The organism is Pseudoxanthomonas sp. CCNWLW251, from assembly GCF_037402255.1.
In the GTDB taxonomy this organism is placed as follows: domain Bacteria; phylum Pseudomonadota; class Gammaproteobacteria; order Xanthomonadales; family Xanthomonadaceae; genus Pseudoxanthomonas_A.
In genome coordinates, this window is sequence record NZ_JBBEGA010000001.1 from 679,487 (window position 1) to 906,848 (window position 227,362).

The following is a 227,362-nucleotide window of genomic DNA, read 5'->3' on the forward strand; positions in this document are numbered from 1 at the left end:
GGAAGCCGGCGTCCATTTCGGCCACCAGACCCGCTACTGGAACCCCAAGATGGCGCCGTACATCTTCGGTGCCCGCGGCAAGATCCACATCATCAACCTCGAGAAGACCGTTCCGCTCTTCAACGACGCGATGAACTTCATCTCGGGCGTCGCCCAGAAGCGCGGCACCATCCTGTTCCTGGGCACCAAGCGCAGCGCGCGCGAGGCCGTGAAGGAAGAGGCCGAGCGTTGCGGCATGCCGTTCATGACCCAGCGCTGGCTGGGCGGCACGCTGACCAACTTCGCCACCGTGAAGAAGTCGGTCGCCCGCCTGAAGGAACTGGAAGCCGCCGAAACCGACGGCACGTTCGAGAAGCTGGTCAAGCACGAAGTGCTGGGCCTGCGCCGCGAGCGCGAGAAGCTGCTGGCCTCGCTGGGCGGCATCAAGGAAATGAACCGACTGCCGGACGCGCTGTTCGTCATCGACATCGGCCATGAAGACATCGCCATCAAGGAAGCCAAGAAGCTCGGCATCCCGGTGATCGCGGTGGTCGACTCGAACTACGACCCGGCCCTGGTCGACTACGCCATCCCCGGCAACGACGACGCCATCCGCGCCGTGCAGCTGTACGCCCGTGCCGCCGCCGACGCCGTGCTGGAAGGCAAGGCCGCCCAGCCGAACGCCGCCAGCGTGCGCGAGGAAGAGTTCGCCGAAGGCGGCGACGACAAGGGTGCCCGTCGCGCCCCGGCCAAGAAGGCCGCCGGCAAGAAGCCCGACGAAGCCGCCGCCGAGTAATCCGGCTGCAATGCCGCTGCGCCATGCTGCGCGGCGGCCCATGTTCCGCCTTCTCCCATCGGGAGAAGGTGCCCGAAGGGCGGATGAAGGTACGGAGCACGTCGACGCTGCATGCATCGCGACTCCGCCGCACCCTCACCCCAACCCCTCTTCCGACGGGAGAGGGGCTTTGCCAATCCAAATAGAGGTAATCCCGTGGAAATCACCGCTTCCCTGGTCAAGGAACTGCGCGAGCGCACTGGCGCCGGCATGATGGAGTGCAAGAAGGCACTCACCGAGAACAACGCCGACATCGACGCCGCGGCCGAGTGGCTGCGCAAGTCGGGCCTGGCCAAGGCCGACAAGAAGGCCGACCGCGTCACCGCCGAAGGCCGCGTGGCCGTGGCCCAGGACGGCGGCAAGGCCGTGCTGGTCGAGATCAACTCCGAGACCGACTTCGTCGCCAAGGACGCCAACTTCATCGCCTTCACCGACGCCATCGCGCAGGCCGCGCTGACCTCGGGCGCCGCCGATGTGGAAGCGCTGAAGAGCGCCAAGCTGGCCTCGGGCGAGACCGTCGAGGAAGCCCGCGCCGCCGCCATCGCCAAGCTGGGCGAGAACATGCAGATCCGTCGCCTGGTGTCGATCGACAGCGCCAACAACGTCGCGGCCTACGTGCACGGCGGCAAGATCGGCGTGCTGGTCGAGGTCAAGGGCGGCGACGCCGAACTGGCCCGCGGCCTGGCGATGCACATCGCCGCGATGAACCCGCCGCACAACAAGGCCGCCGACGTGCCGGCCGAATTCGTGGCGAAGGAAAAGGAAATCGAGCTGGCGAAGATGTCGGACAAGGACAAGGCCAAGCCGGCCGACATCCTGGAGAAGATCATCTCCGGCAAGATCAACAAGATCGTCAACGAAGTGACCCTGTACGGCCAGCCGTACGTGCTGGACAGCGACAAGTCGGTCGAGCAGGTCGTGAAGGCCGCCGGTGCCGACGTGGTCGGTTTCCAGCGCTTGGTGGTCGGCGAAGGCATCGAGAAGGTGGTGGAAGACTACGCCGCCGAAGTCATGAAGCAGGCCGGGCTGGCGTAAGCCTTCCCTCTCCGCTTCGACGGAAAAGCCGCGGGGAACCGCGGCTTTTTTGTTGCCCGCGTAGCGGGCGGGATCGGATGCCGCCGCGCACGCCGTGACCGTTAGTCGACTACGACTCAAGTTTGCACGTTCCGTGCCGAAACTGGTTTCAAACGTGACACTTCGTCGCGCATTGCTGGCATCCTGCCGGCAATTCCCACTTGCGTGGCCCGCACCCGGATGCGTCCCGAACTCGAAGCCCAGCTGCTGAATTGCCGCAATCTGCCCAGCCCGCCCGGCGTTGCATTGCGGATCATCGAGCTCGCGCAGGATCCGGACGTGGTGATGGCGACGGCCGCCGATGCGATCGGCCTGGATGCGGCATTGAGCGCGCGCATGCTCCGCATCGCCAACTCCCCGCTCTACGCCAGTCGCCGCAGGGTGGAAAACCTTTCGCAGGCGCTCACGGTGCTGGGCCTGAATGCCACCCTGACGCTGGCATTGGGGTTCTCCCTGTCACGCTGCGGCAGCGGCACCCATCCTGCCGCGCAGGAGCGCGTCTGGCGTCGCAGCGTCATCGCCGCGCTGGCCAGTCGGGTGCTGGGCCAGCGTGCCGGCATCAGCAAGGTGGAAGAGCTGATGCTGGCCGGGCTGCTGCAGGACATCGGCGTGCTGGCCCTGCTGGAAGTCCTGGGCGATGACTATGCGCGACTGGTCGAACGCGCCGTTGGCAATGCCGAACTGCTGGCCGCCGAGCGCGACTGGCTGGGGTGCGACCACGCCACGGTGGGCGGGTGGTTGGCGCGGCAGTGGAATCTGCCGGCGCTGTTGAGGGAAGCGATCATCGAGAGCGAGATGCCCGCGTCGGACACCCCGTTCAATGCGTGCGTGGCCGTGTCCGGCCACATTGCCGACATCTGGCTGGCTGGAATGGACCAAGCGCGGACGGAGGAAGCGCATCGCCATGCGGCGATGCAGGCCGCCACGCGGCTCGGGATCGACTACCCGGGGTTCCTCGCCCTGACCGAGGAGATGCTCGTGGCGCTGCCCGAGGTCTACGCATTGTTCGACGTTCCCCCCGCCCCACCGGCCCGCATCCAGGCTTTGCTGGACCAGGCACGCGAACTGCTGGTCGTGCGCAACCTGCGCGAAATCCAGGACGCGGCGCGTGCCCGCAAGGAAGCCAACGAGCACGAAGACCGTGCGCGCCGGCTGGCGGAGGAAGTGCGGCGCGACCCGCTGACCGGGGCCTACAACCGCAGCCAGCTGGAAGAAGTGCTCGAGAAGGAGTTCGATGCCGCCACGCGGCACGGCTGGCCGCTGTCGATCGCCTTTATCGACCTGGACGACTTCAAGCAGGTCAATGACCGCTGGGGGCACCTGGTCGGCGATGAAGTGCTGCGCAATTTCGCCAAGGCGCTGATGCGGCAGGTGCGCGGCAGCGACATCGTCGCCCGCTATGGCGGCGAGGAGTTCCTGGTGGTGTTGCCGGGCATCGGCGAAGAGGCCGCCGCCCAGGTCGTGCGGCGCATCCTGTCGGAGGTGGCCGGCGTGGCGATGGCCGATGTCGACGGCCAGCCACTGCACATCACCTTCTCGGCGGGGCTGGCCACGCAGGGTGCACTGGAACAGTTCCGCCACGTCGATGACCTGCTTCGCGCGGCGGATGAAGCGCTGTATGGCGCCAAGCGCGAAGGCCGCAACCGGGTATCGGTCGGCGCCATCGGCCCCTGACAGGCCCCGTGGCTACTGCCTCGGTTGCAGCGCCACTTCTTCGTAAGGCTGTACCACCACCCAGCCGTCGCCCGCGAAACGCAACTGGATGCTCTCGCCCGAGCCGCGGCCCAGCAGGGTGCCGAGCGAAATATCCGTGATGATTTCCGGCGTCAATCCGCCCGACCACGCCACGGTGGCATTCGGGTCGGTGAACACGGGCCCGGTCTGCGCATTCACCGGCAGCGTGAGGGGTTCGTAGTGCGACGTGATGGCGACGATGCCGTGTCCGCTCAGGCGCACGTTGAACAGCCCTCCCGACAGCATCCCGGCGACCTTGCGCATCATCGTGATCCGGCTCTCGATGCTGGCCTCCACCGCAAGCACATCGTTGCCGTTGACGAAGATCGATTCACCCGCGAGACGCAGCAGCGTGATCCGTTTGCCGGCATCGGCCAGGTAGACACGCCCCTGCCCTTCGATCTTCATCAGTTGCATGCCTTCGCCACTGACGGCCTTCTTCAGCAGGTTCCCCAGGCCCTGTTCCAGCATGCCCTGGCGGGTGAACTTCACGCTGCCCTTGCGCGCGACCATCGCGCCGGCCTTGGCCCAGACCAGACCGTTCAACCGGACTTCCAGCAGATGCGGGCTTTCCAGTTCGAATGCGTCGGCCGTCGCATCCTTTTCCTTCGATGATGCGAGGAATTCCTGCAGGGTGCGCACGCTCATGTCCGTTCCTTGATGGATGGCGGGAAGGAGCGCCATCATATCCGCCCCGGCCGCAGGTCCCACCCATGTCCCGCATCGTTCCCGTGCCACACACGCTGGAGGCGGCTGCGCGAGCACCCATTGCCGCCGAGCGACTGATCCGTGGGCGCCCCCTGCAGGCGGTCGGGAACGCCTACTCCACCCGGGATGACCGTTTCCATTGCGGCGTATGGGAAGGCGATGTGGGCGCATGGCGGGTGCACTACACCGAGCACGAGTTCTGCCACCTGCTCAGCGGGCGCGTCCGCCTGCGCAGCGATGATGGCGAGGACATCGTGCTGGAAGCGGGCCAGAGTTTCGTCGTGCCCGCAGGGTTCACCGGCACGTGGGAGGTGCTGGAAACCGCGCGCAAACTGTATTCGATCTACGAACCCGGCGACTGAAGCGACGCGCTCGGCTAGAATTGCCGCGGTTTCCCCACGCCGAGAACTCACCATGCCCGCCCCCCTGGTCTATCGCCGCATCCTGCTCAAACTGTCCGGCGAGGCACTGATGGGGGCCGAGGATTACGGCATCGACCCGGCCGTGATCGGCCGCATCGCGCGCGAGATCATCGAAGCCCGCGACGCGGGGGCCGAGGTGGGCCTGGTGATCGGCGGCGGCAACATCTTCCGCGGCGCGGGACTGGCCGCAGGCGGCATGGACCGCGTCACCGGCGACCAGATGGGCATGCTGGCCACGGTCATCAACGCGCTGGCCATGCAGGACGCGCTGGAAAAGCTGGGCGCCAAGTGCCGCGTCATGAGCGCGATCAAGATCAACGACGTGTGCGAGGACTACATCCGCCGCCGCGCCATCCGCCACCTGGAGAAGGGCCGCATCGCGATCTTCGCGGCAGGCACCGGCAACCCGTTCTTCACCACCGATTCCGGCGCCGCCCTGCGCGCCATCGAGATCGGTGCGGACCTGCTGCTGAAGGCCACCAAGGTGGACGGGGTCTACGACAAGGATCCCAGCAAGCACGCCGACGCCAAGCGCTTCGACCAGCTGACCTACGACGATGTCATCGCGCGCAACCTGCAGGTGATGGATACCGCCGCGTTCGCCCTGTGCCGCGACAGCGACGTGCCGCTGCGCATCTACGACCTGTCCGTGCCCGGCAACCTGATGCGGATCCTGCGCGGCGAACATGTCGGCACCCTGGTGAAAGGGCGCGGCTGAGCCCCCTGTGGGCGGGGCTTCGGCCCCGACGGTGGACAGAACGCCGCGAGGTTCGAATGGGCATGTGGCAGCGCTTTCCATCGCCATCCGGTCTGCACGGCGCGCAATCGCGTGCGCCGGAACGCGGGCAGGGCGCGGTCGGGGCTGAAGACCTTCCCGCGGCGCGTGCCCCTTCGCTTGCTGTAATAGTGTCCGGCCAGCCCCGGCCGGCACCCTAGTCCACCATGGGACACGGACACCACCACGGTCACGGGCCACACGCCCACCCGCACGCGTCGGCGACACGCACTTTCGCCTGGGTCACGCTGATCAACCTGGCGTACACCGTGCTCGAAGCCGGTTACGGCTTCCACACCAATTCGCTGGCGCTGCTGTCCGATGCCCTGCACAACCTCGGCGACGTGCTGGGACTGGCGCTGGCGTGGAGTGCCGCCGCCCTGGCGAGGCGCGCACCGCGTGGCCGGCACACCTACGGCTGGCGTCGCGCCACCCTGCTCTCCCCGCTCGCCAACGCGGTGCTGCTGATGGTCTTCTCCGGTGCACTGGGCTGGGAGGCCTTCCGGCGCTTCAGCGCGCCGCCGGAGATCCCGGCCACACCCGTCATCGTGGTGGCGGCACTGGGCATCCTGGTCAACCTGGGCGCCGCGTGGCTGGTGAAGGACGGGCACGCCCACGACCTGAACAAGCGTGGTGCCTTCCTGCACCTGATGGCGGATGCCGCAGTGTCGCTGGCCGCCGTGCTTGCCGGCGTGGGCATGGCCACGCTGGGGTGGGCATGGCTGGACCCGGCCACGGCGCTGCTGATCGCGGTGGTGGTCGCTGTGGGCTCGTGGGGCTTGCTGCGCGACAGTTTCGATGCCGCGATGGACGCCGTGCCGCCGAGCATCGACCCGGTCGAGGTCGGCGCGTTCCTGAAGGCCCGACCCGGCGTGTCGGCCGTGCACCACCTGCACATCTGGTCGCTGGGCGCGGGCGAGATCGCATTGACCGCCCACCTGGTACGGGCGCGCGAAGACGACCACGATGCCTTCATCGACGCCACCGTGCATGCGCTGGACCACACCTTCGGCATCAACCACGCCACCCTGCAGATCGAACGCGGCGCCACATGCGGCCATGACCTGCACGATGCGGCGCCGCATCATTCCCACTGAACGGCGCGCGGACGGTCGGCAACGGCACCGAATCGCCCTATAATCGGTCGTTTACAGGCTTTGCAACGGAAAGGGCGATGCTCAACGACATCAAGAAAGACGCGCAGGCGCGCATGACCAAGAGCATCGAGGCGCTCCGCCACACGCTGGTGAAGGTCCGCACCGGACGCGCTTCCACTGCCCTGGTCGAGCACCTGAAGGTCAACTACTACGGATCGGACATGCCGCTGAGCCAGGTCGCCACCGTGACCGTCTCCGACTCCCGCTCGCTCACGATCACGCCGTGGGAAAAGCAGATGGTCAGCGCGGTCGAGAAGGCCATCCTGGCATCCGACCTGGGCCTGACCCCGAATACCGCCGGCACCACCATCCGCCTGAACCTGCCGGCGCTGACCGAAGAACGTCGCAAGGAGCTCTCCAAGGTCGTCCATGGCGAAGGCGAGGACGCGAAGGTGGCGATCCGCAACATCCGCCGCGATGCCAACCAGCAGGTCAAGGACCTGTTGAAGGACAAGCAGATCACCGAGGACGAGGAGCGTCGTACCGAGGACGAGATCCAGAAGCTGACCGACAAGTCCATCAAGGACGTCGACGACGTGGTCAAGGCCAAGGAACAGGAACTGATGGCGGTCTGAGGACTGCCATGTCCCCTGCCGTCCCCGCGTCCGTGCCCCGCCATCTGGCCGTCATCATGGACGGCAATGGCCGGTGGGCCGAACGACGTCGTCGCCCGCGCGTGATCGGCCATCGCGCCGGCGCGCGCGCGGTCAATACCTGCATCGATTTCTGCCTGGAACGCGGCATCGGCGCGCTGACCCTGTTCGCGTTCTCCAGCGAGAACTGGGGTCGCCCCGAGGAAGAAGTCGGCGCGCTGATGAAGCTGTTCCTCAACGCGCTGGACCGCGAAGTCGACGAACTGCACCGCCGCGAGGTGCGCGTGCGTTTCATCGGCGACCGCGCACGATTCTCCGCCGACATCCGCGCACGCATGGACGCTGCCGAGGCGCTGACCCGCGGCAACACGCGCCTGCACCTCGTCATCGCGGCCAGCTATGGAGGGCGCCAGGACATCGCGCACGCGGCGCGTGCACTGGCCGCCGACGTCGCCGCCGGACGCCTGCGCCCCGAGGACATCGACGAAGCAACGCTCGGCGCCCACGTCGCACTGGCCGACCTGCCGCCGCCCGACCTCTTCATCCGCACCGGTGGCGACCATCGCATCAGCAATTTCCTGCTGTGGCAATTGGCCTATACCGAACTCTGGTTCACCGACGTACTGTGGCCCGACCTGGACGCGACGCTGCTGCAGCGCGCCCTGGACGACTTCGCGCAGCGCGAGCGCCGCTTCGGCCTGACCAGCGCGCAGATCGCCAGCGGCACCCACGAGGACACAACCGCATGAGCACGCCCAGCGCCACCCGCACCCGCGTCATCGCAGCGCTGGTGATGGCGCCCTTCGCCATCGGCGCGATCCTGCTGCTGCCCACGTCGTGGCTGGTGATGCTGGCGGCGCTGGTGTTCCTGGTCGGGCTGTGGGAGTGGTTCAAGCTCGCCGAGATCGACGACACCCTGCAGCGCACCGTGCTGCTGACCGCCAACCTGCTGCTGATGGTGCTGCTGGTGTGGGCATCGCGCGGATCCACCGATCTGGTCCCCTTGCGCCTGATGGCCCTCGTGGGCGCGGCGTGGTGGCTGCTGGCGCTGCTGTGGCTGCGCTTCTTCCATTTCGCGTCCGATCACGAGACCTGGGCGCGCGTGTTCAAGCTGGCCGCCGGCACGCTGGCCGTGGTGCCCGCCTGGTGCGCGCTGGGCCTGATCCACTCCTCCGAGCCGAACGGACACATCTGGTTGTTCGTCGCGCTGGCCATCGTCTGGGCGGCCGACAGCGGCGCATATTTCGCAGGGCGCCACTTCGGCGGCCGCTGGTTCCGCGGCAGGAAGCTCGCTCCGCGCATCAGCCCCAACAAGACACTGGAGGGGCTGCTCGGTGGCCTGGCTGCGGGCATGCTGGTGGCGGGTGTCGGTGCACTTGTCGCCGGTGTGGACCTGGCGCAGGTGCCCGGCGTGCTGCTGGTGGCGGTGTTCACCGTGCTGTTCTCGGTGGTCGGCGACCTGTTCGAAAGCCTGCTCAAGCGGCATGTCGGCGCCAAGGATTCGGGTGACGTGATCCCCGGCCATGGCGGCGTGCTGGACCGCATCGACGGCGTGCTGGCGGCACTGCCCATCTTCGTACTGGGCAAGGAAGTCTTCGGATTCTGAGCATGGCCGCGCACGCACAACGCAACGTGGCGGTTCTCGGCGCGACCGGCTCCATCGGAGCATCGACGCTGGATGTCGTCGCGCGCCACCCCGAGCGTTATCGCGCCAGCGTGCTTGCCGCCGGCAGCAGTGTGGATGCGTTGCTTGCGCTGTGCATCCTGCACCGCCCGGACCATGCCGTCGTCGCCGACGAAAGCCAGTTCGCACGCCTGCGTGACGGCCTGTCCGACGCCGGGCTGGCGACTCGTGCACATGCCGGGGCCGCCTCAGTGGACGCGCTGGTGTCCGCCCCGGGCTGCGACATTGTAGTCGCCGCCATCGTGGGTGCCGCCGGCCTGTCGTCGACGCTGGCGGCGGCCCGCGCCGGGAAGCGCCTGCTGCTGGCCAACAAGGAGTCGCTCGTCCTCGCCGGTGAGCTGATGACCGCCGCCGCGGATGCCGCGGGTGCCGAGATCATCCCGATAGACAGCGAGCACAACGCGATCTTCCAGTGTCTGCGTTCACGACAGGCTCAGGGCGAGGTCAGCCGCATCGTGCTGACCGCGTCGGGTGGCCCGTTCCGCGGCTGGAGCCGCGCGGCGCTCGCCCAGGTCACGCGCGAACAGGCCGTCGCCCATCCCAAATGGTCGATGGGCCCGAAGATTTCGGTCGACTCGGCGACCCTGATGAACAAGGGGCTGGAACTGATCGAGGCCCATCACCTGTTCGGCGTGGAGCGCGAACGGCTGGACGTGCTGGTGCATCCGCAGAGCTTGGTGCACTCCCTCGTGGAATTCGTCGATGGTTCCACGCTGGCGCAGTTGGGGCTGCCCGACATGCGTACGTCGCTGGCCGTGGGACTGGGCTGGCCGGACAGGATCGCATCGGGTGTGCCGGGCCTGGACCTGTTGCGGCATCCCCGGTTGGACTTCGAGGCGCCCGACCTGGATGCCTTTCCCTGCCTGCGGCTGGCCTGGCACGCAATGACGGCCGGCGGCACGGCGCCAGCGGTCCTGAACGCTGCGAACGAAGTCGCAGTTTCAGCCTTTCTTCAGGGCCGGATCGGTTTCCTATCCATTCCTGCGCTGGTCGAGGATGCCCTCGCCGCGTTGCCCGCAACGCCGGCCGATTCGCTGGATGCGCTGCTGGAAGCGGATGCGCAGGCACGCCGACTTACCGAACGCAACCTCGCAGGCCATCTCTTCCCATGAGCGCCGACATCCGATGAGTGACGTGCTGGGCTCAATCTGGTGGATGATCGTGGCCCTGGGCGTGCTGGTCACGTTCCACGAATTCGGCCACTACTGGGTGGCGCGCCGTTGCGGGGTGAAGGTGCTGCGTTTCTCGGTGGGCTTCGGCAAGCCGCTGTGGTCGCGCCGCGATCGCCACGGCACCGAGTTCGCCATCGCGGCCATCCCGCTGGGTGGCTACGTCAAGATGCTGGACGAAGCCGAGGGCGACGTCCCCGCCGCGCAACAGGACCAGGCTTTCAACCGCAAGTCGGTCTGGCAGCGCATCGCCGTGGTCGCCGCCGGCCCGCTGGCGAACGTCCTGCTCTGCGTCGTCCTGCTGTGGGCCATGTTCGTGCTGGGCAAGCAGGACTACTCCGCCACCCTGGGCAGCGTCAGTGGCATTGCCGCCGATGCGGGCTTCATGCGCGGCGACAGGATCGTCCGGATCGGCGACCGCGGGATCGATACCTGGACCGACGCCTCCATCGTGCTCACCAAGGCCGCCATCGATGGTGATGACGTTCCGGTCGAGGTGGAAACCGCCTCCGGCAGCCAACTGACCCGCACGCTGCCGCTGTCCCGCCTGCCGGTCGGGTTCGACCAGGAGAACGCCATCGGCCTGAGCGGGCTGGTCTGGCGGCACTGGATGACGCCGGCGGTCATCGGCAAGGTCACCCCGGGCTCGGCCGCCGATGGCGTGCTGCACGTGGGCGACGTGGTGACGGCCGTGGATGGCCAGCCGGTACACGGCTTCAACGACATCGCCACCGAGGTCGATGCACTGGGCAAGCGCGGAGGCGCGGCCATGGTCGAAGTCGACCGTGCCGGCGAGCGCCTGGCCTTCGAACTGGCGCCACGCCGGACCCGGCATCCCGACGCAGGCCAGGGCGACTACTGGGCCCTGGGCCTGGCGCCTCCCGCGAAGGTGCAGATGCCCGGCTACGACGCCACGCTCCACTACGGCCCGGTCGCCGCCATCCCGGCCGCCCTGCGCGAAACCGGCAAGCTGACCTCGGACTCGCTGGGCATGATCCGCCGGATGCTCACCGGGGACGCCTCGCTGAAGAACGTTTCGGGCCCCATCACCATTGCCCAGGTCGCCAACGTCTCCGCCAAACGCGGGCCGGATTGGTTCCTCTGGTTCCTGGCGGCCATGTCGCTGAGCCTGGCCATCATCAACCTGCTGCCGATCCCCGTCTTGGACGGCGGCCACCTGCTGTATTACCTTATTGAATTGGTCAAGGGCAGCCCCTTGAGCGAGCGCCACATGGTGGCCGGACAATATATGGGCCTGGCCGCACTGGCGGGCCTGATGGGATTGGCGTTCTACAACGACATCCTGCGTCTGGTGACCTGATGCCCCTGAACTTTCCCGGGCAGGCCCGCTCCAAGTCGGCCTGTCCCTTCCTGGCGACACCCCGGACCGCGGCCCTGCGATCCACCCCTGCTCTGCAGGAACCACCCCAACCGGATGTAATGATGACGCGACTGCCTTCCCGCCGCCTGATTGCCCTCGCCCTGGCTTCGGCCATCGCCATGCCGGCACTGGCCCAGACGACGGAACCCGCCGCCGCACCCGCAATGGCCGAGCCGCTGGGCAGCGCGTCGTTCACCGCCACGGACATCCGCATCGATGGCCTGCAGCGCATCTCCACCGGTACCGTCCTCACCTACCTGCCGATCGAACGGGGCGACCAGGTCACCTCGGCCGGCGTGTCCGAGTCGATCCGCGCGCTGTACAAGACCGGCTTCTTCGAGGACGTGAAGCTCGACCGCCAGGGCGACATCCTGGTGGTGACCGTCACCGAGCGCCCGGCGATCAACAAGTTGACCCTCACCGGCAACAAGGACATCAAGACCGAAGACCTGCTGACGGGCCTGAAGGACATCGGGCTTGCCGAGGGCGAGACCTTCGACCGCCTGAGCCTGGACCGCGTCACCCAGGAACTGGTGCGCCAGTACAACAACCGCGGCAAGTACAACGTCGAGATCACCCCTACGGTCAGCCCGCTCGACCGCAACCGCGTGGACGTGACCATTGCCGTCAAGGAAGGCAAGGCGGCCAAGATCAAGCACGTCAACGTGATCGGCGCCGAGAAGTTCCCCACCGAGGACCTGCTGGAGAACTGGGAGTCCAAGGAAAGCACCTGGTTGTCCTGGTACCGCCGCGACGACCAGTACTCCAAGGAGAAGCTGTCGGGCGACATGGAACGCCTGAACTCCTGGTACCTGGACCGCGGCTACGTGGACTTCAGCATCGACTCCACCCAGGTGTCGATCAGTCCCGACAAGCGCGACATGTTCATCTCCGCCGGCATCACCGAAGGCGAGCAGTACAAGATTTCCGACGTGAAGGTCACCGGCGACACGGTGCTGCCGAAGGAGGAAATCGAGAAGCTGGTGATCGTGAAGCCGGAGCAGACCTTCTCGCGCATCCTGCTCGAGATGACGTCCGACACCATCACCTCGACACTGGGCAACATCGGGTATGCGTTCGCGCAGGTGAATCCGATCCCCACCATCGATCGCGAGAACCGTACCGTCGCGATCAACCTGCAGGTGGTGCCCGGCCCGCGCGTCAACGTGCGCCGCATCACCTTCAAGGGCAACACGCGCACGGCCGATGAAGTGCTGCGTCGCGAGATGCGCCAGTTCGAAGGCAGCTGGTTCTCCCAGGTCGCCGTGGACCGCTCGCGCGTGCGCCTGCGCCGCCTGGGCTACTTCGAGACGGTGGACGCGGAAACCACGCCCGTACCGGGCACGACCGACCAGGTCGACGTGGTGTTCAACGTGAAGGAAACCACCTCGGGCAGCTTCGTGTTCGGCTTGGGCTATTCGCAGCTGTCCGGCCTGACCACGTCGATCCAGTTGTCGCAGAACAACTTCCTCGGCGGCGGCAACCGCGTGTCGGTGGAAGCGCAGCGCAGCGACTACCTGCAGCGCTATTCGTTCTCCTACACCAACCCGTTCTTCACCGACGAAGGCATGTCGCTGGGCTACAACCTGTGGTGGCGCGAGTTCGATTACTCGGACTTCAACACCGCCCAGTACTCCACCACCAGCGCTGCCGCGCAAGGCGTCCTGGGTCTGCCGATCTCCGAGAACGACACTGTCTCGCTGCTGTTCGGCGTCGACAGCAACGAGATCTTGACCTTCGGCGGCTCCACGCCGCAGGCGATCATCGACTACATCGATGCCGTCGGCCAGCGCACCTTCCACGCCTGGCGTGCCGAGCTCGGCTGGGCGCGCGATACGCGCAACGACTACTTCATGCCCACGGGCGGTACCTACCAGCGCATTTCGGCCGAAGTCGCGCTCCCGGGCTCCACCGTCGAGTACTACAAGCTCAACTACGAGTTCTCGAAGTACTGGTCGCTCAGCCCCGCTTTCGTGCTGAACACCCGCGCCGAGATCGGCTACGGCGACAGTTACGGCTCGGACATCTACCGTTACATCTGCCGCGCCAACGGCTCCGACCCGCAGATCCCGGGCCAGGGGACCACCACCCCGCCGGCGGCGGATGGCACGTGCGCCGACGGCGGCACGCTGGACCGGACACTGGTCGCGACCGGCCTGCCGTTCTTCGAGAACTTCTACGCGGGTGGCACGCGGTCCGTGCGAGGCTTCCGCGACAACACGCTGGGCCCGCGCTCGGAGGTCATTTCCGGCTACCGCGGCCAGCCGCTGGGTGGTTCGCTGAAGACCACCGGCTCGGTCGAACTGATCTTCCCGAAGCTGTTCGACTCCAACGCCGCGCGCGTTGCGGCGTTCTTCGACTTCGGCAACGTGTTCGACGGCGTGGACAACTTCGATGCCGGCGAGCTGCGCGCATCCACCGGTATCTCGCTGCTGTGGCGTGCGCCGGTCGGCCCGATCTCGATCAGCTATGCCTTCCCGATCAAGAAGGAAGACGGCGACGAGCTGGAACGCCTGCAGTTCACCTTCGGCGGCGCGTTCTGATCCCAGCGTCCATGCGGGCGATTCGACGGGGGGCGCAAGCCCCCCGTCTGCTGTCCACCATACGCCACCGTGAAAGCGGTTCGCGGGTCGCAGGGGCTAAACTACGCACCCTATGACCTCCCCATCCTTTACCGCTGGCGAGCTGGCCGAGCGCTTCGGGCTCGAACTGCGCGGCGATACGGACCTCCGCATCCACGGCGTCGCCACGCTGGCGCGGGCCGACGCCGGACAGCTCGCCTTCCTCGCCAATACCCGCTATCGCGCCCAGTTGGCGGACAGCCGGGCCAGCCTGGTCGTCCTGCGGGCGGACGACGCCGCTGCCGCAACCGGCGCCGTCCTCATCGCCAGGGACCCCTACGCCGCGTTCGCCCGGATGGCCGCGCTGTTCGAGAGCAAGCCGGACCGTGCACCGGGGGTGCACACCAGCGCCGTGATCGATCCGACCGCACGCATCGCACCGGGCGCCCATGTGGCTCCGTTCGTCACGGTGGGCGCACGCAGCGTCATCGGCGAGGGCGCCGTGATCGGCCCAGGCTGCGTGATCGGCGACGACTGCCTCGTGGGCGACGGCTGCGAGCTGATCGCCCGCGTCACCCTGGTCACGCGCGTGCGCCTGGGCCAGCGCGTGCTGGTCCATCCCGGTGCCGTGATCGGCGCCGATGGTTTCGGCCTGGCGATGGACAGCGGCCACTGGATCAAGGTGCCGCAGCTGGGCGGTGTGGTGATCGGCGACGACTGCGAGATCGGCGCCAACACCACCATCGACCGTGGCGCGCTCGACGACACGGTGCTGGAAGAAGACGTCCGCCTCGACAACCAGATCCAGATCGGCCACAACGTCCGCATCGGCGCGCATACCGCGATGGCCGGTTGCAGTGCCGCCGCCGGCAGTGCGCGCATCGGCCGCTACTGCCTGATCGGCGGAGCCGCCGGCGTGCTGGGCCACCTGGAGATCTGCGACCGCGTGGTCGTCACCGCGATGTCGCTGGTGACCAGTTCCATCACCGAGCCCGGCGAGTACTCCAGCGGCACGCCGCTCACCGACAACCGTACCTGGCGCAAGAACGCCGCCCGCTTCAAGCAACTGGACGCCTTGGCACGACGCGTGCTGGCGGCCGACAAGGAAACCTGATGACCCTGGACCTGCAACTGCCCGTCGACGCGGCCACCATCCGCCAACTGCTGCCGCACCGCTACCCGTTCCTGCTGGTGGACCGGGTGGTGGAGTTCGAGAAGGACAAGCGCGTCCTGGCCTACAAGAACATCACCCAGAACGAACCCTTCTTCACCGGCCATTTCCCGGACCGTCCGATCATGCCGGGTGTACTGATCATCGAGGCGCTGGCGCAGGCCGGTGGCCTGTTGACCCAGCTGTCGCACCAGGGCGATACCGCCGGGCGGATGTTCTACATGGTGAAAGTGGAGAACGCGCGCTTCACCCGCATGGTGGTGCCGGGCGACCGCCTGGACCTGGACGTCACCCTGAAGCGGTTGATCCGCAACATGGCCTTCTACACCGGCGTGGCCTCGGTGAACGGCGAACAGGTCGCGTGCGCCGACGTGCTGTGCGCCGAGGACACCCGCTGAGATGAGCGCCCCCACCGCCATCCATCCCAGCGCGGTCGTCGATCCCGGCGCGCAGCTGGGCGAAGGCGTGCGCGTCGGCCCGTTCGCCTACATCGGCCCGGAAGTGGAGATCGGCGCTGGCACGGTGATCGGCCCCCACTGCACGGTCACCGGCCCCACGCGCATCGGCCGCGACAACCACTTCGCCGGGCATGCCGCCATCGGCGGTGATCCGCAGGACAAGAAATTCAAGGGCGAGCGCGTCGAGCTTGTCATTGGCGACCGCAACCAGGTGCGCGAGTTCGTCACGCTCAACCGTGGCACCGTCACCGGTACCGGCATCACCCGCATCGGCAGCGACAACATGCTGCTGGCCTACACGCACGTCGCGCACGACTGCATCGTGGGCAACCACTGCGTGTTCTCCAACAACGCCACGCTGGCCGGGCACGTGACCGTGGAAGACTGGGTCATCCTCAGCGGGTTCGCGGGCGTACACCAGTTCTGCCGGATCGGTGCCCACGCCTTCATCGGCATGGGCGTGCTGCTGAGCGGCGACGTGCCACCGTTCACCATGGTGGCGGGCGAAGCATCCGGCCGGCCGCGCGGCATCAACAACGAAGGCCTGAAGCGGCGCGGTTTCGACGCTGAGCGCATCGCCGCCATCAAGCGCGCGTACCGCACGCTGTACGTAGCCGGCCTGCCGCTGGCAGACGCCAGGCAGCAACTGGCCGAGCAGGCGCAGACCAGCGATGACGTGAAGGCGCTGCTGCATTTCATCGACAGCGGCGAACGGCCGTTGCAGCGGTGATGCAGGCGACACCCGCAGCGCGGCCGCTGCGCATCGCGCTGTGTGCGGGCGAGGCGTCCGGCGATGGCCTGGGGGCGGGGCTCGTCGAAGCGCTGAAGCAGCGCTTCCCGCATGCCGAATTCGCGGGCATCGGCGGCGATGCGATGCGTGCCGCAGGATGCGACACCTGGTTCGATGCGAACGAGCTGGCGGTCATGGGGCTGGCCGAGGTGCTGCGCCACCTGCCGCGGCTGTTGCGCCTGCGCAAGGCGTTCCGCCAGCGCGTGCTGGACTGGACGCCCGATGTGTTCGTCGGCATCGACGCACCCGACTTCAACCTCGGTGTCGAGCGCTGGCTCAAGGCGCATGGCGTGCGCACCGTGCACTACGTGAGCCCGTCGGTATGGGCATGGCGCGAGAAGCGGGCCGAGAAGATCGGCCACAGCGCGGACCGCGTGCTGTGCCTGTTCCCGATGGAACCACCGATCTATGCGCGCCATGGCGTGGACGCGCGTTTCGTCGGCCATCCGATGGCGGACGAGATCGCGCTGCTGCCTGATCGCGCGGCTGCACGCACTGCATTGGGACTGGCAACCGAAGCACCGGTGCTGGCCGTACTGCCCGGCAGCCGCCTGGGCGAGATAGGACGGCTTGCGCCGGCCTTCTTCGAGGCGGCACGCCGGGTGGCCGCGCAGATCCCCGGCCTGCAGATCGTCGTGCCTGCGGCCAATGCGGCCTGCCGCCTGGCGCTGGAAGCGCAGTTCGCCGCGCACGGCGCAGATCCCGCCTGGCGCCTGCTCGACGGCCGCGCGCGCGAGGCGATGATCGCCAGCGATGTCGTCCTGCTCGCCTCCGGCACGGCGACCCTGGAGGCCATGTTGTGCAAGCGGCCGATGGTCGTCGGCTATCGCATCGCGCCGTTGACCTACCGCATCGTCAAGGGCCTCGGAATGCTGAAGGTGGAGCGGTATGCGCTGCCCAACGTGCTGGCGGGGGAAGACATCGCGCCGGAACTGATGCAGGACGATTGCACACCCGAGCAGTTGTCCAATGCCGTGCTGCACTGGTTCCGCGAACCGGAGGCCATCGCTTCGCTGCAGCCAACCTATCTGCGACTGCACGAGCAGTTGCGCCAGGATGCGTCGGCGCGCGCTGCCGATGCAGTGGCAGAGCTGGTCCCCACTCCTGTAGGAGCGACGTAAGTCGCGACGGCACGCCATGAATTTCGCTTCTTCCTCGCCTGCTCCGGAAGTTTGCATCCACCTCGGAGCTGAGCGGCGCGTGCGCATCCTTTCTGCGGTCGCGACTCACGTCGCTCCTACAGGGGGCATCGCGCGATGACCGCGGCCTCGCTGTTCCCGATGCCCGACGTCCGCCTGGTCGCCGGCGTCGATGAAGCCGGTCGCGGACCGCTGGCGGGCCCGGTCGCCGTCGCGGCGGTGATTCTGGATGCGTCGCGCCCCATCGCCGGACTGAACGATTCCAAGCAACTCAGTGAAGCGAAACGCGAGGCGCTGTTTCCCCTGATCCAGGAGCGCGCGCTGGCGTGGCACGTGACCTTCGTCGAGCCCGCCGAGATCGATCATCTCAATATCCTGCAGGCCACCCTGGAAGGCATGCGCCGTGCCATCGCCGCGCTCCGGCCACTGCCGGAACTGGTCCGCATCGACGGCAACCGCGCTCCGAAAGGCCTCGATTGCATGGCCGAGACGCTGGTCGGCGGCGACGCGATCGAACCCGCCATCATGGCGGCGTCCATCCTGGCGAAGGTGTCGCGTGATCGCCTGATGGTGCGGTTGCACGCGGACTTCCCGCAGTACGGCTTCGCCGTGCACAAGGGTTATCCGACGCCCGCGCACCTGCGCGCGCTGGCGGAACACGGGCCGTGTCCCCACCACCGGCACAGCTTCGCTCCGGTGCGGGCCGTTCTCGCGCCACGGTAGTCGTGGGTGCGCCCGGCGGCGCATGACCGACGGCACCCTGTCCATGGTCACGATGGCTTCCTGCAGACGCGCGCGCAGCTGCGGGCAGGCAGCATGGTCACGCGGTCCCGCCCCCTGCCGGGACCGGCCCCCACGAGGCTTGTCATGACCCTGTCCACCACCTCCCTCCCCTCCCCGCTTTCCACTGCGCGCGACATCGACGACGAACGCCTGCAGCTGCTGCGCTGCATGCTGGCCGACCGCGACTGGACGCATGACCCCGGCCTGCGCACCCGCCTGCAGCAGGCCATGGCCACGCTGAGCTCACCCACCGCGATCACGCTGGATGAGGCCACCTGGACCCTGATCGCCGACGAGACCGCGGGTTACCTTGATTTCCGCCGGCTGCGCAATCTCGAGGCCCAGCTGCGCGGCTGCCCACGGGATGCCCTGCATTTCACCCGCGCCGACTGGGAAGTCCTGCGCGTGGCCGAAGCCGCCCTGGAGCACCAGCTGCGCCACGTGCGCGACAGCAGCTATGCGCCGGAACCGGTACCGCTGTTCCGCATCCACTGATCTCTCTTCGCCCGCGCCTCCGCACGCGGGCCGCCGCACCCCGATCCCCGGGTTTTCCCCTGAGCCGTCCCCGTGGACGGCTTCTTTTTTGCCTTGGCGTGGGCTTTCCGTCGACCCGGGAAAGTCAAGCCTTGCCCCTCCCCACCGCCGCCGGTACGCTGCCCCGACAGCCTTCCGAGCCGGCATGTCTTCCCGTTTCGTTCACCTGCACCTGCACACCGAGTTTTCGCTCGCGGATTCGATCATCCGCGTGCCCGAGAAACCGGACCACGCCGATCCGAAGAAAGCCAAGCAGCCCAACCTGCTGAGCCGCGCGGTCGAGCTGGGCATGCCCGCGCTGGCGGTCACCGACCGCAACAACCTGTTCGCACTGGTCAAGTTCTACAAGGCCGCCGAAGGCGTCGGCATCAAGCCCATCGCGGGCGCCGACGTGATGGTGGCCGATGGCAGCGATGCGCCGTGGCCGGTGACGCTGCTGTGCCGCGACCGCGACGGCTACCTCTCGTTGTCGCGCCTGTTGTCGCGGGCATGGATGGAAGGCCACCGCACCGACGGCGTCGCCATCCATCCGGATTGGCTGCGCGCCGACCATGAAGGCCTGTTCGCCATCATGGGCCGGCAGAGCATGGCGGGGCGCCTGGCCCAAGGAGGGCGCCATGACCTGGCCGAGCAGCACCTGGCCGACTGGCAACGCAGCTTCGGCGACGACCTGCACCTGGAACTGACCCGCACGCAGCGCGACGGCGAAGAAGCCTTCAATGCGTTCGCTCTGCATGCCGCCGGTGCACGCGGCCTGCCGGTGATCGCGAGCAATGATGTGCGCTTCCTGTCGCCGGACGGGTTCGAGGCGCACGAGGCGCGTGTATGCATTTCCTCCGGTCGCGTGCTGGACGACCCCAAGCGCCCGCGCGACTACAGCCCAGAGCAATACATGAAGTCGGGCGAGCAGATGGCCGCGCTGTTCGCCGACGTGCCGGACGCCATTGACAACACGCTGGCGCTGGCGCAGCGCTGCAACATCGAGATGCGCCTGGGAACCTACTTCCTCCCGGCCTATCCGGTGCCCGACGACGAGACGCTGGACAGCTGGATCCGCAGCCAGTCGCACGCCGGACTGAAGGCGCGCCTGGAGAAGAGTCCGCTGGCGCCCGGCCACACGCGCGAGGACTACGAGAAGCGGCTGGATTTCGAGCTCGACACCATCTGCAAGATGGGGTTCCCCGGTTACTTCCTGATCGTGGCCGACTTCATCCAGTGGGGAAAGAACAACGGCATCCCGATCGGCCCGGGCCGCGGCTCCGGCGCCGGTTCGCTGGTGGCGTGGGCACTGCAGATCACCGATCTTGACCCGTTGCCTTACGGCCTGCTGTTCGAACGCTTCCTCAACCCGGAACGCGTGTCGATGCCCGACTTCGACATCGACTTCTGCATGGACCGGCGCGACGAGGTGATCGACTACGTCGCGCGCAAGTACGGCCGCGACCGCGTCAGCCAGATCATCACCTACGGCACGATGGCGGCCAAGGCCGTGGTGCGCGATGCCGGCCGCGTACTCGGCTTTCCGTACGGCCTGGTCGACGGCGTGGCCAAGCTGATCCCCAATATCCTGGGCGTGTCGCTGAAGGATGCGATGGGCGAAGGCAGCAGCGAGGCCGCCTCGCAGGAGCTGATCGACCGCTACCGCGACGAAGACGACGTCCGCGATCTGATCGATCTGGCGCGCCAGCTGGAAGACCTTACCCGCAACGCCGGCAAGCACGCCGGTGGCGTGGTGATCGCCCCATCGCCGCTGTCGGACTTCTGCCCGCTGTTCGCCGAACACGACGAAGACGGACGCGGCAAGAATCCGGTCACCCAGTTCGACAAGGACGACGTGGAAGCGGTCGGCTTGGTGAAGTTCGACTTCCTGGGCCTGCGCACGCTGACGATCATCGATTGGGCGGTGAAGGCGATCAACCAGCGCCACGCGCGTGCGGGCCTGCCGCCGGTGGACATCACCACCATCCCGCTGGACGATGCCAGCGTGTATCGTGATGTGTTCGCCAATGGCAACACCGGCTCGGTGTTCCAGTTCGAATCCTCGGGCATGCGGCGCGCGCTGAAGGAAGCCAAGCCCGACCGCTTCGAAGACCTGATCGCGCTGAATGCGCTGTACCGCCCCGGCCCGATGGACATGATCCCGTCGTTCGTCGAGCGCAAGCATGGGCGCGAGGAGTTCGAATATCCCGATCCGCGCACCCGGACCATGCTGGAAGAGACCTACGGCATCATGGTCTACCAGGAGCAGGTCATGCAGATGGCGCAGATCGTCGGCGGCTACTCGCTGGGCGGCGCCGACCTGTTGCGCCGTGCGATGGGCAAGAAGGTGCCGGCCGAAATGGCCAAGCACCGCGAGATCTTCCGCGAGGGTGCCGCGAAGGGCGGCGTGGACGAACGCAAGGCCGACGAAATCTTCGACCTGATGGAGAAGTTCGCCGGCTACGGCTTCAACAAGTCGCACGCCGCCGCATACTCGCTGGTCGCCTACCAGACGGCATGGCTCAAGAAGCACTATCCCGCCGAATTCATGGCGGCCACGCTGTCGTCCGACATGGACAAGACCGACAAGGTGGTCGGCTTCCTCGACGAGGCGCGCGGACTCGGCCTGACCATGCTGCCGCCGGACGTCAACCATTCCGATTTCATGTTCGTCGCCACCGATGCCCGCACGGTCCGCTACGGCCTGGGCGCGGTGAAGGGCGTCGGCCAGGGCGTGTGCGAGAGCATCGTGGAAGCGCGCCGCGGCGACGGGACCAGCTCCAGGCAGGGTCCGTTCGCCGACCTGCTCGATTTCTGCAAGCGCGTCGATTCGTCCAAGTTGAACAAGCGCGCTCTGGAAGCGCTGATCAATGCCGGCGCGCTGGACGCGCTGGGCCGCAACCGGGCGTCGCTGGCGCTGCAGTTGCCGGAAGTCCTGAAGGCCATCGACCAGATCAGCAAGAACCGCAGTGCCGGGATCGTCGACATGTTCGGTTCCAGCAGTGGCGGCGACGACATCCACGTCGATCTGCCCGAAACCGACGAATGGCCGCTGACCCAGCTGCTGCACGGTGAGCGCGAGACGCTGGGACACTATCTCAGCGGCCACCCGATGGATCCTTACCGCGAGGACCTGCGCTCGCTGGTCGGCAACGACCTGGGCAATCTGGACGCGATCTGGGCCAACCAGTCGCCCGGCGAGAAAAAAGGCTGGCGCCCCGAAGTGTCCTGCGTGATCGCGGGCCAAGTGGTCGGTGTGCGACGCAAGGGGGACAGCCAGGTCTTCGTGCAGCTGGAGGACGGGTGCGGTCGCATCGAATGCAGCGCGTTCTCCGACGCCCTGGCCGAGTTCGGTCCCCTGCTGACGCGCGATCGCGTGCTGGTCATCAAGGGCGGCCTGCGCGAGGACGAGTTCAGCGGTGGCTACAGCCTGCGCATCCGCCAGGTGTGGGACTACACCCAACTCTGCCAGCAGCACGCGCAACGCCTGCAGCTTCGCCTGGACCTGCGCGTGCCCGGTCTATGGCAGCGCGTCGATGCCCTGCTTTCGCGGCACCGGCCCGGCGGTACGCCGTTGCGGCTCGACCTGTTGATGGCGGCGGGAACGTCCGCCATCGCCGGCATGCTGGACCTCAATGGGCAGAAGGCCGTGCGCGTGGACACGGAGCTGCTGGATGCGTTGCGCGCCCTGCCCGGCGTACGCACGGCCAAGCCCGCGTTCCATCGGCCCTGGACGCACTGACACAGCGCGTGCGCCGCATCACGGCCCTACACCCCCGTACGTGACCGTCCGGACGCTTCGGCTACACTTTCCCCCTTTCCGGCCCCTGGCCCGCAGATGAATCCGAACTACCTCGATTTCGAACAGCCCATCGCCGATCTGGAAGCCAAGATCCAGGACCTGCGCACCGCCAGCACCGGCCCGGCGGTGAATGTCGATGCCGAGGTGCACGCGCTGCAGGACAAGCTGCGCATCCGCACCGCGCAGATCTTCCGCGATCTCTCGCCGTGGCAGGTCTCGCAGCTGGCCCGCCACCCGGCACGCCCGTATACGCTCGACTACATCAAGGTGTTCTGCGACGAGTTCCAGGAACTCGCCGGCGATCGCGCGTTCGCCGACGACGCCGCCATCGTGGGCGGCCTGGGCCGCATCGACGGCCGCAGCGTGATGATCATCGGCCACCAGAAGGGCCGCGACACCAAGAGCAAGATCGCCCGCAACTTCGGCATGCCGCGCCCCGAGGGCTACCGCAAGGCGCTGCGGCTGATGAAGATGGCCGAGCGCTTCAAGCTGCCGCTGCTGACCTTCATCGACACCCCGGGCGCCTATCCGGGCGTGGGCGCGGAAGAGCGCGGCCAGTCGGAGGCCATCGCACGCAACCTGATGGAAATGGCCGAATTGAAGGTCCCGATCATCTGCACGGTGATCGGCGAAGGCGGCAGTGGCGGCGCGCTCGCCATCGGCGTCGGCGATCGCACGCTGATGCTCGAGTACGGCACCTATTCGGTGATCTCGCCGGAAGGCTGCGCGTCGATCCTGTGGAAGGACGCCGCCAAGGCCAAGGACGCCGCCGAGCAGCTGGGCCTGACCGCCAAGCGCCTGCACGGACTCGGCCTGGTCGACAAGGTCGTGCGCGAGCCCATCGGCGGCGCGCACCGCAATCCCCGCCAGATGGCCGTGCGCCTGAAGGCCGTGCTGCTCAACGAACTGGATGCGCTGGAGCAGTTGCCGGTCGAACAACTGCTGCAGAAGCGTTACGAGCGCCTGCGCGGCTACGGCGCGTACGAAGCCGCCTGAGCGGTCCGCCCTGCGCTCCACTGAAGCGCCGGTAGACCCGGCGCTTTTTCATTACGGTCGCTCGCGTTCAGAGCGACCTGAGGAAATCCACCAGCGCGCGACGGTCCTCGGCACTCATCGCCTCGAAGCGCTGCTTCGCCGCCGTGCCCTGCCCGCCGTGCCAGAGCACCGCCTCCTCGAGTGTGGCGGCGCGACCGTCATGCAGGTAGCGAACGTTCGGATCGATTGCCGCTGCCAGACCCAGACCCCATAACGGCGCGGTGCGCCATTCGCGCGCGGTGGCGCGGCCTTCGACATAGGAATCGGCCAGGTCGGGCCCCATGTCGTGCAGCAGCAGGTCGGTGTACGGCCGGATGGTCTGGTAGCGCAGTTCGACGAACCGGTGATGGCCCGTGCGCAACTCCGGCGCGTGGCAGGTACTGCAACGGGCGGCTTCGAACAGCTGCGCTCCGCGCTTGACGCGCAGTTGCCGGGCGCGCGCCTGCGCATCCTGCTCCAGCGGGTTGTCGAAGTCCCGCTTCGGTGGCACGCCCAGCAGGCTCAGGTAGAGCGTGGTCTGGTGGATGTCGGCTGCGGTCAGCTTCGCGCTGCCGCTGTTGACCTGCACGCAGGCCGTGCCCTGGCTGCCACGTGCGCATTCCAGCGACGACATCAACGGCGAAGTGATGCCCATGTCGGTGTTGAACGCCAGCGAGGTCTGCTGTTCCAGCGTGGCGGCGGCAGCCTTCCAGCCGAAGCGCCCCACGCGACTGACACCGGCGTCGCGCGGATCGGCCACGATCTGCAGCCGGCCGGCCACGCCGTCCGGATCGCCTTGTTGCGCCAGCGCCAGGCGTTCGAGCTGTTGTTCGGGCACGGCTTCCAGCAGGCCCAACCCTGTCAGCGAGGGCGCCACGCGTACCGACAAGGCGCTGGGCAACGCCAGCGGCTGGCCGGCACGGTCGCGCAGGGCGTAGTTCGGCCGGCGCAGCACGTAGCCCGTGCCATCGGCGTAGCGACCCGGCAGTTCCGTGTAGCCGGTGAGCACCAGCTCGGCTTCACGCCCGTCCACGTTGGCCCCGGCCTCGCGATAGGTTCCCTGCTGCAGGCGCAGGCCGAAGCGCGCATCCGGTGCCTGCGTGCCTGCGCCGGCCACGCCGACGAACACGCCCAGCCGGTCGAGCGGTGCGCCCACCACCGGCGAACTGCGCCCGTTGCCCGTATGACAGTCCACGCAGCGCGTCTGCGAGAACCGGGGTGCGGTCTTGCCCGCATGCGCGGCGAACACCGTGTTGCTTTCTTCCGAATGGCGGCCGCTCGCGAACGAGGTATGGATCAGCCGGCGCCCTTCCGCCCATGGCTGCATGTTGTAGCCGGCGATGTTGTGCGAGGCCTGCTGCAGCATGCGGAACGGCTCGCTGGACGTGTCTTCGTGCAGCGTCATCCACGGCCCTGCGCTGAGCGCTTCCGCCGGCATGGCCAGCGAGTCCAGCGGCCGTTGCACGCCATAGCCCGGGCCGCGGTACCAGGACACGATGCCATGCGAGCCTGCGCGGTAGACCAGCGCTTCGGCGTAGTAGTTGAAGCGGCCGATGGCATCCGGATTGCCGGCCAGGAAGATGCCCAGTTCGAACTCCACCAGGTCGCCCTTGCGCAGCGGACGGTGGGCCTCGTTGGCGGCGGTACGGATTTCCTTCACGAGCACGAAGGCATTGCCGGGCGCGCCGGCCGGAGGCGTGTAGTTGCTGCCGGGATCCTGTCCGAACTGCGCGTAGCCGGCGATCGGCGTCTGCGCGAGCACGCCGCCGGGCAGCAGCTTCATGCCGCCGTTGTCCGCATACAGAGCCACCGACGTGGGCTCGAGCGGATCCTCGCTGCGCCGCCCGATGTAGCCATGGCGGAAATTGGTGCCGTACCAGTAGTGCTGCGGCTTGACGACGATGGTCAGGATGCGCTGTTCGCCGGACGTGCCGGGCACCGCATCGTCATGGATCAGGATCTCGTGCGTGCGCCGCTCGAAGTACTGGGGCGGGAAGACCTGGTAGCTGTCGTCGACGATGGGCTCGCGCGCATGGCGGTCGCGCACGCGGCCGCCCACATGGGTGACCAGCGTGCCGTCGTCCTGGGTGTACTGGATGGGGGCCGCATCGTCGGGCCACAGCAATGGCTGGTAGCTGGCGGAAGGCGGCACCTGTGGCGGCGGCGGAATCAACGGATGCGATCCGTTCTGGCGCACCGGCTGCGGTTCGCCGACGGCCAGGTGGAACTGCTGCGCGGGCACCGCGGCGCACGCGATCTGCTCGATGGAGGCGCCGGCGGTCGTCGAAGCGCCCACGATGCCGATGCACTTGCCGCTGCTGACGTTGACGATCCGGTAGCGGTCGCTGGTGTCGACGCGCTGCAGGCGGAAGCGTTGCGCGCCGCTGCCGTTGTCGTCCCATTGCTGGACGATGACGTGGTCGGCACCGGAGGCGGCCGGAATGTCGGCCGACTTCTGCGTCGCCAGGTTGCGCAGGCGGTACTGGCCGGCCGTGGTCTCGGTGATATCGAAAAACTGCCGGTGCAGCGTGCCCTCGCAGGCGGACTGCACCAGTGGCGTGCCATTGGCGGTGCTGCCGTCGCGCACCTCGATGCAGAGCCCGCTCAGCACGCTGGCGATGCGGTAGCGACCCGGTGGCACCGGATCGGCATTGATGTTCTGTGGCGCAACGGCCTGGGCTTCCGCGGCGGCGGCGGCGGTGACCGCCATCGCCTGGCTTGGAACCGACGCCGGCGCCAGGCGGCCCCTGCTCCAGAAAGGGGCATCGCGCGGGTCGTCGGTCGACGCGGAGCATGCCGCGAGCAACAGCGACGCCAACAGGACGGAAGACGCCAGCACGCGACGATGCAGGGCGACTGCAGGACAGGGGCGATGCATCGGGATACCGACTCCTTGGGGACGCGTGGGGTACGTCGGCGGCGCCACGGCGTCTCTCCCCGAGACGCGGCGGCACGCCATCCAATGGCAGGACGCGGCATGGTCGCAGAGGCATCTCCATGCCGCTGTGACCGATGCCGCACAACCCGCCGGCCCGCACGCGGGTGGCCGCGGTCGTTTCAACCGTTTCCCCGCCACCGGCTGGCGCCGGCCACGTGGATGACGGATGCTTGACGCTCCGCCGACGGCGCCGCGCTACCCGCATGAGTCCACTCCTCCTGCTCTCCTTCGCCCTCCAGATCGCCTGCTGCGTGCATGTGGTACGCACCGGAAGACCGCTCTACTGGGTCTTCATCCTGCTGGTGTTCTCCTTCATCGCGGTGATCGTGTACTTCATCGCCGAGATCCTGCCGGATCTGCGGCACAGCCCCTCGGCGCGGCGCACGGTGCGCAACGTGCGGAACCGGATCGATCCCGAACGCGACCGCCGTGACGCAGCCAGGCTGCTGAAGGCTGCGGACACCCCGGAGAACCGTCGCCGACTGGCGGAAGAAAGCCTGCGCAGCGGCGATTACACGCACGCCGCCGAACTGTACGAGCAGGCACTCAAAGGCCTGTATGCCACCGATCCGGACCTGATGCTGGGGCTGGCGAAGGCGCAGTTCGGCATGGGCGACGCGCAGAAGGCACGCGATACGCTGGATGCACTGATCACCGCCAATCCGGGTTTCCGGTCCGCCGACGGCCACCTGCTGTACGCGCGTGCCGTGGAGGACACCGCCGATGCGGCCGCCGCCATCCACGAATACGAAGCCGTGGTACAGGGCTACCCCGGCGAAGAGGCCCGCGCCCGCTTCGGCCTGCTGCTGAAACGGCATGGAGAACAGGCGCGCGCACGCGTGGTGTTCCAGGAGATCCTCGATCGGTCCGACGCAGCGCCACGCTACTACCGTCGCGAGCAACAGGACTGGATCGCCGTGGCGAAGCGCGAACTCGCGACGCTCCAGGACTAGCCCGGTCCGCACGATGCGACGGACGGTTGATCGCGATCAATGCCGGGGGGCGGTGGACACGCGATGATGCAGGCAGCGATCGGCACCGCGCCGATCCACGCGCAGGAGGGTGGCCATGGACCTGCTTTCGTTGCCCTGGTGGCTGCTGCCCACCGTACTCTTCGTGCTGCCCGTGCTGGTGGCGCTGGCGGTGAACCGCTGGCGCTTCCACCGCACCGGCGTCAGCCAGCATCTCGTGCTGGGTCTGTTCGTGGGTGCCTGCTGGATCGCCGCGCTCATCGTCATCCTGCAGCAACTCCGATGAGCATCCGGCATCCGCTCATGCCGCCTCGCGACGATCCGCAAGCAGCGCGTCCTTGCGCTGACTGAGGTCTTCCTCCGCGCGCAGGTAGACGTGCAACAACGCCTCGTCGACCGCGGAAGCGGTGGCCGTGCCCACCAGCAACTGCATCCCGTGTCGCTGCCGCGCAGCGTGTGCGGCCGCACGCAGCGCATCGATCCGTGCCTCCATGCCGGCTCCCTTCAGCAGCACGACGAACTCGGCGCTGTCGGTGACGCGACTGACGTGATCGCCGAGATCATGGCGCACGCACGCGTCGAAGATGGACGCGAGTTCCTGCAGGGTCCGCTCCAGCATGCGCTCGCCCAGCCGGCGAGCCTCCTCCGCCATGCCCTGTGCCTCCACGATCACCACGCACCACGGCTCACCCGGCGCCACGGACGCCTCGCCATGACCCTGCAGCGCCACCACCGCCCGGGTTTCGTGATGCACGCGATGGGCATCCAGCAGCGCGACGGTGATCCGTGCGAGCGCCCGCAACGAAGCCTTCTGCTGGTTGCTCAGGCGGCGCGGGTGGGTATCCACCACGCATACCGTGCCCAATGCCTCGCCCGTACCGGCCACCAGCGGCATGCCGGCATAGAACCTCGCCTTGACATCGCCCGTGACGATGGGGAAATCGGCGAAGCGCTGGTCTTCGCTCAAGTCGGATATCTCGAGCAGTTCATCCGGTTGCCGGATGGCGTGATCGCACACCGCAGTGTCGCGGGTGGTTTCATGGTCATCGAGGCCGATGCGCGCCTTGAACCACTGGCGGTCACGGTCGATCAGCGACACGACAGCGATGGGCGTGCCGCAGATCGCGGCAGCCAGCCCCACCAGATCGTCATAGGCCGTGCCGGGCAGGGTATCCACGGCATGGTAGCGATCCAGCGCATGTTGGCGCCGACGTTCGTTGTCGCGGGTGTCGGTGGAAGATGGGTTCACGGCGGGTCCTCGTGTGGGGCGTGGACATGGTCGACGCGTACCGGTTCAGATCCCGTCAACGGCGGCGGAAATCGCAACATCCATCACATTGTGCTGCAGGCCGCGCGCATCGTCGCTAGCATGCGTGCATGGATGCCGCGCCATCGCCCCTGCCGCTATTGCCCGCACACGCCGAGAGCCGCGTATGGGTCGCGTTGAGTGGCGGACTGGATTCGACGGCATTGCTGCACCGGCTGGCCCACGACGCATCGCATCGTCGCCACGGACTTGCGGCGATCCACGTGCACCATGGCCTGCAGCTCGACGCCGATGCGTGGGCGGCGCATTGTTCGGCGCTGTGCACCGCGCTGGACGTACCGCTGCAGGTACGGCATGTACAGGTGGACACCACGCGCGGCGAGGGAACCGAAGCCGCCGCACGCCGCGCGCGTCAGCAGGTGTTCGCCTCTGTCATGGATGCCGGCGATATCCTCGCCACGGCGCATCACCGCCAGGACCAGGCGGAAACCTTCCTGTTGCGCGCACTGCGTGCCTCCGGTCCCGATGGCCTGGCGTCCATGCGGCCGTGGCGTGCGTTTGGTCCGGGCTGGCAATGGCGTCCGCTGCTGGAAACACCGCGCGAGGCATTGCTGGCATACGCCGACAGGTTCGCGCTGGAATGGATCGAGGATCCCAGCAACGCGCACACCGACTTCGACCGCAACTTCCTGCGCCACGACATCCTTCCCCTGTTGCGGCAGCGCTGGCCGCACGCGGACGCGGCCTTCGCACGCAGCGCGGTGCTCAGCGCGGAGACCCTCGAACTGCTGGAGCCACTGGACCGGCAGCTCCTGGCGGCGGCCGCCACGGCGGATCCCGCCGCCTTGAACGTCGCGCCGCTGCGCGCAGCCGGCCCCGCGCAGCGCGCACGCACACTCCGGCGCTGGATCGACGCACTCCGCCTGCCGCCACTCCCGGCCGAAGGCGTGGCGCAGATCGAGGCACACCTGCTGGAGACACGGGCCGATGCGCAGGCGGAGTTCGCCTGGCAGGACGCGATCGTGCGGCGCTGGCGTGGCCTGCTTCACGCCGAACGGCAGCGCCCCGCCTTGCCGGTGCACTGGCAGACCCCGTGGGATGGCGTGGCGCCCATCCGGTTGCCTGATGGCGGCACGCTGTCGCTGGAAGGCGGGCGCCACGGTTTCGGGACGCCGCTGCGGCTGACGGCGCGCCAGGGCGGCGAACGCATCGCGCTGCCGGGCCGCTCGCACCGGCATGCACTGAAGGACGTGCTGCAGTCGCTCGGCATTCCCCCCTGGGAACGCCGGCAGCTTCCGCTCGCCTGGCAGGGCGACCGCCTGTGGGCGGCAGGCGACGTGGCGCTGTCGGCCGAATGCGATGCCTGGCTGCGCGCGCAAGGCGCCCGCCTCGTCTGGCGCCGCGGCTGAATCACCGTCGCGTTGACCTGATCGCAACCGATCCCCACACTTGCGGCATGGCAAAGAAAATTTCCCCGGACGCCTCCCCCGTCGCCCACTTCGAACAATCGCTGGACGAGCTCGAGCAACTGGTCGAGAAGATGGAACACGGCGACCTGAGCCTGGAAGCATCGCTTGCGGCCTACGAACGCGGCGTGGGCCTGTACCGGCAATGCCAGGCGGCGCTCGAGCAAGCCGAACTGCGCGTGCGGCTGTTGAGCGATCCGGAGCAGCCGGAGGACGGCGAAGCGTTCGCCCCCGCGCCCGATGGCCGCTGATCCCCGCTTCGCCGCCTGGGCGGCGGGCCTGGAAAACCATCTCGACCGCGTGCTGCCAGCGGCCGATGCGCCGCCGCATCGCCTGCACGCCGCCATGCGCCATGCCGTGCTCGGGGGTGGCAAGCGCATGCGGGCCTTGCTCGTCTACGCCAGCGGCACGCTGCTGCAGGCGGATGAAGCCACGCTGCATGCGCCCGCCGCCGCAGTTGAACTGATCCACGCCTATTCACTGGTGCATGACGACCTGCCTGCGATGGACGACGACGACCTGCGTCGCGGCAAACCCACCGTGCACATCGCATTCGACGAAGCCACCGCCATCCTCGCCGGCGACGCACTGCAGACGCTGGCGTTCGAGCACCTGGCGTGCGCCGATGCACCCGCCCTGCTGCGCGTGGACTGGCTGGCCACCCTGTCGCGTGCTTCCGGTGCCGCCGGCATGTGCGGCGGGCAGGCGCTGGACATCGACGCCACCGGTACGCAGCAGACACTGGACGCACTCGAGCGCATGCATGCGCTGAAGACCGGTGCGCTGATCTGCGCCGCAGTGCGGATGGGCGCGCAGGCCGGCGCCGCCGACACGGGCACGCTCGCGCGACTGGATGATTTCGCCACCGCGCTGGGCCTGGCATTCCAGGTGCGCGACGACATCCTCGACATCGAAGCCAGTTCCGAGCAGCTGGGCAAGACCGCCGGCAAGGACGTGGCCCAGGCCAAGTCGACCTATCCCGCACTGCTGGGCATGGACGGTGCGAAGGCCAAGCTGGAGGAACTGGCTGCCGCGATGCGCGATGCGCTGGTGGGCCATGGCGCGCGTGCCGATGCGCTGCACGCACTCGGCGAACTGGCGGTCCGTCGCGCGCATTGACCTGCCGGGCCTGCCGGCGCGAAAAGAAAAAGCCCGGCGTTGCCGGGCTTTTTCATGCGACTTCAAGCGCGCTTTACTTGATCAGGCGCAGCGCGAACGGGTAGCGATACGCTTCGCCGTTGTTGGCCTTCACGCCACCGATGATCGACAGCACCAGCGCGGCAATGCCGATCAGCGGCATCAGCAGCAGGCCGATCAGGACGAACGCCAGGATCCACGAGATCACGAACGCGATGAACACCGTGATCTGGAAGTTCAGCGCTTCCTTGGACTGGTCGGTGACGAAGCCCTTGGAGGCGTCATCCTTGCTGATCAGCCAGATGATCAGCGCGCCGATCGGGCCAGTGACGATGCCCAGCAGGTGGGACAGCAGCGCCATGGTGCGCTGGTCCTGCGGTGCGTCGCCCGCGGTCGGCGGCGGAGGCGGTGCGGTGACGTTGTCGAATTCGCTCATCTAGTGGATCCCCGAAATGGTGAGGTGGGCGGTCGAGCGCTGCGATCCCCCGCAGCACTCCGCGTGCCAAGCATAACGGGTAACGGCGTCACCGTCGGCCACGTCGTGGCCGATGGGCGTCATTCGCCCGCCACGGTCATCCGGCCGACCAGGATCGACCCGACGCCGACATGGGACCGGCGGTCCACATCGCGACCCACGGCCTCGATGCCGGCGAAGATGGCCTTGAGGCTGCCGGCGATGGTGATGCCATCGACCGGGTACGCGAGCGCACCGTCCTCGACCCAGAAGCCTGCCGCGCCGCGCGAATAATCGCCCGTCACCCCGTTCACGCCCTGCCCCATCAGTTCGGTGACGAGCAGGCCGGTACGCATACCGGCGAGCAAATCGTCGAAGCCGCCCGCGTTCGCCTTCACCTGCAGGTTGTGCACGCCGCCGGCATTACCGGTGGTCTGCAGGCCGAGCTTGCGCGCCGAATAGCTGCCCAGCACGTAACGCTCGAGCACGCCATCGCGGATCAGGTGCGAACGCTTGGTCGCCACGCCCTCCGCATCGAAGGCCGAAGAGCGCAGGCCATGCGGCAGCAAGGGAAGCTCCTCGATGGCGAACCAGTCGGGAAAAATCCGCTGGCCCACATGGTCGAGCAGGAAGCTCGCACGCCGGTACAGCGCGCCGCCGGAGACGGCACCCAGCAGGTGGCCGATCAGTGAACGCGCCACCTCGGCCGAGAACAGCACGGGGTATTCGCCGGTCGCCAGCGAGCGCGGCTGCAGGCGTGCCACGGTCCGCGCGGCGGCCTTGCGGCCGATGGCCGACGGATCCTCGAGTTCCAGGTGCGACAGCGCCGTGCTGTACCAGCCATCTCGTTGCATGCCATCGCCCTGCCCCGCGATCAGCGCGCAGCCGATGGTGTGCTGCGTATCGCGCTCGCGGCCGATGAAGCCGTGCGAATTCGCGTAGACGGACAGACTTTCGCCGCTTCCGATGGATGCGCCGTCGGAGTTCTCGATGCGCGCATCCGCCTCGCGCCCGGCCGCCTCGCAGGCCAACGCCAGATCCACGGCACGGTCCATGTCGAGCGCCCAGGGATGCCAGACGTCGAGATCGGGGAACGCCCCATCCGCCTGTGGACGCGCCATCAGCGCGGCATCGGCAAGGCCGGCCGCTTCGTCGTCCTCGGTGTAGCGGGCGATGGCGCAGGCCTGTGCGACCGTGGCTTCCAGGCTGTCCTCGCGCAGGTCGGCCGTGCTCGCACTGCCCTTGCGCTGACCGAAGTAGACCGTCACGCCGATGCCGCGGTCACGGGTGGACTCCACGGTTTCCACATCGCCCAGGCGGACGCTGACGTTGAGCCCGGTTTCTTCGCTGCAGCTCACCTCTGCCTGGGTGGCGCCCTGCGCCCTGGCGCGTTCGAGAAGACGCTGCGACAACACCTCCAGGCGCTCCAGGCGGGCCAGGCTGTCGTCGGGGGAAGTCAGGGCGGTGGCGTTCAATGCTTTATCCTTGTGTCCTGTGATCCGCGCCCGGGCGTCGGATCGGTATTGGATCAGGCTTCCGCGCGATGCGGCGGAAGCGTCAGAGAGGTTCCACGATGCGCGGACGCGACCCCGAAACCGGCGAGTTCCTTGGCCCGAGCCGCACCCAGCAACGGGGCGAGGCGCTGGAGATCCGCAGCCTTGCCGAGAAACTGGTGGCGCTGCCGACCGCGCAACTGGCGCGCCTGCCGATTCCCGAAGATCTCATGCCGCACATCGTCGAGACGCAGCGCATCACGTCGCATATCGCCCACAAGCGCCAGTTGCAGTTCCTGGCCAAGCAGATGCGGCGCGAAGACGACGAGGTGCTGGAAGCCATCCGCGATGCGATGGACGAGGGTGGCGAAGCCGCGCGCCGCGAAACCGCCCTGCTCCACCACGCCGAGCAATGGCGCGACCGCCTCCTGGCCGATGGCGATGCGGCGCTGGCCGACCTGCTGGAGGCATTCCCGCAGGCCGACCGCCAGAAGCTGCGCCAACTGGCGCGCAATGCCAGCGAAGAACGCGCGAAGAACAAGCCGCCGCGCGCGTTCCGCGAATTGTTCCGCGAAGTGCGCGAGCTGCTGGCCGACGCGAGCGCTGCGCAAGACGGCGACGAAGACGACGCGCTCTAGCCCCTCTCGCCTCGGGAGAAGGGTTGGGGTGAGGGTACGGCGAAGTCCATGTTGCGCACACGTCATGGACGTCGCCCAACCCTCATCCGCCCTGTGGGCACCTTCTCCCGGGGGGAGAAGGAGGAAAGCATGGGACGCTTCACGCCTTCGTCCCACCCACCGTCAATCCTTCGATCAACAATGACGGCTGGCCCACGCCTACCGGTACGCTCTGGCCGTCCTTGCCGCAGATGCCGACACCCTGGTCCAGCGCCAGGTCATGGCCGACCATCTTCACCTTCTGCATGGTTTCCGGACCGTTGCCGATCAGGGTGGCGCCCTTCACCGGGGCGGTGATGCGGCCATCTTCGATCAGGTAGGCCTCGGTGGCGGAGAACACGTACTTGCCGCTGGTGATGTCGACCTGGCCGCCGCCGAAGTTGACCGCGTACAGGCCCTTCTTCACCGAGCGGATCATGTCCTCCGGGTCGTGCTGGCCGGCCAGCATGTAGGTATTGGTCATGCGCGGCATCGGCAGGTGCGCGAACGATTCCCGACGGCCGTTGCCGGTGGGTGCCACGCCCATCAGACGCGCGTTGAGCGCGTCCTGCATGTAGCCCACCAGTACGCCATCCTCGATCAGCGTGGTGCAGTTCGTCGGCGTGCCTTCGTCATCGATATTGAGCGAGCCGCGACGGCCCGGCAGCGTGCCGTCATCGACGATGGTGACGCCCTTGGCTGCCACCTGCTGCCCGATCCGGCCGGCGTACACGCTGGTGCCCTTGCGGTTGAAGTCGCCTTCCAGCCCATGGCCGACCGCCTCGTGCAGCAGCACGCCCGGCCAGCCGCTGCCCAGCACCACCGGCATCACGCCGGCGGGCGCGTCGATGGCATCCAGGTTCACCAGCGCCTGCCGCAATGCCTCGCGTGCCAGGTCTTCCGGCTTGCCGTCGGCGAACAGTTCGGCATAGCCGTAACGTCCGCCCATGCCGGCGTAGCCGGATTCGCGGCGTCCGTTCTGTTCGACGATCACCTGCACGTTCAAGCGCACCAGCGGACGCACGTCGGAAGCCAGCACGCCGTCGCTGCGCGCGACCAGCACGGTGTCGATGCCGCCGGACAGGCTGACGGTGACCTGCTGCACGCGCGGATCGGCGGCGCGCAGGAAACGGTCCACCGCACGCAATGCCTCGACCTTGGCATCGTTGCCCATCGCATCGATGGGATCGTCGCTGGCATACAGCGCGTGGCCGCCACTGCGCACCAGCGTGCGCGGGGAATGCGCGGCTCCGTCGCGCGCGATGGCGCGCGCGGACTTCGCCGCATCCAGCAGGGCCGGTGCGTTGATGTCGTCGGAGTAGGCGAAGCCGGTCTTCTCGCCGGAAATCGCGCGCACGCCCACACCCTGTTCGATCGAGTGGGCGCCGTCCTTGACGATACCGTCCTCGACCGTCCAGCTCTCGCGACGCGCATGCTGGAAGTACAGGTCGCCGAAATCGATGCCCGGCCCCAGCAAGGTACCGAAGGCGCGATCCAGGCCGGACGGGTCCAGGCCAGCGGGCAGAAGGAGACGGGTTTCGGCGAGCGTGATCGGCAGGGTCATGGTCATCACAATGGGGACGAAAAGCGCTGCCGGCAAGGACGCCCTCGCCGACCGGCGGATTCAGGGGGCGCCAGCGCTGTCGGTGCGATCGTCGCTTCGGACGCGCGATTGCTCGCGCCCCACCACTTCGACCTTGGGCGATTTCCACGGACCGGTGACGCGGTAGGTCTTGGCGCCCATTTCCGCCAGCGGCTTCTTCAGCACGGCGTTGGCCACCGCACCCACGGCGGCGCCGATGGGCCCACCCGCCACCGCGCCCACGGCGGTGAGTACGTTCGCGGATTTCGGCTTCACGTCCACGGTCTGGTCGAACCGCTCGGCCCGCAGGTCGGTGTCGCCGCGGATCAGGATCTCGGCGGCGGGGCCGTCGATCAGCAGGTTGTCGCTGCGCGCCATCCCGCCGGTGAGGCGGATGTCACCGTCGATGCGGTTGAACGCAAAGCCCTTGGCGAAGAAATCGCTGAAGTCGAGCATCAGGCGGCGACGTACTTCCGCCACGCTCAACAGGCCCAGCACGCGACCCGCACCGGGCTCGACCTCGAGCAGGTGCCCGTCCCGCGCGGCAAGCTTCACGCTGCCTTCCAGCGCGGCCAACCGGAAGCCCTCCGGACTGCCCGACCAGCCGGCCTCGGCGGTGATCTGCCCATGGCCACCCCGCACACGGTCGCCCAGGCCAAGGTCGTCCAGCAGTTCGCCGAAATTCTCGCTCTTCACGTCCGCAGCGAAGCGCGTCCGTGCCGCGACACCGGTACCCGTCCACTGGCCGCGCACATCGATCTGCTGCCCCGGCGAGCGCAACTGCAGCGCGTCGACATGCATGCCGTCCGCCTGCTGGCGCGTGCGCAGCTTGGCGGCACCCAGGTGTGCATCGCCGAAGCGCAGATCGTCGATATCCAGCGACAGCGGAGGAATGGCGGCAGGGTCGAAGTCGTCCGTGGCGGCGCGCACGGTCGGGTCGGTGCGCGGTGCGCCACCCGCACTCGCCTTGCGCCAATGGACGCGCGCGAGCTTGCCGGCAATCGGCGCGCCCTTGGCATCAGGCACCAGCAGCGCACCGGACAAGGCCTCGCCATCCAGCGAGACCGCGAGCGCCTGTTGCGCGGGGGCGAGCTGCAGGCGGGTATCGGGAAAGGAAGCGCCGATCATGAGCAACTGATCCGCGGTCACGTCGACATGGCGCAGTGGCAGGCTGTCGCTTCCACCGCTGCCGCCGCGCGCCACCGCCACCCACTCCATCGCGTCCAGCGTGCCGGTATGTCCGGTGGCCACCAGCCCGGACGGCGGAGGCGCATCCTTCACCTCGCTGCTGCCCAGCACCACGCGCACACCGGTCTGACCATTGCTGGCGCGCGCGCGCAGCGCGAGCACCTTGCCGAAGGCCACGTCGATCTGTCCGCTGCCCATCGGCAACGGCGCTCGCACGGTTGTCGCCAGCGGCGTGGTGGCGGATTTGCGCAGCGGCGCCGGCAGGCTCATCGCGGTACCCACCAGGTCCGATGTCAGGTTGAGTTGCGTCGGCGCTGCGGTCTTGCCTGCCGCCACGCGCGGGATGTTCACGCCCACCGTCCATTGCGAACGTCCGTCCATGTAGGGCTTCAGCCACGCCATCTCGGCGGCACGGTCCAGCAGGCGGTCGGCTTCGACCATCGCGGACAGGTCGGCTTCGAACGCCTGCGTGCGATCGCGCGTGCCACTGCCTGCGCGCAGGCCAAGTACCCCGGCCTGCCCGTCGTGCACGACCTGCAGCGGCCCCGAGGCGAACCCGCCATCGTCATAGCGCGCCTTGCCACGTACGTCGTCGAACACGAGGTCCCAGCGTTTTTCGGCCAGCTGCGCACCTTTGAGGTCCACCGTGCCGGCCAGCTTCTTGCGCGCCTGCTCACCCGCGTGCAGCGGTTGCAGCAGATCGAACGTCGCCGCCACCGGGCCCTTGGCCTGCAGATGGTCGAGCGTGTCGCCATAGGTCTTGTGCAGCGGACTCTGCCGCAGCAGCGCGAGCAGCTTGCCCGCATCGGTCTCGGTACGCGCGATGATCTTCAGGTCGGCATCGCGGAAATCGGCGATGCCGGCCTGGAACGCCGGAATCGTCACGCCCGCCAGCGCCCCTCGTCCCTGCAACTGGAACCCGTTGCCGATGAAGGCGATCTCGGCGTCGACCTGGTCCAGCTGCGGCCACTCGGGCTGGAACTTGAACTGGCCATCGGCGATGCGGGCGACCGCTTCGAACCTGCCGTTCTGGTGGAGGAACGGCCAGTCGTCGAGGTCGCCACTGACGATCGCGCGACCTTCCCGCACGGTGCCGCCCACCAGCGCGGCATTGAGCCAGTCCACTGCGGCCTTGGGCATCTTGTGGTGGATCCAGAATCCCTTGGCTACCGGCACCGGCGCATCGGCCAGGTCCGCCGCGATGTCGATCCACGGTCGCGTGCCATCGCCCTGGAACCACATGCCGCCACGCACGTCGGCAGCGTAATCGGTCCCCTGCACGTGCAGCGCCGAAGTCCCCACGCGCCAGCCCGCGCCTTCACGCCACCCCACCACGTCGCCTTCCAGGCGCACGTCGTGCACCACTTCGAACCCGCTCGGCCAGTCGAAGCGCATCGTCGCTTGCGGAAGCAGCCGCAGGCGGAACCCTGCAGCGTCGCCATCGAAATCCCCCGCCAATCCGCGGATGCCGGGGGCATCGCCAACCGCACGGAACCCGATGTCGCGCAACTGTCCTTCCACGCGCATCGGACCATTCCTGCGTCCGGCCAGCGCCAGCCGTGCGAGGCGCGCGCCCGGCCGCGCCTGGAACAGCCAACGGCGCACGCCGGGATCGACCTTGTCGCTGAGCCCGAGCACCGCCAACAGCGGTGCTGCATCCACCTGGTCCGCCAGCAAGGCGTAACGCTCGCCGCCGGCCAGTACCAGGCCGTCCAGCGTCTGCACGGCAGGCGCCGTGCCCACCCGCAGGCGCGGAGCATCGAGTCGCCAGCCACCGGCCACCAGGCGCCAACGCATGCGTCCTTCCATCTGCTCGAAATCGATGCGCGTGGGTGCTGCCGATGTCGGCAGCGGCGCGCCACGCAGGCCCACCTGGCGCAGGTTGGCGTCCGCCGTCACCATCACCACGCGATGCCGGCGCAGTTCCGTCCAGGCCCGCACGCGACCGTTGCCGCGCTCGGCCACCACGCCGGCGTAGCGCAGCAACGGCGACCAGGCGCCGATATCTTCCGCAGCCACATCGAGATAGGCACGGCCATCGCCGGCCTTGCGATCGAAGTCGACCGCCACGTTCAGTGGCGCCGCGTCCTTGCGTATCCATGCCCGCGTGCCGGCGCGCACGCGATCGCCCTGGACGCGCAGGCGCAGGTCGATTTCGGGCAGGCGGATATCCCATCCCAGCGACGGTGCAATGATCGCAAGCCGTCCGTCGATGACCTGCAGCTCACCCAGGCCTTCAAGGCTCTTCAGCGGGTCTTCGGTGGATTGCTGCTGTCCGGGCAGGCCCCGTACCGACCAGCGTCCGTCGTCCTCCCGCTGCAGCGTCAGCGCCAGGCCGCGCAGGCGCAACTCGGTGAAGGAGCGCCCTGGCAGCAGTCCGCCATACATCGACACCAGCACTTCTGCCTGGCCGATACGCACGCCGGCATCGCCTTCACCCAGGCGCAGCCCATCGAGCTGCAACAGCGGTCCGCGGCGTGTCCATTGGGTCTTCACCGCATCGAAGGCGACGGGCCGGCCGGCGCGTTCGCTCAGCCATGCCGCGACCCGATCGGGATGCCGCTCCGCCAGCGGCAGCACCTGGCTGGCGATGCCGAGCACCACGGCCATGCATACCAGCACCACCGCGATGCCATAGACGGCACTGCGGCGAGCCAGGCGCAGGCGGCGGCGCAGCGGGGTGGGCATCAGTTCGCTGCGCTCGGCGTGGTTTGCGATCCGGAATGCGGGACTCGAGAAGACACGAGTCGCGCTTCGCTTGTGCGAATCGCCCACCACGCATCACGAATCACGGCTTCACAGCAACACGACATCGAACTGCTCCTGCAGATACTGCTCGTCCGCCTGGAAACGGATCGACTTGCCGAGGAATTCCTCCAGTTCCGCCACCGCGGACGATTCCTCGTCGGTGATGCGGGCAACGACTTTCGGCGAGGCGATCACCAGCAGGCGCGCGGCCTCGAACTGGCGCACCGCGCGGGTGATCTCGCGGAAGATCTCGTAGGTGACGGTTTCGGCCGTCTTGATGGCGCCACGCCCGCTGCATTCCGGACAGGGCTCGGACAACTGGCGCGCCAGGCTTTCCACGGTGCGCTTGCGCGTCATCTCCACCAGGCCCAGCGGCGAGAACTCGTACACCGTGGTCCTGGCGTGGTCCTTGGCCAGCGACTTCTCGAGCGTGCGCAGCACCTGGCGGCGATGCTCGGGATCATCCATGTCGATGAAATCGATGATGATGATGCCGCCCAGATTGCGCAGGCGCAGTTGGCGCGCGACGGCCTGCGCGGCTTCGAGATTCGTGCGATAGACGGTCTCTTCCAGATTGCGCTGGCCGAGGAACGAGCCGGTGTTGACGTCGACCGTGGTCATCGCCTCGGTCTGGTCGATCACCAGGTAGCCGCCGGACTTCAGCGGCACCTGCTTGTCCAGCGCGCGGCCGATTTCATCTTCGACGCCGTACAGGTCGAAGATCGGGCGCTCGCCGGTGTACAGCTCGATGCGCTCCGCGAGCACCGGCATGTACTTGGCGACGAACGCCTGCAGGCGCTCGTAGGTTTCGCGCGAATCCACCTTCACCTTCTCCACGTCCTTGCGGATCAGGTCGCGCACGGCGCGCAGCGGCAGGCTCAGGTCTTCGTACAGGATGCTGCACGGCGGCAGCTCGCGGCCGCGCTTCTCAACGATGTTCCAGACGCGCGACAGATAGGCCAGGTCCTCGGCCAGGGCTTCCGCCGGCTGGCCTTCGGCATTGGTGCGGATGATGTAGCCGTGTCCGCCATGCTGGGCGGCGAGATCGGTCACCACCTGCTTCAGTCGATGGCGCTCGGCATCGTCCTCGATGCGCGCGGAGACGCCGATCACCTTGGACTGGGGCAGCAGCACCAGGTAGCGCGACGGAATGCTGATCTGCGTGGTGAGCCGCGCGCCCTTGCTGCCGATGGGATCCTTCACCACCTGCACGACGATGTCCTGCCCGTCACGCAGCAGGTCCATGATCGGCGCCGGCGGCGGTGCGGGCAGCGGGGCCTCCTCGCCATCCACCACCGCACCAGGCGAGGAGCGCACGATGTCGTTGGCATGCAGGAACGCCGCACGGTCCAGGCCGACCTCGACGAAGGCCGCCTGCATGCCGGGCATCACCCGCTGCACCTTGCCCTTGTAGATGTTGCCGACCACGCCCCGGCGCCAGCCGCGCTCGATGTGCAGTTCCTGCAGCATGCCGTTTTCGATCACCGCAACGCGCGTTTCGCGCGGGGTGACGTTGACCAGGATTTCTTCCGACATGCTTTCCTTCCCTCAGGCTGACGCGGTGGCGACAGGCGCCGATGGATGGATGTCGAACTCGCGCAACAGTCTCGCGGTTTCGTGGAGAGGCAGGCCCATCACCGCCGAGTAGCTGCCGGCCAGGCGGGTGACGAACTGCTCGGCGCGCCCCTGGATCCCGTAGGCACCCGCCTTGCCCATGGCTTCGCCGCTGGCCACGTAGGCCGCGATGTCATCTTCGTCCAGCTCGGCGAAACTCACGTCGGTGACGACGAACGCCTGTGCTTCGCGCGCGGCGCTGACCACCGAGACCGCGGACACGGCCTGGTGCGTGCGGCCCGACAACCGGCGCAACATGGCGGCGGCATCGGCGGCATCCACGGGCTTGCCGAAGACCTCGTCGTCCAGGATCACCTCGGTGTCGGCGGCCAGCACCACGGCACCGGGCGAGCCCATCACCTTCAACAGGCCGGCGCCCGCCTTCTCGCGGGCGACCCGGCGCACGTACTCCGTGGCGGGTTCGCCGGGCTGGCGGTGTTCGGGGATGTCGAGGTCGATGCGGCCGAACGAGAGCCCCAGGCGGGTCAGCAGTTCGGCGCGGCGGGGGGATTGGGAAGCCAGGTAGAGCATCCCGGAAGAATAACCTGCGGCGCCTGACTGAATGACCGCTGATGATGGCCGGGACGGCGTAACCCTGCGCCGCATCACGGCCCGTTCATGTCATCGTGAACACCCTTGCGCGTCGACGACGACCGGGTGCCCGCAAGCCCGAACCACGAAAAGGAGATCCCATGCGTCTGCCCCTGCTTCGCCCGCTACTGCTCGCCATCACCCTGTCTCTGGGAACCACTGCCGCCATGACCACTTCCGCCCAGACTGCGCCGGCCTATGCCATCCCGGCCGACGGCACGCTGCTCAACGTCTCCGCGCAGGCCGAGGCCTCCCGCGTTCCCGACATCGCCACCATCTCCGCCGGCGTGGTCACCCAGGCCGTCGACGGCAACACCGCCATGCGCCAGAACAGCGAGCAGATGGCCAAGGTCGTGGCCGCGATCAAGGCCGCCGGGATCGCCGACAAGGACGTGCAGACCAGCGGCATCAGCCTCAATCCGCAATACCGCTACGCCGAGAACGAAGCACCGAAGATCACCGGCTACCAGGCCAACAACACCGTCAGCATCAAGGTCCGCGACATCGCCAAGCTGGGCAAGGTGCTGGACGCCCTGGCCGGCGTGGGTGCGAACCAGATCAACGGCCCCAGCTTCGAGATCGACAATCCGGAACCGGTCTACGACGAGGCGCGCCTGGCCGCGCTGAAGAAGGCCCAGACCCGTGCGGAGACCTATGCCAAGTCGCTCGGCCTGAAGGTGCGCCGCATCGTCAGCATCTCCGAAGGCAATGGCGGCTTCCGCCCGATGCCGATGATGGCGATGGCGAAGATGGAGGCCCGCGACGCCAGCGGTGCGCCGCCGGTTTCGCCAGGCGAGACCACCGTCTCGATCAACCTGGACGTGGTGTTCGAACTGGGCAAGTAAGCACCGCCTGCTCCCGACGACGGCGCCCTGCGGGGCGCCGTTTTCGTTGGATGGGCGGATGGCCGGACTACGCCGAAGGTCGAACCCCACCCCCCTTGCGGACGCCATCCGCCGGAGTACAGTCTGGACATGCGGCGCCGGGACGTTGCAACCCCACTCCTCGCGGCCGAGCGTTGTTCCGTTCACAGCCCTCAGGAGGTGGATCATGGTTCGCGCACTACCCCACGGTTCCGATACCCGCATCGAGCTCGGCCGCATCGCGGCCATCGCCGCCGCCATCGCGGTCCATGCCGCCGCCCTGCTCATGCTGCTGATGCCGATGGCGGCGGCGCCCATCGCAGCACCTGTGAAGCCGAAGATCGTCATCGAGTGGTACAAAAAGGAACAGGTCGAGCCCAAACCGGTTGAAGCAGAGATCGTCAAGCGGGTCACGCCCAAGCCTGTCGAGCCACGTCCGGTGGTGAGGCCTGTCGAGGACAAGCAGATTGTCGATGCTCCCATCGTCGTGGACCAGGGCAGCGAGCGCGCCATCGATACCTCCGTCGCCGTAATCGACAGCGGCGATATCGGCGTCCCGTCGCCCGGCACCGGTCCATTGCCCTCCGCCACGCTTGAATACGTCCGCGCGACGTCGCCTCGCTATCCGATCAGCGAGCTGAAGAGTGGCGTGGAAGGCACGGTGGTCCTGCGCGTGCTGGTGGATGTGGACGGCACGCCCCTCGACGTGAGCATCGAGAACAGCAGCGGCAACCGCAATCTGGACAGGTCCGCCCTCCAGCACGTGCTGAAGACCTGGCGCTTCAAGCCCGCCATGCAGAACGGGCAGGCGGTGCAGGCTTACGGCCTGGTGCCGATCGCCTTCAGCCTGCAGTGATCTTCCTGGAATGAAAGCAGAAGCCCGCCGGAAGGCGGGCTTCTGCTTTCTGCAGGAGCGACGCAAGTCGCGACCGCAGACCATCCGATCTCGATCTGCCACTACCTCGGCTCGCTTTCCGTGGCGGATGTCGATTCCCGTGTATGCACGACGCGCGGTCGCGACTCGCGGCGCTCCCGCAGAAGGCACCCATCGCTCAGGCGCGGTGGTAGGGATGGTTCGCCAGCATCGCCGCCGCGCGGTAGACCTGCTCCGCTACCAGCAGTCGCACCAGCATGTGCGGCAACGTCAGCGGGCTGAGCGACCACTTCTCGTGTGCAGCAGCCACGACATCGGGTGCATGGCCTTCAGGCCCCCCGATCAGCAGCGCGATATCGCGGCCCAGCGTACGCCAGTGTTCCAGCCGCTGGGCGAGTTGTTCCGACGAGTACGGCTTGCCGGTCACTTCCAGCGCGACCACATGGGCATTCTTCGGCAAGGCCGCGAGTACGCGCTTGCCCTCGTCCTCGATCGCACGCTGCGGATCGCGGCCCTTGCCACGCAGGCCCGGCTCGATTTCGACCAGTTCGAACGGCAGCCAGTGCGACAGGCGCTTCTGGTACTCGGCGAAGCCTTGGGCGACCCACGCGGGCGCACGCTCGCCGGTGGCGATGAGACGGCATTTCATGTCGCCATGATAGCGGCGTCACACGTTCATCGGCCCGCTTGCAAGGGTCATGCCTTTGTCATGTGGCGGTTATGTGCGCTGCCTAGCGTCGCGGACTCCCCAGCCCGCAGGAGTCGCATGATGACGATGTTCGATCCCTCCCGCCGCCAGGTCCTGAAAGGCAGTGCCGCCGCCGTCGCCATGGGTGCCATCGGCAGCCTCGGCGCGTTGCATGCGCGACAGGCCCATGCCGCCACGGCCGCGACACAACTTTCACCGGTCCCGAGCCGCTATGGCCCGCTCGCGCCGGTCGCGGATGACGCCACCGGCCTGCCGTTGCTGCAACTGCCGCGCGGCTTCCGCTACCGCTCCTTCGGCTGGAGCGGCGACCGCATGGAAGACGGCCAGCCCTGCCCCGACCGCCACGACGGCATGGCCGTCGTCGGCGTGCGCCATCCACGCCGCGGCCGGGGCGGCAAGGGCCACGGACATGGCCTGGAGTACGTGCTGATCCGCAATCACGAGCGCGGCGCCGGCACGCCGATCCGGGCACCCGGCATGTACGACACCGGCACGGTCAGCGGCGCCGAGCGCGCGGGCGGCGGCACCACGACCCTGGGCTGGCGCCATGGCGAATGGACGCGCATGGAGCCGAGCCTGGGCGGCACGCTGGTGAACTGCGCGGGCGGCCTGACGCCGTGGGGTACGTGGCTGAGCTGCGAAGAGATCAAGACCGACGCCACCTCCAGCACCGGCCGCAAGCATGGCTACGTGTTCGAGGTGGATCCCGAGAACGAACGCACGACCGGCCGCCCGCTGGTGGGCCTGGGCCGCTTCAGCCACGAAGCGGTGGCCGTGGATCCGCGCACCGGCATCGTCTACCTGACCGAGGACGACCGGAACAAGTCGGGCCTGTACCGCTTCATCCCGAACGACCGTCGCGGCCGCAACGGCTCGCTGGAGAACGGTGGCCGGCTGCAGGCGGCGCGCGTGCGTGGTCGTCGCAACGTCGACCTCAGCGTGGCGGCGATCGGCGACGAATACGCACTGGAGTGGGTGGATGTTCCCGATCCGGACCTGGACACGATCGTGGCGCCGGCCGGGTTCCCCGACATTTCCGCCGGGGAGACGCTGAGCGGGCCGTTCGCGCAGGCGTGGAGCGAAGGCGCGCTGCGCATGAGCCGTGGCGAAGGCATCTGGTACAGCTACGGCAAGATGTTCATCGTCGACACCAGCACGGGCGTGGACGCGCAGGGCCGCAAGGGTCGTGGCAACGGGTCCGTGTGGGTCCTCGACCTGTTCACGCAGCGCCTGAAGGCGCTGTTCGTCAGCGGCCACCAGCTGGCTGCCCACAACCCCGACAACATCACCGTCAGTGGCCGCGGCGGCGTCGTGCTGTGCGAAGACGGCGGCGAGAGTCCCGACGAATACGGCCCCGGCGCGCGCCTGATCGGTTTGACCCGTGCCGGCGAGTCGTTCTACCTGTGCAAGAACAATGTGCAGCTGACATCCACGCAGATCGCCAATGCGGGCAAGTCGGTGCCCGAGGGCGACTACCGTGAGAGCGAATTCTGCGGCGCGTGCTGGGACCCCTTCTCGCGCACGCTGTTCGTCAACCTGCAGACGCCGGGCATCACCGTCGCGATCACCGGCCCATGGGAGCGCGGGCCGCTCTGACGGAGATCGGCGAAACGAAGAACGGCGCCCTGGGGCGCCGTTCCTTCGATGCATGACGATCGGCCTCAGAGCCGCGATTCGTCAGCCGTTTCGATGTCTTCCGGCGGCTGGTCGCCCACGGTCCACAGGCGCTCGAGCGCGTAGAACTCGCGCACGCGCGGCAGCATGACGTGGACGATCACATCACCCAGGTCGACGAGGACCCATTCGGCCTCGCGCTCGCCTTCCACACCCAGCGGCATCACGTCGAGCTTCTTGGCGAACTTCACCACTTCGTCGGCAATCGATTTCACATGGCGGGTCGACGTGCCCGAGGCGATCACCAGGTAATCGGCGACGCTGGACTTGCCGCGCACGTCGATCTCGACGACATCCTTGGCTTTCAGCTCCTGCACGGCGGCATGCACCGTGGCGAGCAGATCCGGCAGGGCCGGCGGCGGACTGGGCAGACGGGTCTTGATGACGTGGGCTTGGCTGGACAAAGGCTTGGTGGCTCTTGGAATACGGCGGCGATTATAGCGAACCCGTGCCGGCCGCCCGTGATGCGTAAAGCCTTTCGTCGGCAATGGCGTCCGCGACCGCCGCCGGAACGAGGTGCCGCCAGGCCTCGCCTGCAGCAATGCGACGGCGGATCTCGGTCGCCGATTCGGGCTGAAGCGGGTGACCGAGCCGGTATACACGCCCCGCGGGCACCCTCCACAGTCCATCGGGACACGATACCCACCGGTCGGCGAGGGCATCCGACAGCAACGGGGGAAGGCCCGCGCCCAACGGACTGCCGGGTCGGTCGGCGACGATGAAATGCGCCAGATCGAAGAGCGCCGTCCACTCCCGCCAGGTCGGCAGGCCCAGCAGGCTGTCCGCACCGATCAGCAGGGCGACCGGGACCGCGTCGCCCTGCTCGGCCCGGAGTTCGCGCAGCGTATCGATGGTGTAGGAGCGGCCGTCCGGCTCCCGCGCCGCACGGAGCAGTTCGCGCCGGTCCACGCGCAGGCCGGCTTCATCCGCCACCGCCAGGTCGAGCAGATGCGCGCGCTGGCAAGCGGTGGCGCCCGGCGGGGCACGATGGGGGGGGTCGGCTGCCGGCATCAGGTTGACCGGCACGCGGAATTCATCGCGCGCAGCGCGCGCAATGGCCAGGTGCCCGTTGTGGACGGGGTCGAACGTGCCACCGTAGTAGAGCTGCAGCCGTGATGCGTGAGGCGTGAGGGTGGATTCGTGGTTCGGCATCGGCATCGGCTTCCGCGAATCAAGAATCGCCGATCGCCACGTTACGCCACCAGCAGGCGCACGGCCTTCGCCTCGGCGATCGCCAGCAGCAGGCGCTCCAGGCCCACCCAGGCATCACCATCGCCCCGCCCTTTCGCGGTGCGGTCGATCTTCGACGCTTCGGCGACGAAACGGTCCCAGCGCGCCGGCGTCGCATGCCGTTGCAGCGCACGCTTGAACGGCGCCTGCTTGGCTTCCCAGATGCCCTGCGATTTCATTTCGGCAGCGAGGTTGCCGCCACTGGCCTGCACGCGCGCCAGCGCTGCGGTGCGCAGCAGCTCCTTGACGACCATCGGCATCAGGCCGGCGACCATGTCGCCTTCTGCGCGCAGGCCGGCGAGGATGCGCGAAACCTGCGCGCCCTGCCCGGCCAGCACTGCATCGGTCAGGCGGAAAACATCGTAGCGGGCAGCGTTCGCGACCAGCGATTCCATCCGCTCGACATCCAGCACCTCGCCTTCGCTGAGCAGGGCGAGCTTGTCGATTTCCTGCGCGGCCGCCAGCAGGTTGCCTTCGACGCGATCGGCCAGCAGTTGCACGGCATCGCGGTCTGCACGCACGCCCTTGCTGCGCAGGCGGCTTTCGATCCAGCCTGGAAGTTCGTGCGGTTTGATGGCCCATGCCACCGCGACCACGCCGACGCGTGCGATGGCATCGCTCCACTTGCCCTGGTAGGCCTTGCCCCATTCGCCGGCGGTGATCAGCAGCACCACGTCCGGCGGTGGGTTGGCGCAGAACGCGCTGATGATCTCGGCGCCCTCCTTGCCCGGTTTGCCGCCCGGCAGCCGGACCTCGACCAGGCGGCGCGCACTGAACAGGCTGGGCGCATTGAAGCTCGCCTCCAGCCGGTCCCAGTCGAAATCACGCCCGTCGGCATCGAAGACTTCGCGCTCGCCGATGCCCTGCGCGCGCGCCTGTGCACGCACCGCATCCGCAGCTTCCAGCACGCGCAGCGTTTCGGGGCCCGCGATCAGGTAGACCGGATGCAGCGTCTCGGACGCGCCGCGCGCGGCCAGCTGTTCCGGCTTGAGTTCCATCAGGGCGCCACGTTCACCGGACCGGAGCGCACCACGCCGTCGATGCGGCGCAGGATGGAGGCCGCCATGTCGCGACGCAGCTCGTCAGCGAGTACTTCGCGCTCTGTCGCGGTACCGGTCGCATCCTGCGGTGGCGACACGTAATCCCGCGACAGCTCCACGACCTGCTGCGGCACCAGGTCGGTCCCGTCCGCGCGCTTGAACGCGAAGACCACCGCGTAGCGCAGACTGAATTCCTGTGCGCGGCCGAACTGGTCCACGGCGATAGGCAGGTCGCCCCAGCGCTCGGACAGGATGCGCAGCGTGGCCACCTGCTCTTCGGGCATCGCGGCACTGTCTTCGCCGATGGGCGCGGCCAGCGTCGCACCCGCGCCCTGCAGGCCACGCGACAGGCTGGTGACCAGCGCGCTGTAGGACGTGGACGCGCCCTGCACCCTGATCGGCCCCAGGTCGGACGGCAGCGCGATCTTGTTGCGCAGGTGGAAACCGCAACCGGCCAGGAAGACCAGGGCGACGAGGAGCAGAGGCAGGCGGAATCGGGTCATGGGCGAAGTCTGGACGAGGCCGTCATGGGCGGCAATAGCGTAGCCGGACCGCAGGTGAACACCGGGGCAAGACGTCCGCCGCCGATATCCATCCGCAGCACGGCTTCGCCGGTCAACCCGCCACGATGTTGACGATCTTGCCCGGCACCACGATCACCTTCCGGATCGCCAGGCCTTCAAGGAACTTCGCGGTGTTCGGTTCCGCCCTGGCCAGCGATTCGACCAGGTCGCGCGGTGCATCGGCAGCCACGTCGATCGTGCCGCGCAGCTTGCCGTTGACCTGGATCGCCAGGGTGACCGAATCGCGCACCAGCGCATCCTGGTCGACCTGCGGAAATGCCACGTCCTCGATCAGCGTCTCATCGTGGCCCAGCGCCTGCCACAGGGCGTGGCTGGCATGCGGCGTGATCGGGTTGAGCAGCAGCACCGCAGCTTCCAGTGCTTCCTGGCGCACCGCACGCCCCTGCGCACTGGCGTCGTCGAACTTGCCCAGCGTGTTGGACAGCTCCATCACCGCGGCGATGGCAGTGTTGAAGCTGTGGCGCTTGCCGTAATCGTTGCCGACCTTGTCGATGGTCTCGTGGGTCTTGCGGCGTACGGCCTTCTGGTCGGCGGTGAGCGCTGCCACTTCCACCGCGGGTGCGGCTCCGTCGGCCACATGCTTCTGCACCTGCGTCCACAGGCGGCGCAGGAAGCGCGCCATGCCTTCCACGCCGGCTTCGTTCCACTCCAGCGACTGCTCGGGCGGCGCGGCGAACATCGAGAACAGGCGCACGGTGTCGGCGCCGAACTTGTCCACCATCGACTGCGGGTCGACGCCGTTGTTCTTCGACTTCGACATCTTCTCGACCGGGCCGATCTTCACCGGCTGGCCATCCGCCTTCAGCGTGGCGCCGACGACGCGGGCCTTGTCGTCGCGCTGGATCTCGACATCGACCGGATTGATCCAGTCCTTCGACCCGTCCGCGTTGTCGCGATAGAACGTCTCGGCGATCACCATGCCCTGCGTCAGCAGGTTGGTGGCCGGCTCGTCGCTGTCCACCAGTCGCGCGTCGCGCAGCAGCTTGTGGTAGAAGCGGAAGTACATCAGGTGCAGGATCGCGTGCTCGATGCCGCCGATGTACTGGTCCACCGGCAGCCAGTAGTTGCCGCGCTTGTCGACCATGTCCTTCGCACCGGGCGAGGTGTAGCGCGCGTAGTACCAGCTCGATTCCATGAAGGTGTCGAAGGTATCGGTCTCGCGCTCGGCGGCGGCGCCACATTGCGGGCATTTCGTCTTGCGCCATTCGGGGTCGGCCTTGATCGGCGACTTCACGCCATCCAGGGTGACGTTCTCCGGCAGCACGACAGGCAGATCGGAATCCGGCACCGGCACGGCGCCGCAGGATTCGCAGTAGATGACCGGAATCGGGCAACCCCAGTAGCGCTGGCGGCTGACACCCCAGTCGCGCAGGCGGTAGTTCACCCGGCGCTGGCCCTGGCCCTTGCGCTCGAAGCGCTCGGCCAGCGCCTCGAACGCGCCGCGGTAGTCCAGCCCATCGAACTCGCCCGAGTTGACCAGTTCCAGGTCGTCACGCGTCTTGTCGCCGTACCAGTCACGCCAGGTGGTCGGGTCGTAGGTCTTTTCGTCGTCGGTCTTCGGTGCCTTCAGTGCGATGACCTGCTGGATCGGCAGCGCGTACTTGGTGGCGAACTCGAAGTCGCGCGGGTCGTGGCCCGGCACCGCCATCACCGCTCCCGTGCCGTAACCCATCAGCACGAAGTTGGCGACCCACACCGGGACCTTGTCACCGGTGACCGGATGGATGGCCCTCAGCCCGGTGTCCATGCCGCGCTTTTCCTGCGTCTCCAGCTCGGCTTCGGACACGCCACCGTGCTTCAGTTCTTCCAGGAACGCGGCCAGCGCCGGATTGGACGCGGCGGCCTTCAGCGCCAGGGGGTGCTCGCCGGCGATCGACACGAAGGTCACGCCCATCAGCGTGTCCGGGCGGGTGGTGAATACCGTCAACGGCTCCTGGCCTTCGACGACGAACTGGATTTCCAGGCCCTCGGAACGGCCGATCCAGTTGCGCTGCATGGTCTTGACCGCATCCGGCCAGCCCGGCAACTCGTCCAGGCCGTCCAGCAGCTCCTGTGCATAGTCGGTGATGCGCAGGAACCATTGCGGGATTTCGCGCTTCTCCACCACCGCGCCGCTGCGCCAGCCGCGGCCATCGATGACCTGCTCGTTGGCCAGCACGGTCTGGTCCACCGGGTCCCAGTTCACCACCGAGTTCTTGCGATAGGCCAGGCCCTTGCGCAACAGCCGCGTGAACATGCGCTGCTCGTGCACGTAGTACTCGGGGCGGCAGGTGGCGAACTCGCGCGACCAGTCGATCGCGTAGCCCAGCGACTTCAGCTGGCTGCGCATGTGCTCGATGTTGGCGTAGGTCCACTTGGCGGGCGCGGTCTTGTTCTTGATCGCGGCGTTCTCCGCCGGCAGGCCGAACGCATCCCAGCCCATCGGTTGCAGCACGTTGTGGCCCGTCATCCGCTTGTAGCGGCTGATCACATCGCCGATGGTGTAGTTGCGCACGTGGCCCATGTGCAGCGCACCGGACGGGTACGGCAGCATCGACAGGCAGTAGTACTTCGGCTTGTCCGACTGCTCGTCGACCTCGAAGGCGCGCCGGGCCTCCCAGAAGGCCTGGGCCTGGGACTCGACGGTTTTCGGATCGTAGGAAGCGGGTTCGGCGACAGTGGACATGGCGGTGTGCGGCTACGGCGACGGCAAAGCGGCCAAGGGTACCGCAGCGCACCATGACCCGCCACGCCAACGGTTAGCATGGGCGCGTCGAAACCGGGGATCCAAGATGACCAAGCGCCTGTTTGCCCTAGCCCTGGCAGCCGCCAGCCTGCCCGTTGCGGCCGCCGAACCGGCCCCGCCCGCCACGCTGGCCCTGCATTGCGGCCAGTTGTTCGATGCCCGCAGCGGCAAGGTGCTGGGCGAACACACGGTGCTGGTCCGCGACGGCAGGATCGCCGAAGTCATTCCCGGCCGCGCCAAGCTGGCCGACGCCGAATCGATCGTCCTGAACGACCACACCTGCACGCCCGGCTGGACCGACCTGCATGTCCATCTCGGCAGCGAATCCAGCCCGCAGAGCTACTCCGAAGGGTTCCGGCTGGACCCGGTGGACTACGCCTTCCGCTCCGTGGGCTTCGCCGAAAAGACCCTGATGGCCGGCTTCACCAGCGTGCGCGACCTGGGCGGCGACGTGGCGCCGCACCTGCGCGACGCCGTCAGCCAGGGCCTGGTGAAGGGTCCGCGCATCTTCGCCGCCGGCAAGTCCATCGCCACCACCGGCGGCCATGCCGACCCCACCAACGGCTACAACGACCGCCTTTCGCACCTGCTCGGCCCGCCCGGCCCGACCGAAGGCGTGATCAATTCGCCCGACGAGGCGCGCCAGGCCGTGCGCCAGCGCTACAAGGACGGCAGCGATGTCATCAAGATCACCGCGACCGGCGGGGTGCTGAGTTACGCCAAGTCGGGCGATGCGCCGCAGTTCGTGGTGGACGAGATCAAGGCCATCGTGGATACCGCGCGGGACTACGGCTTCCGCGTGGCCGCGCACGCGCACGGCAAGGAAGGCATGAAGCGCGCCATCCTCGGCGGCGTCACCAGCATCGAGCACGGCACCTACATGGACGACGAGATCATGCGGCTGATGAAGCAGCATGGCACTTGGTACGTGCCGACGATCTACGCGGGCCGCTTCGTGGCCGACAAAGCGAAGATCGATGGCTACTTCCCGCCCGTGGTCCGGCCGAAAGCGCAGCGCATCGGCGCGCTGATCCAGCAGACCGCCAGCAATGCGTACCGCAACGGGGTGAAGATCGCCTTCGGCACCGACATGGGGGTAGGCCCGCACGGCGACAACGCGCGCGAGTTCCTCTACATGGTGGAAGCCGGCATTCCCGCCAACGTGGCCCTGCAGGCCGCCACGATCCGCGCGGCGGAAGTGCTGGGCGTGGACGACCAGGGCGTGATCGAGCCCGGCAAGCGCGCCGACATCGTGGCCGTCCCGGGCGATCCCGTGGCCGACATCAATGCGGTGCTGAAGGTCGACTTCGTGATGAAGGACGGCAAGGTGTATCGCCGGCCGCACCTCGACGCCCCCGCCCGATGACGCGATGACGAACGCGCCGCAGCGCGCCGTCGTGCGGAACGGCCGGTACCAGGCCATGCTCGCGCGGCGGAGGTATTCACCTTCCGGCGCGCGACACAACGCACAACCAGAGCAGCCACGCGGCATAGCCGAGTCGCTGTGCCACGCCCGCCGGCATCCATTCGACCGCCAGCAGCGCGCTGAACAGCACGATCGCGGCCGCCGCAACGCTCGCCATCACCGTCGGGCGCCACCCGCCCTGCCCGCGCATGCCGAGGGCGAACAGCGCTGCACCCGGCACGAATGCCACCCACCACAACAGCCATGCGGTCGCGTGCAGGCTGCTCGCGTCGTTGTGCAGGTCTTCCGGGTCCAGCGGCAGCACACCCAGCCCGGCGAAACCCAGCGCGGACAACAGCAGCAACTGCGCACCAACGCGGGCGGGCCATCCTGCGTCGGCCGGCAACCGGTGCCTCAGGTCCAGCGCAGTGCCTGCGGCCAATATCCCCGTCAGCATGAAGCCCAGCAGGTTGAAACCCAGCGCATGCGGCACGCCCTTCGCTCCCAGCACCGCCACCGGATGCCCGATCTGCGAGTAGCCCGACAGCGCCAAGCCGAAGCCCAGCACGGCGCAGGTGAAGGCGATCGCGGCGGCCACGCCGGTCAGGGGCAACAGGCGGGACGAGGGGATCGGCATGGGGTTCGCGACAGGAGGAGACGAGGTGTGCAGACGAACCGAGCCTGCACGCCGGGGACGCGCATCTTAGCGCCGGGGCCCTACTCCTTTTCCCAGCCGGTGCGGCCGCCCTGCGCGGCAGCCTGGTTTTCCTTGAGGTAATCCAGTGCCAGCGAGGCACTGCGGACCAGCATGCTGTTGTCGGCGGCGCCGAACGTCCAGGCACCCGCCATCCCCTTCGCATGCTGGTAGAACTCGGGCTCGGCGACCAATGCGCCAGTCGCCTGGTCGGTGAGCTTCACCTTCACCAGGATGCGCGAACTGCCCGCGAAGGCGCCCGCCCAGAACCGTGCACCCCCGCTGATGAAGCGGATCTTCTCGATGCGCGGTTCGATCACCAGCGTCCGCACGGGTGCATGCGAGGCAGGTGCCGCGTTGCGCTCTGCAACCCACGCGCCCACGCGTTCGTCGAGGTTGCGCTGGAACGATGCCAGCGCCTCTTGGTTGGCCTTGTGCCCGGCATAGTCGGAGGCGAGCGTGGCGGGCTTGAGGTCGTAGCGGTCGAACTGTCCGAGTGCCTCGACCGGCGGCGGGTTCAACTCGACTGACGCCTGGATTTCGTCCTTCGCCAGCGCCTGGCCGACGAAAGCCCATCCCAGCAACATGCCCACTACGACGCGACGCACATCCATCACAGCCTCCGGACCGATCATCGACGCGGCCGATGCCGCGGCGGCGACCTTAGCAGAGCGCCGCCGTGGGGCCCTATGCCAAAGGTTGCCAATGGAAAACGTCCTCCACGCCCACTCCGAAGGCCCGTGCGATACGGAAGGCCAGCTCCAGCGAGGGTGCGTAGCGCCCGGCTTCCAGCGCAATGATGGTCTGCCGCGTCACCCCGCAGGCATCGGCCAGGCCCTGCTGGGTCATCTCGCCGCGCTCAAAGCGAAGCCGCCGGATATCGTTGGCGATCGGCGTGCCGGTCATCGGCGGTCGCCCCCATGCAGTGGCGAAACCCGTGCTGACGCTTCACCACCATTCACGCCTGCGTCCCCCGCCTGTCCTTCCAGTACATCAGCGCGGTAGCCGCGTACTCGCAGAGCCACCCCCACATCAGCGCGAACACCAGCAGGTTGGCGATCATGAAGTGGGTCGCCCATGTCAGCCGGTCCGCGGGCGAGAACGCCAGCATCACCGCCAGGCCAATCAGACAGAACGTCAGCGCACTGCGTCCCCAGCCGGCGGCCCGTTTCTCGATCTCGCGGTCGCGTTCGTCCTCCTGCACCCGCCCCTTCCAGCGTGCGCCCAGCACGCCGGTCAGCACGCTCCAGGCCACCAGCAGCAATACAAGGTTGCGCCCGACCGCGCGCGCATCCGGGTTGTCCCAGGCCGGGCCGGCGACGAACACCTGTGACTTCGCGAGGAAGTAGCCGGTCGCCACCAGCATGAACGCCGTGCCCACCCAGGCCTTCCACTCGCCCGGCGACAGGCCGCGCTCGGCCTCGCCCACGGGCGTGCGCGAAACCGCATACATCGACACCCAGGCCACGGTCACCAGTAGCGCGGTACCCCATTTGCCCAGGTCGACGCCCAGCAGGATTCCCGGACCGGCCAGCAGGGCCCAGAACGCCAGCAGGGCGCCGACAAGCAGCAACAGCCAACCACCGCGTCGCACATCCATCAACGTAACTCCTGCCAGACAAAATGTAAGCCATACATTACATTTCGGGGGAACAATGTCAAATCCTTTTTACATCACCTTGTATCCTGCCCGCCGCGGCACCATGTGAACGCGACTTCCCCACCCGCCACGAGCGACCCGATGAGCGAGCTGCCCCACGTTTTCGATGCCACCACCGAGACCTTCGAGGCCGACGTCCTGCGCAAGTCGCTGGAAGTGCCGGTGCTGGTGGATTTCTGGGCCACGTGGTGCGGGCCGTGCAAGACCCTGGGGCCGATCCTCGAGAAGCTGGCGGGCGAGTACAACGGCGCCTTCCTGCTGGCCAAGGTGGATGTGGACAAGGAGCAGCAGATCGCGGCCGCCTTCCAGATCCGCTCGGTGCCCACCGTGTTCCTGGTCAAGGACGGACAGCTGGTGGACGGATTTCCGGGCGCCCTGCCGGAAGGCCAGCTGCGCGAGTTCCTCGCCTCGCACGGCGTCCTGCCGGCGGAGGCGGCCGACGCCCCGGTGGTGGACGCCCCGCTCGACCCCCAGGCGCAGGTCGCCGCCTTGCGCGAGGCCGTCGCGGCCGATCCGGACAAGGACGAACTGAAGCTCGATCTGGTCCTCGCCCTGCTGAAGACCGGCGAGGCCACCGAGGCCGAGCGCCTGCTCGACGCACTGCCCGCCAACCTTGCCACCGACGATCGCGCGGTCAAGGCCCGCGCCCGCCTTGGCTTCGCTGCCGCGCTGAAGGACGCACCGTCCGTCGAAGCGTTGCGCGCTGCGGTGACCGCGAACGCAGACGACCTGCGCGCACGCCACCTGCTGGGCGTGCGCGCCCTGGTGGAAGGCGACTCCGAGGCCGCGTTGGAACAATTCCTGGAAATGCTCAAGCGCGACCGCGCGTATGAGGAGGGATTGGCGCGGAAGAGCCTGATCGATGCGTTCCGCGTGATCGAAGACGAGGCCCTGGTCAGCCAGTACCGCCGCAAGATGTCCTCCCTGCTGTTCTGATTTCCGAATTGCCCCGTACCTGTCCCTTTTGCACGCGCAGTACCCATGAAGCCCACTACCCTGCGACACATCTTCAATGTCTGGCCGCCGTTCCTGTTCAGTGGCGTCCACGTCACCGAGATGGCCCAGGACTGGAGCTTCGCGCGCGTCGAACTGCGCATGCGCCCCTGGAACCGCAACTACGTGGGCACGCATTTCGGCGGCAGCCTGTTCGCCATGACCGATCCGTTCTGGATGATCCTGGCCAAGGAACGCCTGGGTCGGGACTACTACGTCTGGGACAAGGCGGCCGAGATCGAATTCGTGAAGCCCGGCAAGGGCACGCTGCATGCGGAATTCCGCCTGGACGAACGCGTGCTTGAGGAGATCCGCGCAGAGGCCGCCAACGGCCAGAAGCACCTGCGCTGGATGCCCGCGGATGTGTTCAACGCCCGGAACGAAGTCGTCGCGCGCGTGCGCAAGCAGATCTACGTGCGGCTGAAGCCCGAGGCGCGGCAGGCCGGCGGCTGATCCACCCGCCGCTGCACAGCATCCCGGCGATGGCGCTACGGCAAGGCCTGCGCTCCAGCCTACAATGGCGCCATGCCCCCCGACCATCCCACGCACCGCGCTTCGGTGCAGAAGCTCTTCATCACCGGCCTGCTCACCCTGTTGCCCATCTGGCTGACGTGGGTGGTCATCAAGTTCGTGTTCGTGCTGCTGTCGGACATCAGCAAGCCGTGGGTCGAGCCGATGTCGCACCAGATCGCGGCGAACTTCCCCCAATCGCTGGGCTGGTTCAACGGCCTGTGGGTGCAGAACACGATTGCCATGATCGCCACGCTGTTCGTGATCCTGGCCGTGGGCGCATTGACGCGCCGCGTGGTCGGGCAGCGCCTGCTGCGCTGGTTCGAGGCGCTGATCGCACGCGTGCCGCTGGCGAACGTCATCTACACCAGCGCGCGCAAGCTGCTGGACATGCTGGAGACCAAGCCGGGCAGCACGCAGCGCGTGGTACTGATCGATTTTCCGCACCGGGACATGAAATCGGTCGGCTTGGTGACGCGGGTGATCCGCGAGGAAGGCAGCGGCCGCGAGCTGGCGGCGGTCTACGTGCCCACCACGCCCAACCCGACCTCGGGCTATCTGGAGATCGTGCCGGTCGAGCTGCTGACGCCCACGGACTGGACCGTGGACCAGGCGATGAGCTTCATCATCTCCGGTGGTGCGGTGGCGCCGGAAACCATGCCGTTCACCCGCGCCGGGGACCGCTGAACCATGCATGCGCCGCGCACCCTGGATGATCGCGCGGTCCGTCTTTTCATCGTGCTGGCGGCGGTGTTCTGCGCCAACGCGGTGCTGGCCGAGTTCATCGGGGTCAAGATCTTCGCGCTGGAGGACACGCTGGGGATCGCGCCGCTGGAGTGGAACCTGTTCGGCCAGACCGGATCGCTCAGCTTCACGGCCGGTACGCTGTTGTGGCCGTTCGTGTTCATCCTTACCGACACCATCAACGAGTTCTTCGGCAAACGCGGCGTGCGCTTCATCTCGTGGCTGGCGGTGGCCCTGATCGTGTACGGCTTCTGCTTCGCCTTCGCCGCCATCGCACTGGCACCGGCGGGCTGGTGGGTCGAGGCCGCGCAGTCGCAGGGCGTGCCGGATTACCAGAAGGCCTTCGCCGCCATCTTCGGCCAGGGCATGTGGACCATCGCCGGCTCGGTGGTCGCGTTCCTGGCGGGGCAACTGATCGATGTATCGGTGTTCCATCGCATCCGCAACGCCACCGGCGAGCGCTGGGTATGGCTGCGCGCGACCGGCTCGACCGCGATCTCGCAGCTGGTGGACAGCTTCGTGGTGATCTACATCGCCTTCGTGCTGGGCCCGCAGAAGTGGCCGACTTCCCTGTTCCTCGCGGTGAGCACGGTGAACTACGCCTACAAGATGCTCGCCGCGATCGCGCTGATCCCACTGCTGTACGTCATGCGCCACGGTATCCGCCGTTACCTGGGGCACGAACGCGAACGACAGCTGCGCCTGGAAGCCGCCACGGACTGACGCCCGCCACATGCGCTAGGCTTGCACCGTTTCATCGAGGCGAGGCGGCGATGAAGGCAACCTGGATGCTCGGAGTGCTGTTGATGACCGCAGGCAATGCCGGCGCCGAGACGCGCGAAGCCACGATCGACGCGTGGATGCGGGACTACACCGGCACGGTGCCCGGCGCATCGGTCCTCGTGCTTCACGAAGGCGACGCGGTGTTCCAGCGCAGCTATGGACTGGCCGATCTCGAGGCCGGTGTCGCCGCGACGCCACAGACCAATTTCCGGCTGGCGTCGATCAGCAAGCAGTTCACGGCCGCTTGCATCCTGTTGTTGGCGGAAGAAGGCGCGCTGACCCTGGATGACCCCGTGCGCCGCTGGCTGCCAGCGTTGCCCGCAGCGACCGATGCGGTGACGCTCCGCCACCTGCTCAGTCATGCCTCCGGCGTGATCGACTACGAAGACCTGCTGCCCGAGGGCCAGGCCACCCAGGTGCATGACGCGGATGTGCTGCGGCTGCTCGAACGGGAGGAGCGCCTCTACTTCACGCCCGGCAGCGATTATCGCTACAGCAACAGCGGCTACGCCCTGCTCGCGCTGGTGGTGGAACGCGCCTCGCGACAGCCGTTCGCCACCTTCCTGCGTACGCGCATCTTCGCGCCACTGGGCATGGACGCAACGGTTGCCCGCGAAGACGACGGCCCGGGCGTGGCCCATCGCGCATACGGCTACAGCCTCATGAATGGCACATGGCAGCGTACCGACCAGAGCACGACCAGTGCGGTGCTGGGCGATGGCGGCATCTATTCGTCCATCACCGACCTCGCACGCTGGGACGCCGCCTTGTATGACGACCGCCTGCTGGGTGCCGCATCGCGCACGCTGGCGTTCCAGCCCGCCAACGCCACCCCCGAGCCCGATGTGGCGCATTACGGATTCGGCTGGCGCCTGCAAGGGGGAATGCAGTGGCACTCCGGCGAGAGCATCGGCTTCCGCAATGTGCTGGTCCGCTTCCCCACGCAGCGCCTGACCGTGGTCGTGCTGACCAATCGCAACGCCCCGGAACCGTATCGCCTGGCGCGTCGCATCGCGGGATTGTGGGGCGCCTCGCCCTGATCCACAGGCCAGCGAGCCGACTTGGCGGACGAGGCTAATGTGACGTGAAAACCCGTCAAAACCGGCCAGTCGGTCAACGGTAAGCGCCTATAATTGTGACCGATTCAACATTTCGCAGCAGCAGAAGCGGGAGTGGGCGATGCACAAGTGGGCGATCCGAGGGAAAGGATGGCTGGGTTGCGGGCTGGCGATCCTGTTGCTGGCTTCGTGGTCGGCACAGGCACAGGACTGGGCCTACCGCGTACGCCCCGGCGACACGCTCTGGGACGTGACGGGTGCATACCTCAAGCCCACCATTCCCTGGCAGCGGCTGCAGGAACACAACGGCATCACCAACCCGTACGCGCTCGCGCCTGGCTCGACTCTCCGCATTCCGCTGCAATGGCTGGACAGCCAGCCCGCCCGCGCCAAGGTCGTGGCCGTGCAGGGCAGCGCCGTCACCCGGACCACGGCGGCAGGAACCGATGCCCCCGTCACGGCCGGCATGTCGCTGGCCAGTGGCGCCGTGCTCAAGACCTCGCCGGATGCATCGCTCAGCCTGCAGTTCGCCGATGGTTCGCGCCTGTTGCTGCTGGGCGGCAGTGAACTGCTGCTGGACCGCCTCACGCGTTTCGGCCGCTCCGGCATGGCCGACACACGCCTGCGCCTGCAGCGCGGGCGCATCGGCAATGAAGTCCGCCGCCTGCGCGGACCCGCGGCCAACTTCATCGTCGACACGCCCAGTGCGTCCTCCGCGGTGAGGGGTACCCGGTTCCGCGTCGAGGCCGCTGACGGCCGCACGCACACCGAAGTCCTCGAAGGCCGCGTCGCCGTGAGTGCGCGCAGCCAGCGCGGCGCGCTGGTCCGTCCAGGGTTCGGCGCGGTAGTGGCCACGGGTCAGGCGGCCATCACGCCCGTCAAGCTGCTGCCCGCACCCAAGCTCGCGCAGGCGCCGCTGCTGTCGCAGAACACGCGCCCCGAGCTGGCCTGGCCGGCCGTGCTCGGCGCAACGCGGTATCGCGTGCAGGTGAGCGAAAGCGCCACCTTCGACAGCCTGCGGGTGGACGCGGAAAGCGATGCACCGGCCTTCACCCTGCCCGCGCTTGGCACCGGGCGCTATTTCGTCCGCGTGCGCTCGATCGGCGCAAACGGCCTGGAAGGCCGCGACGCCGTCGTGCAGGTCCGGATCGACGGCCAGCCCGTGCCGCCGTATTCCATCGCCCCGGCGGCGGCCAGCGTGGTCCGCACACCGGAGGTCACACTGAACTGGACCGGCGCACCCGACGCGGTCGCCTACGAATACGAAGTCGCCGGCAGCGGCGGATACGCGCAGCCGGTCGCGCGTGCCCGTGTGGACGACGCCACCTCCGCCCGGCTTCCCGATGCCCTCCCGCCGGGTGAATACACCTGGCGCATCCGCAGCGTGGATCGCCAGGGGAAGGCCGGCCCCTTCGGTGACAGCCTTGCCTTCACCCTGCGCCCCCTGGTCGAAGTAACGGCCATCGATGGCGGCGAAGCCGAAGCCGGCAACACGCGCGAGGTGACCTTCCGCTGGCCCGCCGGCCAGCCCGGCCAGCGCTACCGCTTCCAGATGTCGCGCACCCCGGACTTCAGCGAGGCGCAGGTGGACATGCTGGTCGACCAGCCCGAAATCACGCTGCCGCGGCTGCGTGGTGGCACCTGGTACCTGCGCGCCCAGACGATCGATGTCGACGGATTCGAGGGCCCGGTCCCGGCGCCGCAGGTGATCGACGTGCCCTGCCGGCTGTGCCGCATTGGCGCTGGAGCAGGGGCATTGCTCATACTGCTCGCCCTGTGAGTACCGCCGCGCCCGCGCCCAAATGGAAATCCCGCCTGCTGACGGCGGTGGGCGCGGCTGCGCTGGCGATCCTGGTCACGCTGTCCAGTGTGACCATGGCCCCGGACGCCGCCGTCTATGACGGGCTGGTGCTGGGCGCGGCCCCGGATGCCGACCCCCGCATCGTGGTGGTCGACATCGACCAGAAGAGCCTGGCCGAGCTGGGCCGCTGGCCCTGGTCACGCCGCACGCATGCGCAACTGGTCGACAGGCTTCGGCTGGCCGGCGCGAAGGGCATCGCGTTCAATATCCTGCTGTCGGAGCCGGCCCTCTTCGATCCGGAAGGCGATGCGCTGCTGGCCCGCGCGATCAGCCGCAGTGGCCGCGTGGTACTGCCGGTATTCGCCGAACCCGTCCAGCTCAACGGTGCCACCGTCGAACTGATGCCGATCCCCGAGTTCGCCGCCTCGGCGGCTTCGCTGGGCCACGCCGAGATGGTGCTCGATGAGGATGGCGTGGCGCGCAGCGTCTATCTGCGTGCCGGCCTGGGTTCACCGCATTGGCCCTCACTGGCACTGGCACTGCTCCAGTTGGAGCAGCCGCCCGGCGCCAACACGGAGCTGCCAGGGCGCCGGCTGGTGACCACCGACCTGGCGCCTGCATCGCCCTACGAGTGGGTGCGCGACCACGAGGTACGCGTGCCGTTCGCTGCGCCGCCCAACGCCTTCCGCCATGTGTCCTATACGGACGTCCTCAACCAGCGCATACCGGCCTCGCTCCTGCGCGGCAACTGGATCGTGGTGGGCGTGAGCGCGACCGGCATGGGGCCGATCGCCCGCGCGCCCGGCCAGCCGGTGGCCGCCAGCATGAGTGGCGCGGACTACCAGGCCAACCTGTTGAACATGCTGTTGAATGACGCCGCCATCACACCGCTGGGGGAAGGTTGGCAGGCGGGCTTGTCCGCGGCGCTCGCGGCACTGCCGTTGTTGCTGTCCCTGCTGCCGGGGCTGCGCCGCGTCTGGCTGCCCACGGTCCTGACCATGGCAGGCACCGTGGTGGTTTCGGTACTGCTGCTGCGCTACGGGCACATCTGGTTTTCTCCCGTGCCGGCATTGCTGGTGCTCGCGCTTGGCGCATCGCTGTGGATCTACCGCCTGCTTCGCAGGACGCACAAACAGGCGCAGTCGGATGCGTTGACGGGACTGGCCAACCGCACCCGCTTCGATCACGCGCTGGACCAGGAGTTGCGCGTGGCACGTCGCAGCGGCCAGCCGCTGTCGCTGCTGGTGATGGATATCGACCACTTCAAGCAATTGAACGACACCCAGGGACACGCGGCTGGCGATGCCGCATTGAAGGCCCTGGGCCGCATCCTGCGCAGCCGTGCGCGACGACCGCGCGACCTGGTTGCTCGCCTGGGTGGCGACGAGTTCGCGCTGCTGCTGCCGGAAACGTCGGCACAGGCGGCGGCAACCATCGCCACCACCATCCACGTGGATCTGGCCAACCAGGGCCGGAAACCCCACGGCACCAGCACGGGCACACCACCGCCGTTCACCGCCAGCATCGGCATCCACACCCACATGAGTGGCGACGACGCCGGGCCGGAAGACGTGTTCGATCGTGCAGACGCCGCGCTCTACCGGGCCAAGCAGGCCGGCCGCAACCGCAGCGTCAGCCACACCGGCGAGGCCGAACCGGTGGGAACGTCCGCCACGCGGGTCTGATGTCGGGTATCGGCGCCCGCACGGACCGCGCCCCGGGCCTCAGACGTCCATCACCATTCCCGGCCTTGCGAGTTCCACCGGTGCGCCGTGGCGCTCCCCGATCTCGCCCGCGAGTGCTTCGCGTGCCTTGTCTTCGCCATGCACCAGCACCAGCGGCGGCGATGGCTGGAAGTTGTCGTACCACGCCAGCAGGCCGCGCTGATCGGTATGCGCGGACAGGCCACCGACCGTGTGGCGCTGGGCGTTGACGCGATAGTCGCGACCGTGGATGCGGACCCACGATGCGCCATCCACCAGCCGCCGGCCCAGCGTGCCTTGCGCCTGGTAGCCGACGAACACGATGTGGGCGTTGCGGCGCCCCAGGTTGTAGCGCAGGTGGTGCTGGATGCGCCCGCCATTGGCCATGCCGGAACCGGCGATGATGATGGCGCCGTTCTCGATCTGGTTGATGGCCATCGACTGCTGCGTGGTTTCCGACACATGCAGATTGGGCAGGCGGAACGGATTGGGCGACTGCGACCACACCCGTCGCGCGTCCTCGTCGAACAGTCCATGGTGGCGCGCATAGACATTCACCACCTTGGCCGCCATCGGGCTGTCCAGGAAGATGCGCCAGCGCGACAGCTTCCACGCCTCCCAGTGCCGCGCGAACCAGTACAGCAGTTCCTGCGTGCGTCCCACCGCGAAAGCAGGTATCAGCACGTTGCCGCGATCGCGCCACGCATGGTCGAAGATCTCGCCGAGTTCGCGGATCGTCTCCGGGCGGGCGCGGTGGTTGCGGTCACCGTAGGTCGATTCCATCAGCAGCAGGTCGGCCTGCGTGATCACTGCGGGGTCGCGCAGGATCGGCGTGCCCTTCGGTCCCAGGTCGCCGGAGAACACCAGCTTGCGGCCTTCGGCCCACAGCTCGACGATGGCCGAGCCCAGGATGTGGCCCGCATCGCGCAGGGCGATGTCCACGCCCGGCAGGATGGTCGTGCGTTCGTCGTAGGGCAACGGCTGCACCTGGCGCAGGGTCGCGTGCACGTCCTGCGCGGAGAACAGGGGCTCTGCTTCCGGCTCGCCATGGCGGCGGTCGCGGTTGGCGCGCTCGGCCTCGGACTCGGACAGCGATGCCGTGTCCAGCAGCATGATCGGCAGCAGTTCCGCGCTGGCACCCTGGGTGTGGATGGGGCCGCGGAATCCGCGCTTGACCAGCAGCGGCAACCGGCCGATGTGATCGATATGGGCGTGGCTCAGTACCACCGCGTCGAGCGTGGCCGGGTCGAACGGGAACGGCTCGGCATTGCGTGCTTCGGCCTCGCGACTCCCCTGAATCAGGCCGCAGTCCAGCAGGATGCGCTTGCCCGCCGCCTCGACCAGGTGCATGGAGCCGGTGACTTCGCCGGCCGCGCCGTGGAAATGGACCTGCATGCAAATGCCCTCCCCGAAGGTGCGCCCAGTATGTGCCCTCCGGGGCGGGGAGGCATGACCTTCGACACACCTGCCCTCCCCGGGACAGGCGTAGAGTCGCGGCACGCCCCCACCCAGGGGGTTCCTTTTTTCCATTGCCCTGCCCGGGGCCGGAGTAGAACGTGATTGCCCGCAAACCCCAGATCCTGATGCTGTCGCTCGCCGTGGCCACCGTGCTGGCCGCCTGCGCCAAGAAGGAAGATGCCGCACCCGCCGCCGATACCGCCGCCAAGGTGCCGGCCGCGCTGGAACTGAAGCTGGACGAGAGCAGCCTGCCGGGCGTCAACCGTTTCCAGATCGGCGACCTGGATACCACCAAGAACGCCTGCACCGACTTCGCCGGCTATGCGAACGGCACCTGGCTGGCTGCCAATGCGATTCCCAGCGACCGCACCAGCTGGGGCGCGTTCGAGATGCTGGCCGAACGCTCCACCGCCATCCAGAAGCAACTGGCCGAGCAGGCCGCCGCGCACCCGGGTGCGACCGGCGTGGAGAAGATCGTCGGCGACTTGTGGGCGACCGGCATGGATGAGGCCAAGGTCAACGCCCAGGGCATCGAGCCGATCAAACCCATGCTGACGGCCATCGACGGCCTGCAGGACAAGGACGCCATCGTGGCGTACCTCAACGAGTCCGCCGCGAAGGGCCAGGCCTTCCTGTTCGGTTTCGGCTCGTTGCCGGAGTTCAGCAATCCCGACATGAACACGGCGGTCGCCACGCAGGGCGGCCTGGGCCTGCCGGACAAGAACTACTACATCGACGCCGACAAGAAAGACATCCGCGACGCGTACATCGCGCACATCGCCAAGGTGCTGGAACTGTCGGGCACCACCGCAGCCGACGCGCAGAAGCAGGCCATCGACATCATGGCGTTCGAAACGCGCCTGGCGAAGGCTTCGAAGTCGCGCGAAGATCTCTCCCGCGACGTGAGCCTGTACAACAACATGGTGTCCATCGCGGACGCCGACAAGCTGACGCCGAACTTTTCTTGGACGAAGTTCCTCGAGTCGCAGGGCGTCGCCGGCCTGCAGCAGTTCTCGCTCGCCATCCCATCCTTCCACCAGGAAGTCAGCAAGATGCTCGGCGACACCGACCCGGCAACGTGGCGCGCGTACCTGCGCTTCCATACCGTCGACGGCGCGTCGCCCTACCTGAGCGATGCCTTCGCGAACGAGCAGTTCAACTTCTACAGCAAGACCCTGCGTGGACAGAAGGAGATCAAGCCGCGCTGGAAGCGCGTGCTCGATACCATCGAGGGGCAGAGCGGCGAAGCGCTTGGTCAGATGTACGTGAAGGTGGCCTTCTCGCCGGAAGCCAAGGCCAAGATGGAAACCCTGGTGGCGAACCTGGGCGCCGCGCTCAAGGCCCGCATCCAGAACCTGGCGTGGATGAGCGACGAGACCAAGGCCAAATCGATGGAGAAGCAGGCCGCGTTCACCACCAAGATCGGCTACCCCGACAAGTGGCGCGACTGGGCCGGCCTGGCGACCAGCCGCGACAGCTACATCGGCAACGTGCTGGCCGCGCAGGAGTTCAACTACAAGTTCGACCTGGCCAAGATCGGCAAGCCCGTGGACAAGACCGAATGGGGCATGCCGCCGCAGATGGTCAACGCCTACTACAACCCGTTCCAGAACGAGATCGTGTTCCCGGCCGCCATCCTGCAGCCGCCGTTCTTCGACCCCAATGCGTCGGATGAAATGAACTACGGCGGCATCGGCGCGGTGATCGGCCATGAGATGACCCACGGCTACGACGACCAGGGCAGCCGCTTCGGACCGAGCGGCAAGTTCGAGAACTGGTGGAGCCCGGCTGACGCCAAGGGCTTCTCCTCCCGCACCGACAAGCTGATCGCGCAGTTCAATGACTACCGCACCAGTGACGGCCAGAAGATCAACGGCAAGCACACATTGGGCGAAAACATCGCCGATCTCGGCGGTCTGGCCACGGCCTACGACGCGATGAAGGCGGCGGCCGGCGACACGCCCGACCCGAAGACCGACGGCCTGACGCGCGACCAGCGCTTCTTCCTCAACTGGGCCACCGTGTGGCGCCGCAACTTCACTCCGGAGGAACTCAAGAACCGCATCGCCACCGACGAACACGCCCCGGCGCAGTTCCGCGCGATCGGTGCGCCGTCGAACCTGCCGGCGTTCGCGGCGGCGTTCTCCTGCAAGGCGGGTGACGCGATGGTGCGCAGCGGCGACCAGCATGTCGTGATCTGGTAAGTCCCGCGTCAACATGCGATGCACGAAAGGCCCGGCGACGTCCGGGCCTTTCCTTTTACGCATCCCCGGTTACGGTCCGTCCGGCGGTCGGCCGTTCGGGGGTGTTCCGGGCGTCACCCCTGTGCTGGCCACGCATCGAGGGGGCGTTGCAAGGCTGTGCTTCCACCCATCGAAGGAGGACTGCCATGACCCGTCTCACCGTGTCGATACTGGGCGCCGCGATCGCCTGCGTCGTGCTGGCCGCGTGCCAGAAACAGGAAACACCGCCTCCTGCGGATGCGCAGGCCACGGCTGAATCCACCACCGCCGAGCCCGCCGAACCCGCCGCGCCGCCCGTTGACCTCGAACAGCTTGCCCAGCGCCTGGTTGCCAGCGCAGCGGTGAAGGAGGGCGATGCCGTCATCATCGTCGGCAGGACCCACGATGCCGAACTGCTGGAAGACATCGCGCTGCAGGTGCGCCGCGCGGGCGCTTTCCCGATGATCGAATACACCAGCGACCGGCTCGCCAAGCGGATGTTCTTCGATGTACCGGCGCAGTTCGACAGCCAGGCGCCGACCCTGGACCTGGCGCTGTCCAAGGTCTTCGACGTGGTCATCTCGTTGAGCAACGGTACCTCGGAAAACCTGTTCGAAGGCGCCGACCCGCAGCGCGTGGCGGCGCGCGGCAAAGCCGGGGAAGCCATCGGCCAGGCGTTCATGAAGGAGAACGTGCGCCAGGTGGAGATCGGCAACGGTCTGTATCCCACGCCATGGCGCGCGCAACGGCTGGGCATGTCCGAAACCGAGCTCGCCAGGACGTTCTGGGAGGGCGTCAACGTGGATCATGCCGCGCTGCAGACCCGGGGACAGGCGGTGAAAGGCGCGCTGGCCGCCGGCAACGAGCTGCATATCAGCCATCCCAACGGCACCGACTACAGGATGCGGATCCAGGGACGCCCGGTGCTGGTCAGTGACGGCGTCATTTCACCGGAGGACATCCGCAGCGGCGGTCCCGCGCTGCAGGTCTTCCTGCCTGCCGGCGAGGTCTACACCACGCCCGTCGCGGGCACCGGCGAAGGCCGCATCGTCGCCACCCGCGACTACTTCCGCGGGCAGGCCATCGATGACCTCGCCGTAACCGTCGCCGGGGGCAAGATCACCGCACTCACCGGGACAGGGCCCGGCTTCGCAGCGCTGAAGGCCGAATTCGATGCCGTGAGCGATGCCCGCAAGAACGAAGTCTCGTTCTTCGACATGGGCATCAATCCGAACGTCAAACTGCCTTCCGGCAGCCAGGTGGGCAACTGGGTGCCGGCCGGCACGGTGACCCTGGGCCTGGGCAACAACCTGTGGGCAGGCGGCGACAATGCCCTCGCCTACGGCCTGAACTTCTTCCTGCCCGGCAGCACGGTGACGCTGGACGGCAAGGTCATCGTGGACAAGGGGCAATTGGCGTTGTGACGTCCTGGGTGGGCAGGGGCACGGACGCCCGCCCACCACGGCATGTGCGCTCTGTGACACAGCGCATGAATGCGCCGCCAAGACCGTCGGCAGATGTGGGGGACCGTGACAGGGCAGATGGGGCGCGCTTGCTAGAATCGCCCGACCCCTGAACCCCTGGATTCTCCTGATGCCCAGCCCGCGCCCCGCTCTCGGCCGCCCCACCCTGATCGCCTTCGCCCTCGTCATCGCGCTGGGCGCCCCCCATGCCGAAGCGCAGCGCAAGAAGCGCGCGACCACCCCCGCCGTGAGCGCGCAGTGCACCGACTTCTACACCGCCACCAATGCGGACTGGCTGAAGAACAACAGCCTTCCCGCCGGTGCCGGCAGCGTCAGCGTGCTGGGCGCCTTTCGCGAGCGCACCCTGGAGCAGCAGCGCGCACTGCTGGATGGGGCCATGAAGGCACCGCAGGGCAACGTGCAGAAACTGCTCGGCGACTTCTGGGCCAGCGGCCTGGACGAAGCCGCCGTGGAAGCGGACGGTTCCAGGCCCATCGCACCGCTGCTTGACCGCATCAACGCCATCAAGAAGCCCAAGGATGTAGCGCCGGCCATCGCCGCGCTGCACCAGGTCGGCGTGCCGGTGACCTTCAACTTCAGCCCGGACGTGGACCTGCAGGCGCTGGACCGCCACATCGGCTACTTCATGCAGGGCGGCCTGGGCCTGCCCGACCCCGCCTACTACACCCGCACCGACGCCGACACGCGAGAACTGCTGGGCCGCTACCGCGCCTACGTGAAGCAGGTGCTGGCCCTGACCGGCACGCCGGCCAACAAGCTGGATGCCGAATCCGCGCTGGTCATCGACCTGGAAACCAAGCTGGCACAGGTGTCCAAGCCGCTGGTGGACCTGCGCAGTCCGTTCGCCAACTACGCGCCGGTGCCGACCAAGGATCTGGGCAAGCAGTACCGCAACCTGCAACTGGATGCCTTCCTCAAGGTGCAGGGCGTCACCGACGACACCGTCTCCATGGCCGACCCCGCGCTGTTCAAGCGCCTCGATGGCCTCGTCGGCAGTCTGAAACCGGATCAGTGGAAGGCCTACCTGCGCTGGCGCGTGGGTGACGCCATGGCACCGTACCTGGCAAAGCCCTTCCGCGATGCCGAATTCGAATTCCGCGGCCGCGTGCTGCGTGGCGAAGCCGTCCCGGCACCGCGCTGGCGCCAGGTGCTGGATGCCGTCAACCTCGCCGCCGGCCCGATGCTGGGCAAGGAGTACGCCGAGCGCTACGTGCCCAGCGAGCACAAGCGCCGGGCAGAGCAGATCGCCGGACAGGTGCGCGACGCGCTGGGCCGCGGCATCGAACGCAACACCTGGCTGAGCGAGGCCGCAAAGGCCGAAGCCAAGGCCAAGCTCGACAAGCTGAAGATCGAAGTCGGCACGCCCAGGCGCGACCTGGACTACAGCGTGCAGCCGATGGGCCGTGGCAGTTTCGGCGGCAACATGCTGATCGCGTCCACCTGGCGCCACCGCGAGGAAATGAAGCGCATCGGCAAGGGCAACGCCGACCGTCGCTGGGACGTGCTGCCGCAGCAGCCCGCGCTGGCCTACGACCTGGCCCAGAATCGCTTGATCGTGACGGCCGCCGTGCTGCAGGAAGAGATCTTCGACGCGAAGCAACCGGCTGCCGTGCAGTACGGTGCGTTCGGCGCACTGGTCGGCCACGAGCTGAGCCGCGGTTTCGATGGCAAGGGTCGCATGGTCGATGCCAAGGGCCAGTTGCGCGACTGGTGGAGCGCAGCCGATGTAGCCGCATGGAGCGCATTGGGCAGCAAGGTGGCAACGCAGTACGGCGCCTACGCATACCCGGGGCTGAAGAACGTCAAGGTCAACGGCACGTTGACCCAGGACGAGAACCTGGCCGACCTGGCCGGTGTGGAACTGGCGTGGGACGCCTTCACCACCGCCGAACCGCAGGCCAATGCCGCCGCCAGGCAATCGTTCTACAAGGCATGGGCCACGCTGTGGGCGCAGAACCTGTCCGAAACCGAAGCCGCCCAGCGCGCCGCCGTGGACGTGCATGCACCGGGCCAGTGGCGCGCCAACGGTCCGCTCACCCAGCAACCGGCCTTCGCCCAGGCCTTCACCTGCAAGGCGGGCCAGCCGATGCAGGCGAAGGAAGCGGACCAGGTCCGGATCTGGCGCTGAGCGTCGGGCGGGCGGCATCACACCGCCGTCCGCCCTCCCCGGCGTCTATTCAACGTCGGAACGAAGCGCCTTCGCTCGATCCGTACGTCAGCGTTACCCGGGTCAGCAGCGGCTGCTGTCCATCGAACGGTTCGAATACATACCTGCGCACGCAAGACTTGAGCAATTCTGCAGCGTCCATGTTGGGGACAAAATTCTCGACCAAGATCCGGCTCACCACACCGGAAGGTTGCACCTCCAGCACATAGGATGCGGTCGCTGCACCGATACGATCCAGCGGCCGGATCAGGCATTCACCGGGCTCGACGACCACACGCGGTGCGGCACCCAAATCAATTCCTCCTCGGGTTCGGCCACCGATCAACGGCGCTACTCGCTCCTCCGTACTGGCGAGATATGCCGTGAGATCCTCTGATACCCGCCGCCGCGGAAGAACAGGCTTCTGCCAACGCCACACCACTTCGGCGCGATTGAGCAGGTGCCCGCTGTACGCCGATCTGTCGAACTGCATCATCCTGCCATCGCTTGACTGAGGCATGCGGATGTTCTTGACGTAGTACAAATAGACTTGGGTCCATTTCATGGATTCGCGATACTGGCCGTGCACCATCTCCATTTCGGCCAAGTCCGCATAAGCCTGCAGATGACCTGCCTCTGCCATCGCCAAGATCAGCTGGCGCGCCCTGTCCAGGTCGCGGGGCAACAGGTTGCCGGGCATGTCCGGACCGAACCGGTACAACAGCCCCACCGTGTAGCCGTACTCGGGGCACTCTTTGGCCCCTTCCAGCTTCAGATAGGCCTGGAGCGCGCGTTCACGACGGTCGACCGGCGCCTGAGCATCCAAGAGATCCGGCAGCGCTCCATATGGCAGTGAGTCATACGCCTGGTCGCAACCCACGACGCGGGGCATAGGTTGCGGCTCAATCGCCTCCTGCGGCTGCGCCATGCCGACGCTCGACAACGACAAGGCCAGCAAGAAGGCGGTGGTTCTGAATTTCCCCACGGATGATCCCCCAATTTTCGTTTCATCATCCCTTTGGCTACTTCACGACGCGCATCCGCGGCGGACCCCGGCGGCGTCCACCGAACGGTGGCTGGCCGCGCCAGTAGCGGATCATCAACCACCCGAACAGCATGCCGCCGAGATGCGCGAAATGCGCCACGCCGGGCTGCAAGCCGGTGAAGCCGAGCACCAGGGCGAGGACCGCGTAGAAGATCACCAGCGTGCGTGCCTTGATCTCCATCGGCAACGGAAACACGATCATCCGCTGATTGGGGAACAACATGCCGTAACCCAGCAGCAGGCCGAACACGCCACCGGATGCACCGACCGTGGCGTACGGCAGCGCGCCGGCGGACACCATCCACCGCCCCACGATCAGCTGCAGCAGGCCTGCGCCCACGATGCACACCAGGAAGTAGGTCAGGAACCGCTTGGGGCCCCATGTCTGTTCCAGCGACGAACCGAACATGTACAGCGCCAGCATGTTGAACAGCAGGTGCGTCAGGCCGCTGGTGTCGTGAAGGAATCCGTACGTCAGCAACTGCCATGGCATGAAGCCATGGCCCACCGGCCACAACGCGAACCATGCCTGGAACGCATTGCCCAACATGAGCTGCAGGAGGTAGACGCCGACATTGGCAATCAGCAGGTTTCGGGTGACGGGAAGCAAACGGGGAAACATGGCGGGCCTCGGGACTGTCGCGTCACATCATAATCGGCGGCGCGTCACCGTGCGCCAGGCCCCCACAGGGCGGCATCGAGGTCGTCTTCCCTGCGCGGGCGTTTCACGCGCCCGTTCTCCACCTTCACGCCTTCCGCGCGCAGGCGCTGGCTCTGTTCGCGGAACGCCTTCGAGCCATCAGGGAACGCGATGCGCCCATCCGACCGCAGCACGCGGTGCCACGGCAGCGTGGCATCGTCGTTCTGGCTGAGGATGCGCGCGGCGAGCCGTGCACGGCCAGGCAACCCCGCGCGGTGCGCCACTTCCCCATAGCCTGCCACCTGTCCGCGCGGAATGGCGCGGATGACGGCCAGAATGCGATCTTCGGGAGACTTGGCGCTCATGGCGGATTAGCATAGCGGCATCGGCAACACGGGAGTACACCATGCAGAACTTCGAACAGGTGCGCGGCTACCTGCATTCCTCCGGCTACAAGGTGGCGATGCACGACGCCTACGTGGCCTGCGTGGAACTGTCGCTGGACAACGGCAAGCGCCACCAGTCCATCTTCCTTTCGGAACTGGGCAACGACGACGAGCGCGGCTACCTGCGCGTGAGCACGGTGATCGCACCGATGACCGGCATCGACGCCAAGCGCGCGCTCAAATTCAACTGGCAGAGCAGCGTGGGCTACCTGGCCATCGGCGAGCTCGACGGCGTGCCCTACCTGCAGCTGTGCGAGAACCGTCCCTACGAAAGCCTCAACCCGGCGGAAGTGGACCGGCTGGTGCTGGAGATCGGCGGCCTGGGCGACAGCATGGAGCGTGCCCTGTCGGCAGAGGGCGACCTGCTCTGAGGGCTCACCTCGTCGGATAAAGAAAAACGCCGGGCAGTGCCCGGCGTTTTTCGTTCCCGTGCATGCGCGGGAGCATCACGCCCAGCCGATCGCTTCCAGCAGGCGCAGCAGGCCGTAGGCGATACCACCGGCCGCCGGGATGGTCAGCACCCACGCCCACAGGATGCGTTCGATCACGCTGAATTTCAGCGCACGCGGATTCTTGGCGAAGCCCACGCCCATGATGGCGGTCGAGATGCTGTGCGTGGTGGACACGGGCATGCCGAAGTGCGCGGCCACGGTCAGGATGGTGGCCGAGCTGGTTTCCGCTGCGAAGCCGTTGATGGGATGCAGCTTCACCATCTTGTGGCCCAGCGTCTTGATGATCTTCCAGCCACCGGACGCCGTGCCCAGCGCCATGACAATGGCGCAGGTGATCACGATCCACATCGCGATGTCCTGCTCGCCGGCCGCACCCGGGTGCAGGAACGCCAGCCAGCCCGGCAGGTCGTCCAGCGCACCACTGGCTTCTGCGCCGAACAGCGTGAGCGCGATGATGCCCATGGTCTTCTGCGCATCGTTGTGGCCATGCGCATAACCCATGTAGGCCGCCGACAGGATCTGCGCCTTGCCGAAGAACCTGTTGACGAAGTGCGGGCGCGCCAGTCGCCCCAGCCAGCCACCGGCACGCGACAGCAACGCGATCAGGCCCCACAGCGCCACCATCACCAGGATGCCGAGCAGGAAGCCTGCCACCGGCGAGGTGACCATCGGCAGCACCACCTTCCACAGGATGCCCTTGTTCTTGGTCCAGTCGCCCACCGTCTCGGACCAGATAAGTGCCGCCCAGTCGTTGTGGGCGGCCGCCAGCGCGGCGCCGCACAGGCCACCGATCAGCGCGTGCGACGAGGATGACGGCAGCCCCTTCCACCACGTGATCAGGTTCCACACGATGCCGCCCAGCAGCGCACACAGGATCACCTGCGACGTCACCTGCACCACGTCGGTGTTCACCAGGCCAGAGGCGATCGTCTTGGCCACGGCGGTGCCCATCAACGCGCCGATCAGGTTCATGCCGGCCGCCAGCATCACCGCCTGGCCCGGCGACAGCACCTTGGTGGCCACGACGGTGGCGATGGAGTTGGCGGTATCGTGGAAACCGTTGATGAACTCGAAGACGAGCGCGGCCAGGATCACCACCAGCACGAGGGTCAGCATGATGGTGCGCCCTTAGCTGTTCTTCAGCACGATCTGGTACGCCACCACGCCGGCCTCGCGGCAGCGGTCGATGGCCTTCTCCAGGATCTCGAAGAATTCCTTCAGCAGGAACATCTGCAGGTGGTCCAGGCGGCCGGAATAGATGTCGCGGTACAGTTCCAGCATCAGCCGGTCGGCTTCGTTCTCGATCGCGCGCAGCTTCTCGTTGAGCGAGGTCATGCGGTCGATGTTCATCTTCTTGATCTCGTGGACCATCTCCACGACCACGCTGGCCGCCTGCTCCAGCATCGCCGCGCGTGGCGCGAAGTCGATGCCGTCCAGGTGCTGGATGGCCAGCGAGTAGCGGTCGGCGAACTTCTCGACCTGCTTCGGGATCTTGTACAACGCCGAGCCCAGTGCCTCGATGTCCTCGCGCTCGATCGGCGTGATGAAGCTGTCCACCAGCGCCTTGCCGATCTTGTCCGAGGCCGCGCGCTCGCGCAGGCGCGCCAGCTTGAAGGCATCGAGCGCCGGCTGGCGGTCGGTGGCCTTCATCATGGTGTGCAGGGCCTTGGTGCTGTCGTGGGCGGCTTGGGCGGCCTCGTCCAACAGCGTGTAGAACTGCTGGCCGGAGCCGAAGATCGTCTGGAGGGAGAACATCGGGCGGTCCCACCGTCACGGGATGGACGGCTTCAGGGGCGGAATTATGACCGTTTCATGACGTTTCCGGACAGTCGGGGGCACGGGAACGGGGGCAGCGCAGGCAGGTCCTGGCCAAATATCGCGTTCAGCTTCACGCATCCGTCCGCCGGGCGTTTGCTAAACTCGCCGCGCGCCCACCGGGTGCACCCTATGGACGACGACCCTACTTCCCCCCACTGTCCCCCGCGACAGACCCCGCCCGCCCTGCCGGCCCTCCCCGCCTTGAACGGAGGCTGCCGTGCTTGAGCTGCTCATCGTCGCTTTCCTGATCGTCATCAACGCCTTCTTCGCCCTGTCGGAGATGGCCCTGATGACGTCGCGCAAGCTCAAGTTGAAACAGATGGCACAGGAGAGCCGCGGCGCCCGTGTCGCCCTGCACCTGGCCGAGCACCCTGACAACCTGCTGTCGACCGTGCAGGTCGGCATCACCGGCCTGGGCATCCTCACCGGCATGTTCGGTGGCGACGCCATCGGCCAGATGATCGCCGATTGGCTGGCCGGCATCTGGCCCGACGCCCTGCGCTACACCACGGCCATCGGCACCGCATCCGCCGTCACGCTGATCACTGCAAGCTCGGTGATCTTCGGCGAACTGATCCCCAAGCGCCTGGCGCTGACCAATGCCGAAGTCATCGCGTCGGCCGTGGCCATTCCGCTGGACTGGCTGTCGCGCATCGCGCGGCCGGTGGTGTTCGTGCTGGGCGCGATCAACCGCGGCGTGCTGCGCATGCTCGGCATCCGTGACGACAACCGCAATGCGGTGACCGAAGAAGAGATCCGCATGCTGGTGACGGAAAGCCACGAGCAGGGCGTCATCGATGTCGACGAACGCAACATGATGAATCGTGTGCTGCGCTTGGGCGACCGTACTGCCGACAGCCTGATGACGCCGCGCAAGCGGATCGTCTGGCTGGATGTGGCCGCCAGCTACAGCGAGAACCTGGAAACGATGCGGGAATCGCAGTTCTCGCGCTTCCCCGTCTACCGGGGCAGCGACCAGGACGTGGTCGGCGTGCTGGAGGTGAAGACACTGCTGGACCGCTTCGCCGATCCGTCACCGGAGATTTTCCGCGACCTGCGCGACCCGCTGTTCGTTTCCGAATCCACCCACGCGATGAAGCTGCTGGAAATCCTGCGCGAGGAACAGCAGTCGCTGGCACTGGTGGTCGACGAGTACGGCGAGATCCAGGGCCTAGTGACCCTCAGCGACCTGATGGGTGCCGTGGTCGGCCGCCTGCAGGCCAGCGAGAACACCGAGGATGCGCCCTTGGTGGTGGTGCGCGACGATGGTTCGCTGCTGGTGGATGGCTCGCTGCCGAACGATGACCTGCGTGAGCTGCTCGGCGGCGTGGCGCTGCCGGACGACGACGAATACAACACCCTGGCCGGCATGATGATCGAACGCTTCGGCCGCATCCCGCATGTCGGCGAACGGCTGGACTGGGCGGGCTGGCGTTTCGAGGTCGTGGACCTGGACGGCGCCCGCATCGACAAGCTGCTGCTGCAGAAGCTGCCGGAAACCGACGGCGAAGACCTGGCCGTCTGACATGAGCCCCGATGCGACACCCCACACGAGCACGGTGACGCTGCTCGACGGCTTCGCCACCGGCGACCCCGACGATGTGCTGCGCCTGGGCGACCTGTTGAAGGACTTCGGCCCGGCCGCCTTCGGCATGCTGCTGTTCCTCGGCGTGCTGCCCGCCTTCATCCCGGTCCCGGGCGTGGGCGGCGCCATCGGTGGCCCGATGGTGATCCTGGTGGGTGCGCAACTGCTGCTGGGCATGCGCAAGCTGTGGTTGCCGCAGTTCCTGGCCCGCCGCGGCCCGCATCGCAGCGCGATGATGCGTTTCCGCCAGCGCATGGCACCCTGGCTGCGCCGTCTGGAGAAGCTGGTACGCCCGCGCATGGCCGCGTTCCTGGACAACCGCATCGCGCTCAGCTTCACCGGCTTGCTGCTGATCCTGCTGGGCCTGCTGCTCGCGCTGCCGATCCCGTTCACCAACTACGTGTTCGGCATCCTGCTGCTGCTGTTCGCCCTGGCACTGCTGGAACGCGATGGTGCGCTGCTGCTGGTGGCGTGGGTGGCGGGCGGCATCGCCGTCGTGGTCTTCGGCTTCCTGTCCGGCAACCTGGTCGAATCGCTGACACAGCTGTTCGCGCGCTGGTTCTGACGCTTCCTGTTTTTGTAGGAGCGACGTAAGTCGCGACCGGAGCAATCAAACTGTCTTAGAAAAAAGAGCGCGCCGGGAAGGTCGGGCGACGCATCATCGCGTCATGTCATGGCGCACGGTCGCGACTCATGTCGCTCCTGCAACAGCGCCCTCCTTCAAGCCACGAGTTGCGCGAATTCGGCTGCGGTGACGGGGTACCCCAGCCAGTAGCCCTGCGCCAGGTCGCAGCCGCGCTCGCGCAGCAGGTTGAACTGGCCTTCCTTCTCCACGCCCTCCGCCACCACGGTGATGCCGAGCGAATGCGCCATCGCGATGATGGCCGTGGTCAGCGCAAGGTCGTCGGGGTCGCGCAGCATGTCGGCGATGAAGCTGCGGTCGATCTTCACGCCGTCCACCGGCACGCGGCGCAGATGGCTCAGGCCGGAAAAACCGGTACCGAAATCGTCCAGCCAGACCTTCACGCCGGTGCGATGCAGCGTGGCCAGCAGCGCGCTGGCGTGTGCCTCGTCGCTGATGACGGCGGTCTCGGTGAGCTCGAGGTGCAACCGCGATGCCGCCAGCCCGGTATCGCGCAGGCACTCGGCCACGACGTCCGGCAGGTCGCCGCTGCGCAATTGGCGCGGCGACACGTTGACCGAGACGAACAGCGGATCCAGCGCGTCGCGATCGGTACCCCAGCGCGCGGCCGCCGCGCAGGCGGCCCGCAGGACGCGCGGACCGATGCTCTCGATCAGCCCACTCTGCTCGGCCACGTCGATGAAGACCGATGGCGCCACCATGCCCAGCTCCGGGTGCTGCCAGCGCAGCAGCGCCTCCGCGCCGACGATGCGGCTGTCGGCCATGCGGAACACCGGCTGGTACATCAGGCTGAGTTCGCCACGCTCCCACGCGCCGCGCAGTTCCTGCTCCATCCGCACGCGACGCTCCACGGCCTGGTCCATCGCGCGGCTGTAGAAGCGGTAGCAGTTCTTGCCTGCCACCTTGGCCTGGTACATCGCGATGTCGCCGTTCTTCATCAGGGCGGTCGCACCGGATGCATCTTCCGGGAACAGGGTGATGCCGATGGACGTGCCCAGGAAAACCTGGCGGTCCTGCACCACGATGGGACGGCCCAGTTCGGCCACCAGTTTCTCCGCCAGACGCGTGGCGCTGCTGCGCACATCGCCGTCCTGGATCAGGATGACGAACTCGTCGCCGCCGAAGCGCGCCAGCAACGCGTCATCCCCGCCCATCAGGTCCACCGCATCGCGTATGCGGTGCGCGAACTGCTGCAGCACTTCGTCGCCGGCCTCATGGCCCAGCGTGTCGTTGACGCGCTTGAAGTCGTCGATGTCGGCGAACAGCAACGCCAGCTGGCGGCCCGCGCCGCGCAGCATCATCAGGCGGTGGTCCAGGCTTTCGCGGAACGCCAGCCGGTTGGTCAGCCCGGTCAGCGAGTCGGTGTACGCCATGCGGCGCACGTCGCGGTCATGCCGCGCGATGCTGTCGCTCATGGTGCCGAATGCACGCACCAGTTCGCCGACTTCGTCCTGGCGTTCGCTGGCCATGCGCTCGCCGTTGTAGTTACCCACTTCGATGTCGTGCGCCGCACGCGCCAGTTGCCGGACCGGCCGGATCAGCGTGCGCTGCACGTACAGCATGATCGCCACGCAGGCGGCGACCAGCGCGGCCAGCAGCAAGGCGATCCAGCCGAGGTGGCGTGCGCCGAGTTCGTTGAGGCGCGCCCGCGCGGCCGCGATGGCCTTCTCCTCGTACGCCCGCACGGAGGCGACCGAGTAACCGACGCGTACCCCGCCGATGCGTTCGCTGCCGATCATGATGGGTTCGGACACGTCCACGATCTGCGCCGACCACTGCGTGTGCATGCTGCGGGCGTTGACGGCCTCATAGGCCAGCGGGTCGGTCATCGTCTGTCCGTAGACGGCGATGTCCGCCGTTCCGTCGTGGATGATCCTGCCCTGGTTGTCGTACACCAGCACGTAGCTCACGTCCGGTTCTTTCTGCGCCGAACGCACGATGCTGCCGATCGCGTCCAGGTCGAAGTAGTACAGCGGATTGGCCAGTGCATCCCCAAGCTGGTCCACCGTGGCCTCGCCATGCCGGCGCAGGCTGTCCTCGACCATGCCGTGCATGGCGTCGCGCCCGAGGTCGGCGACTTCCTGCTGCATCACCTTCTGGCGGTGCAGCAGCGTCGCGAGCAGGGCGATGACCACGACCAGCATGATCGCCATCGCGGCCAGGAAGCGCGCCTGCAGGCCGAAGCGCAGCGCCCTCACTCCACCTGCTCCCTGACGCGGGCGACGCCACGGCGCAGGTTGTCCAGCGCCTGCTGCGATGCCGGATCCACCGGCAGGAACCGGGTGGTGCGGAAAAAGACGTTGAGCGCGTCGCGGGCAGCGGGATCGTTCGCCGCCTCCAGCAGCACCTCGCGCAGGCGTGCTTCCACCGCAGGGTCGAGGTCGCCGCGCACCATCTCGAGTGCGCGCGGGAAATCCTGGGTTTCGTGGATCACGCGGAAGTCGCGCCGGAAGCCCGGCGGCATGCGCCGCACATCGTCCCAGTCGAGGTTGCTGACCACGCCCGCATCGACCAGGCGCTTGTGCACCCAGGCCGCGATATTGAGCTCTGAGCGCGCGAAGACATAGCCCACCGAATCCGCAGAGGGGCGGTCCATCGGCGAGAGCAGGATCTCCATCCGCTGGCCTGCATCCAGCAGGGCCACGGAGGGTGCGAAATAGGCGCTGGTCGACGCGGTGTTCTGGAAGGCCACCGTACGGCCCTTGAGATCGGCCAGCCGCTCCAGCCCGCTGTCGCGGCGGACGAAGAACACGCCGTGGTAGCGGCTCACGCCCCCGCGTTCGGTCAGCAGCATCGGGCGCGCACCTGCACGTTCCTGCAGCCGCATGCCGGTGCCGGCCGTCTCGGTGACCCAGTCCACCCGGCCACGACGCAGGTAGCTGGTCATCTGCTGGGTATCCCGCGCCATCAGGATGCGACCTTCGGTGATGCCCACGTCACGCATCCGCGGCACCACGTAGTCGAGCAGCGGCTTGAGCTGCTCGTAGTGGGCCTTCGGGTCGTCGCTGATGCGTCCCAGAACCAGGACGCGTTCGTCACCGGCGGCGCTGGCCGGCGCGACGCTTGCGGGTAGCAGTGCTGCGCCGATCGCGGCCAGCGCCAGGCTGAACCAGGTTGTACGCAACGATAGGCGCCCGCCGAAACGATGGCGGCAGCCTAGCGGAAAACGTGACCTTAAGACAGTGATCCGGCGCCACCACTGCCCGCCAGCCGGGCCATGCGCTGCGCATCGGCCAGGATGCCCCGCAGCAGGCGTACCTCCTGCTCGTTCAGATCGGCCTTGTTGAACAGCCGCCGCAGCTTGCGCATGGCCGAATCCGGCGTGCGCCCCTTGTGGAAATCGATCGCATCCAGCGTCTCGCCCAACTGGAGGAAGAAGCCCTCCATGTGCACGTGGCTGGCGGGCGCTTCATCGGGCGGCACGACCACGGCATCCGCCACCTGCGTGCGCTCCAGCAGCGCGAGCCTCAGCTCGTAGGCCAGGACCTGCACGGCCGCCGCCAGGTTGAGCGAGCTGTACTCGGGATTGGCCGGGATGTGCACCGCCGCGTGGCAGAGCTGCAGTTCCTCGTTGCTCAGCCCGGTGCGCTCCCGGCCGAACACCAGGGCCACCTCGCCACCCGTCGCGGCACGCCCGACCGCGAGGGCAGCCGCCTGCCGTGGCGCATGTTCTTCCAGTTGCACGCGACGGCTGCGGGCGGTGCAGCCGAGCACCAGCTGGCAGTCGGCCACGGCGTCGGCCAGCGTGGCGACCACGGTGGCATCGGCCAGCAGGTCGTCCGCCCCGGCCGCGCGCCGGTACGCCTCTTCCGCGGGGTAGTTCTCGGGCGCCACCAGCACCAGCCGCATCAGGCCCATGGTCTTCAGCGCGCGGGCGGCCGCGCCGATGTTGCCGGGGTGCTGGGTGCCCACCAGCACGACGCGCAGGCGGGCGGAGGCGGCCAGGGAAACGGGATCGGTGAAGGAAACGGGCGTGTTCATGGGGGCAAATGGTAAACTGCGCGGGCCGGTCTCCGCGCCGTGCTGCTCTTTTCCACTTGTTCGCCCCACCCCACGCCTGTCCGAGGTTCGTTCGCATGCAGAAGCCCGTCGTCACCGTCATGACCAAGGCAGCCCGCCTGGCAGGCAACGTGCTGTTGCGCAGCATCAACAAGCTGGATGCGCTGAACGTGGTGCAGAAGGAGCGGATGGACTACGCGAGCGAAGTCGACGCGGACGCCGAGAAGGTCATCATCAAGGAACTGCGCCGCGCCTATCCGGACTACGGGTTCGTGGGCGAGGAAAGCGGCGCCCAGATCAACGGCCGCTACACCTTCGTGATCGACCCGCTGGACGGCACCAGCAACTACCTGCGCGGCTTCCCGCACTACTGCGTGTCCATCGCCCTGGTGGACAACGGCGAACCGACCGACGCGGTGATCTTCGACCCGCTGCGCAACGACCTGTTCACCGCCAGCCGCGGCGCCGGCGCGCAGCTCAACGAGCGCCGCATCCGCGTGGCCGACCGCAAGGAACTGGCCGGCACCGTCATCACCACCGGCTTCCCGCCGCGCGAACGTGCCCGTGCCGGCGCCCAGCTGGAGTGTGTCCGCGAATTGCTGGTGCACGCCGAGGACATCCGTCGCACCGGCTCGGCCGCGCTCGACCTGGCCTACGTTGCCTGTGGTCGTGCCGATGCCTACTTCGAAGCCGGCGTGAAGGACTGGGACATCGCCGCCGGCGTGCTGCTGGTCCGCGAAGCCGGCGGCAAGGTCTGCGACTTCCGTGGCGCCGCCCTGGGCAAGATCGACGGCCGCACCGCCCTCCCCCGCCAGATCGTGGCCGGCAACCTCAAGGTCGCCGAAGCGCTGCAGAAGACCATCGTGTCGTCGGGTTACGCGGCGGCATTCAACGCGTGACGCTCAGTGTGTGGGCCGTTGTAGGAGCGACGTAAGTCGCGACCGCGCATCCAGGGCGCCAGGGACACCCGCTACACGCGCCGATCCCAGCCGATCGCGTCTCACCGATCCATCCGATGGTCCAGCCGTGCGGTCGCGACTGACGTCGCTCCTACACAAGACAACGCCACGAAAAAGGCCGCGCAATGCGCGGCCTTTTTCTTTGGGAAACCGCGCTGCTTACGGACGACGCGCCAGCAGCGCCTCGTCCTTGGCCTTGGGCATCAGGTCCTGCTTGGTGACCGTCAGGAAGCCGATGGTCAGCAGCGGACAGGCCACGAAGATCGACGAGATGGTACCCAGCACGATGCCGATCATCTGCGACAGCGCCATGCCTTCCAGCGAACCGCCGCCATACAGGTACAGCGCGAACACGGTCAGGAACGCGACGAACGAGGTGATAATCGTGCGCGACAGCGTCTGGTTGATCGATCGGTTGAGGATCTCCATCGGCTCGGCGCGCAGGTTGCGGAAATTCTCGCGCACACGGTCGAACACCACGATCTTGTCGTTGATCGAGAAGCCCATCACCGACAGCAGACCGGCCAGGATGGTCAGGTCGAACTCGACGCCGCTGACGGCGAAGAACCCGGCGACGATCACGACGTCGGACAGCGTGGTGACGATGGCGGAGATCGCGAACTTCCACTCGAAGCGCACGCCGATGTAGATCAAGAAGCCAACCAGTACGCACGCCAGCGTGAGCGCCGCTTTCTCGGCCAGCTCTTTGCCGACCTGTGGACCGACGAATTCACTACGCATCACCTTCGCGGCATTGCTTTCGGTGGAAGCAAGGCGCAATACGTCATCTGCGGTCGAGTTACCGGCCTCCCCAGTTCCCGATGAACTGGCGACCTCGCGTGGTTGCAGACGCACCAACAGGTCGCTGCCGCTGCCAAAGGTCTGCACCTGCGCGCTGCCGTAGCCGCCCGCATCCAGCCGCGAGCGCACACCTTCGACATCGGGCGGCGTCTGGAAGCGCAGCTCGACCACGGTGCCGCCCGTGAAGTCCAGCGCGAAGTTGAAGCCCTTGAACGCCATGGCGCCGATTGCAGCGACCGTAAGCAGCGCGGCGATGGCTATCGACACCCAGCGCACGCGCATGAAATTGAAGTTGGTGGTATTCGGGATCAACCGCAACGGAAAAAGGCTCATGTAGTTTATCTCCCGTCAAATAGCGATGGACTTGATCTTGCGGCGGCCGCCGTAGATCAGGGTGGCGATGCCGCGCGACACGGTGACCGCGGTGAACACCGACGTCAGGATGCCGATGACCATCGTCACCGCGAAGCCCTGCAGCGGACCGGTGCCAAAGGCATACAGGAACACACCCGCCAACAGCGCGGTCATGTTGGAGTCGAAGATGGTGCCCGACGCCTTGTCGTAGCCGGTCGCGATGGCGGCCTGGGGTGGTACCCCCGCCCGCAACTCCTCACGTATGCGCTCATTGATAAGCACGTTGGCGTCCACCGACATGCCAATGGTCAACGCCAGGCCGGCGAAGCCAGGCAGCGTCATCGTCGCATTAATGAACGGCAACGACATCACCGCCACCACCATCACCAGGTTGAGCAGCAGCGCGATGCAGGTGATCAGGCCGAACATGCGGTAGTACACCAGGAAGAACGCCAGCGCGAACAGGAACGAATACACCACCGCTTTGGTGCCGCGCTCCACGTTCTCCTTGCCCAAGCTGGGGCCGACCACGCGCTCTTCGATGAAATCCATCGGCGCGGCCAGCGAGCCGGCGCGCAGCAGCTTGGCCAGGTTGTCGGCCTCGGTCTTCTCCAGGCCGGTGGTCTGGAAGTTCTTGCCGAACACGCCGGCAATGCGGGTCGGCGCCAGCGCTTCCTCGCGCACGCGCACGCTGCGCACTTCCTTGCCGTCGACCATGGTCACGGTCGGCACGCGTTCGATGTACACCACCGACATCAGCTTGCCCACGTTGGCGCTGGTGTAGTCGAACATGCGCTGGCCGGCGATGTTGTTGAGGGTGACGTCCACGGCCGGCAGGCCGTTGTTGTCCACGCCCACGCGGGCGTTGATCATTTCGTCGCCGGACGCCAGCACGCGCTTGTTCAACAGCACCGGACCGGCGTTGTCGCGCAGCTGGTAGACCTTGGCCTCCGGCGGGATGCGGCCGCTGGCGACGGCGTCGGCGGCATTGCCTTCCACCACGGCGCGGAATTCCAGCGTCGCGGTCGCGCCGATCAGCCGCTTGGCCTCGGCCGTATCCTGCACGCCGGGCAGCTGCACGACCACGCGGTCGTTGCCCTGGCGCTGGATAACGGGCTCGGCAGCCTTACCCAACACCTCGGCGACGCGGTTGCGCAGCGTGGTGAGGTTCTGCTCGATCGCCTCGCTGGCGATCTGTTCCAGTTCCGCCTGCGGCAGGCCGATGGTGATCTGCTGACCCGCGGCCTGGTAGCTCAGGCCCGAACTGGTCGCCAGCGTACCGGCGTTGTTGCCGCGCGAACTGAGGGTCTGCGCCAGCGCCTGCTGCGCGGCCGCCACGTCCTCGCCATCTGCCAGCGTCACCACGATGCTGTTGTTGGGGCGGCGCTCGACCGAGGTGTAGCGGATTCGCTTGTCGCGCAGGGTCACGCGCGTGTCTTCCAAGTAACCCTCGACGCGCTTGTCCAGCGCGGCCTTCTGGTCGACCTCCAGCACGAAGTGCACGCCGCCCTGCAGGTCCAGGCCCTGCACCATCGGGCGGGCACCGAAGTTGCCCATCCAGTCCGGCACGGTGGAAGCCAGGCTCAGCGCGACCAAGTAATCCTGGCCCAGCGCCTCGCGCAACGCGTCGTTGGCCGTGGTCTGTGCCTCCAGGGTGGGCAGGCGCACGAGCATGCTGGCGGCCTCGGTATCGACCTCCTTGGCCTGCACGCCCGCATCCTTCAACGCGGCATCCACGCGGCTGCGCAGCGCAGCGTCAATGGCGAAACCGCGATTGGCGGTGATCTGCACAGAGGGATCCTGCGGATACAGGTTGGGCAGCGCATACAGTGCGCTCGCCAACACGACGATCAGGATCAGGACGTATTTCCAGCGAGGGAATTCAAGCATCGTGGCGACCCGCGCAGGCCCTTCCCGGGCACGCGCTCAGCAATGGTTCGGAAACAGCGGGAATCCGTCCTGCCGCATGCACGGCAGGGCGGAGGAGGCAGATCAGGCGGACTTCAGCGTGCCCTTCGGCAGCACGTTGCCCACGGCGGCCTTCTGCACGCGCACGCGCACGTTGTCGGCCACTTCCAGGGTGACGAAGTTGTCGCCGATGTCGGTGACGGTGCCGGCGATGCCGCCGGACGTGATGACCTCGTCGCCCTTGGACAGCTTGTCCAGCATCGAGCGGTGTTCCTTCGCGCGCTTCATCTGCGGGCGGATCATCAGGAAGTACATGACGGCGATCAGGGCGATCGGCATCAGCAGGCCGAAGCCGCCCATGCCCTGCGGGGCCGGCGCGGCCTGCGCGAACGCGGGGGCAATGAAGAAATCAAGCAGATTCATGGACTTGTCCATTCAGTATTAAATGCAGCCGGGGATTATGCCATGCGCGGCAGGGGGCCGCCCGGGCTACCCGCTGGCCCGGACCGGAAAAGACCGCGACAGCGCCGGATGGTTCCCGGCCGAGGGCGAAAACCGCCCCGCGCCGGGGCGCCATGGAGCCGCCAGCGGTGCCCTCGCCTCCTACAGGGGCATGGGTTCCGCGCCCCGGGCCGCGTAGAAGGCGGCCCGGAAATCCGAAAACCGGCCTTCCGCAATGGCCGCACGCATCCGCGCCATCACCTGCTGGTAGTACCAGAGGTTGTGCAGCGTGCCCAGCATGGGGGCCAGCATTTCGTTGCAGCGATCTAGGTGGCGCAGGTAGCTGCGGGTGAACCCGTTGCGGCAGGCATAGCAGCCGCACCCCGGTTCGATCGGCTGCAGATCGTGCTCGTACTTGGCGTTGCGGATGCGGACCGTGCCGAACGAGGTGAAGTAGTGGCCATTGCGTGCGTTGCGGGTCGGCATGACGCAGTCGAACATGTCCACGCCGCGCGCCACCGCCTCCACGAGGTCTTCGGGCCGGCCGACGCCCATCAGATAGCGCGGCTGGTCCTCCGGCAACTGCGGGCAGGTGTGTTCGAGCGTCGTGTTGCGTTCCTGCTCGGTCTCGCCGACCGCGAGGCCGCCGATCGCGTAGCCGTCGAAGCCGATCGCCTTCAGGCCGTCCGCCGAGCGCGAACGCAGGTCGTGGTGCACGCCGCCCTGCACGATGCCGAACAGCGCCGCGTCGTTGCCTTCGTGCGCGCGCTTAGAGCGCTCCGCCCAGCGCAGCGACAGCTCCATCGATCGCTCGATGACGCGCGGGTCCACCGGCTTGCCATCCACGTTCACCGGCGGGCACTCGTCGAAGATCATCACGATGTCCGAACCCAGCACACGCTGGATGTTCATGCTCTCCTCGGGGCCGAGGAACACCTTGCTGCCATCCACCGGCGAGGCGAACGTCACGCCCTGCTCGGTGATCTTGCGCCGGTGCGCCAGCGAGAACACCTGGAAACCGCCGGAGTCGGTGAGGATCGGCTTGTTCCAGCGGGCGAACCCGTGCAGGCCGCCATGCGCGCCGATCACGTCCAGTCCCGGCCGCAGGTACAGATGGAAGGTGTTGCCGAGGATGATCTCGGCGCCCAGGTCCTCCACGTGTTCGGGCAGGATGCCCTTCACCGACCCGTAGGTGCCGACCGGCATGAAGGCCGGCGTCTCGATCGTGCCGCGCGGGAAAGTCACGCGGCCGCGGCGAGCGGCACCATCGGTGGTGAGCAGGTCGAAGGACATGCGGCTCATGCGGACACCATGCCGCGCGCCCGATCTCCGTCATTCCGGCGGAAGCCGGAATCTACTTTGCTGTTGGTATTGCGGTCGGAAGCCAGAATGAAAATGGTTGACCCGCCATTCGGCGGTTGAAAGCCCGGCGTTCGCCGGAATGACGGCACGATTTCTGACGCGGCATGAGCACGACTCATCTGGCGTCCTCCGGGAACAACAGCATCGCGTCTCCATACGAAAAGAACCGGTATTGCTCGCGCACCGCATGGGCGTAGGCGGCGAATACCCGCTCCTTGCCGGCGAACGCGCTGACCAGCATCAGCAGCGTGCTCTCCGGCAGGTGGAAGTTGGTGACCATCGCGTCCACGCTGCGGATGCGGTAGCCGGGGAAGATGAAGATCTGCGTCTCGCCCGCGAACGGCTGCAGTTCGGCGTCGCCGGCTTCCGTACGGCGTGTCGCCGACTCCAGCGCGCGCACGACAGTGGTGCCCACGGCGATGACGCGCCCGCCCCGGGCACGCGCCGCGCGCACCTGTTCGACCAGTGCCGGGCCGACATTGAGCCACTCGCTGTGCATGCGATGCTCGTGGATGTTGTCCACGCGCACCGGCTGGAAGGTGCCCGCTCCCACATGCAGCGTCACGTGGCCGAATTCCACCCCACGCTCGCGCAGCGCGGACAGCAGCGCATCATCGAAATGCAGGCCAGCGGTCGGTGCCGCCACCGCGCCCAGTTCCCGCGCAAAGACCGTCTGATAGCGCTCGTCGTCGTCCTTGCCGGGATCGCGCTGGATGTAGGGCGGCAACGGCAGCCGCCCGGCCGACAGCAGCCAGCTTTCCAGCGAATCCGGCACATGGAAGCGCAACTGGTAGAACTCGCCGTCACGACCCACCACGTCCGCCTCGCCACCGGCGTCCAACTGGATGCGGCTGCCCGGCTTGGGCGATTTGCTGGCGCCGATCTGCGCACGCGCGGCGTTGTCCGGCAGCAGGCGCTCGATCAGGATTTCCACGCGCCCGCCGCTCTCCTTCTGCCCGAACAGGCGCGCGGGAATCACGCGGGTGTCGTTGAACACCAGCAGATCGCCGGGCTGTACCCATTCCGGCAGGTCGCGCACATGGCGATCGGCGAACGGCACGTCACCCGGCGGCACCACGAGCAGCCGGCTCGCGGAACGCTCGGCCAGCGGCGCCTGCGCGATCAGCGCATCGGGCAGGTCGAAGTGGAAATCGGACTTCTTCACGGTTGGGGCCTTGCGGGGGCGTGCATTGTACGTGAGCGGACCCGGACGCCCTGCCGTCAGCGTTCGAACTTGGTCGACAGCACGATCGACGAGGTGGTGCGCTCCACGCCTTCGAGCGCGCCGATGCGGTCGGTCAGCAGGTCCATGTCGCCCACGGTCGGCACCGCGCCGATGGCGATCAGGTCGTGGCTGCCGCTGACCGAATGCAGCACCCGCAGTTCCGGCATCGCCCTCAGGGAGGCGACCACCGAGGTCATCTGCTTGGGGTGCACGGCAATCATGATGTGCGCGCGCAGGTGGCTGCGGTCGTACTCATCGTGCACGCGCACGGTGTAGCCGCTGATCACGCCTTCGCGCTCCAGCCGCTCGATGCGGCTCTGCACCGTGGTCCGTGACAGGTTCAGCCGGCGCGCGATCTGGGCGGTAGAGGCCCGTGCGTTCTCACGGAGCATTGAGAGCAGTTGCTGGTCGGCGTCGGTGAGTTTCATGCGGCAGCTTGAGTTTCGTCGAATCGACGAAATATCCTCTAAATCAGCGCAGTTCACAACTGTCAAATGACGAATTATTCCCGATAATAACGGTTTGCCGCTTGCTGCCGGAGGATTTCCATGGCCTTGATCGACCACCTCGCCCCGCTCCGCGCCCACCAGGGCCAGCGCCTGACCCACGGCCTGGACGATGCTGCCATCAAGCGCCTGGCAAAGACCCATCCGGACCTGACCGCCGTCATCGAAGCGGCCGCGGCCGAACATGCCCGCCTGAAGGACGAGTTCGCCGAACTGTTCGACCTGGATGAGGCCGAGCAGCTGCGCGCCGTGCAGGCCGGCTACGTCAACTTCTACGCCGAAGACGCCATCAACCCCTACATCGCGCTCGCCGCGCGCGGCCCGTGGGTCGTCACCCTCAATGGCGCGGTGCTGTACGACGCCGGCGGCTACGGCATGCTCGGCTTCGGCCACACACCGGCCGCCGTGCTGGACGCGATGGCGCGCCCGCAGGTGATGGCCAACATCATGACCCCCAGCCTGTCGCAGCTGCGCTTCGACCGCGCCCTGCGCAAGGAGATCGGCCACACCCGCGGCGGCTGCCCGTTCGCGAAGTTCCTGTGCCTGAACTCCGGCTCCGAGTCCGTCGGCCTGGCCGCGCGCATCGCCGACATCAACAGCAAGCTGATGACCGATCCGGACGGCCGCCACGCCGGCCGCACCATCAAGCGCATCGTGGTGAAGGGCAGCTTCCACGGCCGCACCGAACGCCCGGCGCTGTATTCGGATTCCTCGCGCAAGTCCTACCAGCAGCACCTGGCCAGCTACCGCGGCGAAGATTCGGTCATCGCCATCCCGCCGTACGACGTGGATGCGCTGAAACAGGCGTTCGCCGATGCGGAGGCCAAGGGCTGGTTCGTCGAGGCGGTGTTCCTGGAGCCGGTCATGGGTGAAGGCGACCCGGGCCGCTCGGTGCCGCCGGCGTTCTACGCCGCTGCGCGCGAGCTGACCCGCAGCCACGGCAGCCTGTTCCTGGTCGACTCGATCCAGGCCGGCCTGCGCGCGCACGGCGTGCTGTCCATCGTCGACTACCCCGGCTTCGAAGGCCTGGACGCGCCGGACATGGAGACCTACTCCAAGGCGCTGAACGCCGCGCAGTACCCGCTGTCCGTGCTCGCCGTGAACGAGCGCGCCGCCGGTCTGTACCGCAAGGGTGTGTACGGCAACACCATGACCACCAACCCGCGTGCGCTGGACGTGGCCTGCGCCACCCTGGCCCAGCTGACCCCGCAGGTGCGCGAGAACATCCGCAAGCGCGGCGTCGAAGCCGTGCAGAAGCTGCAGCAGCTGCAGGCGGAATTCGGCGGCCTGATCACCAACGTGCAGGGCACCGGCCTGCTGTTCTCGTGCGAACTGTCGCCCGCCTTCAAGTGCTACGGCGCCGGCTCCACCGAGGAATGGCTGCGCCAGCAGGGCCTCAACGTCATCCACGGCGGCGCCAACTCGCTGCGCTTCACGCCCCATTTCGCCATCGACGGCGAGGAACTCGACCTGCTGGTCGGCATGGTGGGCAAGGCGCTGCGCGAGGGTCCGCGCATCAGCCAGGCCGCGGCGGCCTGATCGGAAAGCGGACCCCAAAGAAAAGGCGAGCCTCGGCTCGCCTTTTTCTTTCGTAGGGTGGGCCTTGGCCCACCATCCACATGTCGGATCAACGGTGGGCCAGGGCCCACCCTACGGTTGTGCGGTGAAGTGCTCCAGCGATTCGCGGATCAACGCCTTCGCCTCCTTCGCATCGCCGTAGCCATTGAGCTGCACAGGATTGCGGCCCTTCGGCAGATCTTTGTAGACACGGAAGAACGCCTCGATGCGCTGGCGTTCGATCTCCGGCAGGTCGGCCAGGTCGCGGATGCCGGCGTAGGTCGGGTCGATCTTGTCGGTGGGTACGCCGATGATCTTCTCGTCGTGCTTGCCGTCGTCGAGCATGCGCAGCACGCCGATCGGCCGGAACTTCACCAGCACGCCCGGATGCAGCGGCTCGCGCGTCAGCACCAGCGCATCCAGCGGGTCGCCGTCGCCGGCCAGCGTGCGCGGCATCGAGCCGTAGTTGGCGGGATACGCCACCGGCATCGACTGGAAGCGGTCCACGAAGACCAGCCCTTCGTCGTTGATCTCGTACTTGGTGAAACTGCCCGCGGGAATCTCCACGGCCAAAAGCACTTCCTCCGGCGCGGCCTTGGGCTGCTGGGCGAGGAACGGGTGGCGGATGTGCGCTTCGCGAGCGAGGGCGTTCCCCGCGCAAAGGGCGAGCAGGAACATCAGACAGACACGACGCATGGCAGGCCTCGTTGTAGGAGGGGCTTCAGCCCCGACAGAATGGATTCGGAAAAACTCGGCAGTCGGGGCTGGCTTTCAACAGCCGAATGGCTGGTCAGCCCCTCCTACATGAGTCGCATCATTCCCAGCACCGGTCGGCGCGGCCCTTCAGGGTCTCTGCGCGGATGCACGTACGTTCTTCGATGCGGCCTTCCGCGTGCTCGACGAGCTGCTTGCCCGCCACCCCACCATCGACGAGGTCGAAGGCATCGTAGAGGCGGCCCGTCGCCGTGCGCGCCTCGTAACGCAGACGCGGACCGTCGAAGCGCAGCACCTGGAAAAGCTGGGTGTCCTCGGCGACGGGCCGCATCGTCTTGCGCGCCTCGTCAGAGAGCCGGTACTGCTTGGCGCCGGTGACGGACACGACGAACACCGGCGTCGGCGCTTCGTTCTTCAGGCGACCGTAGACGTGGTCGTGTCCCTGCAGCACCAGGTCGACCTTGCGTGTGCGGATCACCGGCAGCAGGTGCTGGCGCAGCAGCACGTTGTCGCGGCCTTCGCGCGGGGAGAAGAACGGCTGGTGCGTCAGCACGATGCTCCAGCGCTTCGGATTGCTGGCGAGGACACCGTCCAGCCATGCCGCCTGCGCCTTCGCTGTCCCGAGATCCAGTGCCGACGTACCGTCGATCACCACCACGCGCACGTCCTGGTAGTCGAACCAGTACGTGGTCCGCTTCGCCTGCGCCACGCCGTTGCCCGGCAGCGCGAACGTCACCGGCCAGTGCGCGCCCAGCACGCGGCGTTCCTGCGGCGTGTCCTCGAACTCTTCGAAATACTCGTGGTTGCCCGGTGCCGGCGCGACGACCAGCGAGGTCGGCAGCACTTCGTTCGCTTCGAACCACTCGCCCCACTCGTTGTCGTCCTCGCCGTCGCCGCCGCTGACCAGGTCGCCGGCGAACAGCGCCAGGCGTGCGTCGGGCGCGGCCCGCATCGCTTCGCGCACGACCCGCGTGGTCAGGCTGACGTTCTTGTTCTGGGTGTCGCCGAAGTACAGCAGCGTCAGCGGCGAGCCCGTCGTCGCGGCCGTGCGGGTGTGGTGCCACGCGCTCCAGGTGCGGTCGCCCTGCACCCGCCATGCGTACAGCGTGTCCGGCTGCAAGCCGTCGACGTCCGCGCGATGATGGTGCGCATCGCCGTTCTCGGTCTTCAGTGGGGTACTGGTCGCGGTGATCCGGCGCGGCTCACCCATGTCCGGCGAATCGCCCGCGACGACGATCTCCAGCTGCGGCACGCTGACACGCGCATCCGTGCGCCACGCAACCGAGAAACCATTGGCCGCGTCCTGTGCGGGCGAGGCCACGATGCGGTCCGGGAACCCACTGGGTGCATAGCGCACCACGCCCTTCGGCACGCGTGTGTTCGGTTCGGGCTGACGTGTCGTCGCTGCCTGCGCGAGCGTTGCCGCGCAGTTCCCCAGCAACAGCAAGACCAGCACCCACTTCATCCCCGCATCCCCTGCCCGCTTCATTCGGCGCGGCACTCCGACAGCGACAGCGCCTTGGCGATGTCGCGCCAGTCGAACGCCGCCACCGCCTGGTCGTCGTCGACGGCGTAGAACGCACCCTGCGGGAAGCGCGCGTCGGCGCTCTGGTCCAGCCATACGCCGTCGGTGTTCGCGGTCTTGTTGCCGGCGAATGCACCCTTGTACGCCAGCGTCGTGCGATCGAACACGTGGAACACGCTGCGGTCCTTGAACTGATCGGTGGCGATCCAGTAACCGGCGCCGCCCACGCACTGCGCCAGCGCCATGCCCTCGGCTTGCGCCTTGAACAAGTCCGCGCCGATGTCGCGGCCACGATAGGTGCCATCCAGCCCGTACTCGCGCAGGCGCGTGCCGGCGGCGACATCCTCTTCCGCCAGCAGCAGGCGGTCGTTCGCCGCATCCCCGAACACGGACTCCGCGATGCGGATCGCGCCCTTCCCGCCCGTGTCGCCGAACGTGCCGGCCAGGTTGGCCTTCCAGCCGCCTTCCGCGCGCTGCAGGTGGTAACGCTTGAAGCGCTGGCCCAGCTCGGCCAGCGGTGGCGGCGCGTCTTCGTTCTGCGGCGACATGTAGTTGTCGCTGACGATCACCTCGTAAGCATCCTTCTGCGGGCGCACCCACAGGCCGTACGGCTGCTTCAGGTCTTCCGCGCCGAACACGAGCAGCGGCTTGAAGTCGGGCAACTGGAAGACCTGCACGCGCCGGTTGTCGCGCTCGACCACCAGCACGAGGTCGTCGATCACGGCGATCCCGTTCGGTCGCTGCATCTGGCCCAGCTCGCTGCCCGGACCGGAAACGGTGCGCAGTTGCTTGCCGGTGCTGCCGTCGTAGACGACCAGGCGGTGGGTGTCCTTGGCGGTGGCGATCAACCAGCGCGTGCCATCCGCCGCACGCCAGCTGGCCGGCGAATCGACGTTCTCGGCCGGCGTGGCCGCCGTGATGAACGCTTCGGGCACCACCACGTGCGCGACCTTCGCCTCGCTCAGCAGCGGATCCTTCTCGACGTTCTCGTCGGGCTCCTTCTCGCGCACCTGCGCACTGGTTTCCGCAGAAGATGCGGCCGGCGTGGCGGGCTTTCCGCCGCATGCGGCGATCAGGAGCGGAACGGCAAGCAAGGCAAGGCGTGGTTTCACTGGTTTCCCCATGACATGACGGCGTCAATAAACGGTCATGTTCTACGCAGGCTTCGTGACGCTTTCGTGTCAACGGACGACACGCGGATACCTGTCATGCGACGGGAACCTGCGTGTCATGTTGCCGCCATGTGACGTGCTTACAAAGTGCCGTTTACTTTCGTCACGGGGACGACACACGATGAAACGCAACGCCTTGGCCGCCTCGCTCTCGCAGGTGCTGTTCTGCGCTGCCCTGCTGCCGGCCAGCTTCGCCGCCACTGCCCAGAACCAAGCGCCGGATGCCGGTGCCGCGGGCGACCCCAAGCAACTGGACACCGTGGTGGTGCAAGGCGAAATCGCCTACCGCGACCGCACAGATGACATCGCGCCCACCCTGGTCTACGACCTGGAGTACTTCCAGCGTTTCGAGCCGAATACCGTCGGTGACATGCTGAAGCGCGTGCCCGGCGTCGGCTTCGTCGGATCGGACATCATGGAATACGACGGCGTGCAGCTGCGTGGCCTGGGCGGCGGCTATACCCAGGTGCTGATCAACGGGAAGAAGGTGCCGGGTGCCGGCGACGACCGCTCGTTCTACGTCGACCGCATCCCGGCGGAGATGGTCGACCACATCGAGATCAAGCGCAGCGCCAGCGCCAACCGCAGCGGCGATGCGATGGCCGGCGCGATCAACATCGTGCTGCGCGACGCGTACGAATTCACCGGCAGCTACATCCGTGTCGGCGTGAACCGCTGGGACGATGGCGAGGTCAACCCGACATTCGGTGCCGTGACATCGTTCGAGGCGCTCGGGGGCCGCCTGTTGGCGGGCATCAACGTGCAGGACCGGTATCGCGCCAAGACCAAGCGCTCCGACCGCTTCACCGACAACACCCAGGAAGAGAAGGTCAGCTGGGAGGACCAGACCGAGGTGAAGGACGGCCGCGACTACTCGGCCAACCTGTCCTACACCGCCGACGTCGGCGAGACCGGCCGCTTCAGCATCGATGGCTTCTACGTCAAGACCGATCGCGACGTCACCGAAGTGTCGTTCGAGGAGGAACTGGACGACGACGAGACCGTCAACCTGCGCGTACCCGGCCGTGACCCGTACGACCAGAAGAACTACGGCATCGGCGCCGAGTACAAGTTCGACATGGCGGGCGGCACCACCGCAGTGAGCGTTGACTACGCCCGTTTCGAGAACTCGCAGGCCACCACGGAAGGCGAACACGTCTACGTGAGCGGCGCGGAGAACTGGGACGACACCTGGAGCATCCCCGCGGATGCAGAGTGGGACGAAACCGTCTACGAAGCCGAATCCGTGACCGCAAAGGATTCCGAGACCGGCTTCCGCCTGACCCACGCGCGTCCGCTGGGCGGCGCCGAACTGGAGTTCGGCGTGGACTACCGCACCAAGAAGCGCGAAGGCCTGCTCGTGAGCTACGAGTGGGAGGCCGAGGAGGAGGACGAGACCCCGGCGTCCCTGGCCGATTACGAGCTGGACGGCAGCGTGGCCTCGGTGATCGAAGAAAAGCGGCTGGATCCGTACATCATGCTCAGCGGCAAGGGCGATGCCTTCTCGTGGGAAGCCGGCCTGCGTTACGAGACCACCAAGTCCGAGGTGGAGTACCTCGAGGACGATGAAAGCGAAGGTCGCGTCAGCAAGGACTACAACGAGCTGCTTCCGTCGGTGAACCTGCGCTGGAACCTGGGAGACGCGGACCGCGTCAGCCTGTCGCTGGCCAGGACCATCAAGCGTCCCAACTTCAACGAGTTGCTGCCGGCCCTGCTGGACGGCGAGTTCGGCGACAACGACTACATCGGCAACCCGGAACTGGATCCGGAAACCGCCAACGGACTGGACCTCGGTTTCGAACACCGCCTTGGCCGCAAGGGCGTGGTCGGCCTGAATTTCTTCTATCGCGACGTCAAGGACCTCATCGAGATCGTCAACACCGGCGAGCCCAGCGAAGAGATGCAGGACACCTGGGAAGAGATGATCGAGGACGGCGACGCCGTCGACCTGGCCGATGCGATGGCGCAGGAACCGGCGGAAAGCTGGCTGTACACCTCGTCCAACGTCGGTGACGGCAAGGTCTACGGCTTCGAGTTCGACGTGTCCACGCCGCTGTCGGCGATCGGCCTGGAGAACACCGGCATCTTCGCCAACTATTCGTGGGTGAAGTCCAAGGTGGACGACTTCCTGGGCGAACGCCGCTTCAACGACCAGGCCAAGTCCGTCTACAACATCGGCTTCATCCATGACATCCCGGCGTGGGGCGCAAGCTTCGGCGCCACCTATCGCAAACAGGGCGACGCCTACGCTCGCGTGCTGGGGGAGGAAGCCCTCATCCGCTACGGCGGCGAACTGGACGTGTTCGTCGAGAAGCGCTTCGGCACGAATGTCTCCGTGCGCCTGAGCGCCAACAACCTGCTGGATGCCAGCAAGGACGAGTACTTCGACAAGTTCAACACCCTGCAGGACCAGATCGACCGCGACTACGACGAATACGAACTGGAAACCGAAGAGGCCGGGCCGAGCTACCAGTTGGTCATGCGCTGGGCGTTCTGATCGGCGGCATCGCCACGGTCCATGCGGAAAGCCGGCGCACGCCGGCTTTCTGCTTTGTGGGACCAACGGGTTTGATGCAGACTTCCAGCTTCTCCTGCTGCCCTCCCCCGCCATGAAGACCGTAGAAGTCCGCCACCCCCTCGTCCAGCACAAGATCGGCCTGCTGCGGAACGCCGGTCTCAACACCAAGGATTTCCGTGAACTGGTGACCGAGCTGGGCACGCTGCTGGCCTACGAGGCCACGGCCGATCTGGAACTGACCACCGAGACCATGGCGGGCTGGGCAGGCCCGGTGCAGGTGAAGAAGATCGCCGGGGCGAAGATCACCCTGGTGCCCATCCTGCGCGCCGGCCTGGGCATGCTGCCCGGCGTGCTGGCGCTGATCCCCACTGCGCGCGTCAGCGTGGTCGGCCTGCAGCGCGACGAGGAAACACTGCAGCCCGTGCCCTACTTCGAGAAGCTGACCGGACGGCTGGAAGAACGCGACGCACTGATCCTCGACCCGATGCTGGCCACCGGCGGCACGCTGATCGCCACCATCGACATGCTGAAGCGGGCGGGCGCGAAGCGGATCAAGGGCATCTTCCTTGTCGCCGCGCCAGAAGGGCTCAAGGCACTGGAAGCGGCGCACCCCGACGTGGACGTCTACACCGCCGCCATCGACGAGCGCCTCAATGACAAGGGCTACATCCTGCCGGGCCTGGGAGACGCGGGGGATCGTATTTTTGGGACGCGGGTGGGGTAACGCGACTCCCTTCTCCCATCGGGAGAAGGCGCCCGGAGAGCCTGCCCCGTACTTGATACGGGGGCGGACGAGGGTACGGCGAAGTTAGCGACATTCGAACCATCACGGACTCCGCCACACCCTCACCCCTCTCCCGCTGGAGAGGGGCTCAAATCTCACGCCACCAGCATCCGCGCGTGCAACTCCGGGACTTCATGCGCGGTGCCGAACTTGCCCTTCTCGTCGCGGGTCACCTGCGCCAGGGCGCAGCCCGGGTCGTGGGTGAAGAACAGGCGGACGTTGCGGACCAGCTTGTCTTCCAGGAAGGCGCGCTTCTCGTCGATCAGCAGCTCGGCGTTGCGGTCGTAACCCATGGTGATGGGCACGTGCACCCAGGACCGGCCGGGAATCAGGTCGGCGCAGAACACCACGCCACCATGGGGCTGATCGTCCATGCGCTCCGGACCGACGATCTCGGCCAGCATCAGGCCCGGCGTATGGCCATCGCTGAAGCTGAAGCGGACGGTATCGCCGAGCGCCACGGAATACTCGCCGGAAACGAGTTCCAGCCGACCACTGGCTTCCAGCAATGGCTGCAGGTCCGGGATGAAGCTGGCGCGATCACGCGGGTGCGGCTTCAGCGCACGCTGCCAGTGCTCGGCACCGACCACGAAGGTGGCGTTGGGGAACAACAGTTCCGGCGCATGACCGTCCTGCCACGGCGCCAGCAGGCCGCCGGCATGATCGAAGTGCAGGTGACTGAGCACCACCACGTCGATGTCCTCGTGCGAGAAACCGGCGTCGCGGAGCGAATCCAGCAGCACGTGACGCTCTTCCTGCACGCCGAAGCGCGCGCGCATCTTCGGTTCGAAGAAGGCCCCGATCCCGGTCTCGAACAACACCGTCTTGCCGTTCAGCGGCTGCGCCAGCAGCGCGCGGCACGCCAGCTCGATGCGGTTCTCCGCATCGGGCGGTGACCACTTCTCCCACATGGCGCGCGGCGCGTTGCCGAACATCGCGCCGCCATCGAGTTTCTGGGAATTGCCCAGCAGCGACCAGAGTTTCATGCGGCGATTCTACGCCCCGATTTGCTCCCTGTAGGAGCGACGTAAGTCGCGACCGCAAGGCTTGCAGACACATGACGAGTGGCGCGTGCCGTTCAGACAGTCGCCCGACGCGCCGGGGCCGGGGCCTCGAAGCAGCGGTCGCGACTCACGTCGCTCCTACAGAGGGGCCAAGCCCTTTCAGGGCTTCGCAGCGGATTCCACCACCTTCGCCGCGCCCACTGGATTGCGCGGATCGCTGCCGCCACTCAACACGTTGGCCGCCTTGTTCCACTCCACCGTCTGCAGGTTGCCCCACACATGGCTCGAACCGCGACCACCCTGCGCACTGTTGCCGGGCACCTTGAATTTGTGACCCATGGCTTCCAGCGCCTGTTGCGACGCAGGACTCAGCGCGTTGGTCTCCATCTCGATGAGATCCGGCATCCACTGGTGGTGGAAGCGCGGCAATGCGGCGACCGGCTGCGCATCCAGGCCCGCGTCGTAGCCCAGCACGCCCAGCAGCACCATGGTGATGATGCGGCTGCCGCCGGGCGTACCGAGCACCGCCACTTTTTCCGGCGACTCCATGAAGGTGGGCGTCATCGAGCTGAGCATGCGCTTTCCTGCCTGGGGCGCATTGGCTTCATAGCCCATCACGCCGAACGCATTCGGCGTGCCGGGCTTGAGCGCGAAATCATCCATCTCGTTGTTCAGCAGCACGCCCGTACCCGGCGGCACCAGGCCCGAGCCATACAGCAGGTTCACCGTCTGCGTGCCGGCGACGCGGTTGCCTTCGGCATCGATGATTGAGAAGTGGGTGGTTTCCTCGTCTTCCAGCGGGGTCTGCTGGCCGGAGAGCTGGTCGCTGGGCGTCGCTTTCTGCGGATTGATCGTCGCGCGCAGGCCGGCGGCGTAGTACGGGTTGGTCAGCGTCTTCAACGGGATTTCGACGAAGTCCGGATCGCCCAGGTAGAAGGTGCGGTCGCGAAACGCACGACGCATCGCCTCCACGATCAGGTGCGTGCGTTGCGCCTCGTCCAGGCTGCGTAGATCGTAGGCATCGAGGATCTGCAGCATCTGCGCCAATGCCACGCCACCGGACGATGGCGGCGGCGCGGTGGTCACCTGCCAGTCGTTGTACTTGAAGGTCAACGGCTCGCGCTCACGCACGGTGTAGCCGGCCAGTTCCTTCGCCGTCCACTGCCCGCCTTCCGCCTTCACCCCGGCCAGCAGCAGCTTCGCGGTCTCGCCGCGGTAGAAGCCGTCGAAGCCGTGCGCGGCCAGGCGTTCCAGCGTGCGCGCCAGGTCCGGCTGCCTGAACGTGTCGCCTTCCTTGATCGGCTGGCCATTGGCGAGGAACACCGAACGCGTGCCCTTGTACCGCTCCATCACGTCGCGGCGTGCCTGATAGCCCCGCGCCATCCGCGCGTACACCGGGAACCCGTCGCGGGCCACGCGGATCGCAGGCTTCAGCGAGGTCGCCAGGGGCAGCTTGCCGTACCTCTCGGCCAGATGGACGAAGGCCGCCGGCAGGCCGGGAATACCCGCCGCCCAGGGTCCGTTCTCGGCACGGTCGCGGTTGAACTCCCCATTGGGCAACAGGTACTTGTCAGGCGTGGCCGCGGCGGGTGCGGTCTCGCGCGCATCCACGAAGGTCTGCTTCCCGGTCTTGCCGTCATGCAACAGGAAGAAGCCGCCACCGCCCAGCCCGGAACTGATCGGCTCAACCACCGACAGCGTCGACGACACCGCGATGGCGGCGTCGAAGGCATTGCCACCCTGCGCGATGACATCAAGGCCGGCCTGCGTGGCAAGCGCGTGCGCGCTGGCGATGGCGACACCGGGCGGATGCGGCGAGGCGGCGGGACGGACAGCATCGGTAGCCAGTGCGGCCGGCACGAACGCAACGAACAACAACAGGGCGAACAGACGACGCTGGATCACGATCTCTCCTGGACGATAACCGGCACGGAGCGCTGCCGTGTGGCGGATCAGCCGGCCTGCAGCCGGAGCATCTTCGCCAACAGTGCTTCGTGGGTCTCAGGATACGCCGGATCGGGATCGATGCACTCTACGGGGCACACAACGACACATTGCGGTTCGTCATGATGGCCGACGCATTCGGTACAGCGCGCCGGATCGATCACATAGATCGTCTCGCCCATCGAGATGGCCTGGTTGGGGCAGGCCGGCTCGCAGACATCGCAGTTGACGCAGAGTTCGTTGATCTTGAGGGACATGTTCTTTCGTCATTCCCGCGACAGCGGGGATGACCTTTTCACCAGGGCGTGGCCGCCGGAGCGGCCACGCCTGGAAAGGTCACTTGGCTTCGACGAACACGTACTCGGCGCTGCTCGGGGCCACGGCCGCCTTCACGCGCTCGCTGTCCTCCGCCTTGCCGATGAAGAGGATGCGCACGCCCTTGAAGGTGTCGGCTTCCACGCCTTCGAACGCAGCCACGGCCAGGTCGGCGATCTTGACGCTGGACGGCGAACCGAACGCGATCAGGTTGCCGCTGGTCACGCCACGCGCCACGGCGCCCTTGGCCTGTTCCAGCTGGCGGCCGTACTTGGCCTCGAACTCCGGATCGGTCTCGGCCGGCAGGTAGTACACGTAGGGCGTGTTGGTGATCGTGCCCATGTTGGCGTCGACCACCTTGCTCAGGTATTCCTTCCACGCACCGTCTTCGGTCGTGGTCGGGGCGACCAGCGCGACTTCGGCCGGCTGGGCCGGCGCTTCTTCCTGCTTCTTGCACGCCGCGAACGGCAGCACGAGGCAGGCGGTGAGCAGCATGCGGGTTGCGATGTTCTTCATGGGTGTTCCCCCTCCTGTTGGATCTGTTGTCGGAATCGCGGCGCGCTCAGGCGCCTTGTCTTTGCTTTTGCCATTGTGCCTTCAGCGCCGCGACCACGGCCGGCGGCACGAAGCCGGACACGTCGCCGCCGAGCCGGGCGATCTCGCGCACCAGCGACGACGAGATGAAGCCGTATTGCTCGGCCGGGGTCAGGAACAACGTCTCGACCTCCGGGATCAGGTGGCGGTTCATGCTGGCCAGCTGGAACTCGTATTCGAAGTCGGACACCGCACGCAGGCCACGCAGCAATACGCCGCCGCCCACCTCCGTGACGAAGTGCGCGAGCAGGCCGTCGAAGCCCCGCACTTCCACGTGCGGATGCTTGGCCACCGCATCGCGGGCCAGCTCGACGCGCTGCGCCAGCGGCAACGCGGGGCCTTTGCCCGGGCTTTCCGCCACCCCGATGATCACCCGCTCGAACAGCGGCGCGGCGCGGTCGATCAGGTCGATATGGCCATTGGTGATCGGGTCGAACGTGCCGGGATAAACCGCCGTCCGGTTGCGTGCCACAGTCATTCAGTCGTCGCCGGCGAATCGTCGGGGCGAAGTGTAGCAGCGCCCTGCCCTGCGGGGGTCCGATACACGGCGAAGCGCACGTCCCGGCTGCCGCCCTCCCGGTGCAGGGTCCAGCCGGCCGGCACGCGGGGGGCTGTTCCGGCGGGCGATTCGACGTAGATCCACGCGCCCGGCGCCAGATGGTTCCGCAGGCCGTCGATGGCTTGCTCCCACAGGCCATCGGCGAAGGGCGGGTCCAGGAATACCAGGTCGAAGGCGCCCCCACGGCCGCCCAGCCACGCCAGTGCGTCAGCCGCGTGCACCTCGGCCGGTGCGGACAGCTTCGCCACCGCCTCGCGCAGCGCCGCGGCCAGCCCCGGGTCGCGCTCCACCAGCACGGCGTGCGTGGCGCCGCGCGACAGCGCTTCCAGCCCCAGCACGCCGGTACCGGCGAACAGGTCGAGCACACGCGCGCCCGGCAATGCCGGCATCAGCCAGTTGAACAGGGTCTCGCGCACGCGGTCGCTGCTCGGCCGCAGGCCGGGACGGTCCTGCACCGCCAGCTTCGTGCCGCGCCATCGCCCACCGATGATCCGCACCTGGCCGGCGCCGCGCGGCGCGGAGGCAGGTGCTGGGGAGGGACGGCGGGGGCTTCGGGACATCGGGGCGACGGCGACGGAAGGCCCCGCATGATACTTCCCGTGCAGGAGGGGCTTCAGCCCCGACCGCAGGTCAGAACACGCGTCTGGCGTTCAGCGGTGCTTACCAGATCGCGGCGCATCGGTGACAGGATCGCGGTCGGGGCTGAAGCCCCTCCTACAGGGCGTCGTGGGTTGAAATCGGCGGACATACCCATACACCGGGACGCATCGGCCGCGCCTGCGGCCCGCATACCGATCCAAGGAGCACGTCCACGATGACCACCGAAACCCGCAAGGAAACACTGGGCTTCCAGGCCGAAGTGAAGCAGCTGCTGCAGCTGATGATCCACTCGCTGTACTCGAACAAGGAGATCTTCCTGCGCGAGCTGGTGTCCAACGCCGCCGACGCCGCCGACAAGCTGCGCTTCGAGGCCCTCAAGGACCCCACCCTGCTGGCTGAAGATCCCATTCTGCGCATCCGCATCGGCTTCGATGCCGAAGCACGTACGGTGACCATCGACGACAACGGCATCGGCATGAGTCGCGATGAGGCCGTCGCCCATCTCGGGACGATCGCGAAGTCCGGCACCGGCGACTTCCTCAAGGCGCTGTCCGGCGACCAGAAGAAGGACGCCAACCTGATCGGCCAGTTCGGCGTGGGTTTCTACAGCGCCTTCATCGTGGCCGACCGCGTGGACGTGTTCAGCCGCCGCGCGGGCCTGCCCGCCAGCGAGGGCGTGCACTGGTCCAGCGCCGGCGAAGGCGATTTCGAAGTCGCCACGGTCGACAAGCCCGAACGCGGCACGCGCGTCGTGCTGCACCTGAAGGACGGCGAGGAGGGCTTTGCGGACGGTTGGAAACTGCGCGGCATCATCAAGAAGTACTCCGACCATGTCGGCCTGCCGATCGAGATGCCGAAGGAACACCACGGCGAGGACAAGCCCGCCACGCCCGAATGGGAAGCCGTCAACAAGGCCAGCGCACTGTGGACGCGCGCCAAGTCCGAAATCAAGGACGAGGAATACACCGAGTTCTACAAGCACATCGCCCACGACTTCACCGACCCGGTGGCATGGAGCCACAACAAGGTCGAAGGCAAGCTGGAATACACGTCGCTTCTTTACGTCCCGGGCCGCGCGCCATTCGACCTGTACCACCGCGACGGCGCCAAGGGCCTGAAGCTGTACGTGCAACGCGTCTTCATCATGGACCAGGCCGAGCAGTTCCTGCCGCTGTACCTGCGCTTCCTGCGCGGCGTGGTGGACTCGTCCGATCTGTCGCTCAACGTCTCCCGCGAGATCCTGCAGTCGGGTCCGGTGGTGGATTCGATGCGCTCGGCGCTGACCAAGCGCGCGCTCGACATGCTGGAGAAGCTGGCCAAGGACAAGCCGGACGACTACAAGGCGTTCTGGGCGAACTTCGGCCAGGTGCTGAAGGAAGGCCCGGCCGAGGACTACGCCAACCGCGAGAAGATCGCCGGCCTGCTGCGCTTCGCTTCCACGCACGATGCCTCGGGCGCATCCAGCGTATCGCTGGCCGACTACGCCGGTCGCCTGCAGGAAGGCCAGGACAAGCTGTACTACCTCACCGGCGAGTCCTACGCGCAGATCAAGGACAGCCCGCACCTGGAGATCTTCCGCAAGAAGGGCATCGAAGTGCTGCTGCTTACCGACCGCATCGACGAGTGGCTGATGGGCTACCTGACCGAGTTCGACGGCAAGTCCTTCGTCGATGTCGCCCGCGGCGACCTCGATCTGGGCGCGCTGGACAGCGAAGACGAGAAGAAGAGGCAGGAGGAAAGCGCGAAAGCCAAGGAAGCCCTCACCGGCCGCATCAAGGCCGTGCTGGGCCTGGACGTGGCCGACGTGCGCGTCTCGCACCGCTTGACCGATTCCCCGGCAATCCTCGCCATCGGCCAGGGCGACCTGGGCCTGCAGATGCGCCAGTTGCTGGAGGCCAGCGGCCAGGCGGCACCCGAGAGCAAGCCGGTGTTCGAGTTCAACCCGGAGCACCCGCTGATCGCGAAACTCGATGCCGAGAGCGATGCGAACCGCTTCGCCAGCCTCACGCGCGTGCTGTTCGACCAGGCTGCGCTGGCCGCCGGCGAGAGCCTGAAGGACCCGGCCGGCTACGTGAAGCGACTGAATGCATTGCTGCTGGAACTGTCCGCATGAAGGATCCCTTCTCCCCGCAAGCGGGGAGAAGGTGCCCGCAGGGCGGATGAGGGGCGAACGAAGTGGGGGCAGGTGAGACGTTTCGTACGCTGAAGAGGCGTGTCACTCGACAGGGCCTCTGTCATTGCCGCATCACGGCTCCGTCAGCCCCTCACCCGCCTTCGGCACCCTCTCCCCGTAAACGGGGAGAGGGAGAACTCACATGGATGCCGACGTTACGCGCTTACATCCAGCAAACCGCCCAACACCTGTCCTGCCACCTTAAGCACGAACAGGTTCGCGCCGGCCATCGCCTCGTAGGTCAGCATCGCCGCCACATCCTCCACCGGGGCGGTCGGATCAGCAGGCGCCTCGACCACCGTCGCCGACACTCCGCCCACCGCCTCGGCGGACAGCGCCACGCGCTGTCGTGCAGCATCCGGCGTGGCCAGGTTGGCGATGTTGTGCGCTGCGGCCTGCATGCCGAGCGAGGCGGCGCGCAGGCCGGACGTAGCGATACCGGCGATAGGGGTCATGCGATGACTCCACAGGGTTTCCAGCCTCGATATCGGCCGCCGCCGGCCCCACTTTAGCCCAGCGTCCACGGCCGCCCGACAGCCGGGTGGTAGCATGTCGCCCTCTTCGAGATACCCCCTGAAATGATCGGTTTTTTCCGCCGCAAGAAGCCTCAGGACGGCCCGGACGCCGCCCAGACCCGCCCCAGTACCGAAGAACTCGCCGCCGCCTTTCCGCGCGCGCCGGGCGAACCACTGCCGGCGGACGCAATCCCTGCTTCCCCTCCCGTGGCGGACGAAGCGGTGCCGGAGGCGGAAGCGCCCCGGAACGATGCCGGCCCGCTGCCCGAAACCGCCGCCGCTGCGCCAGGAGCGGATGAGCCTGAGCCCGTCGATGCCGCGCCCGCGGCGCCGGCCGGCAAGTCGGGCTGGCGCGACCGCCTGCGCCGCACCAGCGCTGCATTGGGATTGGCCGGCCTGTTCACGCGCAACCCGCGCCTGGACGACGATCTGCTGGACGAGATCGAAACCGCGTTGCTGACCGCCGACGTGGGCGTTCCCGCCACGACCGCGATCATCGAAGACCTGCGCAAGCGGATGAAGGAACGCGAGTTCGCCGATGCACAGGCACTGCTGAAGGCACTGCGCGCGGACCTGATCGCGCTCATCGCGCCGGTCGCCCGGCCCCTGGTGATCGACGCCAGCCGCAAGCCGTTCGTCGTGCTGACCATTGGCGTCAACGGCGTGGGCAAGACCACCACCATCGGCAAGCTCGCGCGCCGCTTCAAGCAGGATGGCCACAGCCTGATGCTGGCGGCCGGCGACACGTTCCGCGCCGCCGCCGTGGCCCAGCTGCAGACATGGGGCGAACGCAACGGGGTGCCGGTTATCGCGCAGGGGCAGGATGCGGATCCGGCGTCGGTTGCCTTCGACGCGCTCCAGTCGGCCAGGTCGCGCGGCTTCGACGTGCTGATCGCCGATACTGCGGGCCGCCTGCACACGCAGACCGGCCTGATGAGCGAACTGGGCAAGATCCGCCGCGTGCTCGGCAAGATCGACGACACCGCCCCGCACGAAGTGCTGATGGTCATCGACGGCACCACCGGGCAGAACGCGCTTTCGCAGTTGCGCCAGTTCCACGCCGCGGTCGGCGTCACCGGGCTGGTGGTCACCAAGCTCGATGGCACGGCCAAGGGCGGCGTGGTGTTCGCGCTGGCGCGCGAGTTCGGCATCCCGATCCGCTATGCCGGCATCGGTGAGCGCCTGGAAGACCTGCGCGTGTTCGATGCGGAAGCCTTCGTCGATGCACTGCTGCCGGAAGCGCTGGGTGCCGGCTGACATCAGGGCCACCGCTGTCGTGGGAGCGACGTCAGTCGCGATCAACCACCGCGATGGCGTCATCGCGACTGACGTCGCTCCCACGGGTCGTCCCGCGTGAGCAGGGCCATCCCCTTTACCCATCGCCTGCTGGCCTGGTTCGACCGGCACGGCCGCCACGACCTGCCGTGGCAGCATGCACGCACGCCGTACCGTGTGTGGCTGTCAGAAATCATGCTGCAGCAGACGCAGGTAGCCACGGTCGTTCCGTACTTCCTGCGCTTCGTCGAGCGTTTTCCCACCCTGCCCGACCTGGCCACCGCTTCCACCGATGACGTGATGGCGCACTGGGCAGGACTGGGCTACTACGCCCGCGCCCGCAACCTGCATGCGGCGGCGAAGGCGTGCGTCGTGCAGCATGGCGGCGATCTGCCACGCGATTTCGACGCGCTGCATGCACTGCCCGGCATCGGACGCAGCACGGCGGGCGCCATCCTGGCGCAGGCGTGGAACGACCGCTTTCCCATCCTCGATGGCAACGTCAAGCGTGTACTGGCGCGCTTCCACGGCATCGCCGGCTGGCCCGGCCTGCCAGCGGTGGAAAAGCGATTGTGGGCGCTGGCGGAAACGCACCTGCACGATGTGCCCGACGGCCGCCTGGCCGACTACACGCAGGCGCAGATGGATTTCGGTGCCACGCTGTGCACGCGCGCGAAGCCGGCCTGCGTGATGTGCCCGCAACAGGACGGCTGCGTGGCGCGCCGTGATGGTCTGGTGGACGTGCTGCCCACCTCCAGGCCCTCGAAGACGCTGCCGGAGCGGGAGGCCGTGGCGTTGTGGCTCGAGAACGCCGATGGCGAGATCCTGCTGCAGCGCCGCCCGGAGACCGGCATCTGGGCCTCGCTGTGGACCTTGCCGCAGGCGGACACCGACGCGGGCATGCGCGACTGGTTCGCGCACGAAGTGCAGGGGCAATACGACAGCGCCGAGGAGCTGCCGGTGGTGGTGCACACCTTCAGCCACTACCGCCTGCACCTGCAACCGCTGCGCGTACGCAGGGTCGCCCTGCGTGGCAGGGTGCGCGACAATGACGATCTGCGATGGGTCGCTCGCGGCGAACTCGCGAAGCTGGGCCTGCCCGCGCCGATCCGCAAACTGCTGGGAAACTGAATGATGTCGCGCACCGTCTACTGCCAGTACGAACACCGCGACGTGGAGGGACTGGATTTCGTGCCCTACCCCGGCGAGTTGGGCAAGCGCATCTTCGCGCACATCGGCAAACCGGCGTGGGCTGCATGGCTGGCGCACCAGACCATGCTGATCAACGAGAACCGGCTGTCCCCGCGCGATCCCAAGCATCGCGCGTTCCTTGAAGTGGAACTGGAGAAGTTCCTGTTCGGCGGCGGCGCGGACAAACCGACCGGATACGTGCCGGAATCCTGAACTGCGCGACGCGTGCTGCCCCGCCGGAACAGACAGGTCCGGCAACAGGCCGTGCTCTGGAAAGCGTGGGGCTTCCCCGCACGATCAACGCTTTCCAGCCTCCCGCTCCACGGCCGCGGCTTCGCGCAACTCCTTCTGGCTGGCGCGCAGGGCCTTGACGTCCAACGACCTGATGGTCTCGATGCGGCAGGGAATATTGATGCTGGAGGTGCCGGCACCCAAGGGGATCACGTCATCGAACTTTGCCGACACCCGACCGCCGAACTGGGTCACGGAGATGGCGGTGGCGTAGTCCAGGTCCTGGCAGGGACCGGACAGCTCCAGCAGATATCCTTCGCTGGGCTTGGTCCATACGGCGAGCGCGCCGTCGCCAAGCGGCGTCCAGCCATTGAACCTGCCGAAATACTTGAAGTCCTTGACCGGCTCTCCGGCATGCCCGCGGTAGAAGGCGAGCTTTTCGGCATCGGTCTGCCGGCCGTCGGTCGCGCAGGCGGCCAGACCGGACGCGATCAGCAGGGCGAAGGGAATCAGGCGTTTCATGGTCGTTCTCTGTCGGCGCGTTGAGGGGGCGCACTCCCGTGGATGCATGATGCCTCCGCCCGGCGCAGCCTGCGGCGGCCGCACGACCCGCCATTCAGGGGCTGTCCGGCTTGCCATTGCCCCGACCGGTCCGTATCATTGCCGCTCTTCGCGCCGGCACTGCCGTACCGCGACAGATCCTGGCCTGGTAGCTCAGTTGGTAGAGCAGCGGATTGAAAATCCGCGTGTCGGTGGTTCGAATCCGCCCCGGGCCACCACTCATTCCGAAGGGCCTGCCGCAAGGCAGGCCCTTTTGTTTTGCCTGCGCCCAGGGCCGCGCCGATGCGCCCGGCCCCGTCCCCTCATCGCGTTACTCCGCAGCGGCCGCTTCCCTGCCCTGCTGGCGGATGATCGCTTCCTGCCGCGCGTCCTCGATGGCATGCCGCACGCTGTCCACATCCACGCGCGAGGCATCGTGGGTAAACAGCCCCGTCAGCTCCGTGTCCGGGTGCAGGGTGCCGGCTTCGTACAGCGCCCACATCTCCTCGCCATACCACGTGTCCAGCAGTTCCGGCGCATAACGGCCCAGGCGCGCCGTCAGGGCGTTGACGTCGCGCAGCAGCAGTCGACGGCTGGCGTTGTTGCCGGCGGCACTGACCACCTGCGGGAAATCGATGATCACCGGGCCTTCCCCGCCCACCAGCACGTTGTACTCCGACAGATCCCCGTGGATCAGACCGGCACACAGCATCTTGACCACCTCGCGCACCAGGAAACGGTGGAAGTCGCGCGCCTGCTCCGGCGTCAGGTCCACTTCGCCCAGACGGGGCGCGGAGTGGCCGCTGGCATCGGCGACAAGCTCCATCACCAGCACGCCATGCACATAACCGAACGGTTCTGGCACGCGCACGCCGGCATCACGCAGCTGGTACAGGGCGTCGACTTCGGCGTTCTTCCATGCCACTTCCTGCTGCTTGCGCCCATAGCGCGTGGCCTTGCCCATCGCGCGCGCCTCGCGGCTGCCGCGGACCTTGCGCCCTTCCTGGTACAGCGTGCGCTGCTGGAAACTGCGCTGCGCCATGTCCTTGTAGACCTTGGCGCAGCGGACTTCGCCTCCCGCATCCACCACATAGACAGAGGCTTCCTTGCCGCTTTTCAGCGGCCGCAGCACGCGGTCGATCACACCGTCATCGATCAGCGCTTGCAGTCCTGGGGGCGTTTTCATGCGGTCCTGGCGGGAAAATGAAGATGAAGAACGAAGATTCGACGCGGGGCGTCCCCGCTATCTTTACACTAGCCGCCCTGAAACGCCGGTGTTCCCATGCCTGAACCCATCCGCCTGGCCAAACGCGTCGCTGAACTCACCGGCTGTTCGCGCACGGAGGCCGAGCAGTACATCGAAGGGGGCTGGGTCACCGTGGACGGTGAAACGGTGGAGGCGCCGCAACATCCGGTTACCACCGAGCGCGTGGAAATCGACCCGGCTGCCGAACTCACGGCCACCGAGCCAGCCACCCTGCTGCTGCACAAGCCCGAAGGCGTTGCCTGGCAGGATACGGCCGTCTTGGCCACCCCGGCCACGCATCTGCTCGAAGACGACAGCGGCGTGCGTCCACTGAAGCGCCATTTCCACCGCTTGACTCCCCTGATGCCATTGGACACCGGGGCCAGCGGACTCATGGTGCTGAGCCAGGATGGCCGCGTATGGCGCCGCCTGACCGAGGACTATGCGGAGATCGAGCAGGAATTCGTGGTGGAGATCCGCGGCAACACCGACCCGTACACCCTCAGCCGCATCGGCCACGTGGCCAGCTACCAGGGCCGGGGGCTGGCGCCCTGCAAGGTCAGCTGGCAGAACGAGGTGCGGCTGCGTTTCGCGATCAAGGACGTGCAGCCGGGCGAGCTGAGCCACCGCTGCCGCGAAGGTGGGCTTGAGGTGGTGTCGATCCGGCGGCTGCGCATCGGCCGGATCGCACTGGCGAAGATGCCGGTGGGCCAGTGGCGCTATCTGCCGGTCGGTGCGCGCTTCTAGGGCACGGCTTTGCCGCATCGGGCGAATAGCGGTTTCGCGGCGCCGCATCGCGCACAACGAGCGCCGCCCTGCCTATCCTGAGCGACCCCACCCTCGCCGCCCCTATCCATGACGAATGCTCCCTCTCCCCATGCGGTCGGCCAACGCTGGCGCTGCCGTGGTCGCGGCGCAAGGGAGACACCGGTACTGACGATCAATCGCATCGATCCGCACCCGCTGGGCGGCGAGATCCTGCACGTCAGCGTGAGCGAAGCACGCATCCGCCATCCCGGCCTGCGCGCAGGCGTCATCACCACCTTCGCCCACCTGCCGATCATCGGCCAGGTACTGGAACGCAGTGCCGCCGAACTGGTCGGCCAGGGCGCCATCGACCCGGCCTACCTGGAAGGCTACGACCAGTGGAAGCAGGCCTTCGACGCGGGCCAGGCCGGCGCCTACGGCATCAGCCTGGCGGAGATTCTGGACCTGATCGAAGACATGCTGGCCAAACGCAACGACACCGTGGCGCGCTGACGCCGGCACGCACTCAGGGCGTTGCCGGGCGCGGCTTCGGCTTCGGAATGTCCGCCTTCGGCGCACGCCCGGATCCGATCATCGCCACCGCGCGCATCTCCACCACCGCACCGGGTGCGAGCAGCGCGCTCGTGCCGACCGCACTCCACGCGGGGTAGTTCGCGGGGAAGAACTCGTGGTGGATCGGGGCGAAGCGGGCGAACTCGGCCTGGAAGCTCTGTGGATCAGTCGGGCCGGTGTGGAAAGTCGTCAGTTCAACGACGTCGGCATAGTTGGCGCCGGCCTGTGCCAGCTGCTTGCCCAGCGCCACGAACATGCGACGCACCTTTTCTTCGTACGTCCCCGGGCCGGCGGCGGGAATGCCGGACACGATCACCATGTCGCCCACTTTCACCACGGGCGTGTAGTGCCAGTCGTGGTACGCCGCTTCGTGGCCGGGAGTGGCGAAGTGTTCGCGGGTCGGGGCTTCCTGCGCCGTGGCGTGGAAGGCAACAAGCGAAAGAAGCAGGCATGACAGGCGCGGCAACATGGGCGTGACTCCGGCGGAAGTTCTGCAGTCTTGCCCCCGCCGGGGGCCTGCGCCATGTCCCATCCGTCACGCCGCCGGCCCGTCCATCCACGCCGGCCGGCGCGCAGCGATCGCACTTCCTGGCGCCCACCACAGTCTCCATTGACGCAGCCGTCTACGTCCTTCGTCGCCATGCCTGCCCCGGAAGCCAGACCCAGGAGGGCGATGTTGTTCCTTTGCGCGCAAGGACTAAAGGGACGGCAACCAAAAAGAAAAGCCACCGGGCTGGAGAGTGGCCCGGTGGCTTGGGGGATGCGCGCCGGCCTCTCTCCGGCGCGCACCGCACTCAATGGCCGTTGCCGGCGGCCAGCTTGTCCAGATCGATGCCCTGGTTGCGCAGCGTACGGGTCGCGGCGATCGCATAGAACACAAGGTAAGCGAAGCACGCCACGCCGACGATGAAGCTGAAATGGACGCCGACCTTGTCGGCCAACGCACCCTGGGCAAGGCTGACGAAGCCGCCCCCCATGATCATCATGATCAGCAGGCTGCTGCCCTGGTTGGTGTTGTTGCCCAACCCGGTGATGGCCAGCGCGAAGATGCACGGCCACATGGTGCTGCAGAACAGGCCGACGCTGATGAAGGCCACCACGCTGGTCCAGCCGGTGGTGAACATGCCGATCAGCAGCGCGGCAATGCCGCAGATGGAGAAGTACAGCAGCATGCGTGCCGGATTGCCCTTGCTGGCCAGGGTCGCGAGGATCATCAACACGATGACGGCGGCGTAGCCCAGGAACTGCGAGACGTCATGCTTCATGATGGCGTTGACCGCCAGGAACACAGCGAACGCCACGTACGGCAGCAGCAGCGTCAGCCAGCGCTTCGCGCCCGCCCCCACATTGAACGCACCCGCCGCGCCGCCCCAGCGGCCGATCATCAGGCTGGCCCAGTAGAGCGACACGAACGGGGCGATCTGCGACGTATCCAGGCCCAGACCTTCGGGCGACTCGAGATAGGCCGGCAGGTTGCTGATGGTGGACACCTCCACGCCGACGTAGACGAAGATCGCCAGCATGCCCAATACCAGCTGCGGGTAGCCCAGCGCCGACTTCTTGTGGATCAGCTTGCTGCTGTCCTGGGCCTCGGTCTCGGACAGCTTCTCCAAGTCGATGTGGTTGGGCACCGAGGAGAACTTCAGGAAGATCGCCACCAGGATGAAGGCGACGCCCAGCACCAGGTACGGCGTCTTCACACTTTCGATGCTGGCTTCGGTGTTGCCGGTCAGCACGCTGCCGAAGATCGCCACGCTTACCAGCAGCGGCCCGATGGTGGTGCCGAAGTTGTTGATGCCGCCCGCCAGGGTCAATCGCTGCGCACCGGTCTTGGGATCACCGATGACGATGGCCAGCGGATTGGCCGCGATCTGCTGCAGCGAGAATCCCAGGCCGACGATGAAGAGGCCCGACAGCATCAGGCTGAACGAACCGGTGTTGGCCGCGGGATAGAACAGCAGCGTGCCCAACGCGGATATCACCAGCCCCAGGCAGATGCCGTTCTTGTAGCCGATCCTGTTGAGCAGATCGAGCCCGATGACCTTGGAAATCGCCACGTAGATCAGCGAGCCGACGGTATACGCCACGTAGAACGCAACGGCGACATACTGGCTCTGCGCCTGCGTCAGGTCGAAGGCCTTCTTGAACACCGGAATCAGGATGTCGTTGCTCGCCGCAACGAAGCCCCAGAAGAAGAACACGGTGATCAGCACGCCGAACTGCGACCATCGGGTGGTTTGTGTGGTCATGGATTGGTATGCCTGCTGGTATGGGATCCGGACGGAACGGCCAGCCTACGGGGCCGCCGCGCGATTGCAACTTGCACTGCGTCAGCGCCCTGCGGCTCGGCCGCAAGGCGCAGGACACTCACTGCGCGCACTTCACCACATCGGCGCCATCCGCCGCACCGGCGACCACCTGGATATTGGTGAACGCGGCAGCGAACGGAGCATCGGCGGCGATGCTGAAAGGCGTATCCACGCCGGTCAGGTCCGCACCGAGCTTGCCGAAGCAGGCCAGCGGCACCTTGACGGTCTGCTTCCTGCCGACCGCATCGCCGGAGAACGTCGCCGTCAGGTCGAGGCTCGCACCGCAGTTGGCACCGCACCCCAGCGTGAACTGCACGGGTTTGACCGGCGCCTGTTTCACCACCACGTCGAACTGCACCACGCCACGCGCGGTGGCCATCGCCGCGAGGTTGTTCTTCGAAGGATTGCGGGCGAAGAAGCGTGCCGGCGCCAGCCAGGTCACCTCCTTGGCGTCCTGCTGCGTGTTGACCTGCACCGTTCCAATCTGCAGCGCAGGCTTCGCCTGCGGCCAGCGCTGCGTGGCATTCATGTCGGAACCCACCGCCTTCTCTTCGCTGCCCGCAGCCATCTGCAGGGTGAAGGGTGCGATGTCGGACTGCTTGAAGATGCCCAGCGTGGTCGCATCACCGCAACGGGTCGTGCTGTCTTCCGGCAACTTGCCCACACGACCACTGTCGCCATAGCGCAGGCCGGTATCCAGTGCGAACTGGGGCGTGCTGTCGGCCTTCGGACACGCGACGGCCGGCCATGGGAACGTCAGCTTGCCGCGGAAATCATGCGCCGGCTTGCCGTCGGCGCCCGCGACCAGCACGTCGGTGACGCCCTTGCCTTCCGTGCCGGGCAGCCAGGCGGCGACGAAGCTGTTGGACAGATTGATCAGGTCGTTGGCGTACAGCGCGCGCCCAGACAGGAACACGGTGACGACCGGCTTGCCGCTGGCGGCTGCCGCCTTCAGCGTGGCCAGATCTTCCGGGTGGCGGCGGCTGTGCGCCATCGTATCGGACGGCACGATGTCGCCATTGGTCTCGGCGTAGGGCGTCTCGCCGATGGCGGCCACGATGACGTCGTAGGTCGCCGGGTCCACGCCTTCGGCGCTGTCGCGCAGCTGCACATTCGCCTCGCCCAGCTGCTCCCGCAGGCCGGCCGCGATGCTGTCGGCATTCGGGAAGTCGGCGTTGGTGTTGTCGGTGCCCTGCCAGGTCAGTGACCAGCCACCGGTCTGGTTGGAGATGCTGTCGGCGCTCTTGCCGACCAGCAGCACGCGTTGGCCCTTCCTCAGTGGCAACGCGCCGCCCTCGTTCTTCAGCAGCACCAGCGACTCGCGTGCGGCGCGACGGGCCAGGTCGCGGTGCACCAGCGATTCCAGCTTGCCGGCATGCTGGCTGGCGGACGGCTTGTGGTCCCACAGTCCGGCGCGCAGCTTGACCCGCAGGATGCGGGTGACTGCATCATCGATGCGTGCCTGAGGGATTTCTCCCGACTTCACCTGTGCGATCGTGTTGGCGATGAAGCTCTTCCACTTGTCCGGCACCATCACCATGTCGATGCCGGCGTTGACGGCCTGCGGACAGCTGTCGTCGGTGCAGCCGGTGACCTGGCCGATACCGTTCCAATCGGAAACGACGAAGCCGTCGAAGCCCATCTTCTCCTTCAGCGCCACCGTCAACAGGTCGCGCGTGCCGTGCATCTTGCCGTAGTCCTTGCCGGCCGCGACATCGTTCCAGCTGTTGAACGAGGCCATGACCGTCTGCACACCGGCTTCGATGGCGCCGTAGTAGCCCTGGCCGTGGATGTTGATCATCTGCGCCTGCGTGACCAGCGCGTTGCCCTGGTCCTTGCCGCCCTCGGTGGCGCCATCGCCGATGAAGTGCTTGGCGGTGGCGACGACGTTGCCGTCCTTGTCCAGCACACCCTGCATGCCCTTCACGTAAGCGGTCGCGTACTCGCGCACGAGCGCGGGCTGCGAGGAATAGCTCTCATATGTGCGGCCCCAGCGCGCGTTCTGCGCTACGGCGACGGTGGGCGCGAACGTCCACGCCACGCCGGTTGCGCGGGTGGACTGTCCGGTGGCTTCGGCGATACGTTCGATCAGTTCGACGTCATGCGCGGCGCCCAGGCCGATGTTGTGCGGGAAGATGGTGGCCCCATAGACGTTGCTGTGCCCGTGCACGGCGTCCGTGCCCCAGATCACCGGCACGGGGATCTTGGCGTCGGTGCCCATGGAGGCGTCGTAATACGCGTCGGCGAGCTTGACCCAGTCTTCGACCTTGGCGTGCTTGTTCATCGCCGGCCACGAACCGCCGCCGTTGAGCACCGAGCCGATGTAGTACTGGCGCACTTCATCCGGCGTGATGGCCTTGATCTCCGGCTGCACCATCTGCCCGACCTTCTGCTCCAGCGTCATGCTGGCAAGGATCTCGGCCACGCGCGCCTCGATGGCGGGGTCCTGGGCAAACCGGCTCTCCAGCGCCGGCCAGTCCTTCAATTCGGCCGACTCGGCGGCGGAAGCATCGGGCTTGGTGTCGGCGGCATCCTTCTGGCCGGTACACGACAGGCAGGCCAACAGGCTGGCCCCCAGCAGGGTCATTCGGATCGGCTTCACTCGCATATTCCTCGATGTCAGCGTGCACCACATTCCCGACAGGATGTACGCCATATGGAAAAGTCCGACGGGACGCGAGGCCATGCGCCGCATCCCGCCGGTCAGTCAGTGCTTTACGCGGACTGGCTGGTCACAGCTTGTAGCGGAAGCCCAGCAGGTACTGGCGCCCGTATTCCTTGTACTCCGACGGCAAGTAGATCATCTGATCGATGCCCCCAGCCGTGGTTTCGGTGCGATAGGGCTCGTTGGTCACGTTGTTGACCTGCAACAGAACCGATAGGCCCGACAACTTGCTGTTTTCGGGGAAGTCATAGCCCACCTGCATGTCCATCGTGCGCTCGGCCATCGTGTTCTGATAAATGCGGTCACCGAACAGGGAGGCATACTCACCCCGGTATTCATCACGATAACGCTGGCTGATGCGCGCCGAGAAACCATGCTTCTCGTAATATACGGTGGCATTCGCGACGACTTTCGACAGGCCGGGCAGCGTGTCCGTATCAGATCCACCGGGACCGTCCGGGTCAATGGATGACTCGGTGTAGGACGCATTGAACAACAGGCCGAATCCATCAAGAGCGGGGTGGATCATATCGCCGCCAAGCGCCCCGCTGAGCTCGGCACCCCGCATGTAGCCACCGCTGCCGTTGACCGGCGTGCTGAAATTGCCCCAGTTGGAGATCGGAGTGATGCCGAGGTCGTCATAGCCCGTGAAGTCCCAACGCACGTTCTGCGTGTAGATGTAGGTTTCCAGGTCCTTGTAGAACACCGCCAGCGCGGCATAAGTGGTCGGCCCGAAGTACTTCTCCAATGACAAGTCGTAAGCAGTTGCACGATAGGGCTCCAGCTTGGGATTGCCACCACTGCCACTCCATTCGCGCGTGGTCACATCGACACCCGCCGTGGTGTAGGCACCCATCTGCTCGATGGGGCCGCGCATCAGGGTCTTGGCGGCGGCGAAGCGCAGCAGAAGACCGTCACCAAAGTCTGTAGACAGGTTCATGCTCGGCAGAATGTCGCCGTACGACGTGCCAATGGTCTGGCCGCCGGCGATGACCCATTCATTGCTGACCGCATCGCGGGCAACCGTGGGACCGGTGGAGCTCTGCTCGGAGCGGATGTACTGCACACCGACGTTGCCGCGAAGGCGCACTTCGTCGGTTAGGTCCATGTCTATATTGGCCTTCGCATAGAACGTCTTGATGTCTTCCTCGACACCATAGTTCTTCATCAAATCGTTCTCGCTGGCCTCGTAGCGCAGGTCGTAGTAGCGCCCCAAAAGGTCATGCGCATTGAAGTTGATAACATCGCCCAGTCCGATGAAATCCATCGACGCGTACCCATGCGGCACAGTATCCATTCGCACTGGAGCACGACCGTTCTTCAAGTCGACGTAATGCGCAATGTACTCGCGATCCTTGTTGCGGCGGGTGAAGTTGACGCCTACATCGTAGCTGCGCAAGAAATCCGAGGACTCCACCTGCCGGTTCAGCTCCAGGCGACCCGACTTGAGCGTGTCCTCGGTCCAGGCGCGATCGGTACGACCGTCGCGACCCCATCCCATTGCATCCATGCCGAGGTAGATTTGACTGGGGTCCGTCAGGCCCGGAATGGTGAAATTATTGAAGCCCTTTCCTGTTCGCAAATCGAAATCGATATTCCTGGGCGTCCCAAATGCGGACTGCAGTTCCAGCATCGTGCGCTCGCTCTCGGCGCGCGAGTAGCTGAGATCAGTCTTCAGCGTGTAGATATCGCTCCAGCGGAACGTATTGAGCCAGCCGGCAGAGAACAGCTTGTCGTCGCGCTGATTCGTTTCATTGAGCATGTTCAGCGCACCAACACCGTTGAGCGTTCCGCTCGTCACCACCGGAACACCGCCCACCAACGTAGTGCCCACGTTGCTGTAGGTCACCTGGCCCAACGTGGGGTGGCTGTACCAAGGGTCGTTGTTCCACATGATGCTGTTTTCGGCTTCATTCTGTTCGAACGTGGAGTAATACACATCCAGGATGCTGTGGAACTGCTCGCCCGGCTTGAATTCCAGCACGGCCATGACGCCATCGCGAGTGATATCGCGCGATTTCAATGACGCTTCACCGGCCTGGCGCGCGACGGCATCTGCCGGCTTGCCCGGCTGCGGGGCACCCCATGCATCCGGATTTCCCCACCACCATGCCTTCTCCTGCTGCTCCTGGAAAGGCGAATCCATGCGCGCCACGCCAATGGCGAAACCGATCGTGTCGTCAGCGAACTGATCCACGTACGATGCACTGGCACGATAGCCCTTGTCGCTGCTGCCATCGATCAGTTTGCCCAGCGAGTTGTACTCGCCTTGGCCCGCGAAAGTTACACGACGGCCGTCGAAATCCAGTGGCCGGATCGACTGCATATCGATGGTGCCTGACAGACCCTGCCCCACCAACGTTGCATCCGGTGTCTTGTACACCGTGACGCCATTGATCAGCTCGGCTGGGTACTGGTCCAGTTCCACGCCGCGACTCCCGCCCGTGCTGACCTGCTCGCGACCATTTAGCAACGTGCCGCCGAATTGTTCGGACATGCCACGGATGTGGATCACCTGAGCGCGGCCATCCACTCGCTGCATCGTCAGGCCGGGCAGACGCGAAATGGAGTCCGCGATGCTTATGTCGGGCAGCTTGCCGATATCTTCCGCCGAAACGACCTCCACGATCGACGTGGACTCGTTCTTCGTCTCCACTGCCGTCGCGATGGCGGCACGGATGCCGGTGACCTTCACCGTGTCGAGCGTCTCGACTGTCTGGTCTGCGGCTTGCTCCGCCTGCTGGGCTTGTGCGGCAAGCGGGAACGCCAATGCCAGGCAGCACGCCATGGCCAGCGTCTGCTTGCGCAGGGCGCGACGTCGCGCATGCGGGGCAACACCCGCTGTGGGGTTCGAATGCTTCATCTGGGTCCCTCTCCGACCGTGGTTGACAGCGCTGTCATATACAAGCTCCAATGGACTGTCAACAAATTCCTAACATCCACGACATGCATTCGCGCACACGATTGAATTTGCTCGATGCGCGTCGACTCACACGAGAAATCTCGCTGCAATGCAGCACCCGCTTTGCGCGGAGTCCGGGAGGGGTTCGCCGAAAGCATCGACACCTGCAACAGGAAGGAATCACTGCATGAACACCACGTCCCGGAAGCGCTCCCGCACGCTGCTCACCAGCCTCTTCATGCTGGCCTCGTCCACCGCCCCCTTGGCATCCGCATCGCAGAGGCCGGACGTCGCGGTGTGGATCACCACTGCCGATCACACGATGGCGCTGGCGCCATCAACGCCGGCACGCTTCGGAAAGGATGCCTCCGCAACAACGAAGATCCTTGTCGACGATGCGCAGCGCTACCAGGAAATGGTCGGGTTCGGCGCATCGCTGACCGATTCATCCGCGTGGCTGATCCAGAACAAACTCGACGACCGGCAGCGCGACGCCCTTCTGAAGGAATTGTTCGGGCGCGGGAATGGCGGCCTTGGGCTGAGCTTCTCGCGACTGACCATCGGCGCGTCGGATTTCTCGCGCCACCACTACAGCCTGGCCGACACCCCGGATGGCAAGCCGGATCCCGCCCTGGAGCATTTCAGCATCGCACCGAACCGTGGCGACGTGATCCCGGTGGCGCGCGCGATGCTGGCGATCAATCCACAATTGAAGATCATGGCGTCGCCGTGGAGCGCGCCTGGCTGGATGAAGGACAGCAACAGCCTGATCCAGGGTCGCCTGCTGCCGGAGTACTACGATGCATTCTCGCGCTACCTGCTGAAGTATGTGGATGCCTACGCTGCCGAAGGCATCCCGATCTTCGCGCTCACCGTACAGAATGAACCGGACTACGAACCCAAGGACTATCCCGGGATGCGGATCAATGCGCCGGCGCGCGCGCGACTGATCGGCGACCATCTCGGGCCGATGATCGCGGCACGCGGCACCGGCCCGCTGATCTTCGACTGGGACCACAACTGGGACAAACCGGAAGAACCGCTCGGCGTGCTGTCCGACCCGAAGGCGAATCCGCATGTCGATGCCGTCGCCTGGCACTGCTATGGCGGTGAAGTCTCCGCACAGACCCCCGTGCGTGATGCGTTTCCCGACAAGGACGCGTACATGACCGAGTGTTCCGGCGGCGACTGGGAGCCGGTGCGCAGCGGGGGACTGCCCTTACAGATGAAGAACATCATCATCCGCAGCGCGAGGCACTGGGCCCGCGGCGCCCTGTTCTGGAACCTGGCACTGGACGAGAACAACGGTCCCTATGCGGGGGGCTGCCATACCTGCCGCGGCGTGGTCACCATCGACTCCCGCACCGGCGCGGTCACCCGCACCGATGAGTACTACGCACTGGCGCACGCGAGCCGCTTCGTGCGTCCCGGGGCCCGCCGGATCGCCTCCAGCGATGCCATCGCCGGCCTGGACAACGTGGCTTTCCGCAATGCCGACGATGGGTCGCTGGTCCTGCTGGTGGCCAATGAAGCCAAGCAGCCGCGCCACTTCTCGGTGGCACACGCCGGGCACGCGTTCGGCTACACGCTACCCGCCCGGAGCGTGGCGACCTTCGTCTGGAAGCCTGACGCAGTGCAACAGGACTGAGGTCGATGGCATCGTGTCATCCGGGGCGCCATACGCCGTAGTATCCTGCCGTCTTCTCCCATGGAGCAGCGGCATGACGAGGCGTATTTCCCTGTTGGCCCTTCTGGCGGCAACCGCGCTGCTGGCAGGTTGCGGCGATGGCATGGTCCGACGCGTTTCCGATCCCGCCGTCAGCGTGCAGCAGCTCACGGTGAAGGCCGACGGCCAGTGGTCCGTGGACCTGCGCCTGCAGAACTACAGCAGCATTCCGATGCGTTTCGACACCGTCGAGGTGGACGTGCAGGTCGGCGACCAGAGCGCGGGCAAGCTGCACGCCACGCCAGGCCTTTCCGTGGGACCCGAATCGGCCGACGTGGTTACGGTGGCATTCGCACCCAACAGCGCCGGCCGCATCGTGGTGGCCGATGCCCTCGCTGGTCGCCGCGCCCTGCCCTACGCATTGAAAGGCAGTGCCAGTGCGACGCCGGAAGAAGCGAAACCCCGCACGTTCGACATCGATGCCCGCAGCACACTGAACCCGGTCCCCGGCCTGGACGGCGTGCTGCGCTGAGCTACGCCGCCTCCCTCTACATGCCTTTTCGAGAACCTGCATGCCTGCGTCCTACAAAGCTCCCCTGACCGATCTCCGCTTCGCCCTGTACGACGTGCTGGGCGTGGAACCCTTGTTCCAACGCCTGGGCTACACCGAGGCGACGCGCGACATCCTCGATGCCGTGCTGGATGAAGCTGCCCGCTTCGCCGAGACCGTGCTGGCACCGCTCAACAGCGTCGGCGACGAAGTCGGCAGTACGTTCGACAAGGCCACCGGCGAGGTCACCACGCCCCCCGGTTTCAAGGCGGCGTATGCGCAGTTCGTCGAGGGCGGCTGGACCGGCCTGACCGCCTCGCCCGACTTCGGCGGACAGGGCCTGCCGCATACGATGGGCGTGCCGCTCAACGAACTGGTGAATGCCAGCAACCTGGCGTGGGGCAATTTCCCGCTGCTGTCGCACGGCGCTGTCGAAGCCCTCAAGCACCATGGCGAAGACTGGCAGCGCGAGGTCTTCCTGAAGCCGCTGGTCGAGGGCCGCTGGACCGGCACCATGTGCCTGACCGAACCGCATTGCGGCACCGACCTGGGTCTGTTGAAGACAAAGGCGGAACCGAACGCCGACGGCAGTTACGCCATCACCGGCACCAAGATCTTCATCACCGCGGGCGAGCACGACTTCACCGACAACATCGTGCACCTTGTGCTGGCGAAACTGCCCGATGCCCCGCCGGGCGCCAAGGGCATTTCGCTGTTCGTCACGCCGAAGTTCAAGGTCGCTCGCGATGGCAGCGTGGGCGAACGCAACGCAGTGCATTGCGGCTCCATCGAACACAAGATGGGCATCAAGGCATCGGTGACCTGCGTGATGAACTTCGATGGCGCGCAGGGCTATCTGGTGGGCCAGCCGCACAAGGGCCTGCAGGCGATGTTCACCATGATGAACACCGCACGCCTCGGCGTGGGCCTGCAGGGCATCGGCCTGAGCGAGCGCGCATACCAGAATGCGTTGCGCTACGCGCGTGAACGCCTGCAGACGCGCTCACTGAGCGGCCCGAAGGCCCCTGACAAGCCCGCCGACCCGATCATCGTCCATCCGGACGTGCGCCGCATGCTGCTGACGGTCAAGTCGTTGGTGGAAGGCAGCCGCCTGCTCGCATTGCATGCCGGCACGCTGATCGATGTCGCGAACCACGCAGAGGACCCGGCGGAACGCGAGCGCGCGGACACACTCGTCAGCTTCCTGACGCCGATCTCCAAGGCCTGCCAGACCGAATGGGGCATCGAGAACACCTACCATGCGCTGCAGTGCTTCGGCGGCCACGGCTACATCCACGAGCACGGCATGGAGCAGCTGGCGCGCGATGCGCGCATCACCACGCTGTACGAGGGCACGACCGGCATCCAGGCGCTGGACCTGATGGGCCGCAAGACGGCGTCGACACAGGCTGCGGGCCTGAAGCTGTTCCTGGCCGATGTGCACGCCTTCGCACAGACCCACAAGGACGACGCTGCGCTGCGCGAGTTCATCGACCCGCTGCAGCAGAAGGCGGCCGAGTGGGCGGCACTGACGAAGAAGGTGCTCGAGCGTGCTGCAGCGAACCCGGAAGAGATCGGCGCGGCCAGCACGGACTACCTGTTCTACTCCGGCTACGTGGTGCTGGCCTACTGGTGGGCCCGCAGCGTGGCTGCGGCCGACGCATCCGCGCATGGCGATGCCTTCAGGCAGGCGAAGCGCGAAACCGCGCGCTTCTATTTCGGTCGCATCCTGCCGCGCACGCTGGCGCACGCGGCCGCCATCGAATCCGGGGCAGACACGCTGATGGCGATGGATGCCGAGCGCTTCGGCGACTGATCCGGGCAGTGGAGGAGCGCGGTCGGCGCGCTCCTCCGACGAAATGCCTGCGCGATATACACATTTCGTCAACATTTGGGTATAACCTGCTCCTCCATGGAAGCAGACAGAGCTCAGCTTCACCTGGTCCGGACCGGTCCCCATCATTCACCGGTCCCGTCTCCGTCGTCCCCCCGTCCACATCCCGCCGCCTTGCGACTGCTGTCGCTCGACGCGCACGGCCGCGTGCTCGACTGGATCAACTGGCAGGACGCCACCTGCCTGTACGCCCGCGGGGCCGTGGCATGGACGCTCGGTGATCCCTGCCTGCACGTGCGCGGAGGTCTCTCCCGGCTTACCGGCGAGCAGAGCCTGATCGAACTGCACCCCATCGTCGCGTCCCGCGGACATGCCCGTGCACATGCGCTCTCGCCCACGCCCACGCTGACCAATACCGCGCTGTTCGCCCGCGACGCACACCTGTGCCTGTACTGCGGGCATGAGTACTCGCGTCCGCACCTGACCCGCGACCACGTGCTGCCGCTGTCCAAGGGCGGCCGGGACATCTGGGAAAACGTGGTGACGGCCTGCTTCCACTGCAATTCGCGCAAGAGCAACCGCACGCCGCAACAGGCGCACATGCCCCTGCTCGCCGTGCCGTACCGGCCCAGCTGGATCGAGCACCTGATCCTGTCCAACCGCAACATCCTGGCGGACCAGATGGCCTTCCTGAAGGCGCAACTGCCCAGGAAGTCCAAGCTCTCCGCCTGAACGTGGCGCCTCGCCTTCACGGCGATTGCTGAACCGACCCGGCCGACCACACGCCTGCTTCACGCGCTTGCTTGCCCCACTTCACATCGGGGGGGGACAATAACGGCTCAGACGAAGCTTGCGCCCGATGATCGACCCCGACCGCTACCCCCGCCTTTCCCGCATCCAGATCCCGGCCGATCTGCGCCAGTTCGATGAATCCGAACTGCCCGCGATCGCGGAGGAACTGCGTGGCTACCTGATCGAGTCGGTGGGCCGGAGCGGCGGGCATTTCGGTGCGGGACTGGGGGTCATCGAACTGACGGTCGCGCTGCATTACCTGTTCGAGACACCACGTGACCGGCTGGTGTGGGACGTGGGCCACCAGACCTACCCGCACAAGATCCTGACCGGCCGCCGCGACACCATCCACACGGTCAAGCAGAAGGATGGCGTGGCGCCGTTCCCGAAGCGTGAGGAAAGCGAGTACGACACGTTCGGCGTGGGCCATTCCTCCACGTCCATTTCCGCTGCGCTCGGCATGGCCATCGCACTCGCACAACAGGGCGACGACCGCAAGGTGGTGGCGGTGATCGGCGATGGCGCGATGACCGCCGGCATGGCGTTCGAGGCACTCAACCACGCCGGCGGCATGGAGCCCGAGCCGAACCTGCTGGTGATCCTCAACGACAACCAGATGTCGATCTCCGAAAACGTCGGCGGATTGACCAAGATGCTGGGCCGCCTGAGCAGCAGCCGTACCCTCAATGCGTTGCGCGAGGGCGGCAAGAAGCTGCTCGGCGACAAGAAGAAGCCGCCCGCCCGCTTCATGCGTCGCTGGGAAGAGCACTGGAAGGGCATGTTCGTGCCGTCCACGCTGTTCGAGCAGATGGGCTTCCACTACACCGGCCCGATCGACGGCCACGATGTGGAGGCACTGGTTGGCGCGTTGAAGACGCTGAAGACCCTCAAGGGTCCGCAGTTGCTCCACATCCTGACCACCAAGGGCAAAGGCTACGAACTGGCCGAAGGCGACCAGATCGGCTATCACGCGGTGGGGCCATTCGATCCGGAGAAAGGCCTGGTCAGCAAGGGCGGCGCGAAGAAGCCCACCTACACCGACATCTTCAGCGACTGGCTGTGCGACATGGCCGCCGCGGAGCCGAAACTCCTGGGGATCACTCCGGCGATGCGAGAAGGCTCGGGCCTGGTGCGCTTCAGCAAGGAGTATCCCGAGCGCTACTTCGACGTCGCCATCGCCGAGCAGCATGCGGTGACGCTGGCGGCCGGCATGGCCTGCGAAGGCAGCAAGCCGGTGGTCGCGATCTATTCCACCTTTCTGCAGCGCGGCTATGACCAGCTCGTGCACGACGTGGCCATCCAGAAGCTCGATGTCCTGTTCGCCATCGACCGCGGCGGCGTGGTCGGGCCGGACGGCGCCACGCATGGCGGCAACCTGGACCTGAGCTACCTGCGCTGCGTGCCGCACATGGTGGTGATGGCGCCGGCGGACGAGAACGAGTGCCGGCAGATGCTGAGCACCGGCTACCACTTCAACGGACCGGCGGCCGTGCGCTACCCGCGCGGCACCGGCCCGGGCGTAGCCATCGAGTCGAACCTGGACACGCTGCCGATCGGCAAGGCGGACCTGCGCATGCGTGGCAGTCGCGTCGCGTTGCTCGCGTTCGGCTCCACCGTGACGGCGGCGGAAGACGCTGGCCGCGCGCTGGGCCTGACCGTGGTGAACATGCGCTTCGTGAAGCCGCTGGATCGTGCGCTGCTGATGGACCTCGCCAAGAGCCACGAGGGTTTCGTCACCATCGAGGACAACGTCGTGATGGGTGGCGCGGGTTCCGGCGTGGCCGAGCTCCTGAGCGCCGAAGGCGTGACGTTGCCCGTGCTGCATCTCGGCCTGCCGGACGAATTCCAGCACCACGCCAGCCGCGAGGACCTGCTGGCCGAAGCCGGCATCGATGCAGCCGGCATCCGTGCCAGCGTGCTGAAGCGCTGGCCGCAACTTGGCGCAGGCCAGCCCGCACTCACTGCGGCAGGCTGATCGCTCCATGGCGCCCGATCATTCGGGTGCTTCCACCTCGTAACCCCTGGCCTGCAGGGCGGCCAGATAGCCGCCCGGCTTGACCAGCTGCCAGACCGGCAAGGTGGCGAACGTGATGCGGTTCTTTTCCAGTGCCCCCTCGGCGACGTCCATCCAGCGCGCCTGCATGCGGGCCTCGACGTCGGAGATGCCGCGCTTGCGCGCCGTTTCGGTGTTGAACCAGGCCGTGGCGCACGCATGCTGCCAATCCTGTCTTGAACTCGAGCGCAGCGCGGGCCAGTCGCCCACCGCCCACGCATTGGCCCGCGCCGCCACCTGTGGCAGATCGCGTTCGATGACATCCAGCGTCCTGCTGAAGCAGACCAGGTCTTCGGGCTTGAGCGTTTCCTTCCGGAAATCCGCCAACGCGGCGCGTGGATCTTCCAGCTTGAGCTTCAGCAACGTGGGAGTGCGCTTCATCTTGCGCTGTTTCAGCGCTGCGTCGATGACAGGATCGATGACTCCGCCCTCGCGCAGGCCGGAATCGGACAGCGCTTCGGTGTAGAGCTGGTAAGCGGCGATCAACGGGCGCTTCTTCTCTACACCGCCATCGCGCCCCATGTACCGCTGCTTGAGCGCACTCCAGCGAGCATAGAGATCCGCAGGCAGGACTTCCTGGAGTTTCTGCCCGTCCGGATTCCTGGAGGCTTTCATGGCCGAAGGCAGCAGCGTCAGTCCCCGGAAGAAGCCGACGTCGGCATCAACGGTGATGCCGGGCGAAGCCAGTACTTCATCCGCGATCTGCAGGACCTGGTCGACCTCGTCCGATCGCCAGGTGATGTGCTTCGGCAGCGGTGACTGGGTTCCCAGCACGTACAGCAGATGGTCGCCACGACGCACCTTCCACAGGCCCGGCCCCGGCTGCACGCCCGCCACGACGACGGCATCCATCTCAATCACGCCAGTCTCCGCTGCGGCCGGCGCTTCCCCGGCCTCCTGCGCACCTGCGCCCGGCACGATCAACAACGATACGCACAGCATCCCGTAAAGCGACAGACGCATCCCTGAGACTCCATCGGAGGAATCCGCCAGAGTGTGCCGTCGGCAACCACGCATCGTGCGCGACGGCACGTTGCCGCGGGGGGATTCGTTCAGGCGACTTTGCCGCCGGCCTCGCGCAGCGTGCGTTCGGCATCGCTGCCGCTCTGCATCAGTTCGAAACCTTTCCAGCTGAAACCCGGCGACACGGAGCAATCCACCAGGGTGAAGTGGCCAAGCGAGCGCGCGCTCTGCCACACGCCCGCCGGGACCACCTGGCTGGACTGTCCCCCGCGGGCCGACGTATCCAGTTGTACACGGGTCAACGTGCGCTGCTCCGGATCGAACATCGACAGTTCCATCGCATTTCCTTCGTGCCAGTCCCAGACCTCGGTCGCGTCAACACGATGCCAGCGCGTCACGACGCCTTCGGGCAACAGGAACTTGATGGCGGTGAGGGTGGGCCGCTCGATCCCGTTCACCTCCGTGCGCTTGGTCGATTCGTAGACGCGACGGAAGTGCCCGCCCTCGGGATGCGGTACCAACTGCAACGTGCGGATCAGCTCTTCGGCGCGTGGGTGCATGGGCCTTCCTGTACACGATGGACGGGACCAGCCATCGCCAGCGGCGCGCGGCGGGCACAAAAAAGCCCACGCGTGAGCGCAGGCTTGATGTCGAACCGCGATTGGTCGGGACGGCCGGATTTGAACCGACGACCCTCTGCCCCCCAGGCAGATGCGCTACCAGGCTGCGCTACGCCCCGAATCTCGCGGATCGGCCCGCCTTGCGACGGGTCGCGCATTATAGCCGGAATTCCTCGGCGTCTCCCAGCAGGAGCGCCGCCATGCATCACCGGCGAAGCAACTGCAGGATTTCTTCCAGTTCCATGCGCACCTGGCGCACGATCTGGTGGCTCAACGCAGCCTCTTGCTTGGCACCCTCACCCTCCAGGCGCAGGCGCGCACCGCCGATCGTGTAGCCCTGTTCGTACAGCAGGCTGCGGATCTGCCGCACCATCAGCACGTCATGGCGCTGGTAGTAGCGCCGGTTGCCGCGGCGCTTAGCGGGTTCGAGGCTGGGGAATTCCGTCTCCCAGTACCGCAGTACGTGCGGCTTCACGTCGCACAGTTCACTGACCTCACCGATGGTGAAGTAGCGCTTGGCCGGGATCGGCGGAAGCTCGCGGTTACTGCCCGGATCCAGCATAGGTCTCCACCCGCTCCTTGAGTTTCTGGCCCGGCCGGAAGGTCACCACCGTCCGTGCCGAGATCGGGATTTCCTCACCGGTCTTGGGGTTGCGGCCGGGACGCTGGTTCTTGCGGCGCAGGTCGAAATTGCCGAACCCCGACAGCTTCACCTGCCGGCCCTGTTCCAGGGCCTCGCGCAGCACGTCGAAGTAGGCGTCGACGAATTCCTTCGCCTCGCGCTTGTTCAGGCCGACCTCGTCGAACAGACGCTCGGCCATCTCCGCCTTCGTCAATGCCATGGACTACTGCATCCCCATTGCGGCCGTCACCGGCCCTGCCACTGCCTTCATATCGGTCATCCGCGGATCTTCGCGCCATGCGAAGCGCTGATCGCGGCCACGACGGCCGCCACTACCTGCGCCACGTCGTCTTCTGTGAGAGTGCGTGAGTTGTCCTGCAAAATCAAGCCCATAGCGAGACTCTTTTGACCTGATTCGACCCCCTGCCCGACATACCGGTCGAACAACTGGACATCGCGCAGCAGCGGCCCTGCGGCAGCTTTCACCGTATCGCCAAGCGCTGCCCAGGACACCTCCTCGGCGACGACGAACGCGAGGTCCCTGCGGACGGACGGGTACCGGGACAGCTCCGTGGCGCGCGGCAACGCACGCGCGGTCAGCGGGCCCAGATCCAGTTCGAACGCGACCACGTCGGCGTCCAGGTCCCACTGGCGCTGCAGGCGCGGATGCAGTTGCCCGATCCAGCCGATGCAGGCGCCATCGCGGTAGATGTCGGCCGAGCGGCCGGGGTGGCCGTGAGCGGCACGCGAGGGGCGGAATTCGAGGGTGGCGCCGGCCAGTGCCGCCGCGCTCTCGAGGTCGCCCTTGAGGTCATGGAAATCGACCTTGCGCGAAGGGGCGCCCCACTGCTCGGCCGCCGCCTCGCCAGTGATCGCGGCGGCAAGGCGCAGCGATTCGACCGGCGCACCGCCCGCCTGCGTTGGCGCATGGAACACGTTGCCGATCTCGAACAGGCGGACCCGTCCGGCCTGGCGCGCGGCGTTGCGCTGCAACGCTGCCACCAGCCCGGGCAGCAGTCGCGTACGCATCACCGCCAGCTCGGCGCTGAGCGGGTTCGCCAGCGGCACGGCACCATCGGCCGCGTTCCACTGCGCCAGCCATTGGGCATCGACGAAAGCGAAATTGACTGTTTCCAGATAGTCGCGGGCCGCCAGATGCCGACGCACGGTGCCGGCCTCGACGCGGGTCTCACTCGGGGCCGCGATGCGTATCGCACCACCCGGCAGCGTGGTCGGCACGCGGTCGTAGCCGTGGATGCGTGCCAGTTCCTCGATCAGGTCCTCCTCGATGGCGATGTCGAAGCGCCGGCTGGGCGCAACCACGCTCCAACCGTCGGCGACGGCCACGACCTGCAAGCCCAGCGCGTGCAGGATGCGTTCGATCTCCAGGTCCGGAATCTCGACGCCCAGCACGCGTGCGACACGCGCACGGCGCAACAGGATGCTCGCCGGCTTCGGCAGATGTTCGGGCAGGTCCGCCTGGGTGACCGGACCCGGGACGCCACGGGCGACGTCCATGATCAGCCGGGTGGCGTACTCCACGGCAATGCGCGGCAACTCGGGGTCGACGCCGCGCTCGAAGCGATGGCCGGCATCCGTGTGCAGGCCGAGCTTGCGGCTGCGACCGATGATCGCCGAGGGAATCCAGTGCGCGGCCTCGAGGAACACATTGCGGGTGGCATCGGTGACGCGGGTGTCGTGGCCGCCCATGATGCCGCCCAGCGCGACAGCGCGCGCTGCGCGACCGCCCCGGCCGTCGGAAACGGTCAGGAACTCCTCATCGAGCGTCACGGTGCGCCCGTCGAGCAGCGCGAGCGTCTCGCCTGCCCGCGCGGGACGCACGACAATGCCACCTTCCAGCGTGTCCTTGTCGAAGGCATGCATCGGCTGGCCGAGTTCCAGCATGACGTACTGGGTGACATCGACGAGGAAGCTGATCGGTCGTACACCACTGCGACGGAGACGCTCCACCATCCACACCGGCGTCAGCGCCGTCGCGTCGACACCTTCGATCACCCGACCGACGAAGCGCGGCACGCGTTCACCTGCATCCAGTTCGACGCTGAGTTCCGACTGGCTTTGCGCCGGCACCGGCGCGGCATCGAGCGGCTTCACCTCGCTGCCCAGCGAGGCGGCGACGTCATAGGCGATGCCGCGCACGCTGAAACAATCAGCGCGGTTCGGCGTCAGCTTGATTTCGATGCTGGCATCCGGCAGGCCCAGATAATCGGCGATCGGCGTACCGACCGGCGCATCGGCAGGCAGTTCCAGCAGGCCGGAGGCGTCCGCATCGATGCCCAGTTCCTTGGCCGAGCACAGCATGCCGTTGGACTCGACGCCGCGCAGCTTGGCGGCCTTGATCGCGATGCCGCCCACGTTGGCACCCACCATCGCCAGCGGCGCCAGCAGGCCGGGACGCGCATTCGGCGCCCCGCAGACGATCTGCAGCAGAGCGCCCTGCCCTGCGTCCACCTGGCAGACCTGCAGGCGGTCCGCTTCGGGATGCTTGGCGCACTCGACGATGCGCGCGACCACCACACACGCCAGTCCATCGCCCAGGGCGGTGACCTCTTCGACCTCCAGGCCGATGGCGGTCAATGTGGCCGCCAGCTCCGCGCGGGTAGCCTGGGTCGGAACGTGGCTGCGCAACCAGTTTTCAGAGAACTTCATCGTTCGTGATCCGTAGGGCGGGCCATGGCCCGCCGTCGTCATGTATCAGGTGTCGTGATGCCGGAACTGCGGTGGGCGCGAGCCCGTTACGCGAACTGGCGCAGGAACCGCACGTCGTTCTCGAAGAACGCACGCAGGTCGTTGACGCCATAGCGCAGCATCGCGAAGCGCTCCACGCCGAGGCCGAATGCGAAGCCGGTGTAGCGCTCCGGATCGATGCCGCAGTTGCGCAGCACGTTGGGATGCACCATGCCGCAGCCCAGCACTTCCAGCCAGCGCGTGCTGCCATCGGGCTGCTGCCAGGCGATGTCGACCTCGGCGCCCGGTTCCACGAACGGGAAGTAGCTGGGACGGAAGCGCATCTCGAAATCGCGCTCGAAGAACGCGCGCACGAACTCGGCCAGCGTGCCCTTGAGGTCGGCGAAGGTGGAATGCTCGTCCACCAGCAGGCCTTCGACCTGGTGGAACATCGGCGAATGCGTCTGGTCGCTGTCGCTGCGATAGACCTTGCCGGCCGCGATCATGCGCAGCGGCGGCTGGTGCGAATCCATGTAGCGCACCTGCACGCCGGAGGTGTGCGTGCGCAACAGGCGACCGTCGCCGAAATAGAACGTATCGTGCATGGCGCGCGCCGGATGGTGCGGCGGGAAGTTCAGCGCCTCGAAATTGTGCCAGTCGTCCTCGATCTCGGGGCCATCGGCCAGTTCATAGCCCAGGCGGCCGAAGATGTCGGCGATGCGCTCCAGCGTGCGGCTGATCGGATGCAGGCCGCCGCGTGTACCGTTGCGGCCGGGCAGCGTGACGTCGACGGTTTCGCCGGCCAGGCGGGCATCCAGTGCAGCGTCTTCCAGCACGGCCTTGCGCGTGGACAGCGCATCACCGATGGCATCGCGCGCCCGATTGATGGCTTCGCCCGCAGCCTTGCGCTGATCGGCGGGCAGTGCGCCCAGTTGCTTCAGCTGCGTGGTGACGCTGCCGTTCTTGCCCAGCAGCGCGACGCGCAGGTGCTCCAGCGCATCGGGCGAAGGCGCGGCGGCGATGTCGGCCAGCGCCTGGGTGGACAGGGATTCGATATCGCTCATTGGATGTCCATGAGAGGAGGCCATCTTATGGGAGCGACGTGAATCGCGATGGGGCATCTGGGCTCCTTCATCGCGACTCACGTCGCTCCCACAAGACGGAAACCACAAAAAACAATGGGGAAGGACTCGCGCCCTTCCCCACGTGTTCCCGGCGATGGACTGCCGGTGTGCTGTTACGGTGGAGACGCGGCTTACGCCGCGAGTGCGCCCTTCGCCTTTTCAGCCAGGGCCGCAAAACCGGCCGCGTCATGCACGGCGATATCCGCCAGCACCTTGCGGTCCAGGGTGATGCCAGCCTTCAGCAGGCCGTTCATGAAACGGCTGTAGCTCAGGCCGTTGATACGGGCAGCCGCATTGATGCGGGTGATCCACAGCGAACGGAAATTGCGCTTCTTCTGTTTGCGGCCGATGTAGGCGTACTGACCCGCCTTGATCACCGCCTGCTTGGCGACGCGGAACACCTTGCGACGGGCGTTGTAGTAGCCCTTGGCCAGGTGGAGGACTTTCTTGTGACGACGACGCGCCGTCACGCCACGCTTAACTCGTGCCATGTCTCAAATCCTCAGAGGTAGGGAAGCATGCGGTTCAAACGGCCGCTGTCCTCGGCGCGAATGATATTCGTCGCACGCAGGCCGCGCTTACGCTTGGTCGCTTTCTTGGTGAGGATGTGGCTGCGGTTGGCGTGGCCAGCCTTGAACTTGCCGGATGCGGTCTTGCGAAAACGCTTCGCTGCCGCCCGGTGGGTCTTGATCTTGGGCATTGCTATGTCCTTGACGGGTTTATGTCACTGATCGGGGCGGCAGTCTGACGACCACACTTTCCATCCCTGCCCATATCGGCTTGTAAGTCGTTGATTCCAGAACGGAACCTCCGACGGGTCCATCGGCTGCGAGCAGCCTCCCGGCGTACCGGGCCGCGTATTATGCCCGCTGCTGTTTTTTCTTGCAAATCCGGCTACTTAGCCCAGTAGCGGAGAGCTGAAAGCGAGAAAGGCGCCTTGCGGCGCCTTCCCCTCACCCTTTGCTCTCTCCCCGCTTGCGGGGCGAGGGGAACGGCAGGTGTCAGCGGCTTGGCCGCTGACATCACTTCTTTTTGGGGGCGATCATCATGACCATCTGGCGACCTTCGAGGCGCGGACGGGATTCGATGACGATCTCGTCGCCCAGCTCGGCCTCGATGCGCGCGGCCATTTCGCGGCCCAGCTCCTGGTGGCTCATCTCACGGCCACGGAAGCGGATGTTGACCTTGACCTTGTCGCCTTCTTCCAGGAAGCGGCGGATGTTGCGCATCTTGATCTGGTAGTCGCCCTCGTCGGTGACGGGGCGGAACTTCAGTTCCTTGATCTCGACCTGCTTCTGCTTCTTCTTGGCCTCATTGGCCTTCTTCTGCGCTTCGAACTTGAACTTGCCGAAGTCCATGATCTTGCAGACAGGCGGCTCGGCGTTGGGCTGGATCTCGACGAGGTCCAGTCCTTCGTCTTCCGCCTTGGCCAACGCCTCATCGCGCGTGAGCACGCCGATCATTTCGCCGTCCGAACCGATCACGCGCACGCGCGGTACGCGGATCTCGTGGTTTTTGCGGTTTTGCTTGTTGTCAGGGATGCTGATGTTGCGGTCTCCAGGGAGGGGTGCGCCGGTCCGCGAAGGACCGGAACCAATTATTGCGTAGCGTGCTCGTTCCGCAAACGTTCGGCGAAGGCGGCGACGGACATCGTGCCCAGATCTTCCCCGGAACGCGTACGCACGGCGATGGCGCCATTTTCCTTCTCGCGGTCTCCGACCACCAGCAGGTACGGCACCCGCTGCAGCGTGTGCTCGCGAATCTTATAGCCGATCTTCTCGTTCCGCAAATCGGCCGCCACCCGGAACCCTTGATTTGAAAGGGTTTTCCGGACATCGGCCACATAATCGGCCTGGGCATCGGTGATATTCATCACCACGGCCTGCTGGGGCGCCAGCCAGGACGGGAATGCACCAGCATGGTGCTCGATCAGGATGCCGATGAACCGCTCCATGGAGCCCACGATGGCCCGGTGGAGCATGACCGGCTGCTGGCGCTGGCTGTTCTCGTCCACGTACTCGGCCCCCAGGCGGCCCGGCATCATGAAGTCGACCTGCATGGTGCCCAACTGCCAGGTGCGGCCGATGGCGTCCTTCAGGTGGTACTCGATCTTCGGGCCGTAGAAGGCGCCTTCGCCCGGCAGTTCCTGCCATTCCACTCCGCAGCTGCGCAGAGCGGCACGGAGGGCGGTCTCGGCCTTGTCCCAGGTGGCGTCGTCGCCCAGGCGCGATTCGGGGCGCAGGGCGATCTTGATCTGGATGTCCTCGAAGCCGAAGTCCGCGTACACCTTCAACGCCTGCTGGTGGAACGCCGTTACCTCGGCCTCGATCTGGTCTTCCGTGCAGAAGATGTGGCCATCGTCCTGGGTGAAGCCGCGCACGCGCAGGATGCCGTGCAGCGCGCCCGAGGGCTCGTTGCGGTGGCAGGCGCCGAACTCGCCATAGCGGATCGGCAGGTCGCGGTAGCTGTGCAGGCCCTGGTTGAACACCTGCACGTGGCCCGGGCAGTTCATCGGCTTGACCGCGTAGGTGCGGTTCTCCGACTCGCTGAAGAACATGTTTTCCTTGTAGTTGTCCCAGTGGCCCGACTTCTTCCACAGGGCGACATCGAGGATCTGCGGGCAGCGCACTTCCTGGTATCCGCTGTCGCGGTAGACCTTGCGCATGTACTGCTCGACCACCTGCCAGATGGCCCAGCCCTTGGGGTGCCAGAACACCAGACCCGGCGCCTCTTCCTGCAGGTGGAACAGCTCCTGCTGCTTGCCGATCTTGCGGTGGTCGCGCTTCTCGGCTTCCTCGATGCGCTGGATATAGGCTTCCAGCTGCTTCTTGTCGGCCCACGCCGTGCCGTAGATGCGCTGCAGCTGCTCGTTCTTGGCGTCGCCGCGCCAGTAGGCGCCGGAGATGCGGGTCAGCTTGAACGCCTTCAGGAAGCGCGTGTTGGGCACGTGCGGTCCGCGGCACATGTCCACGTATTCCTGGTGGTAGTACAGGCCCATCGCGGTTTCGTCGGGCATGTCGTCGATCAAACGCAGCTTGTAGTCCTCGCCGCGGGCCTTGAAGACCTCGATCACTTCGGCGCGCGGCGTCACCCTCTTGATGACGTCGTAGTCCTGCGCGATCAGTTCCTGCATGCGCTGCTCGACCGCCGCCAGGTCTTCCGGCGTGAACGGGCGTTCGCTGTGGATGTCGTAGTAGAAGCCCTCGGCGATCACGGGGCCGATGACCATCTTCACGTCGGGATAGAGCTGCTTCACCGCATGGCCGACCAGGTGCGCGCAGGAGTGGCGGATGATCTCCAGGCCTTCCTCGTCCTTCGGCGTGATGATGCGCAAGCTGGCGTCGTGGTCGATGACGTCGCTGGCGTCCACCAGCTTCCCGTCCACCGCACCTGCCAGGGTGGCCTTGGCCAGGCCCGCGCCGATGGACTGGGCCACCTGCATGACGGAAACGGGGTTCTCGAACTCGCGGCGGCTGCCGTCGGGGAGCGTGATCGTGATCATCGGAGCGTGGACTCGGTCTGGGTGACGCCGGCGCGATGGCGTCCGGGCGTGTACGGGCATGAAAAAAGCGCCACGAGGGCGCCTACGGGATGCAGAGCCTCGGGCAGTACCAGGTTCAGGCGGTGGTAGTGCTCATGTCGCACGCTCGGCCGGCGTTTCCGCGGGCCACCTCGTGATGCTGCTGATGGCGTCAAAGGGAAACGATGCCACGCTGTGGAAGCGTGGTGGGCGGTACAGGGTTCGAACCTGTGACCCCTACCATGTCAAGGTAGTGCTCTACCGCTGAGCTAACCGCCCGGTCTGCCCTTTGCAGGGGCGCGAATTCTAGCCCGGAAGCGGGGTCGCCGACAACCAGGCCGTGCACGGACGGCTCAGGCGCCGAGGCTGGCCTCCTTCAGGCGCCGGATCTTGTCGCGCAGGCGCGCGGCATCCTCGAACTCCAGGTCGCGGGCGTGCTGGTACATCTGCTGCTCCAGCGCCTTGATCTTGGCCAGCGCCTGTGCCGGATCCAGGGGGCCGTAGTCGGCAGGCTCCTCCGCCACCCGGCGTGCCTTGCCCCGGCCGCCCTTGGTCTCGGCCCCCTCGCTGCGCGCCCCTTCCAGGATGTCCACGATCGGCCGCGCCACCGACTTGGGCGTGATGCCGTGTTCAAGGTTGTATTCCACCTGTTTCTCGCGCCGCCGACCGGTTTCGTCGATGGCGGCCTGCATGGACCGGGTCATGCGGTCCGCGTACAGGATCGCCTTGCCGCGCAGGTTGCGGGCGGCCCGGCCGATGGTCTGGATCAGCGAACCGGTGGAACGCAGGAAGCCCTCCTTGTCCGCGTCTAGGATCGCGACCAGCGACACCTCCGGCATGTCCAGGCCTTCGCGCAGCAGGTTGATGCCGACCAGCACATCGAACTTGCCCAGGCGCAGGTCGCGGATGATCTCCACGCGCTCCACCGTGTCCACGTCCGAATGCAGGTAGCGCACCTTGATGCCGTGGTCGCCCAGGTATTCGGTCAGGTTTTCGGCCATGCGCTTGGTCAGCGTGGTCACCAGCACGCGGTCGCCCCACGACACGCGTTCATTGATCTGGGACAGCAGATCGTCCACCTGCGTGCCGACCGGGCGGATCTCCACCTCCGGATCGATCAGGCCGGTCGGGCGCACCACCAGTTCGACGATCTCGCCGTTGGACTCCCGCAGCTCGTAAGGCCCGGGTGTCGCGGAGACATAGATGCTGCGTGGCGAACGCGCTTCCCACTCCTCGAAACGCAGTGGCCGGTTGTCCAGCGCCGACGGCAGGCGGAACCCGAACTCCACCAGCGTTTCCTTGCGTGAACGATCGCCCTTGTACATGGCGCCGATCTGCGGGATGGTCACGTGCGATTCGTCGATCACCAGCAGCGCGTCGGCCGGCAGGTAGTCGAACAGCGTGGGCGGCGGCTCGCCCGGCGCCTTGCCGGTCAGGTGGCGCGAGTAGTTCTCGATGCCCGAACAGAAACCGACCTCCGCCATCATCTCCACGTCGAACTGCGTACGCTGGGCGAGCCGCTGGGCTTCGACCAGCTTGTTCTGCGCGTAGAGCTGCTCCAGGCGGTCCTTCAACTCGACCTTGATGGTATCGACGGCCGCCAGCACGCGTTCGCGCGTGGTCGCATAGTGGGTTTTCGGATACACGGTGTAGCGCTGCAGTTTGCGCATGGATTCGCCGGTGAGCGGATCGAACAGGGTCAGCCCTTCGACCTCGCCATCGAACAGTTCGATGCGCAGTGCTTCCATGTCGCTTTCCGCCGGATGCACATCGATCACCTCGCCGCGTACGCGGAACGTGCCGCGCTGCAGTTCGTACTCGTTGCGGGTGTACTGCAGCTGGGTCAGGTGACGGATCAGCTCGCGCTGGTCGATGCGTTCGCCCAGCGACAGGATCAGCCGCAACGACAGGTAGTCCTCCGGCGCACCCAGGCCGTAGATCGCGGACACGGTCGCCACCACCAGCGCGTCCGGTCGCGAAAGCAGCGTCTTGGTCGCTGCCAGCCGCATCTGTTCGATGTGCTCGTTGATCGAGCTGTCCTTCTCGATGAAGGTGTCGCTGGCCGGGACATAGGCTTCCGGCTGGTAGTAGTCGTAATAGCTGACGAAGTACTCCACCGCGTTGTGCGGGAAAAACGCCTTGAACTCGCCATACAGCTGCGCGGCCAGGGTCTTGTTGGGCGCCATCACCAGTGTCGGCTTCTGCACCTGCTGGACCACGTTGGCGATGGTGTACGTCTTGCCTGAACCCGTCACGCCCAGCAGGGTCTGCTTCGCCAATCCCGCCTCGAAATTCTGCACGAGCCTCTCGATGGCCTGCGGCTGGTCACCGGCAGGGGAATACGGGGAAACAAGCTGGAAACGATCAGTCATCGCACGCCGCCCGGGAGCCAACCATTGAGTATAGCCGCGCAGGCGTGACAGCCCCTGCAGCCATTTCCTACACGCGGACAGGGACTGCCCTGATGGCGCGTCCCCGCCCGGCGGATGACTGTGGTAGCCGTCAATTCGGACAAGGAGTCTTTGATGGCATGGATGCCCTCATCTCCCGGAAACGGGGCCCACACGGGCAAGAGAACCGGCAGGACAGGATTCACCCTGGTCGAGCTGTCGGTCTGTCTCGCCGTCCTGACCATGCTGGTCGCCATCGGCTTGCCGTCGTTCCAGCGGCTCATGGTCCGACAGCAGGCCAGTGCCACCATGAACCTGCTCACCTCCCACTTCGCATCCGCACGGATAACCGCCATCACCCAGGGCGTGCCGGTAGTCGTGTGTCCGAGCCTGGGCGACGGCCTGTGCAGCCAGGGCAGCGACTGGAGCAGCCACTGGCTTGCCTTTCGCGATCCGGATGGCAATCGGCAACCTGATGAGGAGCTCGATATCTACAGGAATGATCCTGCACCCGCGCAGCGTGACCTGAAGATCCTTTCTACGTCGGGACGTCGATTTTTACGTTACCAGTCTTCCGGATTCAGCTATGGCACCAACCTCACCATCCGCATCTGCCACGATGGTCGCGTGGCGGGCAGCGTCATCGTGAACAGCACGGGCCGCCCCCGCACGGTCCGCGGCGACATGACGACGCCCTGCTGATCACGTCGAGGCTCCCGAAGGGCAGCCTGGAGGCTTGTCCCCACCTGAAAGGCTGGCTACAATACGCGCCCCGCCCGAATAGCTCAGCCGGTTAGAGCACTTGACTGTTAATCAGGGGGTCGTTGGTTCGAGTCCAACTTCGGGCGCCAGCATCAAAAAAGCAGAAGGCCGCGAGTAATCGCGGCCTTCTGCTTTTGGAGCGTCAGTAAGGCGCTCGCGTTGATACCACTATCGCGCGTTGACCTGCGCCCACACGTGCAACATGTTGCTTACCAGCAACCCGCCGTTGTGGGAGACCGGACCCCTGCTGCGGTGATCGACAATGTGCCGCAACTATCGCCCGCCTGCGCCCCGATGGGAGTGGCATTGAGGGTGTACGTTTTCGCCGCGACTGCCCCTGGCGTGATGGTGTAGAACGGAGTCGTATCGGAGTCACAGGTGAACGCCGCCGGAGATCCGGGCGCGTTGTAAGCCAGATTCACGGTGTAGAAGCGCTCCATCTGCTGCGACGCCTGCAACAGGCAGGCGGCGCCGGCAGCACGCCGGGTCCTGCGGATGTGCTCGTTGTAGCTGGGCAGCGCGATCGAGGCGATGATGGCGAGGATCGCCACCACGATCATGATCTCGATAAGCGAGAAGCCCGACACACGTGAGTAGCGCATAGCATCCTGTTCCTTGTTGAACATCACGTTGTTTAATCCTGCCGGACTTCGCGCCACGAGACACGCTGCCAGCGCATGCCGAAAGTCGGGCTTCCGCCGAGACCAGCCGCACTACCGTCACCCGACCCTCCAAGCACGATCTGCCCCGGCAGCAGTACCGGCCGCGTAGGCATGCCGACCCCAAGGTTCACCGAGCCCACGGGCAGACCTCCTACCGCTGTGTCGTCGGTCGTGGTGCCGTTGTCGAGATTGAAGAACGACGTTCCTCCACTCGTGCCCGTGAACGCATCCAAGGCATTGATGTATCCGGTACCCGAAGATTCACAGGCGTTACCTTCCGGGATCATGCTCGCCGTCACCAGAAAGTTCGAGACAATCTGCGCATCCTGCACGATCCGTTCGCCCGCGGCCGGCAGATCGACATACCAACCCTTGGATGCGAGAGGCAGCGCCTCCTTCGTCTGGAACGCGCGTACAGGATACCCGCTGGATGTCGCATCGGTGACCGTGATCGTTCTCGCGGTCAAGTCTGCCCGCGCGTATGCGACGTCCTCGTCCTTGACGCCGTAGATACTCTGGCTGAAGGTGGATTTGTCGTCGGCATCGCTCGTCGTCATGAAGCGGCCTGTGCCAAAGAATACCCAGCGCGCGTTGGTGGCCGGATCTGTCGCCAGCGTGATGCCGCTGGTAATCGGCTGCGTAACGCCGGGCTTTGCCGCAGTGAACAACCGGGTAGCCGACCACGCCGCAGGCGACGTACTGCGCAGGTCGAACTTCCACACATTGCCCTGCATGTCACCCGCGTAGACATAGGCGAGCGTCTTGCCGTCTGCGGCATACACGCCGGTCGGCGCGGACAGGCCATTGGGCGCCAAGGTGCTGCCAACGCCCGTATCGATCTCGCGGATCACGGCGCCGGTATCCAGATTGAGGACGATCAGAACGGCACGCTCCGTGGTGCTGTTCACGCCATTGCCAATGACCACTGCCGGACTCGATGCCCCGTTGCGCACCTGCGCGAGGACGGGCGCACCAAGCACAAGGCCCATATTGCCCGCCGGCGTGTCTGCACGCTCCCATTTGAAATCGGTACCACCGAAGGAGGCGGGAGCACTCACGTTCAAGGCATAAAGTCCCTTGCCGCCGCGACCCAGCGTGCCGACCAGCGTATTCCGGCCGGGCGTCAACGTGCGATTGCTCACTGCAACCGGGCCGTCGACGAAGAACTTGTGGGTGTAGTCACCCCGGCTCAACGTTGCCAGATGGTTGAAGTTGAGAATGCTGGGCACATAGGCAAAAAGCTCGTTGCCATTGGCAGCATCGAAGGCATGCAACATGCCGTCGTTGGCACCGACATACACCGTGTTCGTGTCCTTCACGTAGGCCGGCGATGAGCCCACAACGTCACCAAGCAGGGTGGCGCGGTTCCGCAGCAAACCACCGTTGCGTTCTTCCTTGCTGGCATCACCCTTCAGATAGTTCGCGTTCTCAGTCCCGGTAACGGGGTAATCGACGGGGCCACCCGTACGCAACAGCGCGGCCACCTGGGAGCTTGTCGGGAACGCGGAACCCGAGGTGCCATTTGAAGTGAATACCCGACGCGTGCTCCACGTGGGGATGGACGCCGTCCAGGCCACGGTGTCGGACACACCGGCACGGGTGACGGAACGTGCCGTAACCGAGCCAACCCAAGTACCTGACGTATAGCTTGCGCTGAAGACTTGGGCGCCGGTGTTCAGCGAGGTCGAGTTGGTCGCGACGTTCGAATACGAGCTCGTACGCTTGGCAATGACGTCCAGTGCCTGGGACAGGCCCGCGGCAAACTCCTTCGGATTCGAGGCTGACACGAAGGCTCCGCGACCATTCACTGCCGCATGCAACAGGTCATCGATGCGGTCGCCGTCCTCACCATCCAGCGGATCGTTCCAGGTTGCATTCGCCGGCACGTCATCGACCGAGCTACGGCCACTGGTGCCCGAAAGGCCGATCGAGATCCCGAACGTGACCATGTGCTGCCAGAAGGCGGGATTCTCGGGTGTCGCAGGAACATTGTTGATCAGGTCACTGCGCAAATCGCCCTTCCAATACCTCATGGCGACGTCGGCGAGCGTATTGGAACGCGTGGTTGCTCCGTCCCGGAATGGGGCACCCGGCGTGTAGGTGAAGGTCTGTTCGTTCGGACCGGTAATGGTGGCGCCGGCCGTACCGTCCTGATCGCCCGTGCCGGTCGCGTCGAACGAGGGCCTGTCACCCTGTCCATCGTCGTTCCAGTAACCATCGGTTGTCAGGATGGTGAAATTCTGTCGGCAGGAGAACTGGCTGACTCGCGCCTGCGGGCCATACGGGCCGCTGTTGGTGTCCAGGCTGAAGTACGCACCAGCATCTCGCAGCGCGGTGCGCAAGGGCGTATAGCCGCTGCCCTCGGCACCATAGAGGCGCGAATACCACGTACTGCGCGACGTCGTGGACTCGTTCGCAACGGTATTCGGGTCGTCCATGTTGTTGACGAAGCGACCATCGTTTCCGTCGCCAACGGGGATATCGAACGTATTGCGCCCCCAGATGGTGCGGAAACCCACGCGCACCTTGTTGCCCTGTCCGCGGAACGCGTCGCCGGCGCCGGCCTTGGCCGCCTTCATGCGGGTCCGGTGATACGAATACCACGTGGCGTAGTTTGTCAGCTCAGCGGCGACCGTTGAGCGGTCGGTATTCGGAATCGAGCTCACCTCGGTGCAGTTGCGCCATGCGGCGCCGGATATCGACCCAGTTGCGCACAGGCTGTAGGTGTAGCCAACGGTTACCGTCCCGCCGAAATTGGTCTGGGCATACAGGCGTGCGTACCATGTGACCTCCGAGCCGGAAACAGCCCCCGCGACGCTTTCAGCATTTCCGTTGTTCAGGCCCCGGCTGGTGTAGTTGTTGTTGATATTCACAGTCTGGTTGCCCGACCGGATATACAGATCCGCCCCCCGATTGGTACCGCTGACCGTACCGCCGCTGCTGGCAAAGGTCAGACCGTACGCATAAGGCGGAATCAACACGTTCCATGTATTCGAGTAGTTGCCCGCGTTCGTGGTCCCCGCCGTTCCCAAGGTCCCGTTCACCGTTGGCGACGTGGAACTGCCCGAGGTCAACCACTCGCTCCGATAAATTCTGCCATCCGGCGTTATCTGGTAGCGGTAATAATTGGTGCCGGCCCCCAGATAGGTTGCGTCGCTACTCGCCGTATTCTTGGGCACATAGAACGTTCTGGTCGCGCTCGCCAAGTTGATGCTACCGCTGGCAAGGCTCAGGTCGGAATACGCCCCCGTGTACGCGACGCCGCCAGTCATTCGGACGCCGCTCGCCTGCGTCCATGCCTGATAGGAGACGCCCGGGTTGTACGACAACGTGTTGCGCGTATACGCCAGGTTCGCCACGTTGGGCGCCGTCGTCGCCGGCGGCGTGGAAGGCATGCTCGTCTCTTCCATCGACCCCGAGTCGTCCAGAATGAAGAGCACGTTGGGCGCGACGCGGCTGGTCGTCGTAAGCGGATCATCCGGCAGCGTGATCCCTGCATTCACAGGCAGAGCCAGCAGCGTGGCCAGGAACGCTACAGGGGCGGACCACCATTGGAACCCCACGCCGCGTGCACGAGCGGTGGCGTGTGGGTTCTGCACAGATCGAAGATTCATGATTGAAGTTCCCGGCTTACCGGCTCACAACGTTGGCTTGCAGAAACACCTCGGACAGGCCTGGGCTACGGCCGCGCGCGGTGATACGGAACATGGGTCTCTCGCACTCGTAGGTGGCTGGGGTCGTCTGGCAAACGCCAGGCAACTTCGCCCCATTGCCGGTACCGAGGTACTCGATGCGATACGTGGAGCGGCCATCCGGCGCGGTCAACCATACGGCTGCAGGCGCGGGCACTGCGGTCGCATCGCAGATGCCGTCTCCCGCGCAGGTAATCCCGAGCTCGGTGAGTGTCCGGCCATACTGGAGATCCTCGATGGCCGGGTTGCCGAGCACGTCTTCCTGCGCGACGCGCAGCGCGGTTTCCGCTGCCTGGAATGCCAGGCTGCGGTCGCGCATGTTGGCGCTCATCCGCTCCTGCATGCCCGAGCTGCGCATCACTGCCAGGCCCAGGATGGACATGGCCACGAGCAGAATCAACACCACCACCAGCGATACGCCGGCTTCGCGATGCCCTGATCGCGGCGCCCTCTGGATGTCGTTCGCTTGCCTCATGGCGTGCGGCTCCTCAGGCTGACCACGTTTGAGACGTTGCGGCTGATGGCACGACCTTCACCATCCTGCCCCACCAAGGTCATGTTGACCCGGACGGCCACAATGTTCGCCCAGTTGGCGGGTACCGGGTTGTAAGTATTGCCGCCTGTTTCCAGGTAGCTCACGGCCAGATTCTGCACGCCCTGCGCGACCTCCTCGCGGGCGCCGCCGGCGCGGGACACGAAAAGCGAGTTGTCGGCGGCAAACCAGCGGGTGTTACGGTAACGCGCCAGCATCACCGTAGCCGCGGGTGCAAGCGGGTCTGCGGTGAGCGCCACCGTAGTGGCCGGGGTGAAGGCGACTGTCGTGGGCGTGACGCTTGTCGCGCGCACGATATACAACTGATTTGCATTGCACAGCACGAGCTGGTCGTTCACGTTGAAGGCCGTTGTGGCGTCAGCAATCTGTGCGGCATCCAGCGTGAGCGATGAGGTCGTCGAGGCGGTGATCCGGTACGCCGTATCGTCGCCCGACACGGTCGTAAGCTCGGTCTGCGGGCTCAAACTACTCAAGGGGGCGGTGAGGAACGCAACCTCTTCGGCCGAATTCGCATGCTCCACGTTAGGCCTGGCGACGTTGGAACAGGCGGACCCCCCGGCTGCACGGATGTCGCGCGACATCAACTCGAATGCGACGCGCGCGCTTTCCTGCACGCGGTTAAGACCTTCGTTGGATCGGTAGCTGAGTTGATTCGCATGGAAGATGGCAAACGCTGCGCCGGCCACAAGCAACCCCAGAACCAGGGCGACCATCAGCTCGATAAGACTGAAGCCTGCACCGCCTCTTGGCGAACTAGTGAGACCCTTTCGAAAGAACCGGCTCATATGCGGGTTCCCGTGACGATGGAACGGGTCTGCCCACCCCGCGCACGCGAGTCATCCCATTGCACGGTTATCACGCATGCGGCGGGACACCCGGCAATCGCACCGCATGTGGTCGTGTCAGCATTACCCGATCCGATGGTGGCTTTCAGGGAAGCGATCCACGCCCTCCGGTCGTTCTGGGCGAGGGTTCCTCCTCCCGGAACCGCACACGTCATTGCCATGTTGTAGTCCGCCGCAGCGGCGCTGTTGGCTCGCATGGCTTCGATGATGGCGGTCGTCTGCATGACGGCCTGACTGCTTTCCAATGAGCTTTGACCGCCGCGCAGGGCGACCGACTGCATTGCAGCTACGCCCAGCAGGCCGATGCTCAGCACGACCACCGAGACGAGCACTTCGACGAGACTGACGCCGCGCGCTCGATACGGGACCCGCAATGCCCCATCACGTTCGCGAGCCGGAGTTTTTGCCTTCACTAGCACGTACCTCCATTATTCACTTTCGCCGTCGTCAGGCTGCCGCTGACCAGCACATTGATGGCACGCAGGTTGGCCTGGGGCTTGTCGGTCGGAATGCACACCGTGACGAGCTGCCCCGCATTGAGCAGACCCGAAGGACTGAACTGGATACCCGCCGCCGGTCCGGCAACGCGCATCGTTCCGGTCAGTGTCTCGTCACGGATCACGTCGATCACGCCGGTCGTATTGTCCCGCCCGGTGATGATCCATCGCGACCAATTGTCGCTATTGCTGCAAGTGGTGCCATTCGTGCTGCTGCAGACGGTCACGCGGGCGTTGCGACGTATGGCTTCGGAACGCGCAAGCTGGATTGCCGCCGAGATCTCCCCCGTCGTCCCGGCCAAACGGTTGGAATTGATCAGGGTCACCATGCCCGGCGTGGCGATCGCGGCGATGATGGCGACCACGGCAATGGTCACTATCAGCTCGATCAGGGTGAACCCCCGAGACCGCTGATGCCTTCTCGGCGCCTGGCGAGCTTTGCGGAATGCGGACATACCCCCCCCTTATGAACGACCAGACGGTAGAACACTCCCCGGACCGCGCACCAGTCTTTCCCGAACGAACGGCGCGATCCGGGGACTGAAAGGCAGGGAGGCTGTCCGGGGGGCGGTCGGTCGGGGCATCATGGGGACGTCAACGATGCCGACCTCCCGATGCCGACCTCCCGTAACGCGCCTCTCAGCCCTCTCGACACCTTGTGGCAGGCCAGGACGCTGATCTGGACGGTCCTGGCGGGAGAAGCGCTGGCTGCGGTGCTCACCGTCGCCCCGGGAACGGAGGGCGACCGGCTGACTTATTTTGGCGTCGCATCCTTGGCGATCCAGTGGATCACGCTTACGTCGCTTTGCATGCTCTATCTCGTCCGTCGTTGGCTCCGCGATGTGAGCCCGCCTGTCGTGGCGCAGCTCGGATTGGGCGCATTGTTGCTGGCAACCTGGCTTGTCCTCTTCCTGGCCTGGCTGACACTCCGGGATCTGGCGCCACCGCCTCAAGAAGGCTGGCGCGGCTTCATCCTGCGCGTCACCGCCATCTCCCTGATCATGGGAATGCTGGGCCTGGGCGCCTTCCAGGCCCAGTGGAAAGCCAAGCAACTCGCCGTCAATGCCGAACACTCCAAGCTCCAGGCCCTGCAAGCCCGCATCCGGCCGCATTTCCTGTTCAATACCCTCAACACCGGCATCTCGCTGCTGCACGCAAAGCCCGACACCGCCGAACGGTTGCTGCTGGACCTTTCGGACCTGTTCCGGGCTGCGCTCTCCACGCGGGACACCATTCCCCTTGCCGAGGAACTGTCGCTCGCGCGTCGCTATCTGGAGATCGAGCAGCTACGGCTGGGTGATCGACTGCGCCTGACGTGGGAACTTCCCGACACCCTGCCCGACGTCAGGGTTCCGACCCTGTCGATCCAGCCGCTCGCGGAGAACGCCATCCGGCACGGCATCGAGCCCTCCACGGGCGGCGGAGAAGTGAGCATCCGGGTTGAAGTGGGGCCAACGGAGCTTCGGGTATCGGTGGCCAACACCCTGCCCTCCGACTCCGTGCGGGTCGCGACGGGCCACCAGGTAGGACTCAGCTCGGTGCGTGCCCGCATCCATGCCCTGACCCAGGGCCTGGGCAGTGTCAGCATCAAGACAGCGGATGGTCGCTACCTGGCGACCATCCGCATGCCGTACGACGCATCAGCCGCTGACAGTTCCGGGCCTCAGGTCACCACGCGATAGCAGGGCTTGTACTCGCCCGCGATCTTCATGCGCCGCTGCTCGACGAAGGCGCGCAGCAGGGCATCCAGTGCTTGCATCATCGCCGCGTCGCCGTGGATCTCGAACGGACCGAACTCCTCGATCCGGCGCATGCCGTCTTCCTTGACGTTGCCCGCGACGATGCCGGAAAACGCGCGCCGCAGGTCGGCGGCCAGATCGTGCACGGCACGTCCGGGGCGCAGCTGCAATGCCGCCATCGCCTCATGCGACGGGACGAACGGCTGCTGGTAGTCCTCAGGAATCTGGATGGCCCAGTTGAAGAAAAACGAATCCTTGTGCTCGATGCGGTACTCGCGCACGCGTCGGACGCCCGCGATCATCTTCTTCGCGACGGCCACGGGATCGCCGATGATGACCTCGTAGCGTTCGGCGGCCTCATCGCCCAACGTCAGGCGGATGAAGCGGTCGATCTGCTCGAAGTACGGTGCGGCGATGGTCGGGCCCGTCAGGATCAGCGGGAACGGCAGGTGCGCGTTGTCCGGGTGCAGCAGGATGCCGAGCAGGTACAGGATCTCTTCGGCCGTACCCACGCCGCCCGGGAACACGATGATGCCGTGGCCGATGCGGACGAACGCCTCCAGGCGCTTCTCGATGTCCGGCATGATGACCAGGTGGTTGACGATCGGGTTCGGCGATTCGGCGGCGATGATGCCCGGCTCGGTCACGCCGATGTAGCGGGTCTTGGCGCGGCGCTGCTTGGCGTGCGCGATCGTGGCGCCCTTCATCGGCCCCTTCATCGCACCGGGGCCGCAGCCGGTACAGATGTCCAGCCCGCGCAGGCCCAGCTCGTAGCCGACCTGCTTGGTGTAGAGGTACTCGTCGCGCGAGATGGAATGGCCACCCCAGCAGACCACCAGGTTGGGATCGCTCGGCTTCAGGATCCGCGCGTTGCGCAGCAGGCCGAACACCGCGTTGGTGATGCCGGCGGAAGATTCCAGATCGGCCGCATATTCCGGACCCAGTTCGATCGCGGTATACGCCAGGTCGCGCACGACGGCGAACAGCAGCTCGGCCACGCCACGGATGATTTCGCCGTCAACGAAGGCCATCGAAGGCGCGTTGATCAGATCGATGCGGACGCCGCGGTCCTGCTGCAGTACCTGGATGTCGAAATCCGGATACAGATCGCGCGCGGCGCGCGGATCGTCGGACGCGCTGCCGCTGGTCAGCACGGCCAGCGCGCAGCGGCGCAGCAGTTCGTGCATGCCACCGGAGGAGGCGTCACGCAGGCGCGCCACTTCGGCGCGGGAAAGCACGTCCAGGCCACCGCGCGGGTAGATCCGCGCGTCCTGCACCGGCAGCGCCCTCGATGCCGTTTCACTCATGGGTTGTTCCTGTCTTCGTTCGTCAGAGGCGGGACTTTAGCGTAGTCCCCGGGGCCTGAGGAGCCCGCCCAAAAGAAAACGGCCGGGTTGCCCCGGCCGTTCGTGTTGCGTTCCGCGATGTCGCTGCGAATCAGAACTCGTACTTCAGACCCACCTGCAGCGACCACTGCGAGATGCCGTTGGTCTGGCTGTCCGAATTGGTCGGCAGGCCCAGGGCCGTCGACTGGCCGAACTCCGGCACGCCGTTGAGGTTGCCACGGTAGCCGTAGACGTACTGGCCGTTGTAGATGCCCTGCAGGCTCGCCACCGCATTGTTGGCGTTGAAACCGTAGTCGATGACGTGGCCCCAGTCCTTGTTGATCAGGTTGCCGACGTTCTGGATATCCAGCCAGACCTTCGACTTGTGACCCTTGAAGAAGCCGGGCAACTCCTGGCTGATGCGGATGTCGAACGTGTTCACCCAACCGGTGGTGAAGCCGTTCTCCGGCGCATAGGTACCCTGGTAGCGGCTCAGGCCTTCCTGCGTCGACAGCCACTCCCAGAAGCGGGCTTCCATCACCGGATCGGGCGTGAACTGGCCGGTCGCGCTCAGGCTGCCGAACAGCACGTCGCCAGGGCCAGCCGGCACGTAGAACAAGTCGTTGAACGTGCGGTTGTCGCCGTTGGCGTCGCCGGTGAAGATGTAGCTGTACGGCCGGCCGCTGCGGCCTTCATAGAACAGGCCGACCTGAGTCGCGTAGTCGCCGAAGAACTTGTGCGACCAGTTCAGCGAACCGCTGAAGCGATCCTTGATCTCGTAGCGCGCGGTGGAGCTGGTCGGCTCGTTGATGTTGAAGCCGTACTGCGACCCGTAACCGGAACTGGCGGTGGAGCTGGTCAGCGCGGACACTTCCTCGGCATTGGTGCGGGTGTAGCCGATGCTCCACGACCAGTCGCTCTCGCTGGTGAACGGCTTGGTCAACGAGACCGTCAGCTGCTGGCCCTTGCCCTTGTTGGTGTTCTCAAGCAGGAACACATCGCCAAAGTAGGTGTTGCGGCCGGTGCGTGCGCCGTTGGGTGCCAGCGCGCCGGTGCCGGCGGTGGTATTGCCGAACGGACGAGCGCTGTTCGGGTTCCAGTACAGCACGCGGCCGTCGGGACCGACGTAGCCCGGACCCACATTGAGCGTGCGATAGAACAGGCCGTTCTTGACGTCCGTCAGCAGCAACTCGGCCGACGCGACGACGCCGTTCCACGGCGTCTCCACATCGATGGCCAGGTTGGCCTTCCACACCGACGGCAGCTCGAAGTCATCGCTGATCGCGTTCACGTTGCGCACGCCGGCGCCGCCCGCGGGCACGTTCTGGTTCAGGCCATCGGGGCTGAACGGCACCAGCGTCGGGTTGGTGTAGTTCTGGTAGGAAACGTAGTTCATACCGGTGCTGCTGTAGGCATTGCCCACCCACACCTGCGGCGCGTCGCCCTGGAACAGGCCCACGCCACCGCGCAGCTGGGCCGGACGCTCCCAGTCGAACGTGTAGTTGAAGCCGAAGCGCGGCTGGATGATGTAGTCGCCGTTATAGGTGTTGTTGTTGGCGATGCCGAAACCGCCGGTGTAGGTACCGCCGGTGCACGCGGCGTTCGCGGTGCCGGGAGCGGCGGCGAAGCACTCGTTGAACGGCGGGTTCGGGCTGGCTTCCGGCTTGTCGGCGCGCACACCCAGGGTCAGCGTCAGGTTAGGCGTGACGTACCAGGTATCCTGCACGAAGAAGCCGAGCGACTTGTTCTTGTAGCGCGCGGCGATCGCATCCGGATCGGTCGGGTTGGTCTGCAGGTCGTAGTCGAAGTAGCGGCCGTTAATCAGGTTGCTGAAATCCGAAACGCCATTCACCAGCGGCACGTAGAAGCTGTAGTTGCCCCACGAGTCCTGCAGGAAGAAGTTGTAGATCTCGTTCTCGCTGTACTCGGCGCCGAACTTCAGGTCGTGGTCGCCCAGGGTCCAGGTGGCCGCACCGAAGTAGTTCCAGGTCTCGGTCAGCAGCGCATTGCCGGGCGAGCTGCGCTCGGTGCCCAGGCGGATCGCGTCGAGGCCGGCGAAGCTGTTGCTGTTGGTGCCGATCGGGTTGTTGTTGCCGTTGGTCGCGATGCCGTCATCGAAATACACCTGGATCGTCGGCGCGTTGGTCGGGCTGACGCGGACGGCGGAGTAGTCGCGGTACGACACCTTGAACTCGGTCGAGAACGTCTCGGACCAGTCACTGAACAGCTGGCCGACATAGCTTTCCACGGTCTTGACGTGGTTGAACCAGTTCGAGCTCAGGGCCAGCACGCTGGCGGTGGACGCTTCCGGACGGATGCGGTTCTGCTCCAGCTTGCTGTAGCGCAGGCTGGCGCGGTGCGCATCGCTGATGTTCCAGTCCAGCTTCAGCGCGTACTCTTCGAGTTCGGTGTCGCCGCCGCCGCTCAGGTCACCCGCGTCGAAACCCCACTCTTCGCGCGCGATGCGCTGCACTTCGGCCACGTCGGCGGCGTCGAAATCCGCGCCGCCAGAGGACAGCGGGTTGGTGCCCAGGGTCTTGCCGGCCGGGCCGATGTTGGTCTGCTTGAACTTCTCGTAGTTAGCGAAGAAGAACAGCTTGTCCTTGATGATCGGGCCACCCAGCGTGATGCCCCAGGTCTTTTCGTCGTCGTATTCGTCGAACGGACGGTCGGTGACGTCGATGGTGGCGCCCGCCACACGCGTCGGATAGTCACCGAACCAGTCGCCATCGCGGTAGGTACCGTAGACCGAACCATGGAATTCGTTCGTGCCTGACTTGGTCACGGCGTTGACATTGGCGCCTGCGGCGCCGGACATGGTCACGTCGTAGTTCGAAAGGTTGATGTCGATGGCCTCGATGGCCTCCATCGAGACCGGCTGGCGCTGGGTCGGCATGTTGTTGCCTTCCAGACCGAAGGTGTCGCTGGCCGACACGCCGTCGATGGTGATTTTGTTGAAGCGCGGGTTCTGGCCGCCGGCGGTGATGCTGCCCGAAGCGCGGTCGCTGAAGGTCACGCGCGGGTCGAGGCGCATGTAGTCCTGGATGTTGCCGTTCACGGACGGCAGGTTTTCGATGGTGACGCGATCGACGCTGGTGCCCGAGCCCATCTTCGTCGCACTGAACACTTCCGAGCCACCGGTGAAGCCGACGGCGGTGACCGTTTCCAGCGTGGTCAGGTCGCCGGTAAGCGCGGCGTTGACGGTGCTGGTCTGGTTCAGCTGCAGGAAGACGTTGTCTTCGGTCTTGGTACCCGAACCCGACTTGGTGATCGTCACCTGGTAAGGACCGCCCACGCGCAGGCCGCGCGCGTTGTAGCGACCGCTGGCATCGGTGGTGGCGCGGCTGACCGTGCCGGATTCGACGTGGGTGATGGTCACCTCGGCGCCGACGACGGGCTGGCCGCCATTGTCGGTGACCAGGCCGCCCACGCCGGCCGAGGTGCTCTGCGCGAAGGCAGGCGCGGCGGCGAGTGCGACGACGAGGCCAAGGCTGAGCTTGGACAGGCGAAGACGACGGGATTGGTTCATCGGATAAACCTCGGTACGGGAGTGATGTGGCGAAGCTGGCTGACGAGACGTGCGGAACCACCCGGTGGGTCGGTTCTGAAGGGCGTGCTAGGGGTTCCCATGGCCCACGCGTCGTTCGCGGAGGTTAATAACAGGTTAACACGATAGGACCATTTTGTGACCGCGGCATGACAATGTTCCGCACTGCAGCATGAGCGTGCAGCCCTAAGGCGGATGGTCGCCGCCGGACCCTGCCCTCAGCGGGCCGGAGCGCCTGAACTGTCAGATGTTGGGCGGGGTCAGCTTCAGGTAGGTGCCGATGCCATCCAGGACCATTTGCACGGAAATGGCGACCAGAAGCATGCCCATTAGCCGCTCGATCGCGGTCAAGACACTTCTTCCCAGCCACTTGTAGAGCACTGTCGCCGAGAACAGGATCGCTGCGGTGGCGCCCCAGGCCAGCAGGAGCGCCAGACTCCAGTCGCCGAGCCGGGACGGGTCGTTGCTGCCCATCAGCATGACGGCGGCCATGCCGGACGGGCCGGCGACCAGCGGGATGGCCAGCGGCACGATGAAGGGTTCGCCCCCGGGCAGTTCGCCCATCAGGCCCTCCGGCCGGGGGAAGATCATCCGCACGCCGATCAGGAACAGGACGATACCGCCGGCGATGGCGACCGATTCCTGGCGCAGGTGCATCATTTCCAGCGCGTACTTGCCGCCCCACAGGAACAGCATCAGCACGACCAGCGCGATAAGCAACTCGCGTACCACCACGATGCGCTGGCGACGCGGTGGCAACGGCTTGAGCACACTGAGGAACACCGGAATGTTGCCCAGCGGATCCAGGATCAGGAACAGCAGCAGGGCCGCCGACAGGACGGTCATGCCCGCACCTTCCATATCTGCCCCCTGTGCGCTGCGCCCGCAGATGACAGCAGGGTGACACAGGCCGCCGCGTAATCGGCGGCGTCCCGGGCCTGTGCGTCGTTGTCGTCGGCATAGGCGCGAGAGCGCAATGCGGTCCGCATCGGCCCCGGCTGCAGTGCGGCGACACGCACGCTGCTGCTGGCGAGTTCGGCATGCAGCATGCCGACGAGCGATGTCAGCCCATGCTGGGCCACGCCATACGCGCCCCAGTACGCCTGGCCCACCCGTGCGAGATCGTCGACGCTGAAAACCAGCGCCGCGTCGTCCGACTGCTTCAGCAGGGGCAGGCAGGCCTGCGACAGCCACCAGGGCGCGGTCAGGTTGACGTGCACGACACGCGCGAACGCGGCGGGGTCGGTATGTTCCAGCGGCGTCAGCCCCTTGAACTCGGCGGCGCAATGCAGCACGCCGTCCAGACGACCCAGCGCGGCGTGCAGGCGGTCGGCGAGTTCGGCGTAATCGTCGGGCGTCGCGCCTTCCAGGTCGAGTGGATACAACAGGGGTTCCGCGCCCACTTGCGACACGGCGTCGTAGATCCGGTTCAACTTCGGAACCTTGCGGCCCAGCAACACCACCGTGGCGCCCGCTTCGGCACAGGCGACCGCCGCCGCACTGCCCAGCCCGCCATGCGCGCCACTGACCAGCACCACACGCTGGTCCAGGGCGCGCGGTGCACGCTTGGGCAACCCGACCAGGCTCACTGCGACAGCGCCTCGGCCACGATCCGCTGCAGTTCGCCGGACTCGTGCAGCTCCAGCGTGATGTCGCAACCGCCGATCAGTTCGCCATTGATGAAAAGCTGGGGAAACGTCGGCCAGTTGGAGAAGCGCGGCAGGTTGGCGCGGATCTCGGGCTCTTCCAGCACGTTGATGGTGTAGACATGCTCCGCGCCCGCTTCGCGCAACGCGTGCACCGCACGGCTGGAGAAGCCGCACATCGGGAACTGCGGCGTGCCCTTCATGAAAAGGACGATCGGGTGGCCATCCACTTCGGCCTGGATGCGTTCCATCACCGGCATGCTGATTTCTCCTTCCTTGACGGTTTGGCAACCACCGTCGGGTACACTTTCGGTCCGTTCCGCCGGCTTCGCCCGCGGATTGCATAGTGTAAGCCCTCGCATCGCCCCGACGGTGCCCGCACCCCCTTTTTACCCGCCTAGCGTAAGGAACCGAGCCATGGCCATCGAACTTCCCCCCCTGCCCTACGACCGCACCGCGCTGGAACCGCACATCTCCGGCGAGACGATCGACTTCCACTATGGCAAGCACCACAAGACCTATGTGGACAACCTCAACAAGCTGATCGAAGGCACCGAGTTCGCCGACGCATCGCTGGAAGAGATCGTGCGCAAGTCGCAGGGCGGCATGTTCAACAACGCCGCGCAGGTGTGGAACCACACGTTCTACTGGAACTGCCTGAAGCCCAACGGTGGCGGCGAGCCGACCGGCAAGCTGGCCGAACTGATCAACAAGACCTTCGGCGACTTCGCCAAGTTCAAGGAAGAGTTCACCAAGACCGCCATCGGCACCTTCGGTTCCGGCTGGGGCTGGCTGGTGCAGCGTCCGGACGGTTCACTGGCCCTGGCCAGCACGTCCAACGCCGCCACCCCGCTGACCGGTGAAGACAAGCCGCTGTTGACCATCGACGTGTGGGAGCACGCCTATTACATCGACTACCGCAACGCGCGACCGAAGTACGTCGAGTCGTTCTGGGCGCTGGTGAACTGGGACTTCGTGGCCGGCAACCTGCGCTGATCCACAGGCTCCGCTTCAAAGCAGAAACGGCCGGGGAGACCCGGCCGTTTTCGTTTCCATCCCTGCAGGAACCGCAAGGTCAGGCGGACAGGCGCCCCACGACAGGAGCCACCTGCGCTTCGCGCCCCAGCGCCGATCCCACGCGGCGCAACGCTTCGGCCAGGAGGGCGGCATCGTCGGCACGCAACGTGGCATGGCCGACCTTGCGCCCGGCCCGCGGCTCCTTGCCGTAATCGTGCCAATGCCCGCCCGCTTCTTGCAGGACCGCGCCGGACGCCGGCATTTCACCAATCCAGTTGAGCATGCAGGCATGGCCGAGCACCCGCGTGTCGCCCAGCGGCAAGCCGAGTACCGCACGCAGGTGGTTCTGGAACTGCGAGGTTTCAGCGCCTTCGATCGTCCAGTGGCCCGAGTTGTGTACGCGCGGCGCCATCTCGTTGGCCAACAGCTCGCCGTCGCGATAGAACAGTTCGAGCGCGAACACGCCGACGTAGTCGAGCGACTCGGCCAGGTGCCGCGCATGGGCGCACGCGGCGCCTGCCAGCGCTGCGTCGACACTCGCAGGCGCCAGGCTGGCCGACAGCACGCCATCGACATGCCAGTTCTCGGTCATCGGCCATGTACGGAACTCGCCGTCACGGCTGCGTACGGCGATCACCGACAGTTCCCTCTCGAACGGGATGAACGCCTCCACGATCAGGCCGACGGTCGCAGCCTGCGCACCGAGCGCCTGCCAGGCCGCGTCGACGTCCGCCACCGACCTGATGCGGAACTGGCCCTTGCCGTCGTAGCCCAGGCGACGCGTCTTGAGGATGCAGGCGCCGCCCAGTTGCTCGACCCCGGCCTGCAACTGCGCGCGCGTTTCGATGTTCGCGAAGGCACCGACCGGAATGCCGAGTTCGCGGAACAGCGTCTTCTCGACCAGGCGATCCTGCGCGACGGCGAGCGCGCGCGGATTCGGGAACACCGGGACGCGATGCGCGAGCCACTCGGCGCTTTCCGCCGGCACGTTCTCGAAATCGAAGGTGGCCACGTCGACTTTCGACGCGAACTCGGCCAGCGCGGCTTCGTCGCGGTAGTCGCCGACGAGCAGCGGAGCGAACTGGCCGGCGCACGCATCGGCCGCCGTATCCATCACCAGGAAGCGCAGGCCCAGCGGCGCGCCAGACAATGCGAGCATGCGCGCGAGTTGCCCGCCGCCCAGGATGCCGACCGTGGTCATAGCGGCTGGCGGGGATCGTCGTGCGCCATCACATCCTCGGTCTGGCGTGCACGGAAGGCGGCGAGCGCGGCACCGATGGCCGGATAGTCGGAAGCCAGCAGGGCGGCAGCGAAGAGGCCTGCATTGGCGGCACCTGCATTGCCGATCGCGAACGTCGCCACCGGAATACCTGCCGGCATCTGCACGATGGACAGCAGCGAGTCCATGCCGTTGAGCGCCTTCGACTGCACCGGCACGCCGAGCACCGGCACCGCCGTCTTCGCCGCCAGCATGCCTGGCAGGTGCGCGGCCCCCCCCGCGCCCGCGATGATCGCGCGCAGCCCGCGTGACCCGGCGGCGTCCGCGTACGAGAAGAGCACGTCCGGCGTGCGGTGCGCCGACACCACTTTCACCTCGTAGGGAACGCCCAACGCATCCAGCTTCTGCGCGGCATGCTGCATGGTGTCCCAGTCCGAGCGGGAACCCATCACGATGCCCACCACGGGGCTGGAAACGCTGGCGGTCATGGCCGTCCTCGGTCGCAAAGACGTATTCTACCCTTCTGACCGAACCGCTGATCGAGTCCCCATCCCGATGGATCGCAAACTGCTCGACCTCCTCTGCTGCCCCACCACCCGCCAGCCACTGGCCGTGCTTGATGCCCGCGGCCTGGAGGCACTCAACCGCGCGATCAGTGCGGGCCAGGTCAAGCGCGCCGACGATACCGTGCAGGCCGAACCCCTGCGCGAGGCGCTGGTCACGCATGACCGCAAGACCGTCTACCGCGTGGAGGACGGCATACCCGTGCTGCTCGCAGAAGAAGCGATCGCCACGGCGCAGGTGGGCGAATTCGCCGGCCGATGAGCATGCGCCCTGTGCCCCCCTCCACTGACGCGATCGCCGACGACGTGGCGCGCGCGCTGGCCGAAGACGTGGGCAGCGGCGACGCCACGGCGTCATTGCTGCCGGACGTGGCGGACATCGCCTACCTGCTCTGCAAGGAGGAGGCCGTCATCGCCGGACAGCCGTGGTTCGATGCCTGCCACCGTGCGCTCGATCCGGACGTACGGATCGACTGGCGTTTCCAGGACGGTGACCGGGTCCCGGCCGGCACCGTGTTGGCCACGCTGGAGGGACGCGCGCGCGCGCTCGTGACGGCGGAGCGTTCCGCGCTCAATTTCCTGCAGACGCTGACGGGGACGGCCACGGTGACGGCCGCGTACGTCGACATCGTGCGCGGCACCGGCTGCACGATCCTGGATACGCGCAAGACCTTGCCCGGCCTGCGGCTGGCGCAGAAATATGCGGTCCGCTGCGGTGGCGGCCAGAACCATCGCATGGGCCTGTACGACGCCGTGATGCTGAAGGAGAACCATGTCCGCGCGGCGGGATCGCTCACTGCGGCGATCCGCGCAGCGCGCCATCTGCAACCGTCGCTGCCGCTCATCGTCGAGGTGGAGACATTGGCCCAGCTCGATGAAGCACTGGCTGAAGGCTGCGAGCGCATCCTTATCGATGACTTCGATGCGGAGACGCGACGCGACGCGGTCCGTCGCGCGAAGTCCGCACCGTATTCCGGCCGCATTCCTCTCGAGGTCTCCGGCGGGGTCGATCTGGGCACGCTGCGCGCCATTGCGGAAGACGACGTGGATTTCGTTTCCGTCGGCGGACTGACCAAGCATGTCCGCGCCATCGACCTGTCGATGAAACTCGGCCCGGCGCCATGAGCAACGCATGTCGCCACTGAGCGCCCTGTTATGGCTGATCGCCGCGGCGGCTGCGTTCGCCTACTGGAATGCGGCGCGCGCGGCGGCGGAGCGTGCAGGCGCGCTTGGCCGGGATGCCTGCCAGGCAGCCGGGGTCATCTGGCTTGACCAGAGCGTGCATGCGAGCGGACTACGTCTGCGGCGCGGCGAAGATGGCTGGCTGGGCTTCGAGCGCAGCTTCCGCTTCGAGTATTCCCACGACGGCATCGATCGCCATGTGGGGCGGCTGGTGCTGCGCAAGGGCCAACTGGTCTCGTTCGTCGGGCCGGTCGCACGCGCCGTCACGCCGCTCGATCTGCACTGAGTCCGCTACCCGGGTCTGTCGACCTATCCGCGCGGGAGCGCGATACAGACCTATTTCACCACGCGCAGGAACGGCGGACGCTTGCCCGCTGGCGGCGGTGCATCGTCATCGGGTGGCGTGTCCGGAGACGGCGGCTGGTCATCGTCACTACCACTGGCATCGGGATCGTGTGCCACGTCGTCCGGCAACGCCATGCCCTGCCCGGTTTCGCGCGAGTAGATCGCCAGCACGGCACTGACCGGCACGTACACGGCCTGGCTGACTCCGCCGAACCGCGCAGTGAAGCTGACCGCCTCGTTGTCGATCAACAGCCGCACCACCGCACGTTCGGCGATGTTCAACACCACCTTGCCTTCCTTCACCGCGCTGACGGGCACCTGGACGCCCGCCTGCGTGGCGTCCACCAGCAGATGCGGCGTCATGCCGTTGTCGGCGATCCATTCGTTCAGCGCCCGCAACAGGTACGGGCGATGGCTGGTCATGCGGGGCGTGGCGTCAGTCATTTCGCGTCTCGGCTGCCGGTCGCTGGGCTGTCCTGCAATGCCTGCGAACCAAGCCTTGCTCGGATGCCGGCTAAGCCGGGATCTCGCGCAGCTTCCTCTCCGCATCCGTCAGGCTGCGCAGGAAACCGGGGTGGCGGAAGATGCGGTTGCCATAGTCCTCGATCGCCTTGCCGTCCTTCGGCAGCGGCACATCGAGCGAAGGCAGGCGCCAGATGATCGGGGCCATCGCACAGTCGGCCAGGCTCATTTCGGGGTTGAGGAAGAACTTGCTCGCCTTGAACAGCGGCACCGAGGCGGTCAGCAATTCCTTCAGGCGCTTGCGGCCCGCTTCGACCTGCTGCTTGTTGCCCAGCTGGATGGCCTGGACCTGGGGCACCCAGTCGTGCTCGATGCGCAGCATGGCCAGCCGCAGGCGTGCGCGCGACAGCGGATCCACCGGCATCAGCGGCGGATGGGGATAACGTTCGTCGAGGTACTCGCTGACCACGGACGCGGCGTACAGCACCAGGTCGCGCTCCACCAGGGTGGGCACGGAATGGTAGGGATTCAGGTCGATGAGGTCTTCGGGCGGATTCTGCGGATCCACCGGCACGAGGTCGTAACTGACGCCCTTGGCGGCGAGCACCAGCCGCACGCGGTGGCAGAGCACGTCATCGGTGGAAGAAAACAGCGTCAGTGTATTGCGCATACGTGGACTCGCAGCCATTCACGGCTCTCCGACGATCGGAATCCGCCGATCGCACCGACGCCGCCAGCCCCTTGCTGACGGTCGCCACGGTCCCTGAGTGTGCAATCCCTGCCGAAAAAAGCCAAGCAACCCCAGGCCCGGCCGATTTCGCCTGCGGTGCGGGCACGGAAGCCCTGCACCGCTGCAGTGGATGCGCGACGGTCCTTAGTGGACGTCCTTCCAGTACTCCTGCTTCAGCAGGTAGGCCAGGAACGTCAGCGCCGCCAGGAACAGGATCACCCACACGCCGATGCTCTGGCGCTTGAGGGCTGCCGGCTCGCCGACATACTCCAGGAAGTTGGTGATGTCGCGCGCGGTCTGGTCGAACTGCTGCGCGTTCTGGCGACCGGCCTGCGTCACCTTGAGGCTTTCCACATGGCGTTCGCCGGTGGCCGCGTCGGGCTGGCCGAACTCCGCATGCTGCAGGCCCTGCAGCTCCCACAACGGATTGGGCATGGACGCGTTCGGGAACAGCTTGTTGTTCCAGCCCAGCGGACGCGACTCGTCGAGGTAGAACGACTTGAGGTACGTGTAGATCCAGTCGCTGCCACGCACGCGCGAGATCACGCTCAGGTCCGGCGGCATCTTGCCGAACCATTTCGTGGCCGGGTCATGCGGCATCGACACCTGGATCTGCTCGCCGAACTTCGCGCCGGTGAAGTTGAGGTTCTTCATCACCTCGTCTTCGGTCAGCCCGAGATCCTCGGCCATGCGCGAATAGCGCATGTACTTCAGCGAGTGGCAGCCCGCGCAGTAGTTCATGTACAGCTGCGCACCGCGCTGCAGGGAGGCGCGATCGCTCAGGTCGTTGCCGGCCTGCAGCTTGTCGCCGCCGCCTGCGGCGAACACGGAGAACGAGATCAGCAACCCGCTGGCGAAGACAGCTAGGCGAGAGGCGAAAGTCTTAGTCATGCGTCGTCACCCGCTCGGGCACTGGCTTGGTCTTGTCGATCTTGGTCCAGATCGGCATGGTCAGGAAGAACAGGAAGTAGAAGGCGGTCAGGAAACGGCCGACGATGGTTTCCACCGGATCCGTACCCGGGCCGGCACCGATCTTGCCCAGCCACACGAAGCAGATGGCGAACACGCCCAGCAGCACCTTGGACAGCAGGCCGCGGTAGCGGTAGGACTTGACCTTGGCGCGGTCCAGCCACGGCACCAGGAACAGGATCGCGATGGCGCCGAACATCACCAGCACGCCGCTGAGCTTGTGCGGCACCACGCGCAACATGGCGTAGTACGGCGTGTAGTACCACACCGGCTTGATGTGCTCCGGCGTCACCAGCCTGTTGGCTTCGGAGAAGTTGTCGTGCTCGAGGAACCAGCCGCCCATGGCGGGGGCGAAGAACACGATGAACGCCGCAAGGATCAGGAAGCCACCGACATAGAAACCGTCCTTCACCGTGTAGTACGGGTGGAACGGCACGCCGTCGGCCGGGGCGGTCGGCGACCAGCGGTTGCCCTTCGGGCCCTTCTTGATCTCCACGCCATCCGGGTTGTTCGAGCCGACTTCATGCAGCGCGAAGATGTGCAGCACCACCAGCAGCAGCAGCACCAGCGGCAGCGCGATGACGTGCAGCGCGAAGAAGCGGTTCAGGGTGGCGTCGCTGGGCAGGTAGTCGCCCATGATCCATTCGGTCAGGCCGTTGCCGATCACCGGGATGGCGCCGAACAGCGAGATGATGACCTTCGCGCCCCAGAACGACATCTGGCCCCACGGCAGCACGTAGCCGAGGAAGGCTTCGGCCATCAGCACCAGGTAGATCAGCATGCCGAGGATCCACACCAGCTCGCGCGGCTTCTGGTACGAGCCGTACATCAGGCCGCGGAACATGTGGATGTAGACGACGATGAAGAACAGCGAGGCGCCGGTGCTGTGCATGTAGCGGATCAGCCAGCCCCACTCCACGTCGCGCATGATGTATTCGACCGAGGCGAAGGCTTCCGCCGCGCTCGGCTTGAAGTGCATCGTCAGGAAGATGCCGGTCAGGATCTGGTTGACCAGCACCACGATCGACAGCACGCCGAAGATGTACCAGATGTTGAAGTTCTTGGGCGCGTAGTACTCGCTCATGTGCTTGCGGTACACGGGCATGAAGCCCGGGGCGCGCGCGTTGAACCAGTCCATCACGCCATCAGCGGTACGGGTAATGATGTTCGCCATGGCTTATGCGCCCCCCTGCGGGTCGAGGCCGACGACGATGGTCGTGTCGTTCTCGTAGTAATGCGGCGGCACCACCAGGTTGGTGGGGGCCGGCACGCCCTGGAACACCCGGCCGGCCATGTCGAAGCGCGACTTGTGGCAAGGGCAGAAGTAGCCGCCCTTCCAGTCCGGATCGTACGGCTCGGGCTTGATCTCGGCCGCCATTTCCGGCGAGCAGCCCAGGTGCGTGCACAGGCCGACCAGCACGGAGATCTCCGGCTTCAGCGAACGCGTCTCGCCCTTGATGTACGACGGTTGCTGATCGAGGTTCTGCGACTGCGGGTCGCGCAGGTTCGCGTCCAGGGTCGGCAGCGCATCCAGGATCGCCTTCGAGCGCTTGACGATCCAGATCGGCTGGCCGCGCCACTCCAGGATCAGGCGCTGGCCTTCCTGCAGACCGGTCAGGTCGGCGGTCACCGGGGCACCGGCCAGCTTGGCCCGGGCGCTCGGATTCCACGACTTGATAAAAGGTACAGCTGCAATACCGGCACCCACTGCACCCACCACAGCGGTGGTCGCAGTCAGGAACCGGCGTCGGCCCGTATTCACAGGCCCATTGACCCCATCGATGGCCATCCGGCACTCCGCAAAACAATCAGGTAGCTAAAAAGGCTGCCAAGGCCGCACCCGAAACGCCGGTGCGGGCCGCATAAAGACGGCGAAGTGTAACGGATGGCTTAATGGGCCGACAACGGGCGCCGTGAAATCAAGGCCTTGCGGCGCGTCCGGCGTCGCCGCGAGCTGTTTCAGCGCGCGGCAACCGCCTGCCGGTAGCGGTCGGCCAGGACGGCCACGCGCTGCACGTAGCGCTGGGTTTCCTTGTACGGCGGAACGCCCCCGTGGCGGTCCACCGCACCTTCGCCGGCGTTGTAGCCGGCGGCGGCCAGGGTCAGGTTGCCGTTGAAGCGCTTCAGCAACCAGGACAGGTACTGCGCGCCACCGCGGATGTTCTGCGCGGCGTTGTAGGAATCGGTGACGCCGAACCGGCGCGCCGTGGCCGGCATCAGCTGCATCAGGCCCTGTGCGCCGGCATGCGACAGCGCCATCGGGTTATAGGACGATTCCGCGTGCATGATCGCGCGCAGGATGGATTCCTCCACGCCGAATTCGCGCGACGCGGCGGCGATCTCGGCCTGGTAGGCGGATGTGTTCAGTCGCAGCCGTCCGAAGTCGACGCTCGGATTCCCGCAGGCGAAGCAGGTCTCGATGTAGCTGTACTTGATGGTGCGCAGGCTGGCGACCTGGGTGCCGCCGCGCGGGCGCGTACTGGTGTAGTGACGCACGCCGTCCTTGATGTAGGAGTAGACCTGCCCGCTGACCACGCGGCGCGGACCGGTGGCCGGCGCGGGGACGGACGCAGCTGGCACCGCTGCCGGGACGATGGCGCTGGCCGAATCGGACAGGGCGGGCGAGCTGGCCGCTCCCACCGCCGGTGTGGCGGCTGCGGGCCGTGACACGGCGGAGACCTGCGTCGGCCGGTTGCGGTCGGGCGTGTAGCGGCTGACCACTTCGCAGCTTGCGCCACTGACACGCTTGCTGACGTAGTTCGGCACACCGTCATTGCCGGTGCACTTGTACAGCGTGCCCGCGCTGGCCGGCAGTGCGGTCAACGCGGCCAGTGCGGCCAGAAGCGTCAGAGTCCCCCTCATGCCGCGCAGTGTCCCGAATTCCCGGGTGATTGCCAAGTCCTTGTCCAACAAAGGTTTCCTCCAATCTGTGCGGCCGGTCGGAGTTCCGACTGCCGGGCGCCGGCCCCTTCATGCCACGCTGTTACCCGCTATCAACGCCAGCGGGGACGGGGACCGGCCGTCGCGCAGCGCGTAAACTACGCGCCCCCTGCCCGCCCACCCGACTGGATTAAGCGCCATGACCGGGACGCAAGCCCCCGCACTGCCGACCACGGCCGCCCCTGCCGTGACCGACCCCGCCCTCGTTCCGTTGCCCACCGGTCGCCCCCGTGCACCCGAGCAGGTCAAGGGCAAGCTCTACATCAAGACCCACGGGTGCCAGATGAACGAGTACGACTCGGCCAAGATGGCCGACGTGCTCGCCGCGTCCGACGGCCTGGAGCTGACCGACAACCCCGAAGAAGCCGACGTGGTGCTGGTCAACACCTGCTCCATCCGCGAGAAAGCGCAGGAGAAGGTCTTCAGCCAGCTCGGCCGCTGGAAGGCACTCAAGGCCGGTGGCCGTGACGTCATCATCGGCGTGGGCGGCTGCGTGGCTTCGCAGGAAGGCGAAGCCATCGTCAAGCGCGCACCGTACGTGGACCTGGTCTTCGGGCCGCAGACCCTGCACCGCCTGCCGGAACTGATCCGCGCCCGCCGCGAGCAGAACAGGCCGCAGGTCGACATCAGCTTCCCCGAGATCGAGAAGTTCGACCGCATGCCCGAGCCGCGCGCCGAAGGCCCGTCGGCGTTCGTGTCGATCATGGAAGGCTGCTCGAAGTACTGCTCGTTCTGCGTGGTGCCCTACACCCGCGGTACCGAGGTCAGCCGGCCGTTCGAGGACGTGCTGGTGGAAGTGGCGCAGCTGGCCGCGCAGGGCGTGCGCGAGATCAATCTGCTCGGCCAGAACGTCAACGCGTATCGCGGTCCCTATGGTGATGGCGAGGTCGCCGACCTCGGCCTGTTGATCCGCACGATCGCCGAGATCGACGGCATCGGCCGCATCCGCTTCACCACCTCGCACCCACTGGAATTCAGCGACTCGCTGGTGGATGCGTATCGCGACGTGCCGCAGCTGGCCAACTTCCTGCACCTGCCGGTGCAGGCCGGCAGCGACCGCGTGCTGTCGGCGATGAAGCGCGGCTACACCGCGCTCGAGTTCAAGCAGAAGATCCGCAAGCTGCGCGCGGTGCGGCCGGACATCTCGATCAGCTCGGACTTCATCGTTGGCTTCCCCGGCGAGACCGATGCGGATTTCGAGAAGACGATAAAGCTGATCGAGGACGTGGGCTTCGACCAGAGCTTCTCCTTCATCTACTCGCGCCGCCCGGGCACGCCGGCCGCGGACCTGGAAGACGACACGCCCGACGCCGTGAAGCACGCGCGCCTGGACCGCCTGCAGCAGCAGATCAACGCCTACGCCGCGGGGATCTCGCAGCGCATGGTGGGCACGGTGCAACCGGTACTGGTGGAAGGCCCATCGAAGAAGAATCCGAACGAGCTGACCGGCAAGACCGAGAACATGCGCTCGGTGAACTTCCCCGGCCACCCGCGGCTGATCGGGCAGTTCGTGGACGTGACGATCACCGAGGCGCTGGCCAACTCGCTGCGCGGACGCGTCGCGGGCACCGACTGAGGCGCCGGATCAGCCGACAGCGGGCAACGGCATGCCTTCGCGCTCGTTGTCCCAGATCATGTGGATGATCTTCCAGCCCTGTTCGCCCTTGTAGAGCTGGATGCTGTTGATCCCGCGCCGCTCGGGCACGGCATCGCCCGGGGCGTGGCGTGCCTCGTAGGCGCTCCAGACATGGGCGATGTTGCCGAACACGCGGATCTCCCGCGCGGTCTCGACCTCGAAGAAATCCACCTTCGCCAGCAGCGCATCGGCGTTGGTCCGGTACTCCGCCAGCGAGAACGACAGGCGCCAGGGCTTTCCCTGCGCATCCACGCCGGTACGGATCTGCCGGCAGTCGGGATGGAAGACCGCATCCTGTGTCGACCAATCGCGCGGACCCGCCGGTCCCGAGATCATCGCGTACATGGCGTCCACCGCCGCGCCGATCGCTGCTTCGTCCATCGTCTGCCCCGCTGTCCCGGAAGAAGCGCCAGCCTATCAGTCCAGCCGCTTGCGGAACCGCAGGATCGCCGCCGTCATCATCACCGAGGTGAACCCCAGCAGCGCCAGCACGTCGGGCCACAGTTCGGACAGCCCCGCGCCGCGCAACATCACGCCGCGGATCAGGCGCAGGAAGTGCGTCAGCGGCAAGGCTTCGGCGATCCACTGCACGACCTTCGGCATCCCGGCAAAGGGGAACATGAAGCCGGACAGCAGGATCGACGGCAGGAAGATGAAGAACGTCATCTGCATGGCCTGGAACTGCGACTGCGCGCCCGTGGAGATCAGCAGGCCCAGCGCCAGGTTCGCCACGATCAACAGGCACGCCGCAAGGTACGCATGCAGGAGGCTTCCACCCAACGGCACGTCGAACAGCCACATGCCGAGTGCCAACACCACCGTGGTCTGCACCAGGCCGATGGCCACGTACGGCAGCACCTTGCCGATCATCAGCTCGGCACTGCTGACCGGCGTGGCGATCAGCAGCTCCATGTTGCCGCGCTCGCGTTCGCGCACGATGGCCACGGCCGTGAACAGCACCATGGTCATGGTCAGGATCACCCCGATCAGACCGGGCACGATGTTGACCGCCGATCGACGCTGCGGGTTGTAGAAGCCCGTCACGCTGACCGTCCGCGTCGCGAGCGGCCCGCTGCTGACGCCATCGAGAGGCATCTGCGCCAGCTGCGCGGCCGCGCTCTGCACTGCGTTGTCGCTGCCATCGACGAGGATCTGGACCGCCTCGCGCCCATCGGCGCGGCGGCGTTCGTAGTCGGGCGGGATGACCACGCCGATGCTGATCTCCCCCCGGCGCATGGCATCGACCAGTTCCTGCGGCGTGGCGACTTCCAGGGCCGGGCTGACCACGCCGGTGGCGACGATGTCCATCACCAGCGCACGCGAGGCGGACGTCCGCGCCTGGTCGGCGAAGCCGGCGGACAGGTCGCGCAGGTTGGTATTGATGGCGTAGCCGAACAGCAGCAACTGCATGACCGGGATACCGACGATCATCGCCAGCGTGATGCGGTCGCGGCGCATCTGTCGCAGTTCCTTGACCATCACCGCCATCAGGCGACGGAGTTTCATGCGGCCTCCTCGCGAGCCGGCTGCGCGCGCGTGGCGGACACGAAGACGTCCTCCAGGTTGGCCTGCGATGCCGACACGCCCGCTTCGATGCCCGCCGCACGCAATGCGGCATCGACGCGCGCCGCGGCGTCGCCGTTGTCCGCCAGCAACACACGCAGCACGTTGCCGATCTGCGCCACGCTGACCACGCCCGCAATCCCCAGCAGCACCGCCTTCGCCTTCCGCGGCTGCGCAGCATCCACCACCAGGGTACGGCCCGCGAGTTCGCCCGTCAGCGTATCGGGCGTGCCATCGGCGACCAGCACGCCCCGGTCGAGGATGGCGATTCGATGGCAGCGTTCGGCTTCGTCCATGTAGTGCGTGGACACCAGCAGCGTAGTGCCTGCATCGGCGAGCTCGAACAGCTTCTCCCAGAAATCGCGGCGCGATTCCGGGTCCACCGCGCTGGTCGGCTCGTCGAGGAACAGCAGCTCCGGCTCGTGGATCACCGCTCCCGCCAATGCAAGACGCTGCTTCTGCCCCCCGCTCATCGTGCCCGCAAGTTGTTTCTGCCGGTCATGGAAGTGGTACTGCTCGACCAGGTCGTCGATCCGCTTCCGCGCCCGTGCTCGCGGGATGTCCTGCACGGCAGCCAGGAATTCCAGGTTCTCGCGCACTGTCAGGTCCTCGAACAGCGAGAACTTCTGGGTCATGTAGCCGATGCGCGTGCGCAGTTGCTCGGCCTGCTCCGGGATGCGCAGGCCCAGCACGTCGATCTCGCCTGCACTGGGCGTCAGCAGGCCGCACAACATGCGGATGGTGGTGGACTTGCCGGAACCGTTCGGGCCAAGGAAGCCGTAGACGTTGCGTCGCGGCACATCGAGATCGACATCGTTCACCGCGACCAGGGCGCCGAAGCGTTTGGTCAGCCCGCGGACGCGGATCGCGAGATCGTCCCGCTCCCGTGGCAGCGGCTCCAGCACCGACCGCACGCCGTCAGCATCGAGCGTCGGTGCGGAAGTCCCTCCTGCGGCGATTGCGGGTGCCGGGTCAGTTCGCTTCATCGGACACCACCTGCAGCGGCGCACCCACTGGCAGATCGGCGGCATCCTTGCCCAGGCTGATTTCCGCCAGATAGCTCAACCGCTCGGCGTCCTGGCCGGTCAGCGCAAAGTACGGGGTGAAGCTGGGTTCGCTGCGGATCATGCGCATGCGGCCGGCATACGTCTTCTCCTGTCCGTCCAGCCGCACCTGCACGGTGTCGCCAACCTTCAACCGGTTGCGCAGGGCCTGCGGCAGGTAGACGCGCGCATAGGGCGCCTCGCCCACCAGCATCACCGCCAGCGGTGCGCCGACCGGCGCCTGGTCGCCGAGCTTGTACGGCAGGCTGTCGATACGGCCCGCGCGCGGCGCCACGATGTTGAGCTTCTCCAGCGTCACCGCCTGCACACTGGCCTGCGCTTCGGCCGACGCGACGGCGGCCTCGCCCTGCGCCACTTGCTCGGTGCGCGTGCCGCGCTCCAGCTCCAGCAACGCGGCCTGTGCCAGCCGGACCTGGGCCTGCGCGCTCTGCGACGCGGCGCGTGCACGGTCCACCTCGGAGGCGGCGACCAGACGCTGGCGGCCCAGCGGCTGCAAGCGCGCGTAATAGGCATCCGCATCGCGGGCCTGCGCCTGCGCAGCGGCCAGGCTGGCGCGCGCCTGTGCAATGGCTTCGCTGCGCGGACCGGCGCGCAGTTCCGCCAGCGCCCCGCGGCTCTGCGCGGCCTGCGCCTGCGCGGCCGCCAGTTGCGACTGGGTGCGGGTCAATTCCAGTTGCAGCAGGGGCGCACCGGCGGCCACCTGCTGTCCTTCGCGCACGTCGACGCGCACGATCCTTTCCGCCACCGGCGACGGCAGCGTCACCCGGTCCCATTCCAGCGTGCCCAGGGCCTCGGGCGTGTCGGCGGCGCATCCCGCCAGCATCAGGATCGCGGCCGCCAGTGCGACGCGTTGCAGGTCATTTCGCATGGTCCAGCTCCAGTCCACGGTCCAGCAGCACCAGCGTGTGCCGGCGCAGGTCGTTGAAATCGATGTCGTCGGCGCCGAACAACTGGCGCCAGATCGGTGCGCTGGCCATCGGAAACATGGTCAACCCGATCAGCGACACCATCAGCAGGCGAGGATCCAGGTCAGGGTTGAGCTGTCCGGCCTGCTGCGCGGCGGCGAAGCGGCCGGCCATCATCTTCGGCAGCATCGGACCGACCTGGCTGATCATCATGTCGCGCAGCGCGCCGCCCTCGCAGAGGATCTCGCGCACCCACAACGTCGGCAGCCAGGGGTGCTGCGCAACCACGCCGCCGATGCCGTGCACGAAGCCGGCGACCAGTCCGGCCACGTCCCCCTCGCCCGCGTCCACTACGGGCGCGCGCATCTGCGCCACGACCGGCAGCAGACGTTCGGCCACCACGGCCTGCTGCAGCTGCGCCTTGTCGCCGAAGTAGTAGTGCACCAGCGCGGGGGTGACGCTGGCTTCCGTCGCAATGTCACGCAGCGAACTCGCGGCGATGCCCTTCCTGACGAAGCACGTCAACGCGGCGTCGAGCAGCGTGGCGCGCAGATCGGCCACCTCGGCCGTGGGACGGCGGCCAGGGCTGCGCTTGCGGGGCGAGGCGGCCTTCTTCGACGGCGCCTTCGCCGTGCCGTCGGCATTCTGTTCGGGATGCTTGAGAGATGTCATGCGCCTATTTAATTTTCGAATTAATTAAATTTCAAGCCCCCTCCGACGAGCGGCATGCGGTGGCCGCTGCCCTGACGCCGGGTTACCCTGCCTGCCCGCCTTGAGTCCGCCAGGAATCGCCGCCATTTCCCCTGACAGCCCGCGCCTGTGGGTGTTCACCCTGGAAGCCCGTCCCCTGCCCGACAGCCCTGATTTCGTCGAGGCCGGCGGGGCGTTCGTGACCTGCTACCTGCGCCCGGGCTTTACGCCAGACCCCATGCGCCGCGCCGTCGAGTTCGTCCGCGAGCAGGGCTGGGAGGTCATCGCGGTGGAAGACGAGCCCCTGCAGATCGAACGCCACGACGCTCCGGAAGCCGAACACTTCGACCAGGCCCTCGTCGATGACGAGGTCTACGTCTTCCACCAATGGCCGGTGGACGACGCGGGCGACCAGACGCGCCACTAACCGTTATTGCCACGAGTATTCCCCCGCCCCATGACTGCCCCCAGCAAGCACGAATTCACCCTGCAACCCGAGAACGTCGAACGCCTCGCAAACCTGGCCGGCCCGTTCGACGCGCACCTGCGCCAGATCGAACTGCGCCTGGGCGTGGAGATCGCCAACCGCGGCGCCATCTTCCGTGTCACCGGGCCGGAGAAGTCCGTCGCCGCCACGGAGAAGCTGCTGCATGCGCTGTATGAGGAAGCGGCCAGCGAGACGTTCGACAGCGAGGCCATCCACCTGCGGCTCAACGCCGCCAACGTGGATCGCGTGGCGGAAGAGGACTACCTGCCCCAGGACGTGGCCATCAAGGTCAAGCGGGGCACCGTGCGTGGCCGTGGCGCCAACCAGGCGAAATACCTGCACGCCATCGCCACGCACGACATCAATTTCGGCATCGGCCCGGCCGGTACCGGCAAGACGTTCCTGGCCGTCGCCAGCGCGGTGGAAGCGCTCAACGAATCGCGCGTGCAACGCCTGATCCTGGTGCGCCCGGCGGTGGAGGCCGGCGAGAAGCTCGGCTTCCTGCCCGGCGACCTGACCCAGAAGGTCGACCCCTACCTGCGCCCGCTGTACGACGCGCTGTACGAGATGCTGGGCGTGGAGAAGGTGGTCAAGCTGCTGGAGAAGAACGTCATCGAGATCGCACCGCTGGCCTACATGCGTGGCCGCACGCTCAACGATGCCTTCGTCATCCTCGACGAAGCACAGAACACCACCATCGAACAGATGAAGATGTTCCTGACCCGCATCGGGTACGGCAGCACCGCCGTCGTCACCGGTGACCTGACCCAGATCGACCTGCCCAAGCACCAGAAATCCGGCCTGAAGGATGCGCTGGACGTCCTGCGTGGCGTGGACGGCATCTCGTTCAACTTCTTCACCAGCCGCGACGTGGTGCGTCATCCGCTGGTGGCGAAGATCGTGCGGGCTTACGATGCACGCGATGGCAAGGATGCCGAGACCGGCCCTGCCTGATCCCCTCCGTCGACCGCGATCGCCATGACCCAAGGCCCCGTCCGCCTCGAAGTCTCCGTGAATTACGCCCTGCCGCGCACCGGCATCCCTTCGGCAGTCAGTTTCCGCAAGTGGGTGGCAGCGGCGTTGAAAGGCCGCATCCGCGAAGCGGATCTGGCCATCCGCATCGTCGACAGCAAGGAAGGCCGCGCGCTGAACCGGCACTATCGCGGTCGCGACTACGCGACCAACGTGCTGAGCTTCCCGGCCGAGATGGCCGAAGGCGTCAAGTTGCCCAAGGGCGTCAAGATGCCCTTGCTGGGCGACCTGGTGATCTGCGCACCGGTCGTGGCGCGCGAAGCGAAGGAGCAGAAGAAGCCGCTGGCAGCGCATTACGCGCACATGACCGTGCACGGCGCATTGCACCTGCTGGGCTGGGACCACGAGGACGACAAGGAAGCCGAGTGCATGGAACAGCTGGAGCGCGAGATCCTCGCCGAACTCGGCATCGCCGATCCTTACGCGGAAGACTGACCGCATGCTGCGCACCCTGCTGTTCGTGCCGACGTTGGCACTGGTCCTCTCCTCCCCTGCCGCCGCGCAGGACGCCCCGCCAGACCTGCCCGCACTGATCGAGTGCCGGAGCGACATCACCCGGTTGACCGCGCTTGCACCCGCGCTGGAGGACCCGCTGAAGGCGGTCGCGCTGGGGTGGCAGCCGCTGCCGCAGGCGAACATGTTCATGACCGAATACCGGCTGGCCAGGCCGATCCGCGTCTTCGGGCACGACACAGACCACATCGCGTTCTCCGGCGGCGGCGTGATCGCGCTGCTCGACCTGCCCGATCCCCGGCCGCTGGCGCAGCAACTGGCGCTCGAAACCGCCATCGACACGCCGGCCAAGGCGATGTTCGGCAAGGAGCTGCGCAGCGAGGAAACCCGCGACGCCGCGACCGGCGAGCTGCTGATCGAATCGGCCGTATTGAACGTCAGCAACGTCGCCTCGCACCCCGGCAAGACACTGGTGGGCTGCAGTTACAGCCTGGACCTTCCGGAGGAAGCGCCCGCGGACGAAGCAGCACCGCCCGCCGGGGCCGCGCCGCCTGCGTCCGGCGCCCAACCGGGTTAGACTGGCCTCAACGCCCCGTGGGCGACCACTCCCCCGAGATGTCAGAAGACGACAGTACCTTCGCGCCGGACGGCTCCGACAAACCGTCGGAGAAACGGCGCTCCTGGCTGGACCGCCTCAGTTCGGCGTTCTCCGGCGAACCCAGCACACGCGACGACCTGGTGGCCATCCTGCGCGATGCGCAGTCCGACGGCCTGATCGGCGGCGATACCCTGAAGATGATGGAAGGCGCCATCGCCGTCGCCGACCTCACCGTGGGCGATGTCATGGTGCCGCGCGCGCAGATGGTTTCGTTGCCCGTGGAGGCACGCTTCCTCGACCTGATGAAAGAAGTGGTCGAATCCGGCCACTCGCGCTTCCCGGTACACGGCGACGACAAGGACGAGATCCTCGGCATCCTGCTGGCCAAGGACCTGCTGCGCGGCGTGGTGGCCGACAACGGGCCCGGCAGCGTGCGCGAACTGCTGCGCCCCGCCGTGCTGATCCCCGAATCGAAGAAGCTCAACCTGCTGCTGAAGGAATTCCGCCTGTCGCGCAACCACATGGCGATCGTCGTCGACGAGTACGGCGGCGTGGCCGGCCTGGTGACCATCGAGGACGTGCTGGAACAGATCGTCGGCGAGATCGACGACGAACACGATGAAGCCGAGGATGGCGCCGCGCTGATCGCCGCGCAGGCCGATGGCCAGTTCGTGGTGGATGCGCTCACGCCCATCGCCGACTTCAACGAGCGTTTCGGCGCGGATTTCCCCGACGACGAATACGACACCGTCGGCGGCCTCATCACCGCCGCGATAGGCCACCTGCCGGAGACCGGCGAGGAGCTCACGCTCGGGCGCTTCATGTTCCGGGTCGCCCGGGCCGATGCGCGCCGCGTACATGCCTTCCATGTCGGGGTGCTCGCCGATGCGTAGCGTGGCTGCACGCCTGGCGCTGCTGGGCGTGCTGTGGCTGCTGGCCGTGACGGCGTGGGCCGCCCCGCGGATCGGCGTGGCGACGATGCAGCCGGGCGAGGTGTTCTTCGAACGCTTCGGCCACAACGCCATCGTGGTGGTCGATCCCGCCAGCGGCGACGCGATCTCGTACAACTTCGGCTTCTTCGATCCGGGCGAGTCAGACTTCGTCGGCAATTTCGCCCGCGGCCACATGATGTACTACCTCATGGCGCTGCCGTTCGAGCAGGATCTCCTGCAGTACCGCGACAGCGGCCGCGGCGTCTCGCTGCAATGGCTGGACCTGGCGCCGGCGCAGGCGCAGGCACTGGCCGACGCGCTGGTCGAACGGGCCAGGCCGGAGAATGCGCGCTACCGCTACGACTACTTCACCTCCAACTGCTCCACGCAGGTGCGGGACGCCCTCGATGCTGCGCTCGGCGGCACGCTGAAGTCGCAGCTCGCCGGCCGTTCGCGCGGCAATACGCTTCGCAGTGAAGCGGTGCGGCTGGCGTCGCCGGCAACATGGATGTGGCTGGGCTTCGACGTGGGCCTGGGACCCTCGGCCGACAAACCGATGTCGCGCTGGGAAGAGGCCTATGTCCCCATGCGGCTGGCCGACAGCCTGCGCGAAGCGAAGAACAGTGCAGGCCGACCCCTGGTGCAGTCGGAAATGCAGTTGCTGCCGCACCGTATCGCCCCGGAGCCGGCGGAAACGCCACGGCGATGGCTGCCCTGGCTCGGCGCGGGTGTCGTGGCGGCGTTGCTGATCGGCTTCGCCGGCCGCCGCTGGCCGCGTGCCACCGCCGCCGCTGCGTTGCCGTTCTGGCTGCTGTGTTTCATGGCCGGCGGTGTTCTGGTCTACCTGTGGGGATTCACCGACCACTGGGCCGCATGGGCGAACCGCAACCTGTTGCTGCTGAACCCCCTCTGCGTGCTGCTGATTCCCGGCGCAGTTTCCGTGCTGCGCCGCCGCACGCCACCTGCCTGGTTCGGCTGGCTGATCTGTGCCATCGCGGGCGGTGCGCTGGTCGCCTGGTTCCTGCACTGGCTGCCGTTGCGCCTGCAGTACAACCAGCCATGGATCGCGCTGCTGCTGCCGGTGCATCTCGCGCTTGCATACGTATTCATGCCGCGACGCTTGTCGCGCTGAGCCCCGCCACGCACGATGCGGCCCTCTGCACATCGCGAGGGTCGCATGCTCCGTTATCTCTTTCCGCTAGTCGTCCTGCTCACCGTCGGCGCGGACGTCGCGCATGCAGCCCCGGGGCCTCGCGTCGCATCGCCTGATGGCTCCATCGTGGTGGAACTGTCCACCGACAACGACGGCCGCCCCGCCTACGCCGTGTCGCGCAAGGGACAGCCGGTCATCTCGTCGTCGCGGCTCGGCTTCCTGCTGCGGGATGCGCCGAAGTTCGAGCGCAACATCGAGATCGTGCAGCCGCGCACGCGCACCTTCGACGAGACCTGGGAACAGCCGTGGGGCGAACGCCGCTTCATCCGCAACCACTACAACGAGCTGACCGTCACGCTGAAGGAGAAGGCCAAGCCCTTCCGCAGCTTCGACGTGGTATTCCGCGTATTCGACGATGGCGTGGGCTTCCGCTACCGCTTCCCGAAGCAGGCGGGGCTTGAGCAGGTGAAGATCAGCGAGGAGCTGACCGAGTTCGCCCTCGCACGCGATGCCACGGCATGGTGGATTCCCGCCGGCGAATGGAACCGCGAAGAGTATCTGTACCACCGCACGCCCCTGCGGCAGGTCGGCGATGCGCAGACACCGATCACCTTCAAATTCGAGGACGGCACCCATCTGTCGATCCACGAAGCCGCGCTTGTCGACTACAGCGGCATGAACCTGACCCGCGTCGAGGACCGCAAGCTGAAGGCCGACCTCACGCCCGGCATCGGCGAAGGCAAGGTGGTGCGCGCGGCACCGTTCGATACCCCATGGCGCACCCTGCTGCTGAGCGATGACGCCGCCGGCCTGGCCATGTCCAGCCTCACCCTCAACCTCAACGAGCCGAACGCGCTGGGCGACGTGTCGTGGGTGAAGCCGATGAAGTACGTCGGCGTGTGGTGGGAGATGCACCTGGAGCTGAAGAGCTGGGCTTCCGGGCCGAAGCACGGTGCCACCAACGAGAACGTCCGCAAGCACATCGACTTCGCCGCGAAGCACGGCTTCGGCGGCGTGCTGGTGGAAGGCTGGAACGTGGGCTGGGACGGGGACTGGTTCGGCAACGGCGAGGACTTCAGCTTCACCAGGTCGTATCCGGATTTCGATCTGCCCGCGCTGTCGGCGTACGCGAAATCGAAGGGCGTGGTGCTGATCGGCCACCATGAGACGTCGGGCAACGCCGCGCACTACGAAACGCAGCTGGCTGATGCGTTCGATCTGTACGAGCGCGTGGGCGTGCCGGCGGTGAAGACCGGCTACGTGGCCGATGCCAGCCAGGCCAAGGTCACCGGCGCCGATGGCAAGCGCCACTACGCCTGGCACGAAGGCCAGGACATGGCGCGCCACCATTTGAAGGTGGTGACCGAAGCGGCGAAGCACCACATCGCGGTCAACCCGCACGAGCCGATCAAGGACAGCGGCCTGCGTCGCACCTATCCCAACTGGATCACCCGCGAGGGCGCGCGCGGCATGGAGTTCAGCGCGTGGGGCCAGCCCGGCAATCCGCCGGAGCACGAAGCCAACCTGGTGTTCACCCGCCTTCTCGCCGGCCCGATGGACTACACCCCGGGCATCTTCGGCATGAAGACGCGCTCCACCGACGGCATCGCCACCACCTGGGCCAAGCAGCTGTCGCTGTACGTGGTGATCTACAGCCCGTTGCAGATGGCGGCCGACCTGCTGGAGAACTACGAGAAGAACCCGGCACCGTTCCAGTTCATCAAGGACGTGCCGGTGGACTGGGAGGATACGCGCGTGCTGAACGGCGAAGTCGGCGACTACGTGACCATCGCGCGCAAGGAACGCGGCGGCGACAACTGGTACCTGGGTGCGCTCACTGACGAAGACGGCCGCACGCTGGACGTGCCCCTGTCGTTCCTCGACGAAGGCCGCCGCTACACGGCGCAGATCTACCGCGATGGCGACAAGGCGAACTGGAAGACCGCCCCCCAGGACATCGTGATCGAGGAGCGCAGCGTGACGCGTGGCGACACGCTGACGCTCAAGCTGGCGCCGGGCGGCGGGCAGGCGATCCGGTTCGTGGCGCGCTGACCCCTGACGCTTCTGTAGGAGCGACGCGAGTCGCGACCGCGAGAACAAAGCCGCCAAGCTCCTCACGAAGAACGGATCCTGCGGACGAGGCTCCAACTCACACCCGCAGGATCCGTGTCCGCCCCCCGTCCATGGAGTGTCGTTGCGAGGGTCGCGACTCACGCCGCTCCTACAGGGAGCCGGGCTTGCCGCAACGGCGTGCGTGGCGCACGATCCACGCCATGAACGATCTCGCCGCCATCGATACGAAACCCGCCCTGCCCCAGTGCGTCATCAACTGCGTGGTCTACGACCAGGGCGGCAAGCGGCGCGACATCGGCCTGGACGAGATCAGCGATGTACTCGCGGTCGATGATGGCAGCTTCATCTGGGTGGGCCTGTACGAGCCAGCCGATACGATCCTGGAGAAACTCCAGGAGGAATTCTGCCTGCACGACCTGGCCGTCGAGGATGCGCAGAACGCGCACCAGCGCCCCAAGCTGGAAGCCTATGGGAACTCGCTGTTCGTGGCCGTGCACACCGCGCAGGTCGTCGACGACCGCATCCGCTTCGGCGAGACGCATGCCTTCCTCGGCCCCCGCTACCTGGTGACCGTGCGCCATGGCGCCTCGCTGTCGTACGCGCCGGTGCGCGAGCGCGTGCAGCGCGAAGCCGACCTGCTGGCGCTGGGTCCGTCGTATGGCCTGTATGCGGTGCTGGACTACATCGTCGACAACTATCGCCCCATCATCGATCAGTTCAAGCAGACCCTGGACACGCTGGAGAAGGACATCTTCGCCGACACCTACCGGCGCGGCACGGTGGTGAAGCTGTACGACCTGAAGCGCGAACTGACCCAGATGCGGCTGGCGGTGGCACCGCTGCAGGATGTACTGGCGCAGCTGACCCGCTCGCAGAGTCCGCTGATCCCTGAAGAAGTGCGTCTCTACTTCCGCGACGTGCAGGACCACGTGCTGCGCGTGAACGAGTACACCGACACGCTGCGCGAGATGCTGACCACCGCGCTGAGCGTCAACCTGTCGCTGGTGACGCTGGCGCAGGGCGAGACGGTCAAGCGCCTCGGTGCGTGGGCGGCCCTGCTCGCGGCCCCTACGCTGATCACCAGCTGGTACGGCATGAACTTCGAGCACATGCCCGAACTGGGCGGACGCTTCGCCTATCCGATCCTGATCGCGGGAGTCGCGCTGGCCTGCTTCGGCCTGTACCGCCTGTTCAAGCGCTCGCGCTGGCTCTGACCGCAGTACGCCGTCGCACTGCGACCAAAGTCGAACCCTGAATCCGGGATTACGGATTGACCGGCTTCCCGCATGGGGGGACCCTTGGCGGGACTTGTCGGAGGGTTGCCGAATGAACGGTTTTTCCAAGATCGGCTGGGCGGCGCTCGCGCTGCTTGGTGCGGTGTGTCTGGGTGTGGTGGCGTTGCGCCAGGGCGAGCAGATAAGCGCGCTGTGGATCGTCGTGGCGGCGGTGTCCATCTACCTGGTCGCCTATCGCTACTACAGCCTGTACATCGCCAAGAACGTGATGGGGCTGGATCCGCGCCGGGCAACCCCCGCGCACTTGAACAATGACGGCCTGGACTACGTGCCCACCAACAAGCACGTGTTGTTCGGCCACCACTTCGCCGCCATCGCGGGCGCTGGCCCGCTGGTGGGCCCGGTGCTCGCCGCGCAGATGGGCTACCTGCCCGGCATGCTGTGGCTGATCGCGGGCGTGGTACTGGCGGGCGCGGTACAGGACTTCATGGTCCTGTTCATCTCCAGCCGCCGCAACGGCCGTTCGCTCGGGGATCTGGTCCGTGAGGAAATGGGCCAGGTGGCCGGCACGATCGCGCTGTTCGGTGCGTTCCTGATCATGATCATCATCCTCGCGGTGCTGGCGATGATCGTGGTGAAGGCGCTGGCCGAAAGCCCGTGGGGCATGTTCACGGTGATCGCGACGATGCCCATCGCGATCCTCATGGGCATCTACATGCGCTACATCCGTCCCGGCAAGATCGGCGAGATCTCGGTGGTAGGCATCATCCTGCTGCTGCTGGCCATCTGGTTCGGTGGCAAGGTCGGCGCGCATCCCACCTGGGGTCCCGCCTTCACCTTCACCGGCACCCAGATCACCTGGATGCTGATCGGTTATGGCTTCGTCGCCGCCGTGCTGCCCGTGTGGCTGCTGCTGGCACCGCGCGATTACCTGTCGACCTTCCTCAAGATCGGCGTGATCGTGGCGCTGGCGATCGGCATCGTCATCGCCAGCCCGGAAGTGACCTCGCTGAAGATGCCGGCGCTGACGCAGTTCGCCAGCACCGGCGACGGCCCGGTGTGGAAGGGCGGCCTGTTCCCGTTCCTGTTCATCACCATCGCCTGCGGCGCAGTGTCGGGCTTCCACGCGCTGATCGCTTCGGGCACCACGCCCAAGCTGCTCGCCAATGAAACCCACGCGCGCTACATCGGCTACGGCGGCATGCTGATGGAATCGTTCGTCGCCATCATGGCGCTGGTCGCGGCCTCCATCATCGAGCCCGGCGTGTACTTCGCCATGAACAGCCCGGCCGCCGCCATCGGCACCACGGCGGTGGACGTGGCCGCGAAGGTCAGCAGTTGGGGCTTCCTGGTGACGCCCGAGATGCTGGAACAGACGGCACACAACATCGGCGAAGGCACCATCATTTCGCGTGCCGGCGGCGCACCGACGCTGGCGGTCGGCATCGCGGTGATCCTGCACGACGCGCTGCCCGGCGGCGACGCGATGATGGCGTTCTGGTACCACTTCGCCATCCTGTTCGAAGCCTTGTTCATCCTTACGGCGGTGGATGCCGGCACCCGCGCGGGCCGCTTCATGCTGCAGGACCTGCTGGGCAACTTCATCCCGCCGCTGCGCAGGACGGATTCCTGGGGGGCGAACGTCATCGGCACGGCAGGCTGCGTCGCACTGTGGGGCTACTTCCTGTACCAGGGCGTGGTCGATCCGCTGGGCGGCATCAACACGCTGTGGCCGCTGTTCGGCATCGCCAACCAGATGCTCGCCGGCATCGCGCTGATGCTGTGCACGGTGGTGCTGTTCAAGATGAAGCGCGACCGCTACGCCTGGGTCACCGTCGTTCCGGCGATCTGGCTGCTGATCTGCACGACCTATGCCGGCCTGATCAAGATCTTCGACAGCAATCCCGCGGTCGGCTTCGTGGCGCAGGCGAAGAAGTACCAGGCCGCCATCGCCGACGGCCAGTTGCTCGGCGCGGCGAAGAGCATGAGCCAGATGCACCAGGTAGTGGTGAACAGCTACGTCAACACCGGCCTGACCATCCTGTTCCTGTTCGTGGTGTTCAGCGTGCTGGTCTATGCGATCAAGGGCATCCTGAAGGCGCGCGCCAGCAGCGAGCGAAGCGATCGCGAGACGCCGTTCGTCGCACTGAGCGAAGAGCAGCAGAAGGCCTGGCTGTAGGCCATGGGCACGGAACTCGTCCCGCTCTCGCACTTCGCCACGCACAAGCGTGTGTGGCGGAGGCTGGTGCAGACGGCACGGCTGTGCTGCGGCGTGCCCGACTACGACAACTATGTCCGGCACATCCTGGAGAAGCATCCCGACCGCGAGCCGATGGATTACAAGACCTTCTTCCGCGAACGGCAGGAGGCCAGGTTCGGAGGAAAGAGCGGGTTCCGCTGCTGCTGAGGCAGCGTGACCTGAAAGAAACAAAAAGGGCGAAGCCGATGGCTTCGCCCTTTTTCATTCTGGCCTTCCTGTAGGGGCGACGTAAGTCGCGACCGGAAAGATCAGCGTCGCGACTTACGTCGCTCCTACAGGGTTTCCGTGGTCAGCCCTGCCCCGCCATACCGCGCAACACCACGCCGACGACGTAAGCCGCCACGGTACCGGTCGCATAACCCAGCGCACCCAGCAGTGCACCCACCGGCGCCAGTGACGGATGGAACACCGTGGCCACCACGGGCGCCGAGGCTGGCCCACCGATGTTGCTCTGCGACCCCATCGCGAAATAGAAGAACGGCACGCGCAGCAGCTTGGCCAGCAGCAGCAACAGAACGATGTGGACCAGGATCCAGATCAGGCCCAACGCCAGCAGCCAGGGCTTGTCGGCCAGCGAGCCGATGTCCATCTGCATGCCGATGCACGCGATAAGGATGTACAGGAACAGCGCGCCGATCTTCGATGCGCCCGCGCCATCCAGCGTGCGCGCACGGGTCAGGCTCAGGCCGAGGCCAACGAACGTCGACAGCACCACGACCCATACGAAAGGCTCGTGCAGGCTGACCTGCTTCGCCCACGACACGTTCTGCGCGAACCACGACGAGGCCGGCCCGGCGATGGCATGCGACAGGCCCACGGTGCCGAAGGCGATACCCAGGATGACCATCAGGTCCGGCAGCGTGGTCACCCGCTCGTGCTGCTTCTGGTAGTGGGCCAGCCGCTGCTTGAGGTCTTCGATCGCGCGCGTGTCCGCGCCGGTGCGTGCATCGATCGCCTGCGCGCGGTTGGCCAGGAAGATCAGCACCGCCATCCACACGTAACCCACGCTGACATCCACCACGACGAACTGGCCGAACGTGGTCTCGTCCACGGCGAAAACTTCCTTCATCGCGAGCATGTTGGCGCCGCCGCCGATCCAGCTGCCCGCCAGTGCCGCCATGCCGCCCCAGGTATCGCCAGCGACGGTTTCGGGATGGATCACACCCATCAGCCAGAACGCGACCCACGCGCCCAGCATCACGCTGATCGACGCACCGGCATACATCGCCAGCAGTTTCGGACCGAGCTTCAGCACGCCCTTCAGGTCGATGGTCAGCGTCAGCAGCACCAGAGCGGCAGGCAGCAGCACGCGACTGGCCACGGGGTTGTAGAGCTTGCTCGCGTTGCCGTCGATCAGGTCGATGCTGTTGTAGATGCCGGGAATGAAATAGCACAGCAGCAGCGCCGGGACGTAGGTATAGAACTTCTTGAAGACGCCGGTGTCCCGCGAGGACGTCCAGAAGATGATGCCCAGCGTGGCGGCGATCAGGCCGAACAGGACGATGTCGTTCTGGATCAGCGCGGTGGAGGGTTCGGTGGCTGCGATCGCCATCGGCGTCGTTCTCCTTCAGGTAAAGAAAAAGGGCCGGCGTGACCGGCCCTTTCGCAAGGCGCTCAGCGGCCGATGTGCTGCTTCAGCCAGGCGTTGACGGTGTCGTGCCACAGGATGCTGTTCTGCGGCTTGAGCACCCAGTGGTTCTCGTCCGGGAAGTACAGCAGCTTGGAGTCGATGCCCTTGCGCTGCAGGGCGGTGAACGTGGACAGGCCCTGGTCCACCGGCACGCGGTAGTCCTTCTCGCCCTGCACCACCAGCATCGGCACGCGCCACTTGGCCACGTGGTTGACCGGATTGAACTTCTCGACGTTCTTCGGCACGTCGTACGGCGTGCCGCCGTTCTCCCACTCGGTGAACCACAATTCCTCTGTCACGTAGCCCATCGAACGGATGTCGAACACGCCGTCGTGGTTGACCAGGCACTTCCACGGCTCGTTCCAGTTGCCGGCGATCCAGTTGATCATGTAGCCGCCATAGCTGGCCCCGAGCGCGCACGCATTCTTGCCATCAAGGAAGGCGTACTGCTTCTGCGCCGCCGCCCAGCCCTTCTGCAGGTCTTCCAGCGGCCGATCGCCCCAATGCTGGCTGATCGCGTCGGTGAAGGCCTGGCCGTAGCCGGTCGAACCGTGAAAATCGATCATCACCACGGCGTAGCCCTGGCCGGCATAGGTCTGCGGATTCCAGCGATAGCTCCAGCCGTTGCCGAAGCTGCCCTGTGGGCCGCCATGGATCAGGAACGCCACCGGGTACTTCTTCCCTTCGACGTAATCGTGCGGCTTGACCACGTAGCCGTGCACGGTCTCGTTGTTCCAGCCCTTGAAGTTGAACTGTTCGAAGTCGCCGAAGCTGACGTCGCCCAAGGCTTCCTGCGCGCTCGGCGTGATCGCGCGCAGCGGTGCGCCCGAGAGCGTCGTGGTGAACAGCTGGTCGCCGCTCTTCAGCGTGTTGCGGGTGAGCGCCAGGGTGTCGCCCGCGATGTCGAAGGCGGAGATGCTGCCTTCGCCGACGACCGACTTCACCGAACCGCTCGCCACATCGACGGAAAACAACGGATGCTGGCCCACGTCCTGTGCGGTGGTGTAGATCGTCGCACCATCCTTCGACAGCACGATGCCGTCGGCGGAACGGTCCCACGTCGGCGCGATCTCGCGCACCTGCTTCGTGGCGAGATCCATCGCCATCAGCCCAAAGCGGTCGGCTTCGAAGCCGGGCCGCTTCATCGCGCGGTAGTAGAGGGTCTTGCCGTCGGCGCTGAACATCGGACCGGTGTCCCACGCCGGATTCGCGGCAGTCAGGTTGACCGGTGCCGTGCTGCCATCGGCGGCGAACTGGTACAGATCGAAGTTGGTGGACCAGGCTTCGCCCTTGCCTGCGACGCGGATCGCGGCGACGACGGCGCTGCCGTCGGGTGACCAGGTGTACTCGTCGGCGCCGCCAAACGGCTTGGACGGCGCATCGCCATCGATCGTGTCCGTGAGCGAGGTGGCGGTGGCGGCCGGCTTGGCCTTGCCTTCCGGCAATGCGGCCACGAACAGGCGGCTGCGGCGGCCGTCGGCCCAAGTGTCCCAGTGGCGGACGAACAGGCCGTCGTAGACCACGCCGGTGCTCTTGCGCGCGGCGGTGTCGTCGAGCTTCTTCTTCGTACAGGCGAAATCGGCCTTGCACTCGGCGAAGGTATCGGTGCTGAAGAGCACGCGCGTTCCATCGGGCGAGAGTTTGTAACCGGCTACGTCGAGAGCGAAGGCCGTCAGCTGCTTCGGCGTGCCGCCGCCGGCCGGCATCGCGTACAACTGCTGTGTGCCGGACTTCGCGCTCAGGAAGTAGACAGTCCTCCCATCCGGGGAGAACGACGGCGAGTTAGCGCTCCAGCCTTCCGGTGTCAGCCGCTTGGGCGGCGCCATGTCGCGGGTCAGCAAGTTGCGGACCCACAGGCTGCTGCTGGCCTTGACCACCTCGGCATCGACGGTGCGCTTGGCAAATACGACGGTGCCGCCGTCCGGCGACAGCACGGGCGAGGACACGCGGTCCAGCTTCTGCAGGTCGCGCACGTCCAGGCCGCGGGCTGTAGCCAGTGACGGCAGCGCCGCCAGCAGGCAAAGGGGCAACAGGGCGGATTTCAGCTTCATCCGGGGCTCCGGCAACAGGGAAACCCCGATGGTAGGCGCTAAGCGCGCCGGGGCGCAAAGGCGTGAGGTCACGCCTTTGCGCCATGTGTCCGGTCAGCGGGGACCGGGCTCCACGTCGCCCAGCGCCTTCGACTTGGCGCCGGTGCGGTACAGCAGCCACCCGACGATGGCCAGGATGACCAGGCCAACGATCTCGCCCCGCTGGAACGCTTCCGGCAGCACCAGCACATCGCGATCCTTGGACACGTAGATGGCGATGCCGACCGCAATGCCCATCAGCGCCTCACCGGTGATCAGGCCGGCGGCAAACAAGGTGCCGGGGCGATGGATGCGATCGCGCGCTTCTTCGTCCTTCGTACCCACCATGCCATGGCGCTTCTCGACCAGATACGCCAGCAGGCCGCCGAGGAAGATCGGCACCATCAGTTCCAGCGGCAGGTAGATGCCGATGGCAGCCGCAAGCACCGGCACGCGGAAGCTGCTTTTCCGGGCCTTCAGCATCTCGTCGATGGCGATGATGACCGCGCCGATGACGGCGCCAATGGCGATGATGCCCCACGGCAGTTCGCCGCCGAACAGGCCCTTGGCGACCGAGGCCATCAGCGTGGCCTGCGGTGCGGACAGCGGGTTTGGATGTTCGGCCGTCGGCGCGCCGATGCCGTAGGCCTCGGACAGGATGTTCAGCACCGGCGCCATGATCAGCGCGCAGGAGAACGCACCGATGCCCAGCATCAGCTGCTGCTTCCACGGCGTGGCGCCGACGATGTAGCCGGCCTTGAGATCCTGCAGGTTGTCGCCGCCCACCGCCGCCGCGCAGCACACCACCGCGCCGATCATGATCGCGGCGACCGCGCCCAGCGGCGCACCACCCACCCCGACTGCCATGCGCCCGCTCTCGCCCAGCAACAGCAGCAGCACGACCGAGGCGAACAGGATGGTGGCGATGGTGATGCCCGACACCGGGTTGTTCGATGAACCCACCAGGCCGGCCAGGTAGGCCGAGACGGACACGAACAGGAAGCCCGCCACGATCATGATGATCGCCATCGGGATGCTGACGTGCCACATGCCGACGATGGCCTGGTACAGCAGCAGCAACGGCAGCACGAACACCACCAGGGCAACCAGCATCCACTTCATCGGCAGGTCGCGCTCGGTCTCCGCGACTTCCGCACCGCCCGATCCGGCGCGCGCGGCGGCGATGCCGCTCTTCACGCCCGACAGCAGCGACTTGCGCAGGGAGAACAGCGTCCACACGCCGCCGATCAGCATGGCGCCGACACCCAGGTAGCGGATCTTGGCCGACCAGATCGCACCCGCGATGTCCTCCGGCCCCGCTCCCGCGATGCTCTGCGCGAGCGCAGGATCGGTGCCCATGAACGCCATGTGGTACAGCGGAATGGCGATGTGCCAGGACAGGATGCTACCGGACAGCACCACGATGCCGATGTTAAGGCCCACGATGTAGCCCACGCCCAGCAGCGCCGGCGACAGGTTGGTACCCAGGTAGCCGAGGTACTTGCCGAAGAAGCTCGCGCCGGCCGCCGTGTCCGGGATCAGGCGCATGCCGCTGTGCGCGGCGACTTTCAGCACGGCCCCGATGGCGGCGGAGAACGCGAGGATCTTCAGGCCCGGACCGGGATTCTCACCCGCCTTCAACACTTCCGCCGCAGCCTTGCCCTCGGGAAACGGCAGCGGCTCCTCGACGATCATCGAGCGGCGCAGCGGCACCGAGAACAGCACGCCCAGCAGGCCGCCGAGACCGGCGATGGCCAGCACCCAGGAATACTGGAAGTCCTGCCAGTAGCCCAGGATGATCAACGCGGGGATCGTGAAGATCACGCCCGCTGCGATCGACGAACCGGCCGAGGCACCGGTCTGCACGATGTTGTTCTCCAGGATCGTGCCGCCGCCCAGCAGGCGCAGCACGCCCATCGAGACGACGGCCGCCGGGATGGCGGTAGCCACGGTCAGGCCGGCGAACAGGCCCAGGTAGGCATTGGCGGCCGACAGCACGACGGCCAGCACGATGGCCAGCACGACGGCACGGAAAGTAAGTTGCGGGGTCCCCGGCGAGCTCATGATGCGTTCCCGAATGGCGGAAAGCGGACACGCTAGCGTCCGCTGCCCGGCAAGTCCAGCTGCATGCTCCGGCGTGCCGCCTATACTCGGCCGGTTTCCCGATGCTGGAGCGGTCCTTGAGCCACCCTGCCCCCGCGATTGCCGGCCGCGACGACTTCCTCGGCCATCCCAAGGGCGTCTACGTCTGCTTCTTCACCGAGATGTGGGAGCGCTTCTCCTTCTATGGCATGAAGGCGTTGCTGCTGCTCTACCTGACCAAGTACCACCTGTTCGCCGACGGCGCCGGCTATGACCTGATCGGTGCGTATGGCGGTCTGGTCTACTGCATCCCCGTGATCGGCGGACTGCTGGCGGACCGCTGGCTGGGCATGCGCAAGGCCGTGGTGTTCGGCGGACTGCTGCTGGTCGCCGGCCATGCCGGCATGGCGTTGGAGGGCGCGGCGGCGGTCTCGGATGGCGGCGTGGTGACGCGCGACGAAGGCGCACTGCGCACGATGTATCTGTCGCTGGCGTTGATCGTGATGGGCGTGGGCTTCCTCAAGCCGAACATCACCGGCATCGTCGGCCGCCTTTATCCGGTGGGCGATCCGCGCCGCGATGGAGGCTTCAGCCTGTTCTATGCGGGCATCAACCTGGGCGCGCTGCTGGCCTCGCTGGTCTGCGGTTACCTGGGCGAGACGCTGGGATGGAAGTACGGCTTCGGCGCCGCCGGCATCGGCATGCTGCTGGGCCTGGCGATGTTCCTGTGGGGCCAGCGCTATCTGCAAGGCCATGCGGAGCCGCCGTCGCCGCCGGCACTGCGCACATCGGTGCTGGGCCTGAGGCGCGAGTGGACGATCTACCTGGCCGCGTCGCTCGGTGTATTGCCGTTGGCCTGGCTGATGTGGGCGGCGGCGAACGGCGCTTTCGCGCTGGGTGGCGAACTCTCGCTGGCGCTGGTGTTGATGCTCGTGGTGCTGATGCTGGTGCTCGCCTGGTTCACCTGGTTCGTCACCACGCAATGCACGCCGCCGCAGCGACGGCAGATGATCGCGCTGATGGCGATGATCTTCATGTGCCTGGTGTTCTTCACGCTCTACGAGCAGACCTACGGCTCGTGGGTGATGTTCACCGACCGCCTGCTGACCAAGGATCTGTTCCCGTCACTGGTGCAGGCCCAAGGCGTGGTGGTGTGGTCGGACAGCCTGGCGGCGAACACCCGCATGTTCCTTTCCACCGCACCCTGGTCCACGTGGGGGCTGCTGGCAATGCCCCTTGCCTTCGTCGTCGCCGTTCGTGCCTCAGAGCGCAACCCGATGACGGGATTTCCGCGCGCCGTTTTCCTCGGAACTGCCGGCGTGATGGTGCTGCTGGTACTTCGCGATTCCGTCGTGCTCCCGCAGACAGCGGGATCGCTGACCTATCTCGGCGCGCTATTCCTGGTGGTGCTGGCGCCGATCTTCGCGTGGCTGTGGGCGGCGTTGGGGCGGCGCGGCCGCGATCCGTCAAAGCCGTTGAAGGGTGCGCTGGGCCTGCTGTTCGGCGGACTTTCATTCGTACCGCTCGCCATCGCCGCGCAACAGGTGGGCGACACCGGCGCGATGGCCAGCGTGTGGTGGCTGGTGCTCGCCTACCTGCTGCTGGAAATCGGCGAGATGTGCCTGGCACCCGTCAGCCTCGCGGCCGTCACCGAGTTGTCCGTGCCGCGCGTGGTGGGGCTGATGATGGGCATGTGGCTGCTCGCCACCGCCTTCTCCGAAACCCTGGCGGCGCAGTTCGGCAAGCTGGCGGCCGTGGATATCCCGGAAGGCCAGACATGGGACATCGCGCAGGCAGCCGCAGGGTACGCGGACCTGTTCTGGCTGATGATGTGGATCGGCCTGGGGTGCGCGGCCCTGGCACTGGTGGCGGCACCCGCATTGAAACGGATGATGCGCAAGGCATGAACGACAACGGCGCCCGCAGGCGCCGTTGTGGCTGGATCGAACAGGCTGCCTACTTGGCCTTCGCACCACCGAGGTGGCGGTGGAAGAAGTCCAGCAGCTTCGTGTAGTACTCGCGTTGGTTGGCTTCCATGTAGAAGCCATGCCCTTCCGTCTTGTAGTACAGCGACTCGACCGGCACGCCTGCGGCCTTCAGGCGACGCTCCATGATTTCAGTGTGCTGAACCGGGGCGCGTTCGTCCTCGCCACCGGCGGCAAGGAACACCGGCACCTTGATCCTGTCGGCCATGTTGACCGGCGAAACCGCAGCCAGTTCATTGCGCGGCCCGATCCACTGATTCAGATAGGTATCACCCGAGCCCCGTCGCTGCACGTCGCCACGCGTATGCATCATCGGAAGGTCGTAGACACCCACGTATCCGGCGGCACAGCGATAGAGCCCGGGTTCCTTGGCTGCACCCGTGACAGCCGCATATGCGCCATAGCTCGCGCCATAAATGCAGATGCGGCGAGGATCGGCGATGCCCTGCTGGATGGCCCACTTGGTCGCATCGGTGACATCGTCCTGCATGGCCAGGCCCCACTGACGGGCACCCGCTTCCCGGAACGTGCGGCCGTAGCCACCGGATCCCCGGAAGTTCGGCTGGAGGACGGCGTACCCAGCACCGGCAAGCATCTGCGCTTCGTCATCGAAGTGCCACATATCGCGCACGCCGAAAGGTCCGCCGTGCGGAAGCACGACCAAGGGGAGGTTGCGTGGCTCCACGCCCCTGGGCAAGGTCAGGTAGCCATGCAGTGGCGAGCCATCACGCGCGACCAACTGCACCGGCTTGGACTCGGCCATCGCCTCGGGATCGAACCAGTCCCGACGGCTGAGCAGATAATCCGCCTTCCTTTCGTTGATGCGGAAGAGGTAGAAATCGCCCGGGTTGCGGTCACTGGACATCTCGACCAGCGCAGTGCGGCCATCGGCCGTGATGGAGGTGATGCCGACGGTGTGTCCGGCGAAAGCCTGCTCCAGTTCCCGCTGCAGGATCGCCTCCTTGGCTGCCTTGTCGAAGAAAGCCGTGCGGGGACGCCCATCCATATACAGCGCGCCCACCGGTACGCGGCCACCGGTTGCGTCGGCGTCCAGACCCACGACACCATCGCTGTAGAGGATGGCATACGGATCGACCGTGACATCCTGCAGCACGGTCTTGCGCTGACCCGAATTCACGTCGTAGGCAACGATGATATTGGGACCCTTGCGCTGCTCGCTCAGCAGATAGGCGATTCGGTCATCTGCGGAAAATCCAATCGCATACTCGCCGACGCCAGTCGCGGACTCGTCGTTGATCAGCGACCATTCGGCGCCTTCACCCGACCGGTAGTAGAGCTTTCGGATATTGTCGGAACCGGCGCCACTGGCGAACCGCACGATACCGGCGTTGTCGGTCACGAAGCTGGCTCGCCGGATCGGCGCGCGCGCCACCTGTGTCCGTCGACCGGAGTACACGTCCATGCGCTCCGCACGTGTGTAAGGATCTTCGCTGAAGGGCCATACGGAAATGACGACGTTCTTGTCGTCACCCGGAAGGGTATCGACCAGGAACGCCGCGACATCCTCGACCTTCTTCGGCTGGATGCGAGTCCCTGCGCCACGACTTTGCACCCGGTAGCCGACGAGCATCTCCAGCTTGGTGCCGTCGGCATTGATCCCGTACAGCTCACCGGTCGGCTGAGGCTCGTCCAGCGCGCCGTACTTCTCGGAGATGGAAATCAGTACGCGCTCCGAGTTTACCCACCAGAAGCCGGACACGTGCGTGTTCTTCCCCAGCACGAAGTGCGCGGTCAGCTTGTTGCCGCTCCTCAACATGATCGCGAGTGCGGTCCTGTCCTCGAGCCTGACGGTGGCGGCATAGTACTCCCCGCCCGGCGAGAGCTTGATGTCGTCGAACTTGTCCTTGCGGACGAACGCGCCCACGTCTACGTCGTTCGCCGCCTCCGCAGACACAGCGGCAAAGCACACGTACAACAAGATGGCCTTGACGGCCAGATGGATCCACTTCGTCATACTGCCGCCCCAGGCGATGCAGGAGGCCATCGTTCCACACTCACGAGTCCGGGTTCAAAGGTCGCGGAACACGGGTGGCGGAGCGTGGCTGTGTGCCGACCGTCAGCCGCCGAGCACCTGTTGCAAACCAGTCCGCCAGTCCGGCAGCGGACGCCCCAGTTGCTGTTCGAGCTTGCCCACGTCAAGCCGCGAATAGGAGGGGCGCTTTGCCCGCGTGGGGTAATCCGCCGTCGTGATGGCCAGAACGCGGGGCGCGCGCGCCAGCAACCCCTGCGCGACCGCGTCATCGAAGATGGCTTCCGCGAAACCGTGCCAACTCGTCTCGCCGCGCGGCGTCAGATGGAAGGTGCCGGAAACCTCGGCCTGCTGGCGCAACAATTCGACCGTCACGTCCGCGATCAGACTCGCGGGGGTAGGCGTGCCGCTCTGATCGGCCACCACGCGCAGTTCGTCCCGGTCGGTCCCCACTCTCAGCATGGTTCTCAGGAAATTGTGGCCGTACTGGCCATAGACCCACGCGGTTCGCAGGATCACGTGCCGGCCACCGGCCTCGCGTACCGCCTCTTCACCGGCCAGTTTGCTGGCGCCGTATACGCCGAGCGGCGAGGTCGCGTCATCTTCGCGGTAGGGACGTGTGCCCTGCCCGTCGAAGACATAGTCCGTCGAGTAGTGCACGAAAGGAAGGCCGCGGTCCGCACATGCCCGTGCCAGCACACCCGGCGCCTCCGCGTTCGCGCGAAACGCGGCCTCGATGTCGTCTTCCGCCTTGTCCACCGCCGTGTAGGCGGCTGCATTGATGACAACCGTGGGCTGGATGCGCTCGACCAGCTCAACCAGGGTGTCCGGCCGGTCGAAGTCGGCAATCTCACAGCGGCCACCATCGGGCAGCTGACCGGACCGCGTCGTAGGCACGACCTCGCCCATCGCCGCCAGGCTTCGCCGCAACTCATTGCCAACCTGCCCATTGGCGCCCAGCAACAGGAACGTCACGGCACGTATACCGGCAGCCGCTCCGGCGCGATGTCCGCCAGCAAAGGTGCGGCTTCATCCTTGGCGGACAGCAACGGCGCGGACACCGGCCAGTCGATGCCGATGGCAGGGTCGTTCCACCGTACGCCAGCATCTGCTGCCTTGTCGTACTGGGCTGTGCACAGATAACTGAATATCGCCCGTTCGGATAGCACCGCGAAGCCGTGCGCGAAGCCCTCCGGGATCCAGAACTGGCGCTTGTTCTCAGCGCTCAGGACCACCGCAGCCCATTGGCCGAAAGTGGGCGACCCGCGACGGATGTCGACAGCGACATCGTAAACTTCGCCCTCCAGCACACTGACCAGTTTCCCTTGGGGATTCGGCCATTGGTAGTGCAGTCCACGCAGCACTCCACGCGAGGAGGAGGACACATTGCTCTGCACGAACTTCGTCGGCAGTCCCTGCTGGCCGTAGCGATCCGCGTTCCATGTCTCGAAGAAGAAGCCGCGGTCGTCGCCAAAGACTGCTGGCTCAACTACCACGCAACCCGGCAGACTGGTTTCAACTATTTTCATTTGACGACTCCACGCTCAGCAAGAGACAGTAGATACTGACCGTATCCATTCTTGGCCAGTGGCGCCGCCAACTTCTCCAGCTGAGCCGCATCTATCCAGCCATTGCCATAGGCAATCTCTTCAGGGCAGCACACGCGCAACCCCTGGCGCGCCTCGATGGTTTCGATAAAGTTCGACGCCTCGAGAAGCGACTGGTGCGTGCCGGTATCGAGCCAGGCGTGTCCACGGCCAAGCTGTTCCAGGTGCAGGTTGCCGGCATCGAGATAACAGCGATTGAGGTCCGTGATTTCCAACTCACCACGGGGTGATGGTTTAAGCGATGCTGCGTAGTCGCTCGCCTGCCCATCGTAGAAGTAAAGACCGGTGACGGCATAGTTGGAGCGCGGCGCAGATGGCTTTTCTTCGATGCCGATCACGCGTCCGTCATTGTCGAACTCCGCGACACCGTACCGTTCGGGATCGTTGACCCAGTACCCGAAGACGGTAGCACCACTCTCGCGAGCATCCGCGCGGCGCAATTGATCAGTAAATCCGTGCCCATAGAAAATATTGTCACCCAGAACCAGGCAGCTCGGCTTTCCGTCGACGAAGTCGCGACCGATGAGGTAAGCCTGTGCCAGGCCATCCGGGCTTGGCTGGACCGCGTATTCGATGTTCATGCCCCACTGGGATCCATTGCCGAGCAGCGCCTTGAACAGTGCCTGCTCGTGCGGTGTGTTGATCACCAGAACATCGCGGATGCCCGCCAGCATCAGCACGCTGAGCGGGTAATAGATCATGGGCTTGTCGTAGACCGGGAGCAGCTGCTTGCTGATGGCCTGGGTCAGAGGATAAAGGCGGGTGCCGGAGCCCCCCGCCAGGATGATGCCTTTGCGCGTCGTCATGTTCAGCACTCCCGGTTCAGGCGGCGGCGCCGATGCGCTCGAGGCGGTAGCTGCCATCCAGCACGCGCCGCACCCAATCCTGGTTGGACAGGTACCAGTCGACGGTTTCGCCTATGCCCTGCTCGAAGGTGTATTCCGGCTCCCATCCCAGCTCGTCGCGCAGCTTGGACGCGTCGATCGCATAGCGTCGATCATGGCCTGGCCGGTCGGTGACGAAGGTGATCTGGCTGCTGCGTGGCTGACCGTCGCCCCGGGGCACGCGGGCATCAAGCAATGCGCAGATCGTGTGCACGACGTCGATGTTCTGCTTCTCCGCATTGCCGCCGACGTTGTAGGTCTCGCCTACCCGCCCCTTCTGGAGCACCGTGCGAATGGCATTGCAGTGGTCGCCCACGAACAGCCAGTCGCGGACATTCTTGCCATCCCCATACACTGGCAACGGCTCGCCAGCGAGGGCGCGAGCGATGATCAGGGGAATCAGCTTCTCGGGAAAATGGTACGGACCATAGTTGTTCGAACAATTGGTGGTCAGTACCGGCAGTCCGTATGTATGGTGGAACGCACGCACGAGATGGTCGGATGCGGCCTTCGATGCCGAGTAAGGCGAGTTCGGCGCATAGGGCGTCGTCTCCGTGAACTTGCCGGTATCCCCCAGCGATCCATACACCTCGTCGGTGGAGACGTGGAGGAACCGGAAGGACTCGCGACGCTCGACGTCAAGCGACTTCCAGTAATCCCTGACGGATTCGAGCAGACCCAGCGTGCCCACCACATTGGTCTGGATGAATGCTCCGGGGCCGTCGATGGAGCGATCCACATGGCTTTCAGCGGCGAAGTTCACCACGGCATCCGGCGTGTGCTCGGCAAGCAATCGCGCCACCAGCGAACGATCACCGATATCGCCGTGCGCAAACACATGCAGGGGACTGTCCTTGATCGACGCCAGCGTATCGAGGTTGCCCGCGTACGTCAGCGCGTCCAGATTGACTACCTTCACTCCCTGCGCGACCGCGCGCAGGACGAAATTTCCCCCAATGAAACCGGCGCCGCCGGTGACAAGCCATGTGGGCACGTATTGCTCCTTATATATCCAGTATTGGTTGCGTCACTATCGTTCTGTAACTGTCACGCCTCAGAACGGAATATCATCATCGGCAAAGTCATCCATCGGCGCCGGCTGGGATGCCGGGGCCGGCGCAGGACGACGCTGTCCGCCGCCCTGGTTGCCGTAGTCCTGTCGCGGTGCGCGGGCCGGACGGTCTCCGCCGCCTGCTCCACCGCCACCTTCGCGACCACCGAGCATCTGCATCTCGTCGGCAATGATGTCGGTCGAATATTTCTCCTGGCCATCCTGGCCGGTGTACTTGTCGTAACGCAGCGAGCCTTCGACGTACACCGAGCTGCCCTTGCGCAGGTACTCGCCGGCGATCTCGCCGAGCTTGCCGAAGAACACCACGCGGTGCCATTCGGTGCGCTCCTGCTGGTTGCCGTCCTTGTCCTTTCGCACGCTGGTCGTGGCGAGGCTGATCCGTGTGATCGCCATGCCGCCCTGCGTGTATCGGGTTTCGGGGTCGTTGCCGAGGTTGCCGACCAGGATGACTTTGTTGATGCCGCGGGCCATATCGATATCCGTTCAGGGATGCCCGCCAAGCGCGGGCAAAGACCAGTGGAGTATACCTGCCGGACCCCGGCCATCGGCTTTCCGCCAGCTCACATGTAGGGCATTGCCGCAGCCAAGCCCCTATAATTCAGTGACTTCCCGGCCCCTCGTCCCATGTCCGTCGTCGAATCCCCCCGCATCGCGCTGGCCCTGCCCGGCATCCAGTCGCTCGCCCACGCCGACATGGCATCCGTGGACGCCCTGATCCGGGCGCGCCTGGCCTCGGACGTAGCGCTGATCAACCAGATCGCCGACCACATCATTTCTGCCGGTGGCAAGCGCCTGCGCCCCATGCTGGTGGTCCTGGCCGGCCAGGCCTGCGGCCCGACCACGCCAAACCACCACCAGCTGGCGGCGATCATCGAGTTCATCCACACCTCCACCCTGCTGCACGACGATGTGGTGGACGAGTCCGACCTGCGCCGTGGCCGCAGCACGGCCAATGCCCTGTGGGGCAATGCGCCCAGCGTGCTGGTGGGCGATTTCCTGTACTCGCGCAGCTTCCAGTTGATGGTGGAACTGGACCGCATGGACGTGATGCGCCTGCTGGCCGACACCACCAACCGGATCGCCGAGGGCGAAGTACTGCAACTGCTGCACGTCCACAACCCGGATACGGACGAAGCGGCCTACCTGCGCGTGATCGAGCGCAAGACCGCCGTGCTGTTCGCGGCGGGCACGCAACTGGGCGCGATGGCGTCGGGCGCGGATGTGGCCACGCAACGCCGCCTGTACGACTACGGCATGGCGCTGGGCTACGCCTTCCAGATCGCCGACGACGTCCTGGATTACACCGCCGATGCCGAAGCCCTTGGCAAGAATCTCGGCGACGACCTGGCGGAAGGCAAGGCGACGCTGCCGTTGATCCATGCGATACGCCACTCCGACCCCGCGACCTCGGAACGCCTGCGCGCCGTCGTGCAGTCCGGTGATGCCGATGCGATGCCCGACGTCCTGGCCGCCATCGGCGCCACGGGTGGACTGGAATACAGCCGCGAGCGCGCGAACCAGTATGCGGCGGCGGCCGAACAGGCGCTCCATGGCCTGCCCGAATCCGATGCCCTGGCGGCCCTGCGCGGCCTGGCGCGTTACGCCGTGGAGCGCGGACACTGACCCGCGCGGCGCGTCACTTCGCGAACACCTCGGCGAAGAAGTCCGCCATCATCCGGTAGGCCCGCCTGGCCGAGCGCTCGTGGTAGACACAGCCCGGCGGATTCCGGGCATCGGCTTCGGCGAAGCAGTGCACCGCGCCGCTGAAGTTCACGAACTGCCAATCGGCACCGGCCTTGCGCATCTCGTCCTGGAAAGCGGAGATCTCCGCGGCCGACACGTAGGTATCGTCGCCTCCATTGAGCACCAGCACCGGCGACTTCACCGGCCCGGCCGCCGGCAGGTCGGTCGCCAGCCCACCATGCAAGCTGACGACACCTGCCAGTGCATCTCCGGCACGTACCAGCTCCAGCACCGTGCTGCCACCGAAGCAGTAGCCGAACGCACCGATGCGGGCGCGGTCCACCAGCGTGGCCGGCTGCTGCCGCAGCATCTCGACCGCCTTCTGTATGCGGGCACGAAGTTTCGGACGATCGGCGCGCATCGCGTTGGCGACGGGACCAGCCTCGGCATCCGTACCCGGGCGGATGCCCTTGCCGTAGACATCGGCAACCAGCACCACATAGTCATCACCGGCGACCACGTGTGCCTTCTCGATCGCGGACGCGTTGACGCCTTTCCAGTTCGGCACCATCACCAGACCCGGGCGTGGCTGCTTCACGCTGTCGTCGTAGACGAGGTAGCCCGAAAAAGTATCGCCACCGAGGGTCCAGTCGACCGGCGTGGCGACAGGGGCAGCCAGCAGCGAGGGGGACCACAGGAGAAACAGCAGGCACGGCAACAGCGGGATGCGGCGCATCGTCGACTCCTCGTCGGGGTTCAGACGCAGTGTACGCCGCCCCTGCGCGCCGGGCTTGACGGCGCGTGCGCGGTCGCGCTCAGGCAATGCCGAGACCGGGAATGGCCGTGATGCCGTCGGGATCGAAGCCCGCCAGTTCCGCGAAATGCCGTCCGCGTGCCACGTAATCCCGATACTGGCCGAAGCTCGGTGCGCCGGGCGACAGTAGGACGACGCCGTCGCCGTCCAGCGCCGCGCGTGCGGCGGCGACGGCCTCCGGCAAGGTCTCCACGCCTGCCAGGCTGAAACCACCCTCAGCTGCGACCGCCGCCAGCAGCGCATGGATACGCGGGCCATTCGCGCCCATCGTGATGATCGCGTGCGGTGCCTGCACACGCATGTGCGCCGCGAAATCCGACCAGTCCACGCCACGGTCATGACCACCGACCAGCAACGCGATGCGCCGGCCGGCGAAGCACTCCAGCGCCGCCAGCGTGGCATGCGGCGTGGTGCTGATGGAATCGTTGACCCAGGTGATGCCTGCGCGGGTGCCCATCGTCTGCAGACGATTGGGCAGAGGGCGGAATGAACTTGCATGCGCCGCGAGCGGCAGCGCCTCGATGGCCGCCGCCTCCAGCGCTGTCAGCACCGCGCAGAGGTTGCTGCGGTTGTGGCGCCCGGGCAACGGCAACGGCCGGGTGTCCATCACGAAGGCGTCGCCCCGGTACAGCGCATCTTCGCGCAGGTGCCAGCCGTCGGCATGGTTGAACCAGTGCACGTCGCTTCGCGGCAGCGACAGGGCCGCCAGGCGGGGATCGGCGGCGTTCAGCACCGCGACACGGGGGTGCGCGCCGGTGACCAGCTTCAGCTTGTCTTCGATGTAGCGCGCCTCGCTGCCATGCCAATCCAGGTGCTCCGGGAACAGGTTCAGCACGATGGCGATGTCGGGGCGGGCATCGCTGGCGACGACATCACCCGTCTGGTAACTGGACAGCTCGATCGCCCAGTAGTCCGGCGCGGGCTGTGGTTCCAGGACTTCCAGCAACGGCAGGCCGATATTACCCGCGAGCGCGGTGCGATGCCCGGCTGCACGCAACAGGTGCGCGAGCAGCGACGTCGTGGTGCTCTTGCCCTTGGTGCCGGTGACACATATCGAGTGCGCGACGATACCGTCGGCCTGCGCATGCTCGGCGAACCAGAGGCTGGTGCCGCCCACAAAGCGCGTTCCCGCTTCCGTTGCCGAAAGCGCGATGGGTGCATACGGGCTGATGCCCGGCGACTTGATGACGATGTCGAACGCAGAAAGCCGCTCGCCCGTCGCGTGCGTTTCCACGGATAGCTGGTGGTCGCCCAGCGCGGTCGCTTCCGCCGCTTCCGCTTCGTTGCAGAACAGCGTCAACGGCAGCGACGGCAACCGCGATCGCACGGCGTGATGGGCGGCGCGACCCTCGCGCCCCCATCCCCACAGAGCGACACGTCGACCCTCAAGCTGCGAAATTCGCACGCAGTCGCTCCCACAGCGCGGCCGGAATGCGGTGCTCGCCGCCGATCTCCAGCAACGGGGCCACCGCCAGCGCTGCGGCATCCAGCTGCGGGCGGATCTCATGATTGAAGCGCGCCACGATCACGTCCTCGCGCCATTCCGGCCGATCGCCCAGCACGGCCATCGCCGCGCGCGATTCCTGGCCTTCGCCGACGCATTCGAACGGCTTGTGGTCCTGGTACTCCAGCAAGGCATCGAAGCCACCCGTCTGGTTCGCGTCATCGAGCAGGTTGCGTCCGAAGATGCCGACCAGTCGCGGCTTGGGCATGAAGGGCGCCAGCGCGAGGAACACGAAATGGCATTTCGGGCAGACACCGCACCAGCGATTGGTCGGGCGCTCGCCCAGCAGGTGGAAGTTGCGGTTGCAGCTGGAAAAATGGGCATCGTAGTGATCGGTACGCGCGAACTGCCGCGCCACCGCCAGCTCCGACAGCGGGCGCAACAACGAGTAGTAATGCAGGTCGGCGGCGACATGCGATTGCACGAAGTCGCCGAACGCGCGCTCGAACGCCCACCCCTTCGACCATTGGTGGTTCACTTCGCCCGTGCCGGGGATCATGCTGCCGTAGCTGGCCGAGCGCTCGTTGGAGAACACCACCTGGTCCACGCCCTGCAGCAGCGCGGCCAGCACCATGATGGCCGAGTTGATCGCGGTGACCGGGACATGCCCATTCCACGCCCCCTGCCGGTTGTAATCGAACAACTCCGGCGCCAGCGCGCGGCCGATGTTGAGCGTCGGCAGGCCGGTACGCGCCGCGCAGGCTGCGATCAGCTGCGAGCCACCGATCCAGGTCACCGTCTGGTCGATGCCGGCACCCCGCAGCGCCTCGATGCTGACCAGCGAATCCTTGCCGCCGCCGATGGCGACCAGCGCATGCTCGCGCAGGCCCGTGACGGCAGCGGGAGCCGGCGTCTGTGCGCCGACGGGAAAGCGCACGCGGCCGTGCAGGCTCAGCCCGTTGCGGTACGCGAATTCGCCCAGCCCGTGTACGTACACCTGCTCCAGCAGCACCGCCGTGGCTGCGTCGATGGCATAGCCGTCGATCCGGATTTCATTGGGCACCGCCGCCTTGTAGTAGCTGACGCCGGTGATCAGGTGCAGCAGGCGCACAGCCTGCTCGACGGCGCGCGAGCGGGTCGCGTCCAGGGTGAAGGGTGCGCCGGGAACGGTAACGGTCTCGGTCAGCTCAGGACCTTCGTCGAAGGCATAGACCAGGCGCGCGACGCCCGTCTCCGCATCGAAGGAACAGCGGACAAAGCGGAAGACGCGGATGCTGGATTTGTCGAAAGTCGTCATGCGTGACCCGTGGAAAGCACCGCCTGCCGGCGCAGGAAGCGGCGACAGGCAAAATATTCAAGGATGAAAGCGGGCACGGCACCGAACAGCAGCGCGGCCAGCGAACCGTAAAACACGATGACCGGCAACCAGCCCATGGCGTCGCCCATGGCGCCAGGCGCATCGGCCACGATCTGGTCGACGCCCAGGGCGACCATGGCCCAGGCCGCCAGCGAGACCGGGAACAGCAGGAACACCACCAGCAACGTGCGCAGCGTCATGCCACCGGGCTTCCAGTCGCGTCCCACCGACCTGGCGCGCGCGTGCCAGCGGGTGACGAACCATGTCCCCGCACCTGTCGCCAGCAAAGCGGCGGGCGCGAACCTCAGCGCGGACAGCACGTCGCGCACGCCGGGGGCGCGCCGATCGGCATCCATGAGCAGCAGCACGCCGACCAGCACCGCCGCCGCCATCAGCATGCTGAGCAGGGTGAACTCAGTGCGCGGCGTCATCGCCTGCCATTCCTTCGATCACGTCTTCAGCCGGCAACCCACGCAGGTTGTAATGGCTCGCCATCACGTAGCCGTACGCTCCTGCATCCGAGAACAGGAGTACGTCGCCTTCCGCCATTGCCGAGGGCAGCCGGCGACGCTTGCCGAACACGTCGCTCGACTCGCAGATCGGGCCCACCACATCGAAGGGTTCCTGCGCTTCGTCGTCCAGCCGCGATAGGTTGCCCACATCGTGCCAGGCGTCGTACAGCGCTGGCCGGATCAGGGTGTGCATGCCGGCATCACTGCCCACTCGCCGGATGCCCAGCTTCTCCACCACCTGCGTCACATGCGCCAGCAGTACGCCGGATTCCGCCACCAGGTAGCGGCCCGGCTCGATCACCAACTGATATGCCGGATACGCCGCCTTGATCGCGGCAAGGCCTTCACCCCATGCCGCGAGATCGAAGGGTTCGTCCGTCTCGGCATACGGGATGGGCAGTCCGCCACCGATGTCGATGGTCTCGATGGTGCCGATCTGATCGGCCAGTCCGCCAAGCTCGTCGGCGATCTGGTTCCAGTGCTGCGCGCTCTCCACGCCACTGCCCAGGTGCGCGTGCAGGCCAGTCACGCGCACATCGAGCGCACGGGCGGCGGCCAGGAACTCCTCGAGCTTCACCAGGGGCAGGCCGAACTTCGATGTCTTGCCCCCGGTCTTCACCTTGTCGTGGTGGCCGTCGCCGCGCCCCAGGTCCACGCGCAACCACACGCGATGCCCCCGAAAGACCTCCGGCCACTGCTGCAGCGCCTCGACATTGTCCAGGGTGACGTTGATGCCTTTGTCGAGCGCAAACGCGTACTCCTCGCGTGGCGCGAAGCTCGGCGTGAACAGCACATCCTGCATGGCGAGCGTCGGCGCCACCTCGAACACATGCTCCAGTTCGCCGCGCGACACGCACTCCAGCCCGAACCCTTCCTCCACCAGCGCGCGCAGGATGGCCGGATGCGAGTTGGCCTTGATCGCGAAGAAGCGCCGATCCACCGCGCCGATGCCAGCCAGTGCGCGCGCTCGGGCACGCACGACATCCAGGTTGTACGCATAGCGTGGCGTGCCCGCCTGCGCGAGCGAAAGCAGTCTTGCACGCGCTGCGGCGGCACTCCACCAGCGCACGCCACGATGACGCACGGCGCCGTTGATCTCGCGCCAGCTGGGGCCGAACACGCTGGCTTCGTCGGTCGGCATCGCGCCACTGTCGATCAGCGCCTCGTGCAGCACGGGCAACAGGCCCTCCGCGTCCGCTTCATCGATCACGAACGTCAGGTTCAGGTCGTTCGACGACTGCGAGATCAAGTGCACGCGTTCACGGCCGAACATCGCCCACACGTCCGACAGCTTGTGCAGCAGCGAGCGCATGCCCCGGCCGACCAGGGTGATCGCCGTGCACGGCGCGATCACCTTCACCCGGCAGATCTCGGCCAGGTCGGCGGAAAGCGCGGCCAGCACGTCGGTATTGACCAGGTTCTCGCTGGGGTCCAGCGACACGGTGACGTTGGTCTCCGACGAACCGATCAGGTCCACCGACAGGCCGTGCTTCTTGAAGCGGGCGAACACGTCGGCCAGGAAGCCCACCTGCTGCCACATGCCGATGCCTTCCATCGACACCAGCACGATGCCGTTGCGGCGGCTGACCGCCTTCACGCCGGGCACCGTGATAGCGCTGCCATCGATGGTGGTGCCGGGAAGATCGGGGCGCTCCGTATCCAGGATCGCCATCGCCACGCCAGCATCGCGGCACGGCTTGATCGAGCGCGGATGCAGCACCTTGGCACCGGTGGTCGCGATTTCCTGGGCCTCGTAGTAGTCCAGGCGCGTCAGCAGGCGCGCGTCGGGCACTTCGCGCGGATTGGCGCTGAACATGCCGGGCACGTCGGTCCATATCTCCACGCGCTGGGCACCGAGCAGCGCACCGAAGTACGCCGCCGACGTGTCCGAGCCTCCACGACCGAGGATGGCGGTGCCACCATCGGCATGCCGCGAGATGAAGCCCTGCGTCAGCAGCATGCGGCTGGACTGCCCCGCGAACGCGCGGCGCCAGTCCTGGTCGGGCGCGGTGTTGCACGACACCGACAGCCGCTGCGCCCACGGGCTCTGGTTGGGCAGGAAGTTGGCCTGCAGCCAGTGGCGCGCATCGACCCAGCCGAAGTCCAGCCCCTGCGCGCGCAGGTAGGCCGCGCCCAGCGTGGAGGACAGCAGTTCGCCCTGCCCCAGCACCTCGGCCTGCCAGTCCAGCGCACGGCCGGCGGCACGCGAATCGGCCAGCAGGTTGCGCAGCGCGGCGAGGCGATCGCCCAGCACGGCCTCCGCATCGAGCTCAAGTTCGGCGAGGAACTCGCGGTGGCGCTGTTCCAGCTTCGCCACGCGCTCCGCGCTGTCCGTCGCACCATCGGCAATCGCGGTCAGTTCGTTGGTGACGCCGGACAGGGCCGACACCACCACCAGGATGCGGGCATCATTTTCTTCCGCGCGTTTTTTCGCCAGCGCGCCGATCGTGTTCCAGCGGTGGCGACGCGACACCGAGGTGCCGCCAAACTTGAGAACAATCCAACGATCAGACGCGGGGGAGGCAGAGGGCATGGGTAGAATGGCGAGGGATGCCCGAACCCTTCGGGCGTGAACCGTCGATTCTAGCCGAAGCCTCCGCGCAGGACCGGACCGTACCGCATGCAACGAACCTCCCACCGCTACCTGCAGGTCGACGTGTTCGCCGACCGTCCTGGCGGCGGCAACCCGCTGGGTGTGGTGCTGGATGCGGCCGACTGGGCCACCTCCCGCATGCAGGCGTTCGCGGCCTGGACGAATCTGTCCGAGACCATCTTCTTCCTGCCGCCGACGACGCCCGGCGCCAGTTACCGCATCCGCATCTTCACCCCCCGGCAGGAACTCCCGTTCGCCGGTCACCCCAGTGTGGGTGCGGCATGGGTCGCGCTGCAGGCCGGCCTGGTCACCGCATCCGACCGCCTGGTGCAGGAATGCGCCGCGGGGTTGTTGCCCGTCCGGATCGACGACAGCGGCCCTCAACCCACGATTCAACTGAGGACGCCGCAGGCGCATCTGGTCGAGACGCCGCCGCTCCCTGCCCTGGATGCCGTCCTTTCATCACTCCCGATTGCGGGCGTCCGCCCCGGGCTGTGGAACAACGGACCTTCCTGGTGGCTCGTGGAGTTGGAGGACGCCGCAGCCGTGCGACACCTGGTGCCCGATCTCGCCGCCATCGCCGCATTGACCACGGCCACGGGCGCGGTGGGCCTGTCCGTGTTCGGCCGGACGCCACCCGGCAGCGACCACCACCTCGCCGTGCGCGCGTTCTGCCCTGCCGACAACATTCCGGAAGACCCCGTGACCGGCAGTGTCAACGCCTGCATTGCCGCCGCGCTGCACGCCGCAGGCGCGTTGCCCGGCGACTCTGGATGCTATCTGGCCAGCCAGGGCCGCGAACTGGGGCGAGACGGCCGCGTCCGGGTGCAGGTGGACGACGAGAGCCATGTCTGGATCGGCGGTCAGGTGCAGTTGGTCATCGATGGCCAGGTGACTTGGTAAGCTGCGCGGCCCCCACGCGAAACCCTGACATGACTTCTCGCCGTTACGTCCAGCTGGACGTGTTCGCCGACCGCCCTGGCGCCGGCAATCCCCTGGCCGTCGTGCTCGATGCCGCCGGACTGGACGATGCAGCCATGCAGGCCATTGCCCGCTGGACACGCTTGCCGGAAACAACCTTCGTGTTCGCGCCCACGCAACCGGGGGCGAGCTACGCCGTACGCATGTTCAGCCCGCGCCGCGAGGTGCCATTCGCCGGCCACCCGAGCGTGGGCACGGCGCATGTCGTGCTCGATGCCGGACTGGCGACGCCCATCGATGGCCTGCTGGTGCAGGAGGGCGTGGCCGGCCTGCTGCCGCTGCGTGTCGAAGACGATGCTGCCGGCCGCACCATCGCGGTACGCACGCCCCGTGCCCACGTGGTGAAAACAGGGGACACGCACGGCGACGAGGTACTGCGAGCGGCCATCGCGAACCTGCCTGCGGGCCGATTGCCTCCCGCCCTGATGGATGGTGGACGCCGCTGGTGGCTGGCCGAAGTCCGTGACGAGGCGGCGCTGCGTGCCGCCGCGCCGGACTGGACCGCGATCAGCGCGCTGGCAACCGCCACCGACAGCATGGGAGTGTGCGCCTACGCGCGCGCGCAACGCCAGGGCTATGACCTCGCCGTGCGCGCCTTCGTGGGCGCGCCAGCCGCATTCGAGGATGCGGCCTCGGGCGCCGCCAACGCGACCCTGGCCGCCTGGCTGACATCACGCGACGCATTGCCGGGTCGCAACGGACGGTACATCGTCAGCCAGGGCCGCGAAGTCGGCTACGACGCCCGCCTGCAATTGCGCGTGGACGAGGCCGGTGACGTCTGGTCCGGCGGCCACGTGCGCACCATCGTGACGGGTCACATCGACTGGTAGCGATCACGACCTCCCGTAGGAGCGACGTCAGTCGCGACCGCATGGCCTGAGGCATGCAGGAAATCCCGGAAATGGAGTAACGCGCCCGACCCGCGCATCTGTAACCACTCTGGCCGTGCGGTCGCGACTGACGTCGCTCCTACAGGAAAGCCGGTCTACTTCACTTCGTAGACCGGTTTGCCATCGACCCACGTCGAACGCGCATGCAGGTCATCCAGCTGCTCACCCGGCACCGCGAGCGGATCTTCGTCCAGCACCACGAAGTCCGCGCGGAATCCCGGCGCGAGCCGCCCGACGTCGCGCTCGTCATGCGCGGCCCAGGCGGCATCGGCGGTGAAACCCCGCAACGCCTCCGCAGCACTCAGGCGTTCGGCCGCCCTCCAGCCGCCCGCAGGATGACCGTGCGCATCCTGCCGTGTCACCGCCGCATGCAGACCCCGCCGCGGGTCAACCGATTCCACCGGAAAATCCGAACCCAGCGCCAGCTTCACGCCGTTGGCCTGCATGCGCTGCCACGCATAGGCGCCCGCGATGCGTACCGGACCCAACCGGTCCTGCGCCCATGGCATGTCGGAGGTGGCGTGCGTGGGCTGCATCGAAGCGATCACGCCAAGCTCGGCGAAGCGCGGGAACTCCTCCGGCGCAACGACCTGCGCATGCTCGATGCGCCAGCGATGGTCCGTCTTCGCCGTGCCACCCAGTACGCGCTGGTAGGCATCCAGCACCAGGCGATTGCCACGGTCACCGATCGCATGCGTGGCCACCTGCACGCCACAGCCATGCGCCTTGCGCATCGCGGCTTCCAGCGCGCCGGGTTCGGTCACCAGCAGGCCGCGATTGCCTGGATCGTCGCTGTAGTCCTCCAGCAACGCAGCGCCGCGGCTGCCCAGCGCGCCATCGGCATACAGTTTCACGCCGCGCATCTGCAGTCGGCCACCCGCATGGCCGTACGGGCCGCGCGCGCAAAGATCTGCAAGCGCGGCGCCATCCCCATCCGCATACGCGTCGATGCGCAGCGGCAGGCGTTGTTCATCGGCGAACTGCACCATCAGCGCCAGGTCCTCGCGCGACACACCCATGTCGTGCACACCGGTCAGGCCATTGCGCACTGCGGCCTGCAACGCCTTCTCCAATGCCTGGCGGCGGTAGGCGGTATCGGGCGCGGGGACGACGGCGTGGACCAGTGACATCGCGGCATCCACGAACACCCCGCTCGGCTTGCCCTCGATGCGCTCGATGCGCCCACCGTCCGGCTGCCAGTCGCCTTCCAGCGGACGCACCGCCTTGGTCGCCGCCGCGCGCAGCGCCGCGCTGTTCGCCCAGCCGGCATGGCCATCCACGCGCTCGAGCCAGACGGGACGCTCGGGGAAGGCCGCATCCAGGTCGGCGGCTGTCGGGAATGCCTTCTCCGGCCAGTCGTTCTGGTCCCAGCCGCTGCCAAGCAGCCATGCGTTGGGTGGAAGCTGTTTCTCGTACGCGCGCAGGCGCGCGATCACCTCGGCCTTGTCGCGTGCATCGACCAGATCGACACGCATCAGCGCATAGCCCAGCCCCATCACATGGCCGTGCGCGTCGATCAGGCCGGGGATGACGGTCTTGCCGACCGCATCGATGCGCTTCGCATCGGGATACCGCGCGAGCAACGCCTTGGCATCGCCCACCGCCAGGACGCGGCCCGTGGCGTCCCATGCCAGCGCCTCAACAACAGGGCGGTCCGGATCGGAGGTATGCACGCGCGTCGCCGTCAATACCTGCACCTGCGCCTGCGCGGCACCTGCCAGCGCCAGGACACATCCGATTCCCAATGCCAGACGCCGCATGCCCCGCTCCCCGTTTGGTGACCGGCCGGACTATGCGGTCTCGCGCGCACTGCGGCAACCCGGATACGGAAGAGGGGCCTTGCGGCCCCTCCGGTTTTCGACTGATTTGCGTTGCCGGGCGAGGCATCCGCTGAGCGGACACGCCTGCACGCTCATTCGGGGCGGACATCCACGCGGATGCGGATGCGGTCGCCGGGATGATGGTCCGTGCGCGTCCGGTAGGTGCGGTTGGCGTACTCGTAGGTCACGTCGTAACCGTTGACGCGTCCGTCGCCGTAGTAATCGTCACCGTAGCGCCCGTCGCTCACCGGTACCGGATCGCAGACCCGTACCCGGCCGCGCTGCACCTGGCGATCGCGCTGGGCGCTGTCGTAGATGGAACGGCCCGCCATGCCACCGACCATCGAACCGACGGCGGTACCGACGTAGCGGCCACTGCCGTCCCCCACCTTGCTGCCGAGCACCGCGCCGGCAATGCCGCCGATCACCGTGGCCACCGTGCGGCCCGAGCCGTTGCCGCCGGCAGGGTAGCGACGGTCGTCGCCATAGCGGTCCTGTCCATAGACGTCACGGTAGTCACCGCTGTCGTATACATCGTCGCGACGGACATCGCGCGCATACACGTCGTCGGCGTCGCGGTAATAGCATCGTTCACCACCGCCGGTGCTTCGGTACCCACTGTCGATGACGGGATCCACCCGGACTACGCGGGCATAGTCGTAATAGGGCTGCTCGCCGTCACGGTCTTCGGTGCCGTAGTAGCGCGAGGATTGCGCGGACGCCATGCCCGTGGTCAGCAGGCCGATGGCCAGCACGGTGGCGGATAGACGCTTCATGTCGGGTACTCCCCACGCCGGGGTGGCGTGCCGGCATGCTCGGGCGCGACGGGTGAAACATGGCTGAACTCAGGCGGCGGGCGATGCACGGTTTAGCCATTCGACAGCTTGCGCGGCGATGCCGGCAGCCTCACGCCCGAGCAGCGGCCCGACGTGCGAATCCGAAAGCGTTTGCAATGTTTCCGCGCCCCAGGCATCGGCCATGGCGCGGGCTGTCTCCGGCGGTACGTCTTCGTCGTGTCGCGACACCACGCACAACATCGGGCACGCGGGACGCGCCCGTGCGACACCGCCCTGCGCCGCGCGCAGGACCGCGCCGGATTCGTCGCGCCAATGCCGGAAGGCGAACAGCGCGGTGGCCTCATCCGTCCCGGGCAACGCCCTGCGCGTGCCGGCGAGCCGGGCATCGCGCCGCCACGGCACCACATGGGGCCAGTCGCGCGCGGGCAATCCGGCGTGCCACGGCGCAGGCGGCAACGGATTGACCAGCACCACGGCATCCGCGTCCGCTGCAGCGCCCAGGGCCAGCAGGCCGCCGAGGCTCGCCCCGACCAGCGCGCGTGGCCGAGGCAGGCCTGCGAGCGCGGCGCAGACCTGGGCCTGGTAGTCCTCCAGGCGCGTCGCGGCCAGTCCGCCGTGCACCGGCTCAAGGTCGGGCGCCTCCACGCAGAGGCGCGCCGCCTCGAACACGCCACGCCATACGTTCCATTCCCAGCCACCGCCGCCGGCGCCATGCACCAGCAGCGCAGCCCGCACGGCCGTCAAAGCAGCGTGGCCTCCAGCGACACCGGCACCGACAGTGCGCGCGAGATCACGCAGCCCGCCTTCGCCTGCTGGGCGATCTCCTCGAACTGCGCCGCGCTGATCCCCGGCACGCTGGCCGATACGGTCAGCTTGATGCCGGTGACGGTCGGGCCCGGATCCATGCCAGGCTCCATCGTCGCCTCGGCACGGGTCTGGATCTTGTCGGGCGTGAAGCCGGCCTTTCCCAGCACCGCCGACAACGCCATGCTGAAGCAGCCCGCATGGGCGACCGCCAGCAGTTCTTCCGGGTTGGTGCCCTTCTCGTCGCCGAAGCGGGTCTTGAAGGAATAGTTCTGCGCCTCGAACAAGCCGCTCTGCGGCGTGCTCAGGCTGCCTTTGCCGGACTGCAGGTCACCGTTCCACACCGCATCCGCATAACGCTTCAAAGCCATGGTCGTGCTCCTCGGGTAAGGGACGCGCAGCGTACACCCGCTGATGTTCACGCCGCGTTCCGCAGTGCGACTTGACCCCTCCGGCAGCCGCACCGATGCTGACCGCCCGCCATGACCGCCCGCCGAGCGACACCGCTCACGGGATGCGCTCAGCCCGGACAGCCATGACGGCCCTTCGACCCCAACCCTCGGGAGGAACGGCCTCATGTCGTACAGCACACAACAGATCCGCAACGTGGCCCTGGCGGGCCACCCCGGCGCCGGCAAAACAACCTTGTTCGAAGCCCTGCTGCATGCCGGCGGCGCCCTCCAGGTGGCAGGCACCATCGAGCGCGGCACCACCGTGTCCGACCATGACCCGATCGAAAAGGCGCGCGGGCATTCCATCGACACCGCCATCGCCAGCACCGATCACGGCGGCATGCACGTCAACCTGATCGACACACCCGGCTACCCGGAATTCCGCGGGCCCGCCCTGTCGGCATTCTCCGCCGTGGAAACCGTGCTGGTCGTGGTGGATGCCGATACCGGCATCGCGCACGGCACGCGCCGGTTGATGGAGCGCGCACGCGAACGCAACCTCTGCCGCGCCATCGTCATCAACAAGATCGACCACGAAGGCGCCGACTGTGCCGGCGTGCTTGCAGCGTTGCGCGAGGAATTCGGCCCCGAACTGCTGCCGCTCAACCTGCCGGCGGATGGCGGCAAAGCGGTGATCGACTGCTACGGCCAGGCCCAGGGCGACTCCGATCTCGGTCCCGTCGTCGACTGGCACCAGAAGATCATCGACCAGGTCGTGGAGATCAACGAGACGGTGATGGAGCACTACCTGGACCTGGGCGAAGGCGGACTGTCGGGCGAGGAGCTGCACGATGCCTTCGAGCAGTGCCTGCGCGAAGGACATCTGGTGCCGGTGTGCTTCGCCTCCGCGCGCACCGGCGTGGGCGTGAAGGAACTGCTGGACGTGGCCGAGCGCCTGTTTCCGAATCCCGCGGAAGCCAACCCGCCCCCGTTCGTGAAGCTCAACGGCAGCGGCCCGCAACCCATCGAGGCCGTGCCCGATGCGCGCGCACATGTCATCGCCGATGTCTTCAAGATCGTCAACGACCCCTTCGTCGGCAAGCTGGGAGTCTTCCGTGTCTACCAGGGCACGCTGAAGAAGGACACCCAGCTGTTCGTCGACGACGGCAAGAAGCCGTTCAAGGTCGGACACCTGTTCAAGCTGAAGGGCAAGGACCACGTGGAAGTCGACCAGGCCATTCCCGGCGACATCGCCGCAGTGGCGAAAGTGGACGATCTGCACTTCGACGCCGTCCTGCACGACAGCCACGACGAAGACCACATCCACCTGGCGCCGATCGATTTTCCCAAGCCGATGTTCGGCCTGGCCATCGAGGCCGCCAGCAAGGGCCAGGAGCAGAAGCTGTCGGTGGCGCTGCAGAAACTGGCCGAGGAAGATCCTGCATTCGTGGTCGAACACCAGCCGGAGTTGAACGAGACCGTCATCCGCGGCCTGTCCGACCTGCACCTGCGGGTGATGCTGGAGCGCCTGAAGGAACGCCACGGCGTGGAAGTGAAGACGCGACCACCCCGCATCGCCTACCGCGAGACGGTCAGCGCGAAAGCGGAAGGCCACCATCGCCACAAGAAGCAGACCGGCGGCGCCGGGCAGTTCGGCGAAGTCTTCCTGCGCATCGAACCCTTGCCGCGCGGCGGCGGCTTCGAGTTCGTCGACGAGGTCAAGGGCGGCACCATTCCCGGACAGTTCCTGCCGGCCGTGGAGAAAGGCGTGCGCCAGGTGCTCGGCAGTGGCGCGCTGGCCGGCTATCCGCTGCAGGACATCCGGGTGATCGTCCACGACGGCAAGCACCACGCGGTGGACAGCAAGGAAGTCGCCTTCGTGGCCGCCGGCAAGAAAGCCTTCCTCGACGCCATCGCCAAGGCGCGGCCACAGGTCCTCGAACCGGTCGTCGATCTGGAGGTCGCCGTGCCGGAAGCACAGGTGGGCGACATCACCGGCGGCCTGGCGGGCAAGCGGGCACGCATCAATGGAACGGATGCGCTGCGCGGCGAGATCGTGGTGAAGGCGCAGGTGCCGCTGGCGGAACTGGAGGGGTACGCGGCCGAACTCAAGTCGATGACCGCAGGCCAGGGCCGATACAGCCTGGATTTCAGCCACTACGAGCCCGTGCCGCTCAACGTGCAGCAGAAGCTGGTGGAGGCGTACCGGCCGAGGCCCGAGGAAGAGTGAGTGTGCATTGTGGTGCGGCATCCGGTCGCGGCGGGGCGCGATGGATGCCGCTTCCGGTGCGCACAGGCCGTCCGGTTTGCTCGTCATATCCGGCCATTTCCGACGCGCGGCGAGCGCCAGACCAAAGAAAATCGAAAAAAAACCGAAGAAAAAGGCGTTTTGGGGCCTTCCTGCCCTTGGCGGCGCGAATTCTTTGCCCTACATTTCGCTTGCCGATGCGATCGGCCCGATTACCCAACCACTCGACAGTAGAGACAGGACACATGGCAAAGAGCACCAAGAAGGCCGCGCCGAAGAAGGCCGCCAAGAAAGCTGCACCGAAGGCCGCCGCCAAGCCGGCCGCGCCGAAGCCGATCAAGGAAGCGCTGAGCAAGTCGGGCCTCGTCGCCCACATCGCCGAAGCGACCGCCATCGCCGCCAAGGACGTCCGCGCCGTGCTGGCCTCGCTGGAAAGCGCCGTGCACGCTTCCGTCAACAAGAAGGGCGCCGGCTCCTTCACCCTGCCGGGCCTGCTGAAGATCAGCGCCGTCAACGTGCCGGCCAAGCCGAAGCGCAAGGGCATCAACCCGTTCACCAAGGAAGAGCAGTGGTTTGCTGCCAAGCCCGCCTCGGTGAAGGTCAAGGTCCGTCCGCTGAAGAAGCTGAAGGACGCCGCAGCCTGATCGCTGCGCACCTCGCGTCACCCGAACGGGACGGCCATGCCGTCCCGTTTTCTTTTGCGGCACATCATCCAGCGCGCGACCACGGCGCGGCGTGCCATAGGTCACCCTTGTGATCGTCCGGCGCCGCCCGCAACTCTGTTGCTGTCCTTCCTCCAACCGGGTACGCAACGCATGAAGATCCAGGGCTTCCTCGACCATCTGCTGAAATCCTCCCACGGCGGCAGTCTGCTCAACGCCGACTTCGGCAAGGGTGCGGTCACCGGCGGCGCGCTGGGCCTGTTGCTGGGCAAGAACAAGACCACGCGCAAGCTGGCCACCTATGGCGGCCTGGCGGCGATCGGCGTGATGGCGTATCGCGCCTACGGCGACTACAAGCAACAACAGGGTGGATTCGCCGCCGGTGCCGGTCCGCAGACCGTGGATCGCCTGCCGCCGCCGCAGGCCGAACTGCACAGCCAGGCCATCCTGAAGGCGCTGGTGGCCGCAGCAAAGGCGGATGGCCACATCGATGCGCGCGAACGCCAGGTGATCGAGGGCGAGTTCGCCCGCATCAACAGCGATGGCGAACTGCAGCAGTGGCTGCATGCGGAACTGGAGAAGCCTCTGGACCCGGTCGAGGTGGCGCGTTCGGCCAGCACGCCGGAAATCGCCTCCGAAATGTATCTCGCCAGCCTGATGGTCGCCGACGAGCAGAGTTTCATGGAACGCGCCTACCTGGATGAGCTGGCGAAACAACTGAAGCTCGACCCTCCCCTGAAAGCCCAGCTCGAACGCCAGCTCTCGCAGCCGCAGCCGCCCCCGCTGCCCTGACCGGCGCCATGCGACCCGCCGCGCGCCGTTTGCGACGCCTCGCATGGTTGCTGTTGTGGCTGGTGGCGCTCGCCGCGTTGCTCGCCTGGGCGTGGGGCCGGCCGTTCATGGCATCGGCGCGCATGCTGTGGGACATCTCGCGTGCAACATCGCCGAGCGAACTCCCGGTTCCCGTGCAGGGCGTGCGTGCACGGCAGATCGCGGACACGTTCGGCGCCCCGCGCGGCAGCGATCGCACCCATCAGGGCGTGGACATCTTCGCAGCGCGTGGTACGCCCATCATCAGCGCCACGCGTGGCCTGGTGGTGTCGGTGCGCGACGGCGGACTCGGCGGAAAGCAGGTCTGGGTGCTCGGCCCCGGCCGCGAACGCCACTACTACGCCCACCTGGACGCCTGGGCCGACGACCTGTCCACCGGCCAAGTGATCCAGCCCGGCGATGTGCTGGGTTACGTCGGTACGACCGGCAACGCGCAGGGCACACCGCCGCACCTGCACTACGGCATCTATGGCGAGCAGGGCGCCTACGATCCGCTGCCGCTGTTCAAGGCTGCTGCGGACACGCGCCCGCGTTGACTGAACGACGCCGTCCGGCAGAACAGTCCATCGCGACGGCGCCCCTCGTTCCACCGCGGCCACGGGCCTATCTTGGGTCTGGTCCCCATCGCGCGTCCCGCGCCTGCCGCTATGCCCAACAACACCCACCGCTACCGCATCACCGTCACGCCCATCGAAGACGATGGCCTGCAATGCAACGGCCGTTGCACCATCGAGTTCGAACATGCCTGTCATGACGACTGGATGCGCATCCTCGAGAAACTCCAGCGCCAGCGCGGCCTCAGCGGCGACGAGCGCGCCGCGCTGGTGGTCGGCACCAAGCTGCTGAGCGGCCTGATGCTGGACCACCGCAAGGACACGGACGACCTGTTCGCGCCACTGCGCCCGCACATGGGCGAGTTCATCGCATCGCTCAAGGAGCGCGGCCGGGATGCGGGCTGACATGCCGCCCATCCCGCGCTAGCCTGCGGCGATGAAAGCACGCCACGCCGATGACGCCTTGGTACTCGAGGATATCCCCAACATCGGGCCCTCCATTGCCGGGGACCTGCGCGGCATCGGTATCACCCTGCCGCAGGACCTTGCCCACCAGGACCCGTACGTGCTCTACCGGCGTGTGAACGAAACCACCGGGCAGCGCCACGATCCGTGCCTGTGCGACTGCTTCATCGCTGCCGTGCACTTCATGCAGGGAAGCGCGCCGCTGCCGTGGTGGCACTACACCCCGGAACGCAAGCGCCAGTTCATGCGGGACCCGGCGCTGGCCGGTTAGGCGTCGGACAGGCGGCCCCGGCTAAGGTGCGCCGACACGTCACGGAGCTTTCCATGCGCACACGCCGACGCTTCCTGGTCGCGACCCTCGCCGCGACCGCCACGCTTGCCCTTGCCGGCTGCGAGACCCTCAACACGGTCACCGGCCTGCTGGGCAACCAGATCAATTTCACCCAGCCGCAGCTGCAGCGTTACCTCAACCACAGCTTCCCGCGCGAGTTCGACAAGCTGGGCGGGCTGGTATCGGCCACGCTCACCAATCCGCGTCTCAGCATTCCGTCGGGCGACGATCGCCTGCGCCTGGATTTCGACATCGGGGTGAGCGCGCTGGGCGCACGCGATGTCAGCCGCGGCCACTTCACACTGGCCAGTCGCCTGCGCTACGACCCCGCCACCCAGGGCCTGCATCTGGACAACCCCGAGATCCTGTCCGTCGACGTGCCCGGTTCCGGCTCACTGATGTCCGGCGGCACGCGCCAGCTGGTCAACACCGTGCTGGCCGAATACGCCCGCTCCGAACCGGTCTACCGGATCGACAGCGACACCTTGCGGCGTCTGCCGGCCAGCAAGCGGATCGGCAGCACGTTGATCGAAGACGGCCGCGTGGTCATCCACCTGCAATAAGGGATTCCGATGAAGAACCTGCTCTCGCGCGTCGCCCTGCTCGCCCTGCTGCTGCCCCTGTCCACCATCGCCCTGGCCGATACCGGCAACGTGCTGCGCTTCAACGCCGCCCAGCTGCAAACGGCGGCACGCGCCGGTTTCCCGATGGAACAGTCGCTGCTGGAGGGCTTCGCATCGCTCACCCTCAGCGATCCCGGTGTCAGCATTCCCTCGACCGGTGAGCGGTTGACGCTGCAGATGGACTACGACATCGCGCTGGCCACGGGCGAGCGCCTGGAGAATGGCAACGTGGTGGTCAGCAGCGGACTGCGCTACGACCCCGGCACCCGCGGCCTGCACCTTGTGGATCCGCGGATCGAACACCTGGGCACCGGCGCCGCCGGTCGCGGCCTGCCCGGCGGATCGCGTGAGGTCCTGCAGGAGCTGATCGGCGAGTACGCCCGCACCCGGCCGCTCTACACGCTCACCGAAGAGGATCTGGCGCAGGCCCCCGGTCCGTTGGGCGCGGACTCGCTGCGGATCAACGACGGCCACGTGGAGTTACGGCTGGCACCGTCCGGGACGCCGTGAGCCCGGCCTGACGGAGGTGCGTGGGCAGGATCCGGAGACGCGCCTGCAAGCCCTGGAGGCTTGCGCGCCAACCGAAGACGACGCCCTCAGATCTCGAAGCGGTAACTCAGCTTCACCACCAGCTGCTCGTCGTCACGCAGGCGGAAGCTGTCCTGCAGCAGGTCCTCCACCCCTTCGGTGCCGGTGCGCTGCTCGTAGCCACCGCGGGCATAGACCACGTACAGGTACGACAGCGGCGCCAGCTCGTAGCGGTAGCGCACCTGGAACCCCAGGTTGCGCACGCTGAAATCCTCCACCGTGTCGGTCGCCGCCAGCGCGTAGCCCTGCGGATCGAAACGCCAGGCATCCTGCACGCGCGCGTCCAGCGCGATGGCCTGCATTTTCACCCGCAGTTCGTGGCGGTCATCGACCACCCAGTCCAGGCCGGCACTGAGGTCGAACTGCCGTCGCTTGAAGCCGCCCACCAGATCCTCGCGTTGCCACACCAGCCAATCGGGGGTGTAGAGCGCATAGCCGCCGGCGTAGATGCTGAAGGCATCACTGATGAAGTAGGTGGCGGTGTACCCGGCACCCGCACCCAGCTTGCGGTTGCCCGCCAGGCCGCCGGTGAAGGTTTCCAGCTCCGTCTCGTGCGCCCAGTCGCCCTTTCGCGGTCGCTCGAACTCGAAGTACGTATTGAAGTTCGCCGGCAGCCGCACCACCCCGTTGCCACGCAGCAGCAGGTCGCTCAGGCCCGCGCTGTTGACGTTGATCTGGGCGTATTCGTAACTGCCGTTGCGCAGCTGGCCCTCGCGGCTCATCCGGAACTGGTCGTTGAGCTTGTCGCCGTGGTTGTTGTGGCTGCTGCTCACCCGCCAGCGCCAGTCCTTGGAGGAATAGCGCGAGGCATCGGGCAACCCGGTGAACCGCTTGCGGACTTCCCAGTGCAGGTAGTTGGTGCTGTTGCGCGAGAGATAGCCGAAGTCGTTGATCTGCAGGTCGTTGCCGAAGTGCATGGCGATCCACTGCTGGCGCCAGCCGTCGTCCATTTCGTAGTCGGCCCACACCGTCGCACCGAGGTCCTGCACACGATCCCCGGCCTGGTCGATGCGGCTGCCCAGCAGGCGACTGCGGATGTTCCAGCGCGCTGTCGGCCGCCAGTTGTGGTCCACGCCCAGCACGGTGGCCTCGCGGTCGGTGGCATCCTGCTCCACGCGGGTCAGCATCGCGCCGAGGTTCTGCTTCTCGAAATCGCGCACCACGCGCAGCGCGTGGAAGCTCCTTCCGTACTGGCCATCCTCGTCGGCCGAGAACAGGCCGTAGTTCGCCTTGCCCAGGCTGCCGTTCAACTTCAGCGCCGCCGTGATGTCGCCCGTGCTGCCCACGCGACGCGTATACAGCTGCTGGCTGTCGTCCGACGGCGTGGTCAGCTCGAAGATGCCCTGGTTCTCGGTGAAGAACGGCCGCTTGTCGCTGATGAAGGTCTCGGTGGCGCTGAAATTCACCACCAGGTCGTCCGCCTCCACCTGGCCGAAGTCCGGGTTCACCGTGGCGGTGAGCTGGAAGCGGCCGTTGGGCTTCCAGAACACGTCCGCACCACCGTTGAAGTCGCTGCGCCGGCCTACGTTGTCGTACAGGCCCGACACATACGGCGTCAACGCCAGCAGCGACTGGTCGTAACGCGGCACGGTGACGGACGCGAAATCGGACATGAAGCGCGGGCGCTCGAAGCTGGCGCTCGGCCAGGCCATGCGCTCGCCGGTCACGCCGATCACGCGCGCCAGGAACACTTTCAGCGTGCGCTGTCCGTCGGTGCCATCGCGCATCGGCGCGGTATGCCACGGGATCAGCAGTTCGACGCTCCAGCCCTGTTCGTCTTCGCCCACGGCATGCCGCCACTGGCCGTCCCAGTCGCTGTTGAACTGGTTTTCGTTGGTGATGACCTCGTCGGCAATGCCCCCGGTGGAGCTGACGGTGAATGCATAGCCGGTGCGCCCATCCCCGTCGAAATCGATGAACGCGTTGACGCGGTCGACCTGTTCGTCGAAATCGCGCTGCACCCTCTGCCGCGTGCGTGGCACGCCGGCAGGGTGCGTGTTGCGGAACGCGATGGCCAGCCCGTCCGGCGTGGCCAGTATCCAGGCCTCGGTGGGCAACGAACCTGGCTCGCCGGTCAGCGGCTGGGTCTTGCGGAAGTCGGTGACGTGGCGGGCACCCTGCCATTCGGCAGGATCGACGCGGCCGTCGATCTCGACGGCATGGACGGCGGCGCAGGGCAGGGCCAGGGCAAGCAGGCCGATCAGTCGTGGCAGGGTCATGGAGGCTGGGTGGTGGTCCGGTGCGCGCACGTTAGCGGCGGGACACGCGCGCGACACCTGCCTTCGGTCATTTCAACCGTTCGGCCTTCCGCGGCATCCGTGCCTGATGGGGATCAGCGACCCTTCTTGGGTTGCAGCATCGTGCCCGTGCACTTCTTGCTGCCGCAGCGGCAGGCCCAGATCTTCTTCAGGCGCGCGGTGTGCGGTTCGGACAGGGTGATGCCGTAGTTGTAGGTCAGTTCCTCGCCGGGCTTGATCGCGCGGATCGCCTCGATGAAGACCTTGTCCTTCTTGCGGTTCTTGCCGTCGTGCTCTTCGATCACGGCTTCGCAGTTGGGGTCGCAGCTGTGGTTGATCCAGCGCGCCTTGTTGCCCTTGTGGTTCGCGTCGATGACGTAATCATCGTTGAGCGTGAACAGGAACGTATGGCCCGAATCCGCGTCGCCGGTGTCGTCGGCGTCCACTTCGTCATGCGTGCGGCGCTTGCCCTTGTATTCCACCACGCGCTCGCCCTTCTCGATCGGGGCGATGGCGAACACGCCGTTGCCATGGATGTCGGATTGGCGGGCTTCGATCTTGCGGGGCATGCGGTGTCCAGGGAGGCAGTGGAGTGCGGAGGGGGGATTCTCGCCCAATGCCGCCGCGTTTCCCACCTTCCATGCCGCTGAACGGCATCGCGCGACACATGGCCGGTCCCCACAGGGCGGTGCGTTCCTTGCCCGGTTCCCTTCGATTTGTCCTCGCCATGCGCCCTGTCCGTGCCCTGCTGATGCCCGTCTCGCTGTTGTTCCTGGCCGCGTGCCAACCCGCCGGGCCACGCGCCGTCGCGAGCCTGCCGCCGGCGTCCGCCTCAGCGACGGGAGGCGATCTGCTCGCGCGCGGCGAATACCTGGTCCGCATCGCCGGCTGCAACGATTGCCACACCCCGGGCTATGCCGAATCGGGCGGCAAGGTCGACAAGGCGGGATGGCTGGTGGGCTCGCCGATGGGTTTCCACGGCCCCTGGGGCACAACCTACGCCAGCAACCTGCGCCTGCGCATGCAGCAGCTGAGCGAGGCGCAATGGCTGGAATACAGCGCCAACCTGCGTACCCGCCCGATCATGCCGGACTTCGCCGTGCGCGACATGAGTGAAGAGGACCGCCGCGCGATCTACCGTTTCGTGCACGCCCTCGGCGCTGCAGGACAGCCGGCGCCGGAGGCGTTGCCGCCGGGCAGGACGCCACCGCCGCCCTACTTCGGCATGGTGCTGCCGGCACCGCCCTCACCGCCCGCCGCCGCCCAGTGAACGGTGCTGGCGGGCTCCACTATGAAAACCTGCACCATGGACACATTCACCAGGGAAACACGCGGCCACTGACCATCCAGAACAGACCGAAGGCCAATCCGAACAGCGTCCAGAACAGCTGGCCCAGCCCGCGGAACAGCTTCACCGCCAGATAGACGCCGCCGATGGCCAGCAGCACGCGCCACAGGAAGCCCTGGTCCAGGCCGTGACGGGAGGAAGCGGATTCGGGGTGACCGTGGATCGTGTTCATGGCGACTGTCCTTGAAGAGAGGCCGTCCGGGAGTGGACACCGCCCATCTTCCTGACCGGACGCCCCCGGCATCAGTCGCAGCCGTCAGCCATCGCGGGTGACATTCGTCAGTCCGCGCCGGCACGCCTGAACGGGGGAATTCCTCCAGGTTTGAGCCGCGAGGGACAAAAGCGTACAATTTCGGTACGTTTTAAGGATCCCCTTCCCCATGCTCCGCGTCACCAAGCTCACCGACTACGCCACCGTGGTCCTGACCGTGCTCGCCGCCCGGCCGGGCGAGGTCCTGAGTGCGTCCGACCTGGCCGAACATTCCGGCTTGGAATCCCCCACCGTGAGCAAGGTGCTCAAGCCGCTGGCGCAGGCCGGCCTGGTGGAAGGCCTGCGTGGCGTCCACGGCGGCTACCGCCTGAGCCGCGACGCGGCCGACATCAGCCTGGTGGAAATCGTCGAGGCCATGGAAGGTCCGTTGGCCATGACCGAATGCAGCCAGAGCGAAAGCCAGTGCGGCATCGCCCACCAGTGCGGCGCGCGCGCCAACTGGCGCCTGATCAACGACGTGGTGGCTGACGCGCTGCGCGGCTTCACCCTGGCCCAGATGATCACCCCTCCCCCCTCCTCTTCCGACGACACGCGCAGGCGCCCCATCGCCGTGCGGGTCGCGACCCGTTGAACCGTAGGCAGCCCGATGGCCACCGAGAACGCTGAAATCCTGGAACAGCTGGGACGTCGCTACGACGCCGGCTTCATCACCGACATCGAATCCGATTCGCTGCCGCCCGGCCTCGGCGAGGACGTGGTGCGCGCCCTCTCCGCGAAGAAGGAAGAACCCGCGTGGATGACCGAGTGGCGGCTGGCGGCCTACCGCCACTGGCTGACCATGCCGGTGCCGCACTGGGCCAAGCTGAAGATCGCGCCGATCGACTTCCAGGCGATCAGCTACTACTCCGCACCGAAGGCCAAGTACGCCTCGCTGGATGAGGTGCCGCAGGAACTGCTGGACACCTACGACAAACTCGGCGTGCCGCTGCACGAGCGCGCCAAGCTGGCCGGCGTGGCGGTGGACGCGGTGTTCGACTCCGTGTCCGTCGGCACCACCTTCCGCAAGGAACTGGCCGAGAAGGGCGTGATCTTCTGCTCGATGAGCGAAGCCATCAAGGAACATCCGGCGCTGGTCAAACAGTACCTGGGCAGCGTGGTGCCGGTAGGCGACAACTACTTCGCCGCACTGAATTCGGCGGTGTTCTCCGATGGCAGCTTCGTGTTCATCCCCAAGGGCGTCCGCTGCCCGATGGAACTGAGCACCTACTTCCGCATCAACGCCGGCCACACCGGCCAGTTCGAGCGCACGCTGATCATCTGCGAAGACAAGGCCTACGTCTCGTACCTGGAAGGCTGCACCGCGCCGATGCGCGACGAGAACCAGCTGCACGCCGCCGTAGTCGAGCTGGTCGCGCTGGAAGACGCCGAGATCAAGTACAGCACCGTGCAGAACTGGTACCCGGGCGACGAGGAAGGCCGTGGCGGCATCTACAACTTCGTCACCAAGCGCGCCGAATGCCGGGGCGACCGCAGCAAAGTGACCTGGACACAGGTGGAAACCGGTTCGGCAATCACCTGGAAGTACCCGTCCTGCGTGCTGCTGGGCGACGACTCGACCGGCGAATTCCACTCGGTGGCGCTCACCCACCATCGCCAGCAGGCCGACACCGGCACCAAGATGATCCACGTGGGCAAGCGCACCAAGAGCAAGATCGTCAGCAAGGGCATCAGTGCCGGCCGCGGCCAGAACACCTACCGTGGCCTGGTGAAGGTGGACCGCAACGCCGACGGCGCGCGCAACCACACCCAGTGCGACAGCCTGCTGATCGGCAAGAAGTGTGGCGCCCACACCTTCCCCTACATCGAGGTGAAGAACCCGACGGCGACGCTGGAACACGAGGCCACTACCTCCAAGATCAGCGACGACCAGATGTTCTACTGCCGCGCGCGTGGCATCAGCCAGGAGGACGCGGTGTCGATGATCGTCGACGGCTTCTGCAAGCAGGTCTTCCGGGAACTGCCGATGGAGTTCGCGGTGGAGGCGAAGAAGCTGCTGGAAGTGTCGCTGGAAGGCAGCGTGGGATAAGGCTTCTCCCTTCTCCCGCCGGGAGAAGGTGGCGCGAAGCGCCGGATGAGGGTGCGGCGGAATCGGGAAGGTTCACCGCCAACGATTCCGCCAGACCCTCACCCCAACCCCTCTCCCGGTGGGAGAGGGGCTCAAGAAATCAAACTGGAAACGCACCATGTTGAAGATCGACAACCTCCACGCCAGCGTCGCCGGCAAGGAAATCCTGAAAGGCCTCTCGCTCGACGTGAAGCCGGGTCAGGTGCACGCCATCATGGGCCCCAATGGCGCGGGCAAGTCCACGCTGGGCAACATTCTTGCCGGCCGCGAGGGGTATGAGGTCACCGCCGGCACGGTGGAATTCGAAGGCAATCCGCTGCTGGAACTGGAACCGGAAGAGCGCGCCGCCGCCGGCGTGTTCCTCGCCTTCCAGTACCCGGTGGAAATCCCCGGCGTCAACAACACCTATTTCCTGCGCGCCGCGCTCAATGCCCAGCGCAAGGCGCGTGGAGAGGCCGAACTGGATTCCATGCAGTTCCTCAAGCTGGTGCGCGAGAAACTGGCCGTGCTGCACCTGAAGGACGAACTGCTGCACCGGGGTGTCAACGAAGGCTTCAGCGGTGGCGAGAAGAAGCGCAACGAGATCTTCCAGCTGGCCGTGCTGGAACCGAAGCTGGCCATCCTGGACGAAACCGACAGCGGCCTGGACATCGACGCGCTGAAGAACGTCGCCGAGGGCGTCAATGCGTTGCGTTCGCCCGACCGCGCCTTCCTGGTCATCACTCACTACCAGCGCCTGCTCGACTACATCAAGCCGGACGTCGTGCATGTGCTCGCCAATGGGCGCATCGTCGAATCCGGGGGCCCGGAACTGGCACTGGAACTCGAAGAGCACGGTTACGCGTGGATCAAGGACCGCGTGGCACCGGAGAAGGTCGCCTGATGAGCGCGCTGCTGGATTCCCTGTCGGCCGGCTTCAACGGCGACGCGGCGCGCCGCGCCGTACTGGACGAAGCCCTGCGCGATGGCCTGCCCGGGCCGCGCGCGGAAGCGTGGAAGTACACGTCGTTGCGCCAGCTGGAGCGCCGCAGCTTCGCCAGCGTGGACGTCGCACCCACCTTGGACCCGATGCTGCTGGCCGACATCCCCGCACCGCGTGCGGTGTTCGTCAACGGCCGCTATTCCGTCGCGCTGTCGCTGACCGCCGACCTGCCCGACGGTGTCAGCCTGCAGCTGCTGTCCGAAGCCCTCGCCGAAGGCGGTGACGCCGCGCGTTTCCTGCAGCGCCGCTTCGAGCGCGGCGACGAAGTGTTCGCCCGCCTCAACGCCGCGCTGGCCACCGAAGGCGTTCTCCTGCGTGCCGAAGCGGATGCCAGCAGCGATCAGCCGTTGCACCTGGTCTTCATCGGTGCCGAGGATGGCGCTGAGCGCGCCTGGCATCTGCGCAACCTGATCGAGCTGCGTGCCGGTGCTGCCCTGACCGTGGTCGAGCACCATGTCGCCATCGGCGCGCACGCGCACCTCATCAACGCCCTGAGCCATGTGCACCTGGCGCAGGGAGCACGCCTCACGCACGCGCGGGTCGAAGCCGACAGCGCGCGCGCCACCACGCTGCTGCGCACCGACGCGGTGCTGGCCCGTGACACCGAATACCGTCGCGTGGACCTGGAACTCGATGGCGGCCTGTCGCGCCATGAACTGAACGTCCGCCTCGAAGGCGATGGCGCGCGCCTGATCGCCAACGGGGTGCTGCTGGCGCACGGTCGCCGCCATGTGGACACGCGCCTGGGCATCGACCACATCGCCCGCGATACCGCCTGCGAGCTGACGTGGCGCGGCCTGGGTGCGGGCCGCGGCCGCGTGGTTTTCCACGGCGGCATCCTGATCCGCGAGGGTGCGGACGGCACCGACGCGGCGCTGTCGAACAAGAACCTGCTGCTCTCCGACAACGCGGAGATTGACACCCAGCCGGTGCTCGAGATCCATGCCGACGAAGTCAAGGCGGCGCACGGCGCCACCGTCGGCCAACTGGAAGCCAATGCACTCTTCTACCTGCGCTCCCGCGGCCTGTCTGCGCCGGAAGCGCAGCAACTGCTGACGGCCGCGTTCTGCCGCGAACCGCTGTCGGTCATCGAGGATGCGGGCCTGCGTGACCTGTTGGTGGCGCGCGTCGATGCGGTGCTGGCGACGTTGGGCGCGACATGAACCGCGAGACCGTCCAGGCGCCTGCGGCGGAAACCGGCGTCGACTGGGATCAGGTCCGCGCCGATTTCCCCTTGCTGACGCGCCAGGTCAACGGCAAGCCGCTGGTCTACCTGGACAGCGCCAACACCGGCCAGAAGCCCGCCTCGGTCATCGAGACCGTCGACGCGTTCTACCGCCAGCACAACGCCAACGTCAGCCGCGCCGTGCACACGCTCGGCACCGAGGCGACCGAGGCCTATGAAGGCGCGCGCAAGAAACTTGCGCGCTTCCTCAACGTGCGCCCGGACGAACTGGTGCTGTGCAGCGGCACCACGTTCGCGATCAATCTGGTCGCGTACTCGTGGGCATTGCCGCGCCTGAAGGCCGGCGACACGATCCTGGTCTCGCGCATGGAGCACCACGCCAACATCGTGCCCTGGCAGCTGGTTGCCCAGCGCACCGGGGCGACAGTGAAGGTCGCGGAAATCCGCCAAGACGGCACGCTGGACCTGGATGCGCTGCACGCCGCGATGACCGGCGACGTGAAGCTGCTGGCCATCGCCCACACCTCCAACGTGCTGGGCACGGTGAATCCCGTCCGCGAGATCTGCCGCGAGGCCCGCAAGCGCGGCATCGTCACCGTCGTGGACGGCTCGCAGGCCGTTCCGCATCGTGCGGTGGACGTGGCGGCCATCGGTTGCGACTTCTACGCCCTGACCGGCCACAAGATGTGCGGCCCCACCGGCACCGGTGCGCTGTGGGCACGCAAGGAACACCTGCAGGCCATGCCGCCCTTCATCGGCGGCGGCGAGATGATCAAGGAAGTCAGCTTCGACGGCACCGTCTTCAACGACGCGCCGCACAAGTTCGAAGCCGGTACGCCCAACATCGCCGGCTTCATCGGCCTGGGTGCGGCCGTGGACTACCTCGATGCATTGGGCATGGCGCATGTCGAAACACGCGAAGCGGACTTGCTGGCGCACGCCACCGAGGAGCTGGACAGGATTGACGGCCTGCGCATCTTCGGCCGCGCGCCGGACAAGGCGGCAGTGATCTCGTTCCTGATCGAAGGCGCGCACGCACACGACCTGGCCACGCTGCTGGACCTGGAGGGCGTCGCGGTCCGTTCCGGCCAGCACTGCGCCCATCCGCTGCTGCAGTTCTACGGGGTGGCGGCCACGCTGCGGGCATCGTTCGCGTTCTACAACACGCACGAGGAAGTGGAGCGCTTCATTGCCGCCCTGAAGAAGGCGCGTAGCCTGCTGGCGTAATGACTGCGTTCTGCGGGGGCGATGCCGGTCGCGACCGCGCATTCTTCTGCTGCTGAACCTGTCGGGGCATGGCGGGATCGCGGTCGCGACTGACGTCGCTCCTACAGGTTGCCGGATTTCCGTAAAATCCGGCCATGGATACCCTGACATTCCGCACGGCCACCGAGGCCGACATCCCCGAACTCGTCGCCCTGGTGACGTCCGCCTACCGGGGCGACGTCAGCAGGCAGGGCTGGACCACCGAAGCCGACCTTCTGGACGGCCAGCGCATCGACGCCGACGCGCTCCGCCGCGACATCGAACGGCCGCGCAGCCGGATCATCATCGCCGAACGAGACGGGGACCCGCTCGCCTGCGCACACGTGGCGGACGACGACGGTGCCGGTTACTTCGGCATGTTCTCGGTGCGTCCCGACCTGCAGGGCGCAGGCGTGGGGAAGGCCATGCTGGCCGAGGCGGAGCGCATTGCATGCGTCGAGTGGCGACTGCCTGCGATGCGGATGACCGTGATCGACCTGCGCGATGAACTGATCGCTTTCTATGAGCGGCGCGGCTATGCGCGTACCGGGATCAAGAAACCGTTCCCCTATGGCGATGCCCGCTACGGCGTTCCCAAGCGTGACGACCTGCGTTTCGAGGTCCTGGAGAAACCGCTGCCGGGGGACACGGCATGAGCGGGACATGGACCTTCGTCTGTGCCACCGGCGAGTTGCTGCCGGGCGAGATGAAGATGGTCTTCGACGAGGTCACGGGCACGCCCATCGTCATCTTCAACCATGATGGCGACCTGTATGCGCTGGAAGACAAATGCAGCCACGAGGACTTCGAACTGTCCTCCGGCAGTTTCGATGCCGGGGAAGCCAGCATCGAATGCGTGCTGCACGGCGCACGTTTCGACATCCGCGATGGCCGCGCCCTGTGCGCGCCGGCCTACTCGCCCGTGGTGAAATTCCCGACGAAGACGGAGCACGGTGGCGTCTGGACACGCGACGACCGGGACTGAGCCGGGAATGTGAATATTCTGTTGTAATCGCAAATCATTCTCATTATCCTGTCGCACCCCTGCGGCGGATTGCCGCAGCCTGACCCGCCCGAGGCCCCGGTGCTGCGTGATGCCAGCTCAATCATGACCGCGTTCGCCCGCCTGGCGCTGGCGTGCCTGCTCGTGATCATGGGCAGCGCTGCGCTGGCTTCTACGGGGATCTTCCCGCCAGCGGGTTCATCTTCGGACACGTTGTTGCATCGCGATGCCGGGATCCACTCCCGGGACGAGCTCCGCTACGCCTCGGCGTCGCTGGCGGAGCAAGCGACTGAAGGTCTGTCCGTGCCGGCCGAGTCCGAAGGCAATGACGCGGGCGCCCGCGCCCATTCCGCGCGGGTAGGGTCGCGGGCGCATGATGCGGCCGCCGGCCATTCCAACAGCGCCCCCTCGCGCCATATCCGTCATCCCGGTCGCGGGCCGCCGGCCGCCTGAGCTACCTGCGTGCACCGCGCCTGCCGGTGACACCGTTGCTTGCCGGATCCAGCCCCCGGAAAGGCGCAGATCCGCCGCCCCCAGTCTTCACTCCACTCCCGCCAGCCTTCCGCCACCGGGTGTTTCTTCTCCGCACCTGAGGATCCTCATGAACCTGCGTCCATCCCCGCTTGCCGCCGCCCTGTTGCTCGCCATCACTGCCCCCGCGCTCGCCGCACCGACCGGGGACGTGCCCGCCGATGCCGCAGGCCAGGCCAAGGAACTCGACGCCGTCGAAGTGCACGGCGAACGTGTACAGAAAGCGAGCTCACCGAAGTACACGGAAGCCCTGGTCGACACGCCGCAGACCATCACCGTGGTGACCAGCGAAGTGATGGCGCAGCAGAACCTGCTCGGACTGAGGGACGTGCTCAGCACGCTGCCCGGCATCACCTTCGGCGCCGGTGAAGGCGGCGGCGGCTACGGCGACAGCATCAACCTGCGCGGCTTCACCGCCAGCAGCGACATCACCACCGATGGTGTACGCGACAGTGCGCAGTACACCCGTAGCGATACTTTCAACCTGGAAGCGATCGAACTGATCAATGGCGCCAACTCGGCTATGTCAGGCGCCGGCTCCGTCGGCGGCAACATCAACCTGGTGAGCAAGAATGCGCGCGCCGATGACGCCAGCGCTTTCACGCTCGGCGCGGGTACAGATGGCTTCGGCCGCATCACTGCCGACAGCAATATGGATCTGGACAACGGCATGGCGGTCCGCCTCAACGCAATGGCGCATCAGAACGACGTGCCTGGCCGGGACTACGAAGAATTCAAGCGCTGGGGCTTCGCTCCGTCGGTCGCTTTCGGTCTGGGTACAGACACCCGCCTGACCCTGAGCTACCTGCACCAGAGCGACGAAAACGTGCCGCAGTACGGCGTCCCGTATTACATGAACGCCTTCAATAACGGCCCACTGTCAGGCGTGGACAGCGAGAACTATTACGGTTACCACAATATCGATACGCAGGAGATCGATGTCGACATGCTGACGGGCGTGTTCGAACACGACTTCAATGACCGCTTGAGCGTGCGCAGCTTGGCGCGCTTCCAGAAGGTCGACCAACTGTCGGTGGTGGACGCAACGCAAGGCACCTGGTGCCTAGGCAACGGCATCAACCCGGCCACCGGTGCGGCTTGCACGCCCGCGGGCACCTATCTGCCCAGCGGTCCGCGCGGTTACTCGCGCGACACCGAGAATGCAATTGCCATCAGCCAGACCGATCTGACCGCGCGCTTCAACACCGGCGTGGTGGAACATGCCCTGGTCGCCGGCGCTTCCTTCTCCAAGGAAACCTTTGACCTGGACGTCGGCAGCGTGCTGCGCAATCCTGATGGCAGCACTGTCACGTTGCCGCGCATGGATCTGTACAACCCCGACTCCAACTGGACTGGACCGTACAACTACTTCCTGACTGGCCGCACCGAAGGCGATCTGACCAACCAGGCGTTCTACATCTTCGACACGCTGAAGTTCGGCGAGCGCTGGATGCTGAATCTCGGTGCGCGCTACGAACACAATGAGGGCTCCTCCGCCACCTGGAACGTCAAGGCCTATACCGCGCCTACGCCTGCCAACCCCACACCGAACAACAGCAACATCGGTGCGGTACTCGGCAAGAATGCGACTGCGATGAACGAGGACGATCTGTTCTCCTACCGCGCGGGCGTGGTGTTCAAGCCGACCGAGAATGGCTCGATCTACTTGTCCTATGCGAACTCCAAGACGCCCTCGAAAGCCTCGGTCAACGGCAGCTGCACGCCGACCAGCACCACCGGCACCGCGAACTGCGGCGTCGATCCGGAGACGGCTGTCAACATCGAACTGGGAACCAAATGGGACCTGATTGACCAACGCTTGTCGCTGACCGCATCGCTGTTCCGCAACGAACGCCAGAACTATCGCGTCAGCGACCCGGGCAATCCGGAGAACCCCTCAGGCGAACAGCAATTGGACGGCAAGGCACGTGTCCAGGGCGTGACCCTGGGCGTGGCCGGCAACATCACGCGCGAATGGTCGGTGTTTGCTAACTACACGTATCTGGACAGCGAGGTCCTGAACGGCGTGTCGGATTTCTGCCGAGCCAACCCGAGCACGGCATGCGGCAACAGCGGCGCGTTCCCGGATCCGCTGAAGGGCAACCCGTTGACCAACACGCCCGAACATTCGGCGAGCCTGTGGACCACTTATCGCTTGAACAGCTGGATCTTTGGTTACGGCGCCACATACCAGGGCGAGTTCTATCTCAACAACAATCGCCTACCCGCGGCCGGAAGCAGCACCCCCGCCACGTTGTACACAACGCCGGACTACTGGATGCACCGTGCCATGGTCGGCTACCAGATCAACCCAAGCGTCGGTCTGCAGCTGAACGTCAACAACCTGTTCGACAAGGAGTACTACACGCGCATCCGCAACAATGGCTGGGCCACGCCCGGCGAGGCGCGCTCCGTGGTGCTGACGGCCACGTTCAAGTTCTGATCCGGCCTTCCGGACAACCCTTTCCGCCCCGCCCGTGCAGAATGGGCGGGGTTTCCCATTTATAGGCCGCTGACGATGCTGCTGCCCATTCCCGATGTACTGACACCGGCCCAGGTCGCGCAGGCCCGCGCAATGATCGACGCCGCCGACTGGGCCGACGGCCGCATCACCGCCGGCTACCAGTCGGCCAAGGCCAAGGACAACGCGCAGCTGCCGGAGGATTCGCCGGCCGCACGCGAGGTCGGCGCGCTGATCCTTGACGCCCTTTCCCGCAACAGCACCTTCTTTTCCGCAGCGCTGCCGAAGCGCATTTATCCGCCCCTGTTCAACCGCTATGCCGGCGGCCAGTCGTTCGGCTACCACGTCGACAACGCGATCCGCTACGACCGCAGCCGCGGCGGTGTGGATCCCGTCCGGACCGACGTATCGGCCACGCTCTTCCTCAGTGCACCGGACGAATACGACGGCGGCGAACTGATCATCGAAGACACCTTCGGCACGCAGAGCGTGAAGCTGCCGGCCGGGTACATGGTGCTGTATCCCGGCACCAGCCTGCACAAGGTCGCCCCGGTGACGCGGGGCGCGCGCGTGGCGTCATTCTTCTGGATGCAGAGCATGGTGCGCGACGACGGCCACCGGCGACTGATGTTCGAACTGGACGTCTCGATCCGCCGCCTGACCGCCGACGTCCCCGACCATCCCGCACTGGTCCAGTTGACCGGCGTGTATCACAACCTGCTCAGGCAGTGGGCCGAGACCTGATCCCGCCACCCGCGACACGGTCAAGATTCGTTCTTGTTTGCACTTGATAAGTATTCTCATTTAAAATGACTCCCGTTCGACATGCCGCTCTTGGCACGTCGCCGGGGAACCGCTTGATCCGCATCCGTCCCACCGCTGTCAGCCCAGTCCGCGTGTCCGGTCGACGCGCGTCGTCCTGGCATGTGGGCATTGTGGCCGCCGTGTTGTGGGGCGCGCTGGCCCTGTTGGGCCTCGCCGCGGCCGGTCTGCTGCACCCCGATGCCTCCAGCGCCCATGCCGTCTCCTACACCGGGCATGTGTCGGCCCATGTCCAGGATGGCGACCCGCCGGACGAGGTTCGACACCGTGCGCATCACCTGAAGAAACCACGCCTCAGCGCACTGCAGGTCCTCACTCTCGCGTCGCCGGTCACGACGCCGGCCGTGTTTGCTTCCCGCGATTCCGACGCCCCCGGAAGTTGCGACCTGCACTCGCATCGCCGTGCGTCCCACGACGCGGTGCCCCCTGGCCGTGCCTGTCCGTCCCTCCGCCTGCATCCCGGCCAAGCGCCGCCGCACACGGCCTGACGGCTTTTTCGCCCGCACCACGCGGGCCTGCATGACCGTACGCCGCCCCGCGCATCCGCGGGCGGGCGCGTGCATCCCTACCCTGTCCCCACTTCGATGAACCTCATGAAGAACTCTTGCCGCTCCCTGCAGGCGCCGCTGCGCCGCACCCGTCTTGCCATCGCGCTTATCGCCGTCGTGTCCGCGCCCGCACTCGCCCAGCCGATGCCCGATGGCGCCACCGACGCCACCGATCTCGACACCGTCGTGGTCACCGCCGCCGGCTTCGAGCAGAAGATCACCGATGCGCCGGCCAGCATCAGCGTGATCACGGCGGAAGAACTGCGCCAGCGCCCCTACATCACGCTGATCGACGCCGTGCGCGACCTGGAAGGCGTGGACGTCGGCGAGACGTCGGACAAGACCGGTCAGAAGACCATCAGCATCCGGGGCATGGGGCCGGACTACACGTTGATCCTCATCGACGGCAAGCGCCAGAACAACCACGGCGACATCTATCCGAACGCGTTCGGCGGCAACCAGTTCAACCACATTCCGCCGCTGGACATGATCCAGCGCATCGAGGTGATCCGCGGCCCGGCCTCCACGCTGTACGGTGCGGATGCGTTGGGCGGCGTCATCAACATCATCACCCGCAAGGTCTCGGACCGCTGGCAGGGCTCGGCCACGCTGGGTCACGGTATCCAGGAGAACAGCGACTTCGGCAGCGACAGCACCTTCGACTTCATGTTGATGGGGCCGCTGGTGAAGGACCGCCTGGGCCTGGGCGTGCGCGGCTCCTGGTACGAGCGCAATGCATCCACGCCGGAATATGAAGCCATCACGGCGCCTGACGGCAGCGTGTTCGAGCGGGCACTGGGCTTCGGAGGCGGCGGCAAGACGGTGGACAACACCAACAAGAGCGCAGGCGTCACGCTGAGCTGGACACCGACGGACAACCAGAGCGTCGTCTTCGACTACGACACGTCGGAGCAGGTGTACGACAACACGCCGTACATCAACAATCTCGGCTCCGAAACCTATCCGTTGGGCACGGTGGACGGGCTGGCCGGCATCTGGCGCGCGGCGCCGCAGGTGGGATACGCCGCCGACCAGGAATTCACCCGTGACCAGTGGTCGGTCACGCACAACGGCCAGTGGACTTTCGGCAACAGTTTCATCTCGCTGGCCCACATCGATACCGGCAACCACGGCCGCACCTTGCCGTTCACCGTCGCCGAGCGCCTGTTGCACCGGCAGATCTTCCAGGGCACGGGAGCATACGCCGGACTGAGCGTCGCCGAGCGCCAGGCCATCGCAGTCTCCACCTTCCTGCCGCGTCCGAAGCGCACCATGGACAGCCGCCAGTACACACTGGATGCGAAGCTCGACTT

205 protein-coding genes, 4 tRNA genes and 1 pseudogene (2 of these 210 cut by a window edge) are annotated in these 227,362 nt (G+C 66.6%); 102 read left to right on the forward strand and 108 right to left on the reverse strand.

All coding sequences use genetic code 11. The features are described 5' to 3' along the window. From rpsB to WBN46_RS03270, 3 genes are all read left to right on the forward strand, one after another. A protein-coding gene (gene rpsB, locus WBN46_RS03260) for a 30S ribosomal protein S2 (protein ID WP_337730282.1) crosses the window boundary here: on the forward strand, nucleotides 1-775 show its 3' portion. The gene continues 29 nt to the left of window position 1, outside the view; 775 of the gene's 804 nt are visible here — the last part of the coding sequence; the start codon falls outside the window, past its left edge; its stop codon occupies nucleotides 773-775. A gap of 195 nt (nucleotides 776-970) precedes the next feature. Then, complete coding sequence (gene tsf, locus WBN46_RS03265; protein WP_192200588.1) at nucleotides 971-1,849, forward strand: translation elongation factor Ts; 879 nt, start codon at nucleotides 971-973, stop codon at nucleotides 1,847-1,849. Between the two features lie 219 nt (nucleotides 1,850-2,068). Continuing rightward, nucleotides 2,069-3,562: an HDOD domain-containing protein gene (locus WBN46_RS03270; RefSeq protein ID WP_337730283.1), complete on the forward strand. Its 1,494-nt coding sequence runs from the start codon at nucleotides 2,069-2,071 to the stop codon at nucleotides 3,560-3,562. 12 nt (nucleotides 3,563-3,574) lie between these two features. Here WBN46_RS03270 and WBN46_RS03275 read toward each other — a convergent pair whose 3' ends face one another. Next, entirely contained in the window at nucleotides 3,575-4,270 is a 696-nt protein-coding gene (locus WBN46_RS03275) for an AIM24 family protein (protein WP_192200586.1), read from the reverse strand. Nucleotides 4,271-4,335: 65 nt separating this feature from the next. Between WBN46_RS03275 and WBN46_RS03280 the strand changes: the two genes are divergently transcribed. The 17 genes and pseudogenes from WBN46_RS03280 to WBN46_RS03360 all read left to right on the forward strand — a co-directional run bounded on the left by WBN46_RS03280 (nucleotide 4,336) and on the right by WBN46_RS03360 (nucleotide 23,724). Next, on the forward strand, nucleotides 4,336-4,692 hold the full coding sequence (locus tag WBN46_RS03280) for a cupin domain-containing protein (protein WP_337730284.1): 357 nt from the start codon (nucleotides 4,336-4,338) through the stop codon (nucleotides 4,690-4,692). A gap of 52 nt (nucleotides 4,693-4,744) precedes the next feature. Then, entirely contained in the window at nucleotides 4,745-5,470 is a 726-nt protein-coding gene (gene pyrH / locus WBN46_RS03285; protein ID WP_192200584.1) for a UMP kinase, read from the forward strand. Nucleotides 5,471-5,694: 224 nt separating this feature from the next. Continuing rightward, the gene (locus WBN46_RS03290; protein ID WP_337730285.1) at nucleotides 5,695-6,624 is read left to right on the forward strand and encodes a cation diffusion facilitator family transporter; all 930 of its coding nucleotides are present in this window, start codon (nucleotides 5,695-5,697) and stop codon (nucleotides 6,622-6,624) included. Between the two features lie 77 nt (nucleotides 6,625-6,701). After that, nucleotides 6,702-7,259, forward strand: coding sequence for a ribosome recycling factor (gene frr, locus WBN46_RS03295; protein ID WP_142123811.1), 558 nt, complete (start codon nucleotides 6,702-6,704; stop codon nucleotides 7,257-7,259). An 8-nt stretch (nucleotides 7,260-7,267) separates the two neighbouring features. Further along, entirely contained in the window at nucleotides 7,268-8,026 is a 759-nt protein-coding gene (gene uppS, locus WBN46_RS03300) for a polyprenyl diphosphate synthase (RefSeq protein WP_192200582.1), read from the forward strand. Next, complete coding sequence (locus tag WBN46_RS03305) at nucleotides 8,023-8,883, forward strand: phosphatidate cytidylyltransferase (protein WP_337730286.1); 861 nt, start codon at nucleotides 8,023-8,025, stop codon at nucleotides 8,881-8,883. Before uppS ends, WBN46_RS03305 begins: the two co-directional genes overlap by 4 nt. A gap of 2 nt (nucleotides 8,884-8,885) precedes the next feature. Continuing rightward, nucleotides 8,886-10,073 carry a 1-deoxy-D-xylulose-5-phosphate reductoisomerase gene (dxr, locus tag WBN46_RS03310; RefSeq protein ID WP_337730287.1) on the forward strand — a complete coding sequence of 396 codons (1,188 nt, stop codon included), beginning with the start codon at nucleotides 8,886-8,888 and terminating at the stop codon, nucleotides 10,071-10,073. A gap of 13 nt (nucleotides 10,074-10,086) precedes the next feature. Continuing rightward, nucleotides 10,087-11,451 (forward strand): RIP metalloprotease RseP, encoded by a 1,365-nt coding sequence (rseP, locus tag WBN46_RS03315; RefSeq protein ID WP_337730288.1) that lies wholly within the window; start codon nucleotides 10,087-10,089, stop codon nucleotides 11,449-11,451. 122 nt (nucleotides 11,452-11,573) lie between these two features. After that, nucleotides 11,574-14,054: an outer membrane protein assembly factor BamA gene (bamA, locus tag WBN46_RS03320; RefSeq protein ID WP_337730289.1), complete on the forward strand. Its 2,481-nt coding sequence runs from the start codon at nucleotides 11,574-11,576 to the stop codon at nucleotides 14,052-14,054. A gap of 112 nt (nucleotides 14,055-14,166) precedes the next feature. Continuing rightward, complete coding sequence (gene lpxD / locus WBN46_RS03325; protein ID WP_337730290.1) at nucleotides 14,167-15,186, forward strand: UDP-3-O-(3-hydroxymyristoyl)glucosamine N-acyltransferase; 1,020 nt, start codon at nucleotides 14,167-14,169, stop codon at nucleotides 15,184-15,186. Continuing rightward, on the forward strand, nucleotides 15,186-15,641 hold the full coding sequence (fabZ, locus tag WBN46_RS03330; protein WP_142123804.1) for a 3-hydroxyacyl-ACP dehydratase FabZ: 456 nt from the start codon (nucleotides 15,186-15,188) through the stop codon (nucleotides 15,639-15,641). Before lpxD ends, fabZ begins: the two co-directional genes overlap by 1 nt. Before the next feature lies 1 nt (nucleotide 15,642). Beyond that, the gene (gene lpxA / locus WBN46_RS03335; RefSeq protein WP_337730291.1) at nucleotides 15,643-16,431 is read left to right on the forward strand and encodes an acyl-ACP--UDP-N-acetylglucosamine O-acyltransferase; all 789 of its coding nucleotides are present in this window, start codon (nucleotides 15,643-15,645) and stop codon (nucleotides 16,429-16,431) included. A 17-nt stretch (nucleotides 16,432-16,448) separates the two neighbouring features. Next, a pseudogene (lpxB, locus tag WBN46_RS03340) lies at nucleotides 16,449-17,612 on the forward strand (lipid-A-disaccharide synthase); the annotation flags it as partial. Between the two features lie 135 nt (nucleotides 17,613-17,747). Further along, nucleotides 17,748-18,353 carry a ribonuclease HII gene (gene rnhB, locus WBN46_RS03345; protein ID WP_337730292.1) on the forward strand — a complete coding sequence of 202 codons (606 nt, stop codon included), beginning with the start codon at nucleotides 17,748-17,750 and terminating at the stop codon, nucleotides 18,351-18,353. A 144-nt stretch (nucleotides 18,354-18,497) separates the two neighbouring features. Further along, nucleotides 18,498-18,908: a hypothetical protein gene (locus WBN46_RS03350; RefSeq protein ID WP_337730293.1), complete on the forward strand. Its 411-nt coding sequence runs from the start codon at nucleotides 18,498-18,500 to the stop codon at nucleotides 18,906-18,908. A gap of 184 nt (nucleotides 18,909-19,092) precedes the next feature. Then, the gene (dnaE, locus tag WBN46_RS03355; RefSeq protein WP_337730294.1) at nucleotides 19,093-22,668 is read left to right on the forward strand and encodes a DNA polymerase III subunit alpha; all 3,576 of its coding nucleotides are present in this window, start codon (nucleotides 19,093-19,095) and stop codon (nucleotides 22,666-22,668) included. 96 nt (nucleotides 22,669-22,764) lie between these two features. Continuing rightward, on the forward strand, nucleotides 22,765-23,724 hold the full coding sequence (locus WBN46_RS03360; protein WP_192200571.1) for an acetyl-CoA carboxylase carboxyltransferase subunit alpha: 960 nt from the start codon (nucleotides 22,765-22,767) through the stop codon (nucleotides 23,722-23,724). Nucleotides 23,725-23,791: 67 nt separating this feature from the next. Here WBN46_RS03360 and WBN46_RS03365 read toward each other — a convergent pair whose 3' ends face one another. Then, entirely contained in the window at nucleotides 23,792-26,620 is a 2,829-nt protein-coding gene (locus WBN46_RS03365) for a di-heme oxidoredictase family protein (protein ID WP_337730295.1), read from the reverse strand. Between the two features lie 263 nt (nucleotides 26,621-26,883). On the opposite strand from WBN46_RS03365, the gene WBN46_RS03370 reads away from it, so the two are divergent. Continuing rightward, nucleotides 26,884-27,633 (forward strand): tetratricopeptide repeat protein, encoded by a 750-nt coding sequence (locus WBN46_RS03370; RefSeq protein ID WP_337730296.1) that lies wholly within the window; start codon nucleotides 26,884-26,886, stop codon nucleotides 27,631-27,633. 115 nt (nucleotides 27,634-27,748) lie between these two features. Continuing rightward, nucleotides 27,749-27,937: a hypothetical protein gene (locus WBN46_RS03375; protein WP_142123795.1), complete on the forward strand. Its 189-nt coding sequence runs from the start codon at nucleotides 27,749-27,751 to the stop codon at nucleotides 27,935-27,937. A gap of 15 nt (nucleotides 27,938-27,952) precedes the next feature. Here WBN46_RS03375 and WBN46_RS03380 read toward each other — a convergent pair whose 3' ends face one another. Continuing rightward, a complete protein-coding gene (locus WBN46_RS03380; protein ID WP_337730297.1) occupies nucleotides 27,953-28,900 on the reverse strand; it encodes a GAF domain-containing protein in 948 nt (315 codons plus the stop codon). 128 nt (nucleotides 28,901-29,028) lie between these two features. On the opposite strand from WBN46_RS03380, the gene tilS reads away from it, so the two are divergent. From tilS to WBN46_RS03395, 3 genes are read left to right on the forward strand one after another with little or no spacing between them, the layout of a single operon-like run. After that, nucleotides 29,029-30,327: a tRNA lysidine(34) synthetase TilS gene (tilS, locus tag WBN46_RS03385; protein ID WP_337730298.1), complete on the forward strand. Its 1,299-nt coding sequence runs from the start codon at nucleotides 29,029-29,031 to the stop codon at nucleotides 30,325-30,327. 47 nt (nucleotides 30,328-30,374) lie between these two features. Then, nucleotides 30,375-30,635, forward strand: coding sequence for an exodeoxyribonuclease VII small subunit (locus WBN46_RS03390; RefSeq protein ID WP_337730299.1), 261 nt, complete (start codon nucleotides 30,375-30,377; stop codon nucleotides 30,633-30,635). After that, on the forward strand, nucleotides 30,625-31,503 hold the full coding sequence (locus tag WBN46_RS03395; RefSeq protein ID WP_337730300.1) for a farnesyl diphosphate synthase: 879 nt from the start codon (nucleotides 30,625-30,627) through the stop codon (nucleotides 31,501-31,503). The genes WBN46_RS03390 and WBN46_RS03395 overlap by 11 nt, the downstream gene beginning before the upstream one ends. Before the next feature lie 73 nt (nucleotides 31,504-31,576). On the opposite strand, the gene WBN46_RS03400 is transcribed toward WBN46_RS03395, so the two are convergent. Together WBN46_RS03400 and pmbA are read right to left on the reverse strand one after the other, a co-directional pair. Next, on the reverse strand, nucleotides 31,577-31,957 hold the full coding sequence (locus WBN46_RS03400) for a DUF4870 domain-containing protein (protein ID WP_192200564.1): 381 nt from the start codon (nucleotides 31,955-31,957) through the stop codon (nucleotides 31,577-31,579). 119 nt (nucleotides 31,958-32,076) lie between these two features. Next, nucleotides 32,077-33,450: a metalloprotease PmbA gene (gene pmbA / locus WBN46_RS03405; RefSeq protein WP_337730301.1), complete on the reverse strand. Its 1,374-nt coding sequence runs from the start codon at nucleotides 33,448-33,450 to the stop codon at nucleotides 32,077-32,079. A 98-nt stretch (nucleotides 33,451-33,548) separates the two neighbouring features. Here pmbA and yjgA point away from each other — a divergent pair, with 98 nt between their 5' ends. Further along, nucleotides 33,549-34,106 carry a ribosome biogenesis factor YjgA gene (gene yjgA / locus WBN46_RS03410; protein WP_192200562.1) on the forward strand — a complete coding sequence of 186 codons (558 nt, stop codon included), beginning with the start codon at nucleotides 33,549-33,551 and terminating at the stop codon, nucleotides 34,104-34,106. Nucleotides 34,107-34,245: 139 nt separating this feature from the next. On the opposite strand, the gene tldD is transcribed toward yjgA, so the two are convergent. The 4 genes from tldD to WBN46_RS03430 all read right to left on the reverse strand — a co-directional run bounded on the left by tldD (nucleotide 34,246) and on the right by WBN46_RS03430 (nucleotide 41,787). Beyond that, on the reverse strand, nucleotides 34,246-35,694 hold the full coding sequence (tldD, locus tag WBN46_RS03415; protein ID WP_337730302.1) for a metalloprotease TldD: 1,449 nt from the start codon (nucleotides 35,692-35,694) through the stop codon (nucleotides 34,246-34,248). A 54-nt stretch (nucleotides 35,695-35,748) separates the two neighbouring features. Continuing rightward, nucleotides 35,749-39,582 (reverse strand): YhdP family protein, encoded by a 3,834-nt coding sequence (locus WBN46_RS03420; protein WP_337730303.1) that lies wholly within the window; start codon nucleotides 39,580-39,582, stop codon nucleotides 35,749-35,751. 108 nt (nucleotides 39,583-39,690) lie between these two features. Continuing rightward, entirely contained in the window at nucleotides 39,691-41,178 is a 1,488-nt protein-coding gene (rng, locus tag WBN46_RS03425; RefSeq protein ID WP_192200559.1) for a ribonuclease G, read from the reverse strand. A 12-nt stretch (nucleotides 41,179-41,190) separates the two neighbouring features. Further along, nucleotides 41,191-41,787 (reverse strand): Maf family protein, encoded by a 597-nt coding sequence (locus tag WBN46_RS03430; RefSeq protein ID WP_337730304.1) that lies wholly within the window; start codon nucleotides 41,785-41,787, stop codon nucleotides 41,191-41,193. A gap of 161 nt (nucleotides 41,788-41,948) precedes the next feature. Here WBN46_RS03430 and WBN46_RS03435 point away from each other — a divergent pair, with 161 nt between their 5' ends. Next, the gene (locus tag WBN46_RS03435) at nucleotides 41,949-42,692 is read left to right on the forward strand and encodes an SIMPL domain-containing protein (protein WP_337730305.1); all 744 of its coding nucleotides are present in this window, start codon (nucleotides 41,949-41,951) and stop codon (nucleotides 42,690-42,692) included. A gap of 205 nt (nucleotides 42,693-42,897) precedes the next feature. Next, on the forward strand, nucleotides 42,898-43,566 hold the full coding sequence (locus tag WBN46_RS03440; RefSeq protein WP_337730306.1) for a TonB family protein: 669 nt from the start codon (nucleotides 42,898-42,900) through the stop codon (nucleotides 43,564-43,566). A 196-nt stretch (nucleotides 43,567-43,762) separates the two neighbouring features. Here the strand turns inward: WBN46_RS03440 and rlmH are convergent, their stop codons facing one another. Then, nucleotides 43,763-44,233, reverse strand: coding sequence for a 23S rRNA (pseudouridine(1915)-N(3))-methyltransferase RlmH (rlmH, locus tag WBN46_RS03445; protein ID WP_192200555.1), 471 nt, complete (start codon nucleotides 44,231-44,233; stop codon nucleotides 43,763-43,765). A gap of 120 nt (nucleotides 44,234-44,353) precedes the next feature. Here rlmH and WBN46_RS03450 point away from each other — a divergent pair, with 120 nt between their 5' ends. Then, entirely contained in the window at nucleotides 44,354-45,889 is a 1,536-nt protein-coding gene (locus tag WBN46_RS03450) for an alkaline phosphatase PhoX (protein WP_337730871.1), read from the forward strand. 65 nt (nucleotides 45,890-45,954) lie between these two features. On the opposite strand, the gene rsfS is transcribed toward WBN46_RS03450, so the two are convergent. The 5 genes from rsfS to leuS all read right to left on the reverse strand — a co-directional run bounded on the left by rsfS (nucleotide 45,955) and on the right by leuS (nucleotide 51,486). After that, nucleotides 45,955-46,371, reverse strand: coding sequence for a ribosome silencing factor (gene rsfS / locus WBN46_RS03455; protein ID WP_093490425.1), 417 nt, complete (start codon nucleotides 46,369-46,371; stop codon nucleotides 45,955-45,957). 31 nt (nucleotides 46,372-46,402) lie between these two features. After that, nucleotides 46,403-47,119 (reverse strand): nicotinate-nucleotide adenylyltransferase, encoded by a 717-nt coding sequence (gene nadD, locus WBN46_RS03460; protein WP_337730307.1) that lies wholly within the window; start codon nucleotides 47,117-47,119, stop codon nucleotides 46,403-46,405. A gap of 41 nt (nucleotides 47,120-47,160) precedes the next feature. Continuing rightward, nucleotides 47,161-48,195 (reverse strand): DNA polymerase III subunit delta, encoded by a 1,035-nt coding sequence (gene holA / locus WBN46_RS03465; protein ID WP_337730308.1) that lies wholly within the window; start codon nucleotides 48,193-48,195, stop codon nucleotides 47,161-47,163. Continuing rightward, entirely contained in the window at nucleotides 48,195-48,740 is a 546-nt protein-coding gene (lptE, locus tag WBN46_RS03470) for an LPS assembly lipoprotein LptE (protein ID WP_337730309.1), read from the reverse strand. The genes holA and lptE overlap by 1 nt, the downstream gene beginning before the upstream one ends. Before the next feature lie 112 nt (nucleotides 48,741-48,852). Beyond that, nucleotides 48,853-51,486, reverse strand: a complete 2,634-nt coding sequence (gene leuS, locus WBN46_RS03475; protein WP_337730310.1) for a leucine--tRNA ligase — start codon at nucleotides 51,484-51,486, stop codon at nucleotides 48,853-48,855. 106 nt (nucleotides 51,487-51,592) lie between these two features. On the opposite strand from leuS, the gene WBN46_RS03480 reads away from it, so the two are divergent. Continuing rightward, a complete protein-coding gene (locus WBN46_RS03480) occupies nucleotides 51,593-52,912 on the forward strand; it encodes an amidohydrolase family protein (protein WP_337730311.1) in 1,320 nt (439 codons plus the stop codon). A gap of 76 nt (nucleotides 52,913-52,988) precedes the next feature. On the opposite strand, the gene WBN46_RS03485 is transcribed toward WBN46_RS03480, so the two are convergent. The 4 genes from WBN46_RS03485 to WBN46_RS03500 form a co-directional block, all read right to left on the reverse strand. Continuing rightward, nucleotides 52,989-53,588, reverse strand: coding sequence for a DUF998 domain-containing protein (locus WBN46_RS03485; protein ID WP_337730312.1), 600 nt, complete (start codon nucleotides 53,586-53,588; stop codon nucleotides 52,989-52,991). An 80-nt stretch (nucleotides 53,589-53,668) separates the two neighbouring features. After that, a complete protein-coding gene (locus WBN46_RS03490; protein WP_337730313.1) occupies nucleotides 53,669-54,259 on the reverse strand; it encodes a hypothetical protein in 591 nt (196 codons plus the stop codon). A 73-nt stretch (nucleotides 54,260-54,332) separates the two neighbouring features. Next, nucleotides 54,333-54,551, reverse strand: coding sequence for a helix-turn-helix transcriptional regulator (locus tag WBN46_RS03495; protein ID WP_142123772.1), 219 nt, complete (start codon nucleotides 54,549-54,551; stop codon nucleotides 54,333-54,335). 52 nt (nucleotides 54,552-54,603) lie between these two features. Next, nucleotides 54,604-55,245 (reverse strand): hypothetical protein, encoded by a 642-nt coding sequence (locus WBN46_RS03500; RefSeq protein WP_337730314.1) that lies wholly within the window; start codon nucleotides 55,243-55,245, stop codon nucleotides 54,604-54,606. A gap of 141 nt (nucleotides 55,246-55,386) precedes the next feature. Between WBN46_RS03500 and trxA the strand changes: the two genes are divergently transcribed. The 7 genes from trxA (at nucleotide 55,387) to WBN46_RS03535 (ending at nucleotide 62,879) form a co-directional block, all read left to right on the forward strand. Beyond that, nucleotides 55,387-56,241, forward strand: coding sequence for a thioredoxin (trxA, locus tag WBN46_RS03505; RefSeq protein WP_337730315.1), 855 nt, complete (start codon nucleotides 55,387-55,389; stop codon nucleotides 56,239-56,241). A gap of 45 nt (nucleotides 56,242-56,286) precedes the next feature. Further along, nucleotides 56,287-56,751 (forward strand): DUF4442 domain-containing protein, encoded by a 465-nt coding sequence (locus WBN46_RS03510; protein ID WP_337730316.1) that lies wholly within the window; start codon nucleotides 56,287-56,289, stop codon nucleotides 56,749-56,751. Between the two features lie 72 nt (nucleotides 56,752-56,823). Beyond that, nucleotides 56,824-57,495: a DUF502 domain-containing protein gene (locus WBN46_RS03515; RefSeq protein WP_337730317.1), complete on the forward strand. Its 672-nt coding sequence runs from the start codon at nucleotides 56,824-56,826 to the stop codon at nucleotides 57,493-57,495. 3 nt (nucleotides 57,496-57,498) lie between these two features. After that, the gene (locus WBN46_RS03520) at nucleotides 57,499-58,275 is read left to right on the forward strand and encodes a queuosine precursor transporter (RefSeq protein WP_337730318.1); all 777 of its coding nucleotides are present in this window, start codon (nucleotides 57,499-57,501) and stop codon (nucleotides 58,273-58,275) included. Between the two features lie 65 nt (nucleotides 58,276-58,340). Next, complete coding sequence (locus WBN46_RS03525) at nucleotides 58,341-59,375, forward strand: serine hydrolase domain-containing protein (RefSeq protein WP_337730872.1); 1,035 nt, start codon at nucleotides 58,341-58,343, stop codon at nucleotides 59,373-59,375. A 139-nt stretch (nucleotides 59,376-59,514) separates the two neighbouring features. Continuing rightward, the gene (locus WBN46_RS03530) at nucleotides 59,515-61,173 is read left to right on the forward strand and encodes a FecR domain-containing protein (protein WP_337730319.1); all 1,659 of its coding nucleotides are present in this window, start codon (nucleotides 59,515-59,517) and stop codon (nucleotides 61,171-61,173) included. Beyond that, a complete protein-coding gene (locus tag WBN46_RS03535; protein ID WP_337730320.1) occupies nucleotides 61,170-62,879 on the forward strand; it encodes a CHASE2 domain-containing protein in 1,710 nt (569 codons plus the stop codon). The genes WBN46_RS03530 and WBN46_RS03535 overlap by 4 nt, the downstream gene beginning before the upstream one ends. A 39-nt stretch (nucleotides 62,880-62,918) precedes the next feature. On the opposite strand, the gene WBN46_RS03540 is transcribed toward WBN46_RS03535, so the two are convergent. Then, the gene (locus tag WBN46_RS03540) at nucleotides 62,919-64,292 is read right to left on the reverse strand and encodes an MBL fold metallo-hydrolase (protein ID WP_337730321.1); all 1,374 of its coding nucleotides are present in this window, start codon (nucleotides 64,290-64,292) and stop codon (nucleotides 62,919-62,921) included. Between the two features lie 164 nt (nucleotides 64,293-64,456). Here WBN46_RS03540 and WBN46_RS03545 point away from each other — a divergent pair, with 164 nt between their 5' ends. The 3 genes from WBN46_RS03545 to WBN46_RS03555 all read left to right on the forward strand — a co-directional run bounded on the left by WBN46_RS03545 (nucleotide 64,457) and on the right by WBN46_RS03555 (nucleotide 70,189). Then, nucleotides 64,457-66,559 carry a M13-type metalloendopeptidase gene (locus tag WBN46_RS03545; protein ID WP_337730873.1) on the forward strand — a complete coding sequence of 701 codons (2,103 nt, stop codon included), beginning with the start codon at nucleotides 64,457-64,459 and terminating at the stop codon, nucleotides 66,557-66,559. A gap of 185 nt (nucleotides 66,560-66,744) precedes the next feature. Beyond that, entirely contained in the window at nucleotides 66,745-68,001 is a 1,257-nt protein-coding gene (locus WBN46_RS03550) for an aminopeptidase (RefSeq protein WP_337730322.1), read from the forward strand. A 169-nt stretch (nucleotides 68,002-68,170) separates the two neighbouring features. After that, on the forward strand, nucleotides 68,171-70,189 hold the full coding sequence (locus WBN46_RS03555; RefSeq protein ID WP_337730323.1) for a M13 family metallopeptidase: 2,019 nt from the start codon (nucleotides 68,171-68,173) through the stop codon (nucleotides 70,187-70,189). A gap of 49 nt (nucleotides 70,190-70,238) precedes the next feature. On the opposite strand, the gene WBN46_RS03560 is transcribed toward WBN46_RS03555, so the two are convergent. The 3 genes from WBN46_RS03560 to WBN46_RS03570 are packed head-to-tail and all read right to left on the reverse strand — an operon-like array spanning nucleotide 70,239 to nucleotide 72,257. After that, on the reverse strand, nucleotides 70,239-71,192 hold the full coding sequence (locus WBN46_RS03560; RefSeq protein ID WP_337730324.1) for a hypothetical protein: 954 nt from the start codon (nucleotides 71,190-71,192) through the stop codon (nucleotides 70,239-70,241). A 37-nt stretch (nucleotides 71,193-71,229) separates the two neighbouring features. Next, the gene (locus WBN46_RS03565; protein WP_337730325.1) at nucleotides 71,230-71,874 is read right to left on the reverse strand and encodes a rhomboid family intramembrane serine protease; all 645 of its coding nucleotides are present in this window, start codon (nucleotides 71,872-71,874) and stop codon (nucleotides 71,230-71,232) included. Between the two features lie 44 nt (nucleotides 71,875-71,918). Then, nucleotides 71,919-72,257, reverse strand: coding sequence for an MGMT family protein (locus WBN46_RS03570; RefSeq protein ID WP_337730326.1), 339 nt, complete (start codon nucleotides 72,255-72,257; stop codon nucleotides 71,919-71,921). A 41-nt stretch (nucleotides 72,258-72,298) separates the two neighbouring features. On the opposite strand from WBN46_RS03570, the gene WBN46_RS03575 reads away from it, so the two are divergent. Beyond that, on the forward strand, nucleotides 72,299-72,709 hold the full coding sequence (locus tag WBN46_RS03575; RefSeq protein ID WP_192200534.1) for a hypothetical protein: 411 nt from the start codon (nucleotides 72,299-72,301) through the stop codon (nucleotides 72,707-72,709). 75 nt (nucleotides 72,710-72,784) lie between these two features. Here the strand turns inward: WBN46_RS03575 and WBN46_RS03580 are convergent, their stop codons facing one another. Next, entirely contained in the window at nucleotides 72,785-73,906 is a 1,122-nt protein-coding gene (locus WBN46_RS03580) for an inorganic phosphate transporter (protein WP_337730327.1), read from the reverse strand. Between the two features lie 12 nt (nucleotides 73,907-73,918). Further along, on the reverse strand, nucleotides 73,919-74,545 hold the full coding sequence (locus tag WBN46_RS03585; RefSeq protein WP_056878267.1) for a DUF47 family protein: 627 nt from the start codon (nucleotides 74,543-74,545) through the stop codon (nucleotides 73,919-73,921). A 280-nt stretch (nucleotides 74,546-74,825) separates the two neighbouring features. On the opposite strand from WBN46_RS03585, the gene WBN46_RS03590 reads away from it, so the two are divergent. Next, complete coding sequence (locus WBN46_RS03590) at nucleotides 74,826-76,133, forward strand: hemolysin family protein (protein ID WP_337730328.1); 1,308 nt, start codon at nucleotides 74,826-74,828, stop codon at nucleotides 76,131-76,133. A gap of 1 nt (nucleotide 76,134) precedes the next feature. After that, entirely contained in the window at nucleotides 76,135-76,758 is a 624-nt protein-coding gene (locus tag WBN46_RS03595; RefSeq protein ID WP_337730329.1) for an exopolysaccharide biosynthesis protein, read from the forward strand. Nucleotides 76,759-76,913: 155 nt separating this feature from the next. Here the strand turns inward: WBN46_RS03595 and WBN46_RS03600 are convergent, their stop codons facing one another. From WBN46_RS03600 to WBN46_RS03610, 3 genes are all read right to left on the reverse strand, one after another. Then, nucleotides 76,914-79,034, reverse strand: a complete 2,121-nt coding sequence (locus WBN46_RS03600) for a GGDEF domain-containing phosphodiesterase (RefSeq protein ID WP_192200531.1) — start codon at nucleotides 79,032-79,034, stop codon at nucleotides 76,914-76,916. Beyond that, the gene (locus WBN46_RS03605) at nucleotides 79,031-79,912 is read right to left on the reverse strand and encodes a phosphate/phosphite/phosphonate ABC transporter substrate-binding protein (protein WP_192201254.1); all 882 of its coding nucleotides are present in this window, start codon (nucleotides 79,910-79,912) and stop codon (nucleotides 79,031-79,033) included. The genes WBN46_RS03600 and WBN46_RS03605 overlap by 4 nt, the downstream gene beginning before the upstream one ends. A gap of 98 nt (nucleotides 79,913-80,010) precedes the next feature. After that, nucleotides 80,011-80,817: an RNA methyltransferase gene (locus tag WBN46_RS03610; protein ID WP_337730330.1), complete on the reverse strand. Its 807-nt coding sequence runs from the start codon at nucleotides 80,815-80,817 to the stop codon at nucleotides 80,011-80,013. 95 nt (nucleotides 80,818-80,912) lie between these two features. On the opposite strand from WBN46_RS03610, the gene WBN46_RS03615 reads away from it, so the two are divergent. Next, complete coding sequence (locus tag WBN46_RS03615; protein ID WP_337730331.1) at nucleotides 80,913-81,734, forward strand: inositol monophosphatase family protein; 822 nt, start codon at nucleotides 80,913-80,915, stop codon at nucleotides 81,732-81,734. Between the two features lie 219 nt (nucleotides 81,735-81,953). Here WBN46_RS03615 and secF read toward each other — a convergent pair whose 3' ends face one another. From secF to WBN46_RS03645, 6 genes are all read right to left on the reverse strand, one after another. Next, nucleotides 81,954-82,928, reverse strand: coding sequence for a protein translocase subunit SecF (gene secF / locus WBN46_RS03620; protein ID WP_337730332.1), 975 nt, complete (start codon nucleotides 82,926-82,928; stop codon nucleotides 81,954-81,956). Between the two features lie 15 nt (nucleotides 82,929-82,943). Next, entirely contained in the window at nucleotides 82,944-84,839 is a 1,896-nt protein-coding gene (secD, locus tag WBN46_RS03625; RefSeq protein ID WP_337730333.1) for a protein translocase subunit SecD, read from the reverse strand. 102 nt (nucleotides 84,840-84,941) lie between these two features. Beyond that, nucleotides 84,942-85,280 carry a preprotein translocase subunit YajC gene (gene yajC, locus WBN46_RS03630; protein WP_192200526.1) on the reverse strand — a complete coding sequence of 113 codons (339 nt, stop codon included), beginning with the start codon at nucleotides 85,278-85,280 and terminating at the stop codon, nucleotides 84,942-84,944. A gap of 180 nt (nucleotides 85,281-85,460) precedes the next feature. After that, nucleotides 85,461-86,600, reverse strand: coding sequence for a tRNA guanosine(34) transglycosylase Tgt (gene tgt / locus WBN46_RS03635; RefSeq protein WP_337730334.1), 1,140 nt, complete (start codon nucleotides 86,598-86,600; stop codon nucleotides 85,461-85,463). 175 nt (nucleotides 86,601-86,775) lie between these two features. Beyond that, nucleotides 86,776-87,825 carry a tRNA preQ1(34) S-adenosylmethionine ribosyltransferase-isomerase QueA gene (gene queA, locus WBN46_RS03640; RefSeq protein WP_337730335.1) on the reverse strand — a complete coding sequence of 350 codons (1,050 nt, stop codon included), beginning with the start codon at nucleotides 87,823-87,825 and terminating at the stop codon, nucleotides 86,776-86,778. Between the two features lie 56 nt (nucleotides 87,826-87,881). Then, a complete protein-coding gene (locus tag WBN46_RS03645) occupies nucleotides 87,882-88,313 on the reverse strand; it encodes an Lrp/AsnC family transcriptional regulator (protein ID WP_337730336.1) in 432 nt (143 codons plus the stop codon). Between the two features lie 120 nt (nucleotides 88,314-88,433). Between WBN46_RS03645 and WBN46_RS03650 the strand changes: the two genes are divergently transcribed. After that, a complete protein-coding gene (locus WBN46_RS03650; protein ID WP_337730337.1) occupies nucleotides 88,434-89,930 on the forward strand; it encodes an aminotransferase class III-fold pyridoxal phosphate-dependent enzyme in 1,497 nt (498 codons plus the stop codon). Between the two features lie 111 nt (nucleotides 89,931-90,041). Here the strand turns inward: WBN46_RS03650 and WBN46_RS03655 are convergent, their stop codons facing one another. From WBN46_RS03655 to WBN46_RS03665, 3 genes are all read right to left on the reverse strand, one after another. Next, nucleotides 90,042-90,626, reverse strand: a complete 585-nt coding sequence (locus tag WBN46_RS03655) for an inorganic diphosphatase (RefSeq protein ID WP_337730874.1) — start codon at nucleotides 90,624-90,626, stop codon at nucleotides 90,042-90,044. 136 nt (nucleotides 90,627-90,762) lie between these two features. Continuing rightward, the gene (locus tag WBN46_RS03660) at nucleotides 90,763-92,127 is read right to left on the reverse strand and encodes a metallophosphoesterase family protein (protein ID WP_337730338.1); all 1,365 of its coding nucleotides are present in this window, start codon (nucleotides 92,125-92,127) and stop codon (nucleotides 90,763-90,765) included. 20 nt (nucleotides 92,128-92,147) lie between these two features. Next, nucleotides 92,148-93,197: a phytase gene (locus tag WBN46_RS03665; RefSeq protein ID WP_337730875.1), complete on the reverse strand. Its 1,050-nt coding sequence runs from the start codon at nucleotides 93,195-93,197 to the stop codon at nucleotides 92,148-92,150. 283 nt (nucleotides 93,198-93,480) lie between these two features. On the opposite strand from WBN46_RS03665, the gene WBN46_RS03670 reads away from it, so the two are divergent. Next, nucleotides 93,481-95,856 (forward strand): TonB-dependent receptor, encoded by a 2,376-nt coding sequence (locus WBN46_RS03670; RefSeq protein ID WP_337730339.1) that lies wholly within the window; start codon nucleotides 93,481-93,483, stop codon nucleotides 95,854-95,856. 112 nt (nucleotides 95,857-95,968) lie between these two features. Next, the gene (gene upp / locus WBN46_RS03675; RefSeq protein WP_337730340.1) at nucleotides 95,969-96,601 is read left to right on the forward strand and encodes a uracil phosphoribosyltransferase; all 633 of its coding nucleotides are present in this window, start codon (nucleotides 95,969-95,971) and stop codon (nucleotides 96,599-96,601) included. Nucleotides 96,602-96,756: 155 nt separating this feature from the next. Here the strand turns inward: upp and WBN46_RS03680 are convergent, their stop codons facing one another. From WBN46_RS03680 to rsmD, 6 genes are all read right to left on the reverse strand, one after another. Then, complete coding sequence (locus WBN46_RS03680; protein ID WP_337730341.1) at nucleotides 96,757-97,647, reverse strand: MBL fold metallo-hydrolase; 891 nt, start codon at nucleotides 97,645-97,647, stop codon at nucleotides 96,757-96,759. 177 nt (nucleotides 97,648-97,824) lie between these two features. Further along, a complete protein-coding gene (gene ggt / locus WBN46_RS03685) occupies nucleotides 97,825-99,525 on the reverse strand; it encodes a gamma-glutamyltransferase (protein WP_337730876.1) in 1,701 nt (566 codons plus the stop codon). Between the two features lie 92 nt (nucleotides 99,526-99,617). Further along, nucleotides 99,618-99,866 carry a YfhL family 4Fe-4S dicluster ferredoxin gene (locus WBN46_RS03690; RefSeq protein ID WP_055940809.1) on the reverse strand — a complete coding sequence of 83 codons (249 nt, stop codon included), beginning with the start codon at nucleotides 99,864-99,866 and terminating at the stop codon, nucleotides 99,618-99,620. Nucleotides 99,867-99,945: 79 nt separating this feature from the next. After that, nucleotides 99,946-100,440 carry a hypothetical protein gene (locus WBN46_RS03695; protein ID WP_192200514.1) on the reverse strand — a complete coding sequence of 165 codons (495 nt, stop codon included), beginning with the start codon at nucleotides 100,438-100,440 and terminating at the stop codon, nucleotides 99,946-99,948. Nucleotides 100,441-100,486: 46 nt separating this feature from the next. Next, a complete protein-coding gene (coaD, locus tag WBN46_RS03700; RefSeq protein ID WP_192200513.1) occupies nucleotides 100,487-100,996 on the reverse strand; it encodes a pantetheine-phosphate adenylyltransferase in 510 nt (169 codons plus the stop codon). Beyond that, the gene (gene rsmD / locus WBN46_RS03705) at nucleotides 100,993-101,637 is read right to left on the reverse strand and encodes a 16S rRNA (guanine(966)-N(2))-methyltransferase RsmD (protein ID WP_337730342.1); all 645 of its coding nucleotides are present in this window, start codon (nucleotides 101,635-101,637) and stop codon (nucleotides 100,993-100,995) included. The genes coaD and rsmD overlap by 4 nt, the downstream gene beginning before the upstream one ends. Before the next feature lie 254 nt (nucleotides 101,638-101,891). Here rsmD and htpG point away from each other — a divergent pair, with 254 nt between their 5' ends. After that, a complete protein-coding gene (htpG, locus tag WBN46_RS03710; protein WP_337730343.1) occupies nucleotides 101,892-103,790 on the forward strand; it encodes a molecular chaperone HtpG in 1,899 nt (632 codons plus the stop codon). Between the two features lie 215 nt (nucleotides 103,791-104,005). Here htpG and WBN46_RS03715 read toward each other — a convergent pair whose 3' ends face one another. Beyond that, nucleotides 104,006-104,305 (reverse strand): hypothetical protein, encoded by a 300-nt coding sequence (locus tag WBN46_RS03715; protein ID WP_337730344.1) that lies wholly within the window; start codon nucleotides 104,303-104,305, stop codon nucleotides 104,006-104,008. Between the two features lie 123 nt (nucleotides 104,306-104,428). Here WBN46_RS03715 and ftsY point away from each other — a divergent pair, with 123 nt between their 5' ends. From ftsY to WBN46_RS03730, 3 genes are all read left to right on the forward strand, one after another. Then, nucleotides 104,429-105,622: a signal recognition particle-docking protein FtsY gene (gene ftsY, locus WBN46_RS03720; protein ID WP_337730345.1), complete on the forward strand. Its 1,194-nt coding sequence runs from the start codon at nucleotides 104,429-104,431 to the stop codon at nucleotides 105,620-105,622. Between the two features lie 96 nt (nucleotides 105,623-105,718). Then, nucleotides 105,719-106,771: an A/G-specific adenine glycosylase gene (mutY, locus tag WBN46_RS03725; RefSeq protein WP_337730346.1), complete on the forward strand. Its 1,053-nt coding sequence runs from the start codon at nucleotides 105,719-105,721 to the stop codon at nucleotides 106,769-106,771. Nucleotides 106,772-106,774: 3 nt separating this feature from the next. Then, the gene (locus tag WBN46_RS03730; RefSeq protein WP_337730877.1) at nucleotides 106,775-107,044 is read left to right on the forward strand and encodes an oxidative damage protection protein; all 270 of its coding nucleotides are present in this window, start codon (nucleotides 106,775-106,777) and stop codon (nucleotides 107,042-107,044) included. Between the two features lie 84 nt (nucleotides 107,045-107,128). Here WBN46_RS03730 and WBN46_RS03735 read toward each other — a convergent pair whose 3' ends face one another. Further along, nucleotides 107,129-107,584, reverse strand: a complete 456-nt coding sequence (locus WBN46_RS03735) for a DUF6491 family protein (RefSeq protein ID WP_337730347.1) — start codon at nucleotides 107,582-107,584, stop codon at nucleotides 107,129-107,131. 181 nt (nucleotides 107,585-107,765) lie between these two features. Here WBN46_RS03735 and WBN46_RS03740 point away from each other — a divergent pair. Further along, a tRNA-Phe gene (locus WBN46_RS03740) sits at nucleotides 107,766-107,841 on the forward strand. 92 nt (nucleotides 107,842-107,933) lie between these two features. On the opposite strand, the gene WBN46_RS03745 is transcribed toward WBN46_RS03740, so the two are convergent. Next, nucleotides 107,934-108,788 (reverse strand): PA4780 family RIO1-like protein kinase, encoded by an 855-nt coding sequence (locus WBN46_RS03745; protein WP_192200506.1) that lies wholly within the window; start codon nucleotides 108,786-108,788, stop codon nucleotides 107,934-107,936. Between the two features lie 96 nt (nucleotides 108,789-108,884). On the opposite strand from WBN46_RS03745, the gene WBN46_RS03750 reads away from it, so the two are divergent. Beyond that, nucleotides 108,885-109,595, forward strand: a complete 711-nt coding sequence (locus WBN46_RS03750; RefSeq protein WP_337730348.1) for an rRNA pseudouridine synthase — start codon at nucleotides 108,885-108,887, stop codon at nucleotides 109,593-109,595. Between the two features lie 108 nt (nucleotides 109,596-109,703). After that, nucleotides 109,704-110,108: a hypothetical protein gene (locus tag WBN46_RS03755; protein ID WP_337730349.1), complete on the forward strand. Its 405-nt coding sequence runs from the start codon at nucleotides 109,704-109,706 to the stop codon at nucleotides 110,106-110,108. A gap of 13 nt (nucleotides 110,109-110,121) precedes the next feature. On the opposite strand, the gene WBN46_RS03760 is transcribed toward WBN46_RS03755, so the two are convergent. From WBN46_RS03760 to WBN46_RS03775, 4 genes are all read right to left on the reverse strand, one after another. Continuing rightward, nucleotides 110,122-110,637, reverse strand: a complete 516-nt coding sequence (locus WBN46_RS03760; RefSeq protein ID WP_337730350.1) for a Rid family hydrolase — start codon at nucleotides 110,635-110,637, stop codon at nucleotides 110,122-110,124. A 325-nt stretch (nucleotides 110,638-110,962) separates the two neighbouring features. Next, nucleotides 110,963-112,417 (reverse strand): MFS transporter, encoded by a 1,455-nt coding sequence (locus tag WBN46_RS03765; protein ID WP_142123725.1) that lies wholly within the window; start codon nucleotides 112,415-112,417, stop codon nucleotides 110,963-110,965. A 118-nt stretch (nucleotides 112,418-112,535) separates the two neighbouring features. After that, on the reverse strand, nucleotides 112,536-115,079 hold the full coding sequence (locus tag WBN46_RS03770) for a glycoside hydrolase family 3 N-terminal domain-containing protein (protein WP_337730351.1): 2,544 nt from the start codon (nucleotides 115,077-115,079) through the stop codon (nucleotides 112,536-112,538). A gap of 130 nt (nucleotides 115,080-115,209) precedes the next feature. After that, nucleotides 115,210-118,005, reverse strand: a complete 2,796-nt coding sequence (locus tag WBN46_RS03775) for a TonB-dependent receptor (RefSeq protein ID WP_337730352.1) — start codon at nucleotides 118,003-118,005, stop codon at nucleotides 115,210-115,212. Nucleotides 118,006-118,231: 226 nt separating this feature from the next. Here WBN46_RS03775 and WBN46_RS03780 point away from each other — a divergent pair, with 226 nt between their 5' ends. From WBN46_RS03780 to dxs, 5 genes are all read left to right on the forward strand, one after another. After that, nucleotides 118,232-119,692 carry a glycoside hydrolase family 30 beta sandwich domain-containing protein gene (locus WBN46_RS03780; protein WP_337730353.1) on the forward strand — a complete coding sequence of 487 codons (1,461 nt, stop codon included), beginning with the start codon at nucleotides 118,232-118,234 and terminating at the stop codon, nucleotides 119,690-119,692. Nucleotides 119,693-119,765: 73 nt separating this feature from the next. Beyond that, nucleotides 119,766-120,242 carry an LEA type 2 family protein gene (locus tag WBN46_RS03785; RefSeq protein WP_337730354.1) on the forward strand — a complete coding sequence of 159 codons (477 nt, stop codon included), beginning with the start codon at nucleotides 119,766-119,768 and terminating at the stop codon, nucleotides 120,240-120,242. A gap of 40 nt (nucleotides 120,243-120,282) precedes the next feature. After that, nucleotides 120,283-122,076 (forward strand): acyl-CoA dehydrogenase C-terminal domain-containing protein, encoded by a 1,794-nt coding sequence (locus WBN46_RS03790; protein ID WP_337730355.1) that lies wholly within the window; start codon nucleotides 120,283-120,285, stop codon nucleotides 122,074-122,076. A 96-nt stretch (nucleotides 122,077-122,172) separates the two neighbouring features. After that, nucleotides 122,173-122,826 carry an HNH endonuclease gene (locus WBN46_RS03795; RefSeq protein ID WP_192200495.1) on the forward strand — a complete coding sequence of 218 codons (654 nt, stop codon included), beginning with the start codon at nucleotides 122,173-122,175 and terminating at the stop codon, nucleotides 122,824-122,826. 127 nt (nucleotides 122,827-122,953) lie between these two features. Next, nucleotides 122,954-124,861, forward strand: coding sequence for a 1-deoxy-D-xylulose-5-phosphate synthase (gene dxs / locus WBN46_RS03800; RefSeq protein ID WP_337730356.1), 1,908 nt, complete (start codon nucleotides 122,954-122,956; stop codon nucleotides 124,859-124,861). 18 nt (nucleotides 124,862-124,879) lie between these two features. Here the strand turns inward: dxs and WBN46_RS03805 are convergent, their stop codons facing one another. The 13 genes from WBN46_RS03805 to uvrB all read right to left on the reverse strand — a co-directional run bounded on the left by WBN46_RS03805 (nucleotide 124,880) and on the right by uvrB (nucleotide 136,848). Continuing rightward, nucleotides 124,880-125,902 (reverse strand): TraB/GumN family protein, encoded by a 1,023-nt coding sequence (locus WBN46_RS03805; RefSeq protein WP_337730357.1) that lies wholly within the window; start codon nucleotides 125,900-125,902, stop codon nucleotides 124,880-124,882. Nucleotides 125,903-125,991: 89 nt separating this feature from the next. After that, nucleotides 125,992-126,462, reverse strand: coding sequence for a cupin domain-containing protein (locus tag WBN46_RS03810; protein ID WP_337730358.1), 471 nt, complete (start codon nucleotides 126,460-126,462; stop codon nucleotides 125,992-125,994). Nucleotides 126,463-126,564: 102 nt separating this feature from the next. After that, nucleotides 126,565-126,641 (reverse strand) — tRNA-Pro (locus WBN46_RS03815). Between the two features lie 86 nt (nucleotides 126,642-126,727). Continuing rightward, on the reverse strand, nucleotides 126,728-127,084 hold the full coding sequence (locus WBN46_RS03820) for a MerR family transcriptional regulator (protein WP_056878218.1): 357 nt from the start codon (nucleotides 127,082-127,084) through the stop codon (nucleotides 126,728-126,730). Then, nucleotides 127,065-127,364, reverse strand: coding sequence for an integration host factor subunit alpha (locus tag WBN46_RS03825; protein ID WP_055936063.1), 300 nt, complete (start codon nucleotides 127,362-127,364; stop codon nucleotides 127,065-127,067). Before WBN46_RS03825 ends, WBN46_RS03820 begins: the two co-directional genes overlap by 20 nt. Nucleotides 127,365-127,420: 56 nt before the next feature. Beyond that, entirely contained in the window at nucleotides 127,421-129,814 is a 2,394-nt protein-coding gene (pheT, locus tag WBN46_RS03830; RefSeq protein WP_337730359.1) for a phenylalanine--tRNA ligase subunit beta, read from the reverse strand. Nucleotides 129,815-129,900: 86 nt separating this feature from the next. Then, the gene (pheS, locus tag WBN46_RS03835) at nucleotides 129,901-130,896 is read right to left on the reverse strand and encodes a phenylalanine--tRNA ligase subunit alpha (protein ID WP_337730360.1); all 996 of its coding nucleotides are present in this window, start codon (nucleotides 130,894-130,896) and stop codon (nucleotides 129,901-129,903) included. 191 nt (nucleotides 130,897-131,087) lie between these two features. Next, nucleotides 131,088-131,447: a 50S ribosomal protein L20 gene (gene rplT / locus WBN46_RS03840; RefSeq protein WP_337730361.1), complete on the reverse strand. Its 360-nt coding sequence runs from the start codon at nucleotides 131,445-131,447 to the stop codon at nucleotides 131,088-131,090. An 11-nt stretch (nucleotides 131,448-131,458) separates the two neighbouring features. Further along, entirely contained in the window at nucleotides 131,459-131,656 is a 198-nt protein-coding gene (gene rpmI / locus WBN46_RS03845) for a 50S ribosomal protein L35 (protein ID WP_014160066.1), read from the reverse strand. Nucleotides 131,657-131,978: 322 nt separating this feature from the next. After that, the gene (gene infC / locus WBN46_RS03850; RefSeq protein ID WP_233210880.1) at nucleotides 131,979-132,503 is read right to left on the reverse strand and encodes a translation initiation factor IF-3; all 525 of its coding nucleotides are present in this window, start codon (nucleotides 132,501-132,503) and stop codon (nucleotides 131,979-131,981) included. Nucleotides 132,504-132,553: 50 nt separating this feature from the next. Next, nucleotides 132,554-134,458 (reverse strand): threonine--tRNA ligase, encoded by a 1,905-nt coding sequence (gene thrS, locus WBN46_RS03855; RefSeq protein WP_337730362.1) that lies wholly within the window; start codon nucleotides 134,456-134,458, stop codon nucleotides 132,554-132,556. A 222-nt stretch (nucleotides 134,459-134,680) separates the two neighbouring features. Beyond that, nucleotides 134,681-134,755: transfer RNA gene (locus tag WBN46_RS03860), tRNA-Val, on the reverse strand. A 74-nt stretch (nucleotides 134,756-134,829) separates the two neighbouring features. Beyond that, nucleotides 134,830-136,848 (reverse strand): excinuclease ABC subunit UvrB, encoded by a 2,019-nt coding sequence (gene uvrB / locus WBN46_RS03865; protein WP_337730363.1) that lies wholly within the window; start codon nucleotides 136,846-136,848, stop codon nucleotides 134,830-134,832. A 153-nt stretch (nucleotides 136,849-137,001) separates the two neighbouring features. Here uvrB and WBN46_RS03870 point away from each other — a divergent pair, with 153 nt between their 5' ends. Next, nucleotides 137,002-137,568 carry a GspH/FimT family pseudopilin gene (locus WBN46_RS03870; RefSeq protein WP_337730364.1) on the forward strand — a complete coding sequence of 189 codons (567 nt, stop codon included), beginning with the start codon at nucleotides 137,002-137,004 and terminating at the stop codon, nucleotides 137,566-137,568. Between the two features lie 72 nt (nucleotides 137,569-137,640). Further along, a tRNA-Asn gene (locus tag WBN46_RS03875) sits at nucleotides 137,641-137,717 on the forward strand. Between the two features lie 120 nt (nucleotides 137,718-137,837). On the opposite strand, the gene WBN46_RS03880 is transcribed toward WBN46_RS03875, so the two are convergent. The 6 genes from WBN46_RS03880 to WBN46_RS03905 are packed head-to-tail and all read right to left on the reverse strand — an operon-like array spanning nucleotide 137,838 to nucleotide 144,332. Then, on the reverse strand, nucleotides 137,838-138,254 hold the full coding sequence (locus WBN46_RS03880; protein ID WP_337730878.1) for a type IV pilin protein: 417 nt from the start codon (nucleotides 138,252-138,254) through the stop codon (nucleotides 137,838-137,840). Between the two features lie 8 nt (nucleotides 138,255-138,262). Next, a complete protein-coding gene (locus tag WBN46_RS03885) occupies nucleotides 138,263-141,904 on the reverse strand; it encodes a PilC/PilY family type IV pilus protein (protein ID WP_337730365.1) in 3,642 nt (1,213 codons plus the stop codon). A 16-nt stretch (nucleotides 141,905-141,920) separates the two neighbouring features. Continuing rightward, nucleotides 141,921-142,457, reverse strand: coding sequence for a PilX N-terminal domain-containing pilus assembly protein (locus WBN46_RS03890; RefSeq protein ID WP_337730366.1), 537 nt, complete (start codon nucleotides 142,455-142,457; stop codon nucleotides 141,921-141,923). Further along, on the reverse strand, nucleotides 142,454-143,320 hold the full coding sequence (locus WBN46_RS03895; protein WP_337730367.1) for a prepilin-type N-terminal cleavage/methylation domain-containing protein: 867 nt from the start codon (nucleotides 143,318-143,320) through the stop codon (nucleotides 142,454-142,456). Before WBN46_RS03895 ends, WBN46_RS03890 begins: the two co-directional genes overlap by 4 nt. Continuing rightward, complete coding sequence (pilV, locus tag WBN46_RS03900; protein ID WP_337730368.1) at nucleotides 143,317-143,799, reverse strand: type IV pilus modification protein PilV; 483 nt, start codon at nucleotides 143,797-143,799, stop codon at nucleotides 143,317-143,319. Before pilV ends, WBN46_RS03895 begins: the two co-directional genes overlap by 4 nt. Beyond that, nucleotides 143,793-144,332, reverse strand: a complete 540-nt coding sequence (locus tag WBN46_RS03905; RefSeq protein WP_337730369.1) for a GspH/FimT family pseudopilin — start codon at nucleotides 144,330-144,332, stop codon at nucleotides 143,793-143,795. Before WBN46_RS03905 ends, pilV begins: the two co-directional genes overlap by 7 nt. 159 nt (nucleotides 144,333-144,491) lie before the next feature. Between WBN46_RS03905 and WBN46_RS03910 the strand changes: the two genes are divergently transcribed. Next, nucleotides 144,492-145,559, forward strand: coding sequence for a histidine kinase (locus WBN46_RS03910; RefSeq protein ID WP_337730370.1), 1,068 nt, complete (start codon nucleotides 144,492-144,494; stop codon nucleotides 145,557-145,559). On the opposite strand, the gene ppnN is transcribed toward WBN46_RS03910, so the two are convergent. The 5 genes from ppnN to grxD all read right to left on the reverse strand — a co-directional run bounded on the left by ppnN (nucleotide 145,541) and on the right by grxD (nucleotide 152,394). Continuing rightward, a complete protein-coding gene (ppnN, locus tag WBN46_RS03915) occupies nucleotides 145,541-146,923 on the reverse strand; it encodes a nucleotide 5'-monophosphate nucleosidase PpnN (RefSeq protein WP_337730371.1) in 1,383 nt (460 codons plus the stop codon). The two genes, WBN46_RS03910 and ppnN, sit on opposite strands and share 19 nt — an antisense overlap. A 130-nt stretch (nucleotides 146,924-147,053) precedes the next feature. Next, nucleotides 147,054-150,470: a TonB-dependent receptor gene (locus WBN46_RS03920; RefSeq protein ID WP_337730372.1), complete on the reverse strand. Its 3,417-nt coding sequence runs from the start codon at nucleotides 150,468-150,470 to the stop codon at nucleotides 147,054-147,056. A gap of 261 nt (nucleotides 150,471-150,731) precedes the next feature. Beyond that, nucleotides 150,732-151,334, reverse strand: a complete 603-nt coding sequence (locus WBN46_RS03925; RefSeq protein ID WP_142123704.1) for a YhgN family NAAT transporter — start codon at nucleotides 151,332-151,334, stop codon at nucleotides 150,732-150,734. Then, nucleotides 151,331-152,077: an SDR family NAD(P)-dependent oxidoreductase gene (locus WBN46_RS03930; RefSeq protein ID WP_337730373.1), complete on the reverse strand. Its 747-nt coding sequence runs from the start codon at nucleotides 152,075-152,077 to the stop codon at nucleotides 151,331-151,333. The genes WBN46_RS03925 and WBN46_RS03930 overlap by 4 nt, the downstream gene beginning before the upstream one ends. Continuing rightward, a complete protein-coding gene (gene grxD, locus WBN46_RS03935) occupies nucleotides 152,074-152,394 on the reverse strand; it encodes a Grx4 family monothiol glutaredoxin (protein ID WP_142123702.1) in 321 nt (106 codons plus the stop codon). Before grxD ends, WBN46_RS03930 begins: the two co-directional genes overlap by 4 nt. Nucleotides 152,395-152,551: 157 nt before the next feature. Between grxD and WBN46_RS03940 the strand changes: the two genes are divergently transcribed. Beyond that, on the forward strand, nucleotides 152,552-153,130 hold the full coding sequence (locus WBN46_RS03940; RefSeq protein WP_093300497.1) for a Fe-Mn family superoxide dismutase: 579 nt from the start codon (nucleotides 152,552-152,554) through the stop codon (nucleotides 153,128-153,130). Between the two features lie 79 nt (nucleotides 153,131-153,209). Here WBN46_RS03940 and WBN46_RS03945 read toward each other — a convergent pair whose 3' ends face one another. After that, entirely contained in the window at nucleotides 153,210-154,352 is a 1,143-nt protein-coding gene (locus WBN46_RS03945; RefSeq protein ID WP_337730374.1) for a 5-(carboxyamino)imidazole ribonucleotide synthase, read from the reverse strand. Continuing rightward, nucleotides 154,349-154,858, reverse strand: coding sequence for a 5-(carboxyamino)imidazole ribonucleotide mutase (gene purE / locus WBN46_RS03950; RefSeq protein ID WP_337730375.1), 510 nt, complete (start codon nucleotides 154,856-154,858; stop codon nucleotides 154,349-154,351). The genes WBN46_RS03945 and purE overlap by 4 nt, the downstream gene beginning before the upstream one ends. Before the next feature lie 67 nt (nucleotides 154,859-154,925). On the opposite strand from purE, the gene WBN46_RS03955 reads away from it, so the two are divergent. From WBN46_RS03955 to WBN46_RS03965, 3 genes are read left to right on the forward strand one after another with little or no spacing between them, the layout of a single operon-like run. Further along, nucleotides 154,926-155,195, forward strand: a complete 270-nt coding sequence (locus WBN46_RS03955; RefSeq protein ID WP_192200466.1) for a Trm112 family protein — start codon at nucleotides 154,926-154,928, stop codon at nucleotides 155,193-155,195. Next, nucleotides 155,192-156,058, forward strand: a complete 867-nt coding sequence (gene nadC, locus WBN46_RS03960) for a carboxylating nicotinate-nucleotide diphosphorylase (protein WP_337730376.1) — start codon at nucleotides 155,192-155,194, stop codon at nucleotides 156,056-156,058. The genes WBN46_RS03955 and nadC overlap by 4 nt, the downstream gene beginning before the upstream one ends. A gap of 7 nt (nucleotides 156,059-156,065) precedes the next feature. After that, a complete protein-coding gene (locus WBN46_RS03965; RefSeq protein WP_337730377.1) occupies nucleotides 156,066-156,401 on the forward strand; it encodes a DUF3301 domain-containing protein in 336 nt (111 codons plus the stop codon). Between the two features lie 50 nt (nucleotides 156,402-156,451). Here the strand turns inward: WBN46_RS03965 and WBN46_RS03970 are convergent, their stop codons facing one another. From WBN46_RS03970 to WBN46_RS03995, 6 genes are all read right to left on the reverse strand, one after another. Beyond that, nucleotides 156,452-156,904: a ClpXP protease specificity-enhancing factor gene (locus WBN46_RS03970; protein ID WP_337730378.1), complete on the reverse strand. Its 453-nt coding sequence runs from the start codon at nucleotides 156,902-156,904 to the stop codon at nucleotides 156,452-156,454. A 70-nt stretch (nucleotides 156,905-156,974) separates the two neighbouring features. Beyond that, nucleotides 156,975-157,610 carry a glutathione S-transferase N-terminal domain-containing protein gene (locus WBN46_RS03975; RefSeq protein ID WP_142123694.1) on the reverse strand — a complete coding sequence of 212 codons (636 nt, stop codon included), beginning with the start codon at nucleotides 157,608-157,610 and terminating at the stop codon, nucleotides 156,975-156,977. A gap of 186 nt (nucleotides 157,611-157,796) precedes the next feature. Then, on the reverse strand, nucleotides 157,797-158,543 hold the full coding sequence (locus WBN46_RS03980; protein WP_192200461.1) for a cytochrome c1: 747 nt from the start codon (nucleotides 158,541-158,543) through the stop codon (nucleotides 157,797-157,799). Next, a complete protein-coding gene (locus WBN46_RS03985) occupies nucleotides 158,536-159,795 on the reverse strand; it encodes a cytochrome bc complex cytochrome b subunit (RefSeq protein WP_337730379.1) in 1,260 nt (419 codons plus the stop codon). Before WBN46_RS03985 ends, WBN46_RS03980 begins: the two co-directional genes overlap by 8 nt. A gap of 3 nt (nucleotides 159,796-159,798) precedes the next feature. After that, complete coding sequence (gene petA, locus WBN46_RS03990; protein WP_142123691.1) at nucleotides 159,799-160,410, reverse strand: ubiquinol-cytochrome c reductase iron-sulfur subunit; 612 nt, start codon at nucleotides 160,408-160,410, stop codon at nucleotides 159,799-159,801. A gap of 170 nt (nucleotides 160,411-160,580) precedes the next feature. Next, the gene (locus tag WBN46_RS03995) at nucleotides 160,581-161,492 is read right to left on the reverse strand and encodes a lytic transglycosylase domain-containing protein (protein WP_337730879.1); all 912 of its coding nucleotides are present in this window, start codon (nucleotides 161,490-161,492) and stop codon (nucleotides 160,581-160,583) included. A gap of 208 nt (nucleotides 161,493-161,700) precedes the next feature. On the opposite strand from WBN46_RS03995, the gene miaB reads away from it, so the two are divergent. Further along, nucleotides 161,701-163,137, forward strand: coding sequence for a tRNA (N6-isopentenyl adenosine(37)-C2)-methylthiotransferase MiaB (gene miaB / locus WBN46_RS04000; protein WP_337730380.1), 1,437 nt, complete (start codon nucleotides 161,701-161,703; stop codon nucleotides 163,135-163,137). A 9-nt stretch (nucleotides 163,138-163,146) separates the two neighbouring features. Here miaB and WBN46_RS04005 read toward each other — a convergent pair whose 3' ends face one another. The 5 genes from WBN46_RS04005 to WBN46_RS04025 form a co-directional block, all read right to left on the reverse strand. Beyond that, nucleotides 163,147-163,578 carry a hypothetical protein gene (locus tag WBN46_RS04005; RefSeq protein WP_337730381.1) on the reverse strand — a complete coding sequence of 144 codons (432 nt, stop codon included), beginning with the start codon at nucleotides 163,576-163,578 and terminating at the stop codon, nucleotides 163,147-163,149. 36 nt (nucleotides 163,579-163,614) lie between these two features. Next, the gene (locus WBN46_RS04010; RefSeq protein ID WP_337730382.1) at nucleotides 163,615-164,703 is read right to left on the reverse strand and encodes an ABC transporter permease; all 1,089 of its coding nucleotides are present in this window, start codon (nucleotides 164,701-164,703) and stop codon (nucleotides 163,615-163,617) included. Continuing rightward, on the reverse strand, nucleotides 164,700-165,626 hold the full coding sequence (locus WBN46_RS04015) for an ABC transporter ATP-binding protein (RefSeq protein WP_337730880.1): 927 nt from the start codon (nucleotides 165,624-165,626) through the stop codon (nucleotides 164,700-164,702). The genes WBN46_RS04010 and WBN46_RS04015 overlap by 4 nt, the downstream gene beginning before the upstream one ends. A 106-nt stretch (nucleotides 165,627-165,732) precedes the next feature. Continuing rightward, on the reverse strand, nucleotides 165,733-166,692 hold the full coding sequence (locus WBN46_RS04020; RefSeq protein WP_337730383.1) for an HlyD family efflux transporter periplasmic adaptor subunit: 960 nt from the start codon (nucleotides 166,690-166,692) through the stop codon (nucleotides 165,733-165,735). Beyond that, on the reverse strand, nucleotides 166,682-167,401 hold the full coding sequence (locus WBN46_RS04025) for a TetR/AcrR family transcriptional regulator (protein ID WP_337730384.1): 720 nt from the start codon (nucleotides 167,399-167,401) through the stop codon (nucleotides 166,682-166,684). Before WBN46_RS04025 ends, WBN46_RS04020 begins: the two co-directional genes overlap by 11 nt. 100 nt (nucleotides 167,402-167,501) lie before the next feature. Between WBN46_RS04025 and WBN46_RS04030 the strand changes: the two genes are divergently transcribed. The 10 genes from WBN46_RS04030 to WBN46_RS04075 all read left to right on the forward strand — a co-directional run bounded on the left by WBN46_RS04030 (nucleotide 167,502) and on the right by WBN46_RS04075 (nucleotide 177,789). After that, entirely contained in the window at nucleotides 167,502-167,846 is a 345-nt protein-coding gene (locus WBN46_RS04030; protein WP_337730385.1) for a hypothetical protein, read from the forward strand. 30 nt (nucleotides 167,847-167,876) lie between these two features. Then, a complete protein-coding gene (locus WBN46_RS04035; protein ID WP_337730386.1) occupies nucleotides 167,877-168,860 on the forward strand; it encodes a PhoH family protein in 984 nt (327 codons plus the stop codon). Nucleotides 168,861-168,884: 24 nt separating this feature from the next. Next, nucleotides 168,885-169,373, forward strand: a complete 489-nt coding sequence (ybeY, locus tag WBN46_RS04040; protein ID WP_192200446.1) for an rRNA maturation RNase YbeY — start codon at nucleotides 168,885-168,887, stop codon at nucleotides 169,371-169,373. 4 nt (nucleotides 169,374-169,377) lie between these two features. Then, on the forward strand, nucleotides 169,378-169,968 hold the full coding sequence (locus tag WBN46_RS04045; protein WP_337730387.1) for a hypothetical protein: 591 nt from the start codon (nucleotides 169,378-169,380) through the stop codon (nucleotides 169,966-169,968). 38 nt (nucleotides 169,969-170,006) lie between these two features. Continuing rightward, on the forward strand, nucleotides 170,007-170,882 hold the full coding sequence (locus tag WBN46_RS04050) for a transporter associated domain-containing protein (protein WP_337730388.1): 876 nt from the start codon (nucleotides 170,007-170,009) through the stop codon (nucleotides 170,880-170,882). Beyond that, the gene (locus tag WBN46_RS04055; protein WP_337730389.1) at nucleotides 170,875-172,053 is read left to right on the forward strand and encodes a DUF4105 domain-containing protein; all 1,179 of its coding nucleotides are present in this window, start codon (nucleotides 170,875-170,877) and stop codon (nucleotides 172,051-172,053) included. Before WBN46_RS04050 ends, WBN46_RS04055 begins: the two co-directional genes overlap by 8 nt. A 45-nt stretch (nucleotides 172,054-172,098) precedes the next feature. Further along, nucleotides 172,099-174,126, forward strand: a complete 2,028-nt coding sequence (locus WBN46_RS04060) for a glycoside hydrolase family 97 protein (RefSeq protein WP_337730390.1) — start codon at nucleotides 172,099-172,101, stop codon at nucleotides 174,124-174,126. A 221-nt stretch (nucleotides 174,127-174,347) separates the two neighbouring features. Next, complete coding sequence (locus WBN46_RS04065; RefSeq protein WP_337730391.1) at nucleotides 174,348-175,361, forward strand: magnesium and cobalt transport protein CorA; 1,014 nt, start codon at nucleotides 174,348-174,350, stop codon at nucleotides 175,359-175,361. Between the two features lie 112 nt (nucleotides 175,362-175,473). Beyond that, a complete protein-coding gene (locus WBN46_RS04070; protein ID WP_337730392.1) occupies nucleotides 175,474-177,561 on the forward strand; it encodes a carbon starvation CstA family protein in 2,088 nt (695 codons plus the stop codon). Nucleotides 177,562-177,564: 3 nt separating this feature from the next. After that, entirely contained in the window at nucleotides 177,565-177,789 is a 225-nt protein-coding gene (locus WBN46_RS04075) for a CstA-like transporter-associated (seleno)protein (RefSeq protein ID WP_062351234.1), read from the forward strand. A gap of 142 nt (nucleotides 177,790-177,931) precedes the next feature. On the opposite strand, the gene WBN46_RS04080 is transcribed toward WBN46_RS04075, so the two are convergent. The 3 genes from WBN46_RS04080 to WBN46_RS04090 form a co-directional block, all read right to left on the reverse strand. Next, nucleotides 177,932-179,194, reverse strand: a complete 1,263-nt coding sequence (locus WBN46_RS04080; RefSeq protein ID WP_337730393.1) for a DUF819 family protein — start codon at nucleotides 179,192-179,194, stop codon at nucleotides 177,932-177,934. A 62-nt stretch (nucleotides 179,195-179,256) separates the two neighbouring features. Further along, on the reverse strand, nucleotides 179,257-181,323 hold the full coding sequence (locus WBN46_RS04085) for a S9 family peptidase (protein WP_337730394.1): 2,067 nt from the start codon (nucleotides 181,321-181,323) through the stop codon (nucleotides 179,257-179,259). A 93-nt stretch (nucleotides 181,324-181,416) separates the two neighbouring features. Next, complete coding sequence (locus WBN46_RS04090) at nucleotides 181,417-183,405, reverse strand: oligopeptide transporter, OPT family (protein ID WP_337730395.1); 1,989 nt, start codon at nucleotides 183,403-183,405, stop codon at nucleotides 181,417-181,419. A 116-nt stretch (nucleotides 183,406-183,521) separates the two neighbouring features. On the opposite strand from WBN46_RS04090, the gene WBN46_RS04095 reads away from it, so the two are divergent. Further along, nucleotides 183,522-185,330 (forward strand): peptide MFS transporter, encoded by a 1,809-nt coding sequence (locus WBN46_RS04095; RefSeq protein ID WP_337730396.1) that lies wholly within the window; start codon nucleotides 183,522-183,524, stop codon nucleotides 185,328-185,330. A 49-nt stretch (nucleotides 185,331-185,379) separates the two neighbouring features. Here the strand turns inward: WBN46_RS04095 and WBN46_RS04100 are convergent, their stop codons facing one another. The 6 genes from WBN46_RS04100 to WBN46_RS04125 all read right to left on the reverse strand — a co-directional run bounded on the left by WBN46_RS04100 (nucleotide 185,380) and on the right by WBN46_RS04125 (nucleotide 191,432). Next, a complete protein-coding gene (locus tag WBN46_RS04100; protein ID WP_337730397.1) occupies nucleotides 185,380-187,383 on the reverse strand; it encodes a S9 family peptidase in 2,004 nt (667 codons plus the stop codon). 102 nt (nucleotides 187,384-187,485) lie between these two features. Continuing rightward, complete coding sequence (rfbD, locus tag WBN46_RS04105; RefSeq protein WP_337730398.1) at nucleotides 187,486-188,373, reverse strand: dTDP-4-dehydrorhamnose reductase; 888 nt, start codon at nucleotides 188,371-188,373, stop codon at nucleotides 187,486-187,488. After that, on the reverse strand, nucleotides 188,370-188,927 hold the full coding sequence (gene rfbC / locus WBN46_RS04110; RefSeq protein WP_337730399.1) for a dTDP-4-dehydrorhamnose 3,5-epimerase: 558 nt from the start codon (nucleotides 188,925-188,927) through the stop codon (nucleotides 188,370-188,372). Before rfbC ends, rfbD begins: the two co-directional genes overlap by 4 nt. Beyond that, nucleotides 188,924-189,811 carry a glucose-1-phosphate thymidylyltransferase RfbA gene (gene rfbA, locus WBN46_RS04115; protein ID WP_337730400.1) on the reverse strand — a complete coding sequence of 296 codons (888 nt, stop codon included), beginning with the start codon at nucleotides 189,809-189,811 and terminating at the stop codon, nucleotides 188,924-188,926. Before rfbA ends, rfbC begins: the two co-directional genes overlap by 4 nt. A gap of 16 nt (nucleotides 189,812-189,827) precedes the next feature. Further along, the gene (gene rfbB / locus WBN46_RS04120) at nucleotides 189,828-190,883 is read right to left on the reverse strand and encodes a dTDP-glucose 4,6-dehydratase (protein ID WP_337730401.1); all 1,056 of its coding nucleotides are present in this window, start codon (nucleotides 190,881-190,883) and stop codon (nucleotides 189,828-189,830) included. 60 nt (nucleotides 190,884-190,943) lie between these two features. Then, nucleotides 190,944-191,432 (reverse strand): single-stranded DNA-binding protein, encoded by a 489-nt coding sequence (locus WBN46_RS04125; protein WP_192200427.1) that lies wholly within the window; start codon nucleotides 191,430-191,432, stop codon nucleotides 190,944-190,946. 153 nt (nucleotides 191,433-191,585) lie between these two features. On the opposite strand from WBN46_RS04125, the gene WBN46_RS04130 reads away from it, so the two are divergent. Beyond that, complete coding sequence (locus tag WBN46_RS04130; RefSeq protein WP_337730402.1) at nucleotides 191,586-192,584, forward strand: polyprenyl synthetase family protein; 999 nt, start codon at nucleotides 191,586-191,588, stop codon at nucleotides 192,582-192,584. A gap of 13 nt (nucleotides 192,585-192,597) precedes the next feature. Here WBN46_RS04130 and WBN46_RS04135 read toward each other — a convergent pair whose 3' ends face one another. From WBN46_RS04135 to WBN46_RS04155, 5 genes are all read right to left on the reverse strand, one after another. Then, on the reverse strand, nucleotides 192,598-193,380 hold the full coding sequence (locus tag WBN46_RS04135; RefSeq protein WP_337730403.1) for a dienelactone hydrolase family protein: 783 nt from the start codon (nucleotides 193,378-193,380) through the stop codon (nucleotides 192,598-192,600). A 79-nt stretch (nucleotides 193,381-193,459) separates the two neighbouring features. After that, a complete protein-coding gene (gene murD / locus WBN46_RS04140; protein WP_337730404.1) occupies nucleotides 193,460-194,863 on the reverse strand; it encodes a UDP-N-acetylmuramoyl-L-alanine--D-glutamate ligase in 1,404 nt (467 codons plus the stop codon). Beyond that, nucleotides 194,844-196,199, reverse strand: a complete 1,356-nt coding sequence (murL, locus tag WBN46_RS04145) for a UDP-N-acetyl-alpha-D-muramoyl-L-alanyl-L-glutamate epimerase (RefSeq protein ID WP_337730405.1) — start codon at nucleotides 196,197-196,199, stop codon at nucleotides 194,844-194,846. The genes murD and murL overlap by 20 nt, the downstream gene beginning before the upstream one ends. Then, entirely contained in the window at nucleotides 196,196-196,690 is a 495-nt protein-coding gene (locus WBN46_RS04150; RefSeq protein WP_337730406.1) for a hypothetical protein, read from the reverse strand. Before WBN46_RS04150 ends, murL begins: the two co-directional genes overlap by 4 nt. After that, a complete protein-coding gene (locus tag WBN46_RS04155) occupies nucleotides 196,674-199,304 on the reverse strand; it encodes a bifunctional aspartate kinase/diaminopimelate decarboxylase (RefSeq protein ID WP_337730407.1) in 2,631 nt (876 codons plus the stop codon). Before WBN46_RS04155 ends, WBN46_RS04150 begins: the two co-directional genes overlap by 17 nt. A gap of 87 nt (nucleotides 199,305-199,391) precedes the next feature. Between WBN46_RS04155 and WBN46_RS04160 the strand changes: the two genes are divergently transcribed. Next, entirely contained in the window at nucleotides 199,392-200,267 is an 876-nt protein-coding gene (locus WBN46_RS04160; RefSeq protein ID WP_337730408.1) for a PhzF family phenazine biosynthesis protein, read from the forward strand. A gap of 29 nt (nucleotides 200,268-200,296) precedes the next feature. Further along, complete coding sequence (locus WBN46_RS04165) at nucleotides 200,297-201,175, forward strand: PhzF family phenazine biosynthesis protein (RefSeq protein WP_337730409.1); 879 nt, start codon at nucleotides 200,297-200,299, stop codon at nucleotides 201,173-201,175. Between the two features lie 155 nt (nucleotides 201,176-201,330). Here WBN46_RS04165 and WBN46_RS04170 read toward each other — a convergent pair whose 3' ends face one another. The 4 genes from WBN46_RS04170 to WBN46_RS04185 form a co-directional block, all read right to left on the reverse strand. Then, nucleotides 201,331-202,995 (reverse strand): amidohydrolase family protein, encoded by a 1,665-nt coding sequence (locus WBN46_RS04170; RefSeq protein WP_337730410.1) that lies wholly within the window; start codon nucleotides 202,993-202,995, stop codon nucleotides 201,331-201,333. A gap of 152 nt (nucleotides 202,996-203,147) precedes the next feature. Beyond that, complete coding sequence (locus WBN46_RS04175) at nucleotides 203,148-203,831, reverse strand: glycine zipper 2TM domain-containing protein (RefSeq protein ID WP_337730411.1); 684 nt, start codon at nucleotides 203,829-203,831, stop codon at nucleotides 203,148-203,150. Nucleotides 203,832-203,900: 69 nt separating this feature from the next. Further along, nucleotides 203,901-204,587, reverse strand: a complete 687-nt coding sequence (locus WBN46_RS04180; RefSeq protein ID WP_337730412.1) for an alpha/beta fold hydrolase — start codon at nucleotides 204,585-204,587, stop codon at nucleotides 203,901-203,903. Nucleotides 204,588-204,592: 5 nt separating this feature from the next. Further along, nucleotides 204,593-205,027 (reverse strand): OsmC family protein, encoded by a 435-nt coding sequence (locus WBN46_RS04185; RefSeq protein WP_185741982.1) that lies wholly within the window; start codon nucleotides 205,025-205,027, stop codon nucleotides 204,593-204,595. Nucleotides 205,028-205,232: 205 nt separating this feature from the next. On the opposite strand from WBN46_RS04185, the gene fusA reads away from it, so the two are divergent. The 8 genes from fusA (at nucleotide 205,233) to WBN46_RS04225 (ending at nucleotide 211,272) form a co-directional block, all read left to right on the forward strand. Continuing rightward, complete coding sequence (gene fusA, locus WBN46_RS04190) at nucleotides 205,233-207,278, forward strand: elongation factor G (protein ID WP_337730413.1); 2,046 nt, start codon at nucleotides 205,233-205,235, stop codon at nucleotides 207,276-207,278. 263 nt (nucleotides 207,279-207,541) lie between these two features. Then, a complete protein-coding gene (locus tag WBN46_RS04195; RefSeq protein WP_142123653.1) occupies nucleotides 207,542-207,940 on the forward strand; it encodes an HU family DNA-binding protein in 399 nt (132 codons plus the stop codon). A gap of 171 nt (nucleotides 207,941-208,111) precedes the next feature. Continuing rightward, nucleotides 208,112-208,750 (forward strand): tellurite resistance TerB family protein, encoded by a 639-nt coding sequence (locus WBN46_RS04200; protein WP_337730414.1) that lies wholly within the window; start codon nucleotides 208,112-208,114, stop codon nucleotides 208,748-208,750. A gap of 8 nt (nucleotides 208,751-208,758) precedes the next feature. Next, nucleotides 208,759-209,325 (forward strand): M23 family metallopeptidase, encoded by a 567-nt coding sequence (locus WBN46_RS04205; protein WP_337730415.1) that lies wholly within the window; start codon nucleotides 208,759-208,761, stop codon nucleotides 209,323-209,325. A 111-nt stretch (nucleotides 209,326-209,436) separates the two neighbouring features. Beyond that, entirely contained in the window at nucleotides 209,437-209,748 is a 312-nt protein-coding gene (locus WBN46_RS04210; protein WP_192200412.1) for a DUF3861 domain-containing protein, read from the forward strand. A 31-nt stretch (nucleotides 209,749-209,779) separates the two neighbouring features. Then, nucleotides 209,780-210,079: a helix-hairpin-helix domain-containing protein gene (locus WBN46_RS04215; RefSeq protein WP_337730416.1), complete on the forward strand. Its 300-nt coding sequence runs from the start codon at nucleotides 209,780-209,782 to the stop codon at nucleotides 210,077-210,079. Between the two features lie 53 nt (nucleotides 210,080-210,132). Then, entirely contained in the window at nucleotides 210,133-210,702 is a 570-nt protein-coding gene (locus tag WBN46_RS04220) for a DUF1439 domain-containing protein (protein WP_337730417.1), read from the forward strand. Between the two features lie 9 nt (nucleotides 210,703-210,711). After that, complete coding sequence (locus WBN46_RS04225) at nucleotides 210,712-211,272, forward strand: hypothetical protein (protein WP_337730418.1); 561 nt, start codon at nucleotides 210,712-210,714, stop codon at nucleotides 211,270-211,272. An 86-nt stretch (nucleotides 211,273-211,358) separates the two neighbouring features. Here WBN46_RS04225 and WBN46_RS04230 read toward each other — a convergent pair whose 3' ends face one another. Continuing rightward, nucleotides 211,359-213,569, reverse strand: coding sequence for a DUF5916 domain-containing protein (locus tag WBN46_RS04230; protein WP_337730419.1), 2,211 nt, complete (start codon nucleotides 213,567-213,569; stop codon nucleotides 211,359-211,361). Nucleotides 213,570-213,682: 113 nt separating this feature from the next. Next, nucleotides 213,683-214,156 (reverse strand): SET domain-containing protein-lysine N-methyltransferase, encoded by a 474-nt coding sequence (locus tag WBN46_RS04235; protein ID WP_192200407.1) that lies wholly within the window; start codon nucleotides 214,154-214,156, stop codon nucleotides 213,683-213,685. Nucleotides 214,157-214,314: 158 nt separating this feature from the next. On the opposite strand from WBN46_RS04235, the gene WBN46_RS04240 reads away from it, so the two are divergent. Next, the gene (locus tag WBN46_RS04240) at nucleotides 214,315-214,857 is read left to right on the forward strand and encodes a cytochrome C (protein ID WP_337730420.1); all 543 of its coding nucleotides are present in this window, start codon (nucleotides 214,315-214,317) and stop codon (nucleotides 214,855-214,857) included. Nucleotides 214,858-214,903: 46 nt separating this feature from the next. Here WBN46_RS04240 and WBN46_RS04245 read toward each other — a convergent pair whose 3' ends face one another. After that, entirely contained in the window at nucleotides 214,904-215,107 is a 204-nt protein-coding gene (locus tag WBN46_RS04245) for a hypothetical protein (protein ID WP_192200405.1), read from the reverse strand. Nucleotides 215,108-215,315: 208 nt separating this feature from the next. Between WBN46_RS04245 and WBN46_RS04250 the strand changes: the two genes are divergently transcribed. From WBN46_RS04250 to WBN46_RS04305, 12 genes are all read left to right on the forward strand, one after another. Continuing rightward, the gene (locus WBN46_RS04250; protein WP_337730421.1) at nucleotides 215,316-215,777 is read left to right on the forward strand and encodes an SUF system Fe-S cluster assembly regulator; all 462 of its coding nucleotides are present in this window, start codon (nucleotides 215,316-215,318) and stop codon (nucleotides 215,775-215,777) included. Nucleotides 215,778-215,792: 15 nt separating this feature from the next. Continuing rightward, nucleotides 215,793-217,232, forward strand: coding sequence for a Fe-S cluster assembly protein SufB (sufB, locus tag WBN46_RS04255; RefSeq protein ID WP_337730422.1), 1,440 nt, complete (start codon nucleotides 215,793-215,795; stop codon nucleotides 217,230-217,232). Between the two features lie 157 nt (nucleotides 217,233-217,389). Further along, on the forward strand, nucleotides 217,390-218,154 hold the full coding sequence (gene sufC, locus WBN46_RS04260) for a Fe-S cluster assembly ATPase SufC (protein WP_337730423.1): 765 nt from the start codon (nucleotides 217,390-217,392) through the stop codon (nucleotides 218,152-218,154). After that, a complete protein-coding gene (sufD, locus tag WBN46_RS04265) occupies nucleotides 218,154-219,416 on the forward strand; it encodes a Fe-S cluster assembly protein SufD (protein ID WP_337730424.1) in 1,263 nt (420 codons plus the stop codon). The genes sufC and sufD overlap by 1 nt, the downstream gene beginning before the upstream one ends. Beyond that, nucleotides 219,413-220,666, forward strand: a complete 1,254-nt coding sequence (locus WBN46_RS04270) for a cysteine desulfurase (protein ID WP_337730425.1) — start codon at nucleotides 219,413-219,415, stop codon at nucleotides 220,664-220,666. Before sufD ends, WBN46_RS04270 begins: the two co-directional genes overlap by 4 nt. 134 nt (nucleotides 220,667-220,800) lie before the next feature. Beyond that, nucleotides 220,801-221,340, forward strand: coding sequence for a GNAT family N-acetyltransferase (locus WBN46_RS04275; RefSeq protein ID WP_337730426.1), 540 nt, complete (start codon nucleotides 220,801-220,803; stop codon nucleotides 221,338-221,340). Continuing rightward, nucleotides 221,337-221,669: a non-heme iron oxygenase ferredoxin subunit gene (locus tag WBN46_RS04280; RefSeq protein WP_337730427.1), complete on the forward strand. Its 333-nt coding sequence runs from the start codon at nucleotides 221,337-221,339 to the stop codon at nucleotides 221,667-221,669. Before WBN46_RS04275 ends, WBN46_RS04280 begins: the two co-directional genes overlap by 4 nt. Before the next feature lie 123 nt (nucleotides 221,670-221,792). Then, nucleotides 221,793-222,140, forward strand: a complete 348-nt coding sequence (locus tag WBN46_RS04285; RefSeq protein WP_337730428.1) for a hypothetical protein — start codon at nucleotides 221,793-221,795, stop codon at nucleotides 222,138-222,140. A 148-nt stretch (nucleotides 222,141-222,288) separates the two neighbouring features. After that, entirely contained in the window at nucleotides 222,289-224,661 is a 2,373-nt protein-coding gene (locus WBN46_RS04290; RefSeq protein WP_337730429.1) for a TonB-dependent receptor, read from the forward strand. 75 nt (nucleotides 224,662-224,736) lie between these two features. Beyond that, a complete protein-coding gene (locus WBN46_RS04295) occupies nucleotides 224,737-225,423 on the forward strand; it encodes a Fe2+-dependent dioxygenase (RefSeq protein ID WP_337730430.1) in 687 nt (228 codons plus the stop codon). 113 nt (nucleotides 225,424-225,536) lie between these two features. Then, nucleotides 225,537-225,989, forward strand: coding sequence for a hypothetical protein (locus WBN46_RS04300; RefSeq protein WP_337730431.1), 453 nt, complete (start codon nucleotides 225,537-225,539; stop codon nucleotides 225,987-225,989). Between the two features lie 105 nt (nucleotides 225,990-226,094). Then, on the forward strand, nucleotides 226,095-227,362 hold the 5' portion of the coding sequence (locus WBN46_RS04305; protein WP_337730432.1) for a TonB-dependent receptor. Its footprint extends 1,096 nt past the window's final position; 1,268 of the gene's 2,364 nt are visible here — the first part of the coding sequence; its start codon is at nucleotides 226,095-226,097; the stop codon falls past the right edge of the window.

Excerpts from the sequence above, each read along its gene's own strand:
- WBN46_RS04130 (WP_337730402.1), top strand. The coding sequence starts at position 191,586 with ATGTCCGTCGTCGAATCCCCCCGCATCGCGCTGGCCCTGCCCGGCATC.
- WBN46_RS03910 (WP_337730370.1), top strand. The coding sequence starts at position 144,492 with ATGCCGACCTCCCGTAACGCGCCTCTCAGCCCTCTCGACACCTTGTGG.
- trxA (WP_337730315.1), top strand. The coding sequence starts at position 55,387 with ATGAGCGAGCTGCCCCACGTTTTCGATGCCACCACCGAGACCTTCGAG.
- WBN46_RS04125 (WP_192200427.1), bottom strand. The coding sequence starts at position 191,432 with ATGGCCCGCGGCATCAACAAAGTCATCCTGGTCGGCAACCTCGGCAAC.
- WBN46_RS03680 (WP_337730341.1), bottom strand. The coding sequence starts at position 97,647 with ATGAAACTCTGGTCGCTGCTGGGCAATTCCCAGAAACTCGATGGCGGC.
- WBN46_RS03530 (WP_337730319.1), top strand. The coding sequence starts at position 59,515 with ATGCACAAGTGGGCGATCCGAGGGAAAGGATGGCTGGGTTGCGGGCTG.
- holA (WP_337730308.1), bottom strand. The coding sequence starts at position 48,195 with ATGGAACTCAAGCCGGAACAGCTGGCCGCGCGCGGCGCGTCCGAGACG.
- WBN46_RS03965 (WP_337730377.1), top strand. The coding sequence starts at position 156,066 with ATGTCGCCACTGAGCGCCCTGTTATGGCTGATCGCCGCGGCGGCTGCG.
- WBN46_RS03430 (WP_337730304.1), bottom strand. The coding sequence starts at position 41,787 with ATGCTCTACCTGGCTTCCCAATCCCCCCGCCGCGCCGAACTGCTGACC.
- sufC (WP_337730423.1), top strand. The coding sequence starts at position 217,390 with ATGTTGAAGATCGACAACCTCCACGCCAGCGTCGCCGGCAAGGAAATC.
- WBN46_RS03695 (WP_192200514.1), bottom strand. The coding sequence starts at position 100,440 with ATGAAGAACATCGCAACCCGCATGCTGCTCACCGCCTGCCTCGTGCTG.
- WBN46_RS03420 (WP_337730303.1), bottom strand. The coding sequence starts at position 39,582 with ATGCCCACCCCGCTGCGCCGCCGCCTGCGCCTGGCTCGCCGCAGTGCC.
- WBN46_RS04175 (WP_337730411.1), bottom strand. The coding sequence starts at position 203,831 with ATGAAGCGTCTATCCGCCACCGTGCTGGCCATCGGCCTGCTGACCACG.
- lpxA (WP_337730291.1), top strand. The coding sequence starts at position 15,643 with ATGAGCGCCCCCACCGCCATCCATCCCAGCGCGGTCGTCGATCCCGGC.
- purE (WP_337730375.1), bottom strand. The coding sequence starts at position 154,858 with ATGACCGCCAGCGTTTCCAGCCCCGTGGTGGGCATCGTGATGGGTTCC.
- WBN46_RS03400 (WP_192200564.1), bottom strand. The coding sequence starts at position 31,957 with ATGAGCGAATTCGACAACGTCACCGCACCGCCTCCGCCGCCGACCGCG.
- WBN46_RS04025 (WP_337730384.1), bottom strand. The coding sequence starts at position 167,401 with ATGACATCTCTCAAGCATCCCGAACAGAATGCCGACGGCACGGCGAAG.
- WBN46_RS03490 (WP_337730313.1), bottom strand. The coding sequence starts at position 54,259 with ATGGATGTGCGTCGCGTCGTAGTGGGCATGTTGCTGGGATGGGCTTTC.
- WBN46_RS03595 (WP_337730329.1), top strand. The coding sequence starts at position 76,135 with ATGAGCCCCGATGCGACACCCCACACGAGCACGGTGACGCTGCTCGAC.
- WBN46_RS04060 (WP_337730390.1), top strand. The coding sequence starts at position 172,099 with ATGCTCCGTTATCTCTTTCCGCTAGTCGTCCTGCTCACCGTCGGCGCG.
- rfbC (WP_337730399.1), bottom strand. The coding sequence starts at position 188,927 with ATGAAAATAGTTGAAACCAGTCTGCCGGGTTGCGTGGTAGTTGAGCCA.
- WBN46_RS03555 (WP_337730323.1), top strand. The coding sequence starts at position 68,171 with ATGCCCAGCCCGCGCCCCGCTCTCGGCCGCCCCACCCTGATCGCCTTC.
- WBN46_RS03270 (WP_337730283.1), top strand. The coding sequence starts at position 2,069 with ATGCGTCCCGAACTCGAAGCCCAGCTGCTGAATTGCCGCAATCTGCCC.
- WBN46_RS03390 (WP_337730299.1), top strand. The coding sequence starts at position 30,375 with ATGGCAAAGAAAATTTCCCCGGACGCCTCCCCCGTCGCCCACTTCGAA.
- WBN46_RS03660 (WP_337730338.1), bottom strand. The coding sequence starts at position 92,127 with ATGAAGTGGGTGCTGGTCTTGCTGTTGCTGGGGAACTGCGCGGCAACG.
- WBN46_RS03775 (WP_337730352.1), bottom strand. The coding sequence starts at position 118,005 with ATGAAGCATTCGAACCCCACAGCGGGTGTTGCCCCGCATGCGCGACGT.
- WBN46_RS03925 (WP_142123704.1), bottom strand. The coding sequence starts at position 151,334 with ATGACCGTCCTGTCGGCGGCCCTGCTGCTGTTCCTGATCCTGGATCCG.
- WBN46_RS03565 (WP_337730325.1), bottom strand. The coding sequence starts at position 71,874 with ATGTTTCCCCGTTTGCTTCCCGTCACCCGAAACCTGCTGATTGCCAAT.
- rplT (WP_337730361.1), bottom strand. The coding sequence starts at position 131,447 with ATGGCACGAGTTAAGCGTGGCGTGACGGCGCGTCGTCGTCACAAGAAA.
- WBN46_RS03575 (WP_192200534.1), top strand. The coding sequence starts at position 72,299 with ATGCAGAACTTCGAACAGGTGCGCGGCTACCTGCATTCCTCCGGCTAC.
- WBN46_RS04150 (WP_337730406.1), bottom strand. The coding sequence starts at position 196,690 with ATGACGCCGCGCACTGAGTTCACCCTGCTCAGCATGCTGATGGCGGCG.
- WBN46_RS03785 (WP_337730354.1), top strand. The coding sequence starts at position 119,766 with ATGACGAGGCGTATTTCCCTGTTGGCCCTTCTGGCGGCAACCGCGCTG.
- WBN46_RS04240 (WP_337730420.1), top strand. The coding sequence starts at position 214,315 with ATGCGCCCTGTCCGTGCCCTGCTGATGCCCGTCTCGCTGTTGTTCCTG.
- uppS (WP_192200582.1), top strand. The coding sequence starts at position 7,268 with ATGTCCCCTGCCGTCCCCGCGTCCGTGCCCCGCCATCTGGCCGTCATC.
- WBN46_RS03520 (WP_337730318.1), top strand. The coding sequence starts at position 57,499 with ATGCATGCGCCGCGCACCCTGGATGATCGCGCGGTCCGTCTTTTCATC.
- WBN46_RS03780 (WP_337730353.1), top strand. The coding sequence starts at position 118,232 with ATGAACACCACGTCCCGGAAGCGCTCCCGCACGCTGCTCACCAGCCTC.
- WBN46_RS03365 (WP_337730295.1), bottom strand. The coding sequence starts at position 26,620 with ATGCATCGCCCCTGTCCTGCAGTCGCCCTGCATCGTCGCGTGCTGGCG.
- WBN46_RS03955 (WP_192200466.1), top strand. The coding sequence starts at position 154,926 with ATGGATCGCAAACTGCTCGACCTCCTCTGCTGCCCCACCACCCGCCAG.
- WBN46_RS04195 (WP_142123653.1), top strand. The coding sequence starts at position 207,542 with ATGGCAAAGAGCACCAAGAAGGCCGCGCCGAAGAAGGCCGCCAAGAAA.
- nadD (WP_337730307.1), bottom strand. The coding sequence starts at position 47,119 with ATGCCGAACCACGAATCCACCCTCACGCCTCACGCATCACGGCTGCAG.
- WBN46_RS04245 (WP_192200405.1), bottom strand. The coding sequence starts at position 215,107 with ATGAACACGATCCACGGTCACCCCGAATCCGCTTCCTCCCGTCACGGC.
- WBN46_RS04070 (WP_337730392.1), top strand. The coding sequence starts at position 175,474 with ATGAACGGTTTTTCCAAGATCGGCTGGGCGGCGCTCGCGCTGCTTGGT.
- upp (WP_337730340.1), top strand. The coding sequence starts at position 95,969 with ATGAAGACCGTAGAAGTCCGCCACCCCCTCGTCCAGCACAAGATCGGC.
- WBN46_RS03895 (WP_337730367.1), bottom strand. The coding sequence starts at position 143,320 with ATGAGCCGGTTCTTTCGAAAGGGTCTCACTAGTTCGCCAAGAGGCGGT.
- WBN46_RS04275 (WP_337730426.1), top strand. The coding sequence starts at position 220,801 with ATGGATACCCTGACATTCCGCACGGCCACCGAGGCCGACATCCCCGAA.
- uvrB (WP_337730363.1), bottom strand. The coding sequence starts at position 136,848 with ATGACTGATCGTTTCCAGCTTGTTTCCCCGTATTCCCCTGCCGGTGAC.
- WBN46_RS03870 (WP_337730364.1), top strand. The coding sequence starts at position 137,002 with ATGGCATGGATGCCCTCATCTCCCGGAAACGGGGCCCACACGGGCAAG.
- nadC (WP_337730376.1), top strand. The coding sequence starts at position 155,192 with ATGAGCATGCGCCCTGTGCCCCCCTCCACTGACGCGATCGCCGACGAC.
- WBN46_RS04075 (WP_062351234.1), top strand. The coding sequence starts at position 177,565 with ATGGGCACGGAACTCGTCCCGCTCTCGCACTTCGCCACGCACAAGCGT.
- lpxD (WP_337730290.1), top strand. The coding sequence starts at position 14,167 with ATGACCTCCCCATCCTTTACCGCTGGCGAGCTGGCCGAGCGCTTCGGG.
- WBN46_RS03905 (WP_337730369.1), bottom strand. The coding sequence starts at position 144,332 with ATGTCCGCATTCCGCAAAGCTCGCCAGGCGCCGAGAAGGCATCAGCGG.
- WBN46_RS04235 (WP_192200407.1), bottom strand. The coding sequence starts at position 214,156 with ATGCCCCGCAAGATCGAAGCCCGCCAATCCGACATCCATGGCAACGGC.
- WBN46_RS03440 (WP_337730306.1), top strand. The coding sequence starts at position 42,898 with ATGGTTCGCGCACTACCCCACGGTTCCGATACCCGCATCGAGCTCGGC.
- WBN46_RS03715 (WP_337730344.1), bottom strand. The coding sequence starts at position 104,305 with ATGACCCCTATCGCCGGTATCGCTACGTCCGGCCTGCGCGCCGCCTCG.
- WBN46_RS03920 (WP_337730372.1), bottom strand. The coding sequence starts at position 150,470 with ATGAACCAATCCCGTCGTCTTCGCCTGTCCAAGCTCAGCCTTGGCCTC.
- WBN46_RS03275 (WP_192200586.1), bottom strand. The coding sequence starts at position 4,270 with ATGAGCGTGCGCACCCTGCAGGAATTCCTCGCATCATCGAAGGAAAAG.
- WBN46_RS04005 (WP_337730381.1), bottom strand. The coding sequence starts at position 163,578 with ATGGACGAAGCAGCGATCGGCGCGGCGGTGGACGCCATGTACGCGATG.
- WBN46_RS04280 (WP_337730427.1), top strand. The coding sequence starts at position 221,337 with ATGAGCGGGACATGGACCTTCGTCTGTGCCACCGGCGAGTTGCTGCCG.
- yajC (WP_192200526.1), bottom strand. The coding sequence starts at position 85,280 with ATGAATCTGCTTGATTTCTTCATTGCCCCCGCGTTCGCGCAGGCCGCG.
- WBN46_RS03750 (WP_337730348.1), top strand. The coding sequence starts at position 108,885 with ATGCCTGAACCCATCCGCCTGGCCAAACGCGTCGCTGAACTCACCGGC.
- WBN46_RS03730 (WP_337730877.1), top strand. The coding sequence starts at position 106,775 with ATGTCGCGCACCGTCTACTGCCAGTACGAACACCGCGACGTGGAGGGA.
- WBN46_RS03760 (WP_337730350.1), bottom strand. The coding sequence starts at position 110,637 with ATGTTGCCGCGCCTGTCATGCCTGCTTCTTTCGCTTGTTGCCTTCCAC.
- WBN46_RS04205 (WP_337730415.1), top strand. The coding sequence starts at position 208,759 with ATGCGACCCGCCGCGCGCCGTTTGCGACGCCTCGCATGGTTGCTGTTG.
- WBN46_RS03810 (WP_337730358.1), bottom strand. The coding sequence starts at position 126,462 with ATGCACCCACGCGCCGAAGAGCTGATCCGCACGTTGCAGTTGGTACCG.
- WBN46_RS04250 (WP_337730421.1), top strand. The coding sequence starts at position 215,316 with ATGCTCCGCGTCACCAAGCTCACCGACTACGCCACCGTGGTCCTGACC.
- WBN46_RS03435 (WP_337730305.1), top strand. The coding sequence starts at position 41,949 with ATGCGTCTGCCCCTGCTTCGCCCGCTACTGCTCGCCATCACCCTGTCT.
- WBN46_RS04200 (WP_337730414.1), top strand. The coding sequence starts at position 208,112 with ATGAAGATCCAGGGCTTCCTCGACCATCTGCTGAAATCCTCCCACGGC.
- WBN46_RS03350 (WP_337730293.1), top strand. The coding sequence starts at position 18,498 with ATGACCCTGTCCACCACCTCCCTCCCCTCCCCGCTTTCCACTGCGCGC.
- WBN46_RS03610 (WP_337730330.1), bottom strand. The coding sequence starts at position 80,817 with ATGAACACGCCCGTTTCCTTCACCGATCCCGTTTCCCTGGCCGCCTCC.
- sufD (WP_337730424.1), top strand. The coding sequence starts at position 218,154 with ATGAGCGCGCTGCTGGATTCCCTGTCGGCCGGCTTCAACGGCGACGCG.
- dnaE (WP_337730294.1), top strand. The coding sequence starts at position 19,093 with ATGTCTTCCCGTTTCGTTCACCTGCACCTGCACACCGAGTTTTCGCTC.
- WBN46_RS03945 (WP_337730374.1), bottom strand. The coding sequence starts at position 154,352 with ATGACCACGGTCGGCATCCTGGGCGGCGGGCAACTCGCGCGCATGCTC.
- bamA (WP_337730289.1), top strand. The coding sequence starts at position 11,574 with ATGACGCGACTGCCTTCCCGCCGCCTGATTGCCCTCGCCCTGGCTTCG.
- WBN46_RS04100 (WP_337730397.1), bottom strand. The coding sequence starts at position 187,383 with ATGACGAAGTGGATCCATCTGGCCGTCAAGGCCATCTTGTTGTACGTG.
- ybeY (WP_192200446.1), top strand. The coding sequence starts at position 168,885 with ATGACCCAAGGCCCCGTCCGCCTCGAAGTCTCCGTGAATTACGCCCTG.
- rnhB (WP_337730292.1), top strand. The coding sequence starts at position 17,748 with ATGACCGCGGCCTCGCTGTTCCCGATGCCCGACGTCCGCCTGGTCGCC.
- rng (WP_192200559.1), bottom strand. The coding sequence starts at position 41,178 with ATGTCGGAAGAAATCCTGGTCAACGTCACCCCGCGCGAAACGCGCGTT.
- WBN46_RS04270 (WP_337730425.1), top strand. The coding sequence starts at position 219,413 with ATGAACCGCGAGACCGTCCAGGCGCCTGCGGCGGAAACCGGCGTCGAC.
- WBN46_RS04230 (WP_337730419.1), bottom strand. The coding sequence starts at position 213,569 with ATGACCCTGCCACGACTGATCGGCCTGCTTGCCCTGGCCCTGCCCTGC.
- WBN46_RS03510 (WP_337730316.1), top strand. The coding sequence starts at position 56,287 with ATGAAGCCCACTACCCTGCGACACATCTTCAATGTCTGGCCGCCGTTC.
- WBN46_RS03690 (WP_055940809.1), bottom strand. The coding sequence starts at position 99,866 with ATGTCCCTCAAGATCAACGAACTCTGCGTCAACTGCGATGTCTGCGAG.
- WBN46_RS03670 (WP_337730339.1), top strand. The coding sequence starts at position 93,481 with ATGAAACGCAACGCCTTGGCCGCCTCGCTCTCGCAGGTGCTGTTCTGC.
- WBN46_RS04050 (WP_337730388.1), top strand. The coding sequence starts at position 170,007 with ATGTCAGAAGACGACAGTACCTTCGCGCCGGACGGCTCCGACAAACCG.
- WBN46_RS03980 (WP_192200461.1), bottom strand. The coding sequence starts at position 158,543 with ATGACTAAGACTTTCGCCTCTCGCCTAGCTGTCTTCGCCAGCGGGTTG.
- WBN46_RS04135 (WP_337730403.1), bottom strand. The coding sequence starts at position 193,380 with ATGCGCCGCATCCCGCTGTTGCCGTGCCTGCTGTTTCTCCTGTGGTCC.
- frr (WP_142123811.1), top strand. The coding sequence starts at position 6,702 with ATGCTCAACGACATCAAGAAAGACGCGCAGGCGCGCATGACCAAGAGC.
- WBN46_RS03655 (WP_337730874.1), bottom strand. The coding sequence starts at position 90,626 with ATGTTCCTGCTCGCCCTTTGCGCGGGGAACGCCCTCGCTCGCGAAGCG.
- ppnN (WP_337730371.1), bottom strand. The coding sequence starts at position 146,923 with ATGAGTGAAACGGCATCGAGGGCGCTGCCGGTGCAGGACGCGCGGATC.
- WBN46_RS03790 (WP_337730355.1), top strand. The coding sequence starts at position 120,283 with ATGCCTGCGTCCTACAAAGCTCCCCTGACCGATCTCCGCTTCGCCCTG.
- fabZ (WP_142123804.1), top strand. The coding sequence starts at position 15,186 with ATGACCCTGGACCTGCAACTGCCCGTCGACGCGGCCACCATCCGCCAA.
- WBN46_RS03495 (WP_142123772.1), bottom strand. The coding sequence starts at position 54,551 with ATGACCGGCACGCCGATCGCCAACGATATCCGGCGGCTTCGCTTTGAG.
- WBN46_RS03395 (WP_337730300.1), top strand. The coding sequence starts at position 30,625 with ATGGCCGCTGATCCCCGCTTCGCCGCCTGGGCGGCGGGCCTGGAAAAC.
- WBN46_RS04065 (WP_337730391.1), top strand. The coding sequence starts at position 174,348 with ATGAACGATCTCGCCGCCATCGATACGAAACCCGCCCTGCCCCAGTGC.
- fusA (WP_337730413.1), top strand. The coding sequence starts at position 205,233 with ATGTCGTACAGCACACAACAGATCCGCAACGTGGCCCTGGCGGGCCAC.
- petA (WP_142123691.1), bottom strand. The coding sequence starts at position 160,410 with ATGGCCATCGATGGGGTCAATGGGCCTGTGAATACGGGCCGACGCCGG.
- coaD (WP_192200513.1), bottom strand. The coding sequence starts at position 100,996 with ATGACTGTGGCACGCAACCGGACGGCGGTTTATCCCGGCACGTTCGAC.
- WBN46_RS03500 (WP_337730314.1), bottom strand. The coding sequence starts at position 55,245 with ATGGATGTGCGACGCGGTGGTTGGCTGTTGCTGCTTGTCGGCGCCCTG.
- ftsY (WP_337730345.1), top strand. The coding sequence starts at position 104,429 with ATGATCGGTTTTTTCCGCCGCAAGAAGCCTCAGGACGGCCCGGACGCC.
- WBN46_RS04185 (WP_185741982.1), bottom strand. The coding sequence starts at position 205,027 with ATGGCTTTGAAGCGTTATGCGGATGCGGTGTGGAACGGTGACCTGCAG.
- WBN46_RS04055 (WP_337730389.1), top strand. The coding sequence starts at position 170,875 with ATGCGTAGCGTGGCTGCACGCCTGGCGCTGCTGGGCGTGCTGTGGCTG.
- WBN46_RS03825 (WP_055936063.1), bottom strand. The coding sequence starts at position 127,364 with ATGGCATTGACGAAGGCGGAGATGGCCGAGCGTCTGTTCGACGAGGTC.
- grxD (WP_142123702.1), bottom strand. The coding sequence starts at position 152,394 with ATGCCGGTGATGGAACGCATCCAGGCCGAAGTGGATGGCCACCCGATC.
- WBN46_RS03805 (WP_337730357.1), bottom strand. The coding sequence starts at position 125,902 with ATGCGTCTGTCGCTTTACGGGATGCTGTGCGTATCGTTGTTGATCGTG.
- WBN46_RS04020 (WP_337730383.1), bottom strand. The coding sequence starts at position 166,692 with ATGCGAAATGACCTGCAACGCGTCGCACTGGCGGCCGCGATCCTGATG.
- WBN46_RS03650 (WP_337730337.1), top strand. The coding sequence starts at position 88,434 with ATGGCCTTGATCGACCACCTCGCCCCGCTCCGCGCCCACCAGGGCCAG.
- miaB (WP_337730380.1), top strand. The coding sequence starts at position 161,701 with ATGACCGGGACGCAAGCCCCCGCACTGCCGACCACGGCCGCCCCTGCC.
- WBN46_RS03515 (WP_337730317.1), top strand. The coding sequence starts at position 56,824 with ATGCCCCCCGACCATCCCACGCACCGCGCTTCGGTGCAGAAGCTCTTC.
- WBN46_RS03370 (WP_337730296.1), top strand. The coding sequence starts at position 26,884 with ATGAGTCCACTCCTCCTGCTCTCCTTCGCCCTCCAGATCGCCTGCTGC.
- WBN46_RS03940 (WP_093300497.1), top strand. The coding sequence starts at position 152,552 with ATGGCCATCGAACTTCCCCCCCTGCCCTACGACCGCACCGCGCTGGAA.
- WBN46_RS04085 (WP_337730394.1), bottom strand. The coding sequence starts at position 181,323 with ATGAAGCTGAAATCCGCCCTGTTGCCCCTTTGCCTGCTGGCGGCGCTG.
- WBN46_RS04225 (WP_337730418.1), top strand. The coding sequence starts at position 210,712 with ATGAAGAACCTGCTCTCGCGCGTCGCCCTGCTCGCCCTGCTGCTGCCC.
- secF (WP_337730332.1), bottom strand. The coding sequence starts at position 82,928 with ATGAGCCTTTTTCCGTTGCGGTTGATCCCGAATACCACCAACTTCAAT.
- WBN46_RS04165 (WP_337730409.1), top strand. The coding sequence starts at position 200,297 with ATGACTTCTCGCCGTTACGTCCAGCTGGACGTGTTCGCCGACCGCCCT.
- WBN46_RS03480 (WP_337730311.1), top strand. The coding sequence starts at position 51,593 with ATGACCAAGCGCCTGTTTGCCCTAGCCCTGGCAGCCGCCAGCCTGCCC.
- WBN46_RS04155 (WP_337730407.1), bottom strand. The coding sequence starts at position 199,304 with ATGCCCTCTGCCTCCCCCGCGTCTGATCGTTGGATTGTTCTCAAGTTT.
- WBN46_RS03540 (WP_337730321.1), bottom strand. The coding sequence starts at position 64,292 with ATGCAGGTCCATTTCCACGGCGCGGCCGGCGAAGTCACCGGCTCCATG.
- pheT (WP_337730359.1), bottom strand. The coding sequence starts at position 129,814 with ATGAAGTTCTCTGAAAACTGGTTGCGCAGCCACGTTCCGACCCAGGCT.
- murL (WP_337730405.1), bottom strand. The coding sequence starts at position 196,199 with ATGACGACTTTCGACAAATCCAGCATCCGCGTCTTCCGCTTTGTCCGC.
- pyrH (WP_192200584.1), top strand. The coding sequence starts at position 4,745 with ATGCCCGCCCCCCTGGTCTATCGCCGCATCCTGCTCAAACTGTCCGGC.
- rfbA (WP_337730400.1), bottom strand. The coding sequence starts at position 189,811 with ATGACGACGCGCAAAGGCATCATCCTGGCGGGGGGCTCCGGCACCCGC.
- WBN46_RS03585 (WP_056878267.1), bottom strand. The coding sequence starts at position 74,545 with ATGTTCTCCCTCCAGACGATCTTCGGCTCCGGCCAGCAGTTCTACACG.
- WBN46_RS04220 (WP_337730417.1), top strand. The coding sequence starts at position 210,133 with ATGCGCACACGCCGACGCTTCCTGGTCGCGACCCTCGCCGCGACCGCC.
- pheS (WP_337730360.1), bottom strand. The coding sequence starts at position 130,896 with ATGAGCGATATCGAATCCCTGTCCACCCAGGCGCTGGCCGACATCGCC.
- WBN46_RS03985 (WP_337730379.1), bottom strand. The coding sequence starts at position 159,795 with ATGGCGAACATCATTACCCGTACCGCTGATGGCGTGATGGACTGGTTC.
- WBN46_RS04045 (WP_337730387.1), top strand. The coding sequence starts at position 169,378 with ATGCTGCGCACCCTGCTGTTCGTGCCGACGTTGGCACTGGTCCTCTCC.
- yjgA (WP_192200562.1), top strand. The coding sequence starts at position 33,549 with ATGCGCGGACGCGACCCCGAAACCGGCGAGTTCCTTGGCCCGAGCCGC.
- WBN46_RS04290 (WP_337730429.1), top strand. The coding sequence starts at position 222,289 with ATGAACCTGCGTCCATCCCCGCTTGCCGCCGCCCTGTTGCTCGCCATC.
- sufB (WP_337730422.1), top strand. The coding sequence starts at position 215,793 with ATGGCCACCGAGAACGCTGAAATCCTGGAACAGCTGGGACGTCGCTAC.
- WBN46_RS03735 (WP_337730347.1), bottom strand. The coding sequence starts at position 107,584 with ATGAAACGCCTGATTCCCTTCGCCCTGCTGATCGCGTCCGGTCTGGCC.
- WBN46_RS04210 (WP_192200412.1), top strand. The coding sequence starts at position 209,437 with ATGCCCAACAACACCCACCGCTACCGCATCACCGTCACGCCCATCGAA.
- WBN46_RS03755 (WP_337730349.1), top strand. The coding sequence starts at position 109,704 with ATGACGAATGCTCCCTCTCCCCATGCGGTCGGCCAACGCTGGCGCTGC.
- rpmI (WP_014160066.1), bottom strand. The coding sequence starts at position 131,656 with ATGCCCAAGATCAAGACCCACCGGGCGGCAGCGAAGCGTTTTCGCAAG.
- WBN46_RS03580 (WP_337730327.1), bottom strand. The coding sequence starts at position 73,906 with ATGCTGACCCTCGTGCTGGTGGTGATCCTGGCCGCGCTCGTCTTCGAG.
- WBN46_RS04080 (WP_337730393.1), bottom strand. The coding sequence starts at position 179,194 with ATGGCGATCGCAGCCACCGAACCCTCCACCGCGCTGATCCAGAACGAC.
- WBN46_RS04160 (WP_337730408.1), top strand. The coding sequence starts at position 199,392 with ATGCAACGAACCTCCCACCGCTACCTGCAGGTCGACGTGTTCGCCGAC.
- lptE (WP_337730309.1), bottom strand. The coding sequence starts at position 48,740 with ATGACCCGATTCCGCCTGCCTCTGCTCCTCGTCGCCCTGGTCTTCCTG.
- rsmD (WP_337730342.1), bottom strand. The coding sequence starts at position 101,637 with ATGTCCCGAAGCCCCCGCCGTCCCTCCCCAGCACCTGCCTCCGCGCCG.
- rseP (WP_337730288.1), top strand. The coding sequence starts at position 10,087 with ATGAGTGACGTGCTGGGCTCAATCTGGTGGATGATCGTGGCCCTGGGC.
- WBN46_RS03280 (WP_337730284.1), top strand. The coding sequence starts at position 4,336 with ATGTCCCGCATCGTTCCCGTGCCACACACGCTGGAGGCGGCTGCGCGA.
- dxs (WP_337730356.1), top strand. The coding sequence starts at position 122,954 with ATGATCGACCCCGACCGCTACCCCCGCCTTTCCCGCATCCAGATCCCG.
- WBN46_RS03885 (WP_337730365.1), bottom strand. The coding sequence starts at position 141,904 with ATGAATCTTCGATCTGTGCAGAACCCACACGCCACCGCTCGTGCACGC.
- WBN46_RS03975 (WP_142123694.1), bottom strand. The coding sequence starts at position 157,610 with ATGGCTGCGAGTCCACGTATGCGCAATACACTGACGCTGTTTTCTTCC.
- tgt (WP_337730334.1), bottom strand. The coding sequence starts at position 86,600 with ATGAGCCGCATGTCCTTCGACCTGCTCACCACCGATGGTGCCGCTCGC.
- WBN46_RS03795 (WP_192200495.1), top strand. The coding sequence starts at position 122,173 with ATGGAAGCAGACAGAGCTCAGCTTCACCTGGTCCGGACCGGTCCCCAT.
- tldD (WP_337730302.1), bottom strand. The coding sequence starts at position 35,694 with ATGACCATGACCCTGCCGATCACGCTCGCCGAAACCCGTCTCCTTCTG.
- WBN46_RS03290 (WP_337730285.1), top strand. The coding sequence starts at position 5,695 with ATGGGACACGGACACCACCACGGTCACGGGCCACACGCCCACCCGCAC.
- WBN46_RS03550 (WP_337730322.1), top strand. The coding sequence starts at position 66,745 with ATGACCCGTCTCACCGTGTCGATACTGGGCGCCGCGATCGCCTGCGTC.
- WBN46_RS04035 (WP_337730386.1), top strand. The coding sequence starts at position 167,877 with ATGACTGCCCCCAGCAAGCACGAATTCACCCTGCAACCCGAGAACGTC.
- thrS (WP_337730362.1), bottom strand. The coding sequence starts at position 134,458 with ATGATCACGATCACGCTCCCCGACGGCAGCCGCCGCGAGTTCGAGAAC.
- secD (WP_337730333.1), bottom strand. The coding sequence starts at position 84,839 with ATGCTTGAATTCCCTCGCTGGAAATACGTCCTGATCCTGATCGTCGTG.
- WBN46_RS04295 (WP_337730430.1), top strand. The coding sequence starts at position 224,737 with ATGCTGCTGCCCATTCCCGATGTACTGACACCGGCCCAGGTCGCGCAG.
- dxr (WP_337730287.1), top strand. The coding sequence starts at position 8,886 with ATGGCCGCGCACGCACAACGCAACGTGGCGGTTCTCGGCGCGACCGGC.
- WBN46_RS04170 (WP_337730410.1), bottom strand. The coding sequence starts at position 202,995 with ATGCGGCGTCTGGCATTGGGAATCGGATGTGTCCTGGCGCTGGCAGGT.
- WBN46_RS03375 (WP_142123795.1), top strand. The coding sequence starts at position 27,749 with ATGGACCTGCTTTCGTTGCCCTGGTGGCTGCTGCCCACCGTACTCTTC.
- WBN46_RS04215 (WP_337730416.1), top strand. The coding sequence starts at position 209,780 with ATGAAAGCACGCCACGCCGATGACGCCTTGGTACTCGAGGATATCCCC.
- WBN46_RS04010 (WP_337730382.1), bottom strand. The coding sequence starts at position 164,703 with ATGAAACTCCGTCGCCTGATGGCGGTGATGGTCAAGGAACTGCGACAG.
- WBN46_RS03525 (WP_337730872.1), top strand. The coding sequence starts at position 58,341 with ATGCTCGGAGTGCTGTTGATGACCGCAGGCAATGCCGGCGCCGAGACG.
- WBN46_RS03970 (WP_337730378.1), bottom strand. The coding sequence starts at position 156,904 with ATGACTGACGCCACGCCCCGCATGACCAGCCATCGCCCGTACCTGTTG.
- tilS (WP_337730298.1), top strand. The coding sequence starts at position 29,029 with ATGGATGCCGCGCCATCGCCCCTGCCGCTATTGCCCGCACACGCCGAG.
- WBN46_RS04285 (WP_337730428.1), top strand. The coding sequence starts at position 221,793 with ATGACCGCGTTCGCCCGCCTGGCGCTGGCGTGCCTGCTCGTGATCATG.
- WBN46_RS03890 (WP_337730366.1), bottom strand. The coding sequence starts at position 142,457 with ATGAGGCAAGCGAACGACATCCAGAGGGCGCCGCGATCAGGGCATCGC.
- WBN46_RS03570 (WP_337730326.1), bottom strand. The coding sequence starts at position 72,257 with ATGAGCGCCAAGTCTCCCGAAGATCGCATTCTGGCCGTCATCCGCGCC.
- WBN46_RS03765 (WP_142123725.1), bottom strand. The coding sequence starts at position 112,417 with ATGACCACACAAACCACCCGATGGTCGCAGTTCGGCGTGCTGATCACC.
- WBN46_RS03485 (WP_337730312.1), bottom strand. The coding sequence starts at position 53,588 with ATGCCGATCCCCTCGTCCCGCCTGTTGCCCCTGACCGGCGTGGCCGCC.
- WBN46_RS03820 (WP_056878218.1), bottom strand. The coding sequence starts at position 127,084 with ATGCTGGATCCGGGCAGTAACCGCGAGCTTCCGCCGATCCCGGCCAAG.
- rlmH (WP_192200555.1), bottom strand. The coding sequence starts at position 44,233 with ATGAAATGCCGTCTCATCGCCACCGGCGAGCGTGCGCCCGCGTGGGTC.
- WBN46_RS03450 (WP_337730871.1), top strand. The coding sequence starts at position 44,354 with ATGACGATGTTCGATCCCTCCCGCCGCCAGGTCCTGAAAGGCAGTGCC.
- WBN46_RS03745 (WP_192200506.1), bottom strand. The coding sequence starts at position 108,788 with ATGAAAACGCCCCCAGGACTGCAAGCGCTGATCGATGACGGTGTGATC.
- WBN46_RS03615 (WP_337730331.1), top strand. The coding sequence starts at position 80,913 with ATGCAGAAGCCCGTCGTCACCGTCATGACCAAGGCAGCCCGCCTGGCA.
- WBN46_RS03305 (WP_337730286.1), top strand. The coding sequence starts at position 8,023 with ATGAGCACGCCCAGCGCCACCCGCACCCGCGTCATCGCAGCGCTGGTG.
- WBN46_RS03360 (WP_192200571.1), top strand. The coding sequence starts at position 22,765 with ATGAATCCGAACTACCTCGATTTCGAACAGCCCATCGCCGATCTGGAA.
- WBN46_RS03645 (WP_337730336.1), bottom strand. The coding sequence starts at position 88,313 with ATGAAACTCACCGACGCCGACCAGCAACTGCTCTCAATGCTCCGTGAG.
- leuS (WP_337730310.1), bottom strand. The coding sequence starts at position 51,486 with ATGTCCACTGTCGCCGAACCCGCTTCCTACGATCCGAAAACCGTCGAG.
- WBN46_RS04090 (WP_337730395.1), bottom strand. The coding sequence starts at position 183,405 with ATGAGCTCGCCGGGGACCCCGCAACTTACTTTCCGTGCCGTCGTGCTG.
- htpG (WP_337730343.1), top strand. The coding sequence starts at position 101,892 with ATGACCACCGAAACCCGCAAGGAAACACTGGGCTTCCAGGCCGAAGTG.
- WBN46_RS03880 (WP_337730878.1), bottom strand. The coding sequence starts at position 138,254 with ATGTTCAACAAGGAACAGGATGCTATGCGCTACTCACGTGTGTCGGGC.